Origin of the sequence: Mycobacterium bohemicum DSM 44277 (assembly GCF_001053185.1) — a bacterium.
In the GTDB taxonomy this organism is placed as follows: domain Bacteria; phylum Actinomycetota; class Actinomycetes; order Mycobacteriales; family Mycobacteriaceae; genus Mycobacterium; species Mycobacterium bohemicum.
In genome coordinates this window covers 7,577-238,262 of sequence record NZ_CSTD01000002.1, presented here as the reverse complement: position 1 = coordinate 238,262, position 230,686 = coordinate 7,577, and the positions used below count along the sequence as shown (strand labels likewise).

At 68.3% G+C, this 230,686-nt stretch carries 196 protein-coding genes, 4 tRNA genes and 15 pseudogenes (1 of these 215 only partly in view); 108 read left to right on the top strand and 107 right to left on the bottom strand.

What is annotated here, in order from left to right:
* Together BN971_RS11150 and BN971_RS11145 are read left to right on the top strand one after the other, a co-directional pair.
* Positions 1–889, top strand: partial view of a hypothetical protein gene (locus BN971_RS11150; protein WP_085183301.1) — the 3' portion only. Its footprint begins 827 nt before the window's first position; only the last 889 of its 1,716 coding nucleotides appear in the window; its start codon lies off the left edge, out of view; the stop codon is at positions 887–889.
* On the top strand, positions 886–2,232 hold the full coding sequence (locus BN971_RS11145) for a CHAT domain-containing protein (RefSeq protein WP_085183302.1): 1,347 nt from the start codon (positions 886–888) through the stop codon (positions 2,230–2,232). The genes BN971_RS11150 and BN971_RS11145 overlap by 4 nt, the downstream gene beginning before the upstream one ends.
* Before the next feature lie 3 nt (positions 2,233–2,235).
* On the opposite strand, the pseudogene BN971_RS11140 reads toward BN971_RS11145, so the two are convergent.
* A pseudogene (locus BN971_RS11140) lies at positions 2,236–2,442 on the bottom strand (hypothetical protein); the annotation flags it as partial.
* Positions 2,443–2,558: 116 nt separating this feature from the next.
* Here BN971_RS11140 and BN971_RS11135 point away from each other — a divergent pair.
* The 4 genes and pseudogenes from BN971_RS11135 to BN971_RS11120 all read left to right on the top strand — a co-directional run bounded on the left by BN971_RS11135 (position 2,559) and on the right by BN971_RS11120 (position 6,840).
* Positions 2,559–3,893 carry a hypothetical protein gene (locus BN971_RS11135; protein ID WP_085183303.1) on the top strand — a complete coding sequence of 445 codons (1,335 nt, stop codon included), beginning with the start codon at positions 2,559–2,561 and terminating at the stop codon, positions 3,891–3,893.
* Positions 3,890–5,036, top strand: a pseudogene (locus tag BN971_RS11130) (hypothetical protein). Before BN971_RS11135 ends, BN971_RS11130 begins: the two are co-directional and overlap by 4 nt.
* 95 nt (positions 5,037–5,131) lie before the next feature.
* A complete protein-coding gene (locus BN971_RS11125) occupies positions 5,132–6,199 on the top strand; it encodes an NAD(P)H-dependent amine dehydrogenase family protein (protein ID WP_085183305.1) in 1,068 nt (355 codons plus the stop codon).
* A gap of 2 nt (positions 6,200–6,201) precedes the next feature.
* Complete coding sequence (locus BN971_RS11120; protein WP_085183306.1) at positions 6,202–6,840, top strand: cutinase family protein; 639 nt, start codon at positions 6,202–6,204, stop codon at positions 6,838–6,840.
* Here BN971_RS11120 and lipL read toward each other — a convergent pair.
* Both lipL and BN971_RS25045 read right to left on the bottom strand, forming a co-directional pair.
* Entirely contained in the window at positions 6,837–8,132 is a 1,296-nt protein-coding gene (gene lipL / locus BN971_RS11115) for an esterase/beta-lactamase LipL (RefSeq protein WP_085183307.1), read from the bottom strand. The genes BN971_RS11120 and lipL overlap by 4 nt on opposite strands.
* Positions 8,133–8,212: 80 nt before the next feature.
* On the bottom strand, positions 8,213–8,371 hold the full coding sequence (locus tag BN971_RS25045; RefSeq protein WP_169718675.1) for a hypothetical protein: 159 nt from the start codon (positions 8,369–8,371) through the stop codon (positions 8,213–8,215).
* 118 nt (positions 8,372–8,489) lie between these two features.
* On the opposite strand from BN971_RS25045, the gene BN971_RS11110 reads away from it, so the two are divergent.
* The 5 genes and pseudogenes from BN971_RS11110 to BN971_RS11090 all read left to right on the top strand — a co-directional run bounded on the left by BN971_RS11110 (position 8,490) and on the right by BN971_RS11090 (position 13,198).
* Complete coding sequence (locus BN971_RS11110; RefSeq protein ID WP_085183308.1) at positions 8,490–8,663, top strand: CsbD family protein; 174 nt, start codon at positions 8,490–8,492, stop codon at positions 8,661–8,663.
* A 187-nt stretch (positions 8,664–8,850) separates the two neighbouring features.
* Positions 8,851–9,486, top strand: a pseudogene (locus BN971_RS11105) (cutinase family protein).
* Between the two features lie 31 nt (positions 9,487–9,517).
* Positions 9,518–10,501 (top strand): SDR family NAD(P)-dependent oxidoreductase, encoded by a 984-nt coding sequence (locus BN971_RS11100; protein WP_085183435.1) that lies wholly within the window; start codon positions 9,518–9,520, stop codon positions 10,499–10,501.
* 118 nt (positions 10,502–10,619) lie between these two features.
* A complete protein-coding gene (locus tag BN971_RS11095; RefSeq protein ID WP_085183309.1) occupies positions 10,620–12,038 on the top strand; it encodes a wax ester/triacylglycerol synthase family O-acyltransferase in 1,419 nt (472 codons plus the stop codon).
* Entirely contained in the window at positions 12,035–13,198 is a 1,164-nt protein-coding gene (locus BN971_RS11090) for a zinc-binding dehydrogenase (RefSeq protein WP_085183310.1), read from the top strand. Before BN971_RS11095 ends, BN971_RS11090 begins: the two co-directional genes overlap by 4 nt.
* Here BN971_RS11090 and BN971_RS11085 read toward each other — a convergent pair.
* On the bottom strand, positions 13,182–13,568 hold the full coding sequence (locus BN971_RS11085) for a PPOX class F420-dependent oxidoreductase (protein ID WP_085183311.1): 387 nt from the start codon (positions 13,566–13,568) through the stop codon (positions 13,182–13,184). The two genes, BN971_RS11090 and BN971_RS11085, sit on opposite strands and share 17 nt — an antisense overlap.
* Positions 13,569–13,681: 113 nt before the next feature.
* On the opposite strand from BN971_RS11085, the gene BN971_RS11080 reads away from it, so the two are divergent.
* Positions 13,682–14,245 carry a TetR/AcrR family transcriptional regulator gene (locus BN971_RS11080; RefSeq protein WP_085183312.1) on the top strand — a complete coding sequence of 188 codons (564 nt, stop codon included), beginning with the start codon at positions 13,682–13,684 and terminating at the stop codon, positions 14,243–14,245.
* Between the two features lie 5 nt (positions 14,246–14,250).
* On the opposite strand, the gene BN971_RS11075 is transcribed toward BN971_RS11080, so the two are convergent.
* Positions 14,251–15,471 (bottom strand): cytochrome P450, encoded by a 1,221-nt coding sequence (locus tag BN971_RS11075; protein WP_085183313.1) that lies wholly within the window; start codon positions 15,469–15,471, stop codon positions 14,251–14,253.
* Positions 15,472–15,694: 223 nt separating this feature from the next.
* Between BN971_RS11075 and BN971_RS11070 the strand changes: the two genes are divergently transcribed.
* Together BN971_RS11070 and BN971_RS11065 are read left to right on the top strand one after the other, a co-directional pair.
* Positions 15,695–17,047 (top strand): diaminopimelate decarboxylase family protein, encoded by a 1,353-nt coding sequence (locus tag BN971_RS11070; RefSeq protein WP_085183314.1) that lies wholly within the window; start codon positions 15,695–15,697, stop codon positions 17,045–17,047.
* Between the two features lie 6 nt (positions 17,048–17,053).
* Complete coding sequence (locus BN971_RS11065; RefSeq protein ID WP_211279847.1) at positions 17,054–17,893, top strand: rhomboid-like protein; 840 nt, start codon at positions 17,054–17,056, stop codon at positions 17,891–17,893.
* Positions 17,894–17,929: 36 nt separating this feature from the next.
* Here the strand turns inward: BN971_RS11065 and ligD are convergent, their stop codons facing one another.
* A complete protein-coding gene (gene ligD, locus BN971_RS11060; protein ID WP_085183316.1) occupies positions 17,930–18,958 on the bottom strand; it encodes a non-homologous end-joining DNA ligase in 1,029 nt (342 codons plus the stop codon).
* Between the two features lie 11 nt (positions 18,959–18,969).
* Between ligD and BN971_RS11055 the strand changes: the two genes are divergently transcribed.
* From BN971_RS11055 to BN971_RS11045, 3 genes are all read left to right on the top strand, one after another.
* Positions 18,970–20,055: an ATP-dependent DNA ligase gene (locus BN971_RS11055; protein WP_085183317.1), complete on the top strand. Its 1,086-nt coding sequence runs from the start codon at positions 18,970–18,972 to the stop codon at positions 20,053–20,055.
* 271 nt (positions 20,056–20,326) lie between these two features.
* Positions 20,327–21,214 (top strand): cyclopropane mycolic acid synthase family methyltransferase, encoded by an 888-nt coding sequence (locus BN971_RS11050; protein WP_085183436.1) that lies wholly within the window; start codon positions 20,327–20,329, stop codon positions 21,212–21,214.
* 55 nt (positions 21,215–21,269) lie between these two features.
* On the top strand, positions 21,270–21,638 hold the full coding sequence (locus tag BN971_RS11045) for a hypothetical protein (RefSeq protein ID WP_085183438.1): 369 nt from the start codon (positions 21,270–21,272) through the stop codon (positions 21,636–21,638).
* A gap of 3 nt (positions 21,639–21,641) precedes the next feature.
* Here the strand turns inward: BN971_RS11045 and BN971_RS11040 are convergent, their stop codons facing one another.
* The 8 genes and pseudogenes from BN971_RS11040 to BN971_RS11005 form a co-directional block, all read right to left on the bottom strand.
* On the bottom strand, positions 21,642–22,868 hold the full coding sequence (locus tag BN971_RS11040) for a cytochrome P450 (RefSeq protein ID WP_085183437.1): 1,227 nt from the start codon (positions 22,866–22,868) through the stop codon (positions 21,642–21,644).
* Positions 22,869–22,898: 30 nt separating this feature from the next.
* Positions 22,899–23,804 (bottom strand): haloalkane dehalogenase, encoded by a 906-nt coding sequence (locus tag BN971_RS11035; protein ID WP_085183318.1) that lies wholly within the window; start codon positions 23,802–23,804, stop codon positions 22,899–22,901.
* Between the two features lie 3 nt (positions 23,805–23,807).
* A complete protein-coding gene (locus BN971_RS11030; RefSeq protein WP_085183319.1) occupies positions 23,808–24,293 on the bottom strand; it encodes an NUDIX hydrolase in 486 nt (161 codons plus the stop codon).
* A gap of 4 nt (positions 24,294–24,297) precedes the next feature.
* Positions 24,298–25,653, bottom strand: a complete 1,356-nt coding sequence (locus tag BN971_RS11025; protein ID WP_085183320.1) for a WS/DGAT/MGAT family O-acyltransferase — start codon at positions 25,651–25,653, stop codon at positions 24,298–24,300.
* 42 nt (positions 25,654–25,695) lie between these two features.
* A complete protein-coding gene (locus BN971_RS11020) occupies positions 25,696–26,772 on the bottom strand; it encodes an SDR family oxidoreductase (RefSeq protein ID WP_085183321.1) in 1,077 nt (358 codons plus the stop codon).
* Between the two features lie 126 nt (positions 26,773–26,898).
* Complete coding sequence (locus tag BN971_RS11015) at positions 26,899–28,701, bottom strand: AMP-dependent synthetase/ligase (RefSeq protein ID WP_085183322.1); 1,803 nt, start codon at positions 28,699–28,701, stop codon at positions 26,899–26,901.
* A 78-nt stretch (positions 28,702–28,779) separates the two neighbouring features.
* Positions 28,780–29,208, bottom strand: coding sequence for a hypothetical protein (locus tag BN971_RS11010; RefSeq protein ID WP_085183323.1), 429 nt, complete (start codon positions 29,206–29,208; stop codon positions 28,780–28,782).
* A 66-nt stretch (positions 29,209–29,274) separates the two neighbouring features.
* A pseudogene (locus tag BN971_RS11005) lies at positions 29,275–30,137 on the bottom strand (SDR family NAD(P)-dependent oxidoreductase).
* A gap of 96 nt (positions 30,138–30,233) precedes the next feature.
* Between BN971_RS11005 and BN971_RS11000 the strand changes: the two are divergent.
* From BN971_RS11000 to BN971_RS10990, 3 genes are read left to right on the top strand one after another with little or no spacing between them, the layout of a single operon-like run.
* A complete protein-coding gene (locus BN971_RS11000) occupies positions 30,234–31,316 on the top strand; it encodes an NAD(P)H-dependent amine dehydrogenase family protein (RefSeq protein WP_085183324.1) in 1,083 nt (360 codons plus the stop codon).
* 32 nt (positions 31,317–31,348) lie between these two features.
* Complete coding sequence (locus BN971_RS10995) at positions 31,349–32,122, top strand: SDR family NAD(P)-dependent oxidoreductase (RefSeq protein WP_085183325.1); 774 nt, start codon at positions 31,349–31,351, stop codon at positions 32,120–32,122.
* Complete coding sequence (locus BN971_RS10990; protein WP_085183326.1) at positions 32,119–32,724, top strand: TetR/AcrR family transcriptional regulator; 606 nt, start codon at positions 32,119–32,121, stop codon at positions 32,722–32,724. The genes BN971_RS10995 and BN971_RS10990 overlap by 4 nt, the downstream gene beginning before the upstream one ends.
* Before the next feature lie 381 nt (positions 32,725–33,105).
* Here BN971_RS10990 and BN971_RS10985 read toward each other — a convergent pair whose 3' ends face one another.
* The 6 genes from BN971_RS10985 to BN971_RS10960 all read right to left on the bottom strand — a co-directional run bounded on the left by BN971_RS10985 (position 33,106) and on the right by BN971_RS10960 (position 38,331).
* Positions 33,106–34,077 carry an LLM class flavin-dependent oxidoreductase gene (locus BN971_RS10985; protein WP_085183328.1) on the bottom strand — a complete coding sequence of 324 codons (972 nt, stop codon included), beginning with the start codon at positions 34,075–34,077 and terminating at the stop codon, positions 33,106–33,108.
* Position 34,078: 1 nt separating this feature from the next.
* Positions 34,079–34,558, bottom strand: a complete 480-nt coding sequence (locus tag BN971_RS10980; protein ID WP_085183329.1) for a VOC family protein — start codon at positions 34,556–34,558, stop codon at positions 34,079–34,081.
* A 16-nt stretch (positions 34,559–34,574) separates the two neighbouring features.
* Positions 34,575–35,324, bottom strand: coding sequence for an SDR family NAD(P)-dependent oxidoreductase (locus BN971_RS10975; RefSeq protein WP_085183330.1), 750 nt, complete (start codon positions 35,322–35,324; stop codon positions 34,575–34,577).
* Complete coding sequence (locus BN971_RS10970) at positions 35,321–36,577, bottom strand: MBL fold metallo-hydrolase (RefSeq protein WP_245837090.1); 1,257 nt, start codon at positions 36,575–36,577, stop codon at positions 35,321–35,323. Before BN971_RS10970 ends, BN971_RS10975 begins: the two co-directional genes overlap by 4 nt.
* Positions 36,578–36,594: 17 nt before the next feature.
* Positions 36,595–37,860, bottom strand: a complete 1,266-nt coding sequence (locus BN971_RS10965; protein WP_085183331.1) for a sulfotransferase family protein — start codon at positions 37,858–37,860, stop codon at positions 36,595–36,597.
* An 84-nt stretch (positions 37,861–37,944) separates the two neighbouring features.
* Positions 37,945–38,331: a DUF2237 family protein gene (locus tag BN971_RS10960; RefSeq protein WP_085183332.1), complete on the bottom strand. Its 387-nt coding sequence runs from the start codon at positions 38,329–38,331 to the stop codon at positions 37,945–37,947.
* Between the two features lie 160 nt (positions 38,332–38,491).
* Between BN971_RS10960 and BN971_RS10955 the strand changes: the two genes are divergently transcribed.
* The 4 genes from BN971_RS10955 to BN971_RS10940 all read left to right on the top strand — a co-directional run bounded on the left by BN971_RS10955 (position 38,492) and on the right by BN971_RS10940 (position 41,092).
* The gene (locus tag BN971_RS10955) at positions 38,492–38,884 is read left to right on the top strand and encodes a hypothetical protein (RefSeq protein ID WP_372511912.1); all 393 of its coding nucleotides are present in this window, start codon (positions 38,492–38,494) and stop codon (positions 38,882–38,884) included.
* A gap of 212 nt (positions 38,885–39,096) precedes the next feature.
* Positions 39,097–40,248 (top strand): glycoside hydrolase 5 family protein, encoded by a 1,152-nt coding sequence (locus BN971_RS10950; RefSeq protein ID WP_085183334.1) that lies wholly within the window; start codon positions 39,097–39,099, stop codon positions 40,246–40,248.
* 2 nt (positions 40,249–40,250) lie between these two features.
* Positions 40,251–40,481 (top strand): DUF167 domain-containing protein, encoded by a 231-nt coding sequence (locus tag BN971_RS10945; RefSeq protein WP_085183335.1) that lies wholly within the window; start codon positions 40,251–40,253, stop codon positions 40,479–40,481.
* A gap of 362 nt (positions 40,482–40,843) precedes the next feature.
* The gene (locus tag BN971_RS10940; RefSeq protein ID WP_085183336.1) at positions 40,844–41,092 is read left to right on the top strand and encodes an excalibur calcium-binding domain-containing protein; all 249 of its coding nucleotides are present in this window, start codon (positions 40,844–40,846) and stop codon (positions 41,090–41,092) included.
* A gap of 439 nt (positions 41,093–41,531) precedes the next feature.
* On the opposite strand, the gene BN971_RS10935 is transcribed toward BN971_RS10940, so the two are convergent.
* The 3 genes from BN971_RS10935 to BN971_RS10925 form a co-directional block, all read right to left on the bottom strand.
* Positions 41,532–41,621 (bottom strand) — tRNA-Ser (locus tag BN971_RS10935).
* 29 nt (positions 41,622–41,650) lie between these two features.
* Positions 41,651–42,109, bottom strand: a complete 459-nt coding sequence (locus tag BN971_RS10930; protein ID WP_085183337.1) for a nucleoside deaminase — start codon at positions 42,107–42,109, stop codon at positions 41,651–41,653.
* Positions 42,106–42,627, bottom strand: a complete 522-nt coding sequence (locus BN971_RS10925) for a tRNA adenosine deaminase-associated protein (RefSeq protein ID WP_085183338.1) — start codon at positions 42,625–42,627, stop codon at positions 42,106–42,108. The genes BN971_RS10930 and BN971_RS10925 overlap by 4 nt, the downstream gene beginning before the upstream one ends.
* A 142-nt stretch (positions 42,628–42,769) precedes the next feature.
* Between BN971_RS10925 and BN971_RS10920 the strand changes: the two genes are divergently transcribed.
* On the top strand, positions 42,770–43,714 hold the full coding sequence (locus tag BN971_RS10920; RefSeq protein WP_245837096.1) for a prephenate dehydrogenase: 945 nt from the start codon (positions 42,770–42,772) through the stop codon (positions 43,712–43,714).
* Here the strand turns inward: BN971_RS10920 and BN971_RS10915 are convergent.
* Genes BN971_RS10915 through BN971_RS10895 form a run of 5 tightly spaced genes read right to left on the bottom strand, consistent with a single transcriptional unit; the run spans position 43,677 to position 47,742 of the window.
* Positions 43,677–44,231, bottom strand: a complete 555-nt coding sequence (locus tag BN971_RS10915) for a putative glycolipid-binding domain-containing protein (RefSeq protein WP_085183340.1) — start codon at positions 44,229–44,231, stop codon at positions 43,677–43,679. The two genes, BN971_RS10920 and BN971_RS10915, sit on opposite strands and share 38 nt — an antisense overlap.
* A gap of 49 nt (positions 44,232–44,280) precedes the next feature.
* The gene (locus BN971_RS10910) at positions 44,281–45,003 is read right to left on the bottom strand and encodes an ABC transporter permease (RefSeq protein ID WP_085183341.1); all 723 of its coding nucleotides are present in this window, start codon (positions 45,001–45,003) and stop codon (positions 44,281–44,283) included.
* On the bottom strand, positions 45,000–45,686 hold the full coding sequence (locus BN971_RS10905; protein WP_085183440.1) for an ABC transporter permease: 687 nt from the start codon (positions 45,684–45,686) through the stop codon (positions 45,000–45,002). Before BN971_RS10905 ends, BN971_RS10910 begins: the two co-directional genes overlap by 4 nt.
* A gap of 2 nt (positions 45,687–45,688) precedes the next feature.
* The gene (locus tag BN971_RS10900) at positions 45,689–46,798 is read right to left on the bottom strand and encodes an ABC transporter ATP-binding protein (RefSeq protein WP_085183441.1); all 1,110 of its coding nucleotides are present in this window, start codon (positions 46,796–46,798) and stop codon (positions 45,689–45,691) included.
* A complete protein-coding gene (locus BN971_RS10895; RefSeq protein ID WP_085183342.1) occupies positions 46,798–47,742 on the bottom strand; it encodes an ABC transporter substrate-binding protein in 945 nt (314 codons plus the stop codon). Before BN971_RS10895 ends, BN971_RS10900 begins: the two co-directional genes overlap by 1 nt.
* Positions 47,743–47,842: 100 nt before the next feature.
* Here BN971_RS10895 and BN971_RS10890 point away from each other — a divergent pair, with 100 nt between their 5' ends.
* Complete coding sequence (locus BN971_RS10890) at positions 47,843–48,181, top strand: LapA family protein (RefSeq protein ID WP_085183343.1); 339 nt, start codon at positions 47,843–47,845, stop codon at positions 48,179–48,181.
* A 4-nt stretch (positions 48,182–48,185) separates the two neighbouring features.
* On the opposite strand, the gene BN971_RS10885 is transcribed toward BN971_RS10890, so the two are convergent.
* Both BN971_RS10885 and BN971_RS10880 read right to left on the bottom strand, forming a co-directional pair.
* Positions 48,186–49,232 (bottom strand): phosphotransferase family protein, encoded by a 1,047-nt coding sequence (locus BN971_RS10885; protein ID WP_085183344.1) that lies wholly within the window; start codon positions 49,230–49,232, stop codon positions 48,186–48,188.
* Positions 49,233–49,372: 140 nt separating this feature from the next.
* Complete coding sequence (locus BN971_RS10880) at positions 49,373–49,981, bottom strand: histidine phosphatase family protein (protein WP_085183442.1); 609 nt, start codon at positions 49,979–49,981, stop codon at positions 49,373–49,375.
* 98 nt (positions 49,982–50,079) lie between these two features.
* On the opposite strand from BN971_RS10880, the gene BN971_RS10875 reads away from it, so the two are divergent.
* Genes BN971_RS10875 through BN971_RS10855 form a run of 5 tightly spaced genes read left to right on the top strand, consistent with a single transcriptional unit; the run spans position 50,080 to position 54,761 of the window.
* Positions 50,080–51,126, top strand: a complete 1,047-nt coding sequence (locus tag BN971_RS10875; protein WP_085183345.1) for a phosphotransferase family protein — start codon at positions 50,080–50,082, stop codon at positions 51,124–51,126.
* 1 nt (position 51,127) lies between these two features.
* Complete coding sequence (locus BN971_RS10870; RefSeq protein WP_085183346.1) at positions 51,128–51,889, top strand: SDR family NAD(P)-dependent oxidoreductase; 762 nt, start codon at positions 51,128–51,130, stop codon at positions 51,887–51,889.
* A gap of 16 nt (positions 51,890–51,905) precedes the next feature.
* Complete coding sequence (locus BN971_RS10865; protein WP_085183347.1) at positions 51,906–53,186, top strand: acyl-CoA dehydrogenase family protein; 1,281 nt, start codon at positions 51,906–51,908, stop codon at positions 53,184–53,186.
* Positions 53,137–53,790: a TetR/AcrR family transcriptional regulator gene (locus BN971_RS10860; RefSeq protein WP_085183443.1), complete on the top strand. Its 654-nt coding sequence runs from the start codon at positions 53,137–53,139 to the stop codon at positions 53,788–53,790. Before BN971_RS10865 ends, BN971_RS10860 begins: the two co-directional genes overlap by 50 nt.
* Positions 53,790–54,761, top strand: a complete 972-nt coding sequence (locus BN971_RS10855) for an NADPH:quinone oxidoreductase family protein (RefSeq protein ID WP_085183348.1) — start codon at positions 53,790–53,792, stop codon at positions 54,759–54,761. The genes BN971_RS10860 and BN971_RS10855 overlap by 1 nt, the downstream gene beginning before the upstream one ends.
* Before the next feature lie 61 nt (positions 54,762–54,822).
* On the opposite strand, the gene BN971_RS10850 is transcribed toward BN971_RS10855, so the two are convergent.
* Positions 54,823–56,703: an alkyl/aryl-sulfatase gene (locus BN971_RS10850; protein WP_169718678.1), complete on the bottom strand. Its 1,881-nt coding sequence runs from the start codon at positions 56,701–56,703 to the stop codon at positions 54,823–54,825.
* A gap of 167 nt (positions 56,704–56,870) precedes the next feature.
* Here BN971_RS10850 and BN971_RS10845 point away from each other — a divergent pair, with 167 nt between their 5' ends.
* The gene (locus BN971_RS10845; RefSeq protein ID WP_085183350.1) at positions 56,871–57,353 is read left to right on the top strand and encodes a lipoprotein LpqH; all 483 of its coding nucleotides are present in this window, start codon (positions 56,871–56,873) and stop codon (positions 57,351–57,353) included.
* Here BN971_RS10845 and BN971_RS10840 read toward each other — a convergent pair.
* The 7 genes from BN971_RS10840 to BN971_RS10815 all read right to left on the bottom strand — a co-directional run bounded on the left by BN971_RS10840 (position 57,346) and on the right by BN971_RS10815 (position 62,401).
* Complete coding sequence (locus BN971_RS10840) at positions 57,346–58,872, bottom strand: sensor histidine kinase (protein ID WP_085183351.1); 1,527 nt, start codon at positions 58,870–58,872, stop codon at positions 57,346–57,348. The genes BN971_RS10845 and BN971_RS10840 overlap by 8 nt on opposite strands.
* Complete coding sequence (tcrX, locus tag BN971_RS10835) at positions 58,850–59,554, bottom strand: two-component system response regulator TcrX (RefSeq protein ID WP_085183444.1); 705 nt, start codon at positions 59,552–59,554, stop codon at positions 58,850–58,852. The genes BN971_RS10840 and tcrX overlap by 23 nt, the downstream gene beginning before the upstream one ends.
* A 153-nt stretch (positions 59,555–59,707) precedes the next feature.
* Positions 59,708–59,863: a DUF6131 family protein gene (locus BN971_RS25040; RefSeq protein ID WP_090350090.1), complete on the bottom strand. Its 156-nt coding sequence runs from the start codon at positions 59,861–59,863 to the stop codon at positions 59,708–59,710.
* A gap of 24 nt (positions 59,864–59,887) precedes the next feature.
* Entirely contained in the window at positions 59,888–60,130 is a 243-nt protein-coding gene (locus tag BN971_RS10825) for a hypothetical protein (RefSeq protein ID WP_170322145.1), read from the bottom strand.
* 408 nt (positions 60,131–60,538) lie between these two features.
* The gene (locus BN971_RS26845) at positions 60,539–60,775 is read right to left on the bottom strand and encodes an Mtp family mycobacterial-type pilin (RefSeq protein ID WP_245837098.1); all 237 of its coding nucleotides are present in this window, start codon (positions 60,773–60,775) and stop codon (positions 60,539–60,541) included.
* A 312-nt stretch (positions 60,776–61,087) separates the two neighbouring features.
* Positions 61,088–61,321: an Mtp family mycobacterial-type pilin gene (locus tag BN971_RS24630; protein WP_139027096.1), complete on the bottom strand. Its 234-nt coding sequence runs from the start codon at positions 61,319–61,321 to the stop codon at positions 61,088–61,090.
* A gap of 135 nt (positions 61,322–61,456) precedes the next feature.
* Positions 61,457–62,401, bottom strand: a complete 945-nt coding sequence (locus BN971_RS10815; protein WP_085183353.1) for a class I SAM-dependent methyltransferase — start codon at positions 62,399–62,401, stop codon at positions 61,457–61,459.
* A 192-nt stretch (positions 62,402–62,593) separates the two neighbouring features.
* On the opposite strand from BN971_RS10815, the gene BN971_RS10810 reads away from it, so the two are divergent.
* The 4 genes from BN971_RS10810 (at position 62,594) to BN971_RS10795 (ending at position 65,639) form a co-directional block, all read left to right on the top strand.
* Positions 62,594–63,595, top strand: a complete 1,002-nt coding sequence (locus BN971_RS10810) for a phosphotransferase family protein (protein ID WP_245837106.1) — start codon at positions 62,594–62,596, stop codon at positions 63,593–63,595.
* 90 nt (positions 63,596–63,685) lie between these two features.
* Positions 63,686–64,189 (top strand): hypothetical protein, encoded by a 504-nt coding sequence (locus BN971_RS10805; RefSeq protein WP_085183355.1) that lies wholly within the window; start codon positions 63,686–63,688, stop codon positions 64,187–64,189.
* 27 nt (positions 64,190–64,216) lie between these two features.
* On the top strand, positions 64,217–64,843 hold the full coding sequence (locus BN971_RS10800) for a hypothetical protein (RefSeq protein WP_085183356.1): 627 nt from the start codon (positions 64,217–64,219) through the stop codon (positions 64,841–64,843).
* Positions 64,844–64,901: 58 nt separating this feature from the next.
* Complete coding sequence (locus tag BN971_RS10795) at positions 64,902–65,639, top strand: DUF732 domain-containing protein (RefSeq protein ID WP_090350088.1); 738 nt, start codon at positions 64,902–64,904, stop codon at positions 65,637–65,639.
* Between the two features lie 122 nt (positions 65,640–65,761).
* Here the strand turns inward: BN971_RS10795 and BN971_RS10790 are convergent, their stop codons facing one another.
* The 4 genes and pseudogenes from BN971_RS10790 to BN971_RS10780 form a co-directional block, all read right to left on the bottom strand.
* Positions 65,762–67,624, bottom strand: coding sequence for a hypothetical protein (locus BN971_RS10790; protein WP_090350191.1), 1,863 nt, complete (start codon positions 67,622–67,624; stop codon positions 65,762–65,764).
* A 198-nt stretch (positions 67,625–67,822) separates the two neighbouring features.
* Positions 67,823–67,979: pseudogene (locus tag BN971_RS24625) on the bottom strand (helix-turn-helix domain-containing protein); the annotation flags it as partial.
* Positions 67,980–68,391: 412 nt separating this feature from the next.
* Complete coding sequence (locus BN971_RS10785; protein WP_085183359.1) at positions 68,392–68,688, bottom strand: type II toxin-antitoxin system RelE/ParE family toxin; 297 nt, start codon at positions 68,686–68,688, stop codon at positions 68,392–68,394.
* A complete protein-coding gene (locus tag BN971_RS10780; RefSeq protein WP_085183360.1) occupies positions 68,685–68,936 on the bottom strand; it encodes a type II toxin-antitoxin system ParD family antitoxin in 252 nt (83 codons plus the stop codon). The genes BN971_RS10785 and BN971_RS10780 overlap by 4 nt, the downstream gene beginning before the upstream one ends.
* Positions 68,937–69,268: 332 nt before the next feature.
* Here BN971_RS10780 and BN971_RS10775 point away from each other — a divergent pair, with 332 nt between their 5' ends.
* Both BN971_RS10775 and BN971_RS10770 read left to right on the top strand, forming a co-directional pair.
* Positions 69,269–69,610, top strand: a complete 342-nt coding sequence (locus tag BN971_RS10775) for a hypothetical protein (RefSeq protein WP_085183361.1) — start codon at positions 69,269–69,271, stop codon at positions 69,608–69,610.
* 192 nt (positions 69,611–69,802) lie between these two features.
* Positions 69,803–73,627, top strand: a complete 3,825-nt coding sequence (locus BN971_RS10770; RefSeq protein WP_085183362.1) for a DEAD/DEAH box helicase — start codon at positions 69,803–69,805, stop codon at positions 73,625–73,627.
* A 37-nt stretch (positions 73,628–73,664) separates the two neighbouring features.
* On the opposite strand, the gene BN971_RS10765 is transcribed toward BN971_RS10770, so the two are convergent.
* Entirely contained in the window at positions 73,665–74,288 is a 624-nt protein-coding gene (locus tag BN971_RS10765) for a Fic family protein (RefSeq protein ID WP_085183363.1), read from the bottom strand.
* A 519-nt stretch (positions 74,289–74,807) separates the two neighbouring features.
* Positions 74,808–75,860, bottom strand: a complete 1,053-nt coding sequence (locus tag BN971_RS10760) for an IS110 family RNA-guided transposase (protein ID WP_085183364.1) — start codon at positions 75,858–75,860, stop codon at positions 74,808–74,810.
* A gap of 872 nt (positions 75,861–76,732) precedes the next feature.
* Between BN971_RS10760 and BN971_RS24620 the strand changes: the two genes are divergently transcribed.
* Together BN971_RS24620 and BN971_RS25740 are read left to right on the top strand one after the other, a co-directional pair.
* Positions 76,733–77,029, top strand: coding sequence for a hypothetical protein (locus BN971_RS24620; protein WP_139027095.1), 297 nt, complete (start codon positions 76,733–76,735; stop codon positions 77,027–77,029).
* An 89-nt stretch (positions 77,030–77,118) separates the two neighbouring features.
* Positions 77,119–79,338 carry a hypothetical protein gene (locus tag BN971_RS25740; protein WP_245837091.1) on the top strand — a complete coding sequence of 740 codons (2,220 nt, stop codon included), beginning with the start codon at positions 77,119–77,121 and terminating at the stop codon, positions 79,336–79,338.
* A gap of 604 nt (positions 79,339–79,942) precedes the next feature.
* Here BN971_RS25740 and mobF read toward each other — a convergent pair.
* Positions 79,943–83,542, bottom strand: coding sequence for a MobF family relaxase (mobF, locus tag BN971_RS10750; protein WP_085183365.1), 3,600 nt, complete (start codon positions 83,540–83,542; stop codon positions 79,943–79,945).
* A 1,462-nt stretch (positions 83,543–85,004) separates the two neighbouring features.
* Here mobF and BN971_RS10745 point away from each other — a divergent pair.
* From BN971_RS10745 to BN971_RS10725, 5 genes are all read left to right on the top strand, one after another.
* Positions 85,005–85,847 carry a helix-turn-helix domain-containing protein gene (locus tag BN971_RS10745; RefSeq protein WP_085183447.1) on the top strand — a complete coding sequence of 281 codons (843 nt, stop codon included), beginning with the start codon at positions 85,005–85,007 and terminating at the stop codon, positions 85,845–85,847.
* Positions 85,848–85,865: 18 nt separating this feature from the next.
* On the top strand, positions 85,866–86,036 hold the full coding sequence (locus tag BN971_RS26290) for a helix-turn-helix domain-containing protein (protein ID WP_264027468.1): 171 nt from the start codon (positions 85,866–85,868) through the stop codon (positions 86,034–86,036).
* 165 nt (positions 86,037–86,201) lie between these two features.
* Positions 86,202–86,450, top strand: a complete 249-nt coding sequence (locus BN971_RS26640; RefSeq protein WP_085183367.1) for a helix-turn-helix domain-containing protein — start codon at positions 86,202–86,204, stop codon at positions 86,448–86,450.
* A gap of 39 nt (positions 86,451–86,489) precedes the next feature.
* Positions 86,490–87,692 (top strand): site-specific integrase, encoded by a 1,203-nt coding sequence (locus BN971_RS10730; RefSeq protein ID WP_085183368.1) that lies wholly within the window; start codon positions 86,490–86,492, stop codon positions 87,690–87,692.
* A gap of 858 nt (positions 87,693–88,550) precedes the next feature.
* Positions 88,551–88,811 carry a hypothetical protein gene (locus tag BN971_RS10725; protein WP_139027094.1) on the top strand — a complete coding sequence of 87 codons (261 nt, stop codon included), beginning with the start codon at positions 88,551–88,553 and terminating at the stop codon, positions 88,809–88,811.
* 98 nt (positions 88,812–88,909) lie between these two features.
* On the opposite strand, the gene BN971_RS10720 is transcribed toward BN971_RS10725, so the two are convergent.
* Positions 88,910–89,491: a hypothetical protein gene (locus BN971_RS10720; protein WP_139027093.1), complete on the bottom strand. Its 582-nt coding sequence runs from the start codon at positions 89,489–89,491 to the stop codon at positions 88,910–88,912.
* Positions 89,492–89,543: 52 nt separating this feature from the next.
* On the opposite strand from BN971_RS10720, the gene BN971_RS10715 reads away from it, so the two are divergent.
* Entirely contained in the window at positions 89,544–90,497 is a 954-nt protein-coding gene (locus BN971_RS10715; protein ID WP_169718680.1) for a trypsin-like peptidase domain-containing protein, read from the top strand.
* A gap of 295 nt (positions 90,498–90,792) precedes the next feature.
* On the opposite strand, the gene BN971_RS10710 is transcribed toward BN971_RS10715, so the two are convergent.
* Positions 90,793–90,865 (bottom strand) — tRNA-Arg (locus tag BN971_RS10710).
* 34 nt (positions 90,866–90,899) lie between these two features.
* A tRNA-Ser gene (locus BN971_RS10705) sits at positions 90,900–90,988 on the bottom strand.
* An 87-nt stretch (positions 90,989–91,075) separates the two neighbouring features.
* Here BN971_RS10705 and BN971_RS10700 point away from each other — a divergent pair.
* Both BN971_RS10700 and BN971_RS10695 read left to right on the top strand, forming a co-directional pair.
* Positions 91,076–92,152, top strand: coding sequence for a pyridoxal phosphate-dependent aminotransferase (locus BN971_RS10700; protein WP_085183371.1), 1,077 nt, complete (start codon positions 91,076–91,078; stop codon positions 92,150–92,152).
* Positions 92,149–92,610, top strand: a complete 462-nt coding sequence (locus BN971_RS10695) for a DUF4334 domain-containing protein (protein WP_085183372.1) — start codon at positions 92,149–92,151, stop codon at positions 92,608–92,610. The genes BN971_RS10700 and BN971_RS10695 overlap by 4 nt, the downstream gene beginning before the upstream one ends.
* Before the next feature lie 90 nt (positions 92,611–92,700).
* Here BN971_RS10695 and BN971_RS10690 read toward each other — a convergent pair whose 3' ends face one another.
* Positions 92,701–93,285 (bottom strand): TIGR03086 family metal-binding protein, encoded by a 585-nt coding sequence (locus tag BN971_RS10690; RefSeq protein WP_170322144.1) that lies wholly within the window; start codon positions 93,283–93,285, stop codon positions 92,701–92,703.
* Between the two features lie 23 nt (positions 93,286–93,308).
* Here BN971_RS10690 and BN971_RS10685 point away from each other — a divergent pair, with 23 nt between their 5' ends.
* The 4 genes and pseudogenes from BN971_RS10685 (at position 93,309) to BN971_RS10670 (ending at position 96,760) form a co-directional block, all read left to right on the top strand.
* Positions 93,309–94,133, top strand: a complete 825-nt coding sequence (locus BN971_RS10685; protein WP_085183374.1) for a crotonase/enoyl-CoA hydratase family protein — start codon at positions 93,309–93,311, stop codon at positions 94,131–94,133.
* A gap of 90 nt (positions 94,134–94,223) precedes the next feature.
* Entirely contained in the window at positions 94,224–95,459 is a 1,236-nt protein-coding gene (gene lipE, locus BN971_RS10680; RefSeq protein WP_085183375.1) for a lipase LipE, read from the top strand.
* A gap of 29 nt (positions 95,460–95,488) precedes the next feature.
* Positions 95,489–95,680: a hypothetical protein gene (locus BN971_RS10675; RefSeq protein ID WP_085183376.1), complete on the top strand. Its 192-nt coding sequence runs from the start codon at positions 95,489–95,491 to the stop codon at positions 95,678–95,680.
* A gap of 47 nt (positions 95,681–95,727) precedes the next feature.
* Positions 95,728–96,760: pseudogene (locus tag BN971_RS10670) on the top strand (baeRF2 domain-containing protein).
* 6 nt (positions 96,761–96,766) lie between these two features.
* Here BN971_RS10670 and BN971_RS10665 read toward each other — a convergent pair.
* A tRNA-Ser gene (locus tag BN971_RS10665) sits at positions 96,767–96,853 on the bottom strand.
* A 37-nt stretch (positions 96,854–96,890) separates the two neighbouring features.
* Between BN971_RS10665 and BN971_RS10660 the strand changes: the two genes are divergently transcribed.
* Positions 96,891–97,871 (top strand): NAD(P)H-quinone oxidoreductase, encoded by a 981-nt coding sequence (locus BN971_RS10660; RefSeq protein ID WP_085183377.1) that lies wholly within the window; start codon positions 96,891–96,893, stop codon positions 97,869–97,871.
* On the opposite strand, the gene BN971_RS10655 is transcribed toward BN971_RS10660, so the two are convergent.
* Positions 97,868–99,064: a cysteine desulfurase-like protein gene (locus BN971_RS10655; RefSeq protein ID WP_085183378.1), complete on the bottom strand. Its 1,197-nt coding sequence runs from the start codon at positions 99,062–99,064 to the stop codon at positions 97,868–97,870. The two genes, BN971_RS10660 and BN971_RS10655, sit on opposite strands and share 4 nt — an antisense overlap.
* A gap of 118 nt (positions 99,065–99,182) precedes the next feature.
* Here BN971_RS10655 and BN971_RS10650 point away from each other — a divergent pair, with 118 nt between their 5' ends.
* The 12 genes and pseudogenes from BN971_RS10650 to BN971_RS10595 all read left to right on the top strand — a co-directional run bounded on the left by BN971_RS10650 (position 99,183) and on the right by BN971_RS10595 (position 113,219).
* The gene (locus BN971_RS10650) at positions 99,183–101,153 is read left to right on the top strand and encodes a DUF6541 family protein (protein WP_085183379.1); all 1,971 of its coding nucleotides are present in this window, start codon (positions 99,183–99,185) and stop codon (positions 101,151–101,153) included.
* A 50-nt stretch (positions 101,154–101,203) separates the two neighbouring features.
* Complete coding sequence (locus tag BN971_RS10645) at positions 101,204–101,728, top strand: bacterial proteasome activator family protein (protein WP_085183380.1); 525 nt, start codon at positions 101,204–101,206, stop codon at positions 101,726–101,728.
* A 20-nt stretch (positions 101,729–101,748) separates the two neighbouring features.
* A complete protein-coding gene (gene wzt / locus BN971_RS10640; RefSeq protein ID WP_085183448.1) occupies positions 101,749–102,588 on the top strand; it encodes a galactan export ABC transporter ATP-binding subunit Wzt/RfbE in 840 nt (279 codons plus the stop codon).
* On the top strand, positions 102,581–103,504 hold the full coding sequence (gene glfT1 / locus BN971_RS10635) for a galactofuranosyltransferase GlfT1 (protein WP_085183381.1): 924 nt from the start codon (positions 102,581–102,583) through the stop codon (positions 103,502–103,504). Before wzt ends, glfT1 begins: the two co-directional genes overlap by 8 nt.
* Positions 103,501–104,331 carry a galactan export ABC transporter permease subunit Wzm/RfbD gene (wzm, locus tag BN971_RS10630; protein ID WP_085183382.1) on the top strand — a complete coding sequence of 277 codons (831 nt, stop codon included), beginning with the start codon at positions 103,501–103,503 and terminating at the stop codon, positions 104,329–104,331. The genes glfT1 and wzm overlap by 4 nt, the downstream gene beginning before the upstream one ends.
* Before the next feature lie 82 nt (positions 104,332–104,413).
* Positions 104,414–104,647 (top strand): annotated as a pseudogene (locus tag BN971_RS10625) (ribonuclease Z); the annotation flags it as partial.
* A 168-nt stretch (positions 104,648–104,815) separates the two neighbouring features.
* Positions 104,816–105,292, top strand: coding sequence for a GreA/GreB family elongation factor (locus BN971_RS10620; protein WP_085183384.1), 477 nt, complete (start codon positions 104,816–104,818; stop codon positions 105,290–105,292).
* A 40-nt stretch (positions 105,293–105,332) separates the two neighbouring features.
* The gene (locus BN971_RS10615) at positions 105,333–105,770 is read left to right on the top strand and encodes a GtrA family protein (protein WP_085183385.1); all 438 of its coding nucleotides are present in this window, start codon (positions 105,333–105,335) and stop codon (positions 105,768–105,770) included.
* 32 nt (positions 105,771–105,802) lie between these two features.
* A complete protein-coding gene (gene dprE1, locus BN971_RS10610; RefSeq protein WP_085183386.1) occupies positions 105,803–107,194 on the top strand; it encodes a decaprenylphosphoryl-beta-D-ribose oxidase in 1,392 nt (463 codons plus the stop codon).
* An 11-nt stretch (positions 107,195–107,205) separates the two neighbouring features.
* On the top strand, positions 107,206–107,988 hold the full coding sequence (dprE2, locus tag BN971_RS10605) for a decaprenylphospho-beta-D-erythro-pentofuranosid-2-ulose 2-reductase (RefSeq protein WP_085183387.1): 783 nt from the start codon (positions 107,206–107,208) through the stop codon (positions 107,986–107,988).
* Between the two features lie 2 nt (positions 107,989–107,990).
* A pseudogene (locus tag BN971_RS10600) lies at positions 107,991–109,923 on the top strand (galactan 5-O-arabinofuranosyltransferase).
* Positions 109,924–109,967: 44 nt separating this feature from the next.
* Positions 109,968–113,219: an arabinosyltransferase domain-containing protein gene (locus BN971_RS10595; RefSeq protein WP_090350189.1), complete on the top strand. Its 3,252-nt coding sequence runs from the start codon at positions 109,968–109,970 to the stop codon at positions 113,217–113,219.
* Positions 113,220–113,248: 29 nt separating this feature from the next.
* Here BN971_RS10595 and BN971_RS10590 read toward each other — a convergent pair whose 3' ends face one another.
* On the bottom strand, positions 113,249–113,470 hold the full coding sequence (locus tag BN971_RS10590) for a hypothetical protein (protein ID WP_085183390.1): 222 nt from the start codon (positions 113,468–113,470) through the stop codon (positions 113,249–113,251).
* 170 nt (positions 113,471–113,640) lie between these two features.
* On the bottom strand, positions 113,641–114,780 hold the full coding sequence (locus BN971_RS10585) for a BTAD domain-containing putative transcriptional regulator (protein ID WP_085183391.1): 1,140 nt from the start codon (positions 114,778–114,780) through the stop codon (positions 113,641–113,643).
* Between the two features lie 361 nt (positions 114,781–115,141).
* On the opposite strand from BN971_RS10585, the gene BN971_RS10580 reads away from it, so the two are divergent.
* The 8 genes and pseudogenes from BN971_RS10580 (at position 115,142) to BN971_RS10545 (ending at position 126,528) form a co-directional block, all read left to right on the top strand.
* Positions 115,142–118,438 carry an arabinosyltransferase domain-containing protein gene (locus BN971_RS10580; RefSeq protein WP_085183392.1) on the top strand — a complete coding sequence of 1,099 codons (3,297 nt, stop codon included), beginning with the start codon at positions 115,142–115,144 and terminating at the stop codon, positions 118,436–118,438.
* A 5-nt stretch (positions 118,439–118,443) separates the two neighbouring features.
* Entirely contained in the window at positions 118,444–121,677 is a 3,234-nt protein-coding gene (locus BN971_RS10575; RefSeq protein ID WP_372511910.1) for an arabinosyltransferase domain-containing protein, read from the top strand.
* A 179-nt stretch (positions 121,678–121,856) separates the two neighbouring features.
* Positions 121,857–122,354 carry a hypothetical protein gene (locus BN971_RS10570; RefSeq protein ID WP_085183394.1) on the top strand — a complete coding sequence of 166 codons (498 nt, stop codon included), beginning with the start codon at positions 121,857–121,859 and terminating at the stop codon, positions 122,352–122,354.
* A gap of 137 nt (positions 122,355–122,491) precedes the next feature.
* The gene (locus BN971_RS10565) at positions 122,492–122,959 is read left to right on the top strand and encodes a hypothetical protein (RefSeq protein ID WP_085183395.1); all 468 of its coding nucleotides are present in this window, start codon (positions 122,492–122,494) and stop codon (positions 122,957–122,959) included.
* A gap of 13 nt (positions 122,960–122,972) precedes the next feature.
* Positions 122,973–123,422 (top strand): FHA domain-containing protein, encoded by a 450-nt coding sequence (locus BN971_RS10560; protein ID WP_085183396.1) that lies wholly within the window; start codon positions 122,973–122,975, stop codon positions 123,420–123,422.
* A 10-nt stretch (positions 123,423–123,432) separates the two neighbouring features.
* A pseudogene (locus tag BN971_RS10555) lies at positions 123,433–124,134 on the top strand (Crp/Fnr family transcriptional regulator); the annotation flags it as partial.
* A gap of 92 nt (positions 124,135–124,226) precedes the next feature.
* Entirely contained in the window at positions 124,227–126,008 is a 1,782-nt protein-coding gene (locus tag BN971_RS10550; RefSeq protein ID WP_085183397.1) for an acyl-CoA dehydrogenase family protein, read from the top strand.
* A 40-nt stretch (positions 126,009–126,048) separates the two neighbouring features.
* Positions 126,049–126,528: an SRPBCC family protein gene (locus tag BN971_RS10545; RefSeq protein ID WP_085183398.1), complete on the top strand. Its 480-nt coding sequence runs from the start codon at positions 126,049–126,051 to the stop codon at positions 126,526–126,528.
* A 71-nt stretch (positions 126,529–126,599) separates the two neighbouring features.
* On the opposite strand, the gene BN971_RS10540 is transcribed toward BN971_RS10545, so the two are convergent.
* The 11 genes from BN971_RS10540 to glf all read right to left on the bottom strand — a co-directional run bounded on the left by BN971_RS10540 (position 126,600) and on the right by glf (position 145,864).
* Positions 126,600–128,174, bottom strand: coding sequence for an acyl-CoA carboxylase subunit beta (locus BN971_RS10540; protein ID WP_085183399.1), 1,575 nt, complete (start codon positions 128,172–128,174; stop codon positions 126,600–126,602).
* Complete coding sequence (pks13, locus tag BN971_RS10535; protein WP_139027108.1) at positions 128,174–133,444, bottom strand: polyketide synthase Pks13; 5,271 nt, start codon at positions 133,442–133,444, stop codon at positions 128,174–128,176. Before pks13 ends, BN971_RS10540 begins: the two co-directional genes overlap by 1 nt.
* 104 nt (positions 133,445–133,548) lie before the next feature.
* On the bottom strand, positions 133,549–135,441 hold the full coding sequence (gene fadD32 / locus BN971_RS10530) for a long-chain-fatty-acid--AMP ligase FadD32 (RefSeq protein WP_085183401.1): 1,893 nt from the start codon (positions 135,439–135,441) through the stop codon (positions 133,549–133,551).
* A 250-nt stretch (positions 135,442–135,691) separates the two neighbouring features.
* The gene (gene culp6 / locus BN971_RS10525; RefSeq protein WP_085183402.1) at positions 135,692–136,699 is read right to left on the bottom strand and encodes a carboxylesterase Culp6; all 1,008 of its coding nucleotides are present in this window, start codon (positions 136,697–136,699) and stop codon (positions 135,692–135,694) included.
* Positions 136,700–136,837: 138 nt separating this feature from the next.
* Entirely contained in the window at positions 136,838–137,740 is a 903-nt protein-coding gene (locus tag BN971_RS10520) for an esterase family protein (RefSeq protein WP_085183403.1), read from the bottom strand.
* A gap of 176 nt (positions 137,741–137,916) precedes the next feature.
* Complete coding sequence (locus BN971_RS10515; RefSeq protein ID WP_085183405.1) at positions 137,917–138,963, bottom strand: esterase family protein; 1,047 nt, start codon at positions 138,961–138,963, stop codon at positions 137,917–137,919.
* A 380-nt stretch (positions 138,964–139,343) separates the two neighbouring features.
* Positions 139,344–141,344, bottom strand: a complete 2,001-nt coding sequence (aftB, locus tag BN971_RS10510; protein WP_085183406.1) for a terminal beta-(1->2)-arabinofuranosyltransferase — start codon at positions 141,342–141,344, stop codon at positions 139,344–139,346.
* Complete coding sequence (locus BN971_RS10505) at positions 141,331–142,239, bottom strand: decaprenyl-phosphate phosphoribosyltransferase (protein WP_085183407.1); 909 nt, start codon at positions 142,237–142,239, stop codon at positions 141,331–141,333. Before BN971_RS10505 ends, aftB begins: the two co-directional genes overlap by 14 nt.
* Positions 142,232–142,771 carry a phosphatase PAP2 family protein gene (locus tag BN971_RS10500; protein ID WP_085183408.1) on the bottom strand — a complete coding sequence of 180 codons (540 nt, stop codon included), beginning with the start codon at positions 142,769–142,771 and terminating at the stop codon, positions 142,232–142,234. Before BN971_RS10500 ends, BN971_RS10505 begins: the two co-directional genes overlap by 8 nt.
* Positions 142,764–144,674, bottom strand: a complete 1,911-nt coding sequence (locus BN971_RS10495) for a glycosyltransferase (protein ID WP_085183409.1) — start codon at positions 144,672–144,674, stop codon at positions 142,764–142,766. Before BN971_RS10495 ends, BN971_RS10500 begins: the two co-directional genes overlap by 8 nt.
* On the bottom strand, positions 144,674–145,864 hold the full coding sequence (gene glf, locus BN971_RS10490) for a UDP-galactopyranose mutase (protein ID WP_085183410.1): 1,191 nt from the start codon (positions 145,862–145,864) through the stop codon (positions 144,674–144,676). Before glf ends, BN971_RS10495 begins: the two co-directional genes overlap by 1 nt.
* A gap of 267 nt (positions 145,865–146,131) precedes the next feature.
* Here glf and BN971_RS10485 point away from each other — a divergent pair, with 267 nt between their 5' ends.
* The 4 genes from BN971_RS10485 to BN971_RS10465 all read left to right on the top strand — a co-directional run bounded on the left by BN971_RS10485 (position 146,132) and on the right by BN971_RS10465 (position 152,533).
* Positions 146,132–147,109, top strand: coding sequence for a PirG (locus BN971_RS10485; RefSeq protein WP_211704197.1), 978 nt, complete (start codon positions 146,132–146,134; stop codon positions 147,107–147,109).
* 212 nt (positions 147,110–147,321) lie between these two features.
* Positions 147,322–148,965, top strand: a complete 1,644-nt coding sequence (locus BN971_RS10480; RefSeq protein ID WP_211279848.1) for an LGFP repeat-containing protein — start codon at positions 147,322–147,324, stop codon at positions 148,963–148,965.
* A gap of 34 nt (positions 148,966–148,999) precedes the next feature.
* A complete protein-coding gene (locus BN971_RS25725; RefSeq protein ID WP_245837093.1) occupies positions 149,000–150,973 on the top strand; it encodes a spermine/spermidine synthase domain-containing protein in 1,974 nt (657 codons plus the stop codon).
* 39 nt (positions 150,974–151,012) lie between these two features.
* Complete coding sequence (locus BN971_RS10465; RefSeq protein WP_085183412.1) at positions 151,013–152,533, top strand: PE family protein; 1,521 nt, start codon at positions 151,013–151,015, stop codon at positions 152,531–152,533.
* A 9-nt stretch (positions 152,534–152,542) separates the two neighbouring features.
* Here BN971_RS10465 and BN971_RS10460 read toward each other — a convergent pair whose 3' ends face one another.
* The 7 genes from BN971_RS10460 to BN971_RS10430 all read right to left on the bottom strand — a co-directional run bounded on the left by BN971_RS10460 (position 152,543) and on the right by BN971_RS10430 (position 158,173).
* The gene (locus tag BN971_RS10460) at positions 152,543–153,013 is read right to left on the bottom strand and encodes a DUF350 domain-containing protein (RefSeq protein ID WP_085183413.1); all 471 of its coding nucleotides are present in this window, start codon (positions 153,011–153,013) and stop codon (positions 152,543–152,545) included.
* A gap of 33 nt (positions 153,014–153,046) precedes the next feature.
* The gene (locus tag BN971_RS10455) at positions 153,047–154,213 is read right to left on the bottom strand and encodes a glutathionylspermidine synthase family protein (protein WP_085183414.1); all 1,167 of its coding nucleotides are present in this window, start codon (positions 154,211–154,213) and stop codon (positions 153,047–153,049) included.
* Complete coding sequence (locus BN971_RS10450; protein WP_245837094.1) at positions 154,210–154,875, bottom strand: hypothetical protein; 666 nt, start codon at positions 154,873–154,875, stop codon at positions 154,210–154,212. Before BN971_RS10450 ends, BN971_RS10455 begins: the two co-directional genes overlap by 4 nt.
* 96 nt (positions 154,876–154,971) lie before the next feature.
* Positions 154,972–155,787, bottom strand: a complete 816-nt coding sequence (locus tag BN971_RS10445; RefSeq protein ID WP_085183417.1) for a Cof-type HAD-IIB family hydrolase — start codon at positions 155,785–155,787, stop codon at positions 154,972–154,974.
* A 55-nt stretch (positions 155,788–155,842) separates the two neighbouring features.
* Complete coding sequence (locus BN971_RS10440; RefSeq protein WP_085183418.1) at positions 155,843–156,628, bottom strand: lysophospholipid acyltransferase family protein; 786 nt, start codon at positions 156,626–156,628, stop codon at positions 155,843–155,845.
* A 13-nt stretch (positions 156,629–156,641) separates the two neighbouring features.
* Positions 156,642–157,397: a lysophospholipid acyltransferase family protein gene (locus BN971_RS10435; RefSeq protein WP_085183419.1), complete on the bottom strand. Its 756-nt coding sequence runs from the start codon at positions 157,395–157,397 to the stop codon at positions 156,642–156,644.
* 8 nt (positions 157,398–157,405) lie between these two features.
* Positions 157,406–158,173: a lysophospholipid acyltransferase family protein gene (locus BN971_RS10430; protein ID WP_085183420.1), complete on the bottom strand. Its 768-nt coding sequence runs from the start codon at positions 158,171–158,173 to the stop codon at positions 157,406–157,408.
* A 165-nt stretch (positions 158,174–158,338) separates the two neighbouring features.
* Between BN971_RS10430 and BN971_RS10425 the strand changes: the two genes are divergently transcribed.
* Both BN971_RS10425 and BN971_RS10420 read left to right on the top strand, forming a co-directional pair.
* Entirely contained in the window at positions 158,339–159,889 is a 1,551-nt protein-coding gene (locus BN971_RS10425; RefSeq protein WP_090350079.1) for an MBL fold metallo-hydrolase, read from the top strand.
* Positions 159,886–160,230: a hypothetical protein gene (locus tag BN971_RS10420; protein ID WP_085183422.1), complete on the top strand. Its 345-nt coding sequence runs from the start codon at positions 159,886–159,888 to the stop codon at positions 160,228–160,230. Before BN971_RS10425 ends, BN971_RS10420 begins: the two co-directional genes overlap by 4 nt.
* Here the strand turns inward: BN971_RS10420 and BN971_RS10415 are convergent.
* Positions 160,213–161,640, bottom strand: coding sequence for a condensation domain-containing protein (locus tag BN971_RS10415; RefSeq protein ID WP_085183423.1), 1,428 nt, complete (start codon positions 161,638–161,640; stop codon positions 160,213–160,215). The two genes, BN971_RS10420 and BN971_RS10415, sit on opposite strands and share 18 nt — an antisense overlap.
* A gap of 298 nt (positions 161,641–161,938) precedes the next feature.
* On the opposite strand from BN971_RS10415, the gene BN971_RS10410 reads away from it, so the two are divergent.
* Together BN971_RS10410 and BN971_RS10405 are read left to right on the top strand one after the other, a co-directional pair.
* A complete protein-coding gene (locus BN971_RS10410; RefSeq protein WP_090350077.1) occupies positions 161,939–162,643 on the top strand; it encodes a GAP family protein in 705 nt (234 codons plus the stop codon).
* A 127-nt stretch (positions 162,644–162,770) separates the two neighbouring features.
* Positions 162,771–163,844 carry a PE-PPE domain-containing protein gene (locus BN971_RS10405; protein ID WP_085183425.1) on the top strand — a complete coding sequence of 358 codons (1,074 nt, stop codon included), beginning with the start codon at positions 162,771–162,773 and terminating at the stop codon, positions 163,842–163,844.
* Between the two features lie 22 nt (positions 163,845–163,866).
* Here the strand turns inward: BN971_RS10405 and BN971_RS10400 are convergent, their stop codons facing one another.
* The 4 genes from BN971_RS10400 to BN971_RS10385 form a co-directional block, all read right to left on the bottom strand.
* Positions 163,867–167,082, bottom strand: a complete 3,216-nt coding sequence (locus tag BN971_RS10400) for an MMPL/RND family transporter (protein WP_085183426.1) — start codon at positions 167,080–167,082, stop codon at positions 163,867–163,869.
* A gap of 17 nt (positions 167,083–167,099) precedes the next feature.
* Positions 167,100–168,539, bottom strand: a complete 1,440-nt coding sequence (locus BN971_RS10395; RefSeq protein WP_085183427.1) for a condensation domain-containing protein — start codon at positions 168,537–168,539, stop codon at positions 167,100–167,102.
* A gap of 166 nt (positions 168,540–168,705) precedes the next feature.
* Positions 168,706–170,289 carry a phytoene desaturase family protein gene (locus BN971_RS10390; protein ID WP_085183428.1) on the bottom strand — a complete coding sequence of 528 codons (1,584 nt, stop codon included), beginning with the start codon at positions 170,287–170,289 and terminating at the stop codon, positions 168,706–168,708.
* A gap of 50 nt (positions 170,290–170,339) precedes the next feature.
* Positions 170,340–170,966, bottom strand: a complete 627-nt coding sequence (locus BN971_RS10385) for a TetR/AcrR family transcriptional regulator (RefSeq protein ID WP_085183429.1) — start codon at positions 170,964–170,966, stop codon at positions 170,340–170,342.
* 72 nt (positions 170,967–171,038) lie between these two features.
* Between BN971_RS10385 and BN971_RS10380 the strand changes: the two genes are divergently transcribed.
* Entirely contained in the window at positions 171,039–171,524 is a 486-nt protein-coding gene (locus tag BN971_RS10380) for a DUF2834 domain-containing protein (protein ID WP_085183430.1), read from the top strand.
* A 42-nt stretch (positions 171,525–171,566) separates the two neighbouring features.
* Here the strand turns inward: BN971_RS10380 and serS are convergent.
* Positions 171,567–172,493: pseudogene (gene serS, locus BN971_RS10375) on the bottom strand (serine--tRNA ligase); the annotation flags it as partial.
* A 4-nt stretch (positions 172,494–172,497) separates the two neighbouring features.
* On the opposite strand from serS, the pseudogene BN971_RS10370 reads away from it, so the two are divergent.
* The 3 genes and pseudogenes from BN971_RS10370 to BN971_RS10360 form a co-directional block, all read left to right on the top strand.
* A pseudogene (locus BN971_RS10370) lies at positions 172,498–173,556 on the top strand (septum formation family protein); the annotation flags it as partial.
* Between the two features lie 13 nt (positions 173,557–173,569).
* Positions 173,570–173,972, top strand: a pseudogene (locus BN971_RS10365) (metallopeptidase family protein).
* On the top strand, positions 173,969–174,163 hold the full coding sequence (locus BN971_RS10360; RefSeq protein ID WP_085178778.1) for a hypothetical protein: 195 nt from the start codon (positions 173,969–173,971) through the stop codon (positions 174,161–174,163). Before BN971_RS10365 ends, BN971_RS10360 begins: the two are co-directional and overlap by 4 nt.
* Before the next feature lie 7 nt (positions 174,164–174,170).
* Here BN971_RS10360 and BN971_RS10355 read toward each other — a convergent pair whose 3' ends face one another.
* Positions 174,171–174,866 carry a histidine phosphatase family protein gene (locus BN971_RS10355; protein ID WP_085178779.1) on the bottom strand — a complete coding sequence of 232 codons (696 nt, stop codon included), beginning with the start codon at positions 174,864–174,866 and terminating at the stop codon, positions 174,171–174,173.
* Positions 174,863–175,816: a prephenate dehydratase gene (gene pheA, locus BN971_RS10350; RefSeq protein ID WP_085178780.1), complete on the bottom strand. Its 954-nt coding sequence runs from the start codon at positions 175,814–175,816 to the stop codon at positions 174,863–174,865. The genes BN971_RS10355 and pheA overlap by 4 nt, the downstream gene beginning before the upstream one ends.
* Positions 175,817–175,907: 91 nt before the next feature.
* On the opposite strand from pheA, the gene BN971_RS10345 reads away from it, so the two are divergent.
* The 11 genes from BN971_RS10345 to rraA all read left to right on the top strand — a co-directional run bounded on the left by BN971_RS10345 (position 175,908) and on the right by rraA (position 183,356).
* Positions 175,908–176,603: a hypothetical protein gene (locus BN971_RS10345; protein ID WP_090350074.1), complete on the top strand. Its 696-nt coding sequence runs from the start codon at positions 175,908–175,910 to the stop codon at positions 176,601–176,603.
* Between the two features lie 336 nt (positions 176,604–176,939).
* Positions 176,940–177,095, top strand: a complete 156-nt coding sequence (locus BN971_RS25035; RefSeq protein ID WP_169718525.1) for a hypothetical protein — start codon at positions 176,940–176,942, stop codon at positions 177,093–177,095.
* Between the two features lie 171 nt (positions 177,096–177,266).
* A complete protein-coding gene (locus BN971_RS10340; protein ID WP_085178785.1) occupies positions 177,267–177,890 on the top strand; it encodes a superoxide dismutase in 624 nt (207 codons plus the stop codon).
* Between the two features lie 185 nt (positions 177,891–178,075).
* Positions 178,076–178,609: a peptidase gene (locus BN971_RS10335; RefSeq protein WP_085178786.1), complete on the top strand. Its 534-nt coding sequence runs from the start codon at positions 178,076–178,078 to the stop codon at positions 178,607–178,609.
* Between the two features lie 204 nt (positions 178,610–178,813).
* The gene (locus BN971_RS10330) at positions 178,814–179,509 is read left to right on the top strand and encodes a TMEM165/GDT1 family protein (protein WP_085178787.1); all 696 of its coding nucleotides are present in this window, start codon (positions 178,814–178,816) and stop codon (positions 179,507–179,509) included.
* A gap of 455 nt (positions 179,510–179,964) precedes the next feature.
* Complete coding sequence (locus BN971_RS10325) at positions 179,965–180,363, top strand: transcriptional regulator (protein ID WP_085178800.1); 399 nt, start codon at positions 179,965–179,967, stop codon at positions 180,361–180,363.
* Positions 180,364–180,490: 127 nt separating this feature from the next.
* Positions 180,491–181,147, top strand: coding sequence for a DUF6474 family protein (locus tag BN971_RS10320; RefSeq protein WP_085178788.1), 657 nt, complete (start codon positions 180,491–180,493; stop codon positions 181,145–181,147).
* Positions 181,148–181,168: 21 nt separating this feature from the next.
* The gene (locus BN971_RS10315; RefSeq protein WP_085178789.1) at positions 181,169–181,825 is read left to right on the top strand and encodes a YcnI family protein; all 657 of its coding nucleotides are present in this window, start codon (positions 181,169–181,171) and stop codon (positions 181,823–181,825) included.
* Positions 181,822–182,316 carry a copper resistance CopC family protein gene (locus BN971_RS10310; protein ID WP_085178790.1) on the top strand — a complete coding sequence of 165 codons (495 nt, stop codon included), beginning with the start codon at positions 181,822–181,824 and terminating at the stop codon, positions 182,314–182,316. Before BN971_RS10315 ends, BN971_RS10310 begins: the two co-directional genes overlap by 4 nt.
* A gap of 95 nt (positions 182,317–182,411) precedes the next feature.
* Positions 182,412–182,873 (top strand): Rv3852 family protein, encoded by a 462-nt coding sequence (locus BN971_RS26635; protein WP_085178791.1) that lies wholly within the window; start codon positions 182,412–182,414, stop codon positions 182,871–182,873.
* Positions 182,874–182,882: 9 nt separating this feature from the next.
* Entirely contained in the window at positions 182,883–183,356 is a 474-nt protein-coding gene (gene rraA / locus BN971_RS10300; RefSeq protein WP_085178792.1) for a ribonuclease E activity regulator RraA, read from the top strand.
* A 3-nt stretch (positions 183,357–183,359) separates the two neighbouring features.
* Here the strand turns inward: rraA and BN971_RS10295 are convergent, their stop codons facing one another.
* Complete coding sequence (locus BN971_RS10295) at positions 183,360–184,829, bottom strand: flavin-containing monooxygenase (protein ID WP_085178793.1); 1,470 nt, start codon at positions 184,827–184,829, stop codon at positions 183,360–183,362.
* A gap of 77 nt (positions 184,830–184,906) precedes the next feature.
* Between BN971_RS10295 and BN971_RS10290 the strand changes: the two genes are divergently transcribed.
* From BN971_RS10290 to BN971_RS26285, 3 genes are all read left to right on the top strand, one after another.
* A complete protein-coding gene (locus tag BN971_RS10290; RefSeq protein ID WP_085178801.1) occupies positions 184,907–185,557 on the top strand; it encodes a TetR/AcrR family transcriptional regulator in 651 nt (216 codons plus the stop codon).
* A 14-nt stretch (positions 185,558–185,571) separates the two neighbouring features.
* Complete coding sequence (gene dinB / locus BN971_RS10285; protein WP_085178794.1) at positions 185,572–186,771, top strand: DNA polymerase IV; 1,200 nt, start codon at positions 185,572–185,574, stop codon at positions 186,769–186,771.
* A gap of 146 nt (positions 186,772–186,917) precedes the next feature.
* Positions 186,918–187,940, top strand: coding sequence for a PE family protein (locus BN971_RS26285; RefSeq protein ID WP_211704195.1), 1,023 nt, complete (start codon positions 186,918–186,920; stop codon positions 187,938–187,940).
* Here BN971_RS26285 and BN971_RS10275 read toward each other — a convergent pair.
* On the bottom strand, positions 187,888–188,898 hold the full coding sequence (locus BN971_RS10275; RefSeq protein WP_085178795.1) for a PHP domain-containing protein: 1,011 nt from the start codon (positions 188,896–188,898) through the stop codon (positions 187,888–187,890). The two genes, BN971_RS26285 and BN971_RS10275, sit on opposite strands and share 53 nt — an antisense overlap.
* Positions 188,899–188,914: 16 nt before the next feature.
* Positions 188,915–189,355 (bottom strand): hypothetical protein, encoded by a 441-nt coding sequence (locus BN971_RS10270; protein ID WP_085178796.1) that lies wholly within the window; start codon positions 189,353–189,355, stop codon positions 188,915–188,917.
* A 51-nt stretch (positions 189,356–189,406) separates the two neighbouring features.
* On the opposite strand from BN971_RS10270, the gene BN971_RS10265 reads away from it, so the two are divergent.
* Positions 189,407–190,258 carry an LLM class F420-dependent oxidoreductase gene (locus BN971_RS10265; protein WP_085178797.1) on the top strand — a complete coding sequence of 284 codons (852 nt, stop codon included), beginning with the start codon at positions 189,407–189,409 and terminating at the stop codon, positions 190,256–190,258.
* A 377-nt stretch (positions 190,259–190,635) separates the two neighbouring features.
* Here the strand turns inward: BN971_RS10265 and BN971_RS10255 are convergent, their stop codons facing one another.
* Both BN971_RS10255 and gltB read right to left on the bottom strand, forming a co-directional pair.
* Positions 190,636–192,090, bottom strand: a complete 1,455-nt coding sequence (locus BN971_RS10255; protein ID WP_085178798.1) for a glutamate synthase subunit beta — start codon at positions 192,088–192,090, stop codon at positions 190,636–190,638.
* Complete coding sequence (gltB, locus tag BN971_RS10250) at positions 192,083–196,666, bottom strand: glutamate synthase large subunit (protein ID WP_085178799.1); 4,584 nt, start codon at positions 196,664–196,666, stop codon at positions 192,083–192,085. Before gltB ends, BN971_RS10255 begins: the two co-directional genes overlap by 8 nt.
* A gap of 23 nt (positions 196,667–196,689) precedes the next feature.
* On the opposite strand from gltB, the gene BN971_RS10245 reads away from it, so the two are divergent.
* Positions 196,690–197,742: a MinD/ParA family ATP-binding protein gene (locus tag BN971_RS10245; protein ID WP_090350071.1), complete on the top strand. Its 1,053-nt coding sequence runs from the start codon at positions 196,690–196,692 to the stop codon at positions 197,740–197,742.
* Here the strand turns inward: BN971_RS10245 and sigI are convergent.
* The gene (gene sigI / locus BN971_RS10240; RefSeq protein ID WP_090350069.1) at positions 197,739–198,617 is read right to left on the bottom strand and encodes an RNA polymerase sigma factor SigI; all 879 of its coding nucleotides are present in this window, start codon (positions 198,615–198,617) and stop codon (positions 197,739–197,741) included. The genes BN971_RS10245 and sigI overlap by 4 nt on opposite strands.
* A gap of 182 nt (positions 198,618–198,799) precedes the next feature.
* Between sigI and BN971_RS26630 the strand changes: the two are divergent.
* Positions 198,800–199,197: pseudogene (locus BN971_RS26630) on the top strand (Rossmann-fold NAD(P)-binding domain-containing protein); the annotation flags it as partial.
* Between the two features lie 10 nt (positions 199,198–199,207).
* Positions 199,208–199,696, top strand: coding sequence for a nitroreductase family deazaflavin-dependent oxidoreductase (locus BN971_RS10230; RefSeq protein ID WP_085183506.1), 489 nt, complete (start codon positions 199,208–199,210; stop codon positions 199,694–199,696).
* A gap of 123 nt (positions 199,697–199,819) precedes the next feature.
* Here BN971_RS10230 and BN971_RS10225 read toward each other — a convergent pair whose 3' ends face one another.
* A complete protein-coding gene (locus tag BN971_RS10225) occupies positions 199,820–200,101 on the bottom strand; it encodes a WhiB family transcriptional regulator (protein WP_085183511.1) in 282 nt (93 codons plus the stop codon).
* 375 nt (positions 200,102–200,476) lie between these two features.
* On the opposite strand from BN971_RS10225, the gene BN971_RS25710 reads away from it, so the two are divergent.
* Together BN971_RS25710 and BN971_RS25705 are read left to right on the top strand one after the other, a co-directional pair.
* Complete coding sequence (locus tag BN971_RS25710) at positions 200,477–201,187, top strand: FHA domain-containing protein (RefSeq protein ID WP_249262723.1); 711 nt, start codon at positions 200,477–200,479, stop codon at positions 201,185–201,187.
* On the top strand, positions 201,073–201,603 hold the full coding sequence (locus BN971_RS25705; protein WP_249262733.1) for a hypothetical protein: 531 nt from the start codon (positions 201,073–201,075) through the stop codon (positions 201,601–201,603). Before BN971_RS25710 ends, BN971_RS25705 begins: the two co-directional genes overlap by 115 nt.
* A gap of 22 nt (positions 201,604–201,625) precedes the next feature.
* Here the strand turns inward: BN971_RS25705 and BN971_RS10215 are convergent, their stop codons facing one another.
* The 17 genes and pseudogenes from BN971_RS10215 to BN971_RS26445 all read right to left on the bottom strand — a co-directional run bounded on the left by BN971_RS10215 (position 201,626) and on the right by BN971_RS26445 (position 223,445).
* Positions 201,626–202,858 carry a DUF7373 family lipoprotein gene (locus tag BN971_RS10215; protein ID WP_085183507.1) on the bottom strand — a complete coding sequence of 411 codons (1,233 nt, stop codon included), beginning with the start codon at positions 202,856–202,858 and terminating at the stop codon, positions 201,626–201,628.
* Between the two features lie 167 nt (positions 202,859–203,025).
* Positions 203,026–203,847, bottom strand: a pseudogene (locus tag BN971_RS10210) (serine/threonine-protein kinase); the annotation flags it as partial.
* A 13-nt stretch (positions 203,848–203,860) separates the two neighbouring features.
* A complete protein-coding gene (gene eccA / locus BN971_RS10205; protein ID WP_090350068.1) occupies positions 203,861–205,711 on the bottom strand; it encodes a type VII secretion AAA-ATPase EccA in 1,851 nt (616 codons plus the stop codon).
* Between the two features lie 39 nt (positions 205,712–205,750).
* Positions 205,751–207,373 carry a type VII secretion protein EccE gene (eccE, locus tag BN971_RS10200; protein ID WP_085183510.1) on the bottom strand — a complete coding sequence of 541 codons (1,623 nt, stop codon included), beginning with the start codon at positions 207,371–207,373 and terminating at the stop codon, positions 205,751–205,753.
* Positions 207,370–208,962 (bottom strand): type VII secretion-associated serine protease mycosin, encoded by a 1,593-nt coding sequence (gene mycP, locus BN971_RS10195; protein WP_249262722.1) that lies wholly within the window; start codon positions 208,960–208,962, stop codon positions 207,370–207,372. The genes eccE and mycP overlap by 4 nt, the downstream gene beginning before the upstream one ends.
* A gap of 65 nt (positions 208,963–209,027) precedes the next feature.
* Positions 209,028–210,557 (bottom strand): type VII secretion integral membrane protein EccD, encoded by a 1,530-nt coding sequence (eccD, locus tag BN971_RS10190; protein WP_085179829.1) that lies wholly within the window; start codon positions 210,555–210,557, stop codon positions 209,028–209,030.
* Positions 210,554–211,579, bottom strand: a complete 1,026-nt coding sequence (locus tag BN971_RS10185; protein ID WP_090350065.1) for a MinD/ParA family ATP-binding protein — start codon at positions 211,577–211,579, stop codon at positions 210,554–210,556. The genes eccD and BN971_RS10185 overlap by 4 nt, the downstream gene beginning before the upstream one ends.
* 118 nt (positions 211,580–211,697) lie before the next feature.
* Positions 211,698–212,528, bottom strand: coding sequence for an ESX secretion-associated protein EspG (locus tag BN971_RS10180; RefSeq protein ID WP_090350063.1), 831 nt, complete (start codon positions 212,526–212,528; stop codon positions 211,698–211,700).
* 89 nt (positions 212,529–212,617) lie between these two features.
* A complete protein-coding gene (locus BN971_RS10175) occupies positions 212,618–212,911 on the bottom strand; it encodes a WXG100 family type VII secretion target (protein ID WP_085179827.1) in 294 nt (97 codons plus the stop codon).
* A 40-nt stretch (positions 212,912–212,951) separates the two neighbouring features.
* Positions 212,952–213,263 carry a WXG100 family type VII secretion target gene (locus tag BN971_RS10170; RefSeq protein ID WP_372512116.1) on the bottom strand — a complete coding sequence of 104 codons (312 nt, stop codon included), beginning with the start codon at positions 213,261–213,263 and terminating at the stop codon, positions 212,952–212,954.
* Positions 213,264–213,387: 124 nt separating this feature from the next.
* A pseudogene (locus BN971_RS10165) lies at positions 213,388–214,556 on the bottom strand (PPE domain-containing protein).
* 12 nt (positions 214,557–214,568) lie between these two features.
* Positions 214,569–214,868 (bottom strand): PE domain-containing protein, encoded by a 300-nt coding sequence (locus BN971_RS10160; RefSeq protein ID WP_085179824.1) that lies wholly within the window; start codon positions 214,866–214,868, stop codon positions 214,569–214,571.
* 124 nt (positions 214,869–214,992) lie between these two features.
* On the bottom strand, positions 214,993–219,195 hold the full coding sequence (gene eccCa, locus BN971_RS10155) for a type VII secretion protein EccCa (RefSeq protein WP_085179823.1): 4,203 nt from the start codon (positions 219,193–219,195) through the stop codon (positions 214,993–214,995).
* 3 nt (positions 219,196–219,198) lie between these two features.
* Entirely contained in the window at positions 219,199–220,686 is a 1,488-nt protein-coding gene (gene eccB, locus BN971_RS10150) for a type VII secretion protein EccB (protein ID WP_085179822.1), read from the bottom strand.
* 1 nt (position 220,687) lies between these two features.
* Positions 220,688–221,554 carry a transglycosylase gene (locus BN971_RS10145; RefSeq protein ID WP_085179821.1) on the bottom strand — a complete coding sequence of 289 codons (867 nt, stop codon included), beginning with the start codon at positions 221,552–221,554 and terminating at the stop codon, positions 220,688–220,690.
* A gap of 223 nt (positions 221,555–221,777) precedes the next feature.
* Entirely contained in the window at positions 221,778–222,713 is a 936-nt protein-coding gene (locus tag BN971_RS10140) for a hypothetical protein (protein WP_372512117.1), read from the bottom strand.
* 102 nt (positions 222,714–222,815) lie between these two features.
* Entirely contained in the window at positions 222,816–223,445 is a 630-nt protein-coding gene (locus BN971_RS26445; RefSeq protein WP_085179819.1) for a DUF5631 domain-containing protein, read from the bottom strand.
* A 1,023-nt stretch (positions 223,446–224,468) separates the two neighbouring features.
* Between BN971_RS26445 and BN971_RS26440 the strand changes: the two genes are divergently transcribed.
* Positions 224,469–224,693 (top strand): hypothetical protein, encoded by a 225-nt coding sequence (locus tag BN971_RS26440; protein WP_139027091.1) that lies wholly within the window; start codon positions 224,469–224,471, stop codon positions 224,691–224,693.
* A 394-nt stretch (positions 224,694–225,087) separates the two neighbouring features.
* On the opposite strand, the gene BN971_RS10125 is transcribed toward BN971_RS26440, so the two are convergent.
* The gene (locus BN971_RS10125) at positions 225,088–225,648 is read right to left on the bottom strand and encodes a hypothetical protein (RefSeq protein ID WP_085179866.1); all 561 of its coding nucleotides are present in this window, start codon (positions 225,646–225,648) and stop codon (positions 225,088–225,090) included.
* A gap of 255 nt (positions 225,649–225,903) precedes the next feature.
* On the opposite strand from BN971_RS10125, the gene BN971_RS10120 reads away from it, so the two are divergent.
* On the top strand, positions 225,904–226,233 hold the full coding sequence (locus BN971_RS10120) for a DUF2563 family protein (protein WP_085179865.1): 330 nt from the start codon (positions 225,904–225,906) through the stop codon (positions 226,231–226,233).
* A 248-nt stretch (positions 226,234–226,481) separates the two neighbouring features.
* A complete protein-coding gene (locus BN971_RS10115) occupies positions 226,482–228,353 on the top strand; it encodes a putative alpha/beta hydrolase (RefSeq protein WP_085179818.1) in 1,872 nt (623 codons plus the stop codon).
* Between the two features lie 21 nt (positions 228,354–228,374).
* Here BN971_RS10115 and BN971_RS10110 read toward each other — a convergent pair whose 3' ends face one another.
* From BN971_RS10110 to BN971_RS26625, 3 genes are all read right to left on the bottom strand, one after another.
* On the bottom strand, positions 228,375–228,884 hold the full coding sequence (locus tag BN971_RS10110; RefSeq protein ID WP_085179817.1) for a pullulanase: 510 nt from the start codon (positions 228,882–228,884) through the stop codon (positions 228,375–228,377).
* A 25-nt stretch (positions 228,885–228,909) separates the two neighbouring features.
* Positions 228,910–230,364 (bottom strand): CCA tRNA nucleotidyltransferase, encoded by a 1,455-nt coding sequence (locus tag BN971_RS10105; RefSeq protein WP_085179816.1) that lies wholly within the window; start codon positions 230,362–230,364, stop codon positions 228,910–228,912.
* Between the two features lie 219 nt (positions 230,365–230,583).
* Positions 230,584–230,686: hypothetical protein (locus BN971_RS26625; RefSeq protein WP_428978059.1), on the bottom strand; the 103-nt coding region annotated here is incomplete at its 5' end.

Here is a 230,686-nt window from a genome sequence, read left to right as displayed (position 1 = left end):
TTGCTGGCTGTATCTGGGATTCACCCGGCTGGCATCCGGAGCGCTGGAGTCCGCCGACGAGTGCTGGGAGCACGCCGAGCGGCACTGGCGCGAGCTGGGCAAGCCGCTGCATCTGCACCGGATTCTGCTGCAGCGCAGCTGGATCCTCATCTTCTGGGGCCGCTTCGGGGCGGCCGTCGAACTCATCGCGCAGGCCCGGGAGGCGCTCGACTCCTCGCCGCGCAGCAGTTGGCTGCAGTACGCGCGGCTGGACAACCACCTGGGGACGGTGTGGCGTGCGGACGCGCTGACGGACCTGGGTTTCGACGCCGCCGGTGACCCCGACGAAACCCTGCAGGAGACCGAGGAGCGGCAGGCGGAGTCGCTCGGCATCCTCCGGGGCGAGGTGGGCACGCCGGAATACTTTCGCGGGATGGCCAAACTCGAACAGGCGGCGGAGCTGAAGGTGCCGGCCGCGCTGGCGGTGGATTCGGTGCGGTACTCGATCGCCGATCCCGACGCGCGATACCGTTGGGCCACCAGCGTTTCGGCACCGGTCCTGGCCGGCGCCTTCGCCGTCGCGTGGGAATGGGAGAACACCGAGCTGGTCAGCGAGCTCGTCGAATATCACAGCGCGCGAGGGACTTTCGACTCGGCCCCGGGCCGTCCAACCTCCGGCGAATGGGCGTCGACGGCCACGCCGGCGGTGCCCGTCGAGGCCGGCGATGCGCTGGCCGCGTCCGGGATGCCCGTCGGCGGGGGCGGCGCCCTGACCCGGCTCGGCCCGCTGCCCCCGTTGCGGATGGAGCCCGACGCCGAGCCGATCATGAGCCGTTATCGCGCATTGGCTTTCGAGCGCTACGGACGCCGGGTCACGGCCGCCGAGCCCGCGTGGTCGACCTACCCATGACCGAGCCGGACCGGCTGACTCTGGTCCTGCGATACGCCGACGTCGGGATCGCCACCTACGCCAGCCTGCGCGTCGTCGGGCAGCCGTCACGCACAGTCACCTGGGTGGTCGAGGAACCGATCCTGCTCGCCGCCCTCCAGGAGCTGGCCGGGGCCCTGCCGGAGCCGCTCGACTCCGAGAACCGGCGCGACGCCATCGAAAGGGCCTTGACGCGCGGACCTTTCGCACGGCCGGATACCGAGCTCACCGTCGCCTACATCCTCGGGGTGTTGCTGATCGGGACCGCGGGGTGGCAGCTGCTGACCGAGTGTGTGGCATCACCGCGGGCGGTGCTGTTCGTCGCTCCCACGGCCCGGCTCGCACGGGTGCCCTGGGGCCTGCTGGCGCTGCCCACGTCCGGACCGAGTAAGGAGGAGCTGGTCCGCGCCCGCCAGGAGGCCATGACCCCCGGCGGCCGCGTGGCGGCCCAAATCCCCTGGCAGATCACCGATATAGCGGACCACACCGACGGCCATCGGTTGGTCGAGCTCGTCGACGTGCTGATGGCGGCGCCGCAGAACATCGTGCACGCCCCGCGCCCGTCCACCGGATGGGACAGCCGGCGCGAGCACCCGCCGGCCCTGGTCCTCGATCCCCGGGTACCCGGGCAACTGCCGGACTCCGCGCTCGGGTCGGTGCTCGGCAGGCCCTCCGCGCACAGCCCGTTGGCTCGCCACTACGCCGAGCTGATGCGAGCCCACCCGGTGCTGCCGGAGACCGACGACGCCGTCGAGCTGTTCCGCCGCCGCGACGCCGACCGCGGCTGGCTGGCGGATCTGCTCGACCGGGCTCCCAGCCGCCTCATGTACGTCGGGCACGCGAGTTCGGCGGAGGGCCGGGCCGACCGTGCGGCGCTGCACCTCGCCTGTACGGCAGGGTTACCCGGCGACGCCCGCCCGATCGGTGACCACCGCCCGCTGACCGCCTCGGATTTGATGGCGTCGCAATGGCCGATGCCGCCCCGCGTCGCATTGCTGGCGTGCGGCTCTGGCGGCGACTACCAATTCGACGAGGCGGCCGGCCTGGTGGCGGCCATGATCTTGGGCGGCGCGCAATTGGTCACGGCCACCCTGTGGTCGCTGCCCACCACCGCCGCCTACCGCCAGTTCGCTGGTCACGAGGGGGCCGACCCGATGGCCGACCTGGTGATCGCGGTGGATCGTGCCCATGACGAGGCCGAGGCAGGATGCGCGGTGAATCGTTGGCAGCGTGAGCAGATGCGGCGCTGGCGCGACGGCGACCCGGCCGCCAGCCCGCTGTACTGGGCGGCTCTGGTCACTTTCGCGGTGGACGGCGCGCGGTAGCGCTCAGGGCACGCCCGCCCATGACGCCTGCACGGCGAGCACGTCGTCCGGCAGTGAAAGCTGTTCGCGCGCAGCCGGATCGAACGCCACCAGCATGACGAGCCCCGGACGCAGCAGCGCGAACTCCGGATCATCCTCGCAGCGCGCCAATTTGCCGACGAACCTCTCCCCCGAGAAGACGGCCACCACCTCGACGAAAATTCGTCGCCGACCCGAGGAGGTGGCGCACTGTCAGCCTCTTCATGCACCCAGGTTGGCGGCGCAAACCGGCTACCGAACCCAACTTTTCGGCTCCCGTTTTCGGCCGATGCCCCTATCCTGTCCAGATGAGCGTGGATCCGCAGGTGGCGACCGCCACCGTTGCGGGGGCGGTCGGGCACCCACGCCGGTCGGTCATCGACCGGGCCTGGCGCGCGATAGGTCCCGGCGTGGAGGTGCTCAGCGGCGACGACGGCGGGCCGCTGAGCCGCACCGTCAAACGGATCATCGACCCGCTGGTGTTGCGGCTGCGGTCCAACCCGCAGTACTCCGCCCCGGTCGTTGCGCCCGAAACCGCCGCCGCCATGCACGACCTGATCGTGGGCACCGGCCCCCAATTGCGTGCCGCCTCAGCCTGGTTCGAAATCCTCAAGCTGCAGCGCCGCAGGCTGCGGATCCGGACGGGCAACGCCCAGGAGCTGTACTTTCCGGTGTGCTTCGAGCTCGCGGTCACCAAAGGCGCACCGGCGCCCGATGATCACGAGACGGCGGCGGCGGTGCTCATCGACATCCATCAGGGCCGCGACCGCACCGCCATCGAGGTGTTGCACCAATACCTGGCCGACCCCGACGTGGTCGCCGGGCTCACCGCCCAGCTCGACCGCAGCTGGCGCGACGTGAGCGCCTCGGAGACGGGCGCGGCGACCGGCCGTTTCCTCGCCGAGCTCGCAACGGTGCTGGGGCCCGCACACGGCCATCGCTCCGCGAGCGCACGGCAGCGGGTCTGGTCGGCCATGATCGCCGACCCCACCCCGTACACCCTCGGCGCCCTTGCGCACTCCCGGACCGAGGGCCTGCCCTGGTCGGTCGTCGAGCTGGGCCTCAGTTCGGCGGCGCCGCAAGCCCAACCGAAGATCTCCGGCGGCGCAGACAGCGATCGCCCGCTGGATCGCAGCGTGGTGGACCGCGTCCGCGCGACGCTGCGGCGCGCCCTGGACCGCGACGCACTCCCCGATATCCCTCTGTTGTGCGAAGAGGAGGTGGACCGGGCCTGCGCGCCCTGGGGCCTGCTGGGCGAGGACAAGCAGGCCACGCTGGTGGCCGGCATCGAGGTCGCCGTCGACTTGGCGCCGTTGGACCAATCCGTCGGCAGCCGTTACGCGTTGGCCGCACAGATCCAGGCGCGGTTGCGCAAGGAGGCCTACGTGCTGCGCGCGCGCCGCTACCTCGCCGAAGGGGGGCCGATCCATCCGCGCCAGCGTCAGGTGATCGACGACCTCGCCGCGTACGCGCAGCCGTACCTGAGCCGGCTGTGGGCGCGGCTGCACGGGCGCGACGTCTGGCAGGAGCCCTGCGACGACGTCGACGACATGCGGTCGCTGCTCGAGGGGGTCGCGCGGTCGGTGAGCCTCGATCACCGGCAACGCATCAAGGCGATGCTGGAATTGCAGGTGGCCGGATGAGACTGGTCGCCGAGTCCGGCCTCTGGAGCACCGGTCCGATGCGCGCCGCGCCACCGCTGGTCGCCGTGCTGGAGGTCAGCGGCGCCGTGTTGTCGTGGGTCATCGATGCGCCGCCCGGCGATCCGGCGGCGCACATCACGTTCACCGATGTCGCACGCGCGGACTGGCTTTGGCGGGTGGTCGGCGAGTCCGGACACGTCGCCCTGCTGTCCGCGGTGCAGGGCGCCGACGCCGACGAACACCGCGTCGATCTTGCCGGCGTGCAGGTCGCGGCGGAACCGGGCGACGCGCTGCGCAGGCTGGCCGTCGGCCATTGGCTCCGGCGCTGGTGGCCCGCCAGCCGCAGGGACGGAATCCCGGCGCTGGACCGCGCGCTGCTCGACGCGGAGGTCGCAGTGCTCACCGCCGGCGCTCAGGCCTACTTCTGCGACGACACCTTCGATTCCGACGTGGCCGAGCTGCTTTCCCCGCACGGCAGCGCGCTGATCGCGCACGTGCGCGACGGCGACCCGCGGGCGCTCGAGTTGGTGCGGGCGGCGGCCGCCCTGGCCGAGGACGTCGGGGTCGACGGGACGGGATGGCCGGAACTGTTTGTCGCCCTTGGGGAATCGACGACGCCGCTGGAGCAGCCGACCGCGCGTCGTGACGACTACGCGCTGGCGGCCGGCGCGGACGGGGGGCGGCGCGGGCTCGGCAGAGATCGCGCGGGGCGTCGCATCCATCGCTTGGACCGCGGTGCCGCCCGCGATCTTCGACGCGGGCGAGGACACCGTCGAGTGGACCGTCGAGGTCGCCGGCGCGGCGGTGCTGGCCGGCATCCGGGTCGCGATCATCGGCCCGGCCCGGCCCGCCGGCATCGCGGTGCACCTGCGTTCCGGAACCTTCAGCGGCGATGCCACGCTGGACGCCGACGGCGGCGCGGTCGTCCCCCTGGTCGACGACCAGCGCCGGGCCCTGACGGAATCGGCGGCCTGGGCTCACGACTGGTCGGCGACCTCGGTGACCGTCGGCGCCCCCTTGTCGGGGGCGCCGGAATCACCCGAGGCCCGCGAGCGCGTTCGCCGTTGGGCGCGAGCCCGGTTGGACCGGCCCGCCGATGACGCGTTTCTCGCCGAGATCGTGGCCGCCGAGGCCACCTACTGACCGTCCCGACTGTGAGTCCGGGCGCTGCCGATCCGGCGCGTCGCGTCGCCAGATCTACTGTCGCCCGCGACCGCGCCATTCCCTATGCTGAGCGAGTGCCAAACACCTATCGGGTCGTGCAGTGGAACACCGGCAACGTCGGCAAGAGCTCGTTGAAGTCGATCGTCGACAATCCCACGCTGGAACTGGTCGGCTGTTATGCCTGGTCGCCGGAGAAGGCCGGCCGCGACGCCGGTGAGCTCGCCGGCATCGCGCGGGTGGGCGTGGCGGCCACCAATGACGTCGACGCGTTGCTGGCGCTCAAACCGGACTGCGTCGTCTACAACCCCATGTGGATCAACGTCGACGAGCTGGTGCGCATCCTGTCGGCGGGCGTCAACGTGGTGACGACGGCCTCCTTCATCACCGGGCAGAACCTGGGCGAGGGCCGCGACCGCATCGAGCAGGCCTGCCGGCAGGGCGGCTCGACGATGTTCGGTTCCGGCGTCAGCCCGGGCTTCGCGGAGTTGCTGGCCATCGTGTCGGCGATGGTGTGCAACAGGATCGACAAAATCAGCGTCATCGAGGCCGCGGATACCACGTTCTACGACTCACCCGAGACCGAGAAGCCGGTCGGGTTCGGACAGCCGATCGACCACCCGGATCTCCCGGCGATGGCCGCGAAAGGCACGGCCATCTTCGCCGAGGCGGTCCGGCTCGTGGGCGACGCGATCGGCGTCGAGCTCGACGAGGTGAAGTGCGTCGCCGAGTTCGCCCAAACCACCGCCGACCTCGAAATGGCCTCGTGGACCATCCCCGCCGGATGCGTCGCCGGCACCTACATCAGCTGGCAGGGCGTCGTCGGGGGCAAGACCCTGATCGATCTGAACGTGCGGTGGCGCAAGGGGCAGACGCTCGAGCCGGACTGGAAGATCGACCAGGACGGCTGGGTCATCCAGATCGACGGGCAGCCCACGGTGACAACGAAAGTGGGCTTCCTGCCGCCGCCGTACTTCGAGGCCACGACGATCGAGGAATTCATGACTCTCGGCCACATCATGACCGCGATGCCCACCATCAACGCGATCCCGGCCGTCGTCGCCGCCGCGCCGGGCATCGCCACCTACGCCGACCTGCCGCTGACGCTCCCCCGCGGGTACGCGCGCGTCGATCGGGAGGGGTGAGGATGCAACGCGCCACCCGGGCCGTCCTGGCCGGGCTCGTATCGGCCGCTGCCGCGGCGATCCTGCCCGCCAATACGCCTGCGGCCCTTGGCGATCCATGCCCGGCGGTCGAGGTGGCATTCGCTCGCGGCACCGGCCAGCCGCCCGGCGTCGGCAATGTCGGACAAGCGTTCATCGACTCGCTGGGTTCGCAGCTCGGCGGGCAATCGCTGGCCGTCTATCCCGTCAATTACCCGGCAACACAGGCCTTCTCGGCCAGCGCCCAGGACGGTGCGAACGATCTGGTCGCCCATGTCCGGGACATGATCGGCCGATGCCCCGACACCCGACTGGTCCTCGGCGGATTCTCCCAGGGCGCGGGCGTCGTCGATCTGGCCGCGCCGGCCCTGCCGCCGCAGGCGGTGAATCATGTTGCGGCGATAGCCGTTTTCGGCAATCCCACCAGCCCGCTGGCCCGTAACCTCTCGGGTGCGGTGTTCCCGCCGATCGGGCCGCCGTATGCCGCCAAGACCACCGACGTGTGCGCCGACGGCGATCCGGCGTGCTCCGACGGCGGCAACGTCATGGCGCACGGCTCCTATGTCCAAGCCGGGCTGGCGGCGCAGGCCGCGGCCTTTGTCGCCGCCCGGCTGCAGGGCTAGGCGCTGCCCGCCTTCGCCGTCGGCACCTGTCTCCGGACCGGTTTGGCGTAGGCCGCGCCGAGCTGCGGGACGGTGAGCGGCCCCCGGTGCCGGGCGGCGTCGATGGCGTTACGCAGCGGACCGGCAAGGCCGGCAAAGGAACCCATGTCGAACAGCAACGGTGTCAGGAGCCGGTTGTGGACGAACGCGAAGGCGCTGCCCGATTCGGGGTCGGCCCAGCCGAGGGTCCCACCGAGTCCGACGTGCCCGAAACCGTTGAGCAGGCCGGGGACGGGGCTTTCGTGGTAGCCGAGGTGAAAGGGCATGGGCACCATCATGTTTGCGTCCGGCCACTTGCGTCCAGGCTGTCCGGTCAGGCCGCGCACCAACTCCTTGGACAGGTACTTCTTGCCGTCGATGCGGCCGTCGTTGGCCAGCGCCGCGTACATCTTGGCCAGGCCGCGGCCGGTGACCACGCCGTTGGCGCCGGGCACCTCGCCGTCGAGAAACGGGGTGTCCCCCTTGATCAGCGAGACGACGCCGGGGAAATACATCGCGCCCAGCGCGCCGGAGAACGGCAAGCCGGCCACCTTGGGCGCGACGAAGTTGAACACCGGGGCGCGCAGTCGCCCCTGCGGGATGAGGACCTGCGCGGGCTTGGTCGGCGCGGCCTCGGGCGGACGGCCCAGATGCAGTCCGTCGGTATTGAGCGGACGCGCGACCTCCTGCCGGATCAGCTCGCGCATGCCCTTCCCGGTCACCGCCCTCGCCAACCCGGACAGCAGCCAGCCGTAGGTCAGCGCGTGGTAGGCCTGGACGCCCCGCAGATGGTCGACCGGCGCGGCGGCCAGGCGCTCCTCCATTGCCAGGTGGTCCATCAGCTGCGCCTTGGTCACCCCGCGCAGGTGCGACAGGCCGGAGCGATGCCGCATGACGTCGCGGACCGTGATGTCGCCTTTGCCGTTGGCGGCGAATGCGGGCCAGTACGCGGCGACGGGCTCGTCGTAGGACAGCAGGCCCCGGTCGGCCAGTCGGTGGATCACCGTCGAGGCGATACCCTTGGTGGCCGAGAACACCATGGCGCCCGTGTCCGCGGTCCAGGGCTGGGTGCCGGCCCGGTCGGACCAACCGGTCCACACGTCGACGACCTGCACACCGTCGATGAAGACGCTCAGCGCCCCGCCCCCGAACCGGCGGCCCGGAAACAATCGGGCGAACACCTTGACGGCGTTGGCGAAATGCGGATCGGCGGCCCCGGAGACGCCGCGCGGCAAGCCGTCATCGGTGACCAGCAGAGTCGACCCGGCTACCACTGCGGCGGCTCCTCCCCGTTGAGTTGCCCTGACGAGAGTTGAAGCTATCAGCCCATACGGGCCCCCGTAAGGGCCCTGACCTAGCGTTTCGGCAAGGCCGGGGGCTCGTCGGGGCCGGGCGCTTCCGGTGGCGGCGACTGGTTCAGGTACCGCTTCAGCCGAAGCAACTGGCTGGTCACCATGCCGATGCCCAGGAGCATCAGCACCACGACCACGGCCACCACCGCTGCGGTGCTCATGAGATCCATGGTGACAGCCGGCGCGACCGCCCGGTTGCCGTACGCCGAAGAGTTTCAACGTTGCCCGCCATTGGGTAGCCATCGGCAGACCGATAAGTAGTGCTGGAGAGGAAACGAGATGAGCGCCGAAGACAAGGTGAAGAACAAGATCGAGGACCTGGGCGGCCGCGCCAAGGAGGCCGTGGGCAAGGTCACCGGCGACCACGACACCAAGAACGAGGGCCGCGCGGACCAGGCGAAGTCCAGCCTGAAGGACGCCGGCGAGAAGGTGAAGGACGCCTTCAAGAAGTAGACGCTACCCGGGCCGCGTCACGGCAAGTTTGCTGTGACGCGGTTAGGGTCGCCGTCTGCGGGAACTCCACACCGGAATCACAAGCCGGGGTCACACGGACAATCAAGCGGGTGGAGAGAACTTCGTGAATAACACAAATGCGCGCCTCCTGGCAGCCTCGGCCGCCGCAGCGGCGGTCGCGGCGGCTTTGGTGGCCGGCGTGCCCGCCCCCTAGGCGTCGGCCGACCCGTGCCCCGACGTCGAGGTGGTGTTCGCGCGTGGTTCCGGGGAACCGCCCGGCGTCGGCGGCATCGGGACCTCGTTCGTCGACGCGCTGCGCTCGCAGATCGGGAATCGGTCGCTCGGCGTTTATCCCGTGAATTACCCGGCCAGCACCGACTTTTCGAACCCCGACTTCCCGACCGGCGTGATCGACGGCATCCGGGACGCCAGTTCGCACATCGCCTCGATGGCGGCGAACTGCCCCAAGACCAGGGAGGTGCTCGGCGGATACTCGCAGGGCGCGGCGGTGGCGGGATTCGTCACGTCCGCGTCCGTTCCGCCGGGCGTGCCCGCCGCTGCCGTTCCCAAGCCATTGCCGGCCGATGTCGCGAGCCACGTCGCGGCCGTCACGCTGTTCGGGACGCCGTCGGATCAGTTCCTCCAGAAATACGGCGCACCGACGATCGCGATCGGCCCGCAGTATCAGCCCAAGACGCTCGAGTTGTGTGCGCCCGGCGACGGAATTTGCGGCAACGGCGGCGCCGACCCCGCGGCGCACATCTCCTACGGCGTGAATGGCATGACCGGGCAGGCGGCCGGCTTCGCCGCCAGCCACCTGTAGGGCGCCGCGCCCGCCAGTGCAGAATCCCACCATGCGCGTTCTGATCACGGGGGGCACCGGGTTCGTGGGCGGCTGGACCGCCAAGGCCGTCGCCGATGCGGGACATTCGGTCCGGTTCCTGGTGCGAAACCCCAAGCGGCTGGAGACCTCGGTCGCCAAGCTCGGCGTGGACGTGTCCGACTTCGCCGTCGGGGACATCACCGACCGCATGTCGGTGCGCGACGCGCTGCGCGACTGTGACGCCGTCGTGCACAGCGCCGCCCTGGTGGCCACGGACCCGCGCCAGACGACCGAGATGCTCACCACCAACATGCAGGGCGCGCAAAACGTCCTCGGTCAGTCGGTCGAGCTCGGTCTGGACCCCATCGTCCACGTTTCGAGCTTCAGCGCGCTGTTCCGCCCGGGCCTGAAGACACTGGCCGCCGACCTGCCGGTGGTCGGCGGGGCGGACGGCTACGGAACATCGAAGGCCCAGGTGGAGATCTATGCCCGCGGCCTGCAGGACGCGGGCGCACCGGTGGACATCACCTACCCCGGCATGGTCATCGGCCCGCCCGTCGGTGATCAGTTCGGTGAGGCCGGCGAGGGGGTCCGGGCGGCCCTGCAGATGCACGTGATCCCGGGCCGGAGTGGGGCGTGGTTGATCGTCGACGTCCGCGATCTGGCCGCGCTGCACGCCGCGCTGCTGGAGCCCGGCCGCGGGCCGCGGCGCTACATGGCCGGCGGCCACCGGGTGCCCGCCGCCGAGCTCGCGCACATGCTCGGCGAAGTCTCCCGCACGCCAATGGTTTCCGTCCCGATCCCCGACACCGCGCTGCGGGTCGCGGGCGCGGTCATGGACCGGGCCGGCCGGTTTCTGCCCTTCGAGACGCCCATCACCTGGGCGGGGATGCAGTACTACACGCAGATGCCGGCCTCCGACGATTCGCCCAGCGAGCGCGAACTCGGCATCACCTACCGGGATCCGCGCGAAACCCTGGCCGACACGTTCGCGGCGCTGCACACCGCCGGCTGAGCGCGACCGCGAGGGACCAACGACCGCCGCACCGGGGCCCAAATGCCCTCACGCCCGTGGGCCGCCAAGAGGACCATCACCGTAACGGCCACACCCGCCCGGGCGTTAGGAGATTGCCATGGCGAAAACCATTCCCCCGCTTGATCTTTCATGGCTACTCATGGAGTCCCCGGCCGGCACCACCCATGTCGGCGCGATGCTGCTGTTCAAGAAGCCGGCCGGTCGCGCGCCGCTGGTCCGCGAGGTCGTGGAGGCATACCGGGCGTCGACGCCGACGCCCCCGTTCACCTATGTGCCGCAGCTTGTGGGTCGCGGCGCGCCGCATTTCCAGGAGGTCGACAATTGGGACCCCTACTACCACGTCGGGCACCTGGCGCTTCCCGCCGGATCGACCTATGACGACCTGCTGCGGCTGGTCGCCGACCTGCACGAGCCGCAGCTCGACCGCGCCCGCCCGCTCTTCCGGTGCTGGGTGATCGACGGCGTGCCGGACCGGATGTTCGCCATCTACACCAAGACGCACCACTCGATCATCGACGGCGAATCGGGCCTCAAGCGGATCTACGCCGGCCTGAGCACGACCGACGGTCGCGGTGTGCCCACACCCGCCTTCGCGCTGCGCACGCCGTCGCCCAAGCCGCATCCGCCGACGCCGCTCACGCAGCGACTCTCCGATTCGATCCGGGGCATCGTCACCGAGGTTGAGGCGGTCAACCAGGTCGCCGTCAGCGCCGTGCGCAAGGTGTTCTCCGGCCTGCTGGGATCGCATCTCGAGGGCAGCCTGCCCTTCGCGGCGCAGCACGCCCCGACCAACGAGCCGCTGCAAATCGGGCGCAGGTTCGCGACGCTCTCGCTGCCGCTCAAGGAGATGCGCGAGGTGGGCCGGCACTTCGGTGCGACGCTCAACGACGTTGCCGTCGCGGTGGTCGACGGCGGGCTGCACGCCTACCTGAACGAAACCGGCCGCCCCTTCGACCACCCATTCATCGCGATGTGCCCGGTGTCGCTGCGCGACCCAGGCGACACGACGATCGGCACGCGGGTCTCGGCGCTGTTCGTGCGACTCGGCGAGCCCGACGCGGGCATGGCGGACCGGATCCGGCAGGTGGTCGATTCGGTCGCCACGGCCAAGAAGGAGCTGGGCGGCCTGTCGAACGAGGCGGCGATGACCTACGCGGTCGGGCTCGTGGCGCTCGCCGGCCTCGGCGCCTCCACGCACCTTGACCGCATCGCGCACCCCGCCTGCAACCTGGTCGTCTCCAACGTGGCGGGCGCCAGGGAGACCCGCTACCTCAACGGCGCGCGGCTGGTCGGCGTCTATCCGGTTTCCGCCCTGGCCGCCTCGATCGGGCTCAACGCCACCCTGGCCTCCTATCACGAGAGCATGGACTTCGGGTTTGTCGGCAACGCCGCCGCTTTCGACGACCTCTCCCGGCTGGCCGCCTGCACGCTGAACGCCTACCGGGAGTTGAGGGAAGCGGTTGGGCCGCGCACGAAGCGGGCATCTTCTCCGAAGACGAGGGGACTAGCAGGATGAAGAGCGTCACGTGCACCAACGCGAAGCTGGAGGTCGTCGACCTGCCGGCCCCGGCGCCGGCCAAGGGCCAGTTGCTGATCGGAGTCCTGCGGTGCGGCATCTGCGGCTCGGACCTGCACGCCCGTCACCACTGCGATGAACTCGCCGACGTGATGGCCGAGTCCGGCTACGACGACTTCATGCGCTCGGATCAGCACGTGGTGTTCGGCCACGAGTTCTGCGGGGAAGTGCTCGATTACGGCCCGGGCACCCGCAAGGCGCCGCGGCGCGGTACGCCGGTCGACGCCCTGCCGCTGCTGCGGCGCGGAAAGGAGGTGCACGGCATCGGCTTGTCGACCTTGGCGCCGGGCGCCTACGCCGAACAACTGCTGGTCGAACGGTCGCTGACCCTCCCGGTCCCGAACGGGTTGCGCCCCGAGGTCGCCGCCCTGACCGAGCCCATGGCCGTCGGCTGGCACGCCGTGCGGCGCGGCGAGGTGAAAAAGGGTGATGTCGCCATCGTGATCGGCTGCGGCCCAATCGGTCTCGCGGTGATCTGCATGCTCAAGGCTCACGGGGTCCGGACGGTGATCGCCAGCGACTTCTCGGCGGGCCGGCGCGCGCTGGCGACCGCCTGCGGGGCGGATGTCGTCGTCGACCCCGCGCAGGAGTCGCCGTACACCACCGAGGCGGGGCGCGATCACCTGCAGGGCATCCTCGAGGCGTTCGACCTCGCGGTCGGCACCCTGGAGAAGCTGCAACGGCTGCGGCTGCCGTGGTGGCACGTGTGGCGCGCCGCCGAAGCGGCCGGCGCGGCAACACCGAAGCACCCGATCGTGTTCGAATGCGTCGGCGTGCCAGGGATTATCGATGGCATCATCGCCAGCGCACCGCTGTATTCGCGCATCGTCGTCGTCGGTGTCTGCATGGGTTCCGACCGGATTCGCCCGGCGATGGCGATCAACAAGGAGACCGACCTGCGGTTCGTGCTCGGTTACACGCCGCTGGAATTTCGCGACACCCTGCACATGCTCGCCGACGGGAAGGTCAATGTCTCGCCGCTGATCACCGGGACGGTCGGGTTGTCCGGGGTCGCGGCCGCATTCGATGCGCTCGGTGATCCCGAGACGCACGCGAAGATCCTGATCGACCCCCGCAGCGACGCTACCCAGCCGGTGTGATCTCCAGGCCGACGTGCACCTTGTCGATTCCGCCCCGGACGATCGAGTGGGCGTAGAACCACCAGGCGTGGTACCAGTAGCGCTTGAGCACGGCGTTGTAGACCCGGCGTGTCTCCGACTTCGGCAGCACCCGTGCGATGGCTTCCACCGGCTCGCTCTTGGGCTTACCCAGGGATCCGCTCCTGGCGATCGTGACCCGCGGCGTGTTGTTGATCCGCTTGACCTTCCAGGAGCCGTCGTCGGTGATCACCAGGAGCTTGCCGCCGTCGGGAACCCCCCAGATCGCGGTCGGTTTCGGGCGCCCGTCCTTGGTGAAGGTGGTCAGGAGCAGGTACTTGGACTCGACGACGTCGGAGAAACTCGGGGCCACTTGATTCCTTCACTTTCTGAACTGTTCGGGTGACCAAATTCCCGGGTCGGGGATCTTCTAATCATCGGCCCGTTTGTTGATTTTTGGCGACCACCCAATTTAGGGTGCCGTTGATGGCCAGGGATTCGACGACTCGCGACCTGCTGATCGACGCGACGGTTGAAATCATGGTCGACGAGGGGTACGCAGCGGCCACCTCACGTCGAGTGGCCGCCAAAGCGGGCGTCAAACCCGCCCTGGTGCATTACTACTTCCCCAGCATGGACGAGCTGTACCTGGACGTCTTCCGCCGCGGCGCCACCGGCTACCTCGATCGGCAGCAGGAAGCGCTGGCCTCCGACCGGCCCCTGCATGCGTTGTGGCAGACCCTCATCGAGCCCAAAGACGCGCGGCTGCTCATGGAGTTCATGGGTCTTGCCAACCACCGCAAGGCGATTCGTGCCGAGATAGCGCAGTGGTCGGAGCGCTGGCGCGAGGCGCAGATCTCGGCGCTGAAATCCATCCAGAGCGATACGGATCTGAGCAGCAACGACTTTCCGGCCGCCGGCATCGCGGTCATCATCGCCGCGATCGGGCGCACCCTGATCCTGGAGCAGGCGCTGGGTGCAACGCGCGGCCACCGGGAAGCCGTCGCCCTGGTGGGCCGGTTCATCGACCGGTTCGAGGCGCCGGCGTGATCCCGTCAGGGCAATAACACCCGCAGCCGCTCCCAGCCGCGCACGGTCGACGTCGACGCCAATTGCGCCGTCTCGCAATCGATGTCCCAGTCCGGCCAGCGATTCAGCAGCTCGTCGAGCGCCACCCGACCCTCGAGGCGGGCGAGGTTGGCGCCCAGGCAGTAATGCACGCCCTTGCCGAAGGTGATGTGCGAGATGTTGTCGCGGTAAATGTTGAACGTGTCGGGGTCGGTGTATCGGCGCGGGTCGCGATTGGCCGAGCCGAACAACAGCAGCATCGCGCTGCCGGCCGGTACCGTGGTGCCGTAGCACTCGAAATCCGTTGCCATCCAACGGGCTACATGCGGGCCTGTGGGCTCGAACCGGAGCGTCTCGTCGACGGCGCGGTTCAGCAGCGACCGGTCCCGGTGGATTTCCCGGCGCTGGTCGGGATGTTCGGCGAGCACCTTGGCCAGCCAGCCGATCAGCCGGCCGGTGGTCTCGTTGCCGGCACCGGCGACCACCTGGGTGTAGTGCAGCACCTCTGTGCGGGTCAGCGTGCGCCGCACCCCGTGCTCGTCGTCGAACTCGACGTTGAGCAGCGTGGTCATCAAATCGTCGGACGGGTTCTCCGACCGCCATTCGACGTAGTCGGCGTAGATCCTGCCGTCGGCGATGGAGTCGGCGTCGGCGACCTTCAGTGGCGCACCCGGCTTGGTGCGCAGGTTGGCGTCGTTGGCGTCGCGCACCGGAATCTGTTCGGACTCGGGGATTCCCAGCAGCATGCCGATCACCCGCATCGGCATCATGGACGCCAGCTCGGCGATGATGTCGAAGCCGTCCGAGCCGACGAGCGGATCGAGGCACCCGATGCAGTACTGGCGGATCTGGTCCTCGAGGGCGGCCATCCGGCGCGGAGTGAACACCCGCGACATCAGGCCGCGCAGCATCGTGTGCTCGGGCGGGTCCTGGAACATCATCACCCCGCCCGGCATGTCGAATTTCGACTTGACCAACTCGAGGATGTCGCTGCGCCGGCTGGAGAAGGTCTGCCAGTTCGCCAGGCCGTTCTCCACGTCGGAATGCCTTGACAGGGCCCAGAAGTCGTAGCGCTCGTTGTAATAGATCGGCGCCTCCTCCCGCAGCCGCGCGTAGACCGGATACGGGTCGGCGATGATGCCCACGTCGTAGGGGTCGTAGTAGACGGCCGTGTCGCTTGCCGCGTTGCCGTTCGTCCGGCCCGGCATACCCACCTCGATTCGATGTTGGGCGATCGCCCAATTTCTTGCCGCACGCCCTGTGTAGCAGCCGGGCGGCGAAGGCGTCAAGACCGCGCGCATGGCCCGGCCGGCGGCTCGGCAGAGTTACCCACATCACAGCCCGTACGCAATCCGTGAAGATTTGTGGCGCCGGTGTGAAGGGCTCGTTAATAACGAGGCCCGCGGCCTTGGGGACCGGCACCGTGGACCCATGACGCTGTTCGAGCTGCTTCCTTCGCTGCGGCACGGGTTGAACCCGCATGTCGACCGCGCGGTCTGGCCGCTGAGCGCGTACGTGGACGAGGCCGGCCGGTTGTGTGTCGGCGGGGTGCCCGCCACCGAGATTGCCGCCGAGTTCGGCTCACCCACCCACGTCGTGGACGAGGAAGACTTCCGGGCCCGCATCCGCTGCTATCGGGCCGCGCTCCCGGATGCGGAGCTCGTTTACGTGGGCAAGGCCCTGTTGAGCGTCGCGGTCGCCGGATGGGCCGCTTCCGAGGGCGCGGGCCTGGGTGTGTACTCCAGCAGGCAACTCGCCATCGCACTGGCCGCGGACGTCGCGCCGGCGGACATGATCCTGCACGGCAACGCCAAGACCGCCGCCGAGCTGGACGACGCGGTGGCGGCGGGGGTGGGTCGCGTCGTGATCGAGACGCCGAACGAGATCGGGCTGCTCTCCGGCCGGGTGCGTCGTCGTCAGCGTGTGCTGCTGCGGGTTGTTCCGGATCTCGACGGCGGGGCGGTCGGCACGGGGGCTCTCGACCAGAAGTTCGGCTTCGCCCTGGCGCAGGGTCTTGCCGCCGGGGCGATCAAGCGCGTCGTGAACCAGCCGTGGCTCGACCTGGTCGGTCTGCACTGCCGGCTGGGCTCCCAGCTCAGCGACACCGGGGTCTACGGCGAAGCGATCCGCCAGATCATCGCCGTGATGGCCGAGGTCCGCGACCGCCACCAGGTGGTGCTCACCGAGCTGAATCTCGGCGGCGGGCATGCCGTGCCCTACGCGTCGGGCGACCCGGAACTCAGTCCGCGCACACTCGCCGCTGTCATCGACGGCGCACTCCGGTCCGCCTGCGCCGAGCACTCATTTCCCCGCCCGAAGGTGGTGATCGAGGCCGGCCGGGCGATCGCCGCGCGCGCCGGGATCACCCTCTACCGGGTCATCACCGTCAAACGCCAGCCCGGCGGGCGCACCTTCGTGGCGGTGGACGGCGACATGAGCGACTCACGGATCGCGATCTCGGGCTCCCGGCACACCGTGGCGTTGGCCAACCGGCACGTGCCGACCGAAACCGCGCCCGTCACGGTGGTGGGCCGGCACTGCGGAGCCGGGGACGAGATCGCCGCCGAGGTCGAACTGCCCGCTGACATCCGTCCCGGCGACTTGCTGGCCGTCGCCGGCACCGGCGCCTACCTCCAGGCAACCGGGCCTTCGTTCAACCTCGTCGGCCAGCCACCGTTGGTTGGTGTCGCCGACGGCAGGTTCCACGAATTGGTGCGCCGGGAAACCGTCGCCGATCTCTTGGCGCGCGACTGTTCCTGGCACGGGTCGCGAAGGGCGGGATAGCCAATCATGCTCTCCACGGCACTTTCCGACCAGCGAGGAGATCGCTGGGCCACTCTGGCGGCCCGGACGCTGTCCGGCGCGGCGTCATTGCGGGTCACGGCGATCTACACCGCCATGCTGCTCGCGGTCTCCCTCACGCTCACCGCGATGGGCCCGCATGCACGCGCCGTCGCGGTGAGCCGGATGAGCACCAACCTGCACAACTTGGCGCACGGCCATGTGGGCACGCTGGTCGGCAGCGCGTTCGTCAATGAGAGCGACGACATCTTCGTCTGGCTGCCGGGACTGGCGGCTCTGTTGGCGTTGGGCGAAACCATCTGGCGCGGCAAGGGTTTGATCCTCACATTCGCGGTCGGCCACATCGGCGCGACGTTGATCGTCGCGGTTGGGCTGGTCGCCGCGGTCCGGACGGGGTCACTGCCGTTCTCGGTCGCGCGCGCCAGCGACGTGGGCATGAGCTACGGCGCGGTGTGCGTGCTGGGCGCCCTGACCGCGTCCATACCCGCGCGGTGGCGTCCCGTCTGGGTGGGTTGGTGGTTCGGCGTCGCCCTGCCGGCAACCTTGGGTTGGGATTTCACCGCCATCGGTCACATGCTGGCTCTGCTGCTGGGCATCGGACTGTCCTTCCGGCTGAGCGCAATGACGCGTTGGACGCCGCTGCACGTGTCGTTGCTCGTCGTCGGTGTCGCGTTCGGCTTCCTGGTGCTCTCGGGTCAGACGGCGGAAGCACCGGTCTGGGGGTTGGCGGGCGCGCTCGCCGCGCACTTGGTCGGGCGAATCGCTCGGCCCGGCAAGGCCACTGATGCCGAAGGCCATTCGGTCGAAGAGCCGGTGTGCGTGGCTTAGCCCTTTAGGGCGTTAGCCGCCATCGCGATACGGGCGTCACGTGGGCTTTTTCAGGTCCCTGTCCTTGCTCGGCTGTACCCGCTTCGGCTCACCCGGCATCTTCGGGTAGTTCGGGGGGTACGGCATGTCGCCCAGGCCACGTTCCTCGTCGGCCTCAACCATCTCCAGTAGCGGCGCAACGGATTGGACGGCAGAATCCATTGCCCCCCAGGGGTCTTCGCGGGCCCGCACCAGATCGGGAACGGTCGCCATGGTGTAGTCGTCGGGATCGGCGCCGGCCAGTTCGTCCCACGTCAGCGGCATCGACACGGTCGCGATGGGCGTGGGCCGCACCGAATACGCCGACGCCATGGTGCGGTCGCGGGCGTTCTGGTTGAAGTCGACGAAGATGCGCTTGCCGCGCTCTTCCTTCCACCACGAGGTGGTCACGGCCTCAGGCGCACGGCGCTCGACTTCCCGGGCCAGCGCGATGCCAGCGCGGCGCACCTGCACGAAATCCCAGTCGGTGGCGATCCGCAGGAACACGTGAATTCCGCGCCCCCCGGACGTCTTGGGGTACCCGACCAGGCCGAGTTCGTCGAGCAGGGGCCGCAGCACGTCGACCGCGACCGCCCGCGCCTCCTTGAACGCGACCCCGGGCTGCGGATCGAGGTCGATGCGCAGCTCGTCGGGGTGTTCGGTGTCCGGGCAGCGCACCTGCCACGGGTGCAGCGTGATGGTGCCCATCTGCGCCGCCCAGGCGATCGCCGCGCGATGGGTCACCTTCAGCGCGTCGGCCGTGCGCCCCGACGGAAAGGTCACCCGGCACGTTTCGAGGTAGTCGGGGTGATGCTGCGGCACCCGCTTCTGATAGATCTCCTCGCCGTCGATGCCGTCCGGGAAGCGCTGCAGGTGAGTCGGCCGGTTGAGCAGCGTCGCCAGCATCGGCCCGTCCGACACGGCCAGGTAGTAGTCGACGAGCCGCCGCTTCGTCCCGGCCGAACCCAGCTTGGGGAAGAACACCTTGTCGGGGTTGGTCAGGCGCACCGCGATGCCGTCGACGTCGACCTCTTCTGCCGCAGCCATATCCTCAGCCTATGGACCTCCCCGTGATGCCGCCCGTCTCCCCCATGCTGGCGAAGTCGGTCCCGTCGATTCCGGCGGACGCGTCCTACGAGCCCAAGTGGGACGGGTTCCGGTCCATCTGCTTCCGCGACGGCGACGAGGTCGAGCTCGGCAGCCGCAACGAACGCCCGATGACCCGGTACTTCCCCGAACTGGTCGCCGCGGTCCGCGCCGAACTGCCCCGGCGCTGCGTGATCGACGGCGAGATCGTCGTCGCCACCGACCACGGGTTGGACTTCGAGGCGCTGCAGCAACGCATCCACCCGGCGGAGTCGCGGGTGCGCATGCTCTCGACCGCGACACCTGCGTCCTTCATCGCCTTCGACCTGCTGGCCCTGGGCGACGACGACTACACCCGGCGGCCGTTCCGCGAACGCCGCGCCGCGCTGGTCGACGCCGTGGGTGCCGGGCGCTCGATCCACGTCACGCCGGCCACCACCGATCTGGAGACGGCGCAGCGGTGGTTCTCCGAGTTCGAGGGGGCGGGTCTGGACGGCGTGATCGCCAAGCCGTTGACCGTCACCTATCAACCCGACAAGCGGGTCATGTTCAAGATCAAGCACGAACGGACCGCGGACTGCGTGGTCGCGGGCTACCGGGTGCACAAGTCCGGCGGCGACGCGATCGGCTCGCTGCTGCTCGGCCTCTACCAAGACCAAGGATCTTCGGGGGGCCAGCTGGCGTCGGTCGGCGTGATCGGCGCGTTCCCGATGGCCGAACGACGGCGGCTTTTCGCCGAATTGCAGCCGCTCGTCACCGATTTCGAGGGCCATCCGTGGAATTGGGCCGCCCACGAAGCCGGCGAGCGGACCCCGCGAAAGAACGAGTTCTCCCGCTGGAACGCCGGCAAGGACCTCTCGTTCGTCCCCCTGCGGCCCGAGCGCGTGGTCGAGGTTCGCTACGACCACATGGAAGGCCGGCGGTTCCGTCACACCGCCCAGTTCAACCGGTGGCGGCCCGATCGCGACCCGCGGTCGTGCACCTACGAACAACTCGAACAGCCGGTGACATTCAGTCTCGGCGACATCGTCCCGGGCCTCGGAGCGCAGCGCCCCTAGCCGATCCGGCGGCAACCAGAACGCGATCACACCGGTGAGCGCGACATCCTTCATAGCCCGACCTCCTCTAAGCCCGCTGAGATCAACGATTTTCACAGCCACCGATCGGTGCGGGTGTGAACTGGCCAGGGGCCGGTCAAGTCCTCCGACAGCCTGAACCGAGGGCTGCACCTGCGCGTGTATAGGGAAATGCGCGCGCATGGAGGGGGAATCTCTCGGCGCCCCCCATGTCCGCCCCTAGCGGCCGTCGGGTCGGGAGGGAATGAAATCGATGGCTGACAAGTTGACGCCTCACTTCGCTGAGGTGCAGGCACACTACGACCTCTCCGACGACTTCTTCCGGTTATTTCTGGACCCCACCCAGACTTACAGTTGCGCGTACTTCAAGCGTCCGGACATGACATTGGAGGAGGCGCAGCTCGCCAAGATCGACCTGGCGTTGGGCAAGCTAGCCCTGCAGCCGGGCATGACTTTGCTCGACATCGGCTGCGGGTGGGGGGCCACCATGCGTCGGGCCATCGAGAAGTATGACGTGAACGTCGTGGGCCTGACGTTGTCGAAAAACCAGGCCGCCCACGTCCAGAAGTCGTTCGGGGAGATGGACAGTCCGCGGCGCCGGCGGGTGTTGCTCAATGGATGGGAACAGTTCGACGAGCCCGTCGACCGCATCGTGTCGATCGGGGCGTTCGAGCACTTCGGTCAAGATCGGTACGACGATTTCTTCGCTCTGGCCTACACGATCCTGCCCCCTGACGGCGTCATGCTGCTGCACACCATCACCAACTTGACGGAAAGGGAGATGACCCTGCTCGGCCTGCCGATTACGTTTGATCTCCTGCGGTTCCACAAGTTCATCGTGAGCGAGATCTTTCCGGGGGGTCAGACGCCGACGGTCGAGATGGTGAAGGAGCACTCGGCCAAGGCGGGTTTCACGATGACCCGCCGCCAGTCGCTGCAGCTGCATTACGCCAGGACCCTCGACATATGGGCCAGGGCGCTGCGGGCACGCAGAAGCGAGGCGATCGAGATTCAGTCCGAAGTGGTCTACGAGCGCTACATGAAGTATCTGACCGGCTGCGCCGACATGTTCCGCATGGGGTACAACGACATCAACCAGTTCACCCTGACCAAGAGCGGTGGCGGCGCGGGAAGCCGGTGAACCCGTGTCGCCGCCGAGGCGTTTGAGTACGCTTCCCGACGGGCACGCGACCGGCATGTCTGTTACGAAGTTTCAGGATTTGCCCCTGGCGGATCGGGACCGCAAGTGGGACGGCGGCGCCGCCGAGAAGCGGGTGCGCGCATGGGCCGGAGCCGAGGACACTCCGAACCAGAAGTACCGCGACGCACACGTCTGGTACGACGGCGACAAGAAGGACAACTTCACCGCCTACAAGCTGCTGATCGCCGATGTCGTCGACGGCGACCTGAAGGCCGTCCCGCGCGGAGTCATGGCGGCGGGCGCGGTCATGGACGGCGCCCGCGGCGGCATCGACCTGCCCAAAAGCGACGTCGACCGCGTCAAGAGCCACCTGGCCAAGTACTACGCGAAGATGGGCGAAAGCCCGCCCTGGGAGCGCGGCTGACGCCTAGACCGCCAGCGTCAGCTCCGACAACCCACGCAGCGTGACGTTGGCCTTGTACCGCGGCTCGCCGACCAGCCGCGCGTGCGGGAAGCGCGCGGCGATCGCCGCCAGCGCCACGCCGGCTTCCAGCCGGGCCAACGGTGCCCCCAGGCAATAATGGGCCCCACGGCCAAAACCCAGGTGCCGCAGCGCTTTGCGACCGGGATCGAAGCTATCGGGGGCGCCGAATTCGGCCGCGTCGCGGTGCGCGGCGGCCACCAGCAGCATCATGGCGTCCCCGGCCGGAACCTCGACGCCGCCAATTGTCATGTCTTGGGCCGCAATTCGGCCGATCAACTGCACGGGCGGGTCATAGCGCAACGTCTCCTCCACGATCGCCGGCGCATAACCCGGATCGGCGCCCAACGCTGCCCACTGAATCCGGTTGCGCAGCATGGCCAAAACGGCATTGCCGATCAGGTTCACCGTCGTTTCATGGCCGGCGATCAGCAGCAGGTTGCAGGTCGAGACGATCTCGTCCTCGGTCAGCTGGTCGCCCGACTCCTCCACCGCGATCAGGGCCGACAACAAGTCGTCGCCGGGCCGAGCCCGGCGACGTTCGATCATGGCGTGGAAGTACCCGCGCAGCCGCCCGACCGCCTGCGTCCGCTCCTGGACCACCTCCGCCGGCACGCCGGTGACGGCGGCGAACGGATCCAGCGCCTGCGCCAGCACCGCCGACGCCCGGCTGAACTCCGGCTCGTCTTCCAGCGGTACACCCAGCAGCCGGCAGATCACCGCCACCGGCAGCGGGTAGGCGAAGTCACCGACGACATCGCACCGGTCGACCATGGCATCGAGCAGATCGTCGACCAACGCCGCGATGCCGGGCTGCAACGCGTTGACGACGCGCGGCGCGAACGCCTTGCTGACCAACTTGCGCAGGCGGGTGTGATCGGGCGGATCCAGGAACAGGAACCCCGGCGGGAACGGCCGGCGCTGCAGCGTGCCGGCCTCGATCCGCTTCTTCATTGCCGTCGAATTCGTGAAGGCGCTGCTCGAGGATGGATGCCGCAGCACCTCGTCGCAGTCGCGGTAGCTGGAGAAGACGACCAGGTTGGCGTCGGGCAACGAGACCGGCCCGACCTCGCGGAACCGCGCGTAGATCGGATAGGGGTCGGCCCGGTTGGCCGGGTCGAGCAATTGCAGCACCAGCCCCCGCGGCTCCGCCTGCGCGGGCGTGATCGTCATGTTCACATTGTGCCCGCCCGCGCGACCGGCTCAGCGCCGCAGGAACTCCACGATGTGACCGGCCAGCTCTTCGCCGGCGTCCTCCTGCAGGAAGTGCCCGGCGCCGCGGATCACCGGGTGCTCGATGCCCTGCGCGCCGCGCATCTCGCGCTGGAAGATCGCGCCCATCGGCCCGGTGATCGGGTCGCCGTCGCTGAAGGCGACGAGCATCGGCGTCGGGCTCGCCGCGAGCTTGGACCACGCCGCCTTGTTGGCCTCGGCCGCCGGGTCGTCCGGTGACGTGGGTACCAGGCCGGGCATGGCGCGGGGCCCGGCGCAGTACTCGTCGGAGGGGAACGGCGCGTCGTAGCCGGCGCGGACCTCGTCGCTTATCTGCTGACGGCAGCCGCCCTGCACGAACCACCCGACGTTGATCTCCGGCGCGGTCGTGATGGCCTCGCGGAACCGCCACCAGATCTCGGCCATCGGCTGCTCGCCGTTGGGCAGACCGGTGTTCGCCACGACCAGCCTGGCGAACCGATCGGGATGCTCTGCGGCAAGCCGCAATCCGATCAGCCCGCCCCAGTCCTGGCCCACCAGGGTCACGTTCCGCAGATCAATCTCGTCGAAGAGCAGGGCCCGCATCCATTCGACGTGGCGCGCATACGTGTGGTCCCCGATGCGGGTCGGCTTGTCCGAACGGCCGAACCCGACCAGGTCCGGGCAGACGACGCGATGCCCGGCATCGGCGAGAATCGGAATCATCTTGCGGTACAGGTACGACCACGACGGCTCGCCGTGCAGCATGAGAACCGGATCGGCGTCCTGCGGCCCGTCGGTGACCCAGGCGACCCGCAGCGTCCCGCCCTCGGCGTCGGGGATCTCGGAATAGTTTGGGGCGTAAGGGAAGTCGGGGACATCGTCGAACCGGTCATCGGGTGTCCGCACACTCTGCATGGTTTAGATCCCTTCGTTCAATCCGGCCAGCGCGGGAGCCGTCATCAAGCGGTCGAGGAATTCGCGCTGCCCCGTGAGCAGCTTGGCGCGCGCCCGCGCTACCGCAAACCAGCCGACCCGGTCGACCTCCGGGAACTCCCGCATTGTGCCCGAGCCTTTGGGCCACTCCAACAGGAAGGTGTTGCTGCGCGCTTGGGCGATGTCGAGGTCGGCCCCGATGGCAAAGGCGGTGACCACCTTGCCGCCGGGCTGTTTCAGGGCCCCGAGGTCCACCCGCGGCCCGGGCGGCAGCGGGAGCCCGAGTTCCTCGGAGAACTCACGCGCGGCGGCCTCCCACGGATCGTCGGACTCGCCGTACTCCCCCTTCGGGATCGACCAGGCCCCGTCGTCCTTGCGCGCCCAGAACGGGCCGCCGGGATGGGCGATGAGGACTTCGACGACGGCGTCACGCGTTCGGTACAGCAGCACGCCCGCGCTGAGCTTGGCCAACCGGTCAAATCCCCACGGCGCGTTCCAGGTCCTTGAGCGAGGACTCCAAATGCGCGAGCAGCCGCTGCAGGTGCGGGACGCTGCGCCGGCAACCGACCAGACCGAAGTCCAGATTGCCGGCGTTGTTGGACAGGGTGATATTCAGGGCCTGCCCGTCCAGCACGATCGAGAACGGGTAGTTGCCGTCGAGTCGGGCCCCGCCGCAGTACAGCGGCTGGGTGGGCCCGGGGACATTCGATATGACGATGTTGAACGGCGGCGACGTCGACGACACCCAGCCGGGAACGGCCGCCAGGGCCAGCGGCGCCATGTTGAACGCGGACAACGCCAGGGCCTGGAACCGCGGCAATTGCGAGAAGACCTGTTTGTTGCTGCGCATAGATTCGCTGACGGTCTGCAACCGCGTCGCGGGGTCGTCGGCGTCGGTGCCGAGGTTGCACAGGATCGCCCCGACGAGGTTGCCGCCGGCGTCGGCCTCCTCCTCGGTGCGCAGGCTCACGGGGACCATCGCGATCAGCGGGGTGTCCGGGAGGGCGTTTCGCTCGAGTAGGTAGTAGCGCAGTGCACCCGAACACATCGCCAGCACGACGTCGTTGACGGTGACGCCCGCTGCCCGCTTGACGGCTTTGATGCGCTCCAGCGACCACGACTGCGCGGCGCATCGGCGGGCACCGCCGATCTTGACGTTCAGCATGGTGCGCGGGGCGCCGAACGGCAGCGTCAGCTGCTGCTCGAGCAGCGCCGCGCGCGCCATCGAGACAGTTGAAGGAGCAAGCGCCGCAAGGGATCCCGCCGAACGCAGCAACGAACTCAGCGGCGACGAGGGGGTGGATTTCCGCTTGCGCTTCGGCAAGGTCCAGGGCGCCCGGATCTCCGCGTCGTCGGGGTCGGTGGACAGGGCGCGCTGCATCAGCTTCTGCGCCGACACCCCGTCGAGCAGTGCGTGGTGCACCTTGGTGTAGATCGCGAACCGGCCGTCCTTGAGGCCTTCGATGATGTGGGTCTCCCACAGGGGACGGTGGCGATCGAGCAGGCTGCTGTGCCAGCGCGAACTCACCTCGAGCAACTCACGAACCCGCCCCGGTGACGGCAGCGCCGAGCGGCGGACGTGGTAGTCGATGTCGATGTTCTTGTCGTAGGACCAGCCCAGGTTCGCGATGCCGCCGACGAACGTCGCCGGGCGCTTGAGGAAGGTGGGCTGAATGTCCCGCTGGGCGATCAGCTGGTCGTAGAACTCGCGAACGAAGCCGCGACCGGCGCCCGGCGGCCGCTCGAACAACTGCAAGCCCCCGACGTGCATGGGGTGCTCGCGCGACTCCCCCAGCAGAAAGATCGCGTCGGTGGGCGTCATCAGTTCCATCCGCCCATTAGACCGCGATTCCCGGGCCAGGCGAAGGGCTGTTTAGAACATTGCCGCCGAACCGACTTCGCGATGGCTGCGGAGGTACTCGACGAGCCGGTCGACGTAACTGCGGAAGGAGGGTGCCTCGATTCCGCTGCCGGCCAGGTCCGCGCGGCAATGGTCGGTCAGATAGAAGGTGGGATGGGTGAAATAGTCGACCGCCTCGGGCGGGATTCGCATCACGCGGTAGAGCCCCGGTACCTGCCGCAGCGACGCCTTGGCCACCGTCCGCGGCAAGGGAACCTTGATCAGTCGGCGCCCGGTTGCCTCGGCGATCACGTCGGTCATCTCGGCGACGGTCAGGGGGCTGGGATCCGCAAGCTGATAGGTCCTTCCCTCCGACGCGGGCAGGCCGCTCAAATATGCGACGGCGTCGATCACGAAGTCGCGCGGCACCACGTTGACCCGCGTCGCCGTGGGATCCCCGGCCATGGGAAGGATCGCGTACCGGGGCTGTCGCAGCAGCCACTGCATGACGAAATACGGTCCGTCGAATTTCTGTGTCTCGCCGGTGCGGCTGTCACCGACGACGATGGAGGGGCGATAGATGGTGGCCGGCATGCCCGCGTCCATGTGCCAGCGGACGTCCGCCTCGGCCAGGTTCTTGGTCTCCTCGTAGTAGTTGTTGAACGGAGCACCGACGTCCAGATCGTCCTCGCCGAAGGGGCCGGCGTATCGCCCGCTGACATAGCAGGTGCTGAAGTAGTGCAGGCGAGTCAGTTTGGGACAGCGCTGCAGCGCGTCCAGGACGTTGCGGGTGCCGTCCACGTTGACTCGGACCGCCACGTCGCGGGGCACGGTCAGGTCGTACGCGGCGGCCAGATGCCACGCCTCGCCGACCTCGGCCAGGTCGTCCGCGCCGAGTCCGAGCCCGGGTTGGGTGATGTCGCCGTCGACCAGCCTGATGCGTCCCTCCAGGAACGGATCGGCCGCGCTCATCTCGTCGACCCGCTGCTGCGCCAGCAGGCGAAACTTGTTTTGCACCAGGCATATTGCCGATCCATCGGTCCGTTTGAGGATGCTCGGCAGCAACGCGCTGCCCAAGAAGCCGGGAAAACCGGTCATCAAGACTGTCATCAGTACCCTCCTGCCCCTTCCTGGCCGGCCGGACCCCAATAGACGCTATCGATCACCGGCGTCGGTGAAACGAGTCTTTGGACCCCTGCTGGGCGCCCTTAGTCCTCTGGTTGGGCGCGACGGGTCTCACCGCTTGCTGTAGAGCGCCTCGATCTCGTCGGCGAACCGCTCGGCCACCACGTTGCGCTTCACCTTCAGGGTGGGCGTCAACTCACCGGTGAGCACGGTGAAGTCGACCGGCAGGATGTGAAATTTGCGGATCGACTCGGCGTGGGACACCGTTCGATTGGCGGCTTTGACGGCCTGATCGATCTCGGTCACCAGGTCGGGATCGCCGGCCAGGTCCGCAACCGAGGCGGTGGCGTCCTTGCCGTGGTGCTGCTTCCACACGTCGAAGCCCTCCGGGTCGATCGCGACGAGCGCGGCCACGAACGGCCTGTTGTCCCCCACCACCATCGCCTGGCTGATCAGGGGATGCGCCCGCAGCTGGTCCTCCAGCACGGCGGGGGCGACGTTCTTCCCGCCGGCGGTGACGATGATTTCCTTCTTCCGTCCCACGATCGACAAAAACCCGTCCTTGTCCACCGACCCGAGGTCACCGGTGTGAAACCACCCGTTGACGATCGCCTCCTCGGTGGCATTCGGGTTGTGCCAATAGCCGCCGAACACCACGCCGCCGCGCACCAGCACTTCGCCGTCGTTGGCGATCGCCATGCTGTTGCCCGGCAACAGCTTTCCGACCGTCCCCACCCGCTCCTCACCGAGCCGGTTGATGGTGATGGCCGAACTGGTCTCGGTCAGGCCGTAACCCTCATAGACCGTCAGCCCGACGCCCCGGTAGAAGTGGCACAGCCGCTTGCCCAGCGGCGCCCCGCCGGACGCCGCGGCGCGGCAGTTGCCGCCCAGGGCGGCGCGCAGCTTGTGGTACACCAGCCGGTCGAACAGGGCGTGCCGGGCCCGCAACAGCGCGCCGGGACCACCGGTGTCCAGCGCGGTGCTCCACTCGATGGCGGTGCGGGCCGCGAGGTCGAAGATCCAGCCCCTGCCGCCATCCCGGGCGCTCAATTCGGCTGTGTTGTAAACCTTTTCGAACACCCGGGGCACCGACACCACCAACGTGGGTTTGAACACGGCCAGCGTCGGCACCAGGTTCTTGATGTCGCTGGTGTAGCCGAGAGTGACCTTGTTGGCGAACGCCGACATGGACAGCGAACGCGCCAGGACGTGCGCCAGCGGCAGAAACACCAGCAGCCGCTCGCCCTTCTGCAGCAGGGTGGGGAGGCACTCCTTGGCCCCGCGGGTCTCGTAGAGCAGGTTGGAGTGCGTCAGCTGGCAGCCCTTCGGCCGACCCGTCGTGCCCGAGGTGTAGATCAAGGTGGCCGCATCGGCCGAACGCAGCCCGGCCAGCCTCTCGTCGAGCCGGGCCACGTCCACCGACCTGCCGGCCTCGGCGAGCTGCTCCAGCGCCGGGGTGCCGCCGGACTCCAGATCCAGAATCATGCGCAGGTTCGGCAGCTCGTCGGTCAGCTCCTTGACCAGCCGGACATGCGCATCGGTCTCGGCGATCACCAGCACGGCGCCGGAATCCTCCAGCACCCAGCGAACCTGCTCGGCCGAGGACGTGTCATAGATCGGCACGGTGACCGCGCCGACCGAGAGGATGGCGTAGTCGAGGATCACCCACTCGTAGCGGGTGCCCGACAGGATCGCCACCCGGTCCCCGGCGTTCACGCCCTCGGCGATCAGCCCGAGCGCGGCCTCGCGCACCTGCTGCGCCACCTGGGCACACGTCACGTCCACCCACGCGCCGCCGACGAGGCGCTGAAAGATCACATGGTTCGGGTCCTCGCGCTCATGCGAGTAGACGCTGCTGACGATGTGGTCACGCTCTCCGACCGAGAAGCCGGCCTCGACGCTGAATTCACGCATGTTGTGAAGCTAACCCCAGCCATGCGCCGGCTTCCTAGTGGCCAAAGGTCCCGGCGGAAAGAGTCCATCGGCGACCTCTCACCCGACTGACGCGATTCCCCCGCTCGACAGCGTGAACCCGCGGCCGGAGCCCGCCGTGCACGTGATGCCGCCGGTCTCGGAACGGCAATTGAAGGGCCCGACCCCGGCGGCCTGGCCGTAGGCCAGGGTGGGAGTTCCCTCGCCGGAGTTGCCCAGGCACGTCTCCCCCGTGCATGTCTTGAACGACCCGTCCGTCGACAAGCGAACGGATTGGGGCGGCGAGTCGGTCTGGCAATACGTTTCGTCGGGAATGCCGCTGCCGCGCTGGTAGTCGATCTCGCAGCCGATGTTGCGCGACGGAGACAGGAACGAACACCACGTGGAGGTGCAGACGGGGTTGTCCGCGGCGGCCCGCGGTGTCCCCGGCCAGCCGACCACGGCGACGGCGGCGACGGCGGCGGCGGCCGCGACCACTGTCCGGTGCATTGCTCCTCCTGACCGAGGGTGGGCTTGTGGGAGATTGTCCAACCGATGCCCGCCGGGCGTGTGCGGTTACAGCAAATCGGTGATGGTCTTCAGGCCCGCCTCGTAGAGGACGCCCGGCAACATGCCGCCGTCGTGCTCGATGGTGGTGCCGTTGACGAAACCGCCTCCCCGCTCGCCAGGAAGACGCACACCCGGCCCACCTCCGCGGGCTCGCCCGCACGGCGCAACGGGATTGCCGCGAAATACTTTTCGCCGGTCAGATCGTCCTTGGGCAGCACGAACGAGCGGAAGTTCTCGGTCATCGTCGGGCCCAGGGCAATGCAATTCACCCGGACCTTGGGCCCCCACTCCTCGGCCAGCGACCGGGTCAGGTGGTTGAGCCCGCTCTTGGCGGCCCCGTAGGAGACGAGGGTGGGGGATCCCGCCGGATGCCCCGCGCCGCTGGAGATGTTGATGATGCAGCCGACGCCGTCCTGCGTGGCCATCTGCCGGTAGGCGCGGATGGCGAACCACAGCGGACTGATGAGGTTCATCTGCACCGCGAACGCGTGAAACAACGCGGTGCGCTCGAACTCGTCGTCGCTGCGCGGCGCCCCCTGAATCCGTTGCACGAGTTCGGGAATGCTCTCCGCGTGTGGTGCCGGGACGGTTCCGCCGGCATTGTTCACCAGGATGTCGACGCGGCCGTGGTCGGCGACGACGCCGGCGACGAACGAGTCGATCGCGCGATGGTCGGCCTGATCACAGACGCGTTGGGAGGCACGGGCGGCCCACTGCGGCTCGGCGTCCACGCCGGGGATGGTGTCGAGAGGGGAACGCGAGCAACCGATGACGGTGACCCCGGCGCGGAGCAATTCGTGGGCGATGCCCAAACCCACGCCTCGACTGGTACCCGTGACGATCGCGACCTTCCCATCGAGGACGCCCATGGTCGCACCTTCCGACGTTGACAGCCACTGCCAGCCGGTCATACTGTGCCATCGCGATCGTCGACGTGTAAAGGCGCGCAATTCTGGAGGTCACCGATGAGCAGCCCCGCGAAACTTCGTGTCATCCAGTGGGCGACGGGAGGCGTGGGCCGGGCCGCCATCGAGTGCGTGCGCAACCACCCCCGTCTGGAGCTGGCCGGGTGCTGGGTGCACTCGGAGTCCAAGAACGGCCGCGACGTCGGCGAGATCGTGGGCACCGGTGCGTTGGGGGTGACCGCGACCACCAGCATCGACGACGTGCTGGCGCTCGACGCCGACTGCGTGATGTACAGCCCGTTGATCCCCAACGACCAAGAGGTCATTGCGATTCTGCGCTCCGGCAAGAACGTGGTCACCCCGGTCGGCTGGGTGTACCCGGACCTGGACAACCCGGCCGTCAGAGCGATCGCCGACGCCGCGGTGGAGGGCGGGGTGACGCTGCACGGATCGGGGATCCACCCGGGCGGCATCACGGAACGCTTCCCGCTCATGGTGTCGTCGCTGTCGTCGGCGGTGACGCACGTGCGCGCGGAGGAGTTCTCCGACATCCGCACCTACAACGCCCCGGACGTCGTCCGGCACATCATGGGGTTCGGCGGCACGCCGGAGCAGGCGATGCAGGGACCCATGGCCGCCCTGCTGGAATCGGGCTTCAAGATGTCGGTGCGAATGATCGCCGATCACATGGGATTTCGCATCGATCCCAACATCCGGACCGTTCAGGAGATTGCGGTGGCGACCGCCGACATCGACTACGATCCGTTCCCGATCACCGCGGGCGCGGTGGCCGCACGCAGGTTCCGCTGGCAGGCCCTGGTGGACGGCGAGCCGGTCATCACGGCCGCGGTCAATTGGCTGATGGGCGAGGAGAACCTGGACCCCGACTGGAGCTTCGGGGAGCGCGGCGAGCGCTTCGAGGTGGAGATCACCGGCGACCCGAACGTGAGCCTCACCTTCAAGGGCCTGCAGCCGGAGACCATCGCCGAAGGGCTGCAGAAGAATCCGGGGATAGTCGTCACCGCCAACCACTGCGTCAACGCCATTCCCGACGTCTGCGCCGCCGAACCGGGCATCAAGACCTACCTGGATCTGCCGCTGTTCGCCGGGAGCGCGGCACCGCGCCTCGCCGTCCGGTCATGACGGCTCTCGACGGCGCGGATCGGGCCGGCTGAATGACGTACAGCCATCCCGAATCCATGCGCGGTCACGTCGCGATCGTGACCGGCGCCGCGCAGGGCGTCGGCGAGGGCATCGCCGCAGCCCTGCTCGAACGCGGCGCCGCGGTGCTGCTGGTCGACATCCAGGACGAGAAGCTCGGCGCGACAACCGAAGAGCTGAAGGGACTGGGCCGCGTCGAGAAGCTGGTCGCAGATCTGCGCGACCCGGGCAGCGCGCCGCGGATCGCGGCGGCCGCCGTGCACGCCTTCGGTGCGGTGCACGGCCTGGTCAACAACGCCATCGCCACCAACGAGCCCAAGGCGTTCGTCGACATCACCACCGAGGACCTGGCGCTCGGTTACGACGTCGGACCCCGGGCGACCTTCCTGCTCATGCAGGCGGTGCACCCGCTGCTGGTACGCGCGGGCGGGGGGTCGATCGTGAACCTCGGCTCGGGAACCGGCACCGGCGGAGAGCCCAAGTGGGGCGGCTACGCCGCCGCCAAGGAGGCCATCCGCGGGCTGTCCAAGGTCGCCGCCCTGGAATGGGGGCGCGACAACATCCGTGTCAACGTCATATGCCCCTTCGCCGAGTCCGACGGCGTCAAGCTGTGGAAGGGATTCGCGCCCGACGACTACGCCAAGGCGGTGCGGCGCGTTCCGATGAAGCGCATCGGTGACGTCCGCACCGACGTGGGGGCGCTGGTGGCCTTCCTGCTCGGCGACGACGCGACCTTCATCACCGGACAGACCATCCACATCGACGGCGGGATCGGCTGCTTCCGGTGACCGGGGAAGGATCGTTGCGAGAACGGCAGCGCGCACAGATCCGGACCGAGATCAGGCGGGCGGCGTTCCGCCTGTTCATCGAGCGCGGCTACGACGCCGTCACGACCGAGGAAATCGCCGCCGCCGCAGGCGTTTCCCCGCGCACCTTCTTCCGGCACGTGCCCGCCAAGGAAGACCTGCTCCTGGCGCCCGTACGCCACGGCGGCGCCGCAATCGTGCAACTGCTCGAACAGCGGCCCACCAGGGAGCAGCCCGATGTCGCGCTCATCAACGCCATCGTGGCGCGCATCCGCTCGTTCGACCAGGTTGACATCGCGGAATGGCGAGAAGCCCTGCGGGTGGCGCCCGGGCTGCTGGACAAGGCCACCATCCACCGGCCGGGCGACAAGGAACGGGCCGCCAAGCTGATCGCCGAACGAATGGACGCCGACCCCGATGACATCCGCCCCGGACTGCTGATCCAATTAGCCTTTGCCGCCGCTGACTTCGCATTCCAACGATGGGTGCGGCAGTTCGCTTCCCCTCGGCCCCTGGATCTCTCCGTCGCCGAGGCGCTGGAGGCGGTCAAGAGCCCGCACTGGAAGCGCAAGCCACGGCGCTAGATCGCGCGCCGGGGCGGCTGGTGCGGGCCGTGGCTCAGCCGCCGCCCGCCCCCGCCGGCACCTCCGCCAGCGCCGGCACCTCCGCCACCAGCCGATCCGTTGGCGCCGTATTGCGACGGAACCTGCGGGACGGTCGCCGGTGCCGGGGGTGGCGGCGGGGCCGGGCTGGACGACGTGGGCGGCGCAAGTGGCGCTTGAGGCGCGTTGCCCGCCAATGTGGTTGCGGCAGAATGACCGCCGAACGCGACCGCCAAGCCAACCGTGGCCGCGCCGCCGATCAAAGCGAGTGCCTGCTTCGCCTGAGACCTCATCGAATCCCCCATCTCGGTGTTGCTGCGAACACCGTGGTGCGTACCCGCTCGCGGGACCTCGACACACGCGTCAGGTTAACGCGGGTAGAACTTTCTCGGTCAGCAGGTGGACCGACTTCCACGCCTCGTCGACCGGCATGCCACCCACCAGCGGGTGCAACACGAGTGGTCCGTAGTCGTCGCTGTCCCGGATTTCCGCGATGAGCTGCTCGGGGGTCAGGAAACGATAGCGTCCCGAAGACCGGACCTCGTCGAGGGTTTGAACCCCCGGGATGTGCATGTAGGAATGCTGGTCGGTTGACCACTCGCCGTAGGTGACCGCCTCCCACAGGATGCGCTCCCCGAGTTCCGACCAGGCCTTGTCGGGATCCTCGTGCAGGTAGGTCATCCCGCGGTTGACCGGTCCCGGCATGAGGATGAACGGCGTGATCCCCGCTTCAGCGCACAGCTGGCGGTAGTAGCCGGCGATCTCGGGTAGGTGGTCGGCCAGACTGAGCGGCAACCCGAAGCGCGCGGCGCGCCGGGCGGTGGCGCGCGCGCCGCCCCCGACGTACAGCGGCGGGTGCGGTCGGCTCCAGGTGCCGCCGCGCATCCCGGAATCCGGGTCGGCGCCGGCCCAGACGGCGAGCATTCGCTCCAGCAGCTCGTCCATCAACGCGCCGCGGCGCCCGAATTCGACTCCCAGCGAACGGTATTCGACGGGACGGTAGCCCAGCCCGACGGTGGTGTGCAGCCGACCGCGACTCATGTTGTCGACGAGAGCGATGTCTTCGGCGAGCCGGACCGGGTTCCACAGCGGTCCCAGCGCGCAGTCCACGCTCGCGATCAGCGTCGAGGTGCGCGCCAGGAACATCGCCGCGGCCATGATCGGGTTGCAGCTCCACCCGTGGCCGGTCGCATGATGCTCGTCGACGCTGACCGAGGTGATGCCGTGCGACTCGCCCCACTGCGCCAATTCCAGTGCGGCGGAGAGCAATCCGCTCTGGGTGCGCGGGTTTCCGCCCGGGGAGGCGAAGTTGAAGCGCAGGACCGTCAGCAGCATGTCAGAGTTCCGCGGGGTCGGACATCGACTGCAGGAAGGCCGGGAAGTCAGGGAAGATCGCGCGGTCGACGATCTCGATGCGGGTGCCGAAGTCGTCGACGTAGTAGGCGAACATCGCCAGCTCCGATCCCGGCACGTCCGCGGTCATCTCGAACCTGAAGCCGTTGCGCTCGAGCGTCTTTGCGGTGGCCGTCAGGTCGTCGGCGAAGTAGCCGAGGTGGTGGACGGAGCGTCCCGGTGCGGCGGTCCACGGGCTGCCCGCCACTTCCTGGACCAGTTCGATGTGCGGACCCTGCACCGAATAGACGACGCTCGAGGTGAATTCCCTTACCCCGGCGGCGGTCCGGAACGGAAGGGTATAGGTCAGCGGCCTGATCCAGCGGTAGCCGGCCAGCGCGCTCATGCGCGCCATCGCCGCGCCGAGGTCGGGCACGACGATGCCGGTGTGGTACAGGTCCTCGGGTCGCAGTAACAGCGTCATCAATGTCCTCCCGATCTCAGATGCAGTCCGACGCGCCGTCGACGACGAATACCGCCCCGCTCGTGTAACCGCTTTGCTCGGTGCACAGGAACGCGATGGTGGGCGCGACTTCGGTGACGGATCCAAAGCGGCGCAACGGAATGTGGGCCAGCTCGGATTCGACGATTTCGGCCGCGCCGTGCATGGGTGCGGTCATGGGGGTGTCGATGGTGCCCGGGGCGACGGCGTTGACGCGGATCCCCTTGTTCGCCCACTTGGCGGCGAGATTCCTGGTCACACAGATGATTCCGGCCTTGGCGGCGCCGTAGCCGGGAACCAGCGGGACGGCGCGCAGCGCAGACATCGACGCGAGGTTGACCACGCTGGCGCCACCGGCGGCGGTGGACGCCTTCAGCGGCCGGTACAGGCCGACGGTCAGCCGGTACGGTCCGGTGAGGTTCAGCGCGACCGACGCCTCGAACCCGTCGGGCTTGGACTCGTCGAGGCCACCGGGGAAGTTGGCGCCGGCGTTGTTGACCAGGACGTCGAGGCGGCTGAAGCGCTGCGCCAGCGCGTCGACCGAATCGTGATCGGTGACCTGCAGCCGGTGATAGTCCATGCCGGACAGGTCTGCGTCGTAGTCGGACGCGGCGGCCCTGGTGCCGGTGACCGTCACCTCGGCGCCGGCGTCGCGGAATAGCAGCGCCGTCGCGTGGCCGATCCCGCTGGTGCCGCCGGTGACCAGGGCGGTGGTGCCGGTGAAGTCGAAGCTGACGCGCGCCGTCATGAGTTCCTCGCTATTTGATTCTTCAGCCAGGCAGTCTCCCAGAAGTTCTCGCTGGCGGCGAGCAGGGCTTCGTGGGCGGCGCGGAGCAGGTCGCGGGCGCCGGGGTGATCGGGCGGAACGAGTTCGGCCAGGTGTATTGCCTGCAGCGGGCGCCGCGCGTCGAGGTGCCCGCGGGCCCGGGCCAGCAGCGCGTCGGCGCCGGCTAGCTCGACGATGTCCGCGGCCACGGCGTCGAAGCCGATCGGATACAGCTCGGTGGTGGAGGCGTGGTGGAACCAGCCCGAGTAGTTCTCCCAGATGGCCCGCACGTCCCAGGCGACTTTCCCGTAGCCCTGCCCCACTTCGCGATCCGGAGGCAAGGTGATCTCGCGCATCAGCGTCCGGACGTCCTTGCCGGCATTCATCCCCTCGACGGTCTGGTCGTGGACGTACCGGATCGCCTCGCGCAGCCGGGTCAGCTCGGCGTCGATCCGCTCGGCTCCCGCGATCGGGTCGAAGTGGCCGGTCACCAGCAGCTCCGGCTGTAATTCGCGCACCCGTTCCACCGCCGCGATCGCTTCGCACGCGTCCCGGTAGCGGTCGCCGCGAACGGTGACGAGGTTGGGGATGTGCCCGAACAACGGACCGAAGGTGTTGCCGCACAGACAGATCCGCTCGTGGGGCAACCACACCACCAGCGAGTCGGTGGTCTCGCCTCCGGGCACGGAGATCAGCTCGAGCCGGCGGCCACCCACCTCCAGGGTCAGGCTGTCCTCGAACTCAAGGTCGACCGTCGCGACGCTCTGGCCGGCGAGCCGCCCGGTACCGAGTCGCCGCTGGATGGCCTGAATGCCGGTGGCCAAGGTGTCTTTGAAAGCGAACGCGCTCCGGCTGGCGCGGTACGGCAGGAGCCGCTCGTTGTCGTCGCGCCACATCCGCCAGTTGGCTTGCGCGACAACCGTTGTGTCCGGGTCGCGCACGCTGTCCAAGCCGCCGACGTGATCCACATGGCCCTGGGTGAAGATGATGTAGCGCACCGGCGAGGCGTCGACCGCGTCGAAGTTGGCTCGGTGCACGGGGCCCTCGAACCCCATCCCGGTGTTGACGACGACCCGGCCGTCGTCGGTGGTGAGCAGGTAGGCGTTCGACAGGCCGGGTGAGCACCACAACCCTGGCGCGATCTGCTCGGCCCGTTCGGCCGCCGCGGGACGCATCGCTTCGGCGCCCGGCCTGCCGCGGTAGACCGGTTCGAATTGTTGGGCTTCGGTAGTCATTTCAGGTGTTCCTTCGGTCATGCCTCGGGGCGGACGTCGAACCTGTCGAAGTAGAAGTCGAAACGCCGACGCAGTTCGTCGGCCGAAAAGCCGAAGTGTCGCTGCAGGTCGTAGCGGATGCGCCCGTGCTTGCCACGCGGGTTGGCGTCCAGGTAGCGCTGGAACCGGTCGCGCACCTTGGGTGTCAATTCGACTCCACCGCACTGATACAACCGTTCGAGTACCGGCATTTCGTTACCGTTCAAGTGGTGGAAGTTGACGTCGATGCTGCGGTCGGCCGGCACGAGGTCGCGGTCGCGCACGCAGGCGCTCAGGAGCCGGTGGACGCGGTCGCTCCAGTACTCCACCAGCCAGCCCGGATCGATACTCGTCCGGCGCAGCCGGTCGGAGTAGGCCATCATCGTGATCGCCGACTGGATCACCGCGACGGGGTCACGGTGGGTGAACGCGACCGTCGCGTCGGGGAAGGTCGCCATGAGCGGGCCGAGTTGCTCGCAGTGCTGCGGGCTTTTGAGGACCCAGGTCCGCGGGCCGCGCAGAAACGTCAATGCCTGCAGCACTTTGCGCATGTACGCGTAATGCCGGTTTTGGTCCAGCTCCAGGTAGTAGTCACGCCAAACCGGCACCCGCGCATGCCATTCCAGCACGTATGCCGCCAGGTCCAGGTCGAGAAGTTCGACTTCCTCCTCGATCGCCTCGGGGAACCGGTCGTGCATGGCGGCGACCACCGGCGCGCTCGCCATGAGCGCGTCGTGCTCGGACTTCGCGCGCGCGTAGCGCGGGTCGACGCCGAAGATGTCGGGACCCTGTCCGCGCGCGGGGATCGGGTCCTGGCTCTCCCAGTACGGCAGCGCGCGCCGGCGCGGGTCGGCGGCGATCAGATTCACCAGGTGGGTGGTGCCGGAACGCGGCATCCCGACGACGATGAGCGGCTTCTCGATCGGGATCGTTTCGATCTCGGGATACCGCTTGAGCAGGTCGGTCAACGACAGCCGGTTGCGGAGCAGCCGGACCACCCGTTGCCGCAGGGAGGACCGGGTGAGCTGGGTCAGGCCGTCGTCCCCTTCGATGGCCGCGATGTGGGCGGCCAGCCGGTCACCGAACCCGTCGGGGTCGTCCAGGTCGTCGCCGACGTTAGCCTGCTCGATGGCCTCCGCCACCATCTGGTCGGTGTCGAACTCGACGTGCCTGGCTTCGGTGTATTCCAGGATCTGGCGCTGGACGTCGGTCAGTTTGGGCGACGTCAGGTCGTCGAAGTCGATGTCGCCGAGCGCAGAGCCCACCGCAGCCCCTCTTCGAGGTGTCGATTGTGTGACACAGACGGTAGACGGGGCGCGGATCGGCCGGTCAACCGACTCGATCGGCGGCTACAGATTGGCGAGATCGTCGGGCACGTCGACTTGGTGTTCCAGGAGCGCCTCGAGGGGGACCACTTCGAGGGTGCGCTCGTGGGTGGACGCCAGCACCACCGGCGCGGCGCAACCGTCGCGGTGGGCGCGAAGCCAGTTCAGGGCGGTGACGCACCAGCGGTCGCCGGGCAGCAGGCCGGGGAACCGGTATTCCGGGACCGGTGTCAACAGGTCGTTGCCGATGGATCGCTGGTGTTCGAGGAATTCCCCAGTCATCACCGCGCAGATGGTGTGTCGGCCCAAGTCCTCGGGTCCCGTCGAACAGCAGCCGTCGCGGTAGTACCCGGTCAGCGGGTCACTGCCGCACGGTTCCAGCGGCCCGCCGAGCACATTGCGATCTGGCACCCACCCAGTATTCGCCCTTCGGGGCGATCTTTGAAAGCGGCATGTCCATCCGAGCCGAAGGGATGCCGGTCCGAAGCGGCGCGGTACGGCGTGACCTTGCGCCAGGTGAATGGCTGATTGACCCGCGCCCGGCGCGGGGGCGTTGTAGGTTCTGCGTGTGATACTTACCGGGGCCTTTCTGGCCGAAGCCGCAGCGACGGTAGATAACAAACTCAACGTGTCGGGCGGGGTCGTATCGCGTTTTGTGGTGGGGCCCGACCGCTGGGTGAGCCTCGTCCTGGTGGTGCTGACCCGGGCCGATTCCGGCGATGGCGAAAAGGATGCGGGCCACACGGTCGATGTCGAAATCAAGCCCCCGACGCTCGACAACTCGGCGCACCAGCGATTCGAGCTGCCCGACGCCTCGATCGGGGAGTTCCCCGGCTACGCCTTCTTCGACATCCAGGTGCAACTGCCCTATGACGGCCGGTGGTCCGTCGAGGTGACGGGCGGCGGGCAGACCATCTCACTGCCGCTGCTGGTGGAATCCTGGACGCCGCCGTCGGACATCTGATCGCACCGTATTAGGGACGAACGCGTCACCCGCGGTCGAAGCGGACGACGACCGCGATGGTGCGCCGCGCCGATCGTCCGCGGCGCTACGGCGTGTCGAAGCTCTCACCGACCTCGTGGGCTGAATACTGCCTGGTGACAACGGCATAACAATTCCCCACGAGCCGAGCCGCGAGACCGAAGGGATCGCCCGGTGAAATTTATGGTCACTTCGTGCAACGTCGTACGGCCCTGAAACTACCGCTGCTGCTGGCGGCCGGAGCCGCATTGACCCGCACGCCCCGCGCGGCCGCCGAGGACGCCGGTCGATGGCCCCAGGACCGGGCCAATCGTTGGTATCAGGGGCAGGGCTGGCTGGTGGGAGCCAACTACATTCCCTCGAACGCGATCAACCAGCTCGAGATGTTTGCGCCCGACACCTTCGATCCTCGGCGCATCGACGCCGAACTCGGCTGGGCGAGGTTTTACGGGTTCAACACGGCGCGTGTCTTCCTGCACGATCAGCTGTGGGCCCAGGACCAACGCGGCTTTCAGAACCGCCTCGCCGACTTCGTCGGAATCGCGGCCCGCCACCGCATCAAACCGCTGTTCGTCTTCTTCGACTCGTGCTGGGACCCGGCACCCCGGGCGGGACGGCAGCGCGCGCCCAGGCCGGGCGTGCACAACTCGGGATGGGTGCAGAGCCCCGGCGCCGAACGGCTCGGCGATCCCCGCTACACCAAGGTCCTGCAGGACTACGTCACCGCGGTGTTGACCCAGTTCCGCAGCGACGACCGGGTGTTGGGCTGGGACCTGTGGAACGAGCCCGACAACCCCGCGCGTCAATATCGCAATGTCGAGAGGAGCGACAAGGAGCAGCTCGTGACAAACCTGCTCCCCCAGGTGTTCCGCTGGGCACGCGCGGTGGATCCCAGCCAGCCGCTGACGAGCGGGGTGTGGCGCGGAGATTGGGGAGAACCGCAGGGCCGCACCGCGATCAGCGACATCCAGCTCGCCAACTCCGACGTGATCACCTTCCACTCCTATGCCGAACCCGCGGGCTTCGAGGACCGTGTCAGCGAGCTTGCCCCACTGGGAAGGCCGATCATCTGCACCGAGTACATGGCCAGGCCGCGGGGCAGCACCGTCGAGGGGATCCTGCCAATTGCCAAGCGCCGCAACGTCGGCGCCATCAACTGGGGCCTGGTCGCCGGCAAGACACAAACCTATTTCCCCTGGGACTCCTGGGATCACCCCTATAGCCAGGTCCCGAAGGTATGGTTCCACGATCTGCTGCGCCCCGACGGCCAACCGCATCAGGCGGCCGACACCCAGACCATCCAGGCGCTCACCAACGCGAGTTCGGCGTTGGTTGCCCAGCGCTGAGCATGGGCGACTGCATCGCCGTCAAGGTCAAACCCGGCAGCCGCAAGGGACCTCTCGTCGAGGTCGGCTCCGGCGGTGCGCTGACCGTTTACGTGCGTGAGCGGGCCGTGGACGGCAAGGCCAACGACGCGGTCGTGCGGCTGCTGGCCGCTCATCTCGGCGTGCCGCGAAGCCGCGTGGAGCTGGTGTCCGGAGCCACGTCCCGGCAGAAGCGCTTCCGCATCAAGAGCTGACCGTCGACGCCCAGGCCACCGTGTGGTCAGATTCGAACGCAGTTCAGATTCGATCGTTGTTCGAAGGCCGTCGAACGAGTGGCGCGGTTAGTCGGCATCCATGCTGGGGCGGCGGTCAGCTTTGGCTTCTGGGCATCGCGGCAACCGGGCTGACCCGGTCGCAACATGACGACGCCGCCGCCACCGGGCGCCGAGCTCGAAATCCGTAGTCTTCAAGAGTATTTCGTCGAGGACGGCTGCCCGCGCAGGTCAAAACCCTCGGTATTGCATGAATCTCTTATGAAACCTGGCGAACTGCTCGTGAAGCGCCATCGAGGTCGGTCAGGCTCGGGCATCACAGCCCATACGGAGAGGGGTGTTTGATGCAACGGTTTCTCAGTCTGTTTCGCCTGGCGCCGTTCGTTGTAGCGATCGCGATGGGTGTAGCGGGTTCCGCCTTAGGGCATGCAGATCCGTCAACGACGCCGACAACCTCCGCGCCGTCGGCGTACTACCCGAATTGTCGGGCCGCCTGTGCCGCGGGGGTGGCCCCGTTGCATCGGGGCGATCCGGGCTACCGCCCTGGCCTTGACCGCGACAACGACGGCATCGCTTGTGAATGGTGTCCCTAAACGTCGTACAACAGCGGCGGGGTATCCGCCTCCAGATCACTACCAGCAGCCCCCAAGAAGAGTTTGGTGTGGCCGTGGGTATTCGGGGGATGCGTCCTGATCGCCCTGCTCGGCGTGGGCGGTTGCTTCGCGTTCGTCGGTCTAGTCGCGACTGGCGTTCACATGGAATCAAAGCGGGAAGTCAATGTTACGTATCAAGTTGAGGGCATCGGCGACGCGGTCGCGGTCACCTACTCCGGGCGCAACTACAACACGGCGCAAGACACTGACGTAGACCTTGCGGACCTACGCGGATCTGTTTGACGGATTTGGACAAGGTGGGCAACACCCTGGTCACGGCCCGCAGGAAAAGTGTGTCCAAACGGGGTCCACGTGGTGTCCAGCAGCTTCGGGAAGTACGCGGATAAGCCGCGCACCAGTGCGGACCGGTTTCTAGCTATGGCGGTGGCGGAGGGATTTGAACCCTCGGACGGTGTTAGCCGTCACACGCTTTCGAGGCGTGCTCCTTAGGCCGCTCGGACACGCCACCGCCAGGCAGCTTACCGAACGCACCGGCGCTCACCCCAATCGCTGGCGGGCGAAGAAGTCCTCCAGGGGCGCGGCGCACTCCGCCGCCAGCACCCCGCCGCGCACTTGGGGGCGGTGGTTGAGCCGGCGATCGCGAACCACGTCCCACAGCGACCCGACGGCTCCGGTCTTCGGTTCCCAGGCCCCGAACACCAGCCGCTCGACCCGCGCCAGGACCAGAGCGCCGGCGCACATGGTGCACGGTTCGACCGTCACGGCCAGCGTGGCCCCCGCCAGTCGCCAGCCGTCGCCGAGGGCTTTGGCGGCGGCCCGCATCGCCAGGATCTCGGCGTGTGCGGTCGGATCTCCCAGCGCCTCGCGGGCGTTGACGGCCCTGGCCAGCTCGGTTCCGTCGGGCCCGACGACAACCGCACCGATGGGCACATCGCGCGGGCCGGCCGTCATGGCGACCGCCAGTGCCGAACGGATCAGATCTTCGTCACTGATCACCGACCGAGGCGGTCGATCACCGCCGACAACTCGTCGGCGAAGCCCATCTCGCGCGCAATGCGGCCCAATTGCTCGTCGGCGTAGAGATCGCTTTCGTCGACGATGACGCCCAGCACCGCCTCGGGGAGCCCGATGTCGGACAACAACCCCAGGTCGCCCTCCTCGAACGGCTCCGATTCCTCGAGGTCTTCGGGGTCGATGTCGGCGTCCAGCTTGTCCAGCACTTCGGCGGCGATGTCGTAGTCCAGGGCGGCGGTGGCATCCGACAGCAGCAACCGGGTGCCCGACGGCGCCGGCCGCAGGATGACGAAGAACTCGTCGTCGACGTCCAGCAGCCCGAAGACCGCGCCGGCGCTGCGCAGTTCGCGCAATTCCGTCTCGGCGGCCGCGAGGCTCGTCAGCGACTTGCGAGCCATGGGGGCACAGCGCCATTTACCCTCTTCGCGCACGACCGCAACGCCGAAGCCGTCCGGCGTGTCCGCGGACAAGCCCTGGGCTGAGGCCCGTTGTGGTCCCATGGGCGCTTACGGTAGTCGCTGACGAGGCCCCCTGACCAGACACAACCCGGACCGGCGCCGATTCGCGACGGCACGGGAAGCACCGCTATCCGCCGAACTGTGCCAACCTTGCTCTGTGGCAAGCCCCCAACCCCAGACACCGGTGTGCGTCCTCGGGCTCGGGCTCATCGGCGGCTCGATCATGCGGGCCACCAAGGCCGCGGGGCGCGAGGTGTTCGGCTACAACCGCTCGGTCGAGGGCGCCCACGGGGCGGCCGCCGAGGGCTTCGACGCCACCACGGATCTGAGCGGCACCCTGGCCCGGGCCGCCGAGACCGGCGCGCTGATTGTGCTGGCCGTCCCGATGCCGGCCCTGCAGGGCATGCTCGGCCACATCAGCGACCTGGCCCCGGACTGCCCGCTCACCGACGTGACCAGCGTCAAGTGCGCGGTGCTCGACGCAGTCACCGCGGCCGGTCTGCGGAAGCGCTTCGTCGGGGGTCACCCCATGACCGGCACGGCGCACTCGGGCTGGGCGGCCGGTCACGCGGGACTGTTCACCGGGACCCCGTGGGTCGTCAGCGTGGACGACCACGTGGACCCCGACGTGTGGTCGATGGTGATGACGCTCGCGCTGGACTGCGGCGCGATGGTGCTCCCGGCCAAGTCCGACGAGCACGACGCCGCCGCGGCGGCCATCTCGCATCTGCCCCACCTGCTGGCCGAGGCGCTGGCCATCACGGCTGGAGAGGTGCCGCTGGCATTCGCGCTGGCCGCGGGGTCTTTCCGCGACGGGACCCGGGTGGCGGCCAGCGCCCCCGACCTGGTGCGGGCGATGTGCGAGGCCAACTCCGACCAGCTGGTGTCGGCGGCCGACCGGGTGATCGAGTTGCTGAGCCACGCCCGCGAGTCGCTGGCGGCCCATAACTCCGTGGCCGACCTGGTGGAAGCGGGTCACGCCGCCCGCACCCGCTACGACAGCTTCCCCCGCAGCGAGATCTTCCACGTCGTCATCGGGGCCCCGGACTGGCGCCAGGAACTGGCCGCCGCCGGCCGGGCCGGCGGAGTGATCAGATCCGCTCTGCCAAGCCGGGGTAGTCCACGATGAACCCCTCTTCATCGACGCTCACGCTGGTGTCGGCGACGGGGGAGCGCAGTTTGATCCCGTCCAGGCGCCCCTCGCTGGTGTAGCTCACCGTGGCGGCGACCACCGACATCTCGGGCACGTTCACATAAACCATCGGCAACATGACCGACTCCGCGCGCTCGTGTACACCGAGGCGCCGCACCGGAAGCGCGTTGAAGAAGGGGCTGAACACCACGTCGACGTCGAGGGCCCCGTTGTATCCGGCACGCCGCTCCCCCTGGTGGTCGGTCACCAACCACATGTTCTCTTCGTCGCGGGCGATGGCGAGCTGACGCTCCCGCTCGGCCAGGGTGACGGTCAAGCCGAACCGCTTGGTGGCACCGGACTCGTCGGTCTGTAGGTCGTAGTAGGCGCCGAAGGCCGGGTTGGCGTCGGTGGCCGCGGCCACGATCCGGCCGTTGGCCCGCAGCCGCTTGCCGGAGACCTGCACGCGTACCGACTCCATCCGTGAGACGTCCTGCGCACGCCAGGTCAGCATCGCCTGCCATACGCGCCGGTTCGGATCAGTGGGGGCGGAGCTCACCCATCTACCGTAGAACGTCGTCGCCGGCCGCGGCGGGTTTGCCGGTAAGTGTGATCACCGGCTCCCTGAACCGCCCGCTGCCCGGGGCCGACGCCCATACGGCCAACGCCAGCAGGCCGTCCAAGATCAGCGCCAGGGCGGCGACCGTCAGCGCGCCGACGAGGGCGAGCTGGAATTGCCGTTCCTTGATCCCGTCGATCAGGTACCGGCCCAACCCCCCGAGGCTCGCGTAAGCGGCCACCGTTGCCGTCGCCACCACCTGCAGGGTCGCGCTGCGGAGCCCGCCCAGCATCAGCGGGAGCGCGTTCGGCACCTCGACACGCAGCAGCACCTGGGTCTCCGTCATGCCGATCGCGCGGGCCGCGTCGACCACGGCCGGCTCGACGCTGGCGATCCCCGCGTAGGTGCCGGCCAGCAGCGACGGGACGCCGAGCAGCATCAGCGCGACCAGGGGCGGCCCCAGCCCCAGGCCCACCAGCAGCACGCCCAGCAACAGCACGCCGAGCGTCGGCAGCGCGCGCAGCGCGTTGACCGCGCCGACGACCAGGAGCGTGCCGCGGCCGGTGTGCCCGATGATCAGACCGAGGGGCACGGCGATCAACGCCGAGGCGCCCACGGCGGCCGCGGTGTACTCGACGTGCTCGGCGATACGCGCCGCGAGCCCGACGGGGCCGGTCCAGTTGTCCGCCGTCAGCAGATACGACATCGCCAGCCGCACGAAGTTCATCGCGAGCCCCCCACCACCGGGGCCACCACCGAGCGCCGACGCGTCGTTCGGCTGGCGCGCTCCCACGGCGTGGCCGCCCGACCGGCGAGCACGATGAGGCCGTCGACGGCGACCGCCAGCACGAAGAGCGCGATGATGCCGGCGAAGATCTCGTCGCTTTTGTCGGTCTGATACCCCTGGGTGAACCAGGTGCCCAGGCCGCCGATGCCGATGACCGACCCGACCGAAACCATCGCGATATTGGTGACGACGACCACCCGCAGCCCGGCGACCAGGACCGGAACCGACAGCGGCAGCTCGACCTGCAGTATCCGCCGGACGGGCGGGTAGCCGACCGCCGTGGCCGCGTCGCGGAGCTGCGCCGGCACCGCGTCCAGCGCCTCGAGCACCGCGCGCACCATCAGCGCGGCGGTGTAGGCGGTCAGCGCCGCGACGACGTTGGCCTCGTCGAGGATCCGGGTTCCGATGATCACCGGCAGCACCACGAACAGCGCCAGCGACGGGATGGTGAACACGACGCTGGCCGTCGCGGTCGTCAGGCGCCGCGCCACGGGGACATGCTGCACCAGCACGCCCAGCGGCACGGCGATCGCCAGCCCGATCAGCACCGGCAGCAGCGACAGGCGCAGGTGGATGAGGGTCAGCGCCCGCGCCTCGCCGAGATGGGTCAGCAGGTAGTGCATGGTCAGCATCCCCGCTTGGCGTCCACGGCGGCCAGCACGTCGGCGGCCCGGATGCCGCCGATGGCCTTGCCCGCGTCGTCGACGGCGACACCGATCCCCGACGGCGACGACAGCGCCGAGTCCAGCGCGTGGCTGAGGTTCCCGTTGGGGCGGAACAGCGACCCGACACCGCAGGAGGTGTCGGACAGGGGTGCGCCCGCGTGGTGTCGTCGCAGGCCCTCGGCGTCAATCCAGGCCGTGGGCGCGCCCGCGGCGTCGACGATCAGCGCCCAGCCGTCCGCGAGGGCGGCGGCGGAAAGCTTTTCCGCCGAGATCATTTCGATGTCGTGCAGTGGCAACCCGTTCGCGTCGATGAGCTGCAGCCAGCGATACCCTCGGCCCAGGCCGATGAAGCGCGCGACGAAGTCGTTGGCCGGATGGGACAGCAGCCGCTCGGGCTCGTCGCATTGCTGCAGGGCCCCACCCTTGAACACCGCGACCCGGTCGGCGAGCTTGAGCGCCTCGTCGATGTCGTGCGTGACGAACACTATGGTTTTGCGCAGTTCGCTTTGCAGGCGCAGGATTTCATTCTGCAGCTCGTTGCGGACCACCGGGTCGACGGCGGAGAACGGCTCGTCCATCAGCAAGATGGGCGGGTCGGCGGCCAGCGCGCGGGCCACGCCGACGCGCTGTTGTTCACCGCCGGACAACTGCGCGGGATAGCGGCCGGCGAGCTTGGGATCCAGCCCGACGCGCTCGAGCACCTCATAGGCGGCCTTGCGGGCCACCCGGCGGGATTGCCCCCGCAGGACCGGAACCGTTGCGACGTTGTCGATCACCCGCAGGTGCGGCATCAGCCCCCCTTGCTGGATGACGTAGCCGATTCCCAGCCGCAGCCTGACCGGGTTGACGCCGGCGACGTCAGCGCCGTCGACGGTGATGGTTCCGGCGGTGGGCTCGACCATGCGGTTGATCATCCGCAATGCCGTGGTCTTGCCGCTGCCCGAGGAACCGACGAACACCGTCAACCTGGCGCTGGGGACCGCCAGGTTCAGCCGGTCGACGGCGGCGGTCCCGTCGGCGTAAATCTTGCTGACACCGTCGAAGATGATGGCCGGCTCGGAGTCGGGCATCATTGGCCGCCCGGGTGATTGAAGCCGTTGTCGCGCAACCACTTCCGCGCGGCCTGAGCCGGGTCCATTCCGGAGTTCCCCGCGACCAGTGCATTGAGGGCCGCGACCCCGGGCGAGGTCAGTTTTGCCGACACCGCGTCCAGCACGTCTTCGAGCCGCCCCGATCTCTTCTGCGAATTCACCAGCGGCACAATGTTGCCGGCCATGAAGTTGTGGTCGGGGTCGGCGAGGACGACCAGGTGGTTCTGCAGGATGGCCGGGGAGGTGCTGAAGATGTCGGCGGCCGTGACCCGCCCCTGCAGCAGTGCGCGCACCGTCACCGCCCCGCCGCCGTCCTCGATCGCGACGAAATTCCCCGGGCTGATGTCGAGCCCGTATTTCCGCTTCAGGCCCGGCAGACCGGCCGGGCGGGCCTGAAACGCCGACGACGCCCCGAATCTCACGTCGCCGGAGTGCGCGGCCAGGTCCGCGATCGTCGCCAGGTGCCACGCGGCGGCGAGCGCGCCGGTGACGGTCACGGTGTCGGTGTCCGAAGCCGGCGCCGGCCTCAGGATCGACAGGTCACCGGGCAGTTGCCGGCACAATTCGAGCTCGACGGTGTCGAGCATCGTCGCCGTCGAAGCGGGTGCGAAGTAGAGCAGCAGGTTCCCGATGTACTCCGGCACCAGGTCGATGGAATGGTCCTTGAGCGCGGGGATGTACGTCTCGCGACTGCCGACACCCATGCGCCGCCCGACGTCAAATCCGTTGGCCTCCAGCGCTTGTGCGTAGATCTCGGCGACGATCTCCGATTCGGGGAAGTCGCCGGATCCGACCACGATGGAGTTGGGACTGCGGGCCTGGGCCGCCAGCGGATCGGAATTGCTGCACGCCGCAACGACGGACAGGGCCGTCAACCACACCGCCGCCCCCGCGATCGCGTTACGCGCGCGCGGCAACCTCATACCGCCGACAGTAACGGCACGACCGCCGGGCCGCCGCCGGCGACGGGGCCGATACGGGGGTCTGGTTTCATTTCGTGCGCGATGGGGCGAAGATGATCCCATGAGCAGCCAACCCCCCGCCTCCCCCGACCGGCCCGGCGCTGCGCCGAAGGCCCCCGGGCCAGGCAAGGAACCCGCCATCGCCTTCACCCGTGCCGGCGCGCTGTGGACGTCGTTGATCGCCGGCTTCCTCATTCTGATCGTCTTGCTGATCTTCATCACCCAGAACACGACGACGACGGACTTTCGGTTCCTGGGTTGGCACTGGAGCCTCCCGCTCGGGGTGGCCATATTGCTGTCGGCGGTGGTGGGCGGGCTGATCACCGTGGCGGTCGGCACCGCGAGGATCCTTCAGCTACGCCGGGCGGCCAAGAAACACCACGCGGCGGCGGCGCACTGACGCGTCAGCCGGGTAGCTTGGCGAGTTCGGCCAGCCCCCGGGAGATCAGCGGCGCCACCACTTCGGGGGTGTGCTCCGAGTCGATGCCGCGGGCCTGGTCCGACATCCGCCGCCGGAAGTCGATGCCCGCGGCGATGATGGCCAGCTTGAAATATGCCAGCGCCATGTAGAACTCCCAGTGCGCCAGCGAGAACCCGGAAACCAGCGAGTACCGGTCGGCCAGGCCGTCGGCGGTCGGCAGCAGCGGTGATGTCCAGGCCGCCTGGGCGTTGACGATCAAGTCCAGCGCCGGATCGCGGTAGACGCACATCAGGGCCGCGTCGCTGAGCGGGTCCCCAAGCGTGGAAAGCTCCCAGTCCACGACCGCGCGGACCTTGGTCGGGTCGTCGGCGTCGAGGATCGTGTTGTCGATCCGGTAGTCGCCATGCACGATCGACGTGCGGCTCTGCTGCGGAATCGATTGGTGCAGGCCGCGATGCAGCCGTTCGACGTCGGCGTCGCGTCGGTCTTCGGGCAGCCGCACCAACTCCCATTGCGAGCCCCACCGTCGCACCTGGCGCTCGAGGTATCCACTGGGCTTTCCGAAGTCGGCGAGGCCGACGGCGTCGGGGTCCACGCTGTGCAAATCAACCAACACCCGGACCAGCGAGTCCACGCAGCCCTCGATCACGGTGTGGCTGAGCGCTTCGAGCTGGGCCCGCCGCCGCACCACCTGACCGGCCACGAACTCCACGACCTGGAACGGCGCACCCAGCACCGACTCGTCCTCACACAACGCGATGGCGCGGGCCACCGGAACGGGGGTGTCTCGCAGCGCGGCGACCACGCGATACTCGCGGGCCATGTCGTGCGCCGAGGGGGTCAGCCCGTGCAGCGGGGGCCGCCGCACCAGCCAGCTGGTGGAGTCGTCGTAGACGCGAAAGGTCAGGTTGGAGCGGCCACCGGAAATGAACTCCGCCCGCAACTCCCCGTCGCGTTCGATGCCGAGCGAACGCAGATAACGGTCCAGCGAGGCCAGGTCGAGGCCTTCGAGTTGGTCGGCTGACGTCACCGGACTTGTTTACCACCGCGGGTGCTCGGCGCGAACAGCCACTCGCCGCGAATCTGCGTCCGCGGCATCGACTCTGCGCCGGCGGCGCGGCCCGGGCCGACGAACGCGCCGTGGGGCGCAGGCTCGATGCCCCCAATCGCTCACCACCGCTGATTTCGGGGCAGCAGGTCCCACACATGCTCGGTCGTGTTGACGGCCGCCACGGTCGCCTGGCCGGAGCGGGAGAACAACAGCCGGGTCACCGAGGCGTAGTCGACGGGGAACGACAGCAGCCGGGCGGTGCCCAGGATTTCGTGCAGCAGCACGTTGATCACCCCGCCGTGGCTGAACACCGCGACCGTGTCCTCGGGATCGACGGTGGCGACCAGTTCGTCGACCGCCGCGCGGACGCGGGCGCGAAACGCGTCCTCGTCGACCGCGCTGGGCAGATGCCCCTGGGCCAGCCGCGCCCATTCCTCGGGCCGCTCCTGCCGGATCTGCTCGACCGGGATGTACAGCGGAAGGTCGCGATCGTATTCGGCGAATCGGTCGTCGATCTCGACGGCCAGGTCACGGGCCACCGCGACCGGTTCCGCGGTCTGGATGGCGCGTCGCTGGGGGCTGCTGACCACCCGCGTGATGGGGAATCTGGTCAGCGCCCCGGGTAGCCGCTCGACCTGGGCCAGGCCCTCGTCGGACAGGTCCGGGTCGGAGCCTTCACCGTGCTCGCTGCGCAGCGGCAGCGCATGCCGGATCAACAGCACTTGCATGGGCATCACCTTTTCATGGGGTCGCCGGGCGGCGAAGGCACCCTTGCCTCCCGTGCGGAGAATGCTATTCTCCAGGCGGAGAGTGAGGTGTTCGGGCGATGACGGCTGTGGGCGACACTCAATTGGACGCGGGCCTGCTGGGCCGCTGGCTGGACGCCAACGCGGCGCCCGGCGCCGGAGAGCAACCGCTGCTGCAGCAGTTGAAGGGCGGCTCCCAGAACACCCTGTTCCTCATCGAGCGCGGTGGCGAGCGCATGGTGCTGCGGATGCCGGGCCCGCGCGCCGACGCCGAACGCATCGACGGCCTGCTGCGGGAGATCCGCCTGGTGCGCGCGCTGTCGGGCACCGACGTTCCGCACGCGGCGCTGATCGCGGCCGACGACTCCGGCACCGTGCTGGGCAAGCCGTTCTACGTCATGCAGGCCATCGAGGGGTGGAGCCCGATGGACGGCGGGTGGCAGGCGCCGTTCGACACCGACCTGCAGGCACGCCGCGGCCTGGCGTTCGAGCTCGTGGCCGGCGCCGCGAAGCTCGGGCGGGTGGACTGGCGGGCCCAGGGGCTCGAAGGGTTCGGGCGCCCCGAGGGATTCCACGAGCGACAGGTCGACCGATGGCTTTCGTTCCTGAACGCGTACAAGGTTCGCGACCTGCCGGGCCTGGACGAGGCCGCAGACTGGCTGCGCCGCAACCGGCCGGCGCACTACACGGCGGGCATCATGCACGGCGACTATCAGTTCGCCAACGTCATGTTCGCCCACGGAGCGCCCGCGCGGCTGGCGGCGATCGTGGACTGGGAGATGACGACGGTCGGCGACCCGCTGCTGGACCTGGCGTGGTGCCTGCTGGGCTATGACGGCGAGGAGCCACGCGCCGACGGGTTCTATCTCGACATGAGCGGAATGCCCAGGCGCAGCGAGCTTTTGGAGCACTACGAGACCGTCAGCGGCCTGAGCACCGACAACATCGACTACTACCTGGTGCTGGCCAACTGGAAGCTGGGCATCGTGCTGGAAAAGACGTACGCCGCCGGGGTGCGCACGGGCAAGGTCGACCCCAAGATCGCCGACGCCTTCGGGGCGATGATCCCCCAGCTCATCGGCACCGCCGCCGCGCTGGCCCGATCACTGCCGACCAAGGCCCACTGAAATGGGCTACGCGGACGGGCTTTTCGATCTCACCGACCGGGTGGTCCTGATCACCGGCGGCAGCCGCGGGCTGGGGCGCGAGATGGCGTTCGCCGTCGCTCGCTGCGGCGCCGACGTGGTGATCGCCAGCCGCAACATGGACAATTGCGTGAGCACCGCCAGGGAGATCGAGGCCCAGACCGGCCGCTCGGCCATGCCGTATCAGGTGCACGTGGGACGCTGGGATCAGCTCGACGGCCTGGTGGAGGCGACGTACGGGCGGTTCGGCAAGGTCGACACGTTGATCAACAACGCCGGCATGTCCCCGCTCTACGACAAGCTCTCCGACGTCACCGAGAAGCTTTTCGACGCGGTGATCAACCTGAACCTCAAGGGGCCCTTCCGGTTGTCGGCGCTGATCGGCGAGCGGATGGTGGCGGCGGGTCGCGGGTCGATCATCAACGTGAGCTCCACCGGATCTTTGCGCCCCAACGGCGGCATCATCCCCTACGCCGCCGCCAAGGCCGGCCTCAACGCCATGACCGAGGGTCTGGCGCAGGCGTTCGGGCCGGCCGTGCGGGTCAACACGCTGATGGCCGGGCCCTTCCTCACCGACGTCAGCAAGGCCTGGAACCTCGGCGAGGGCGGCACCAACTTCGGCCACCTGTCGCTCAAGCGCGCCGGCGACCCGCCCGAAATCGTCGGAGCGGCGCTGTTTCTCGCTTCCGACGCGTCAAGTTTCACCACCGGTTCCATTCTGCGCGCCGATGGCGGGATCCCTTAACAAATAGGAGCGTCGAATGGCTTGGGATTTTTCCACCGAACCGGACTTCGAGAATAAACTGCAGTGGGTCCGCGAATTCGTCCGCGACGAGGTGGAGCCCCTCGAGGTGCTCTTCCCCGGCTGCGAGTTCCTGCCGCTCAACGACGAGCGGCGCCGGATCGTCGACCCGCTCAAACAGCGGGTCCGCGACAACGGCCTGTGGGCACCGCATCTGGGACCGGAGCTGGGCGGACAGGGCTTCGGCGCCGTCAAGCTGACGCTGATCAACGAAATCCTGGGCCGCAGCCCCTGGGCGCCGATCGTCTTCGGGACCCAGGCGCCCGACACCGGCAACGCCGAGATCATCGCCCGCTTCGGCACCCAGGAACAAAAGGACCGGTATTTGGCGGGGCTGCTGTCCGGCGAGATCTTCTCCTGCTTCTCCATGACCGAGCCGCAGGGCGGCGCGGACCCGCGGGTCTTCACCACGCGGGCCGTGCGCGACGGCGACGACTGGGTGATCAGCGGCCGAAAGTACTTCTCCTCCAACGCCTCGGTCGCCTCCTTCTTCATCGTCGTCGCGATCACCGATCCCGACGTCCCGGTCCACCGTGGCGCGTCGACCTTCCTGGTGCCGGCGGGCACCGACGGCCTCAACATCGAAGCCAACCACCACCTGGTCGGCGCCCATCCGCACGAGCCCGGTCATTCTCTGGTGCACTACGACGGGGTCCGCGTGCCTTCCGACGCGCTGCTGGGCGAACCCGGCCAAGGCTTCATGATCCTGCAGACCCGGCTGGCCGGGGGCCGGCTGCACCACGCGATGCGGTCGATCGGGATGGCCCAACGCGCGGTGGAAATGATGTCTCGGCGTGCGAAAAGCCGCTTCACGCAGGGCAGTTCGCTTGCCGACAAGCAGCTGGTGCAGGAGTTTGTCGCCGACTCCTACACCGAGTTGATCCCGTTCCGGCTCACTGTTCTGCACGCCGCCTGGCTGATCGACAACGGCGACGAGGCCGCCGCGCGTGCCGAGATCGCCGCGTGCAAGATCCTGGCGTCGCAGGTGCTGAAATCGATTGGCATGCGCGCGATTCAGGTGCACGGCGCGATTGGGCTGACCGACCAGCTGCCGCTGGTCAACGTGCTGCTCGGGGGCATCGCGCTCGGTCTGGCCGACGGGCCGACCGAGGCGCACAAGGTCAACCTGGCACGGATGCTGCTCAAGGGCTACCAGGCCGAGGACGCGGAGTGGCCCAGCGAATCGCTGGATGTCCGCCTGGCCGCCGCCCGGGCGAAATACGGTGAGCTCATTGGCTAATCGGGTGACCGCGGCCGTCGAGCGGGCCCTGGACGAACGCCAGCGGGAGGCCACCGAGGAGGTCGAGCGCATCCTGGCCGCCGCGGTGCGGGTGATGGAGCGGGTCGCGCCCGATCCTCCGCGCGTGAGCGACATCGTCGCGGAGGCGGGCTCGTCGAACAAGGCGTTCTACCGCTATTTCGCGGGCAAGGACGATCTCATCCTGGCGGTGATGGAGCGCGGGGTCGCCATCGTCGCGTCCTACCTACAGCACCAGATGGCCAAGGAGTCGCGGCCCCGGGACAAGGTCGCGCGCTGGATCGAGGGATCCCTGGCGCAGGTCGCCGACCCGCACCTGATCAGCATGAGCCGGGCCGCCGCCGGTCAGATGGCGGCGAGCAGTAATGGGCACGCCGCCGACCGGGCGATGATGCGTCCGCTGCGCGAGCTCTTGGCCGAACCGGTTGCGGGGCTTGGCAGTAACGATGTCGAGCGCGACGTCGAGGCGGTGTTCTCCTGCACCATCGCCACCATGCGGCGGTACGTGGGTGCCGCCGACCGGCCCTCACCCGGCGACATCGAGCATCTGGTGCAATTCTGCCTGCGCGGCCTGGGGGCCGGCTGATGCGCGCCGTGGTCTGCCGTTCCTACGGCGCGCCCGAGGACCTGGTCTGTGACGAGGTCGCCGATCCGGTCCCGGGCCCCGGCCAGGTGCTGGTGCGGGTCCGCGCCGCGGCGGTCAATTTCCCCGATGTTCTACTGATCGCCGGGAAGTACCAGATCAAGATTCCGGTGCCGTTCATTCCGGGTAGCGAACTGGCGGGGGAAGTGGTTGCCACCGGCGGCGGCGCACCGTTTCACCCGGGCCAGCACGTCTCGGCCACGACGGCGACCGGTGCGTTCGCCGAACAGGTCGCCCTGGACGCGGGCGCGGTGTCGCTCGTCCCCGAGGGCGTGGACTTCGCGTCGGCCGCGGCGTTCGGCGTCACCTACCGCACGGCGTATCACGCGCTGCGCTCGGTCGCCGAAGTCGGAGAAGGGGATTGGGTGGTGGTGCTGGGCGCCGCCGGCGGGGTGGGCCTGGCCGCCGTCGACTTGGCCGTCGCCATGAAGGCCCGGGTGCTCGCGGCGGCCTCGAGCCCCGAAAAGCTCGCACTGTGCTGGCGTCGGGGCGCGGAGGCGACCGTCGACTACGAACGCGAAGACCTCAAGACCCGCATCCGTGAGCTCACCGGCGACGCCGCGCGCGTGGTCATCGACCCCGTGGGCGGGGAGTATTCCGAGCCGGCGCTGCGCGCTCTGACCCGCGGCGGGACCTTCGTCACCCTCGGCTACGCCGCGGGCACCATCCCGTCCATCCCGCTCAACCTGGTGCTGCTGAAAGGAATCACGATCTGCGGCATGGAAATACGGACTTTCATGGGCGACCGGGCCGACGAGGCCGCGCGCGACATGCAAGAGCTTTCGCAGATGTTCGCCGCGGGAACGATCCGGCCCTACATCGGCGCGCGCTACCCGCTGTCCGACGCGCCGGCGGCGTTGCGCCTGGTGGCCGAACGCAAAGTCTTTGGCAAGGTCGTCATCGACATCGCGTGACGGGTTGCCCCCGGGCGTCGCCGTGGTTGCCGGCGAGGAGGCTTCGACTTTGCGCCGTCGATCACGGCGTGACGATGTTGAAATTGGGATCCGGGCCGTCGAGCACGCCGAGGAAGGTCTGCAGTGCCGCGGCGTCCCCGGATATCTCCAATCCGGGCGAGGTGATGTCGCCCACCGTCACGGCCAGCAGCCGAAGCTTGGTGTCCAGCTTGACGGTGACGGTCGCGGTCGCGACATCGGCCGCCACCTTGCGGTAGATCAGCACCCCGTTACGCAGCGCGAGGCGGTAATTGGCGGCCAGATCACCGAAGCTGACGTCGATCGTCATGTCGAGGTCCCAGGCGCGCGGACCGTTGACCCGGATGGCGAGGCTGTCGAAAATCTGCTCGGGGGTGAGCTGGTTGAACATCGACGGCGAGGCGGCGGTGACGGCGGTGCCGAAATTGCCCGCGCGCAGTTCGGTTGCCCCGCTCATGAAGAAGTTGCGCCACGTCGCGTTCTCCGCGCCGTAGGCCAGCTGCTCCAGCGTGTCGGCGTACAGCGCGCGCGCCTGGGAATGCTCGCTGTCGGTGAAGATCGCGTGATCCAATAGCGTTGCCGCCCAACGGAGATCACCGGAGGCGAACGCTGACCGGGCGATCTCTACGACGCGTTCCATTCCGCCCATCGCCTCGACGTAGCGGGGACCGAGGCTCTCCGGCGGGTGCGGCCACAGGCGAGCCGGGTTGCCGTCGAACCAACCCATGTAGCGCTGATACACCGCCTTCACGTTGTGGCTGACCGACCCGTAATACCCGTGCGTGTGCCAGGCCCGGTCCAGCGCTGGCGGCATCTCGAACATCTCGGCGATCTCGGCGCCGGTGTAGCCCTGGTTGAGCAGCCGCAGCGTCTGGTCGTGCAGGTAGGCGTACATATCGCGCTGCAGCGACAGGAATTCGACGATGTTCTCCCGCCCCCAGGTCGGCCAGTGGTGGGAGGCGAACACCACGTCGGCGCGGTCGGCGAAGGTGTCGATCGCCTCGGTGAGGTAGCCCGACCAGGCGTGCGGGTCGCGCACCAGGGCACCGCGCAGGGTGAGCAGGTTGTGCAGGTTGTGGGTGGCGTTCTCGGCCATGCACAGGGCGCGGAAACGCGGGAAATAGAAATGCATCTCGGCGGGCGCCTCGGTGCCCGGCGCCATCTGGAATTCGATCTCCACGCCGTCGATGGTGTGCTTCTCGCCGGTCTCCCGGATGTCGATGGTCGGAACGATGATGGCGACTTCGCCGGTGGACGGCGCCTGGCCCAGACCGCAGCCCACCTGGTCCATGGGCCCGCGCGGCAGCAGTGTCCCGTACATGTAGGTGGCCCGGCGGGCCATCGCCGGGCCGGCGTAGACGTTCTCCTGCACGGCGTGTTCGACGAAGCCTTCGGGCGCCAGGACGGCGACCGCACCGGAGGCCACCTCCGCCTCCGAGGTGACACCGAGTACTCCGCCGAAGTGGTCGACGTGGCTGTGGGTGTAGATCACCGCGACGACGGGGCGCTCACCGCCCCGGTGCGTGCGATACAGCGACAGCGCCGCGGCGGCCACCTCCGTGGAGACCAGCGGATCGATGACGATGATCCCGCTGTCGGTCTCGACGAATGTGACGTTGGAGAGGTCGAAGCCGCGGACCTGGTAGATGCCCGGCACCACTTCGAACAGGCCCTGCTTGGCGTTCAGGGTGGACTGCCGCCAGAGGCTGGGGTGCACCGACGCCGGCGCCGGGCCGCCGAGGAAGGAGTAGGCGTCGTTGTCCCACACGACGCGGCCGTCGGCCGCCTTGATGACGCACGGCGACAACGCGGCGACGAATCCCCGATCAGCGTTGTGGAAATCCGCGACGTCGTCGAGGGGCAGAACATGGCCGCGATGGGAAGACTCGATGAACGCGGTCGGGGGATTGTGTTTCACCGGCAATACATTGCCACTGACGGCCGACCGGCGAAACGATCCTGAATTGCCGGCGCCTTGCGGAATGCGAAATTAATGTCCCCGGACCCTAGCTCCGCGTCTCAGTTAACCCGCATACTGCCCATCGGTTCGTCAAAGCCGACGGATCGCGACGATTGGGCAAAGGAGAACAGGTGAAGCGTGGACTGACCGTTGCGGTAGCCGGGGCGGCAATTTTGGCCGCGAGTATTTCGGGCTGCTCGAGCAACAAGTCGACTTCGAGCGGTTCGGGGACCACATCGGCCGCGGGCACGTCGGCAAGTTCCGGTACGGGCTCCGGTCCGAAGGTGACCATCGACGGCAAGGACCAGAACGTCAGCGGCACGGTCGTGTGCACGACCGTGGGCGGCAGCGTCAACATCGCGATCGGTGGGGCGGCGACCGGCATCGCCGCGGTGCTCACCGACGCCAACCCGCCGCAGGTGAAGTCCGTCGGGCTGGGCAACGTCAACGGCGTGACGCTCGGGTACACCCAGGGCATCGGCCAGGGCAACGCCTCGGCGACCAAGGACGGCAACAGCTACAAGATCACCGGCACCGCCACGGGCGTGGACATGGCCAACCCGATGCAGCCGGTGAACAAGCCGTTCGAGATCGACGTCACCTGCTCTAGCTAGCCGAGGAGGCCTGTCCGGCCGGCGGTTGCCACCCGTCGAGTGGCAACCGCACCGTGAACTCGGTGTGTCCCGGTGAGCTGTTCACCGCGATCGTCCCGTGGTGCGCCTTGACGACGGCCGACACGATGGCCAGGCCCAGCCCCGTGCTGCCGCCTTTGCGGGAACGCGAGGAATCGCCGCGGGCGAACCGTTCGAAGACCTCGGACTGAAGGGCCGTGGGGATGCCGGGGCCGTTGTCGATGACCTGCAGCACGCTGTAGGACGGCTCGGTGCTTAACCGCGTCGTCACGACGGTGCCCGCACCGGTGTGGACACGCGCGTTCGCCAGCAGATTGGTCAGCACCTGGTGCAGCCGCGCGGCGTCCCCCGGGACGATCACCGGCTCGTCGGGCAGATCGAGCTCCCATTCGTGGTCCGGCCCCGCGACGTGCGCGTCGTTGACCGCGTCCAGCGCCACGCGCGAAAGGTCCACCGGTTCGCGTTCCAGCGGCCGGCCCGAGTCAAGGCGAGCCAGCAGCAGCAGGTCCTCGACCAGCCGGGTCATCCGTTCGGTCTCCGACGCCACCCGGCTCATCGCGTGCTCGACCGCGTCTCGGTCATCACCCATGCGCTGGGTCAGCTCGGTGTACCCGCGGATGGCGGCGAGCGGAGTCCGCAGTTCGTGGCTGGCATCGGCGACGAACTGCCGGACCCGGGTCTCGCTGGCCTGCCGCGCCGACAGGGCCGCCGAGATGTGGTCGAGCATCCGGTTGAGCGCCGACCCGAGTTGCCCTACCTCGGTCGAGGGGTTGGCGTCGGCTTCGGCCACCCGCACCGGCAGTTCGACCTCGCCGCGGTCCAGCGGCAGTTCGACCACCTCGGTCGCCGTCTGCACGACGCGGCGAAGCGGCGCCAGCGCGCGCCGGATGATGATGGCACCGGCCGTCGTCGCCGCGGCCAGGGCGACCAGGGTGACGATGCCCAGGATGACCAGCATCCGGATCATCGTCGCGTCGACGTTCGACATCGACAGGCCGGTGACGATCACGTCTCCCCCGTTGCGGCTCGCGGCGGCCACGACCCGGTACCGGCCGAGCCCGTCGAGGTCGAGCGTCGTCGGCCTGCGAGTGCCCGAGATCTGTTCCAGTTGCCGTTGGGCCTCGGGGCTCAGAGCGGCCCGCGCGCCGCTACTGGTCAGGTAGCCGGCGTCGATGACGCTCGCGTGATTGACCACCGCGGCAACCATGCCCGCCGGCTGGCCGGGGGCGTCCAGGAACCGGGGACCGGGTCCCGGCCTGGGTGAAAAACGTGACTCGTGCCGCCACCCGGGGCGTTTCGGTTCGGGATACAACAGCGCCGAACGGTACGAGGCCCCGGCGAGCTGGCCGTCGAGCTGCGCCACGAGGTGATGCCGCAAGGACAGCTCGGTGGCCGCGGTGATGCCGATGCAGACGACCGCGAGGACGACGACCTGCCCGACCAGCAGCCGTAAACGCAGCGACCAGGCCCGCCCGATGTCAGCGGGCCGGCTTGAGGACATAACCGGCGCCGCGCAGGGTGTGGATCATCGGCTCGCGACCGTTGTCGATCTTCTTGCGCAGGTAGGAGATGTACAGCTCGACGATGTTGGACCGGCCCCCGAAGTCGTAGCTCCACACGCGATCGAGGATCTGGGCCTTACTGAGCACCCGCTTGGAGTTGCGCATCATGAACCGCAGCAGCTCGAACTCCGTGGAGGTCAAGGAGATTGGCTCGCCGGCGCGCATCACTTCGTGGCTGTCCTCGTCGAGCACCAGGTCTCCGACCACCAGCTGCGCGCCGCTGTCCGTCGTCGTCACGCCGGTGCGGCGCAGCAGCGCACGCAACCGCAGCACCACCTCTTCGATGCTGAACGGCTTGGTGACATAGTCGTCGCCGCCCGCGGTCAGCCCGGCGATGCGGTCTTCCACCGAATCCTTGGCGGTGAGCAACAGCACCGGCAGTTGCGGGTTTTCCTCACGCAGCTTGTGCAGCACGTCGAGGCCGCTCATGTCCGGGAGCATCACGTCGAGAACGACGACGTCGGGCCGCTGCGCACGGGCCGCCGCGATCGCCGAGGACCCGTCCCCGGCGGTGGCGATGTTCCAGCCCTCGTAGCGCAACGCCATCGACACCATCTCGGCCAGCACCGCCTCGTCGTCGACGACGAGCACGGTTATCGGGTTGCCATCGGCGCGGCACATGACCACTCGCTCCGCCGACGCTCGGGACTGAGTCACAACTCTCAGTATCCGCCTTCGGCTGGGTCGAGGCTATGGCTTTCCTGTGCGCGGACTATGAGAAAACGCGCGACCGCCACGGGCGGTCACGCGCAATCTCTACCGGGCGCGGGTGAACTAATACCAGTACCGGCGACCCGCAACCGGGCGGCCCACCGAACCCATGATCCACAGCACGGCGCCGATGACGAGCAAGACGATTCCGAGCACCCACAGCAGATGAATGCCGAACACGAACCCGAGAATGAGCAGGACGATGCCTAATATGATCATGACGACTTCTTTCGTGTGAGGGATTTAAGCGACGAGGCCACTGGGCATTGAACTCGGCTGTGGTACATGGCAATCCTTGACTTTGGGGTTCACACCCGCATAGTTCAAGGGGCCGGCGACCACGGTCAACGCAATATTCCCTGCTGTGACACAACTCGTTGACCCACCTTTGAAGTAATCGCGTTGGTATGCCGCGAACACCCCGATGAGCAGCCACACCAGAACAATCGTGCCGATTATTCCGCCGCCACGCATGGTGACCTCCATTTTGTGTTCGAGAATGATTTCCCGTCCGGCTAGCGTTACCCATTGCACGCGTGTCTAAACATGCGTGACGCCGCACGGGGAATGCCCCAGTCTCGTCGGTCGCCGTCGCCTCTGCAGCCGGCAGACCAGCAGCGAAGGATGCGCGTCGAATGGCAGGTGCCAGGTCACGCCAATAAAATCCATGCGGTGTATGCGGCGTTGGCCGAGGCCGCCTGCAGGCAAGGCGAACTCCGGCGACCGGTCATCGCGTAGTTCTCCTTCGCGTGACTTTTGAGGGTCATTCGAAGTACCCGGGCGATGGCCACCCTCCATCTGGCCACGAGACACCGCCCGGCATAACGCCCCCACCCCGCGTCTCTGGACGTGGGGTGGGGGTTGCTGCCGATGGGCCGCGACTAAGGCAGTGACCTAATAACCGTGCCAGTGACCTTGGTCGTGGGGGTCGCCGTCGTACCAGTGATCGTCGTGGCAGCGGCCCCGGTCCCAGTTATTGCCCCACCCTGGGTCCCAGAACTGTCCGGGGCACCAGTGATAGTCGGGGAAGGGAGCAGGCACAGCGTGGGCCTGGGCGACAGAATCTGTGCCGAGCCCGGCGAGCCCGATACCGGCTCCTAACACCAATGTTGTTGCCGCGGTGCGGAACATGTTTCTCATGGTTCGAACTTTTCCCCGCTGCCCTGAAGATCAAACATCGGACATCACGATGAATTGCTATTGGAGCATCGTCTGACTGCCGGCGCCGAGCGTGCGGGGGTTGTCGGGTGACCCTTGCCGCTTTAGTCATTTGCAGGGCCGCTTCGTTGGGACTTCGCGAAGTCGCCGTATGAGAGCGGCATGTGTTTGCCGCTGCCGAGTGGGTTAATCCGTTCTGCGACAGCGTTTGAAGAGCGTGGCCGGCGCCATGGGCGCCGGCCACGCAGGCGGACAACGGTGCATCGACACCGGAGGGGTGCTACCTCAGTGCCAATGGCCTTGGTCGCGGGCGTCGCCGTCGCGGAAGTGGTCGTCGTGGCAGCGGCCCTGATCCCAGTTGTTTCCCCAGCCCGGATCCCAGGATTGCCCCGGGCACCAGTGGTAATCGGGCAACGGTGTCGGTTGGGCCTCGGCGAGAGCTGCCGCCCCCAAACCAACGATCCCCAGACCGGCGCTCATGATGATGGATGATGCTGCAATACGGATTGTGTTCTTCACACAGACCTTTGTACCCGCCCAATACTGGTCCCAGACGAATCTGAATCACCTTGTGACCTAACGGAATAGCAACGGCACGTTGTTAGACTTGTGTGCAATCGCCGCTCCCGGCCACCTCTACATGAGCGAAATGGATCAGCCGGCTCGCCGCTGCGCGGACACATAGAGGGTCGGTGGCATTGCGGTCCCGGCGCCCGGGGGAACGGTACGGCCGTACCGGGCCATCAGCTCCGCAAACGTCGCCGTCGAGACGTCCCAGCCATGCTCACGCAGCCAGGCGTCCACCGGTGTCCGCTCCTCCGGATACCAGAGGTCATTGAAGTCCGTGATTTCGGCGTTTACCACCTTGGCCGCCGCCGCCCGCATCCGCTGCATGTCCTCGCGCTGGCGACGAACCAGCTCGGGGTCGGTGAATCCCTCGCCGGGAACGTTCGACGCCAGCCAACTGCCGTCCGCGCTGAGCGAATGGACGCGCTCGAACAACAAGTCCTGCGCCTGCGCCGGCAGGTATCGGACCAGGCCCTCGGCCGACCATACGGCGGGACGTGAAGGGTCAAAACCCGCTTCCTGTAAGGCTTTCGGCCAGTCCTGGCGCAAATCTATCGGCACGTTGACCAGATGCGCGGCCGGCTGCGCGCCGTGGTTAGCCAGTGTCTCGGCCTTGAATTCGAGCACCTTGGGCTGATCCAGCTCGTACACGATGGTGTCGTTCGGCCAGGGCAGCCGCCACGTGCGCGAGTCCAACCCGGCGGCCAAAATCACCACCTGCCGTACCCCGGCATCGGCCGCGCCTAGGAAGAACTCGTCGAAGAAGGCCGTCCGGGTGGCCATGAAGTCGATCATCAGCTGGATCCGCGGCCGCACGTCGGGTTCAATTTCGATCGCCTTCGCCAGCAGTGCCGGATCGGCGTACATACTCCAGATCCCTTTTCCCGCGGCGTCGACGAAGACGCGCGCGAACGGGTCATTGATGAGCGGGTTCTCGCTTTCGGTCTCCGCGGCGCGCGCCGCGGCCACCCCCAGGGCGGTGGCTCCCACGCTCTGAGTAATGTCCCACGAGTCGTTCTCGGTACGCGGCATCGCGATATCCCTTTCGCCACCGGAATAAGTTACGCACACTATTCTTCCAGTCTTCCAGCCGCCGACCCGGCGGGCCGCTCGTCGGCGGTGGCCCTAGGCTTTTCTCCGGGGGCCACAGGCTGGTTTCCGCAGCTGGTTAAAAGGAGTGGCGAGCACGTGAATCCCGTCAACCTGGAGGCCGTGGCGGCCTGGATGTCCACGCAGGGACTCGGCGACGGGCCGCTCGAAGACGTCGCCAACGTCACCGGCGGAACGCAGAATGTCATGCTGCGCTTCACCAGGTCCCGTGTGCCCTACGTGCTGCGGCGTGGACCGCGCCACCTACGTCCACGCAGCAACAGCGTAATCCTGCGGGAAACCAAAGTCCTTGGGGCGCTGGCCGGTTCGGATGTGCCCCACCCAGGCCTCATCGCCACCTGCGAGGACCCGGGCGTGCTGGGTGACGCGGTCTTCTACCTGATGGAACCGGTCGACGGGTTCAACGCCGGCGAGGGGCTGCCGCCGTTGCACGCCGGCAACGCCGAGGTACGACACGGCATGGGGCTTTCGATGGCCGACGCGCTGGCGAAGCTGGGCGCCGTCGACCACGTCGCGGTGGGCCTCGCCGATTTCGGCAAGCCCGCCGGCTTCCTGGAACGCCAGGTGCCGCGCTGGCTCGCGGAGCTGGAGTCCTACAACCAGTACGAGAACTACCCCGGACCCCAGATCCCGGGCATCGAGCAAGTGGCCGCGTGGCTCGAAGAGCGCCGGCCCGCCGACTGGACGCCCGGGATCATGCATGGCGACTACCACGCGGCCAACGTGATGTTCTCCCGGACCGGCCCGGACGTCGTCGCCATCGTCGACTGGGAGATGTGCACGATCGGAGACCCGCTGCTGGACCTGGGCTGGCTGCTGGCGACCTGGAGACAGCCCGACGGGTCAAGCGTGTTCAGCCACGCCCTGGGCGGCCAGGACGGGTTGGCCAGCACCGACGAGCTGTTCGAGCGCTATGCCGCCAACACCACCCGCGACCTGTCGCATATCACCTGGTACACGGTGCTGGCCTGCTTCAAGCTCGGCATCGTGATCGAGGGGACGCTGGCCCGCGCGTGCGCCGGTCAGGCCGAGAAGGAGGTCGGCGACCAACTCCACGCCGCCACCGTCCACCTGTTCGAACGAGCGCTCACACTGATTGAGACCCGTGCCGAATAAGGGCTTTTCCCAATGCCTTTCGAGCGCCGAGCGCAGGAGCGCGCCGGCGCCCGGAACGGCGCCCGGACTCGCCGATTAACATCTTCTGTCGTGCCGCCCTATCCCGAAGAACCCGACTACTACTCCGAGCCCACCCAGGCCGCGCGTTATGGCGGTTACTACGACCAGGCGCCCGAGCCGCCTGAGCCCCGGCAGCCCTGGTACCGCCGGCCGGCGGCGCTCGTGGCGGCCGGAGCGGTCGGCGTGATCGTGCTCGCCGCGGTGGCCTTCGCGGTGGTCAAACTGGTGTCCGGTTCGCCGGGACACGCGCCCGCCGCGACCACCACGACGACGGCTCCGACCACCACGACGGTGGCCACCACGACGACCACCGAGGCCCCCCGTCACCACGGTGGAGGGGGCGGCGGGGAGCCGACGCAAACGGTCACCGAGACGGTCCCTCCCCCGAGCACCGACACCGGCACGACGACCGTCCCGCCGACCACTGACACCGGGACGACGACCGTCCCGCCGACCACCGACACCAGCACGGTGACCCAGACCGTGACGGTCCCGCCGCGACGGCCCTTCCAACCCTTCCAACCCCGCCCCTAGCCTCGCCCGGAGGGCTACCCTTCATCCGTGGAAGTGGCCAACTCCGTCATGCGCTCGCTGGACCAGTGGGAATTGAAGCAGTGGGACGAGGCGATGGTGCATGCCGGCAACGCTGTCGACGCCACCGCCAAGAAGCGGTATCCCCAACTGGGCGTGGCCACGCGGTTCAAGCGCACCATCCGCGATGCGCTCGACATTTTCGGGTTGATGGCGGCACCGGAAGTCGACCTCGTGCAGACCCGCTTTCCGATCGCGGTGCAATCGGACCTGCCCGACGGTCGCCCCGACATCGCCGACGTCCTGTTCGGAGTGCATCGTTATGCGCACGGCCACGAGGACGAACTGCCCAACGGCTTCGAATTGACCCCGCACGGACCCCGCCCGTTGAGCCTGCACGTCTGGCGCAACGGGAAAATCCAACTCCCCGCCGCGGCGGCGATCGGGCTGCTGGCGGTGGCGGTGTTCGCACCCGAGAACAAGGGCGAGGTCATCCCCGACGGCTATCAGCTGAGCTGGTACCAGCACGTCTTCCCCATCTGCCTGTGGTGGGGTTGGCAAGACCACTTCCGGGCCATCATCAGCACCGCACGAATCCAGCAATCGACCCTCGACTTCGCCGAGTCCTGGGATGACTGGACGCCGCTCGCCGGCTGACCGTGGCCCCCGAGAGCCCTCACTTGTGACAACCTCGCGACGCCTTCACACTGGGAAGATGCGCGATCGCGAGACGATCGACTCGGAATTGCGGCTCATCGCCCTGCACCGCCGGTCAATCCTCGAGCAAGGCGGTCAGCCGTCGTCCCAGCAGCTCGACGAACTGCTCGACGAGCGCCTGGGCCACCGGCCGGCGTCCGCAAAAACGGCGGTGCTCGAAGCGCGCGAGAACCGCGCCGTTGCTCCGCGACGCGCGACGTTCCGGCGCAAGGGGTTGCTGCTGCGCTTCGGCCCCCTCGCCGTCCTACCGCTGTCCCTGATAGCGGTCGCGGCCGTGTGCGTGGTGATGTTCGCGACGCGGAGCCCGCCGTCGAGCGCGCCACCCGTGCCACCCGCGCCCGCCGCGCCGAGGGCACAGGCGCCGCCCGCCGACATCGTCGACACCGTGTTCATCAATGTGCTGAAGCGCAACGGCGTCCCGGTGCCCAGCAACGAATACGCGACGACCCACGGGCACGCCGTGTGCGACTTCCTCGCGAACCGACCGAACCTCACCGAGGCCATCGGCTTCGTGCAGCGCACCACGGTCTGGGACGCCACGCAAAGCGCCAACTTCACCGCCGGTGCGGTGGTCTCGTATTGCCCTCAGTACGAAGGTGCGAGCGTGCAGCCGATGCAGCCGGCGGTTGAGGGTGCTCTCACCGACATGCAGAACATCGACCGCGATCTGCAGCGCATCCAAGGCGACCTGCAGGGCATCGAACATGGGCTGCCGGCCCTGCCGGGGCAGGGGTAACCCCGAAATGGGTGTCCAGCTTCGAAGCCATGAATGTGCTCGATGGGCAGCACCGTTGCAATCGGAAAAGCTGGTTTATTCATCGACACCTTCGGCGTGCGCAGCGGCGCGCATGCGCTTACCTATAGGCGATCGAGCTGTTGGAACTCGGCGGCTCCGAACCAATGGTTGACAAGGTCTGCTCTGGCATTGTTGACAACGTTCTCGGGGGATCCGTCTCGCGTCGCGATCTCCAGCAGCCCGTAATAGGCCCAGCCGTTTCCGGGATAAGTCCCCGTCGGGATTTGGCCGGGGTCGTCGCCCCTGCCTGCGTTGAGGCTCTTCAACAGCAGGTCCTTGGCCGTCCCCAGATCCTTTGCGCCCGGGGGTGTCGTCGGGCCTTCAGCGATGGCCTTCCGGATCAAAATCGAGGCCTGAGTCTGGCGCGCCGGGTAAGGCCATAAGGGCGGCTCGTCATAGGGCAGGGCATCTTGGACTTTGACAGCGCGGTCCGCATCGGCAACCGCAGCCTCCCAATTGGCTCTCGAAGCCTCCACCCGCGCGTGCCCCAGGTTACTAAGGATCGCGGCAAGACACAGTTCGGGTTTCGGGGGGTTGAGCCCAATATCGCAGCTTGCGTTCTGTTTGCCCTGGTCAGATGCGTACCTACGATACTTGGCAACGTCGGCGTCTAATTTGTCGATCGCCGGCTTGGAATTATTTCCATCCCAGATATCCGCCATCAGTTGGGCAAAATCGTAGGCAATGTTCGCCAGCGGTTGCTGAGCGATGGGGTTCGGTGGCGGGAATTTGCGGATACCGCTTGTGCTGGAAAAATTGATTTTTGCGAGGTAGTAGGCAGATCTGTATACATCCGCGCGGAATCCGTTCGCTTTGTCCGGCAACGATCGAAGCAGCTTCTCCGAATAACGGTCGATATCCTGGTCTTTGTCGCCACTCAAAGCTGCGGCTGCGAGTACAAAATTAATATTGTGGAGATAATATCCGTATCTGTAGCGGTCACCGTCAGGGCGATACAAATCCGGCTCTGTCGCAAAATATCTTTCGTCCGCTTCGGTCGCTTCTTTGTTGGCCCTAATTGCGTTTTGCATGTCTCCCATGCGGTAATAGATATGTGACGGCATGTGAACCAGATGGCCGGCGTTTGGCGCCAATGGCGCCAACAAGTCTGCGTATTCCTTAGCCGCATCCGGCGTGCGCGACTGCTCCATCAAGTGGATATACCAGTGGATGGGCCCTTCGTTTCGCGGGTATTGGACGATGCTCAAAGCCTTCTTGAGGTAATTCTGTGTCTCCACGATTCGCCCATCGACTGGATTTCCGTCTTTCCAATAAGCCCATGGTGTTATGTTCATGGCAGAGTCCGCAAAGAGCGTGATCAGGTTCGGGTCATCGCTGCCGAACTCTTTCAGCACTCTTGTCATCCCGTCATAATAGGCGAGGTTGCGAATATTCTGGCATCTTCTGGCACTGTCAGACTTATTACAATCTTGATAGCGTTCGAACAAAGCCTGAATGATTTCCCAGTCTTCGGGACTCGGATTTTCTTTGCTGGCGTGGCGGAGCGCGTCATTGGCCGCTTCTCGGTCGGGCTCCAATTCTTTCGGCATATTAAGGTCTACTCCGAGCACCAGCGCTTGGGCCCAATAACATGCTGAGCAAGGAATTCTGTTGTCCTCGGCCTCGTGGGCCGCTTTGCGGAATGCGCGATAGGATTCGCGGTTGTTGAAAGCGAAGTAGAAGCGCAAGCCCTGATCAAAATAGTCTTGCGCCCACGGCACGTGCCAATGCGCGCTTCCGATGTAAGGATACAGCGGCGGATCAGGATCGTTCTTGGTCAGTTTCACCAAGGGACAGGCCTCGGTCGACATCGCCATGGCGTCCATGCCCTGATCCGAATCCGTGTCGCCAGCGGAGGGGACCATACAGGTATCTGCCGGTTCGGAAGGCGAGCAGCATGCAGCAACGGTGAAAGCGAAGATAATCGCCGCTGCCGACAGTCTGCTCCGGAATAAGTTGAACATGATTTCCCTCGTATCACGCGGCAGACCGATTGGGACATTCGGCATTTTATTCCGCAGCGAGTCACACCGCCACGATATTGCGGAACTGCTCCGAGGAAACCCGCCCCTGCGGTTTGGAGTATGTAGCGTGCCGCTCTCACCGTAGGTGCCGAACGGTCCTAAGCCATCAAGGTCCGAAGCCTCATAGCGGGCCAACCATGAGTGCAGCGTCTCGCGCGACGCCCCGTACTTCTCGGCGACCTGCCAAATCGCCTCCATCCTTAATGACCGACATCACAGCCTGATACCGCTGCTCAGCCACGGTTAACTCCCTCATCCAGGGAGTGTCAAGGATCAGCCGAAGTAACTGTCAAGCATCACCCGAAACAACGTCAGGCATCACCCGAAGTAGAAATGTCAACCATCACCCGACGTCATACAATTTCCAAGCGCGCCCGAAGGGATTCGAACCCCTAACCTTCTGATCCGTAGTCAGAAACGGCGTGCTTTCAGGTTGTTTCAGGGTATCCCGCGGTGTCTGGACAAGTACTTCTCACCTGCGCAAACCGTCTCGCGATGTCCCGTCGTGACGCAGGTGTGTCACACAAGTTGTGACAATGCCGTGACAACTTAGGCATCGCTTCAAATTTGAAGTCTGTTGGGAGTCAGCCGTGAGGGTTTTGAAGCGCGGCGCGAGATCCTGCAGTTTAGGTTCTCGCCGTCTTGGTTGCGGCATCTCGCTGTATGAGTCAGTCGAAGTGCCGGTCGACATCCATCCGTTGGTGGAGTATGCGCACCACATTGATCGCGGCGCCGCTAACAATCCGGCAGTAAAGCGTGTGCGATCCAACAGCGTGCTTCCGGTAGCCGGGGCGGAGTTCGTCGCAGGCCGGTCCGATCGTCGGGTTGTCCACGACTCGTTCGATCGCGTGGTGGATTTCGCGCACGTATTCCTCGGCCTGATCGTCATCCCAGCGCTCACGGGAGTAATCCCAGATCTGTTCCAGGTCGGCGCGGGCGGCGGGCGAAAGTACATACCGGTTCACCGGCGGCGAGGTTGCTCAGCTCGCTTGCGCGCAACGAACTCATCGAAGTCGAATTGTGTCGGCTCACCGCTTCGTTCGCCGGCGTCGAGTGCCTGGCGCAATGCGCGCAGCCGGGTCTCACGATCCTCAAGCAACCGCAGAGCAGAACGCACGACGTCGCTGGCCGAGCGGTAACGGCCCGACGCCACCTCCTCCTCGATGAACGCGCTGTAATGCTCATCGAGGCTGAAGGACGTATTCTTACCCACACATCAGATGATACCAACTATTGGTATCTTCGCCGTAGGTGGCCGGGTGTCACGGTCCAAGATGCCACCGGCGCACGGAATCCGAAGGGAATTGCACCGCTCGCAAACTGCAACCTCGCCTCGCCGAGCGTATACGCGGCCTACCCGGTCACCGATACTTCGGGCCATGAGCGTCGCCGCACGGGCCTCCGCTATTCCGGGCATTGCCGCCGCGGCGACTCTGTGCCGGCCGTTGAACTCCTCCTCGCGGCCGGCACCGCCTCAATGGCTACCCTTGAGATGCGCGAAAGCACCTAACACAAGGGCGCCGTGATACCTGAAGGGCGGCAACCATGTCACTGTTGTGGGGACTGCTGCCGCCACGGACGGTAAACGGGGTCCGCCAAGACGGGTATTTCGCCTACGCCACCGCAGCGAACGGCAAGACATACGAGATTTGGCCAGTCGGAGATCCCGCGGACATCACCGAGGTATGGGCGCTGACACTGGGCGACGCTGGCCGCTCCGATGACAACGACGGTGACAGCTCCGAGGAGAACGAGGGTGATGACTCTGACGAGAACGACAGTGGCGACTCCGAGGACCTAGGCCGGTTCGACGATTTCGAGAAGGCACAGTTGGCAGCTGAGCTACACGACATCGCCCATCCGCCAGATACGACCACGACCTCGTAAATATCGGAGGCCCCCTGGGGCCTGAGTGCCGTAGCGGAACTCACTTTTATTTTGAGGCGGCAAAATTCGGCCGGGATGCGAGCAAACCGGCGGTCCGGCTCTGTGGCGATCAGAGCTTGGCCACCAGGTCGTCCATATACTCGACGCAGTTGTCCTTCCTACCGGCGATAGCCGTGAGTTAGCATCCCCGCCGTGGCGACATTCAGCGACCTGTTCGCCCGCCTCGATCCCGACGCGAGGGTCCGAGGCAAGCAGTTCGAGCATGTCTGTAAGTGGTTTCTCATCAACGACCCGACGTACAAGAACACCTTGCGGAGGGTGTGGTTGTGGAACGAGTGGACGGGTCGGTGGGGCGGCGACGCTGGCATCGACCTGGTCGCTGAAGACCACGACGGGCGGCTGTGGGCGATCCAGGCGAAGGCGTATGCCCCCGAGAACACCGTCACTAAGGCAGACGTGGACAAGTTCCTGGCAGAGTCCTCGCGGGCGGTGTTCTCTTACCGACTGCTGATCGCCACCACCGACAAGCTGCACCACGTTGCACGGCGGACGATCAACGACCAGGAAAAGCAGGTCGCCTTCGTCGGCTTGAGCGACCTTCTCACCTCCGAGGTGAACTGGCGCACCAAGCCCTTCGACATGCGCCCGTCGTCGCGACCGAAGCCAGCTAAGCCGAGAGAGCATCAGCGCGAGGCAATCCGCGATGTGGTGAAAGGGTTCACGAAGTCGGATCGCGGTCAGCTCATCATGGCGTGCGGGACAGGGAAGACCTTGACCTCTCTATTCATCAAGGAGAAGCTCGACGCCGAGCGGACGCTGGTCCTAGTCCCCTCGCTGTCCTTGCTGAAGCAGACGATCCAGGTTTGGCAGGTCAACGCTAGGGTGCCGTTCGAAGCCCTGCCGGTGTGCAGCGACCAAACCGTGGGCCGCAACGAGGACGAAGCCGTTGCACATACCAGCGAGCTGGGTGTGCCCGTCACCACGGACGCCGCCGAAATCGCCAGGTTCCTGCGGCGGCCGGGACCACGGGTCGTGTTCTCGACTTACCAGTCCTCTCCGCAGATCGCAGAGGCGTTCGCGCTCGGACGGGTTCCCCCGTTCGACCTGGCCGTCGCCGACGAGGCTCACAGGGTCGCCGGGTTTGAGTCCTCGGACTTCTCAACGGTTCTCGACAAGACGGCCATTGCGGCGCGACGGCGTTTGTTCATGACCGCGACACCGCGCTATTTCACAGGGCGGGTCCTGAAGGCGGCGCAGGACGCTGACCTGGAGGTCGCCTCGATGGACGACCAGGCGAAGTTCGGCACGGTGTTCTATCGCCTCACATTCGGCGAGGCGATAAAGCGCGATCTACTGACGGACTACCAGGTCGTGGTCGTCGGCGTGGACGACGCAATGTACAAGGAGTGGGCGGAGAAGGGAACCCTAGTCACTCGCGACGGGAAGAAGATCACCGACGCCCGCACCTTGGCGGGACAGATCGGGCTGGCGAAGGCGATGCGGAAGTATGACCTCCACCGCACCATCTCGTTCCACTCTCGTGTTGCCCGCGCCCGCGAGTTCGCCGCCGAGATGCACGAGGTCATCCAGTGGATGCCTGCGAGACAGCGACCAAAGGGGTTGCTGTGGTCCAGCTACGCTTCCGGTGAGATGACCGCTGGCGAGCGCCACAGCCGGCTCCAGCACCTGAGCCGACTCGACGACGGACAGCGGGGTCTGCTGACCAACGCCCGCTGCCTCTCCGAAGGCGTCGATGTGCCCACGCTGGACGGTGTGGCGTTCATCGACCCCCGACGCAGTGAGGTGGACATCGTCCAGGCGGTCGGGCGTGCCATCAGACGCGCCCCAGACAAGACCATTGGCACGGTGGTAATACCGGTGTTCATCGACACAGATGTGGATCCGGAGGTTGCCCTCAATGACTCGGCCTTCAAGCCGGTTTGGGACGTGATCAAGGCACTGCGGTCACACAACGACGAGCTTGCCGAGCAGCTCGATGAACTCAGACGAGAATTAGGCCGGCAGGGCCAGCGGCCACGGCTGCCCGGCAAGATCCACCTCGACCTGCCCGCAAGGGTCGGCAGTGATTTCGCCCTTGCTTTCGATGTGCGCCTTGTCGAGCAGACCACCGCCTCCTGGGAGTACTGGCTCGGGATGATGCAACGGTTTGTCGAACGCCACGGTCACGCCCGCGTCCCGCAGTCCTACACGGTCGATGGTTACAGACTCGGTGGATGGGTCGGGGAGCAACGCACCAACTACACCGAAGGCACCCTTAAGGCCGATCGCCAGCGTCGGCTTGAAGATCTGCCCGGTTGGACGTGGGATCGCCAAGCCGACAAGTGGGAGCAAGGTTTCCGCCGGCTCCTCGAGTATGTCGAACGCCACGGTCGCGCCCGCGTCCCCCAGTCCTACACCGTCGATGGCTACCGGCTCGGTTCGTGGTGCCAGCTCCAACGCTCCAATTACGCCGAAGGCATCCTTGAGGGCGACCGCAAACGCCGACTCAAGGACCTGCCCGGCTGGACATGGGACCCCAGAGCCGACGACTGGGAGGAGGGGTTCAGTCGACTCCTTGACTTCGTCGACCGCCACGGTCGCGCCCGAGTTCCGCTGTCGCACACGGTCGACGGCTACAAACTCGGCCAATGGGTCAGTGTGCAACGCACACGAAGGGACAAAGGCACCCTTGAGGCTGACCGCCAACATCGCCTCCAGGACCTGCCAGGGTGGACCTGGCAACCCCGAGCCGACCAATGGGAGGAAGGATTCGAGCGGCTTCTGGGCTATGTCGACCGCCACCGTCACGCGCGCGTCCCACGATCTTGCACGGTCGATGGCTACCGGCTCGGAGCGTGGGTCAATGGGCAACGCAACGACTACTCGCATGGCACCCTCGACGCCGACCGTAAGCGTCGCCTCGAGGAACTCCCAGGCTGGACGTGGGACGCCCGTGCCAAGCAATGGGAGGACGGATTCCGCCGACTCGTTGATTATGTTGAACGCAACGGTGATGCCCGCATCCCAGTGTCGTACCAAGTCGATGGCTACCCGCTCGGCGAGTGGGCCAACATGCAACGCGACAAGCACTTCAAGGGAACACTGGATAAAGACCATTGCGCCCGACTGGAAGCCGTTCCAGGCTGGGTCTGGAGCCCTTTGGACGCTCAATGGGAAGCGAGGTTCAGACGACTTCTGGTCTACATCGAGGCGCACGGAGATTCCCGTGTGCCGCAGTCATATAAGGCGGATGGGTACAACCTCGGCAACTGGGTGAGCATCCAACGCGGTAAGTACGCCAAGGGAACACTGGACCCGGACCGCCGCCAGCGTCTTGAAGAACTGCCCACTTGGACGTGGACCGCGACGGATTACGATCGCGCGTGGGAAGATGGGCTGCGCCTACTCCAGGAGTACATGGAACTCCACGGCGACTCGCTTGTGCCGCAATCGTATGTTGTCGATGGCTACAAACTCGGCTCCTGGGCCACCGTGCAGCGTCATAAGCACGCCAAAGGCATCCTTGACACCGAACGTGAACGCCGCCTCGAGGCCCTCCCTGGTTGGTTTTGGGACGCCCGCGCCGCTGAGTGGGAGGCGGCCTTTGGCCGGCTTGAGGGATACGTCGGACGCCACGGCGACGCCTTCGTGCCCCAGAACTACACCGTCGACGGGTACAAGCTAGGCAAATGGGTCAACACACAAAGGGTTTTCCGCTCTAGGGACCGCCTTGACCCCGAACGTCAACGACGTCTTGAAGCCCTACCAGGCTGGACATGGGATTCTCGACAGGCCGCATGGGACAAGGGGTTTCGATACCTTCAGGAATACGTGAAAAAGAACGGCCACGCTCGTGTACCACAGTCCTACGTTGTTGACGGTTTCCGGCTTGGCAACTGGATCAACATGCAACGCAGTAACTTCAGCAACGGCATCCTCGAAGACGACCGTCGACTCCGACTCGAAGGGCTGCCTGGGTGGTCGTGGCCCAGTCGCCGATCCTTGGCGGCTCTCTAGACACCGTCACAACTCTGATCCGCGAATTCGCAGGGCTTTATGGCTCGATCGGCTCTACATTAACGAAAGCCGCCAGGTCGGCCACGTCCCGCTGTGCGTCGTAGGCCCGAAGGAGCTCGATGTACCGCGTCTTGTCAAGCTCCCAGTCGTACTGCAACTCGGTGGGGTTCTGAACTGCCGCGAACACGAGGTCAGCGAGAAGCCTTGTGGTACGCCCATTTCCGTCCACGAACGGATGGATCCGCACGGTTTCGGCGTGCACGACGATACCCAGTTGCCGAGGCGTCCAGTCGTTGGTGTGTTCCCACCGGTAAGCGATGGTATCGAGTGCGTTTCGGAGGTCAACGGCAATCTGCTCCGGCGCGACGCCGATGTTGAGCTCTAATCGCCGCCACCGTCCGGCCCAGTTCCACACCGGACCGAACATTCGCGTATGGAGATTGCGGACGAAGTAGTCGCTGAGAAGCTCGTCGAGCGGCAACGAGCCGTCGAGCGCCGACGGCATCAGTTCATCGAACACCCGGTCCTGAAGGCCCTGTTCGAGGTCATAGACCGCAGCGCGTGTGATGGGCTTGTCCAGGACGTCGATAACCTCGGGGAGCAGGGCAGTGAGTTCGTCATGCGCAAGTGGGGTCTCACCGTAGTCCGGCGTCAGCGGCATCAGCGCTTAGGTGGCTGCTGCTTCGCGATGTAGGCTCTCACGGTGGCCGACCGGCTGTAACCAGCGGGAACCACACGGCCCTCCAACTTGGCTGAGGCCTTCGTGGCGCGCACCCCCGCCTTCTTGACGGCAGCCTTCGACACGACGACCTTCTTGGGTGTCCGGCGTTCCACGACTGCACCTCCTCGCGGCCTCGACAGCGAATTCATTCTACCGGCGAACCGCCACCTGCCACCACGCTGTTTACGACCCACCGCCCGTTTCTGAGGTCATCGACGCCGACCCGGGATTGAGCAACCTGCGTGTCTCACCAAACGGGCGGATCCGCCATCACTCGTGAGATTCCGCCACAGTTCGTGAGAATCTAATGACCTACTACCTATACTGAACCGCCTGGTGAGTCCGGAGACTCCCGCCATGCCGGGACGCTTCACTTGCCATGCCAGCTACGTCGCGCTGGCACGAGTTTAAACTGCGCGGCGTGGAATGGACTCGTTGTCAGGGTTGAGTTAGTCAGCCTTAATTTGACGCTGCGGTCGCGCGGGATTTCGTGTCGGTGATGAGGGCGCGGTACACCGTGCGACACAGGTGCCGTTTCAAACAGCGGAGGGCTTGTCGGTGGGTGTCGCCGTCAGCGATGCGGCGACGGTAGTAGTGTTCGCCGCGGCCGCCGTGTCGAATTTGAATCATGGCGATGGTGTGCAAGGCGCGGTTGAGCTGGCGGTTACCGGACCGTGTCGCGCGGATATGGACGGGTGTTCCACCTGACCAGTGGGGGATCGGCGCCACCCCGGCATAGCAAGCGTATTTCGCTTCGTTTGTGAAGCGGCTGACGTCGGCTGTCTCGCCGATGATCTTCGCGGCCATCAATGGTCCACAACCATCAATGCCGACAAGTGCCGAAGCCCCGCGCTGAACGGCGTCTTTAATGCGTTTCTCGAGACTGTTGATATGGTCGCTCGCTGTAGCGATTTGGGTGAGATCGGCGCGGATCAGCTCGGCCAGTAGGCCGGTGTGTGACTGGAGTAAAGCTTGTGCGACGCGTCGATGGTTGGCGTAGCACAGGACCAGTCGGGTCGACGAGTGCTCCGGCGCCAGTTCGTGCAGGCGGCCGAGTACGCGGTTAGTGATCGCCGTCCTGGTGGTGAGCAGGGTGTCGCGATAATCAACGAGTAGTTTCATGTCGCGCGAGTAAGCATCGTGGCGGGCGGTAGGTAGGTCGGGTTCACGAAGCACAGCGCGGGCCACCGCGAGAGCGTCGATGGGGTCTGATTTTCCGACAGTGCGTGCTGAGGCTCGTTGACGGGCGGTCAGTTTGGGCGGGACGCGGACCACGGATTCACCAGCATCGAGCAGCTCTGCTTCGAGTCGGCAAGACAATCCGCGCAGATCTTCAACACCCCATAGTCGGCTTCCAGGACAAGTCGTACGGGCCCAGCGCAGCGCCATTTGATGACCGGCGGTAGTCGCTTGCACTGATTTCGTTGCGAGCTTGCGGCCCGTGCAATCCACAGCGACAAAGGTGTGATTGTGTTTATGCACATCCACACCGATCACATAATTGACCGTCATTGCCACGCCTACTTATCGATAGCGCGACAGGCACCCGGTGTCGACAATATGGGCATGAGCCAGCCAATGTGGAGACAAAACCGTCAATGGTCAGATCACCGGACGCACCGTCATCAATTTGCTTTGCAAGACGACCATCCCGTCCTGCGGTTCTCATTACGATCGGCATGTGCACCAAAAGCCACTACGGACACCACATGACGTAGCCAAAACGTTGATGGGAACGTAATCACAGTACGACTGCCCCCGGGGGCACGCAACAGCAATGCCGTCTGTCTTGCGGTGGCGCAATGCTGGCATTGAGAGGACCGGCATCTCGGAGGTGCTGACCGCCAAAATACCGCTAAATTCGGGGATTATTGCGCTAATCTAGCCGTTCGGACTGTTCAGGATTCGGCCTTAGCTCATGAACCGCTAAGTTAGCGGCTAATTTAGCGGTTTTGGTTCACGACTATTGATTTGAATCGGGTGCAGCGCAAGGTCACAGGCTGTGCTTACCATTAGCAGATAGGCACAGACTGGATTGGACGCAGTGATTGATGAGCGAATCCCTGTGGTCGAAAGAGGCACCACCGTCAGCAATATTGCCGCCACCGCCGGCGGGCGGACCACACCCGCCGTCGTTGGGACCTCTAGGCCCAGCAGAGCGTCTGAGGGCGGGGAGGCCTAACCATGGAGGCTCGGCGTTACGAATCTTGGTTACGGTAGGGGTGGCGGCAGCGGTCGGGTCGGCGGTGACCTATTTGATAACCGGCGGTTATGCGTCTACTCCCGCGATGCCGCAGGCGGTAACCGTGTCGCCGTCACCGGCCCCGACAACGCCGCAATTCAGCTCGACCGCCGTAGCCGGGGCGAAGGAGAATTTGTGCCACGTGTTCGACGTGTCGGTGCGCGGTCAGGAAGGCCAAGGAGGGGTTCGAGTCGCCGGCGGTGGAGTTAATGCGCCAATGGTGCTGCGGGCGCTCAATAGTGCCTCAGCTGTACAGAACACGCTTGTTCCAGCAGTTCCGCCCGACGTCGCCTCTGCAGCTCGCAAATACATCGACACAACCCTGGACCAGACGACGGCCGCCATGGGCGACATGCCCACCAGTGAAGTGAACCGGTTGACAGATGTCCGCAACGACGCGATCGATGCGCTTGTCGATGTGTGTGGATTACCGAGGTAGCCGGAAGGGCGTCAGTGGCAGGCCCCGGGTCCAATGGCGAGGTTCCAGAGTGGTGGGCGGAGCGTAACAACAGGCAAGCCGAACGACTGTTGAAGCTGTTCAACGGGGCGAAGCCGGTTGAGAAGATGGGGACACCATCGCTGCCCCATGTTGGTGGTGGTGATCACCCCAAGCCGCAGGGCCTATTCGTCAATTTTTTGTTCCAACCTTTTGTGTGGCCGGTGGACTCTGAAACACGCATTGACAACGACGCTGACACGCTTCTCGATGAGTCAAAGTTGTTCGAGGACAACGGGATGGACGCCCTGCAAGCCTCGAACGTTGTCTTTGATGGCGGTTCCTGGGTGGGTAAGAGCGCGGACGCTGCTCGTGCGACCTACAGCGAGGCGGCGACGCTCAAGTTCCACCAGGCAGACATCAGCAAGGTTGCTTCCGATCTGTTCAAGAGGGCATCCGCCGACGTCGCGAGGACTAAGAAGCGAATGTTCGAGGAGAACGAAGCAGCGCATAAGGAGGCCGAGGCGTTTCTGCGTAGCGGCTCGGGCCAATCGCTCGCGCAGGTGGCGGTGATCCTCGGTACGCATCGGACGATGATCCGGGGTTACTCCTCTGATCTCCAAGGCTTCGCCACGCAATACGCGACTCAATTCACCAGTCGCTTCGCGGAAAGCCCCGGCGGCGGGCCGAAAGTCAAACAAGCAGGGCGAACAGCGGATCATTCCCCCGATGGGGCTGATGCAGCGCCCCCCGGGGACCCACGGTCTGGGACCGCCGGGGTGGCGGCAGATCACTCCCCAAGCGGAGACAAGATCCCCCTTGTACCAGGCGGCCGTACAGTTGCACATTCCCCGGAGGACAGCCCTACTTTGGAGCCGCATAACCCGTTGACCCAGTTGATGGGCGGTTTGCCAACTTTGCCGAGCATGCGTGGCGGCGGGTCGGGCGGGGGGTTTCCGATGGGCCCGCTGCAGGGGCTGATGGGGGGTTTCGGGGGTGTCCCTAAAGGTATGGCCCCGCCTACGGGTGTGCCTGGGCTGCAAGGATCTCCGATGCCATCGCTCGGGATGGATTTCGGGCGCGGCCTGGCGGCGGGTGCATCGGCGGCTGGTACTGTTCCGCCGGTTACACAGGTGCCGATTACGTCGTTAGCGGCGCCGATAGAGACTGCTCCGACGTCGGCGGTGCCGGCGGCTGCTCCGATAGCTGCCACGCCCCCGGTTGCTGCACCGGTACCGTCACCTGCGCCGGGTATGCCGGCGGGTGGTTTGACTCCGTACGGTTCGGCTCTTCCTCCGCAGGGCACGTCTGCGGCTCCGTCGGTGGGTTCGGCGCCTGCTGCGCCGTCGATTCCTGCTGAGGCCGGCGGCGGGTCATCAGGGTCGGGTCCGGGGACGGGGTTGATGCCGGTGGCGGGTCGGCGTGATTCCGCGGGCGCGGTGCGCCGGGATTTGGCTGAGTCGGATTTGGAGCTGGCGAAGATGGCGGTGGCCGAGCTCGCCGGCGCCGCGAGCGTGACCGATCCGGGTCTGGATTGGGCTGTGGCTGTTGGCCGTAACACCTCAGGGATGCCCACGCTGTGGGTGGCCACGAACGACGGTGCCACTTACATCCCGCCAGGTGTGTTCTTGCGTAAGACGATGCCTATAGCTGGCGGACATACCGCGGAGTTTGATACCCGCTGGTTCGGCTGGGTTAATCCCGCCGATAAGGCGGCGCGGGCGGCGCGTGCATGCGGAGATAACGTCAGCGCGGTGGCCACAACGTGGGCATGGCCGTCTGAATTTTTGGAAGAGCACCCGGTGGTCACCGAAGTTGCTACGGGTGTGAAACCCGTTGACTTGAAGGATAATCCAGCAGCAGAACTGTTGGCTTCACGGGCGCATCGCTTGCAGACCGTCGATGCGGCGCTGTACGCGGATTTGGTGGCAGCCGATGAATCGATGGTCCGCGGTTATTGCCGAGAACTCACCCGCCAGTTGGTGTTCGGCGTCCCGGGTGAAGAGTTGTCACCGGTCGCTGAGTCGGTGGCGCATGCATTGGTCGCGGAACGGTGGCCTAAGCCTCAGGAGTGGGCGTTGCTGGGCGAAGAACACGAGGACGCGCTGGTGATGATGGTGGCGCAGCGGCCGGGGTTGAACGGAGTGGAAAACCCTGACCAGGTCGTCAGCTATACGAGGGAGTTTGTGAAGTGCCGCCGGTTGGAGGCGCTGCTGTGCTGGGAACGGTACGGCGCGGACCTGCTCAACGTCGTGTACGCGGCCTGGGCCGCCGGAGTCCGCGCGCCGCTGAAGGACCTGGTGCTGCGGTGACAGATGATCTCCCCGCTAAGGTGGCCCAGCTGCTAGGCGAGCCGCACCCCCCAGACTTAAGACTAGGGCCAAGGAGGATTCGGCGCACTGATACACCGATCGGCCTCGCCTTGACTGTGTTCGGTGTGGCAAGAGACTTGGCAGCTGAAGCGAATCATGCTGAAGCAGTCAGTGATTGGGAGCAGCGACAAGCTCGACTGGTGGAGATGCAGGACGTCTTATGCTCAGGTGTAGTTAGCGACGCATGTCGAGAGGCGATACGGGCCGAAGTTGAAAGCTTACGCATGCAGGGGCGTGCTCGATGGGAACGCACGGAGACACTGTGCTACGCGCTTGCGGCCCTGACCAGGAAGGTAAAAGCGATCGTAGACAGTTGCAGGGAACGTCTGGCCGCGATCCGAGCGGCAACAATAACAACGCTTCCCGCAAATGACTGTGCTGTCCAGCGCCCCATCATGGTGACAGGGCCTGACGACCCTATCCTTGCCAATTCCAGAGCAGCGTGTGAGCAGATCGATGCCGAGACACGGCGCGTCTTAGAGCTGCGCGAGCGTACTGCCGCGATGTCAGTGGCTGACGTTTATACCCTCGTCTTACAACAGAATTAGAGCCCTAGCCCGTAGCCACGGTCGTTGTTGCGTGCCCGTGCCCGATCGCGGTGAGCGATGGTGTCGAGTCGCTCTTCGAAGCGTCGCATGTCTTGGAAGTGATCGAGCAGAGCGTCGCGCCGGTTCAGGAGTTCGCGCGCTGCTCGGTATTCCGGCCCGGTGATGTCGGGTGCGGCGGCCAGGTGGTGATCGGCGCACTCGATGGTGGTGGACGGGCGCTGGTGGTCGGGATCGGGGGTGCCCAGGTGGTGGGCCCAGGGCAGCATCTGGTCGAGCGCGGCGGTCAGGGTGTGAGCGGGCTGGCGGTGATCCGGGGTGGTGATCAGGAGCAGTTTTGTGTTGGTGGCCGCGGCGTTTTCGGCGAGCCACTGCAGCTGGTGGGGGGCCAGGTGGTCGGCGTCGTCGACGATCACCAAATTGCCCCGGGGGAACTGGCCGCCCTGGGAGATCCTTGCGCGCATGTTGGCGATGGCTTTGTCGGTCTCGGGAGGGGCTATGTCGGCGTAGCGGTAGGAGGTGACGTAGGCGTGGGCTTGTGGTGTGGCAGGCAGGGCGACTACAGCCCGGTGGTCGCGGTGAGCAGCGGCGGTAACCGCCGCTAGTGCTGCGACCTTATCGGCCCCTGGGTACAGGTGTAGCGATTGCACAGCCTGGAGGTTGCGGGCGATGGCAGTGACCGCGTGACGGTGGGCCTCGTCGAGGTGATCAAGGGTATTGACCGGGATGGGGTAGCCGGTGGCGGGCGCAGACCGGCGGCCGGCGACGTCGAGGAAATCGATTTCGTTGCGCAGCGCGGGCAGGTCAGCGGCCAGGTCACGTGCGGCTGCACATGAGCGATGGTCGGCACGTAATCGGGCACGAACACGATCGCGTTTGTTAAGCAGCGATCGCACCGCCGCTGGCTGCTGGCTGCGGTCGGTGGCAGCCGCGGCCTGCATCATGGTGTGGGAGCGCTCGTCGCGGCCGAGGATGGCGCGCAGCCTCGCGGCAGCGTCGCGGCTGGTGCCGCGCTGGGCGGCATGCACGCCGTGGTCCTCGGCGAGCTGGGCGTGTTCGTGGTCGGCTTCGCCGGCAGCTTTTTCATACAGGTAGACGTGGTTGTCGTCGCGGCCGCGGGTGAGCGCGACGTAGGCCAGGTTGCGGGTGGCACGGTCACCCAGGATGGCGTGGGCGGTGCCGGCGGTCAGCGCGTCACCGGCTGTGGCTCCTTGGGAGGCGTGCACGGTCACGGCGTAGCCGTAATGGACGTGCTCAGCAAGGTAGTCGCCGGCGAACATGGCGCGGGCCCCATCGCCGATGCGGCGGGCGGCGATGCGGTTGTTGTCGGTGTCGACTTTATAGACGCGCCAGCGGTGCCCGTTACGCACCGGCTCAGCCACTATGGTGCTATCGGTGGCGTCGTGGACCGGCACGGTAGCGTCGTTGTGGCGGGAGATGATGATGTCGCCGACTCCGATGCGGTGGCCACGGGCTCCGGTCACGCTGGGCGCCTCCGGTGCAACGTTCTGGTGGTGGATGCGCGTGTTGAGAGCATCGCAGACTTCCCACCTGTCGGTCATCAATAGCGCGTCTTTGCCGGCGTCGAGGTCGCGCTGGTAGTAGGTCAGGGCGTCGTGAGCCATGGTCAGTGCGTCGCCGGTGTGGAGGCGGTCGTGGGTGCAATACCACTTGACCGCGCGGCGCAGTGCTTGGGGGCCGCCGTTGCGTACCGCCAGTGATGCGGTGCGTTCTGCGGGGTCGCGCATGCGCCACACCTCGGAAAGCTTTTGCGCCCAGGGGAGATCGGCCACGAGTTGGGCGAACATGCCTCCGCGGGCCTTGACAGGGGCCAGCTGATGGGCGTCGCCGACCAGGACGGTTTTGGCTCCGACTGCGGTGGTGGCGGTGAGTAATTGGCGTAGGTCGGGGGTGCCGACCATGCCGGCTTCATCCACGATAACCAGAGTGTCGGCGTCGAGGCGCAGCGCTCCGGCGTGCAGATCTTTGACGGCTTTGGCCACCGTGTAGCCGGTGTCGCCGGCACCTTCGCGCACGGCCACATCGACAGCTTTTCCGGTCGGCGCCAGCACCAGCACCCGGGTTTTTCCGGCGCGATGCGCAGCAGCGCGTAGCGCTTTGAGCGAGGTGGTTTTCCCGGCGCCGGCCGGCGCGGACAGGGGTTGAATCAACCATGGTGAGGTCGCTATCGCGGTGATCGCGCGTGCTTGATCCACCGATAAACCGGCGGTGTTGAGGGCCGCCTGGTCGAGCACAGCGCGCTCATCGCGGGACCCCATAAGGTCGAGGATGGCGGCCTCTTCGGCGATCACCGCGGCGGTGGTGAACCGTTCATGGCCTTCGCGTTCATGGGCCTGACGCGGGGCGCTTATACGGATGCCGATTCGCTCGGCGATGCCCTCGATCAGATACCGCGGGGGAATCGCGCTGACGTCGACCTCCGACGGGGCGTCTTCGATCGATGGCGGGAGCCGGGCGCCGATCGCCTCCACCAAATCGGCGCGAGTGAACGCGGCTTTGTCGATGCCGGCCGCGGCCTGGCGCGCCAACGCGTGCCCGTCGAACCGAGTCGAAGTGCGCGCGCGCCGCGCCGCCAGTTGGGCGGTTTCCTCGACGACAAAACCGCGGCGATCGTTGGCCCACAAGTGTTTTAACTCAGCCCACGACAGGTGCTCAGGCTTGGCCGGGCGGGTCGCTTTTTGTCCGGTCGCCAACTGCGCCGCCGTCGCGCTGGCAAGCTCGTCGACGACCAAATTGTGCGCAGCCCATGCCCGTAGTTGGGTGGAGCGTTGCGACCACGCGCTGATGGTGTCGCGGGCCACGCCGGCGACTTCAGCCATGCCGGTATGGGGGTCGATCGGCCCCCACTCCAAGCCCACGGATTGCAGCAGGTGGTGGCGCAACGTGGCCTGATAAATGATGCCTGCGGCTTTGGCTTCATGGTGCAACGACTTGGAGTCGATCGACACCAACGTGCCATCGTCACGGGCCTGGGTGTTGGGCAGCAAGACGTGGCTGTGTAGGTGCGGATCGCCTGCTCGCGACGTCTCATGTTGGTAGGCCGCCATCACTAAACCAGGCAGCCGTACGAGATCTTTTTTGCCCGTGGTCGCGTTGTGCACGCGGGTGTAGCCGGCGTGGTCATACACGTACTGCAACGCTTCGCGCACCGCGCTGTTGTGCGCCTCGACAACCGCCTTGGACAACACGTCATCACCGCTCAACGCGCGCAGCAGCGACACAGTCTTCGGCGCGCAAAACGTCAAGTCGAACCCATGGGTTGAGCGCGCAGTAAACGCCCGCCCCCGGGCCCCGTTGGGGGCGATTCCCTCATCCAGCCAGCGCGCCACCACGTCCAAGTCAGCGGGCCCGCCGGCGCGGTCGGCGGCACTCAAACCGACTAGAGAAGCTACCTTTTCGGCATCACCGGCCTCCCACACACACACCCATACTGGGGCGCGGGTTTCCCCTTCGGAGTAGTACTCGGCCAGCCCCCCGCCGGCTCGTTGACGGTCGGTGGATGCCGAGATCGCTGCGCGCGCAGTGTCGTTGTAGTAGCGCACCGAATGCCGCTTCATCGGCGCCGAAATCGTGAGCAACTACCGACCACCTGTCCACGGCGACCGACCCCTCAAGCCGGGGACGGTGTGGCGGACCGAAGGTTCGCCACACCCCATGCTTGCACCCCTTGTGCCAATGTGCCACGGTCAAAGTCAGTCAATCGGCGTGAATTGCTATGTGGTGTAGGCGATGTCGCTGGGGTGGTTATCGATGAAGGACAAAGTGGCGAGAATGGTCGAGAAAACGGTTGTGGGGCAAGCGTAGTAAGAAAAGAGGCCGGGGCCCAGGATGGGTGTCAGTGTGGGTGCGCAAGGGGTGCGGCAAGAAGGACGCTCCTGGACGCCTAGCCGCGGCGCGGGCCATCGCACTGTTTAACCGCCCGCGCGGGCCGGGCACGGGCGCAACGAGCTCGACGACATCAGCCGGTGAAGGCGGGCAGCGTGGTCGCCCCGGCGGGACGCAATGATTTGTCGCCGGCGCGCGCAGACGCGGACTCTCTGCGTCGGTTGCCTTAAAAGGGCTGTGGGCCGCCCTGGGTCGGGAATGACACGTCACATCGTGGCTGCATGGCCTCCTGCAGCCAGGTTCGGGTGACGATCCAGGACAGCAACGCAAGTGGCACTGGATCACGCTCCACCAGTAGCCGCAGCATTGCCTGCTCCATCTTCGGAAGACTACCGATTCGGTGTCCGCCGATGAGCACACCATCGGCGGGGAACACCGCGCAGCACCATCGGATGGACGGGCTGTTGAAACCGGACCAGAAAACGTCGGTGGTGAGCAGGTGGCGCAGCGTGGCGACCCGGCCGGAACCACCACAAAAAGCGGGGAGTTAACCGGCTGGTACGGCCTTCAAGGGGAGCTGTCGGGTCGGTGGTGCCGTCGCGCCGGCGTGCGGTGGCGGCCGCCATCGGTTGCGGTGTGCTAGTTCGTTAGCGGCGCACGGTGCGGATGTTGTGGATCGTGGCGTCGAGGGCGGCAGTTTCGGCTGCGGCCGCGCTGCGGCGGCGCGCGCTTTGTTGGGCCAGGCGCAAAACTTCCCGCACTGCCCACGCGTGTCCGGAACCGTCCAGGGCGCCGCTTTGTGCTGTCGGCGCGGGCATGCTCGGTGCTGTCGGGGGCGTGAGTAGTGAGGCGTGCTCGCTGGGCGGCCTCGCGAGCGATGTCGGCAGAGTTCCTGTTCAGCAGCGGGTACGGCGACGTCGGGAGAGGTGCGGGCTTGGTCGTCATGGTTGGCCGGGATCTATTTGCCGCGATCGTTGACACAGTGGACAACCGCCGAGCACTGCCCTGTTTTCACCATTTTTCAATGCGGTTCCGTCAAACACGGTAATTCTGCTCGTAACCGCGCGAAATACGGTGAAAAGATCGGGACTGACTGTGGCGCAGCGCAATCACGCCTTCTAGCGTGCTTGGTATGGAACGGTGCATGAGGGCCAGGCGCGGGAAGGAGTCCTCCGGGACTACCCCGTACATACGATCATCGGCCCTAGGTTCAGGATGAGCTGGAGTGCGCTTGCCTGGGCGACCGACTCAGATGTCGGTTCCTCGGCGGCGAAGTTCATCCTCATCCTGTTAGCGAACAAAGCGGACGAGAACTACTCGTGCTACCCCTCAATTCGCACCCTGATGGCCGAATCCAACGCCGGTAGAAGTACTGTTCTGCGTGCACTCAAAGATTTGGAAAACCGTGGCTTCATCAGCCGTCGTCCGCAATTCCACGACTCCGGAGCGCGACGCTCGACCCGCTACTACCTGAATCACCCACTTGCACCGCATGTTTCGCCTAGTCCCGATCCGGGACCGCCCCGTCCCGATCTGGGACCCCCCGGTCCCGATCCGAGACTGGCCCCGTCCCGCAACGAAACGGGGACGGTCTCACAACGGCACCCCCCGGGGGTGTCACAGTGGGACCCCTTGAACCCATCAACTGAATCCCCCGCCGAACCGAGCGGTACCACCGCTGGGATCTTGGCGGCGGTAACCGAGGCATGGAAGCTCAGTACTCGGGAGGCCCGCAGTCTCCACCCCGGCGTCGAGTCAGCACTGACGCATGGATGGCCAGCGGCGGAACTCACCGAGCACCTAGTTCTAAACACCTCCGGGGCACGTGATCCGGTCCGAGTAGTCGCCCGGCGGTTGGCCGATCTTCCGCCGTTACCCGTCCCACGTCCGACAACCTTGCCGTGGTGTGGTCACTGCGAGGACACGCAGTCTCGCACGATCACAGTCACAAATCCCGACGGGACCGAAGTTGCCCAGTTCTGTCCACGGTGCAGCCCACAAGTCCACAGGGCCCGTCCATCCGGACGGGCATCCCTGCAACCAATGGAAAGATGGTGAATCACCTTGGAGAACAACGTGTTCAATGACTTGCCTCTGCTCCTTGCGGTACCCCGCGCGGCGCAGCTGCTAGGAATCAGCCGTGCCGCAGCGTACCGCCTTGTGGCCTCCGGCGAGCTGCCAGTGCGCCGGCTCGGCGGTCGCGTCTACGTCCTGACATCGGGCCTGCGTGAGCTCGTTGCATCGTGAAAGACGCCGCGCAGTAACGCGGCACGACCAAGCCTCACTGAAACGTGGGAGACGATCTCTATGGCCCACCGATATCGGGCACGAAATCTTCTCCGCGACCGATGCGTAACGGATCACCGCATCCGATGATGAAACTAAACAGCCGGCCTGAGACAAGGAGAAACGATGACGCGCGGAAGTGATACGAACATTGAGAGTTTGAATACCAGATCGGTAGCCGAAAGCGCGCCGGCCCGAGTTGGTCTGCTCTTGACGATTCCGGAAGCGGCGGCAGCGTTGCGCATCAGTCGGTCATCGATTTATCGGTTGTTCGACTCCAGAGAACTGTCTTGGGTGCAGGTTCGCGGCAAACGGCGAGTCAGTACGGCTGAGATCAACCGATTCATCGCAGCCCACACAGAGGTTGCGTCTTGACCATCTACGCGGTTCTGTCCTAAGTGTGCGGTGTGAGCGATGGTTGAGCGCCGCCAACTGCCTTCGCAGATCAAACGCATTGAACTTGCGCGCCGGGCCGGCGGACGGCCCGTCGTCCGCTACCAGCTCACCGTCGATGTCGGCATTGTCGACGGGAAGCGAAAGCAGTTGCGCAAACGCTATGCAACCGAACGGGACGCGCGTGACGCGCTCGATGAGATCCGCGGCGAAGTGGCGAAGGGTACCTACGTGCATCCATCCGCCCTCACTGTGGAGGAAGCGTGCGCGAACTGGCTGATGTCACGGCATGGCATCAAGCCCAAGACCAAGTCAGGATATGACGGGGTGCTCGCGCCTGTCCGCGCCGAACTCGGTCATCTGCCGGTGCAGAAGCTCACGCGCCGTGACGTCAATGAGCTTGTAACACGGCTGCGGGACGGACAGGTGGACCGCGCCGACAACACAAAGCGGCGGCCTTGGAGCGCTCGTTCCTGCAACTACCTGCTCGGCACGCTCTCACAGGTGCTCGATCAGCTCGTAAACGACGGGACACTGGTCCGCAACGTCGTGGCTCACGTCGACAGGGTGGCTGGCAAGCCGAAGAAGTTCGGCACCTACACGCCCATGCAAGTGGAGCGCGTGCTACGAGCGATCCGAGAGGACCGCAACCGCCACGCCTGGCATCTCGCATTATCCGGGCTGCGTCGCGGCGAGATCGGCGGCCTGCGTTGGACCAACATCGATTTCAAGGCCAAGACGTTAACCATTGGCCCGACCCGAATCAGTGTCGACGGCAAGGCCGTCGAGCAGGATGAAGCTAAATCGGAGGACTCCCACCGCGTACTTCCGATCCCAGACCCACTGCTGGCCGAGTTAAAAAGGGCGAAGAAACGGCAGGCCTCCGAAAAGCTGACACTCGGCACCGCCTATGCCGACCTTGGTTACGTGGTCTGCAACGAAGCCGGGCAGCCGTATCACCCCGACACGCTGTCCAAGATGTGGGCCAACGCCGTCGCGGCGGCCGGTGTGCCTCGCATCAGGCTGCACGACGCTCGGCATACCTGCGGCACGACGATGCATCTACAGGGCGTCCCGGCGGCAGTGATCGCGGCCTGGCTCGGCCACGCCGACGTGGCTTTCACGATGCGAACCTATGTGCACTCGCAGCCCAACGCGCTGGCCGACGGCGCGCAGAGTTTGGCACGAGTTGTGACAATCCGTGACAACTCAGCCGGCGCCTGATAACGCGGCAACCTATTTAGGCTGGTGGAATGCGCCCGAAGAGATTCGAACGCGCAACCTTCGGATCGGTGGGCAGCCCAGCAGTGTTCATGAACTTCGACACTGTCCATCGCGTGTCTGTGCAGGCCCGACCGCGTTGCTTGCAGCCAGCGGTTCTCGTTCAGATGGTCTGCTCATGTCTGTCGCTGCACCTGGCGGTGGGGTGTCTAGTTCTCAGTGAGTTGTGACGCTGGCGTGACACGCCGGGGTTTGCGATGCGATGCAAAAAAAGCCATGGTCGCTGATCCACCTCCTTCTATAGCTAAGTTAAACGTCAGCGTAGGAGGTCATTAGCTGGCCGGATAAGTTTGTCGCCTTCCGCAGAGCGCCACGACGCAGACAAGCTCGGCTTATCTTTATCCACAGGAGGAGGGCCAGCTATCCACAAGTTTGCCGCCTGTTACTAACAGTGATGTAATTCGACAGCTTTCAAGTTGCGCATCGGAGACCTAGACTTGCTCTGAGAGCACCGAAGCCCTGGACTTCCTCCAGGGTGTGGAGGCCGCACCAGGGCCGGCGTCTAGATGGCAACCTAGAGCACCGACTGTAGCGCATCTCCTGCGTAGTGCTCGCTCAATGGGCAACGCGCCCGTAGGAGGTGTGCCGTCATGGCACGGAGAGTGAACAGAAGCGCGATCACAGGGCGCTTCGTGAGTAAGAAGACAGCCAGTCGTAATCCGAAGACGACAACGACCGAAGCAGTGGGTCGGGGTACATCGAACCAGACCACGGTCAACCGGTCCGCGGCGACTGGCCGATTCGTTAAGGAATCGACGGCTAAACGCCATCCCGACACGACGATCTCGCAGCGCGTGTGACATGGCGACATTCGAATGGAACCCCGACTGGGAAGACGAACTGAAACGTCAACTTCAACCGAGAATGCAGAAGTTCGCTGACGATCACCAGTCAGCAATGGATGCGTTGTTTGAACGCCTCGCAGGGCGGTCGGTCTCTGAAATCACGCCCGAAGTGGAGCGTGAGATCGCTAGTTGGGGCGTGTCGATGTCCGATGGCGCAGTAACGAGAATCGCGAACGCTATCAGCGACCGTGAGCGAGTCATCCTTAGGGCGGGTTAGCAGCAACGGGTAAAGCGCCCTCGGCGGTCGGTGCGCCCGCCGGGGGCGCTCTCATCTCACGATTCATGGCAGACCCGAGGGTTCGCGCTAGACCCGCATCATAGCTTCGGCGGCTTGTTGCCCCGCCACTGCCGAGGCTCGTCTGAGAGATCCTCGCGGCGGTGCCAGGTGACCTCGACCTGGTCGCTTCCGCCCATGTGACTAGTGCCGAAAAAGTCGACCGAACTGCGGCCGTCGATGCGATCAACGGACTTGGGCCGTAGAACGCCCCCACCCTCGATGCGTACGCCGAACTTGGTGGTGTTGGTGATGTTCCAGACGTCAAACAAAGAGCCTTCGCGGAACCTGATCTCCCAGGGGACACCCTCAGCCTCCTCGGCCTGGTCCTCGACCAGCCGGTTCTGCGCCTCGAGGGCATCAGCTGACCGCTGGGCCGCCTCGGCCGCTTGGCGCTGCCAGGCTGCGGCCTCCTCGGCCGCCTTGGTTGCCCGGCCGGCATACTGTTCGGCCCTGGCCTCGTGCTGCTCGGCAGCGCCCTTGGACGCCGAGGCCCGCTTCGCCTGCAAAAACGCGACAGCCGCGGAGACTGTCGCCGCAACAAAGCTGCCCAGGCTGATCCAATTCGCCGCGTTCACACCGCAGAGCGTAGAGCGTTGACCGGCCGCGCTGTAGCGCGTCAACCGATCACTGTGTGTACGAATCGCGCACATGAACACCGTTAAACTCGCGCCGGTGACCGACAGTCCCGAGCAAAAGTTCCACCTTGCCGAGGTCGTAACCAACGGTGCTCAACCTTCGGGGACGACATTCACCGTCTCGCCCCTGAATGTCGGTTTTGCGCAGGCCGGGGCCGCGCCAGTGAACGTCAACAACTGGGAGATTTTCGACGGCTCGCTGCTCGCCGTCTGCTTCAAGTACGGCGACACGTTCGTAGTCGAGGGAACGGCAGTCATGATCGGCATGGGGCTTGCGTTGTCGGCCAAGCATGTCTTCACCGATCACTTGCAGGCCCTGATCGGTGGCGAGGCGGTGCTGTACTGCTTCGGTGTGCGCCCAGGCGGCTTAGCCGACATTTGGGAGTGCTACGCGGCGAGCTCGGATAGCAGCGGCGCCGGGGACCTGCAGCTCTTGTGTCTCAAGCTGGTGTCGAAATTCGACAATGGCCGCAATTTTAAAGTGATGCCTCTCGTCACTCGAGTTCCGCCACCCGGCGAAATGGTCAGCGTGGTGGGCTTTCGATTCGACGAGTTCGTCCCGGCGGAAACGCTCGAGGACCCCGTGAAGTTGGGCGGCATGACGTACGTATCGAAGGGGGATGCAGGAGAACTCAGCTACCCAATTCACGATTCTGTCCTCGCGCCGTTTCCGACGCTCGAGGTCTTCAGCGGCTCACTCGGCGGGATGAGTGGCGGCGCAGTGCTCGACATCAATAACAACCTGCTCGGCATCACGTCACTGGGATTGGACTCCGACGACAACCAAGGGCCAACCTTGGCGGCCTGGTGGATGACCGCGGTCTTTTGGCGAACCCAGCTCGCCTGGCCGCCCGGCGTCTACCCCGACCCGACCGCGATTCTCTGGGATCTGCCGACGGTAACCATCCTCGGTCGGGAATACGTGCAGCTGCTCGACGAGCCGAACTTCAACCTGAGGGCCTGGGAAGCAACTTCGGGAACTCAAACCTGATGTGCCGCCGAGGGCTACGGCGCAGGTAATCACCTAGCACTCTTCTTGGACACCCGGGGCCACCACGCCCATCGGTGCGGACGATAGCGCGACAATCGCAGCGCGCTACGACTCTTGGATCGGGTCCATGTTGGCGTGGGAGGTTGGACCCCGCAGCGCGGCCAGCGCGAACCTATGTGCACTCGAAGCCCAACGCGCTCGCCGGCGGCGCGCAGAGTTTGGCACGAGTTGTGACAATCCGTGACAACTCAGCCGGCGCCTGATGACACGGCAACGTATTTCCGCTGGTAATAAGCGCGCCCGAAGGGATTCGAACCCCTAACCTTCTGATCCGTAGTCAGATGCTCTATCCGTTGAGCTACGGGCGCCTGTGTTCAGTTGTGCTCCCCGAGGGGAACGCAGCGGAGGCGAGAGGATTTGAACCTCCGGTCCCCTTTGAGGGGGACAACTCATTAGCAGTGAGCCCCATTCGGCCGCTCTGGCACGCCTCCATCGGCCTTTGAGGGTACCCGACCCCTTCCCGGTCTCCCGAAACCGCCGGAGGCATAGCGTACACAGCGCCGACATATGCTGTCGAAGTGACCGCCCGCCTGCGCCCCGAACTTGAGGGGCTGCCGGTGTACGTCCCCGGCAAGACGGTGCCGGGCTCGGTCAAACTGGCCAGCAACGAGACGGTGTCCGGACCGCTGCCCAGCGTCCGGGCGGCCATCGAGAAGGCCACCGACGAGATCAACCGCTACCCCGACAACGGCTGCGTGCACCTCAAGGCGGCGCTGGCCGCGCACCTGGGCCCGGACTTCGCGCCCGAACACGTCGCGGTGGGCTGCGGCTCGGTCAGCCTGTGCCAGCAGCTCGTCCAGATCACCGCCTCGGTCGGCGACGAGGTGATCTTCGGCTGGCACAGCTTCGAGCTGTACCCGCCGCAGGTGCAGACCGCCGGGGCGGCCGCCGTCAAGGTGCCGCTGACCGACCACACCTACGACCTGGACGCGATGTTCGCCGCGATCACCGAACGCACGCGGCTGATCTTCGTCTGCAACCCCAACAATCCGACGTCCACCGTCGTGGACCCGGACGCGCTGGCACGCTTCGTCGACGCCGTGCCGCCGCACATCCTGGTCGCCATCGACGAGGCCTACATCGAGTACGTGCGCGACGGCATGGCGCCCCGCAGCCTGGAAATGGCCCTCGACCGCGGCAACGTCGTTGTGCTGCGGACCTTTTCGAAGGCGTATGGGCTGGCCGGCCTGCGCGTCGGCTACGCGGTCGGCCAACCGGAGCTGATCACCGCGCTGGACAAGGTCTACGTGCCGTTCTCGGTGACCAGCGTCTCGCAGGCCGCCGCGATCGCCTCGCTGGACGCCTCCGACGAGCTGCTGGCCCGCACCGACGCCGTGGTGGCCGAGCGCGCCCGCGTCGTCGCCGGGCTGCGCGACGCCGGCTACCCGCTGCCGCCCAGCCAGGCGAATTTCGTCTGGTTGCCGCTGGGAACCCGCACCATGGAGTTCGTCCGGGACGCCGCGGCCGCGCGGATCGTGGTGCGCCCGTTCGCCCCCGACGGCGTACGGGTCACCGTCGGCGCCGCGGAGGAGAACGACGCCCTGCTTCGATTCGCCCGTGACTGGATTGCCCGCACCCAAAGGAGTGATCAATGAGCTTGGCCCGCAAGAAGTTCGACGAATTCAAGGAACGCGACGGGGAGATCCCCGACGCGGAGCTGGACGACTTCTGGGCGTCATTGGAGCCGGCGACCATCGAGGGCATGCTCGGGGAGTGGAAGGGCGGGGAGTTTCGCACCGGCCACAAGATGAACGGCCAACTGGAGAAGGCCGGATGGTTCGGCAAGACCTTCTCCTCGGCCGCCGACGTGCAGCCGCTGGTCTGCGTGGACGCCGACGGGAACAAGTTCTCCAACGTGGCGATGGGCAAGGGCGAGGCCAGCCTGTGGCTGGAAGGCTTCCGCGGCGAGGTGACCGCCACGATGGTCTATGACGGCCAGCCGGTGCACGACCACTTCAAGAAGATCGACGACGACGCGGTGATGGGCATCATGAACGGCAAGGGCGTCTTGGATGGCGGCAAGTACTACTACTTCTACCTGGAACGGGTCTAACCCGCCCGGCTCGCGCGTGAAGCCAGCTTCACGTTCGGCGTCCAGCGTGAAACCAGCTTCACGATCGGCGCGGACAGTGGGGCCGCGCCCCTACCTGAGCGGGTTGCGGCCGGTGAACGCGACCAACTGCTCGAGGGCCCCCGCGTCCGCGGGCACGTCGACCGGGTCGTCGAAACCCGCGCCGCCGCGCACCTCGGGCCGGATGACTCGACGAGCCAGTTCCAGCACGTATTCCGACAGCGGCTCCGGGGCGTTGATCTCGTGGCCGACCGCGACGGCGTAATCCCATGCGTGGACCAGGAATTCGAGCGACAGGATGGCGCACGCGTCCTTGGCGGGCATCTCGCCCCTGCCGAACGGCACCGACCCGTCCAGCCCGTGACGGTGCCACGCATCGAGCGCCGGGCGCGCCGCGACGACGACCTGGCGCTCCGCCGAATCGCCTGCGTCGCGCTCGGGTATCTCGGCGCCGACCATGCCGCCCAGCGCCGCGATCGACTTCAGCAGGTGACCGGTCAGCGCCGACACGTCGAACTCCGCACACGGCGTCTGGCGGGACATGTCGTCCGCGGCGATCGGGTGCAGGACGCGCTGCAACACGCCCAGCGTGTCTTCGGCGCTATGCAACTCGTCGGTCGGCCGGGAATGAGGTCCGGGTCGCAAATCGGGAGACATAGGCGCCACGCTACGTTCTCGATATGGGCGACACATACGAATCCGTCACCGTCGACGTCAAGGACCAGATCGCGCAGGTCACGCTGATCGGACCGGGCAAGGGCAACGCGATGGGACCCGCGTTCTGGGCCGAGATGCCGGACGTCTTCGCCGAGTTGGACGCCGACCGCGACGTGCGCGCCATCGTCATCACGGGGTCGGGCAAGAACTTCAGCTACGGCCTTGACCTGCCGGCCATGGGCGGGACGCTGGCGCCGACGATGGCCGACGGCGCGCTGGCCGGCCCGCGCCTGAAATTCCACGCCGAACTCAAACGCATGCAGAACGCGATCAGCGCGGTCGCCGACTGCCGCACGCCCACCATCGCCGCGGTGCACGGCTGGTGCATCGGCGGCGGCGTCGACCTGATCTCCGCCGTCGACATCCGCTACGCCAGCGCCGACGCGAAGTTCTCCGTCCGCGAGGTCAGGCTGGCCATCGTGGCCGACGTCGGCAGCCTCGCCCGGCTGCCGCTGATCCTCAACGACGGGCACCTGCGCGAACTCGCGCTGACGGGCAGGGACATCGACGCCGCCCGCGCCGAGAAGATCGGTCTGGTCAACGACGTCTACGCCGACGCCGAGGCCACGCTGGCCGCCGCCCACGCCACCGCGGCCGAGATCGCCGCCAACTCGCCCCTGGCGGTGCACGGCGTCAAGGACGTCCTCGACCAGCAGCGCATCGCGGCGGTCTCCGAGAGCCTGCGCTACGTCGCGGCCTGGAACTCGGCGTTCCTGCCGTCCAAGGACCTCACCGAGGGGATCACCGCGACCTTCGCCAAGCGGCCGCCGCAGTTCACCGGCGAGTAGGCCGGTGGCGGCACGTACCCTCGCTGGGGTGGTGAATATGACACGCGCCGCGACGATGCAGAGCGAAGCGATGAGGAGGAGCGGCGCTCAATGACTCCAGACGGGAGAATCCGCGTCCCCGCCGACCTGGCCGCCGTGACCGCGATCGGCGACGAGGACCACTCGGAGGTCGGCAGCGCCGCCGTCGACCGCATCTGGCGGGCCGCCGAGCACTGGTACCAGGCGGGCTTCCATCCGGCGATCCAGCTCTGCCTGCGGCGCAACGGCCGCGTCGTGCTCAACCGGGCGATCGGCCACGGCTGGGGCAACGCCCCGACCGACCCACCGGACGCCGAGCAGGTCCTGGTCACCACGGACACGCCCTACTGCGTGTACTCGGCGTCCAAGGGAACCACCGCGACGGTCGTGCACATGCTCGTCGAGCGCGGCGTCTTCGCGCTGGACGACCGCGTCTGCGAATACATCCCGACGTTCACCAGTCACGGCAAGGACCGGATCACGATCCGGCACGTGCTGACCCACAGCGCCGGGCTGCCCTTCCCCACCGGGCCCAAACCGGACCTCAACCGCGCCGACGACCACGAGTACGCCCAGCAAAAGCTCGGCGAGCTGCGGCCGCTGTATCGCCCGGGTCTGATGCACATCTACCACGCGCTGACCTGGGGACCGCTGATGCGCGAGATCGTCTACGCGGCCACCGGCAAGGAGATTCGCGAGATCCTCGCCGCGGAGATCCTCGACCCGCTGGGCTTCCGGTGGACGAACTTCGGCGTGGCCAAAGAAGACGTCCCGCTCGTCGCCCCGAGCCATCCCACCGGCTTGCCGTTGCCGCCGCTGATCGCGCAGATCTTCCGCAAGGCGATCGGCGGAACCGTGCACGAGATCATCCCGTACACCAACACGGCCAAGTTCCTCACCACGATCGTCCCGTCATCGAACACCGTGTCGACCGCCAACGAACTGTCGCGGTTCGCCGAAATCTGGCGCCGCGGCGGCGAACTCGACGGCGTGCGGGTGTTGAGGCCCGAGACGATGCGCGCCGCGGTGGCCCAATCCCGGCAATTGCGGCCGGATTTCGCGGTCGGACTGATGCCGGCCCGCTGGGGCACCGGGTACATGCTGGGCACAAACCGGTGGGGACCGTTCGGGCGCAACGCCCCCGACGCGTTCGGCAACCTCGGCCTGGCCAACATCGCCATCTGGGCCGACCCGCCGCGCGGGCTGGCCGCCGGGCTGATCAGCAGCGGCAAGCCCGGTCGCGATCCGGAGTTGAAGCGCTACACCGCCCTGATGGACACGATCGCCGCCGAGATTCCGACCGGTTGAGGCCGCCCGGGGCCGGGAACACTGCGGGCATGGCTACATACCGAGTGCTCAACCCGCAGGGCGACGTGGTCGCCACCAAGGACATCGCAAGCGCCGACAAGGCACACGCCTGGTTCGCCGACGAGGCGGTCGAGGGCAACGAGCTCGGCTGGCGCATGGAGGTCGAGGAAGACGGCGAGTGGCACTTCTTCGACGACAGCGAAGGCGACCGCAGCTACTAGGGAACCAAGAGGGTTTGTGCCCGGGTTCGTCGGGCAACCATCAAGACATGGATTCTGAACGCTTCCGCAAGATGCTGGGCGCACCGGGCCCGTTCGCTTCGGTCTACTTCGACGACTCCCACGACACCCACGACGCCGAGACGCAGCTGGAACTCAAGCTGCGCTCGATCACCGAGGGCCTGGAAAACCAGGGCGCCGAACAAGCGGTGATCGACGCGGTCGCGGACGCGGTGACCGGCCTGCGCCCGCCGATCGGGCGAAGCGGGCGCGCGGTGATCGCCGGCGCGGGTGGTGTGCTGATCAACGAACATCTGGCGCGCCCGTCGGCCACCATGGTCGTCCGCGTGTCCGAATTGCCTTACCTGGTACCGATTCTCGAGCTGAGCTTTGACCACCCCGATTACGTCCTGGTCGTCGTCGACCACAGCGGCGGCGACATCACCACCCACATCGGCGGCACGCTGCGCGCGGAAACGGTCGACGGCGGCTATCGCACCGTCGCCGACCGGGTCAGCCAGCTCGTCGACGACAAGTCCATCGAGGTGATCTTCGTGGTGGGCGAGGTGCGCTCGCGCTCGGACATGCTCGCCGCGCTGCCCGAGAGGTTGCGCGACCGCGCGGTGGCGCTCGAGGTGGGCGCGCGGCACAGCGGACACGACCTCGGCGAGATCGAGCGCGGCATCGAGGAGGAGTTCGTCAAGCGCCAGTTGCGCACCATAGACGACGCCGCGCAGCGCTTCGCCGCCGAGATCGGCCGGCGGTCCGGCCTGGCGGCCGAGGGACTGGGCGCGGTCTGCTCGGCGTTGCGCCAGGGCGCGGTGGAGACGCTGATCATCGGCGATATCGGCGACGCGACGGTGGTGACCGACGAGGGCATGACGACGGTGGCGCCCGACGCGAACGTGTTGTCCGAGCAGGGCGCCGCTCCGGACAAGACGCTGCGGGCCGACGAGGCGCTGCCGATGTTCGCCATTTCCGTCGGCGCGGCCCTGGTGCGCACCGACGAGCGGATCGCCCCCGCCGACGGAATCGGGGGCGGTGCTGCGCTACGCGCCCACGCTGCACGACACGGCGGGCTGAACTCGGCGGTGGCGGAGGGATTTGAACCCCCGGACGGTGTTAGCCGTCTCTCGCTTTCAAGGCGAGTGCATTAGGCCGCTCTGCCACGCCACCGCTGCTAAGGGTAGCGGCGGTCGGTAGCGTTGCCGCCATGCGCGCCATCGTCGCCGAATCGTCTGACCAACTGTCCTGGCGGGAAGCGCCCGACGCCTCGGCCGGGGCGGGCGAGGTCCTCATCAAGGTCGCCGCGGCCGGCGTCAACCGCGCCGACATCCTGCAGGCCGCCGGCAAGTACCCGCCCCCGCCCGGAGCGAGCGACATCATCGGCATGGAGGTATCCGGCGAGGTCGTCGACTCCGGGGCCGGTGTCACGGATTGGGCTGCGGGACAGCGGGTTTGCGCCCTGCTCGCCGGCGGCGGATACGCCGAGTACGTCGCCGCCCCCGCCGGTCAGGTGATGCCGATCCCCGACGGTGTCGACCTGATCGACGCCGCGGGGCTGCCGGAAGTCGCGTGCACGGTGTGGTCGAACCTGGTGATGACCGCCCACCTCGGCAAGGGCCAGGTGCTGCTGGTGCACGGCGGGGCCAGCGGCATCGGGAGCCACGCCATCCAGGTCGCGCGGGCACTGGGCGCCAGGGTCGCCGTCACCGCCGGATCCGCGGAGAAGCTGCAGTTCTGTCGCGAACTGGGCGCCGAGATCACCGTCAACTACCGCGACGAGGACTTCGTGGCCCGGCTGCGCGACGAGGGCGGCGCGGACGTGATCCTCGACATCATGGGTGCGGCGTATCTGGACCGCAACATCGACGCCCTGGCCACCGACGGGCAGCTCGTGGTCATCGGCATGCAGGGCGGGGTGACGGCCGAGCTGAACCTCGGCAAGCTGCTCGCCAAGCGGGCGCGGGTCATCGGCACCACGCTGCGGGCCCGGCCGGTGAGCGGGCCGAACAGCAAGACCGAGATCGTGCAGGCGGTGACGGCCGCGGTGTGGCCGATGATCGCCGAGGGGCGGGTGCGGCCGATCATCGGCGCGCGGGTGCCCATCGAGCGGGCCGGCGAGGCGCACCGGCAGCTGGTGGCGGGCGAGGTGACCGGAAAGATCGTGCTGACCGTTGAGCGGTCCGGCTAGCCCAGCGACGCCAGCGCGCGCACAAGTTGGTCGACTTCGGCCGTCGTCGAGTAGTGCGACAACCCGACCGTGACCGCGCCGCCAATGTCGTTGACTCCCAACACCTCCAGCGCACGGGAGCTCTCGTTCGACACCGCCAGGATTCCGTTGTCGGCCAGGCGTTGCACGACCCGCTCGGCGGGCACGTCGTGCAGAGCGAAACTCACCACCGGGATGCGCACCTCCGGGCGCCCGATCACCATCACCAACGGCAACGACCGCAGCGACACCATCAAGTAGTCGAAGACCCGGGTCAGGTAGGCCGCCGCCGACTGCATCGACACCGACAGGCGTTCGCGCCGGCTGCCGCGGGCCGACTCATCAAGGGCCGCAAGGTATTCGATGCTGGCGACCACGCCGGCCAGCAGGCCGAACTGGTGCGCGCCCAACTCGAGCCGCGCCGGTCCGGTCGCGTGCGGATCCGTCGAGATCGAGCCGAACGAGTTCAGTAGCGCAGGGTCGCGGAAGACGACGGCGCCCACCGGCGGCCCACCCCACGCCTGAGCATTCACCGCGACGATGTCGGCGTCGGTCTCCTTGACGTCGAGCAAACGGTAGGGCGCGGCCGCCGAATGGTCGACGACGACCAGCCCACCCACGTCGTGCACGAGTTTGGTCATCGCCCGCAGGTCGGTCACCGTGCCCAGCGTGGCCGACGCGGACGCCACCGCGACCAGCCTGGTCGACTTGCTGATCAGGCTCTCCCACTGCCAGGTCGGCAGCTCACCGGTCTCGATGTCGACCTCGGCCCATTTCACCTTGGCCCCGTAGCGGTGCGCGGCACGCAGCCACGGCGCGATGTTGGCCTCGTCGTCGAGGCGGCTGACCACCACCTCATAGCCCAGACCCGCCCGCGAGGACGACGCCTCGGCCAGCGAGGCCAGCAGGACCGCCCGGTCGGCCCCCAGGACCACGCCCGCCGGCTCGGCGTTGAACAGGTCGGCCACCGCCGCGCGGGCCGCCTCCAGCACCGCGGCGCTGCGCTGCGCCGACGGGTGTGCACCCACCGCCCGGGGAGCCGATCGGCGGAAGGCGGTGGACACCGTCGTCGCCACCGAATCGGGAATCAGCATGCCCGCCGGCGCGTCGAAGTGCACCCACCCGTCACCCAGCGACGGATGGAGTCCGCGCACCCGGGCGACGTCGTAAGCCATGCCAGCCACCTTAGAGCTTCCGCAATTTGCGCGAAATTTGTGACGGTAGCGGGTGCCGTTGAGGCTCGACCTGATGCGGCCTGCCGGGACAGGTCACCCGGCCAGCCATACTAGTCGAGTGGGTCTCTGGTTCGGAACGCTGATCGCCCTGTTCCTACTGATCACACCCGGGACGATCGTCGCACGAATCAGCCAGCTAACGTGGCCGGTGGCCGTGGCAGTTGGCCCGGCGCTCACCTACGGCGTCGTGGCGCTGGCGATCATCCCCTACGGCGCCACCGGAATCCCTTGGAACGGTTGGACTGCGCTGGCCGCGCTGGTCGCGGTGTGCTTGCTCATGACGGGTTTGCAGCTGGTGCTCGCCCGCTACCGCGACCCCGAGGGCGAGGCCCGCGGAATTCGTGTCGGTCCGGCGCTCACGGTGGCGGTCGGGGTGCTGCTGGGGGCGCTGCTGATCATGTGGGCCGCCTATCGCGGCCTCGTCCACTGGGAGTCCATCCCGAGCACCTGGGACGCGGTGTGGCACGCCAACGAGGTGCGCTTCATCCTGGACACCGGTCAGGCGTCGTCCACACACATGGGCGAGCTGCGCAACGTCGAAACACACCAGGCGCTGTATTACCCGTCGGTCTTCCACGCCCTGACGGCGGTGTTTTGTCAGCTCACCGGTGCTGCACCCACCACCGGCTACACGCTGTCGTCGGTGGCGGCGTCGGTGTGGCTGTTTCCGTCCAGCGCGGCGATGCTCACCTGGCATCTGGTGCGTCCGCTCGCCTGCCAGTGGCGCGCCGCGGCCGTCACCGCCACCGCCGCGGCGCTGTCGGCGTCCTTCACGTCGGTGCCGTATGTGGAGTTCGGGGTCGCCGCGATGCCGAACCTGGCGGCCTACGGGGTCGCGGTGCCGACGTTCCTGCTGATCGTCTCGACGCTGCGGCACCGCGACCGGATCCCGCTGGCCGTGCTGGCCCTGGTCGGCGTGCTGTCGGTGCACCTGACCGGCGGATTCATCGTCATCCTGTTCCTGCTGGCGTGGTGGCTGCTGGACGCGCTGTGGCATCCGGTGCGCGGCCGGGGCGCCGATGTGCTGACCCTGGCGGCCGTGATCGTGCCGACGATGCTGGTGCTGGCGCCGCAATTCCTGGGGGTGCTCAGGCAGGCCGACATCATCGCCGGGCACGCGTTCCCCAGCTTCAAGAGCGTCAAGCAGGGCGTCATCGATGCGTTGCTCCTGCACACCCGCCACCTCAACGACTTCCCCATCCAATACGGCCTGGTGGTGCTGTCCTACGCCGGCATGGCGATCCTGCTGTACAAGCGGGTGTGGTGGCCGCCCGCGGTCTGGCTCGTCCTGACCGTGGCGACCATTTACTCCGGCGCGCCGTTCCGCAACCCGGCCGGCCGCGCGATCGAGGAGTTCAGCCAGTTCTTCTACAACGACCCGCGGCGGCTGACGGCCGTGGTGACGATGCTGTTGACGCCGATGGCGGGGATCGCGCTGTTCGCCCTGATCGCGCTCGTGGTGGCCGGCGCCAAGCGGGTCACCGACCGCGTCAAGCCCTCCCCCGCCCCGGTGTGGACCGCGGCCACGGCGCTGCTGCTGCTGATAACCACCGTGCTCACCGCCCGGCACTACCTCTACCGGCACCTGGTCCTGTTCGGCGACAAGTACGACTCGGTCATTATCGACCAGCGTGACCTCATGGCCATGGCCTACCTGGCCAAGCTCCCCGGCGCCCGCGACACGGTGATCGGCGATTCGAACATCGACGGCACCGCCTGGATGTACGCGGTGGCCGACCTGCATCCGCTGTGGACCCACTACGACTACCCGCAGCAGACCGGCCCGGGCTATTACCGCTACATCTTCTGGACCTCCGCCCGCAAGGGCGAGTCCGACCCGAAGGTGGTCGAGGCGATCAAGGCACTCAACATCCGGTACATCTTGACCAGTACGCCCAACGTCCGCGGGTTCGCCACACCCGAAGGACTAGTGTCACTGGATAAGTCTTCGTCGTGGTCGCTGATCTATGACAACGGCGGGGCCCGAATCTACGAGTGGCGCGGAAACGCCGCGGCGCCACACCCTTAGAACGGATGGATGGTCGCTGAAAAGATGGTCGCCAGGAAGATGGTGAAGCGTTGAGCACCGGCAACGACGGCTTGGATGACGACGGCATCGAGGTCCTCGGCGGCGTCGATCCGCGGGTGCGCGGGGCGCACGACGACGACGATTCGGACGAAGGCTCCATCACCGACCTGGTGGAGCAGCCGGCAAAGGTCATGCGGATCGGCACCATGATCAAGCAACTCCTCGAGGAAGTCCGGGCCGCACCGCTGGACGAGGCGAGCCGCAACCGGCTGCGCGACATCCACGCCACCAGCATCCGCGAGCTCGAGGACGGCCTGGCGCCCGAACTGCGCGAGGAACTCGACCGGCTCACCCTGCCGTTCAACGAGGACGTGGCCCCGTCGGACGCCGAGCTGCGCGTCGCCCAGGCGCAGCTGGTCGGCTGGCTCGAAGGGCTGTTCCACGGGATCCAGACCGCCCTGTTCGCCCAGCAGATGGCCGCGCGCGCACAGCTGGAGCAGATGCGCCAGGGCGCGCTTCCGCCGGGCATGGGCAAGGCGGGCCAGGGCGCCCACGGGCATGGGCAGTACCTGTAGGCAGACGTAAGTAGCCAGTGGTGTCGGGTCCGCACATCGAGACACGTGACGCGTGGGTGGAATTCCCCATCTTCGACGCCAAGTCACGCTCGTTGAAGAAGGCGTTCCTGGGCAAGGCGGGCGGCACGATCGGCCGCAACAATTCCAACGTGGTCGTCGTCGAGGCCTTGCGCGACATCACGATGTCGCTCGAGCTCGGCGACCGCGTCGGCCTGGTCGGGCATAACGGCGCCGGCAAATCGACTCTGCTGCGGCTACTTTCGGGCATCTACGAACCCACGCGGGGATGGGCGCAGGTGACGGGCCGGGTCGCGCCGGTCTTCGACCTCGGGGTAGGCATGGACCCCGAGATCTCCGGCTACGAGAACATCATCATCCGCGGCCTGTTCCTCGGGCAGACCCGCAAGCAGATGCTGGCCAAGGTCGACGAGATCGCCGAGTTCACCGAGCTCGGCGACTACCTGTCGATGCCGCTGCGCACCTACTCCACCGGGATGCGGGTGCGGCTGGCGATGGGGGTGGTCACCAGCATCGACCCGGAGATCCTGCTGCTCGACGAGGGCATCGGCGCGGTGGACGCCGACTTCCTCAAGAAGGCGCAGTCCCGGCTGCAGAGCCTGGTGGAACGCTCCGGAATCCTGGTATTCGCAAGCCATTCCAACGAATTCCTGGCCCGGTTGTGCAGGACCGCGATGTGGATCGACCACGGGGTCATCCGCATGTCCGGCGGCATCGAGGACGTGGTGCGCGCCTACGAGGGCGAGGACGCGGCCCGGCACGTGCGCGAGGTGCTGGCCGAAACCCGGGGCGGGACGCGCACAGAGCGGCCGCTGGCGCAAAGAGCGCTCACGGATGACTGACACCGTCGTCGCCGTCGTCGTCACCCACCGCCGGCCCGACGAGCTGACCAAGTCGCTGGACGCGCTGAGCGCCCAGACCCGGTCCCCCGACCACCTGATCGTCGTCGACAACGACGGCTCCGCCCACGACCACCGCGTCCGCGACCTGGTCGCCGGCCAGCCGATCCCCACCACCTACCTGCCGTCGCTCCGAAACCTCGGCGGCGCAGGCGGATTCGCGCTCGGCATGCTGCACGCGCTGGCGCTGGGAGCCGACTGGGTCTGGCTGGCCGACGACGACGGACGCCCGGCGGACTCCGACGTGCTGGCCACGCTGCTGGCCTGCGCGCAACGGTACGGCCTGGCCGAGGTGTCGCCGATGGTGTGCAATATGGATGACCCGCAGCGACTGGCGTTCCCGTTGCGGCGCGGACTGGTATGGCGAAGGCGGGCAAGCGAATTGCGCACCGAGCCGGAACAGCAGCTGTTGCGCGGCATAGCCTCGCTGTTCAACGGCGCGTTGTTCCGCGCGGCGACGCTGGAATCCATCGGCGTGCCGGACCTGCGGTTGTTCATCCGCGGCGACGAGGTCGAGATGCACCGGCGGCTGGTGCGCTCCGGCCTGCCGTTCGGAACCTGCCTGCAGACCGCCTACCTGCATCCCTGCGGGTCCGACGAGTTCCGGCCGATCCTGGGCGGCCGGATGCACACCCAGTATCCCGACGACCCGGCCAAGCGCTTCTACACCTACCGCAACCGCGGCTACCTCCTGTCGCAGCCGGGACTGCGCAAACTGCTTGCCCAGGAATGGATTAGGTTCGGCTGGTTCTTCCTGGTGACCCGCCGCGACCCGCGGGGTCTGCGGGAATGGTTCCGGTTGCGCCGCCTGGGCCGGCGCGAACGCTTCGGCCGGCCGGACGCGGGAGGAGGCTCATGACGTTCATCGACGCGGCGGCCCAATCGAGGACGCTGTCGCGCGCCCGGGGAGACCTGGTCGCCGGCTTCCGGCGTCACGAGCTGTGGCTGCACCTGGGCTGGCAGGACATCAAGCAGCGCTACCGCCGCTCGGTGCTGGGACCGTTCTGGATCACCATCGCGACCGGAACCACCGCGGTCGCCATGGGCGGCTTGTATTCCAAGCTGTTTCACCTGGAACTGTCGTCACACCTGCCGTACGTGACGCTCGGGCTGATCATCTGGAACCTGATCAACGCCTCCATCCTGGAGGGCGCCGACGTGTTCGTCGCCAACGAGGGACTGATCAAGCAGCTGCCGACGCCGCTGAGCGTGCACGTGTACCGGCTGGTGTGGCGGCAGATGATTCTGTTCGCGCACAACATCGTCATCTACGCCGTCGTCGCCGTGATCTACCCCAAGCCGTGGTCGTGGGCCGACCTGTCGGTGGTGCCGGCGCTCGGGCTCATCGTGCTCAATTGCATATGGGTATCACTGTGTTTCGGCATCCTGGCGACCCGTTACCGCGACATCGGTCCCTTGTTGTTCTCGGTGGTGCAGTTGCTGTTCTTCATGACGCCGATCATCTGGAACGACGACACGCTGCGCCAGCAGGGCGCGGGCCGCTGGTCGAACATCGTGGAACTCAACCCGCTGCTGCACTACCTCGACATCGTCCGCGCCCCGCTGCTGGGCGCCCACCAGGAGATGCGGCACTGGGTGGTGGTCGTGGTGCTGACCGCCGTCGGCTGGGTGCTGGCGGCCTTCGCGATGCGGCAGTACCGCGCGCGGGTCCCCTACTGGGTCTAACCCCTTTTGGGGGCGGTCGAGCGTCGAGTTGTTGCGGCGAAACGCCGCGATTTCGCCCAACAACTCGACGGTCGGCTGGCCGCAGGCGACCTTCCTGCGCGAGGACGCCGACCTGGCGACGCGCTACGGGCATCTGACCGCCCGGCAGGCGGCGCGGGTGGCGGCCGAGTGCGGGGTGCGGCGACTGGTGCCGACCCACTTTTCCCCGCGCTAACCGGACGGTCGGCGGTTTTTCGACGAGGCGGCCGAGGCCTTCGACGGAGACATCGTCGTCGCCGAGGACTTGGCCCGGATACCGGTCCCGCCGCGGGGGTGATCGCGGGGCACCGCGCGCCGGCCGAGCTCACCGGATCTGCCCGGGACCTGATGGTGGCGGCCGCGTCGCCGTGGTGCGACACTGAATCGCCACTCCTCGGATACGCGGGATTAATCCGGCGCCAAGAGGGCATCAGGCACGAAACAACCTGGGCGAAAGGTCGACTACGTGAGCAAGAAAGCCCAATCGGCGGCGGACGCGGCGCGGGAGAATCTCGCCGCGGAGCTCGAGCGGCTCAGGCAGCGACGTGATCGCCTCGAGGTCGAGGTCAAGAACGACCGCGGGATGGTCGGTGATCACGGGGACGCGGCCGAGGCCATCCAGCGCGCCGACGAACTGGCCGTCCTGGCCGACCGGATCAACGAGCTCGACCACCGGTTGCGCGAGGGGCCGTCCGCCGACGAGTCGTCGGGGCTGCCCGGCGGGACCGAGGTGACCCTGCGGTTTCCCGACGGGGAGGTCGTCACCATGCAGGTGATCTCGATCGTCGAGGAGACCCCCATCGGGCGCGAAGGCGAGACCCTGACCGCCCGCAGCCCCCTGGGCCAGGCTCTGGCCGGCCGCAAGCCCGGTGACACGGTGACCTACTCGACGCCGCAGGGCGAGAACCAGGTCGAGTTGCTGGCGGTCAAGCGGCCCCGCTAGCTGGGCCGCGGCGTCCACCGGTCCGGTTAGACTCCCGCTGATGGTCGCCCCGCCGCCCGAGTCCGCGCCGCCGAGCCAGGTTTCGGGCCCCCTGAGCCTGAAGACGCAGGTCACCCGTTTCGTCGTCACCGGCGGTCTGGCCGCCGTCGTGGATTTCGGCCTCTACGTGGTGCTCTACAAGGCGGCCCATGTGCAGGTCGACCTGTCGAAGGCCATCAGCTTCGTCGTCGGCACCGTGACCGCCTACCTGATCAACCGGCGCTGGACGTTCCAGGCGGCCCCCAGCACCGCCCGGTTCGTCGCGGTCATGGTCCTGTACGCCATCACGTTCGCCGTGCAGGTCGGGCTCAACCACGCCTGCCTGGCGCTATTGCACTACCGCGGGTGGGCGATACCCGTAGCGTTCGTGATCGCCCAGGGCACCGCGACGGTGATCAACTTCGTTGTGCAGCGAGCCGTGATCTTCCGCATGCGCTGAGGCCGGGGGCGGAGGCGGTAGCCTCTTTGACGATGTTGAGCACCGACCTGCCGACCACCACCACCCGGCTGACGGGCTTCGGCCGCACCGCGCCGTCGGTGGCCGAGGTGCTCTCGACCCGCGATCCCGAGGCGATCGCGAAGGCCGTCGCCCGGGTGGCCGAGTCCGGCGGTCCACACGGCCGGGGCGTCATCGCGCGCGGGCTGGGCCGGTCCTACGGCGACAACGCCCAAAACGGCGGCGGCCTGGTGATCGACATGACGGGGCTCAACCGCATCCATTCGATCAGCGCCGACACCCGGCTGGTCGACGTCGACGCCGGCGTCAGCCTGGACCAGCTGATGAAGGCGGCGCTGCCGTTCGGGCTGTGGGTTCCGGTGCTGCCGGGCACCCGCCAGGTCACCGTCGGCGGCGCGATCGCCTGCGACATCCACGGCAAGAACCATCACAGCGCGGGCAGCTTCGGCAACCACGTGCGGTCGATGGACCTGCTCATGGCCGACGGCACCGCGCGCACGCTCACCCCCGAGGGTGAGTACGCCGAGCTGTTCTGGGCGACCGTCGGGGGCAACGGCCTGACGGGCATCGTCGTGCGCGCCACCATCGAGATGACGCCGACGGAGACCGCGTACTTCATCGCCGACGGCGACGTGACCGCCGGCCTCGACGAAACGATCGCCTTTCACAGCGACGGCAGCGAAGCCAACTACACCTACTCCAGCGCATGGTTCGACGCCATCAGCCCACCACCCAGGCTGGGACGCGCGGCGATATCGCGCGGCTCACTGGCGCGGCTCGACCAACTGCCCAAAAAGCTGCAACGAAACCCGTTGAAGTTCGATGCGCCGCAACTGCTTACGTTCCCCGACATTTTCCCGAACGGCCTGGCCAACAAGTACACGTTCATGCCGATCGGCGAGTTGTGGTACCGCAAGTCCGGCACCTACCGCGGCAAGATCCAGAACTTGACGCAGTTCTACCACCCGCTGGACATGTTCGGGGAATGGAACCGGGCCTACGGCCAGGCGGGATTCGGCCAATACCAGTTCGTCGTGCCCACCACCGCCGTCGAGGAGTTCAAGGGCATCATCCGCGATATCCAACGGTCCGGGCATTACTCATTTCTCAACGTATTCAAGCTTTTCGGGCCCGGCAATCGCGCCCCGCTAAGCTTCCCGATCCCCGGCTGGAACGTATGCGTGGACTTCCCCATCAAGCCGGGGCTCAACGAGTTCCTCAACGAACTCGACCGCCGCGTGCTCGAATTCGGCGGCCGGGTCTACACGGCCAAGGACTCGCGGGTGAGTGCCGACACCTTCCATGCCATGTACCCCCGCATCGACGAATGGATCGCGGTGCGCCGCAAGGCGGATCCCTCCGGGGTGTTCGCCTCGGACATGGCCCGACGTTTGGAGCTGCTGTAGATGGTGCGCCAATGGTTTTAGATGCCGTGGGAAACCCGCAAACCATCCTGCTGCTGGGCGGCACGTCGGAGATCGGCCTGGCCATCTGCGAGCGGTATCTGCAGAACGCGCACGCGCGAATTGTGCTGGCGGACCTGCCCGACCATCCCCGCAAGGCCGACGCCATCGCCGCGATGACGGCGGCGGGCGCCAAATCGGTCGACTGGGTCGATTTCGACGGCACCAAGAGCGACACCCATCCCGCGGTCATCGACCAAGCGTTCGCCGGTGGCGACGTCGACGTGGCGATCGTGGCGTTCGGCCTGCTGGGCGACGCCGAGGAGCTCTGGCAGAACCAGCGCAAGGCCGTGCAGATCGCCGAAGTCAACTACACCGCGGCGGTTTCGGTGGGAGTGCTGCTGGGGGAGAAGATGCGCGCCCAGGGCTTCGGGCAGATCATCGCGATGAGTTCGGCGGCCGGCGAGCGGGTGCGGCGCTCGAACTTCGTGTACGGATCGACCAAGGCGGGCCTGGACGGCTTCTACCTCGGCCTTTCAGAAGCGCTGCGCGAGTTCGGTGTTCGCGTCCTGGTGATCCGGCCCGGCCAGGTCCGCACGTCGACGACGATCGCGTACTGGAAAGCGACCGGCGCCAAGGAGGCGCCGCTGACCGTCGACAAGGAGTACGTCGCCGACCTCGCGGTGACCGCGGCGGCAAAGGGTAAGGAATTGGTGTGGGCGCCAGCAGCATTCCGGTACGTGATGATGGTGTTGCGACACGTCCCCCGGCCCGTCTTCCGCAGGCTGCCGATCTGACGATGCGCAACGCACTGGCCGTCCTCGGCCAGCTGGTGGTGGCGGTCACCGTGGCGGTGGTCGTGTCGGTGGTGTCGCTGACCGCCATCGCGGGCGTGCAGTGGCCCGCGTTCCCGTCGTCGAATCAACTGCACGCGCTGACCACCGTGGGGCAGGTCGGCTGCCTGGCCGGGCTGGTCGCCGTCGGCTGGGTGTGGCGGCGCGGGCGGTTCCCGCGGCTGGCGCAGCTGGGCGGGGCGGCGTTCGTCGCGGCGTTCACGGTCGTCACGCTGGGCATGCCGCTGGGGGCGACCAGGCTTTACCTGTTCGGCGTCTCCGTCGACCAGCAGTTCCGCACCGAATACCTCACCCGGCTGGCGGACAGCCCCGCGCTGCACGACATGACCTACCTCGGGCTGCCGACCTTCTACCCGCCCGGCTGGTTCTGGATCGGCGGGCGCGTCGCCGCGCTGACCGGAACGCCGGCCTGGGAGGTCTACAAGCCATGGGCCATCACCTCGATCGCCCTCGCGGCGGCGGTCGCGCTGGTCCTGTGGTCGCGGATGATCCGCTTCGAACACGCGCTGATCGTGACCACCGTCACCACGGCGGCGACGCTGGCCTACGGTTCCCCGGAGCCCTATTCGGCGATGATCACGGTGCTGCTGCCCCCGATGCTGGTCCTGACCTGGTCGGGCCTGCGGGCCGGCGACCGCCCGGCTGGCCGGGCGTCCGAGCTCGAAAGTGCGGCAAGCCGGGCACTCGGCGAAGGAGAGGACGAGCGGCCGGGACGCGGGTGGGCCGCCGTCGTCGGCGCCGGGCTGTTCCTCGGCTGGGCGGCCACCTGGTACACGCTGCTGGTGGCCTTCAGCGCGTTCACCGTGCTGCTGATGACGCTGCTGCTGGCCGGGTCGCGGTGGCGGCGCGACGGGCTCGCTCGACCCGGTGCGCCGGCTGGCCGTCATCGCCGCCATCGCGGCGGCCATCGCGTGCACCACCTGGCTGCCGTTCGCGCTGCGCGCGGCCCGCAGCCCGATCAGCAACAGCGGCAGCCCCTTTCACTACCTGCCGGCCGACGGCGCCGAACTGACCTTCCCGATGCTGCAGTTCTCGCTGCTGGGGGCGGTCTGCCTGCTGGGCGCGCTGTGGCTGGTGGTGCGCGCGCACACTTCGGTACGGGCGGGCGCCCTGGCCATCGGCGTGCTGGCGGTGTACCTGTGGTCGCTGCTGTCGATGCTGACCACGCTGGCGCGCACGACGCTGCTGTCGTTCCGGCTGCAGCCCACGCTGACCGTGCTGCTGGTCGCCGCGGGGGCGTTCGGCTTCGTGGAGGTCACCCGGGCGCTCGGTCAGCGCAGCCGCGCCGTCGCCCCGGTGGCCGCCGCGATCGGCCTTGCCGCCGCGATCGCGTTCAGCCAGGACATCCCCGACGTGCTGCGGCCCGACCTGACCATCGCCTACACCGACACCGACGGCCACGGCCAGCGCGGCGACCGGCGGCCACCGGGTTCGGAGAAGTTCTACCCGGTGATCGACGACGCGATCGTGCACACCACGGGCAGGCCGCGGGACCAGACCGTGGTGATGACCGCCGACTACAGCTTCCTGTCCTACTACCCGTATTGGGGTTTTCAGGGCCTGACCTCGCACTACGCCAACCCGCTCGCGCAGTTCGACCTCCGCGCGGCCCAGATCGAGAAGTGGTCCCGGCTCAAGACCGCCGACGAGTTGATCCACGCGCTGGACACCTGCCCCTGGCCGCCCCCCACGGTGTTCCTGATGCGCCGGGGAGCCAACAACACCTACACCCTGCGGCTGGCCGAGGACGTCTATCCCAACCAGCCCAACGTGCGGCGGTACACGGTCGATCTGCGGGCCGCCCTGTTCGCCGACCCCCGCTTCGTCGTGCACGGCGTCGGCCCGTTTGTGCTGGCCATCCGCAAGCCCGGGGCCTGACCCGGGTGAGGGCCGAGACGTCGCCTCGAACGGGGCCCGCCGCGATCGAAGAACTAGCATCTAGCTCCGTGGGCGACGCGGAGGGCAATTACCGGATCGCTCGGCTGGTTGCCGCCATCGCCGGTCTCCTCGGGGTGGCGCTGGCGATCGCGACCCCGCTGCTGCCGGTCAACCAGACCACCGCCCGGCTCGACTGGCCGCAGAACGGGAAGTTCGGCAGCGTCGAAGCCCCGCTGATCGGCTACGTGGCGACGGACCTGAACGTCTCCGTGCCCTGCCAGGCGGCCGCCGGGCTGACCGGGCCGCAGAACTCCGGCAAGACGGTGCTGCTGTCGACGGTGCCCAAGCAGGCGCCCAAGGCGGTCGACCGCGGCCTGTTGATCCAGCGCGCCAACGACGACCTGGTGCTCGTGGTCCGTAACGTGCCGGTGGTCACCGCGCCGCTGACGCAGGTGCTCGGCCCGGCCTGCCAGCGCCTGACGTTCACCGCGCACGCCGACCGGGTGACCGCCGAGTTCGTCGGGCTGACCCAGGGCCCCAACGCCGAACACCCCGGCTCCCCGCTGCGCGGCGAGAAGAGCGGCTACGACTTCCGGCCGCAGATCGTGGGCGTGTTCACCGACCTCAGCGGGCCGGCGCCCCCGGGCCTGAGCTTCTCGGCGACCGTCGACACCCGGTACAGCAGCAGCCCGACCGCGCTGAAGATGGCCGCGATGATCCTCGGGGTGGTGCTGACCGCGGTCGCGCTGGTCGCGCTGCACGTCCTCGACCGGGCCGACGGGATCCGGCACCGCCGCTTCCTGCCCCAGCGGTGGTGGTCCCTCGGCCCCCTGGACGCCCTGGTGATCGCCGTGCTGGTGTGGTGGCACTTCGTCGGCGCCAACACCTCCGACGACGGCTACATCCTGACCATGGCGCGGGTTTCGGAGCACGCCGGCTACATGGCCAACTACTACCGCTGGTTCGGCACGCCGGAGGCGCCCTTCGGCTGGTACTACGACCTGCTCGCGGTGTGGGCGCACGTCACCACCGCGAGCATCTGGATGCGCCTGCCCACCCTCGTCATGGCGCTGACGTGCTGGTGGCTGATCAGCCGCGAGGTGATCCCCCGCCTGGGCCACGCCGTCAAGAGCAGCCGGGCGGCGGCGTGGACCGCGGCGGGCATGTTCCTGGCGGTCTGGCTGCCGCTGGACAACGGCCTGCGGCCCGAGCCGATCATCGCCCTCGGCATCCTGCTGACCTGGTGTTCGGTCGAACGCGCGGTGGCCACCAGCAGGCTGCTCCCGGTGGCGATCGCCTGCATCGTCGGCGCGCTGACGCTGTTCTCCGGGCCGACGGGCATCGCCTCGATCGGCGCGCTGCTGGTCGCGATCGGGCCGCTGCGGACCATCCTGCACCGCAGGATCAAGCAGTTCGGCGCGCTGCCGCTGCTGGCGCCCATCGCCGCCGCGGCCACCGTCACGGTGATCCTCATCTTCCGCGACCAGACGCTGGCCGGCGAGTTGCAGGCGACCGCCCTCAAGCGGGCCGTCGGGCCCAGCCTGAGCTGGTTCGACGAGCACCTCCGCTACGAGCGGCTGTTCATGGCCAGCCCCGACGGCTCGGTCGCCCGCCGCTTCGCGGTCCTGGGGCTGCTGATCGCGCTCGGCATATCGGTGGCGATGTCGTTGCGCAAGGGGCGGATTCCCGGCACGGCGATCGGGCCGAGCCGCCGCATCGTCGGCATCACGATCATCTCGTTCCTGGCCATGATGTTCACCCCCACCAAGTGGACCCACCACTTCGGGGTGTTCGCCGGGCTGGCCGGGTCGCTGGGCGCGCTGGCCGCCGTCGCGGTCACGGCCCGGGCCATGCGCTCGCGCCGCAACCGCACGGTGTTCGCCGCCGTCGTGCTGTTCCTGATGGCGTTGTCGTTCGCCAGCGTGAACGGCTGGTGGTACGTCTCCAGCTTCGGCGTGCCGTGGTCGAACGCGTTCCCGCAGTGGCACTACGGATTTGCCACGATGCTGCTCGGGTTGACGGTCCTGACGCTGCTGCTGGCGGCGTGGTTCCACTTCGTCGCCACCGATAATGGGCCCCCCACCACCAGGTACGGCGCCCGGCTGGCACGAATCGTCCAGTCGCCGTTGGCGATTGCGGCGTGGCTGCTGGTGGTTTTCGAGGTGCTGTCGCTGACGCTGGCGATGATCGACCAGTACCCCGCATGGTCGGTGGGCCGGTCCAACCTGCAGGCGCTGACGGGAAAGACCTGCGGGCTGGCCGAGGACGTGCTGGTCGAGCAGGACCCCAACGCCGGCATGCTGGCCCCCGTCGCCGGGCCGGCGGGCCCTTCGGTCGCAGAAGCGCTGGGCGCCGGCCTCTCGGAAGCGTTCACGCCCAACGGGATTCCCGCCGACGTCCGCGCCGACCCGGTGATGGAACGCCCGGGCGACCGCAGCTTCGTCAACGACGACGGGCTGGTCAAGAACAGCGAGGCGGGCACCGAGGGCGGCACGAATCCCGCACCGGGGATCAACGGCTCGAGGGCCCAGCTGCCCTACAACCTGGATCCGGCCCGCACGCCGGTGCTGGGCAGCTGGCAGTCCGGCATTCAGGTGCCGGCCCGGCTGCGCTCGGGCTGGTATCGACTGCCGGCCCGCGACCAGGCCGGCCCGCTGCTGGTCGTGAGCGCCGCCGGTCGCTTCGACCCCCGCGAGGTCCAGCTGCAGTGGGCCACCGACGCCCAGGCGGCGAGCGGACACCCCGGCGGCTCGTTCCAGTTCGCCGACGTAGGGGCCTCCCCGGCCTGGCGCAACCTGCGCCTGCCGCTGAGCGCCATACCCGTCGACGCCACCCAGGTCCGGCTCGTCGCCGACGACGAAGACCTGGCGCCGCAGCACTGGATCGCCCTGACGCCGCCGCGGATCCCGCGATTGCGCACCCTGCAGGACGTGGTGGGCTCGTCGGACCCGGTGTTCCTGGACTGGCTGGTCGGGCTGGCGTTCCCCTGCCAGCGGCCGTTCGGCCACCAGAACGGCGTCTTCGAAACGCCGAAGTGGCGCATCCTGCCGGACCGGTTCGGCGCCGAGGCCAACTCACCGGTGATGGACAACAACGGCGGCGGCCCGCTGGGCGTCACCGAGCTGCTGGTGCGCGCGACCACCGTCGCCACCTATCTGAAGGACGACTGGTCCCGCGACTGGGGTGGCCTGCAGCGGTTGACGCCCTACTACCCCAACGCCCAACCCGCGCAACTGCAACTGGGCACCGCGACGCGGAGCGGCCTGTGGAGCCCGGCGCCGCTGCGCAAGACCTAGGGCGAGCACGGCGGATTGCCGTGCTGGGCCTAGGGAACCAGGGCGCGCAGCGGATGCGTCAGCGCCCACCCCGGGTGGAGAATGTCAGCGGCGTAATGACGCACCGGGTGCAAAGGCCCGGTGCGCGGAACCCACGGGTCGGCGGATGCGACGGCCGGCATCAGCGATCCGGCAAGCGACAGACCGACGGTGCCCAGCATGACACCGGCCGCGATCCTCAGCTTGGACGCCTTCTTCGGTTCTTCGTTCATCGTTCGTGTTCCCTTCTGGGTCTGGGTGTTACCGACAGCCGAATTCTGACGCCGACCGCTTGCCGGGCCCTTGTGAAATCCTTGCGAAATCCTTGCGCCACTGGTCAGCCCGTTGCTCGCGCTCATTGAACCGCATGGGACCTCGCACGCCGTCTAACGGCCAAGCAGCATCAGCCGGAACGGATTTCGAAGGTGAACTCCTGGTTGCCGATCCGGACGCGGTCGCCGTCGGCGAGGGTGGCGCTGCCGTGGATGCGCCGCCCCCGCACCTCCACGCCGTTGGTCGACCGCAAGTCGGTGATGACGAAACCCGTTCCGGTGTCGGCGATGACGGCATGGTGGCGGCTGACTTCGGTGTCGTCGAGAACGATGTCGTTGTCGGTGAAGCGGCCGATCCGGACCGTGGCGCCGCTCAGCCGGTGCTGCCGTCCGGTCTTGTCGCGCAGCCGCGCCACAGCCCGCTCCACGGGCAGGCCTTCTGAGGCCGTGTCCTTCTGCCGGTAGGCGCCGCGCTTGCGGGTGGTGGGGACGTCGAGCTTGGTGCCCAACGGCTCTTGGCGCAGGATGCGTTCGTGCAGCGCTTTAACGGTGGGGCCGGGGTCGATCCCCAGCCCCTCGGCCAGGGCCGTTTTGAGTCGCCGGTAGGCGCGCAGCGCGTCGGACTGGCGCTCGGTGACGTAGTAGGCGGTGATCAGCTGCGCCCATACCGGTTCGCGGTAGTGATGTTCACCGGCCAGCGCCTCGAGCTCGCCGATGACGGAAGCAGCTCGCCCGCAAGCGATCTCGGCTTCAGCGCGGGCGAGTTGGGCCGCCACCTTCTCCTCCATCATGGTCGTGGCGTAGGCGGCGACGAAGGAGAAGTCGCGCAGGTCGTCCAGCACGGGGCCCCTCCACTGCTCCAGCGCCGCCGAGAAATGGCCGCAGGCCTCCTCGAACCGCCCCGCGGCGGCCGCCTTGGTCCCCGCGGCCTTCGCCGCGAAGAACCGCCCCACGTCGCATTCGGCGTCGGCGACGCAGATCTGATATCCCGGCCGTTCGCTCGGCAGTACGCGCACCGGGTCGACGCCGGCGGAGCGCAACAGTCGACGCAGATTCGACACGTAGGCCTGGATGCTCGTGCGCGCGGCCGGCACCGGATCCTCACCCCACACCCCACTGATCAACGACTCGACGGACACCGGGCGGTTGCGGTTGATCAGCAGCATGGCCAGCACCGCGCGCTGCTTGGGCGCGCCCACCGACAGGCGGGCGCCATGAGCCGTCATCGTCAACGGGCCCAAGACGTCGAACCCCAGACCTGCATCCGTCATCGCGCCGCCAGCCTCCAGTAATGTCGTGGCCGTCCCTGCGGCCCAACAGTCCAATTCTGAACGCAAGTGCCGCGGCGGACGACTAACTCGGGTCCAAGGGCGCGGCGGTTCACAGATTCGCGTGGTCAGCGACAGCGGCGCGGCGCCCTCAACGCACTCAGCCGCTTCGCTTATTGAGCGTCACGAGCTCGAGCAGCCCGCCGGTGCCGAGTACCTCGACTGGACGCCCGGCCACCCTGGCGCACCGACTGACCACCTAAGCGCGCAACGTCGGCCCGGGACACGGGTTTTTGTGCTGCTCACGGCCACTGCGGCCCGGCGTCCTCAACGCACCCAGCCGCTTCGCTTACGATCGAGCCTCGTGCCCCACGACCGAAGTGAGCGATCGCAGCGGACCGCGAGGCTCGTCGCGATCGCCGCGGGGCTCCTGGGTCTGCTGCTGTGCCTGATCGTCCCGCTGCTGCCGGTGCGGCAGACCACGGCGACCGTGCTCTGGCCGCAGGGCGCCGCGGACGGTCACGTCACCCAGATCACCGCACCGCTCGTCAGCGGGGCGCCGCGCGCGCTCGACATCTCCATCCCGTGCCCGGCGATCGCCACCCTCCCGCCCGAGGGCGGACTGGTCGTCTCGACCCTGCCGGCCGGCGGGGTGGACACCGGGAAGAACGGTCTGTTCGTGCGGGCCGACAAGGACGTCGTCGTCGTCGCCTTCCGCGACACCGTCGCCGCGGTGGCGCAGCGCTCGGCCGTGGCGGCCGGCGCCTGCAGCGTCCTGCACACCTGGGCGGACGCCGGCGGGGCCGGCGCGGACTTCGTGGGCATACCGGGTGCCGCCGGGATGCTCTCGGCGGAGAAGAAACCCCAGGTCGGCGGCATCTACACGGACCTGAAGGTGCCGGCCCAGCCCGGCTTGTCGGCCCGAATCGACATCGACACCCGGTTCATCACCGCGCCCACGGCCATCAAGAAGCTCGCGCTGGTCGGGGGCGCGCTGGCCGTCGCCGTGGCGATCCTCGCGCTGGCGGTCCTCGACCGGCTCAGCCGCGGCGCGAGGCTCCTCGATTGGCGGCCGCGCTGGACCTGGCTCAGGCGCGTCGGCGTCGCGACGTGGGTGACCGACGTCGGGGTGATCGCCACCCTGCTGTTCTGGCACGTCATCGGCGCCACCTCGTCGGACGACGGCTACAACCTCACCATCGCCCGGGTCTCGCCGCAGGCCGGCTACGTCGTCGACTACTACCGCTACTTCGGGACCACCGACGCGCCGTTCGACTGGTATCTGGCCGTGCTGGCCAAGCTGGCGGCGGTCAGCACCGCCGGCGTCTGGATGCGGCTGCCGGCCACCCTGGCCGGAATCGGGTGCTGGCTGATCATCGGCCGCTGGGCGCTGCGCCGGCTGGGCCCGGGACGGGGCGGCCTCGGCGAGAACCGCGTCGCGGTGCTGACCGCGGGGGCGGTCTTCCTGGCCGCGTGGCTGCCGTTCAACAACGGCCTGCGGCCCGAGCCGCTGATCGCGCTCGGCGTGCTGCTCACCTGGATGCTGGTCGAACGCTCGATCGCGCTGGGGCGGCTGGCACCCGCCGCGGTCGCGATCGTGGTGGCGATGCTGACCGCGACGCTGGCGCCGCAGGGGCTGATCGCCGTCGCCGCCCTGCTGACCGGCGCCCGGGCGATCGCCCAGACCATCCGCCGGCGCCGCGCCAGCGACGGGCTACTGGCCCCGCTCGCGGTGCTGGCGGCGTCGCTGTCGGTGATCACCGTGGTGGCCTTCCGCAGCCAGACGCTGGCCACGGTCGCCGAGTCGGCGCGCATCAAGTACAAGGTCGGCCCGACGATCGCCTGGTACCAGGACTGGCTGCGCTACTACTTCCTGACCGTGGAGAGCAACGCCGAGGGGTCGATGTCGCGGCGGTTCGCCGTGCTGGTGATGCTGCTGTCCATGTTCGGGGTGCTGTTCGTGCTGCTGCGCCGCGGGCGGGTCGCGGGCCTGGCCAGCGGCCCGGCCTGGCGGCTGATCGGCACCACCGCGCTGGGCCTGCTGCTGCTGACGTTCACGCCGACCAAGTGGGCCGTGCAGTTCGGCGCGTTCGCCGGGCTGGCCGGCGCGCTGGGCGCGGTCACCGCGTTCACCTTCGCCCGCATCGGCCTGCACAGCCGGCGCAACCTGACGCTGTACGTCACCGCGCTGCTGTTCGTCCTGGCGGTGGCGACCTCAGGCGTCAACGGCTGGTTCGACGTCAACAACTACGGCGTCCCCTGGTACGACATCCCGCCGGTCGTCGGGCACCGACCGGTGAGCACGATGTTCCTGGCGCTGTCGATCCTCGCCGGCCTGCTGGCCGGCTGGTACCACTTCCGCCTGGACTACGCCGGCCACACCGAGGTCAAGGACAGCCGGCGCAACCGGGTGCTGGCCTCCACACCGCTGCTGGTGGTCGCGACGATCATGGTCCTGGGCGAGGTCGCGTCGCTGACCAAGGGCGCCGTCTTCCGCTACCCGCTCTACACCACCGGCAAGGCCAACCTGGCGGCACTCGAATCCGGCCTGTCGCCCACCAGCTGCGCGATGGGCGACGACGTGCTGGTCGAGCCGGACCCGAATGCGGGCATGCTGCAACCCATTACGGGCCAGCAGTTCGGGCCCGCCGGCCCGCTGGGCGGCGTCAACCCCGTCGGCTTCACGCCCGACGGGGTGGGCGACGACCTCAAGTCCTACCCGGTGGTGACCAAGCCCGGGGTGGTGAACTCCGACGCGTCGCCCAACAAGCCGAACGCGACGATGAGCGACTCCGCGGGCACCGCCGGCGGGAGGGGCCCCGTGGGCGTGAACGGGTCGCACGCCGCGCTGCCGTTCGGGCTCGACCCGGCCAGGACACCGGTGATGGGCAGCTACGGCGAGAACTCGCTGGCCGCCACCGCGACGTCGGCCTGGTACCAGTTGCCGCCCCGCGGGCCCGACCGGCCGCTGGTGGTGGTCGCCGCCGCCGGGGCCATCTGGTCCTATAAGGAGGACGGCACCTTCACCTATGGGCAGTCGCTGAAACTGCAGTGGGGCCACCGCGACTTGGCGAGTCCCGACGGCACCACCCAGCCGCTCGGTGAGGTGCAGCCGATCGACATCGGGCCGCCGCCGGCGTGGCGCAACCTGCGGTTCCCGCTGGCCTGGGCGCCGCCGGAGGCCAACGTGGCGCGCATCGTCGCCTACGACCCGAACCTCAGCTCCGAGCAGTGGTTCGCGTTCACCCCGCCGCGCGTCCCGGTGCTGCAGACCCTGCAGCAACTGATCGGGTCGCAGACGCCCGTGCTGATGGACATCGCGACCGCCGCGAACTTCCCGTGCCAGCGGCCGTTCTCCGAACACCTTGGCGTGGCCGAACTTCCGCAATACCGCATCCTGCCCGAGCACAAGCAGACGGCGGCGTCGTCGAACGGATGGCAGGCCAGCGAGGCCGGCGGTCCGTTCCTGTTCACCCAGGCGATGCTGTACACCTCGACGATGTCGACGTACCTGCGTGGCGACTGGTACCGCGACTGGGGTTCCATCGAGCAGTACCACCGTTTCGTGCCGGCGGATCAGGCACCGAACGCCATCGTCGACCAGGGAGTGATGACCGTGCGCGGCTGGAGCCGGCAAGGACCGATTCGGGCCCTCCCGTGAGCGTCATCAACCCCGAACGCGAATCGGTCGGCGCCCGGCGCGACACCGGAAGCAACGTGCGCCTGACGCGCTGGGTCGCGACGGTCGCCGGGCTGGTCGGCTTCGTGCTGTCGGTCGCGACGCCGCTGCTGCCGGTCGTGCAGACCACCGCCATGCTGAACTGGCCCCAGAACGGCCAGCTGAATAGCGTTACGGCGCCGCTTATTTCGCTGACGCCGGTGGACGCGACGGCGACGGTGCCGTGTTCGGTGGCGCGCGACCTGCCGCCCGATGGCGGGGTGATTCTGAGCACGGCGCCCAAGAAGGGCAAGGACGCCGCCCTCAATGCGCTGTTCGTCGTCGCTAGCAGCCAGCGCGTCGACGTGACCGACCGCAACGTGGTGATCGCCAGCGTGCCGCGCGACCAGGTCGCGTCGTCGAAGTGCCAGCGGATAGAGATCACCTCCACGGCCGCCGGCACCTTCGCCACCTTCGTCGGACTCAACGACCCCGCGGGCAGGCCGGTGCGCGGCGGCTTCCCCGACCCCAACCTGCGGCCGCAGATCGTCGGGGTTTTCACCGACCTGACCGGTCCCGCCCCCCCTGGTCTGCGGTTCTCGGCGACGATCGACACCCGGTTCTCCACCACCCCCACGACGCTGAAGCTGACGGCGATGGTGCTGGCGATCGTGTCCACGGTCGTCGCGCTGGTCGCGCTGTGGCGCCTGGACCAGTTGGACGGCCGCCGCATGCACCGGCTGATCCCGACGCGCTGGCGCACGTTCACGCTGATCGACGCCACCGTGATTTTCGCCTTCCTACTCTGGCATCTGATCGGCGCGAACTCCTCCGACGACGGCTACATCCTGGGCATGGCCCGGGTCGCCGACCACGCCGGATACATGTCCAACTACTTCCGCTGGTTCGGCAGCCCGGAGGACCCGTTCGGCTGGTACTACAACCTGCTGGCGCTGATGACCCACGTCAGCGACGGCAGCCTGTGGATGCGGCTGCCCGACCTGGTCGCCGGGCTGGTCTGCTGGCTGCTGCTCTCCCGTGAGGTGTTGCCCCGGTTGGGGCCGGCGGTCACGCGCAGCACGGCCGCCAACTGGGCCGCCGGCCTGGTGCTGCTGACGGCGTGGATGCCGTTCAACAACGGCCTGCGCCCCGAGCCGATCATCGCGCTCGGCTCGCTGATCACCTACGTGCTGATCGAGCGTTCCATGTGCGCCTCCCGGCTCACGCCCGCGGCGCTGGCGGTCGTCACCGCGGCGTTCACGCTCGGCGTGCAACCCACCGGGCTGATCGCGGTGGCCGCCCTGGTGGCCGGTGGCCGACCGATCCTGCGGATCTTCGTGCACCGGCACCGCGTCGTCGGCACCTGGCCGCTGGTGGCGCCGATGCTGGCGGCCGGCACGGTCATCCTGACCGTCGTCTTCGCCGACCAGACGTTGGCAACGGTGTTGGAAGCCACCAGGATTCGCACCGCCATCGGCCCCAGCCAGGCTTGGTACACCGAGAACCTGCGCTACTACTACCTCATCCTGCCGACCGTCGACGGGTCGCTGTCGCGCAGATTCGGCTTCCTCATGACCGCCCTGTGCCTGTTCACCTCGGTGTTCATCATGTTGCGGCGCAAGCGGATTCCCGGGGTGGCCCGCGGGCCGGCGTGGCGGCTGATGGGCGTGATCTTCGGGACCATGTTCTTCCTGATGTTCACGCCGACGAAGTGGGTGCACCACTTCGGGTTGTTCGCCGCGGTGGGCGGGGCGATGGCGGCGCTGACCACGGTGCTGGTGTCGCATGAGGTGCTGCGCTGGTCGCGCAACCGGATGGCCTTCGTGGCGGCCGTGCTGTTCCTGCTGGCCCTGTGCTTCGCCACCACCAACGGCTGGTGGTACGTCTCCAGTTACGGCGTGCCGTTCAACAACGTCATGCCGCGGATCGGCGGAATCAGCGTCAGCACAATGTTTTTCGTGCTGTTCGCGATCGCCGCGCTATGGGCGATCTGGCTGCATTTCGCGCCCCGCGACCGCGGCGAGGGCCGGCTGGCGCGGGCGGTGACGGCCGCGCCCATCCCGCTGGCCGCCGGATTCATGGCCCTGGTCTTCATCGCGTCGATGGTCGCCGGGATCGTGCGCCAGTACCCGACCTACTCCAACGGCTGGGCCAACCTTCGCGAATTCTCCGGGGGCTGCGCGCTGGCCGACGACGTGCTGGTCGAGCCGGACAGCAACGCCGGCTTCATGACGCCGCTGCCCGGCGACTCGGGCCCCTGGGGCCCCCTGGGCCCCCTCGGCGGCGTCAACCCGACCGGTTTCAGCCCCAACGGCGTGCCGGAACGGACCGTGGCCGAGGCCGTGCAGGAGACGCTGGTGCCTCAGCCCGGCACGGACTACGACTGGTACGCGCCGAGAAAGCTGACGACGCCGGGGATCAACGGTTCGCTGGTGCGGCTGCCCTACGGCCTGGACCCCGCCCGGGTCCCGCTGGCCGGCACCTACACCAGCGGTCCGCAGCAGCAGAGCCGGCTGACGTCGGCGTGGTACCAGCTGCCCAAGCCGGACGACGGGCATCCCCTGGTGGTGGTGACCGCCGCGGGCACGATCGCGGGCAACAGCGTGCTGCACGGACACACCTCGGGGCAGACCGTGGTGCTGGAATACGGCAGGCCCGGTCCGGGTGGTGAGGTGCTGCCGGCCGGGCGGCTGGTGCCGTACGACCTCAACGGCGAACAGCCCAAGGCCTGGCGCAACCTGCGCTTCGCCCGGGCGCAGATGCCCGCCGACGCGGTCGCGGTGCGAGTGGTGGCCGAGGACCTATCCCTGACGCCGGACGACTGGGTGGCGGTGACCCCGCCGCGGGTGCCGGAACTGCGCTCCGTGCAGGAGTACATCGGCTCGTCGCAGCCGGTGCTGATGGACTGGGCCGTCGGGCTCGCGTTCCCGTGCCAGCACCCGATGCTGCACGTCAACGGGGTCACCGAGGTCCCCAAGTTCCGCATCACGCCGGATTACAACGCGAAGAAGCAGGACACCGACACCTGGGAGGACGGCGTCAACGGCGGCCTGCTGGGCATCACCGACCTGCTGCTGCGGGCCCACGTCATGTCCACCTACCTGTCCCGTGACTGGGGCCGTGACTGGGGTTCGCTGCGCAAATTCGACACCGTCGCCGACGCGCGGCCCGCGGATCTCGACCTCGGCACGGCGACGCGCAGCGGATTGTGGTCGCCGGGAGAAATTCGGATCAAGCCTTAGCCGCCGGCACCCGCCGTTTACCCGGCGTCGCTTTCGCCGCGGACAATTGATCATCCGTCTAATTGGCGGGCGAAATTGACGACCGAGTAATTGTCCGAACAAAGGTTTATGGGGGTGCGCGCGGGTCAATACCTAGTGCCGCTGTGATCTGCGTAACAACGAGGTCGAGGAGTGGCCCAATGCACACGACGGCGCGCGCGGCGACCTGCTCCGGGGCAATCGCCGCGGTCATGCTTCCGGTGACGACGTTCGCGGCGGCCGCCGAGGGCGGCACGACCGTGGTGCTGGACAACAAGTTGCGCCGCTGCGACTTCAGCCTGGTGCAGACGGCGGCCTGGGTCCCTGCTCCGGCCCTGGCCGACGGCACGGCCCTCATCCATCGGGCCGGGTCCCGGGTGGTCGCGGACGTCCACCTCTACGACGAACCCGAATCCGGGACGCACTTCGACGTCGGCCTCATCGAGGAACCGCGGGCCGCCACGTCGAGCTGCGGTCCCGGGGATGCGGGGACCGCGTTCACCGGCCTCGACACGGACGGGGCCGGCAACGGGGCGGCGAGGGTGCAGGACACCGTTCGCCCCGGGACGACGGGTGTATGGGTGGTCGTGGAGCGCTCGAACACCCACTCCCAGAACCCGGGTGAGTTCTACACCTCGGAATTCCTGGCGCCGGTGTAGCCGGCGCGCCATTGTGCAAACACCCGCCGGGGCCGAACGCCCCGGCGGGACGGGACTTCCGTCCCTATCTCGGCGCCCCCATCGAGTGGTCGGATAAATGTGGTCGACTCCGACCGGCGTCAGATGGAGGTACGGCAATGGACGCGTCAGGGCAATCGCAGACCGTAACGCGCATGTTCTCCAGGGTGCTGGGTCCATTTCTCGTCATTGTCGACATCGTGGTCATAGCGCGGGCCTCGGAAATGCAGTCACTGCTTTCGCAGTTCGAGGCGAATTCCCTGTGGACGTTGGTGGCGGGCGCGTTCATTCTGATATTCGGCCTCGTCGTCGTCGCGGGCCACCAATACTGGCACGGCGCCGCGGCAATCATGGTCTCGGTGCTCGGCTGGCTGATCACGCTGCGCGGGCTGCTGCTGCTCACGTTTCCGCAGATGTTCGTCTCGGTGGCCAACAGCATGATCGGTGCGCAAGGGTGGTGGATTTCGCTCTGCGCCGTCCTCGCGCTGGTCGGGGTGTACCTGACCTACGTCGGCTGGGGCCCGACCGCGAACCGGCCGGCACCGCACACGGCCGGCGCGACGCCGGACCTGCCCCGGGCCGCGTGATCGGAGCCCTGGCGTGACGGATCAGACCTACGCTCCCGACGACAGCACCGCCGACATCGGCGCGCCCGTGCGGACCGACACCCGTGACGAGTTCGCCGCCTCGGCCGCCGTCGCGGAGGCCGCCGTCGAGGACATGGCCACGTTGTCGCGCGGGACCGGCGTCCTGGTCGTCAAGCGCGGCCCGAACGCCGGCTCGCAGTTCTGGCTGGACCGGCCGGTGATGTCCGCGGGGCGGCATGCCGCCTGCGAGATCTTCCTCGACGACATCACCGTCAGCCGTCGGCACGCCGAAATCCGCAGGGAAGGAAGCGATTTCCGCGTGGTCGACCTCGGCAGCCTGAACCAGACCTACGTCAACCGCGAAGCCGTCGACTCGGTGGTGCTGAACAACGGCGACGAGATCCAGATCGGCAATTTCCGCCTCGTATTCCTCGCCGGGCCGCTGACGCGCCCACACCAGTGAGGAGCCCGCCATGAACGCCACCGCCGACATCGAGCAGCTCGGCGTCCACCAGATCCTGGACCGGGCCGGCCTTTTGGAGTCCGTCGAACCAGAGGCCGCGGCGGCACTGATCGACCAGATGCATCGCGCCGCATTCCCCGCGGGGCACATCATCTTTCACGAGGGCGACCCGGGTGACCGGGTTTATATCATCGTCGCGGGCAAGGTCAAGATCAGCCTGCGCGGCCCCGGCGGCCGCGAGAACCTGCGGGCGCTGATGGGCCCGACCGACGTCTTCGGCGAGTTGGCGGTCTTCGATCCCGGCCCCCGGACCTGTACCGCCGCGGCCATCACCGACGTTGCAACCGTCTGGCTGGACCGCGCGACGCTGCGGGCATGGATGGCCGCGTGGCCGGCGATCGCCGAGCAGTTGCTGCAGGCCCTTTCCCGACGGCTGCGCACCACCGACGACGAACTGATCGAGCTGGTGTCGAGCGACGTGACCGCACGCGTTGCCCGCCAGCTCCTGGCGCTGGCCGAGCGATTCGGCACGCCCGAAGGCGGCGCGGTCCGCGTCGCGCACGACCTCACCCAGGACGAGATGGCCCAACTCGTCGGCGCCGACCGGACTTCGGTCAACCGGGCGCTGCGCGGTTTCGCCGCCCGCGGCTGGATCGTCCCCGAGGCCAAGGCGGTGCTGATCGTCGCACCGGACGCGCTGGCCCGCCGCGCGGCCGCCGGAAACACCCGCAACGCTCAAACCGGCCGGCGCCGGCGCCCGTTGCGCGCCACCGCGTAACGACCGCGACGGTATACCGTCGACTCATGAGCGACTATGCCCCGGAGGCCGTCGACCGGCTGCCGTTCTCCACGCCGGAGAAGTCTGAGCGCTACCGTACCGAAAACTATTGCGGCGCGGTCGGTCTCAATTGGTACCGCACAGATCCCACCCTGCAGTTCACCATGGCCTACCACCTGGGGCCCGACGAACTGGAATTCGCCGAACGCCACCTCACGCGGATCGGCGACCTGATGGGCGGCCCGGTGGCGCGGTGGGCCGACGAGACCGACCGCAACCCGCCCCGGCTGGAACGCTACGACCGGTGGGGACACGACATCAGCCGGGTCGTCATGCCCGAATCGTTCACGCAATCCAAGCGCGCCGTCCTCGACGCCCAGCAGGCGCTGCGCGCCGACGCCCGGGCGGCCAAGGTGAGTTCGGGCCTGACCCTGTTCGCGTCCAACTACCTGCTCGACCAGGCCGACATCGGAATGGGCTGCGCCCTGGGCACCGGCGGCGGCATGGTGCAGTCGCTCGCGGCCGCCTACGCGCCGGCCGACGTGCGCGAACACGTGTTGGCTAAGTTCGCCTCGGGCGAGTGGGCGGGCGAGACCGCGCAGCTGCTGACCGAGCGCACCGGCGGCTCCGACCTGGGGGCGCTCGAGACGACCGCCACCCCCAACGGGGACAGCTGGCTGCTCAACGGTTTCAAGTGGTTCGCCTCCAACTGCGCCGGCGAGGCGTTCGTGGTGTTGGCGAAACCCGAAGGGGCGCCGGACTCCTCGCGCGGCGTCGCCAACTTCCTCGTGCTGCGCACCCGCCGCGACGGGTCCCGCAACGGCGTGCGGGTGCGCCGCCTGAAGGACAAGCTCGGCACCCGGTCGGTCGCTTCCGGGGAGATCGAATTCGTCGACGCCGAGGCGTTTCTGCTGTCCGGTGAGCCCAGCGCGGACGCCGGGCCGTCCGACGGCAAGGGGCTGGGCCGCATGATGGAGCTGACCAATGCCGCCCGGCTGGGCATCGCCCTGTTCGCACTGGGCAACGCGCGGCGGGCGCTGGTCGAGTCACTCTGCTACGCCCGGCAGCGCCGCGCGTTCGGCGGCGCCCTGGCCGACAAGCCGCTGATGCGGCGCAAGCTCGCCGAGATGATCGTCGACGTCGAGGCGGCGCTGGCCATGGTCTTCGACGGCACCGGCGCCACCAACCACCGCCAGCCCGCCGCCAGGCGCCAGCGCATCGCCGTGCCCGTCACCAAGCTCAGGGTGTGCCGCCTCGGGATCACCGCGGCCTCCGACGCCATCGAGATCCACGGCGGCAACGGCTACATCGAAAACTGGCCGGTGGCAAGGCTTTTGCGTGATGCGCAGGTAAACACGATCTGGGAGGGCCCCGACAACATCCTGTGCCTCGACGTGCGGCGCGGCATCGAGAAGGCCCGGGCGCACGAATCGCTGCTGGCGCGCATGCGCGACGCGGTGTCGGTGTCCGACGATGACGAGACGACCCGGCTGGTCGCCGACCGCATCGACGACCTGGACGCCGCGATCACGGCGTGGGGCAAGCTCGACCCCGAGGTGGCCGAGGCGCGGCTGTTCCCGTTGACGCAGTTCATGGGTGACGTCTACGCCGCCGCGCTGCTCACCGAACAGGCCGCCTGGGAGCGCGAGGCCCGCGGCGGCGACCGCAAGGCGCTCGTGGCCCGGCTGTACGCGCGGCGCCACCTCGCCGACCCCGGGCCGCTGCGCGGCATCGACGCCGAATCCGAGGAGGCGCTGGAGCGGTTCGACGAGCTGGCCGACGGCGCTTTCACCCCCGAGACGTCGTAGGCTCAGTGGCGTTCAGCCGGACGCCGGAGGCGAGGGAGCCATGACCGACCGCATCGAAATCCAACGGACCATCGCGGCCCCGGCGGCCGACATCTTCGCGGTGTTGTGCGACCCACAGGGCCACGTCGCCATCGACGCGTCGGGGATGCTCCAAGACGCCGACGGCGAGCCGGTGACCGGCGTCGGGGACAGCTTCGTCGTGCACATGGATCGGGAGGCGCTCAACGACTTTCCGGAGTTCGGCAAGTACGACGTGACGGTGAGCATCAAGAGTTTCGAGCCCGACCGGCTCATCTCGTGGACCGTGCTGGGCAAGATCCGGCCGCAGATCGGTCACGTCTACGGCTACCGACTCCAGCCGGCCGACGACGGCGCCTCCACCGTCGTCACGTCGTTCTACGACTGGTCGGAGATCGACGAAAAGTGGCGCGAGGCAGGCATTTTCCCGGTCATTTCCGAAAGCGCGTTGCGGGCGACGCTGGGCATCCTCGACCGCACGGTCCGACGGGGCTACCGATAAGCCGCGAGCAGACGCAGAATCGCCGCTTTTGGTATCGAAAAGTGCGATTCTGCGTCTGCTCGCGGTGAAAACTAGACGGGGATCAGGCCGTGCTTGCGGGCGGTGCGGAACCACAGCTGCTTGTCGCGCAGCAACCGCATCGACTTGCGGATCAACAACCGGGTCTCGTGCGGGTCGATCACCGCGTCGATGAAGCCGCGCTCGGCCGCCGTCCACGGGATCGCCATGTTGAGGTTGTAGCCCTCGATGAAGTCCCGCTTGATGGCCTGCGCCTCGGGCGTCGTCGGGTCGGGGAACCGCTTCATCAGCAACTGGGCGGCGCCCTCGGCGCCGATCACCGCGATGCGCGCGGTGGGCCAGGCGAAGTTGAAGTCCGCGGTCAGCTGCCGCGAGCCCATCACGGCGTAGGCGCCGCCATAGGACTTGCGGACGGTGATCGTCACCTTGGGCACGTCGGCCTCGACCACCGAGTACAGGAATCGGCCGCCCCGCTTGATGATTCCGTTCTTCTCCTGCTCGGCGCCCGGCAGGAAGCCCGGGGTGTCCACGACGAACACCAGCGGGATGTCGAACGCGTCGCAGAACCGGATGAACCGCGCGGCCTTGTCCGAGCCCTCGTTGTCGATCGAGCCGGCCATGTGCATGGGCTGGTTGGCGACCACGCCGACCGGATGGCCGTCGACGCGGGCGTAGCCGGTGATGATCGCCGGCCCGTGCTGCGCGGCGACCTCGAGGAAGTCGCCGTCGTCGAAGATCCGCAGCAGGATCTCGTGCATGTCGTAGGCGGCGTTGTCGGAGTCGGGAACGATCGAGTCGAGCTCCAGGTCGGTCGGGGTGATCTCCGGCTCCAGCCCGGGGTTGACCACCGGCGGCTTGCCGAAGGCGCTCGACGGCAGGAACGACAGGAAGTCGCGCACGTATCCGAACGCCTCGGCCTCCGAATCCACCACCTGGTGGATGTTGCCGTAGCGGGCCTGCACGTCGGAGCCGCCGAGCTCGTCGAGGGTGACCTCCTCGCCGGTGACCTCGCGGATCACGTCGGGACCGGTCACGAAGAAGTAGCCCTGGTCGCGCACCGAGACCAGCAGGTCGTCCTGGATCGGCGAATACACCGCTCCCCCGGCGCATTTGCCGAAGATCAGCGAGATCTGCGGCACCAGGCCGGACAGCGACTCGTGGCGGCGGCCCAGCTCGGCGTACCACGCCAGCGAGGTGACCGCGTCCTGGATCCGCGCGCCGCCCGAGTCCTGGATGCCGATGATCGGGCACCCGACCATCGCGCACCACTCCATCAGCCGGGCGACCTTGCGGCCGAACATCTCCCCGACCGTGCCCTGGAACACCGTCTGGTCGTGGGAGAACACCCCCACCGGCCGGCCGTCGATCAGCGCGTGCCCGGTGACCACCCCGTCGCCGTACAGCGCGTTCGGGTCGTTCGGCGTCTTCGCCAGCGCGCCGATCTCCAGGAAGGTGCCCGGGTCGACCAGCGCATGCACCCGGGCCCGGGCGCTCGGGATGCCCTTCTTGTCCCGCTTGGCGACGGCCTTCTCGCCGCCGGGCTCCTTGGCCAGCTCCAGGCGGGCGTGCAGCTCGGCCAGCTTCTCGGCCGTGGAGTGCTGAACGGGTGCCGGCACCGTTTCTGTCACTACTTGCCCACCTCGCTCGTTGTGCTGTGCTCTGCCTGGATCGCGCTGAGCGCCTGGGTCATGTGCGCCCCGACCTTGGCGATGTAGGGCTCGTCGATGGCCTGGATGTGCTCCCCACCGATCGGCACTACCTCGAGGTCGGACACGTACTCACCCCACCCGCCGTCCGGCTTGCGAACGGCGTACCGCGGCTCGAACATGATCGCGTCGTCATGGTAGCGATCGGCCATGTACAGCGTGACGTGCCCGTCGTACGGCTGGATCTCGGCGGTGTCGATGGCCCGGTTGTCCAGGTACGACGTGCGCTGGTGCTCGATGATCCCGGCCGGGATCTGCACGCCGCTCTGGCTGACCGCGTCGAGCACGAACCGGATCTGGCCCTCATCGTCGAGCTGCTCGAGGTGCTCGTACGGGATCTCGGGAATGGTGACGTTGAAGGTCCGCTCGGCGAACCGCGCGTAGCGGTCCCAGCGCTTGCGGATCTCCTCCTTGGTCTGCGGAACCTCCTCGCCGGCGCGGACGGCGTCGATGAGCCCCACCCATGCGACGTCCTTGCCGAGACGCTTGAGCCCGATCGCGCAGGCATAGGCCAGCACCCCGCCCAGCGACCAGCCGGCCAGGATGTAGGGCCCGTCGCCCTGCATCTCGATCAGCTTCGGCACGTACTGCGCCGCGCGCTCCTCGATCGAGCCCTCGACCCGCTCCAAGCCGTACATCGGGGTGTCGGCCGGCAGCCGGGCCAGCAGCGGCTCGTAGACCACCGTCGAACCGCCGGCGGGGTGGAAGACGAACACGGGCGGCTTGGAGCTGCCCTCGGGTCGCGCACGCAGCGTCCGGACGAACCCGTCGACCACGCCGGCCTCGAGGTAGCCCCGCACCTTGTCGGCGAGCGCCTCGATGTTCTCCGACGTGACGACGTCCTCGACGGTGATCGGGCCTTCGGCGCGCTCGGCCAGCCGCTGCGCCATCTTGGCCGCGGTGTCGTCGTCCAGCTTGGGCAGCGGGTTGAAGATGCCGCCCGGGGACTTGCCGGTGACGATCGCCCAGGTGGCGAAGGTGACCCGTTCGGCCGCGTCGCGCGGCGGCACGTCGGAGCTCAGCGCCTTGGCGACCGCCTCGGAGTTGAGCGCGTCGGCGGCACCCTTGAGGTCCGGGCGCGCGGCGCCGTTGGGTCCGCCATTGACCGCGGGGCCGTCCGCGCCCGGGGCCGGTTGGGTCTCGGGCTCGGCTCCCCCGCGAGCGGGAGGTGCCCCCAGCGGGTCGGGCGCCGGGGCCGTGACGGTGGAAGGCGTTGCGCCGCTGACCATTTCGGCCTGCAGCCGGGCGATCTCCTCGGCGGTCTGCGTCTGCTGGTACTCGTGCAGCTGCTCGACCTCGTCGCGGTGCTCGACCGCGTACTCGATCAGCTTCTCGACGTTGTACAGGTTGGCGTCGCGCACGGCCTGCAACTGGATCGGCGGCAGGTCGAAGTCGTACTCGACGCGGTTCTTGATCCGCACCGCCATCAGCGAGTCCAGGCCGAGCTCGATCAGCGGCACCTCCCAGGGCAGGTCCTCGGGCTCGTACCCCATGGCCGAGCCGACGATCAGGCCCAGCCGCTCGGCGATGGTCTCACCCGAGTCCGGCGACCACTTGCCCATGCTGGCCGAGAAGTAGCGGTTGGTCAGGCTGTCCGACAGCGTGTCGGCCTCGGGCTCCTCGGCGGCCGGCGCTTCCGGGGTGAGCGGCGCCGCCGCGATCGCCGCCCCCGCCCCGACGGCCGCCGGCAGCACCGACTCCGAGCCGGACCTGGTGACCAGCGCGTCGTAGACCAGCGTGAAGGATTCGTCGATGCGGGCGTGCACCTGGACCGAGGCCCCGCCGGGGTGGCGGGTCAGCGTGGTCACCAGCCGGGCGCCCTCGCCGGGCACGGCGCGCTGTTCGGCCGCCGTCAGCTGGGCGTCGGGAAGCACCTCGGCCGCAGCGGTTTTCACCAACGCCGCCAGGTCCGCCAGGCCGCGGGGGTTGTACTCCCAGACGTGGCGGCCGTCGGGCAGCGCGACGTGGTTGCCCGGCATGATCACCGAGCTGCTGCCGTGCGAGAAGTGCACGTCCAGCCAGTGGTCCTTGCGCTTGAACCGGGTGGGCGGGATGTTCGCGTAGTCGCTGGGGCCGGTGGCGCGGCTGAACAGCGTCCAGATGTCGAGGTCGTGGCCATAGACGTAGAGCTGCGCCATGGTCGAGACCATCGACTCGACCTCGTCCTGCTTGCGGGCCAGCGTCGGGATCAGCTGCGCGTCGTGCAGGCCGGCCGCCGCCGTGGTCAGCCCCACCTGCATCAGGGCGACCGGGTTGGGCGCCAGCTCAAGGAACGTGGTGTGGCCGCTGTCGACGGCGTTGCGGATGCCGTGGGTGAAGTAGACGCTGTGGCGCAGCCCCTTCTTCCAGTAGTCGACGTCGTGGATCGGCTCGCTGCCGGGCTTGATGTAGGTGCCCTCGTGCACCGTCGAGTAAATCCCGACGGTGGGGCTCATCGCCTTGATGCCCTGCAGTTCGGCGGCCAGCTCGCCGAGCAGCGGATCCATCTGCGTGGTGTGGCTGGCGCCCTTGGTCTGGAACTTGCGGGCGAACTTGCCCTCGGCTTCCGCGCGCGCGATGATCGCGTCCACCTGCTCGGGCGGGCCCCCGATGACCGTCTGGGTGGGGGCGGCGTAGACGCACACCTCGAGGTCGGGGAAGTCGGCGAACACCGTCTTGATCTCCTCGGCCGAGTACTCCACCAGCGCCATCAGCCGGATGTACTCGCCGAAGAGCATCGCCTCGCCCTCGCCCATCAGGTGCGAGCGCGAGCAGATGGTCCGGGTGGCGTCGCGCAGCGACAGCCCGCCGGAGAAGTAGGCGCAGGCGGCCTCGCCCAGCGACTGGCCGACCACCGCGGCGGGCTTGGCGCCGTGGTGCTTGAGCAACTCCCCCAGCGCGATCTGGATCGCGAAGATGGTGACCTGGGTGGTCTCGATGCCGTAGTCCTGCGAGTCGTCCAGGATCAGCTCGAGCACCGAGTACCCCAGCTCGTCCTGGACCAGGGCGTCGACCTTTTCGATCCACTCGGCGAACACCGGGTTGCGCAGGTACAGGCTCTTGCCCATCCTGCGGTGCTGGGCGCCGAAGCCGGCCAGCACCCAGACGGGCCCGCTGGTCACCGGGCCGTCGACGCTGAACACGCCGGGACGCTGCTTGCCCTCGGCGATCGCCCGCAGGCCCGCGACGGCCTCCTTGTGGTCGCGGGCCAGCACCACCGCGCGCGAGCGGCCGTGGTTGCGCCGCGACAACGACCGCCCGATCGACTCCAGCGAGGACGCCTGGCCTTCGGGGCTTTCCATCCAGTCGGCCAGCTCGGCGGCGGCGGCCTTCTTGCGCGACGTCAGGAACGCCGAGACCACGAGCGGGATCAGCGGCTCGCCGGCTTCGTCTGAATCCTCTTGCGCCGCAAGCTCTTCGAGCGCGAGTTCCTTGAGCCGCAGGGCCTCTTCCGTCAGGCCCGGCAGTTCGGGTTCGTCGTCCTCGCCCAAGCCGGGGGCGGTGTCGGTGATGACGTTGCCGAAGTCGTCGAACTGCACCGAATGCGCGTCGGGCGTTGCGATTTCGGCCGGTTCGGCGTGCTTCGCCTCGGGCTCGGGCTCGCGTTCGATGACGTCGCGGGGCAGCACCTCGCGGACCACCAGGTGTGCGTTGGCGCCGCCGAAGCCGAAGCTCGACACCCCGGCCAGCGCGTAGCCGCCGTAACGCGGCCAGTCGGTGGGCTGGTCGATCACCTTCAGGCGCATCGCGTCGAAGTCGATGTAGGGGCTGGGCCCGGCGAAGTTGATCGACGGCGGCAGCTTGTCGTGCTGCAGCGCCAGCACCACCTTGGCCATGCTGGCCGCGCCGGCGGCCGACTCCAGGTGTCCGACATTGGTTTTCACCGCGCCCAGCAGCGCCGGCCGGTCGGCCGGGCGGCCCTTGCCCACGACGCGGCCCAGCGCCTCGGCCTCGATCGGGTCGCCCAGCACGGTCCCGGTGCCGTGCGCCTCGATGTAGTCGACGTTGCGCGGGTCGATCCCGGCGTCCTTGTAGGCCCGGCGCAGCACGTCGGCCTGCGCGTCCTGGTTGGGCGCGATCAGGCCGTTGGACCGGCCGTCGTGGTTGACCGCGCTGCCGGCGATGACGGCCAAAATCTGGTCCCCGTCGCGCCGGGCGTCGTCGACCCGCTTGAGGACCAGCATGCCGCCGCCCTCGGAGCGGGTGTAGCCGTCGGCGTCCGAGGAGAACGACTTGATCCGGCCGTCGGGGGACAGCACCTGGCCGATCTCGTCGAAGCCGAGCGTCACCACGGGGGTGATCAGGGCGTTGACGCCGCCGGCCACCGCCGCGTCGCACTCGCCGTTGCGCAGCGCCTGGACCGCCTGGTGCATGGCCACCAGCGAACTCGAGCACGCGGTGTCCACCGCGACCGACGGGCCGCGGAAGTCGTAGAAGTAGGACACCCGGTTGGCGATGATCGACGTGGCCGTCCCGGTGATCGCATACGGGTGCGCGACGGTCGGATCGGAGACGGCCAGAAAGCTGTAGTCGTTGTTGGAGACGCCGACGTACACGCCGACGGACTTGCCGCGCAGGCTCGACGCCGGGATGCGCGCCTGCTCGAGCGCCTCCCAGGTCAGCTCCAGCGCGATCCGCTGTTGCGGGTCGATGTTGTCGGCCTCGGTCTTGGCCACGGCGAAGAACTCGGAGTCGAAGCCCTTGATGTCCTTCAGGTAGCCGCCGCGGGTGCGGGCCTTGGCCAGCCGTTCGGCCAGCCGCGGCTCCTCGAGGAACTCCTCCCAGCGCCCCTCCGGCAGGTCGGTGATGGCGTCGCGGCCCTCCATGAGCGCCCGCCAGGTCTCGTCGGGGGTGTTCATGTCGCCGGGCAGGCGGGTGGCCAGCCCGACGATCGCGATGTCGACCCGTTCGGCGGGGCCCTTGCGGGTCCAGTCGACGATGTCGGCGCCGTACGCGTCGGGGGCCGGCTCGGGCTCGCCCTCGATGATGCGGGTGGCCAGCGATTCGATGGTCGGATGCTGGAAGGCCACCGCGACCGACAGGGTGACACCGGTCAGGTCCTCGATGTCGGCGGCCATCGCCACGGCGTCGCGCGAGGCCAGGCCGAGCTCGACCATCGGCACCGACTCGTCGATCTCGTCGGGCGACTTCCCGACGGCGTTGCCCACCCAGTTGCGCAGCCACTGCCGCATCTCGGGGACCGTCATCGTCATGTCGGTCTTTTTGGCGGGGACGTCCGCGCCGGGGGACTCGCCGTCGGCGGGCGCGGGGTTTTCGGGGTTGGTGTCAGGTTCTGTGTCGGACATGGTTCCCGGCTTCAGTCGGAGTCGGTGGCGAAGACCGTCGGAGAGGCGATGCCGCTTCGCAGGCTGCCGTCGATGTAGGCGGCGCGGCATGCGCGGCGGCCGATCTTGCCGCTGGAGGTGCGCGGAATCGTCCCGGCCTGCACCAGCAGCACGTCGCGCACGGTCACGCCGTGGCCGACGGCGATGGCGGCCCGGATGTCGTCGGCGATGGGCTGATAGTCGAGCTTGTGCGTCCCGGGGGCCCGCTCACCGACGATCACCAGCTGCTCGGAGGCGTCCTCGGGGTCGAACTTCAGGCCCGCGTGCGGGTTGTCGAACACCACCTGCGGCAGCTGGTTGGCCGGGACAGAGAAGGCGGCCACGTAGCCGACCCGCAACGCCTTGGTCGACTCCTGCGCGGTGTACTCGAGGTCCTGCGGGTAGTGGTTGCGGCCGTCGATGATGACCAGGTCCTTGATCCGGCCCGCAATATAGAGGTGCCCGTCGTGGTAGGTGCCGTAGTCGCCGGTGCGCACCCACAGGCCGTCATCGGCGGCGCCCTCGGCGTGCGACTCGCTGATTCGCGACTTGAGGATGTTCCGGAAGACCTCGGTGGTCTCCTCTTCCTTGCCCCAGTAGCCGACGCCCAGGTTCTTGCCGTGCAGCCAGATCTCGCCGATCTGTCCGTCGGGCAGCTCGCTGGCCGAGTCGGCGTCGACGATCACCGCCCACTCGTCCACCCCGACCTTGCCGGCGGAAACCTGCGCGACGGCCTTCGGCGCGTCGGCGGGCACCTGGACGAAGCGCCCGTTGTTCAGCTCGTCGCGGTCGACGTGGATGACCCGCGGCTTCTCGTCCATCGGGGTGGTCGACACGAACAGCGTCGCCTCGGCCAGGCCGTAGGACGGCTTGATCGCCTCCTCCTTGAGGCCGTAGGGCGCGAACGCCTCGTAGAACTTGCGCATCGACGCCGGGCTGACCGGCTCGCTGCCGTTGAGGATGCCCTTGACGTTGCTCAGGTCCAGGGGTGGCTCGTCGTCGCGGGGCAGGCCGCGCACGGCGGCGTGCTCGAACGCGAAGTTCGGCGCGGCCGAGAACACCCCGCCGGTCTCGCCGGGCTTGCGCGCGAGCTCGCGGATCCAGCGGCCGGGCCGGCGCACGAACGCGGCGGGCGTCATGAAGGTGAAGTTGTGGCCCAGCACCGAAGACAGCAGCGCCGTGATGAGGCCCATGTCGTGGAAGAACGGCAGCCACATGCAGCCGCGGTCGCCCTCGGTGCCCTCCAGCGCGTTGAGCACCTGCAGCACGTTGGTCGGCAGGCTGAGGTGGGTGATCTGCACGCCGGTGGGGGTGCGGGTGGAGCCGGAGGTGTACTGCAGGTAGGCGATGGTGCTCTCGTCGGCCTCGGGCTCCTGCCAGGTGGAAGCGACCTCGTCGGGCACCGCGTCGACGGCGATCACGCGGGGCCGCTCCCTGGCCGCACGGGCGCGGATGAACTTGCGCACCCCCTCGGCCGATTCGGTGGTGGTCAGGATCGTCGACGGGGTGCAGTCGTCGAGCACCGCGTGCAACCGGCCGACGTGGCCCGGTTCGGCCGGGTCGAACAGCGGGACCGCGATCCGGCCCGAGTACAGGGCGCCGAAGAACGAGTTCAGGTAGTCCAGGTTCTGCGGGCACAGGATGGCGATGCGGTCGCCGGGCTTGGTCACCTGCTGCAGGCGCGCCCCGACGGCCCGGTTGCGCACGCTGAATTGGGACCACACGATGTCGCGGGCCACACCGTCGCGCTCGGTGGAGAAGTCCAGGAATCGGTAGGCCAGCTTGTCGCCACGAACCCTCGCCCACTTCTCAACGTGACGAACCAGGTTGGTGTTATCCGGGAACCTGATTTTTCCATTCACGATGAACGGGTTGTGGTACGCCATGCCGCTCTCCTGTCACAACAGATTTGGTGTCGGCTCCAGTTGGAGGGGCCGACGGTTACCTCCACGCGCGGCCGGCCCTCGCACGGTACACGTTGGTGAGCACCGGCCCCGGCCAGCTTCGACCCCGTTCGGGCCAACGACGACTTCTGACTGCTCTTAATTTTCTCTTAATGTTACGGGGCGCCGCGTGGCAGACCAAATCACAAGGTACCGCCGATCGCGCGCGGCAAGCCGGTAGCCACCGGCCATGTCACCCATGTTTCGGATGCGGCGCATTTTCGATGAGCCCACGGGCCCAATTCAGGGTCCAGTCCGTCGCCGGTTGCCCGTCCAGGCTCCAGCACTGGGTGGTCGCGTACAGCGCGTGCACCGGCTGCCCGGCGCCCCCGGCCAGCGTGTTCAGGGTGGCGGGCAGGTTGGCGATGCTGAAGGCCTCCTCCGGCGCCGCGCAGATGAGATCCCCGGTCGCGCAGATCTCGTTGGTCTTGCCGTTGAGCGCGCCGAAACCGCCCGGGCGGGCGCCCGTCATGGTCAGGCCGAGGCCCGACAACACCGGCACCTCCTGCAGCGTGACCTCCGCGCCCTGCCCCGGCGGGTTGGGGCCGATGTCGTTGCCCACGCCCTGCTGGCGGCGGCCGTCCGCGATCAGCGTCACACCCAGCACCAGGTCGTCGTCGACGGGTCCGCGGCCGTTGCCGATGTCGCTGGCGATGTCGCCGGCGATCACCGCGCCCTGGGAGAAGCCCGCGATCACGTAGCTGGTCAGGGGGCACTTGGTGTTCATGTCGGTGAGCTCTTGGACGGCCGCCCGGGTACCCTCCGCGCGACTGTCGTTGTAGGACATCTGGGTGTCGCCGCTGAGCGGGTTATGGAACTGCGCGGTGTAGGGGACGGTGTACGTCTGCACCCGCGACGGCCCGAACTGCTGGGAGATCGGCCCGGTCACCCTGTGCAGCAACGCGTTCGGGAACTGCGTCGGGTTGAGCGGGTCGTCCTGCGGCGAGGACTCCCAGGTGCCGGGAATGGCGAGCAGCTGCACGTCGGGGCACGACGCGTCCTGGGAAGCGGGCCGCGGCTTGTGCGGGTGGGTGGTCGTCGACGACGGCGGCAGGACCCCGGGCGGCACCGCGCTGGGCGGCGACTGCGGGGTGCGCAGCAACACCACCGCGGCCACGATGACCAGCAACAGGACGCCGGCCACCGAGAGCGCGGCGACCCAGGCGAGGGTGCGGTGCCGCTTACGGGCGCTGCTGGCCATGGTCCCCCGCCGGCAGAGCCACTGCGTCGGTCGACTGCCTGCGCACCGCGCGATCACACGGCCGTTCGGGCCTCTGCTGCATGCCTACACGGTACCGGCTCGCCGCGGCGCGCCTTTCCCGCCGCTGGGCGCCCCGGGCTAGCGGATGGCCCCGACGATGTCGCCCGACATGGCGGCCAGCTGCCCCGACCACGAGCCCCAGCCGTTGTCGCCGCCGCCGGGGAAGTCGAAGTGGCCGTTGTGGCCGCCGACGCTGCGGTACTGCTGGTAGAACTCGCGCGAGCTGCCCATCGCCGCGCCGGCCTGGCCGATCATCGCGGCGGGATCGCTGGCCCCGTCGTTGGTGGGACTGAACACCCAGACGCGGGTGTTGTTCTGGGCCAGCAGCGAGGCGTGCACCCACGGGTCGTGCCACTTCCACCGGCCCAGCTGCGGGGCGCCCCACATCCCGTTGCCGTCCACGCCGCCGAACTGCTGCAGGCCGGCCAGGATCGCACCGTTGTAGTTGGTGCTCGACGGGTAGAGGAAGCCCGACAGGGAGCCGGCGAAGCCGAAGCGGTCGGGGTGGAAGGCGGCCAGCGCCATCGCGGCGTAACCGCCCTGGGAGGCGCCGACGGCCCCATGCCCGCCGGGCGCCAGGCCCTTGTTGGCGGCCAGCCAGTTCGGCAGCTCGCTGGACAAGAAGGTGTCCCACTGCTTGCTGCCGTCCTGCTCCCAGTTGGTGTACATGCTGTAGGCGCCGCCGGCGGGCGCGACCACCGAGATCCCCTTGCCGGCCAGGGTGTTCATCGCGTTGCCGACGGTGACCCAGTTGCTGACGTCCGGCGCGGCGTCGAACGGGTCGAGCAGGTACACCGCGTGCGGGCCGCCGGCGAGGAAGGCCACCGGGATGTCGCGGCCCATGGCGGCGGAGGGAACCATGAGGCTTTCGTAGCCCGCCGCCCGGGCCGGGCCGGCGGCCCCGGTGGCGGCCAGGCCGCCCAGAACGACCGCCAGGGCGGTGACGAAGAACACCCGTAGCAGCGCCGACATACCCCGCACGACTCTCATGTCCACCCTCCATCGTCTAGTCGCTGTCAGCACACTAGCCAGCGCCGCACGGCCCCCGGCCCGCGGGTAGTGAAATGGGCCACACTCGGATTGCCGCGCCCGGGCGCCGACAAACCAACGGCGGCGACCCCCGTGGGGATCGCCGCCGTCGATTGCGTTGTCGGGGTTTAGGTGCCCGTACCGGTGCCCTGGTTCCCGGCCGCCGAAGCGGTGGCCGGACCGGCGCCCGGCGTCGCGCCCAGCGTCGACTGCAGGTCACCCTTCATCGCGTTGAGCTGCGCGCCCCAGTACGGCCAGTCGTGCGTGCCGTTGGCGTCGAAGTTGAACACCGCGTTGTGTCCACCGGCCGCGTTGTAGGCGTCCTGAAACTTCAGGTTGCTGGTGCGCACGAAGCCCTCGAGGAACTTGGCGGGCAGGTTATCCCCACCGAGGTCCGACGGCTTGCCGTTACCGCAGTAGATCCAGATGCGGGTGTTGTTGGCGACCAGCTTGCCGACCTGCAGCGACGGGTCGTTGCGGGCCCAGGCGGGGTCGCTCGACGGGCCCCACATGTCGTCCTTCTTGTAGCCGCCGGCGTCACCCATGGCCAGGCCGATCAGCGACGGGCCCATCCCCTGCGACGGGTCCAGCAGCGCCGACAGCGAGCCGGCGTAGATGAACTGGTTCGGGTGGTAGGCGGCCAGGATCAGCGCCGACGAGCCGGCCATGGACAGACCGACGGCGGCGCTGCCGGTCGGCTTGACCTGCTTGTTGGCCGCCAGGTAGGCCGGCAGCTCGCTGGTCAGGAAGGTCTCCCACTTGTAGGTGGTGCAGCCCGCCTTACCGCAGGCCGGCTTGTACCAGTCGGAGTAGAAGCTGGACTGCCCGCCGACCGGCATGACCACCGCGATGCCCGACTGGTTGTACCACTCGAACGCCGGGGTGTTGATGTCCCAGCCGTTGTAGTCGTCCTGCGCGCGCATGCCGTCGAGCAGGTAGAGCGCGGGCGCGTTCGCGCCGCCGCTCTGGAACTGGACCTTGATGTCGCGGCCCATCCCGGCCGAGGGAACCTGCAGATACTCCACCGGCAAGCCCGGGCGCGAGAATGCCCCGGCGGTCGCGGAGCCCCCCACGACGCCAATCAGACCCGACAGCAGGGCCGCACCGGCGGCACCCACGACGAGCCGTCGCGGCATACCTGCCACGGCGTCACGCAACCTGTCAACAAGCGTCATCCTTGCTTCCTCATCCTTTCGGCGCATCCCTGGTCCGGGCGCACGTCGATTTGGCTTACTGCACGCGCTTATCGGATTGCCCGGCTCCTGCTCGGGCCATCCCCGGCCCGCATCGGCGCCGCGCCACGCGCAGCAGTGCTCGTGTAGTCAACCACACCCACCCCGGTTCCCTCTCATCGAGCCGGGTGACAAACCCCCCGCCGAACCGCCTTTACCCGATGTATTCCAAATCAAACATGTGTCTGATTACAACACTTTTCGCATGTGCCCACCGATGGATGATCCCTGGTGAGAGCCTAATTGCGATGTTGCTGTGAAGGATTGGGCGACGGCGTCGCGCGCAAAGTTTCGGATTTGCTGAAAATTCTTCTGCCCGGCCCTCATTCGCGCGGGGGCGGCGGAATTGTCTCGGGCACCGGGAGCCCGCACCTGGCCAGCTCGTAGAGCGGTACGCGGTCGATCCGGTAGGTGGTGAACTCGTACGCATGCAGGAAGTTGGAGACGAACCGGTGCGCGGTCATCGGCGCCCGCACCGAGGCGAGCACCGCCTGGGTCTCCGGACACTTCAACGCCGCCACCGCCTGGGCGACCCAATTCGCGTCCAGGTAGCCCGGAATGCCCGGCGGCAACTTCACCCACGGGCCGTCGGCGATCACCCAGTCGGGGAACAGGTTCTTGTCGTGCCCGATGCGGCCGTGTTTCAGCCGCTCGGTGTGCTGGGCCAGCGGATTTGCCAACCCGATTTGATCGATCACCCTGACATCGAGGCCGACGTTCATGCCGACCATGCCGAGATTGGTGAAAAAGACTGTGTGTTGCGGCTTTTCGGGCGGCTGGCCGTTGGGCGCGCCGCCCGGGGGCGGCGGCAACATCGGCACCAGGTCCCACTGGGTGTAGTTGCCGGACGGCAGCAGCAACGCGCCGTCGGGGGTGTTGTCGAGGGCGGTGAGGATGGCCGCCATCCGCGGGTACCCCAGGTAGTCGGCGGCCGTCAGGGGGTGCGCCTGGCCGGTGGCCTGCGCGTAGAAGCGGCGCTCGTCGACGATGCCGGAATAGGTGACGCGGGTGGCGTCGTCGCCCATCCCGGGCGAGTTCGCCGCCCACAGCGACCATCCGGCGATCCCCAGCCAGAGCGCACCCGCCGCCCCGGCCGCCCAATAACCGGTCTCCCGTGAGTAATCCTTGCCGTCGGGGATCAACAGGGGGACCACGGCGACCGGTGCCAGCAAACAGAACAGCGGCGCGAGCAGCACCCGCCCGTGCATGAAGTCGCCGCCCTGGCGGATCCAGTAGAGGGCCTGCAGCAGACCGCTGAACAGAACGAACGCCACCACGGCCGCCGGGCTCTGCACGGCCCGGGCGGCGCGCCCGTAGTCGCGCGACAGCATCGGCCGCAGGAACGACGGGCGCCGGCGCGCGGCCAGCGCCAGCACCCCCAGCGGCACGCAGAGCAGGACCGGCACCCACAGCGCGTAGGGCGCGTCGAAGTTCGACAGGTAGACCATGCCCTGCGACCACTTGTCGCCCGCCGCGTCCTTGGCCAGGGCCGTGCCCGGCACCAGCAGCCCGTAGTAGCCCATGCGGAAGATCTGGTAGGCCACCGGCAGGAAGCCGCCGGCCACCACGATCAGCGCCCGGCGGCGCCAGCCGCGCGCCGCGATCAGCATCATGACCAGCGCCAGCCCGCCCATCAGCGCCAGCTCGGGCCGGACCAGCACGCTGAACCCGGCGACGAAGGCCAGGGCACCGGTGAACACCCGGCCGTCGGGTCGGCCCCGCACCGGCTGCGACCAGCGGACCATCATCCACCACAGCAGCCCCAGGTAGGCCAGCGTCAGCCCGCTCTCGAGTCCGGACGTGGCGAAGTCGCGCGCCGGGGGCAGGGCGATGTAGACCAGCGCCCCGGCCGGCAGCATGATCGCCCGCCGGCCCCGCAGGCTGGGCGCGAACAACCGGCCGGTGCCCAGCATGAGCAACACCACCCCCAGCACCGAAAGGGTCAGGGCCAGCGCCAACGCGACATATTCCATCCGCATCGGCCCCCCGACCCAGCTGCCCGCGTACAGCAGGTAGGTCCACGCGGTCGAGGTGTTCGCCTCCACCCGCTCGCCCTCGTTGAACACCGGCCCGTTGCCGGCCAGCAGGTTGCGGACCGTGCGAAGCACGATCAGCCCGTCGTCGGCGATCCAGCGCCGCTGCCAGGCACCCCACGCGAACAGCGCGGCGACCACGGCCACGCTGATCCCGAGGCTGATCCGCACGACGGCGTCGTAGGGAAACCCGGATCGCCCGAAGGGCCAACCGGCCCGCCTGACCACCGGACCGCGCCGCAGGCGATTGAGCGCGCTGCGCCCGGTCAGTTCGGGGCTAGCCGAAGGCAACGGCGGCTCCCACTGTTGCGATCCAGGCCAGCGCCAGCAGCTGCAGGACCCGGTCGCGCAGTGCGATGTCCTCGGGCTCCCCGGCCAGCCCGCCGTCGACGTCCACCGCGTAGCGCAGGATCGCGATGGTGAACGGGACCATCGAGACCGCGAACCACGATCCCGAGTGGCGGTCGCGCTCGAAGGCCCACAGGCCGTAACACACCACGACCGCGGTGGCCGACATCGTCCACACGAACCGCAGGTAGGTGCTGGTGTAACTCTCCAGCGCCTTGCGGATGGCCGCGCCGGTGCGCTCGGCGACTTGCAGCTCGGCATAGCGCTTGCCGGCCACCATGAACAGCGACCCGAAGGCCACGAACAGCAAAAACCACTGCGACAGCGGGATTTTGGTGGCCGCGCCGCCGGCGATGGCCCGGAGCAAGAACCCCGACGAGACGATGCAGATGTCCAGCACCGCCTGGTGTTTGAGCCCGAAGCAGTAGCCCAGCTGCATGCCGATGTAGACGGCCATCACCAGCGCCAGGTTCGGGGTCAGCCACCAGGAGATGGCCAGGGAGGCCGCGCCGAACGCCACGGCCAGGGTGTAGGCCAGCCACTCGGGCACCACGCCGGCCGCGATCGGCCGGAAGCGCTTGGTGGGGTGCTCGCGGTCGGCCTCGACGTCGCGGGCGTCGTTGACCAGGTATATCGACGACGCCGCCAGGCAGAACACCGCGAACGCCACCGACACCTCGGTCAGCACGTCGGCATAGTCGTAGCGGACCGGGCCGCCCAGCGCGGCCAGCGGCGCGGCCAGCACGATCACGTTCTTCACCCATTGCCGCGGGCGCATCGCCTTGATCACCCCGGTCAGCAGGTTTCCCGAGGATCCGGTCACCACGTCTTCACTCATGTGCTGCTCCACCTTCGATCCGGTCGTCCAACCGGACGGCGACCCCCGCGACGACGGCGCCCAACGCGATGCCGAACGCCACGTCGCTGGGATAGTGCACCCCCAGCACCAAGCGCGACAGCGCCATCGGCGGAACCAGCACCGCGGGCAGGGGAAGCCCGGTGACCCGGCCCATCAGGATGGCCGCCGCCGTGGTCGAGGTGGCATGCGCGGACGGAAAGCTCAACCGGCTCGGGGTGCCGACGTTCACCGCCACCGCGGGATGGTGCGGGCGCTGCCGGCGCACGATCCGCTTGACCACCACGGCGGCGGCGTGCGCGACGAACGCGCCGGCGCCGGCCACCAGCCACCCGCGGCGACGCGCCGGCATCAGCACCGCGGCGAGCGCGGCCACGGCCAGCCAGCCGATGCCGTGCTCCCCGAAGTACGACAGGCCGCGCGCCGCCGACAACACGCCGGGGCGGCCGGCCAGCGCGGACTGCACGGCGACCAGCGCGGCCACTTCGCCGCTCGGCGGCGCCGATTCAGGCATGCGCGCGCCCGGACGCGATCGGCGGGTCCGCGGTCGGCTGCAGCACCGTCTCCCACTTCTGCTTGCTGGAAAGCACCGGTAGCGCCTCCCGGTAGACCCGGCGCATCTCGTCGAACCGCGCCGCGAGCTGACGCTGGCGGCGCAGCGAGGCCGCCAGCAGGGAGAACATCTTGGCGCGGTCGCGCTTGCGGTACACCACGCCGCATCCGTCGGCGGTCGTGACGGTGGCGCCGTCGAGCGTGCACAGCCGGAACCAGCGCGCGTCCTGGGTCGCGACGTTGTACTCGGGGCGCTCGTGGTGGGCGGGGTCGGCGGCGGTCATGTTGTGCAGGATGCCGCGGGCCAGCCGGTAGCCGATCGACACGGGGTTCACCGGCGGCTTCATCGCCTTGCTCTTCTGTGCCGGCGGGGGCAGCTCGCTGGCCGCCGGCAGCACGACCGCGTCGGGATACCCCTTGCGGATGCGGTGCACCTCGGGCAGCGCCGACTCCAGGATCGAGAAGATGTGCTCGGGGCCGGCCAGGAAGTCGTCGATGGCCTTGTTCTGGATCGCCACGGTCGAATATTCAAGGCAGGCAAGGTGTTTCAGCGTCGCCTTGAGGTGACTGCGGACCAGGCCGGACGCATCGCCGTCCCAGTGCATCGCCGCCACCACCAACCGGTTGCGCAGGTGGAAGTAGGCCTGCCAGTCGATCGCGTCGTCCTTGTCGCTCCAGGCCATGTGCCAGATGGCCGCGCCGGGCAGCGTGACGGTCGGGTAGCCGTGCTCGGCGGCCCGCAGGCCGTAGTCGGCGTCGTCCCACTTGATGAACAGCGGCAGCGGCTGTCCCAGCTCCTCGGCGACCTGGCGGGGGATCATGCACGTCCACCAGCCGTTGTAGTCGACGTCGATGCGACGGTGCAGCAGCTTGCTGCGATCTTCCTTGTCGTTCAACGGGTATTCGGCGAAGTCGTGGTCGTATTCGGCGTGCGGTGCGGCGGTCCACATGAAGTTCGACCGGTCGACGACCTCGCCCATGATGTGCAGGTGCGACGGCTCCTGCAGGTTGAGCATCTGGCCGCCCACCAGCATCGGGCTCTTGGCGAAGCGGTGCATCGCGAGCACCCGCAGGATCGAGTCCGGCTCGATGCGGATGTCGTCGTCCATGAACAGGATCTGTTGGCAGTCGGTGTTTTTCAGCGCCTCGTACATCACCCGGCTGTAGCCGCCCGAGCCACCGAGGTTGGGCTGGTCGTGAATCGACAGCCGATTGCCCAGCCGCGCGGCCGCGGCCGGGAAGTCGGGATGGTCGCGCACCTTGCGGGTGCCCTGGTCGGGCACGATCACCGCCCCGATGACCTCGTCGACCAGCGGGTCGGCGGTCAGTTCGGCCAGCGCGTTCGCGCAGTCCGCCGGGCGGTTGAAGGTCGGGATGCCGACGGCGATGTTGGCCTTGACCGGCGCGGGTTCGGTCGCATACCAGCCGCCGCTGAGCAGGGTGACCTTGGTGTCGGTGGTGATGTCGAACCAGATCCAGCCGCCGTCCTCGAAAGGCTTGAGCGGGACCTCGATTTCGACCACCTGCGACTCGTCCTCGGCGCTCCCGAACTGGCGGCCCTCGACGAAGATGCGGGCGCCGGTCGCCTTGGTGCGGTAGACGTCGACGCGGCCGGCGCCCTCGACCTCGACGCGCAGCACCACGGACGTGCAGATGCTCCAGCGGCGCCAGTAGCTGGCCGGGAACGCGTTGAAGTACGTGGCGAACGACACCTCGGACTCCGCGCCGATCTGCAGCGACGTGCGGCTGGTCGCGTGTGCGCGCCGCGCGTTGGTGGCCGACTCCTCGAGGTAGAGCTTGCGCACGTCCAGCGGCTCGCCCGGGCGGGGCAGGATGATCCGGGACAGCAGGCTGACGGCGGTCATCAGGCGTCTTCCCCGGTCAAGGCTGTGCCGTCGCGAAGGTGCGGCGCCAGGACGTTGTCGTACATGTTCAGAGCGCTCGCGATGGCCATATGCATATCCAGATACTGGTAGGTGCCCAGCCGACCGCCGAACAGGACCTTCGACGCGGCGGTCTCGGACTTCGCCCTCCCCCGGTAGGCGGCCAACAGGGCGCGGTCGGCCTCGGTGTTGATCGGATAGTAGGGCTCGTCGTCGTCGGCGGCGAACCGGGAGTACTCCCGCACGATCACGGTCTTGTCGTCCGGGTAGTCACGCTCGGGATGGAAGTGCCGGAACTCGTGGATGCGGGTGTAGGGCACGTCGAGGTCGTTGTAGTTCATCACCGGAGTGCCCTGAAAGTCCCCGATCGGCAGCACCTCGACCTCGAAATCGAGCGTGCGCCAGCCCAGCCGGCCCTCGGCGTAGTCGAAGTAGCGGTCGAGCGGGCCCGTGTAGACCACCGGCGCGTCGGGACTGTCCGCCCGCAGGCGGTCACGCACGTCGAACCAGTCCGTGTTCAGCCTGACCTCGATGCGGTCGTCGTCGGCCATTTTTTCCAGCCACGCGGTGTAGCCGTTGACCGGCAGGCCCTCGTAGGTGTCGTTGAAGTAGCGGTTGTCGAAGGTGTAGCGCACCGGCAGCCTATTGATGACGGCAGCCGGAAGCTCGCTGGGGTCGGTCTGCCACTGCTTGGCGGTGTAGCCCTTGACGAACGCCTCGTAGAGCGGCCGCCCGATCAGGGAGATGGCCTTCTCCTCCAGGTTCTGCGCCTCGGCGGTGTCGATCTCGGCGGCCTGCTCGGCGATCAGCTGCCGGGCCTGCGACGGGCTGAAGTACTTGCCGAAGAACTGCGAGACCAGGCCCAGGCCCATGGGGAACTGGTAGGCCTGCCCGTTGTGCATCGCGAACACCCGGTGCTGGTAGTTGGTGAACTCGGTGAACTGACGCACGTAGTCCCAGACCCGCTTGTTAGAGGTGTGGAACAGGTGGGCGCCGTACCGGTGCACCTCGATGCCGGTCTGCGGGTCGGCTTCGGAGTACGCGTTGCCACCCAGGTGCGGGCGCCTTTCGACGACGAGCACGCGCTTCCCGAGTTGGGTGGCCACGCGCTCGGCGATGGTCAGGCCGAAGAATCCGGAGCCGACGACGAGGAGGTCGAAACGATCGGTCATCGGTTGCTTAGGGTATCCGACCGCGCGTGCCTAACCCATTTGGCGAGGCTGGGGAAACGGTTTCGGTCCCGGGTGGGGGGCGCCGGGAGCCGCGTGAATTCGGCATCACGGGTGGGGGCGCAATTGCCTCACGATTCGATCTCGTCACTCTAGTAACAGCTTTCTCACTCGTACCATCAACTCTGTGTGGTTCATGCCGGACAGGACAGGCAAGGACACGCCGACACAACACGAGTCCGATTTGTAGTCCAGATTGAGGAGACTTCCGTGCCGAACCGACGCCGACGCAAGCTTTCGACAGCCATGAGCGCGGCCGCCGCCCTGGCAGTGGCGAGTCCATGCGCATACTTCCTTGTTTACGAGTCGACGGCTGGCCCCAAGCCGCCCGAGCACCACGAGTTCAAGCAGGCGGCCCAGATCACCGACCTTCCCGGTGAGCTGATGGGCGCGCTGTCGCAGGGGCTCTCGCAGTTCGGCATCAACCTGCCGCCCGTGCCGGCCCTGAGTGGGGGCGCGGCCGCGACGCCGGGCCTCACCAGCCCGGGCCTGACGAGCCCCGGCCTGACCAGTCCCGGCTTGACGAGCCCGGCGTTGACCAGTCCCGGTTTGGCGCCGACGACCCCCGGCCTCACCGCGCCCGGTGCGCTTCCCACCACCCCGGGAGTGAGCGCGACGACCCCGGGTGTGGGCGTCACCACCCCGGCCGCGGGGCTGAACCCGGCGCTGTCCAACCCCGGGCTGACCAGCCCGGCCGGCGTCACCCCGGGTGCGGGCGCCGCCACGCTGGCCCCCAGTGAGGTGCCGATCGAATCGCAGACCGGATTGGACCCGGGTGCCGGTGGCACCTATCCGATCATCGGTGACCCCTCGACGCTCGGCGGTGCGTCGCCGGTCGGGAGCGGTACCGGCCTGGGCGGTGGCGGCGGCGGAGGCGGTGGCGGACTCATAAACGACGTCATGCAGGCCGCCAACCAGCTGGGCGCGGGTCAGGCCATCGACCTGCTGAAGGGCCTGGTCATGCCGGCGATCATGCAAAGCGTCCAGCACGGTGCCGCCGCGGCACCGGGTGCCGCCGCCGCATTGCCGGGTGCCGCCGCGGGTGCGCTGCCGGCCGCGGCGGGTGCCGCGGGCGCCCTGCCGGGTGCGGCGGCCGCGCTGCCGGGCGCTGCCGCGGGCGCGTTGCCTGCGGCCGCCGGTGCCCTGCCGGCCGCCGCGGGGGCCGTGCCCACGCTGCCCCCCGTCTAGGCCCCCCGTCTAGGCCCCCCGTCTAACGGCGAGCCATCGCCGGTAGCCGGAAGTAATACCTGTCGCCAGACGGCACCGCAGGGAAGCGCACGGACGTGAATGTCCGGCCACCCCGTCTCTGCGGTGCCGTCGAAACAGTTGTGGACCAGTTGCGCGGCCGATGTGCCGTGTCGCCTCATCAATAACACCAGAAACATAAGTAACATCAGCTGATGTCTCGCACCCGCTCGCCGACGACGATGCTCACCGCCATCGCGGCGACCGTCGTCATCGTGACGTGGGTCGGGCACGCGACGCGCGACCGCCCCGCCGCGGAACCGCCGCGGACCCAGGACACGCAATTCAGCGAGCAGCCCCTGGTCGGCCTGGGTGGCGGCGTCACCGTGCGCGAGCTGAGCCAGCAGACACCGTTCTCCCTGGTCGCGCTCACCGGTGACCTGGCCGGCACCTCGACGCGGGTGCGGGCCAAGCACCCCGACGGCTCGTGGGGGCCGTGGTATCGGACCGAGTACGAGACGGCGGCCCCCGATCCGGTGGCCGGCGGCAGGTCCGGCGAGGACCCGAGCGAAGGGCCGCGCAGCACCGACCCGGTGTTCGTCGGCACCACCACGACGGTGCAGATCGCGGTCACCCGTCCGCTCGACGCCCCGGTGACCCGGCCCCAGGAGGCGGCGAGCCCCCCGGACGACCTCGGCTACCGGCCGGCGTCGCGGGAGCAGCCCTTCGGGCAGAACATCTCCGCGATCCTCATCTCGCCGCCACAGGCGCCCGCCCACACCCAGTGGACGCCGCCGGCCGGAGTCCTGATGCCCGGCCAGGCCCCCGCCATCATCAGTCGGGCGGAATGGGGCGCCGACGAGTCGCTTCGGTGCGGTACCCCGCAGTACGACAACGGCATTCGCGCCGCGGTGGTGCACCACACCGCCGGCAGTAACGACTACTCACCGCTCGAGTCGGCCGGCATCGTCAAGGCGATTTACACCTACCACAGCAAGACGCTGGGCTGGTGCGACATCGCCTACAACGCGCTGGTGGACAAGTACGGCCAGGTGTTCGAGGGCAGCGCCGGCGGCCTCACCAAGGCGGTCGAGGGCTTCCACACCGGCGGGTTCAACCGCAACACCTGGGGCGTGGCGATGATCGGAAACTTCGACGACGTGCCGCCGACGCCGTTGCAGCTCCGCTCCTTGGGCCGACTGCTGGGCTGGCGGCTGGGCATGGACGGCGTCGACCCCCGGGGCACGGTGCAACTGGAGTCCGCCGGCAGCCACTACACCACCTTCGCGGCCGGCACGGTCGCGACGCTGCCCACCATCTTCACCCACCGCGACGTGGGCAACACCGACTGCCCCGGCAACGCGGCGTACGCGCTGATGGACGAAGTACGAGAAATCGCAGCGCATTTCAACGATCCGCCGGAGGAGTTGATCAAGGCGCTGCAGGGCGGCGCGATCTATGACCACTGGCAGGAACTCGGCGGGATGAACAGCGTGCTCGGCGCGCCGACCTCGCCGGAAGACAGCGCGGAAGGCGATGCGCGCTACGTCACTTTCACCAAGGGCGCGATGTACTGGTCTCCGGTCACCGGGCCGCAGCCCGTCACCGGAGCCATCTACGACGCCTGGGCCTCGCTGAGCTACGAGCGCGGCCCGCTGGGGCTGCCGACCAGTGCGGAAATCCAAGAGCCGCTGCAGATCACGCAGAACTTCCAGCACGGCACCCTCAACTACGAGCGGCTCACCGGAAACGTCACCGAGGTCGTCGACGGGATCACCACGCCGCTGTCGACGCAGGCGCCGAGCGGCCCGACCGTGCCGCCCGAACATTTTTCGTTGCCGGCGCACCCCGGCACTTAGCGGGCTCTCGGGCGGGGCACTACTCTGACCTGCTGTGCCCGAGACGCCCCTGTTGACCATGGATCTCGATCGGGTGCGGGTGAACGTCCGGGCGTTGCGGGCCCTGCTGCCCGGCGCGCGGATCCGGTACGCGGTCAAGGCGAACCCGGCCCAGGCGGTGCTGCGCCTGCTCGCCGACGAGGGCGCCGCGTTCGACGTGGCGTCGGTCGGCGAGATCGATGCCTGCGCGTCCGCCGGGGTCGGCGCCCGGCTCTTGAGCTACGGCAATCCCATTCACCACTCGGCGGCCGTGGCCGCGGCGCGCACCCGCGGCGTGCGGCGATTCGCCTTCGACACCGAGCTGGGGTTGACGGCGATCGCCGAGGGCGCCGCCGAAGCGGGCGCGGAATGCCACGTCGAATGCCGGATCGCGCCGGCGTTTCCGTCGTCGGTGACGCCGTTCGCGCACAAGTTCGGCTGCGCCCCCGAGGCGGCGCCGGCGCTGCTCAGGCGGGCGCGGCACCTTGGGCTACGGCCCGACGGCGTCTGCTTCCACGTGGGCTCACAGCAACTCCAGCCCGGCGCGTGGGAGCTGGGAATCCGTTCGGCCGCAGCTATTTTCGATGAACTCGAGGACCTGACGACCCTCAACGTGGGGGGCGGGTTCCCGCTCCCGTACGCGACCGGCGCCCCGCCCCTGGAGGCATTCGCCGACGCGATCCTGTCCGCGCTGGCGCGCCACTTCGGCAGCCGGCAGCCACGCCTGGTCATCGAGCCGGGGCGGGTGCTCGTCGGTTCGGCCGGCACCATCAGCTGCGAGGTGGTATCGGTGCGCGCCGGTACCGACGGCCGGCGCTGGGTGTACCTGGACATCGGCCGCTACGGCGGCCTGGCCGAGACGGAGAACGAGTACATCCGGTACCGGCTGGGCACCGAGCGTGACGCCGACCCGCTTTCGGATGCCGTCGTCGCCGGACCCACCTGCGACGGCGACGACGTGCTCTACCGCAGCTACCCGCTGCCGGTGACGCTGCGGCCCGGCGACCGCGTCCGGATCGAGGACACCGGCGCATACACCGCCAGCTACTCATCGACGGCGTTCAACGGCTTTGCGCCACTGACGACGACGTTTGTCGGCGGTCCCGCCTGCGCGGCGCCGCCGCGGGAGATCACCGAAACGCTCGCGCCCGGGCTCACCCGCAGCTGGCGCGTCTCCGAGGTGATCTGCGAGACCCGCACGCCGTACCAACACGTGGTGATCGGCCGGACCTGCCAGGGCGTGTCCCTGTTCAGCGACGGTGAACGCCAAAGCACCGAACTCAGCCAGCTCGTCTACCACGAGGCCCTCCTGGTGCCGGCGCTGTTGCTGGCCGGGAGGGTCGAACGGGTGCTGGTCATCGGGTCCGGCGAGGGCGTGGTGAGCCAGCTGGCCGTGGCGGCCGGTGCGACGCACGTCGACCACGTCGACATCGACGCCGAGGCGGTCCGGATGTGCGCCCGGCACCTGCCCTACGGCTACGGCGTCGACGAATTGCGTTCGGCCGAAAGGGGACTGGGCCCCGTCACCGTGCACTACTGCGACGGCTGGACCTTCGTCAGCCGCGTCCGGGTGCCCTACGACGTCGTGGTCGTGGACCTGCCCGACGAGCGGGCCGAACCCGCGCAACACAACCGGCTCTACGACGCGGACTTCCTCGAACGGTGCCGCGACATCGCCGGGGTCGCCGGGGTCGTCGTCACCCAGGCCGGCTGTCCGACGCTGTGGCGCAACGGGTCGCTGCGCGGGGCGTGGCGGCGCTTCCGGGACGTCTTCGACGACGTCGTCTATTTCGGCAGCGACGAGCACGAGTGGGCCTTCCTGTCCGGGCTGTCCGCGCGGCGTCCCGACGACCCGGTCGCGGCCATGGCCGCGCGTCTGCCCGCCCTGCGCTACCGGCCCCGCACCATCGACGCCGAGTCGCTGGTGTCGTCCGCCGTCCCGCCCAAGACCCTGCGCCGTTTGCCTGATATGTGGCCCCGGTCACAGTAGGCTGGGGTTTGGGCGGGGGCTTGTCGAGGGGAGGCGGCGGTGTCATTCGTCGTTGCGGCACCGGAATCCATCACCACCGCGGCGGCGGATCTGGGCGGTATCGGCTCGGCCCTCGAGCGGGCCGCGGCAGCGGCCGCGGGCAACACGACCGGCCTCCCCGCCGCGGCCGCCGACGAGGTGTCGATCGCCGTCTCCCGGCTGTTCTCCACGTTCGGCCAAGACTTCACCGCCCTCACCGGCCAGGCGGCGGCGGTCCACGCCGAGTTCGTCAACCTGTTCAACGGCAGTGCGGCGGCATACCTGGGCACCGAGATCGCCAACGCCGAGCAGACCTTGCCGCCCGGGCTGTCGTCGGCCGCGGCCGCCGCCGTTCCGGGCGGTGCCTACGCGCAGCTGCTCGCCAACACGACCGCCAATCTGCAAAGCATCTACAACAATTGGGCCGCCAACCCGTTCCCGTTCCTGCGCCAGATCCTCGCCAACCAGATGGGCTACTGGCAGCAGACCTCGGCGGCGGTCAGCTATGCGATTGAGAACTTCCCCACCCTGGTGGCGGACCTGCCGGCGACCGTGCGGGCCGGCATCCAGGGCCTGCTGGCGCTGGACCCCGCGCTTTTCCTGCAGCAGTTCATCGCCACCCAGGCCGGCTTCGCGCAGACGTTCGCCGTCTCGCTGGCCGACATGGTCGACGGAATCGTCACCGGCCTGCCGGCATTCAATGCCGGAATACAGGTCGCCTTCCAGGCGGTCCTGGCGGGCGATTTCAACGGCGCCGTGGTCGACGTGGCGCAGGCCTTCGCCAATCTCTTGGTCACGGGGGTCGATCCCGGCACCGTGGCTATCACGACCACAGGCAACATCTTTCCGAACGCCAATCTCACCCTTGACATCTCGGCGAATCCCACGCTGGTCGGCCCGCTGGGCGACCTGTTCACCATGATGGGCATCCCCGGGCAGGAGGCGCAGTACTTCACCAATCTGCTGCCCGCGGGCTCGATTCCCCGGCAGATGTCGCAGAACCTCACCAACGTGCTCACCGCGCTGAGCATTCCGAGCATCTCGGCGGACGTCTCGGTCCCGCTGTTCAATCCCCCGGCCGTTCAATACGACGCGTTCTTCGGTCTGCCGCTGGTGATCACCTACGCGATGGCGGGCGCCCCGATCTCCGCCCTCAACGGCCTGGCGGCCAGCGCGACGGCGGTGCAGCAGGCCCTGCTGGCCGGCAACGCAGTGGGGGCGCTCGGGGCACTCGGCGACGCGCCCGCCCTGATGATGAACGGCTTCCTCAACAGCGACACGCTGATCGACGTGCCGTTCGCGCTGCCGACCGGTCTCCCGTCGCCCCTGCCCACCACGGTGTCGATCGTGCTGCACCTGCCGTTCGACGGGATATTGGTTGCGCCGCATCCCCTTACGGCGACGGTGAATGTGCCGGGCTTCGAGTTTCTGGGCTTCCCCACCAACGTCACCATCGGCGGCACGCCGTTCATGGGGCTGGTGCCGATGTTGGTCGACTACCTGCCCGAACAGCTCGCGCTCGCGATCACGCCCGCCGCGTAGCCGGCGCGGCTACAAGATCGCGACGGCCACCACCAGGCCCAGGGCGAACTGCGCCGAGGCCACCAGCAGCGCCTCGTGGTTGAACCCGTCGGCCGCGAACAGCGCGTCCATGTCGATCCCGATCACCAGGGTGGCGATCCGCATCATCACCACCTGGGCGACGATCCCCACCAGCCCGAAGATCGCCGAGCCCACCAGGCCTTCCAGCAGCTTGCCCGACGACGCGTAGATCGCCAGCACCACGATCAGCGCCATGCTGACCATGCCGGCGGCCGACACGATGATCGCGTTCGGCTTCCCGGCGTCGACCATCTTGCGCAGCGGTCCGGGCGTGGTGAGGTCGATGGCGTAGAACCCGATCAGCATGAGCACCAGGCCCACAACCGCGTACAACAGGATCGCGCCGGCGCCGCGGCCGAGCACGTTGAGGTAGCCGGCGTCCCAGTAACCTGAATTCAGTGCCACGATGCTAGCGGTCATCGGTGATCAACTCCGTTCGGTTTGGCTGAAGGTTCATTTCTGCGGAATCCGGTGCGGCACAAAGGCTGCGCCGTCGTCGGTGATCAGGCCGGCCGTCTCGCGGATACCCAGCCCGGCCGACGAGTCGCCGACGACCCACGCACCCAGCGCGGGGCGCATGTCGTCGAATTCGGGCAGCGGGTCCAGCAATTGGTAGACGAAGCCCTCCTCGCCGTACACCCCGCCGGTGGCGGTCTGGATGCCGGCCCCGACGACGGTGATGTTGGCCCCCTCGCGGCCGAGCTTGGGCTTGCGGACGTACTCGGTGAGCTCGTGCGGGTCGTCGACGTAGGCCGGCAGCAGGTTCGGGTGACCGGGGTACATCTCCCACAGCACGGCCAGGATCGCCTTGTTGGACAGCAGCGTCTTCCACAGCGGTTCGAACCACGCCGTCTGCGGCAGGGTCGCCACCGCGTACTTGCCGAACTCGTCGTCGAGCACCCACTCCCACGGGTGCAGTTTGAAGATCGCGTTGATCCGGCTCTCTTCCAGGTCGACGAACCGCTGCAGCGCGGCGTCCCAGCCGATGTCCTCGATCGCCAGGCCGACGGTGTCGAATCCCGCCTCGGCCGCCGTCTCCTGCATGTAGGTGGTCGTGATCTGGTCCTCGCCACTCGCCTCCGCGCCGGACCAGGTGAAGTGAAGTTCGTTGCCGGGCAACAGGTCCCGGATTTCCTTCCAGCGATCCACCAACTGCTCGTGCAGCGAGTTCCACTGGTCGTCGTCGGGGTAGGTGTCCTTGAGCCAGTACCACTGCAGGATCGACGCCTCGAGTAGCGTGGTTGGGGTGTCGGCGTTGTACTCCAGCAGCACCGCGGGGCGCCGCCCGTCGTAGCGAAGGTCGAAACGCCCGTACACGTGCGGATCGGAGCGCCGCCACGATTCGGCGATGGCGGGCCAACTCCATTCCGGCAGGCCGAAATCCGCGTACCTCTCCATCAGCACGACCTGCTCGACGGCGTTCAGACACATCGAGTGCAGCAGCTCGACGTCGGCCTCCAGCGCCAGGATCTCGTCCATCTCGAACTCGTAATAGACCGACTCGTCCCAGTACGGTCGGTCGGCTCCCCTCGCGTCGCGCGCCGGCGTCCCGTACACCAGGCCCTGGGCTTCGACGGTGGATCGCCAGTTGGGCCGCGGCTTGCGCCGGGCCCGCTTCACGAACCGCCGCCCTTCCCGATGCCGCCACCCTTGCTGCCACCGCCGAACTTGCTGCCGAAGCCGCCGCGCTGAATTGTGCTGCCGGACTTGGTCTTGATCGTCGCGCCCTGGGGAGCTTGGGTCGTGCCCCCGATCGGCGGCGAACCGATGGTTCCCGAACTGCCGTAGTAGTAACGGTATTGGTGGCCGCCGAAGAAGAAGAAGCCGTTCATTCCCGCGGTGTTGCCGGTGCAGTAGCTGTCCGGCACGATCACCGGCTGGCCGTTGGGGTCGTCGCGGACGCATTGCGCGGTGACGGTGCTCGGCGACAAAGCCCAGTACCCCAGCCCGGCGACGACGCCCACCACCCCGACCGCGGCGGCGCCGCCGATCAACCGGCGGTTCCGCTTCGTGCGCTTGGCCTCGGCGGCGAGCCGCGCCTCCTCGATCTCGCGTTGCTTGTCTTCGTACTTCTTGCGGGCCCGCAACTCGGCGGGCTTGGGCGGCCGCGGCCGAGAGGTCTCCGCGTCCTGATAGCGGACGCTGCCCCGGGACGGGAACTCGCCCGCGTCCTGCTGTTCGGATTCCTCGGTCGGCGCGGTCCCGGCGTCCTCGACGTCATCGGCGTCGTCGGGGGCCTGCCCGGGCTCGTCGCGTCCGGCCGGCCGATCTTCGTCAGACACCACTGGCGTCCCGACGGTGAACGCGGTGTGCGGGTCCGAGCGCAGGCACGCGGGCAGTCTGTCATATCGCGCGCGGCGGCGTCAGCCGCGACGAGGCTAGAGCCACCAGCGTTCCAGCACCCGCGCGACCCCGTCGTCGCTGTTGGGCGAGGTGACCTCGTCGGCGGCGGCCATCACCTCGGGGTGTGCGTTGCCCATCGCCACGCCATGGCCGGCCCACAGCAGCATCGGGATGTCGTTGGGCATGTCGCCGAACGCCATCACCTCGTCGCTGACGATCCCGAGCGGCCTGGCGATCTCCTCCACACCGGTGGCCTTGCTGGTGCCCAGCGGCGTGATCTCGACCAGCCCGTTGTCGGTGGAATACGTAATGTCGCCCTCGATCCCGATGTGCTTGGCCAGCTCGGCGGCCATGTCCGCGCTGCGGGCACCGGCCTGGCGGATCAGCAGCTTGATTGCGGGCGCGCTGAGCAGGTCATCGATCGACACCTCGGTGTTGTCGGGGTTCAGCCACGCGTGCTCGTAGCCGGGCGAGCTGATGAACTGCGGGGTCGCAGTGTCGTGGGCGCGTTCGCCGATCCGTTCCACGGCCAGCCCCGCGCCCGGGATCACGCGCGCCGCCAGTTCGGCCAACTCGGCCAGCGTGTCGACGGCCAGCGTGCGCGTGGACACCACCCGGTCGGTCGCGGAGTCGTAGACGACGGCGCCGTTGGCGCACACGGCCATCGGTGCGAAGCCGAGCGCATCCACGACCGGGCGTATCCACCGCGGAGGGCGCCCGGTCGCCAGGACGAACCGGGCACCGCCGGCGACGGCGGCCCGGACCGCGTCGCGCGTGCGCGGGGTGATGGTCTCGTCGTCGTCGAACAACGTCCCGTCGACGTCGCAGGCGATCAGGGCGGGCTTAATCATGTGGGGTCATATTGGACCACGGGATCGTCGAGACGGCTCGCCGTGGCCGCCGTCGTCAATGCAAACCGCTTCGGCGCTGCCCGGGCCGCGTCACCCCGTCGGTGCCATACCTCTTGGCCCGCTCCTGCAGCTCGGCCAACCGGAGCGCCCGGGAGTCGTCCTGGGTCGGCGCGGAACCCCCCAGCCGCTGCGGCACCCAGTACTCCCCCGGCGGGTGCGGATACTCCTCCTGCACCCGGTAGAGCATCGCCTTCATGGCCTCCCGCAGTTGCGCGTTGAGCTGCTCGGGGGTTCCCGTCGGCGGCAGCGGCCGGCCGACGGCCACCGTGATCGGGACCTTGTTGCGAAACACCTTCTTGGGATGGTCTTTCGGCCAGATCCGGTGCGCGCCCCAGACGATCAGGGGAATCAGCGGCACCCGGGCCTCGAGCGCCATCCGCGCGGCCCCGGTCCTGAACTCCCGGAGTTCGAAGCTGCGGCTGATCGTGGCCTCGGGATGCATGCCGATCAGCTCGCCCTCCCGCAAACGCTGCACCGCCACGTCGAACGCGTCGTGTCCGGCGCGACGGTCCACCGGGATCAGCCGGGCGTGGTTGATCACGTAGTTGACCGCCTTCACGTCGGCCATCTCGGCCTTGATCATGAAGTAGGCGCGCCGGCCCCGCTCCCGGACGGCGAACAGCGGCGGCAGCCAGTCCAGGTAGCTGGTGTGGTTCTGGGCCAGGATCGCACCGCCGCTTGCGGGGATGTTCTCGAGTCCCTCGAACGTGAACTTGGTGCCCTGCATCGCCACCATGGGCGGGACGATCCATTCGCACAACCGGTAGAACCCCTCGGGCATGCCTCCTCCTTCACTACCGCGACGGGTGCGCGCTGCGATTCGCGGCCCGCACGGCGGCCTCCTCGGCCTCCAGCCGGGCTGCGTCGGACGGCGTCGGCGCCCCGCCACCCAACCGCTGCGGCACCCACCACGCTCCGGGCTCGTGCGGGTAGTCCTGCTGCGCCCGATGCAGCAGCATGGTCATCGACTCACGCAGCGCGGCGTCGGTGTCCGCCACGTCGTTGACCGGGTGCAACGGCGCACCCACCTGCACGATAATCAATATCTTAGTGCGCCCTAATTTCCGCGGGTGATCCTTGGTCCAGATCCGCTGCGCACCCCAGACGATCACCGGAACGATCGGCACCCCCGCTTCGATGGCCATCCGCGCCGCGCCCGTCTTGAACTCCTTCAACTCGAAGCTGCGGCTGATGGTGGCCTCGGGGTAGACGCCGACGAGCTCTCCCTCCCGCAGCCTCTGGACGGCCACCGAGTAGGCGCCCGCACCGGCGCCCCGGTCCACGGGAATGGCGCGGGTCTGCTTGATCAGGAAGTCGACCGCCCACACCCGCTGCATCTCGGCCTTGATCATGAACCGCAGCCGGCGGCGCCGGCGATGCACCGCGAGCGCGGCCGGCAGAAAGTCGACGTAGCCGGTGTGGTTGATGGCGATCACGGCGCCGCCCCGGCCGGGGATGTTCTCCACCCCGCGGAAGGTGATCCGCGTTCCGGTGGCCCGGACACTGAGCTTCGTCAGGATCTCCAGGGCGCGGAAGGTCGGCTCCACCATGGGCCCGCCTAGTCCGGCGACCCCGCGGACTGGGCGCGGCGCGCGGCCCGTACGGCCGCCTCCTCCGCGTCCATGCGGGCCGCCTCGGCCAACGACGGGGCGCCGCCGCCCAGCCGGCGCGGCACCCAGAACTCGCCGGCGGGATGGGGCCCGTATAGCTCCTGCGCCCGTGCCAGCAGCTGCTGCATCCGCGAATGCAGCAGCGCGTTGAGTTCGGCGGTGCCGAGCGTCGGGGCGATCGGTTCGCCGACGACCACCACGACCGGCACCTTCGGGCGGAACAGCCTCTTGGGGTGGCCCTTGGTCCAGATCCGCTGCGCGCCCCAGACGATCACCGGGACGATCGGGACGCCCGCCTCCACCGCCATCCGCGCCGCCCCGCTCTTGAACTCCTTGATCTCGAAGCTGCGGCTGATCGTGGCCTCGGGGTAGACGCCGACGAGCTCGCCGTCCTTCAGGTTCCGGACGGCCTCCTCGTAGGACGCGGCGCCGTCCTGCCGGTTCACCGAGATGTGCCGCAGGCTGCGCATGATCGGCCCGGTGATCTTGTGGTCGAACACCTCCTGCTTGGCCATGAAGCGCACCTTCCGGCCCAGGCCCTGCTCGTAGACGGGCAGCCCGGCGAAGGTGAAGTCGAGGTAGCCGGTGTGGTTGATGGCGATGACCGCGCCGCCGGTTTTCGGCACGTTTTCCACGCCGGTCACGGTCAGCTTCAGGCCCTGGATGCGCCAGACGAGACGCGTGAGCTGGATGACAGTCCCGTACACCGGTTCCACGGGGATCAAGCGTAGTGCGCCCGGCTGTGAGCCACCCCGGTTGTCGGCGGCGCCGGCGGGCCCGGCCCGCGGCGCTGCCGCCGGCGATGCGCCGTCGCGCGCTAAGCTCGGGGGCTAAAAGGCCCGCATCCTCGGGCGTCTCCGTCAGCTCTCCGAAAGGCATGTGTGCAGGTCACCAGCGTCGGCCACGCCGGATTTCTGATCGAGACCCACGCGGGCAGCATCCTTTGCGACCCGTGGGTCAATCCCGCGTACTTCGCTTCCTGGTTCCCGTTCCCGGACAACAGCACGCTGGACTGGGACGCCCTGGGCGCCTGCGACTACCTGTACGTCTCACACCTGCACAAGGACCATTTCGACCCCAAGAACCTGGCCGAGCACGTCAACAAGGACGCGGTCGTCCTGCTGCCGGACTTTCCCGTGCCCGATCTTCGGGGGGAACTGGAAAAGCTCGGGTTCCACCGGTTCTTCGAGACGGCCAATTCGGTCAAGCACCGGGTCAGCGGCCCGAAGGGCGAACTGGACGTCATGATCATCGCCATGCGGGCGCCCGCCGACGGCCCGATCGGCGACTCGGCGCTGGCGATTTCCGACGGCGCGACGACCGTCTTCAACATGAACGATGCCCGCCCGGTCGACCTCGACGTGCTGGCGAGCGAGTTCGGCCGCGTCGACGTGCACATGCTGCAGTACTCCGGGGCCATCTGGTACCCGATGGTCTACGACATGCCGGCCCGCGCGAAGGAATCCTTCGGCGTGCAAAAGCGGCAGCGGCAGATGGACCGGGCCCGCCAGTACATCGCTCAGGTCGGTGCGCCGTGGGTGATCCCCTCCGCGGGGCCGCCGTGCTTCCTGGATCCCGAACTGCGCCACCTCAACGACGACCACGGCGACCCGGCCAACATCTTCCCCGACCAGGTGGTGTTCCTGGAACAGATGCGGTCCCACGGCCACGACGGCGGCCTGCTGATGATGCCCGGATCGACCGCGGACTTCTCCGGCGCGACCCTGAACTCGCTCCGCCATCCGCTGCCCGAGGAACTTCTCGAGTCGATCTTCACCACCGGCAAGTCTGCCTACATCGCCGAGTACGCCGAACGGATGGCGCCCGCCGTCGCCGCGGAGCGCGCCGGCTGGGCGCCGGCCACCGGCGAACCGCTGCTGGAACCGCTGCGGGCGCTGTTCGAGCCGATCATGCTGCAAAGCGACGAGATCTGCGACGGTATCGGCTATCCCGTCGAACTGGTCATCGGGCCCGAGACCGTGATCCTCGACTTCCCGAAAAGGGCTGTGCGCGAACGCGTTCCCGATGAGAAGATCCGCTACGGCTTCGCGATCGCGCCGGAACTGGTCCGCACCGTGCTGCGCGACCGCGAGCCGGACTGGGTCAATACCATCTTCCTGTCCACCCGGTTCACGGCGTGGCGGGGGGGGGGCTACAACGAGTATCTGTACACCTTCTTCAAGTGCCTGACCGACGAACGCATCGCCTACGCCGACGGCTGGTTCGCCGAGACCCACGACGACTCCACCTCGATCACGTTGGACGGCTGGCACATTCAGCGGCGCTGCCCGCATCTGAAGGCCGACCTGTCGAAATTCGGTGTGGTGGAAGACGGCACGTTGACCTGCAACCTGCACGGGTGGCAGTGGCGCCTGAGCGACGGGCACTGCCTGACCGCGAAGGGTCACCCGCTGCGAAGCTCGCGGCCGTGAGCGACCGCTCTCACCGTTCCTACGATGACGGCCTGATCCAGCTGGACCGCGCGGCGATCACGCTGCGGCGCTACCACTTTCCGTCGGGCACGTCGAAGGTGATCCCGCTGGACAGCGTCCGGGGCTACCAGGCCGAGGGGCTCGGCCTGTTCACCCAGCGCTTCCGTATCTGGGGCAGCTCGGACCTGCGCCGGTGGCTTCCGCTGGACCTGCGGCGCCCCCTGAAGTCGACGCTGATCACGTTGGACGTGCCGGGCACCTGGCCGAGCCCGGCGCTCACCCCGGAGCGCCCCGACGAGTTCACCGCGCTGCTCGACGACCTGCTAGGTCAGCGCGGTTAGCGACGCCTGCGACGGCGCGACGGCGTGGTTGTGCCCGCCGGCGGCGGCGCGGGCGTACACCGACCTCATCGCCTCGATGTAGCGGGCAACGGACTCGCCGGCGACCGGGTTGTCCGGGAACAGCACCGAAACCGTGGTTTCGGTCTGCAGCCTGGTCACCCACAGCGACACCTGATGGGAAACCCTGCCCTCGTCGTAGACCCGGAAGTTCAGATCGGAGTTGGCCACCGCGGACAGCGGTGCGATGCTCGCGTCCAGGAAGGACATCACGAAGTTGCCGGGACGCGGTCTGCCGAGGCCCGCCTCGGGCGGCGCCAACTCCAGCACGCGATCGAACGGCACGGCCGCCAGCTCGATGCCCGAGTCGAAGGCGTCTTGCGCGCAGCGCGCGGCGTCGGCGAACGCGTCGGTGTCGGCCACGGTGATCGGCACCAGGCCGGTGAACCAGCCCGTCGTCACCAGATCGGTTGGGGTTCTTCGGGTGTCGGTCGTGGTCACCACGGAAAAGCTTGGCTCACCGGTCAATTGGCGTTCGATGAGGGCCGCGCAGCCAAAGACGCCGCCGCTGAACCGGGCGCCCGCCGCAACACAGGCGACTTCGAATCGGTCGGTCTGCCGCTCGTCCATCAGCGTCGCGATGACGAGTTTGCCGGCGTAGGGGACCGACAGGTCACCGAGCGGCAGCGGGAAGTACGGCAGGGTCCCGCCGTTGCGGGCGGCGAACTCGGTCCAGCCGCGCACCGCCGGGGAGTCGGCCGTCAAAGCGGCCAACTCTTCGCGCTGGCGGATGCAGTAATCGGCGTAGCTGCCCGCCGGCGGCAGCGCGACCGGCGGGGCGCCGCCCACCAGGGCGGTGTACATCAAATGGATCTCCCGGAACAGCACGCCGACGATCATGGGGTCGACACACAGATGGGCGATGCTGGCGTAGAAGGCGAACCGGCCCTTGCTCTGCACCACCCCGAAGTAGAAGCAATCCCACTGCAGCGGGTGCGGCGTCGAGATGTGATCCCGCAACTCCTCCGGTGTCATCTCCCCGTGCTGGACGGGAACGACCTCGATGTCGGCGGGATCGGTGATGGTGTGGCGGACGATCTTGTCGCCGTCCGGGCACTCGAACCAGCTGTGGTAGGTGTCGTGCCGGCGAAGGTGGGCGTTGATCGCGTAATTCATGGCGCGAACGTCGCACCGCCCGGGCAGATCCCAGGTGAAGATCATCAACCGCGACATGTCCAGGCCCCGCGCCACGTGGTCGCTGAAGCGCCGAAGGTGTTGGGCCTGCTGATAGCTGGGGGGCACCGGGCTGACGGGCGCCCGCCGCGCTTTTGCCTCCGAAGCGGGTGACGCGTGCCAACAGATCACGCGGCCCGGATCCGGCCTCCAGTCCTCGAGCGTCCTTATGCCAAACACTGGTGCTTCTTCCTCCCGCCGGTTGGCGACGATATCATCTCGCCGTCTTTGGCACCGTCGGCGTTGTCGCAGCGGAGCCGGAACCAAGCGGTGAGCATGGCGGTACCTACAGCCGGACGCTTGCTGCCTTCGGGGACTTCGCAGCCGCAAGTGGTGCTGCGAATGCCTCAGTTTACCCGGTGCCCTTGGCGGCCGCATGACGCAGCCGTGTGTTGAGGCACCCTCATAAGTTCCACACAGGAACCCGTCCCGGCAGTTCCCGGGCGCAGGGGCCTGCATTCCGGTACGGTCACCCAGCATGTGGAGCACCGTGCTGATACTGGCGGGCTCGGTGATCTTCGAACCGATCCGGCTGGGATTGGTCATTCTGCTGCTGAACAGGCGTCGGCCGCTGTTGCAGCTGTTTGTGTTCTTGTGCGGCGGTCTCACGATGGGTCTGGGTGTGGGTCTGGTCGTGCTTTTCGCGCTCCGGGCCACGCCCGTGATCGGGCACCTGACCGTCGCGGAGGTCCAAGTCGGCTGTGGGCTGATCGCTTTGCTCATCGCGGTGGTGTTGCCGGCGAACATCGTGGCGCGCAAGGCCGTTCCCGGGGTCCCGGCCGCCGGGGCCGGCGCCGTTGCCGTGCTGGAACGGCCCTCCGGCGGCGTGCAGCGGCTCGCCGAACGCGCGCGGAGCCGTTTGCAGGGCGACGCGCTGCACGTCGCCGCGATCAGCGGGCTGGCGGCGGCCCTGCCATCCGCTAACTACCTGGGTTCGATGGCCGCCATCCTGGCATCCCACGCCGCACCGCTCACGCAGGTCCAGGCCCTGCTGGCCTTCAACCTGGTGGCGTTCACGGTGGCCGAGCTTCCGCTGGTCGGCTACCTGGCCGCGCCGCAGCGGACCCGCGCGCTCACGGCCGCGCTGCAGGCCTGGCTTCGCTCACCCCCCCGCCGCGACGCCGCAGCCCTGGTTGCCACCGGCGGGTGCTTCATGCTCGCGCTCGGACTGAGCCACCTATGAGGCGGCGAAAGTTTGCGATGTCGGCAAACCGGGGCCGCGGCGACGGTAGCATCCTTGCTGTACGCCGGTCGTTTCCCGGGGAGGGCAGCTTGTGAGTAGATGGTTTGCCCACACGGTCGCGGCTGGAATGCTCACGAGCGCAGCGGTTTTCGGTGGCGGCGCCGCGACGGCCGACACCGCGCTGATCGTTCCGGGCACCGCGCCGTCGCCCTACGGGCCGCTGAGGTCGCTGTATCACTTCAAGCCCTCGATGCAGCCCGAAATCGACGCCAACTACTACAGTCCCGACGCGGTCCGGCGGGTGGTCCCCTATCCGGGGAGCTTCTGGCCGGTCACTGGCCTGAATTCGCCGACCGTGAACAGCTCCGTGAACACCGGGACCAGCAACCTCGACGCGGCGATCCGCAGCACCAGCGGGCCGATCTCCGTGGCCGGACTGTCGCAAGGGACGTTGGCGCTGGACCGCGAGCAGGCGCGGCTGGCGATGGACCCGAGCGCTCCGCCGTCGGACCGGCTGACGTTCATCAAGGCCGGTGACCCCAACAACCTCCTCTCCAAGGCGTTCGGGCCGGGCACCCACGTGCCGATCATCGATTACACGGTCCCGCCCCCGGTCGAGAGCCAATACCGGACGATCAACATCGTGGGCCAGTACGACCCCTTCTCCGACCCGCCCAATCACCCGGGGAACCTGCTCGCCGACCTGAACGCGATTCTCGCGGCGGGGTATTACGGCCACAGCGCCACCGCGTTCTCCGACCCGGCCCGCGTCGCCCCCTGGGACATCACGACGACCACCAACAGCCTGGGCGGCACCACGACGACATATTTCATCCGCAACGCCGAGCTGCCGCTGGCCCGCGCGCTCGTGGACCTGGCGAGCTTGCCGCCCGAGGAGGCCGGGCGCGTCGACGCGACGTTGCGGCCGTTGATCGATCGGGCCTATGACCCGGGGCCCGCGCACAACCCGGTTCAGCTCATCAACGGCGTGGCCCACATCCCGTCCATCTCGCCGGCGATCGGCGTGCCGATCCAGGCCACCATGGCCGGCGTCAACGCGACCACCAGCGCTGTCACCGTCGCCAACGTCGCCCGAGATGCGCTGCCCGCCAGCGCGGCCGGCCCTAAGATCGGCCCGAAACTTATCCCGGGCCATGGCCTGCTGCCGACCGTCGTTCGGCTGCTACTCAAGGGCAAGTGAGCCGTGCGCCCGTGCGGGCACGCTAGAGCTGCAGCCCGTCGCGCAGTGAATAACTGATCACGTCGTCGTCGACCCAGGCCGGCAACTTCTCGGATTCGGGCAGCAGGGGCTTGCGTTGCGCGGGCCGGGCCTGGCCGCGGCGTGGTGGCCACCACGTCATCGACTTCAGCGCCGGCGCCCACCAGTTCGCCCGCCCGACCAGCACCGCGATGGCGGGCACCGTGACGGTGCGCAGCAGGAAGGTGTCCAGCAATAGCCCGGCGCCCAGCACGAATCCGCTCTGCACGACGTTGCTGAGGCTGGCGAACACCAGGCCGAACATCGAGGCCGCCATGATCAGGCCCGCCGCAGTGATCACCCCGCCGGTCGAGCCCACGGTCCGGATGACCCCGGTGCGCACACCCGCCTTCGATTCGTCACGCAACCGGGAGATGAGCAGCATGTTGTAGTCGGCGCCCACCGCCACCAATATGACGAACGTCAATCCCGGTACGCTCCAATGCATTTCCCCGCCCAGCAGGAATTGGAAGACGATGACGCCGATGCCGAGCGCCGACATGTAGGAGATGATCACCGTACCGATCAGGTAGAGCGGGGCGACGATGGCCCGCAGCAACGCGATCAGGATCAGCAGCACGATGCAGATGGTCATCACGATGATGAGGCGCAGATCGTGACTGTAGTAGTCGCGCGTCTCCTTGACGAAGACCGGTAGCCCCACGACCGACACCTTGGCGTCGGCGAGGGTGGTGTTCGGTTGAGCGCCGGCGGCGGCGGCGGTGATGCCGTCGACCTGGTCCATGGCGGCGGTGCTGAACGGGTTGATCTTGGTTTGGATGAGGTACCGCACGGCATGCCCGTCGGGTGAAACAAAGGCTGCCGCAAACTTTTTCAGCTCCTCGGCGTCCAGGCCGCCCAACATGTCGCGCACCGCGCCCGGCATAGCCGCCGAATCGTCGCCCTTGCCGGTGGCATACGACAGCGCCTGCGCGGGGATGTAGAAGCCGGACATCGACGGTGTCGTGGCGTCGTTCTTCATGGCCATCAGGATCGCCGACGCCTCGCCGAGCCCGAATCCCATCTTTTTGACCTGGTCGACCAATTGCTGGACGCCGTCGGCGAGTTGGCGGCTGCCGTCGGCCAGCGTGTTGGCCCCCTGCTGGAGGAAGTTGATCTTCGCTCGCATGCCGCCCGGGCTCCCCATTCCCAGCGAACCCATGGCGCCGGTGACGGCGGTCAGCGCGCGCCGCAACCCGGATACGGTTGCCGCCAGGGTCTGCACGGCCTGGGTGGCCCGCAGCTGCCGTGCCAGCTCGGATATCTTGCCCAGCGTTCCGTCGTCGCGCGCGGTGACCAGTCGCTGCAGTTCACCGCGCGCGTTGACGCACGCCGGCTCGGCGCTGCACATCTGGCTGTTGTCGAGCGCCGCCAGCACCGGACTGGCCCATTCGGAATTGTTGGCGACGAAGTCGGCGTTCGCGCCGATGGCATCGCCCAGCCCCCGGATCCCGCTGACCAGCCTCTCGGCGCCCTCGAGTTCGCCGAGTGCCCGATTGCCACCGAACGCGTTCTGCAGATAACCCAGCGCGTCCACCAGTCCGCTGACCGCCGACACGGCCTGGTTGACCTGGGTCCGCACGTCGCCGAGCTTGCCCGCCATCTCGTTGGCCCCGCCGGCGAGCCTGTCGAGATCGCCGGTGCTTCCGTTGATCTGTTTGGACCCCTCGTCCAGCTTGGCTCCCACTTCGCCCGCCTGCCAGGAGATCTTGGCCTGTTCCAGCGACTCCCCGGTCGGGCGCGTGATGCCCCGGACGCTGGCGACGCCCGGCACTTGGCTCACCCGCTGCGCCATCTGCTCCAGGTCGCCCAGCGCCCGCGCGGTGCGCAGGTCGTGCGGCGATTGCACGAAGAGGTACTCCGGGATGATCAGGTTGGGCGGGAAGTGCTTGTCCAGAGTTGAGTATCCCAGCGAACTTTCGACCGAGGCCGGCAACGTTCCGCGTTCGTCGTAGTTGTAGTGGGCCAGGCCCGCGCAGCTTGCCAGGATGACAAGCACGAGCGCGCTGGCCAAAAGGTGGGCCTTCGGCTTGCGCACGATCTGGACGCCCGAGCGCCGCCACAGCCGCCTGGTGAGGTCGCGGCGCGGGGCGATCCAGCCGCGCCGTCCGGCCAGCACCAGCAGGGCCGGTAGCAGGGTCACCGCGGCGGAGAAGACCACGGCCACCGAGATGCCCAGCACCGGGCCGGCGCTGCGCAGGATGCCCAACTGGAGGAAGACCATCCCGAGGAAGGTGACCGCGACGGTGGCCGCCGAGGCGGCGATCACCTTGCCGATCGAGGTCAGGGCGCGCGCGACCGCCTCGTCGGAGCCCACTCCCCTGCGCAGGTAGTCGTGATACCGGCTGATGAGGAAGACCGCGTAATCGGTTCCGGCGCCGACCATCATCCCGGTCATGAAGATGGTGGTCTGGTTGGCGATGCCGAGGCCGGCCAGCCCCACGATCGCGACCACCCGCTGGGCGACCACCACCGACAGGCCGATCATCACCAGCGGGAGCGCCATCGTGACCGGGTTGCGGTAGACGACCAGCAAGATGATGAACAACAAGACGACGATCGCGAGTTCGATCCGGCTCCTGTCCCGCTGGCCGGTGAGGTTCATGTCGGCCACGGTGGAGGCGGGCCCGGTCAGATTGGCGGTCAGCGTGGACCCGGCGACGTCACCCTTGACGAGGCCGGACACGCGCTCGAACGCCTGCTTCGACTGGGGCGAACCGAGGTCGCCGGGCAGGCCGAGCGGCAGGATCCAGGCCTGATGATCCTTGCTGGTCAACAACTCCCGCAATGGCGGGGCGCTGATGAAGTCCTGCAGCGACACCACGTCCCGGCTGTCGCGCCGCAGGGTCTCGACCAGCTTCCGGTAGGTGGCGTCGTCGGCCGGGCTCAGCCCGTTGGGGTCCGTGAGCACCACCACCGCGATGCTCTCCGAGTCGGGTTCATGGAAGGCCGCCGACATTTTGTCGGTTGCCGCCAGCACCGGGGCTCCCGGCGGCAGCAGGTCGACCGGGTGCCGCTGGGAGACCTCCTCCAGCGACGGCATGGTGAGCGCCAGCACTCCCGCGAGCACCAGCCAGGCGCCGATCACCAGCCATGGCCGGCGCGCGATCAGGCGCCCCAGCCGGGGAAACACCCCCACGGGGTTCTCATGGCCCGGCGGGCCGGCCGGCTGCGCCGACATTCACCACCACCCGGAAATCAGGAGACCGCCTGCCTCGGCAACGGGGCGACCGTGCGGTCCCGTTCCGCGGCGCCGCCCTCTGCGACGCGCACGCACGCGGATTTCAGCGCCCCCAGGTAGCGCGCGACGGAGTCGCGGGCGACAGGATTGTCGGGAAACAACACCCCGGCGGCGGTCTGATGGAACCGGCCCACCATCGTGCTCAGCGGATAGGTCAGCCGCCCGTCGCTGTGGCCACCGACGGTCCGGCCATCGAACAGCTTGGCCAGCATCGAAAGCGGGCCCACTTGTGCGTCGAAGAAATTCACCAGAGCGAACAGCGGCGGCGGGTTGCGCAGCCGCGGCGCCAATTCCACCACCCGTTCGAACGGCACGCTCGCCAGGCCCGCGCCCGAGTCGAACGCGGACTGCCCGGCCCTCGCCATCTCGTTGAAGCACGATCCGGCGACCGGGACGGTTATCGGGACGTGGCCGGTGAACCAGCCCTGGGTCATGAGGTCGTCCGGCGTGCGGGTGTCCGTCGGCGTGATCGCGAAATACGTTCCGCTGCCCGTCAATTGGTGCAGCGCGAGGGCGATGCACGCGAACATGCCGCCGATGAACCGGGCCCCCGCCGCCACGCAGGCGTCCTCGAACCGCTCGGTTTGCCGTTCGTCCATCAGCGTCGCGGTCATCAGGTCACCGCCACAGCGCATGTCCGGATCGCCAAGCGGCAGCGGAAATTTCGGATACGTCCCGTCGTTGGCCTCGGCGAACTCGACCCAGGCACGCACCTCCGGCGAATCGGCGGTCAACGCGCGGACTTGTTCGTGCTGCCGGACGCAGAAGGCTTCGTAGCTGCCGGCCCCGGGTAGCCCGATCGGCGGCTTGCCCGTCACCACCTCGGCGTACATGGTCTGGAATTCCAACAGCCCCACCCCGATGAACTGGCCGTCGGCGTGCAGATGATCGAGGCTGGCGTAGAACGTGAAACCGTCGGGGCGCTGGATTACCCCGAAACTGAAGCAGTCCCAGTGCAGCGAGTCCGGGGTGGCCACGACCTGGTCGCGCAGTTCCGCGGTGGACAGCTCGCCCTGCTCGACCGGGAGGAACTCGATGTCGTCGGGCTCGGCGATGGTGTGCCGGACGATGTCGCCGGAGTCTGAGAACTCGAACCAGCTGCGGTACGTGTCATGCCGGCGCAGGTGTTTGTTGATCACGTAGGTCATGGCGCGCAGGTCGCAGCGGCCGGGCACCTCGGCGGACGCGATGAGCAGGCGCGAGTGCTCGAGCCCGCGGGCGGCCTGCTCGCGAAAACTCCGAAGGTGGCGAGCCTGCACGTAACTCGGTGGCACGGCACTGGCGGGCGCCTCGCGCGCCGCGGCCAGCGAGGCGGCGGACGCGCGCCAGGAGACGAGGGTGCCGGCGGCCGGCTCCCACTCGTTGACCGTCGACACGTCCAACGGCCCGATCAGCATCGCTACCTCCTGTGCCACGACACCCGGGGTTCGACGCCGGACGCGGGGCGGCCACGCCTCCACGCCGGCACGGGAACGGCCGGGTCACGGGTAGCCTAGCTAAGGTGTCTGTGAGCCGCGGGGTTTCACCGGATCGCCCACCGGGTGGGCGATCCGCGCGGCGTCGCTAGCCGCTGCGGTCGGCGAGCGCCTGCCGCGCCGCGTTGTAGCCGGGGATGAACGTGATTCCCGGCCCGCCGTGGCAACCGGCGCTGCCCAGGTAGAGCCCCTCGATGGGGATGGGCTGGCCGAGAAAACCTCGGGGCCCGGGCCGGTTCGGGCCGATCTGGTCGGGGTTGAGCAGTCCGTGGCAGTAGTCGCCGCCGGGGGCACCGAACATCACGCCCATGTGCCTGGGCGTGAAGGTGGTGTGCCGGCTGATGCTGCGTTCGAAGTTCGGCGCCAGCCGGGTGATCTTGTCGATCACCCGCTGACCCATTTCGACCTTCGCCCGGCCGTAGTCCGCGCCGTCTACGCCGCCCTCGATCGGGAACCACAGGGCGAACGCCGAGGCGGCGTGCTTGCCCTCGGGCGCCAGGTCCGGGTCGTTCTGCGACGGGATCTGCAACACCACCGTCGGGTCGGCCGGCACGATCCCGCGGCGGCAGTCCTCCCACTGCTGCTGCACCTCTTCGGGCGTGCAGAACAGGCCGATCGACGCCTGCATGGCGGGGTCGTTGAGCGCCTCATAGGGGGCGGCGAACGCCGGGGCCTCCGCCAGCGCGAAGTGCATCTGCAGGTAGCTGCCGCGGTGGTCGGTCCGGGCGAACCGCTGCCGGATGTCAGGGGGAACCGCGGCCGGATCCACCAACTCGTTGACCGTCAGGTCCGGGGCGATCCCCGAGATCACGATCGGCGCGGTGAGGGTCTCTCCGGCCTCGGTGCGCACGCCGCCGACCCGCCCGTCGTTCACCAGGATCTCGGTCACCTTGGTGCGCAGGCGCACTTCGCCGCCGTGGCTTTCCAGCAGGTCGGACAGGTGTGACGTCAGGGCGCCGATGCCGCCGCGCAACTTCTTCATCTGCATGGTGTCCCCGTCGGGCACCCCGAGCCCGAACGCTAGCGCGGCCGCGCTGCCGGGCGTGGCCGGTCCCCGGTAGAGGGTGTTGACCGCCAGCACGGTCATCGAGCCCCTCAGTGCGGCGTGCTTCTCGCGGTCGGGAAGGTAGCGGTCCAGCACGTCGGTGACGGAGCCGAACAGCATGTCGTCGATCGCGGAACGTTCGAATTCGTTGGTGGCGCAGGCATACATCTCGTCGAGGGTCTTCGGCGGCGTACCCGCCTCGAACCGGCCCAGCGCCCGGGTGGGCGCCTGGCTCCAGGCCATCAGGCCCGCCATCCCGTTGACGGCGTCCGACCCGTGGACCTCGTTGAGGTGGGTGAACAACTTGATCGGGTCGCTGTACTGGACCAGCGGATCGTCGCCGACGCCGCGCACCGCCACCGACATCACGTCGAGGTCGATCGTCGGCATGGTGTCCAGGCCCAGTTCCTCGACCACCACCGACGCCGTCGGGAACTGCACCGAGCCGGCGATCTCGAATCGGTATCCGTCGAACAACTCCACCGTCGAGGCCATCCCGCCCGCGTAGAGCTTGGCGTCCAGGCATACGGTCCGCAGCCCCGCTTTTTGCAGCAGCACCGCGGCGGCGAGCCCGTTGTGTCCGGCACCGATGACGATCGCGTCGTAGTCGGTTTCAGCGTCAGTCATGTCCCTGCCCTCCGAGAAGCGAGGCTGGCACGGACGACAAGTTTTGTCAATTATGACGAAACTTGGTCGGTCACCCAGGTCTGGGTGACCCCGGTCCGCACCGATTCCAGCGCCGTGTGGCACATGCGCGCCAGCTCACCCAGCGACCGGTCGGCGCCGAGCATCCAGACCTCCATCGCGCCGAAGACCGCGGCCGCGATGCACCGGGCCGTCACCGCGATGCGGAGCCGGTCGTCGGCCGTCGGCCCGGCTGCGCAGCTACGCCGTTGCAGCTGCGCGGCGATGGCCTCGGCGAAGTCGGCCTGCACCTCCCGGATGTGGCGCACGATGCGGCCGGGGTCCAGTTCGTCGCCGCGCAACGCGGCGATTTTGGCAACGGCCTCCACGTCGTAGGGGAAGGCGAAGACCGCGGCCTGCACGGAGTCGATGATCGGTTCGTCGTGCGGCCGGGCGTCCAGCGCGCTCCGGAACCAATGCAGGCCGGTGTAGTCGGCAAACAAGAGGTCGTGCTTGGAGCCGAAGTGCCGATAGAAGGTCCGCAGCGATACCCCGGCGTCCGCCGCGATCTGCTCGGCCGAGGTGTCCTCGACCCCCTGGGCCAGGAAACGGACCAGGGCCGCCTGGCGCAGCGCCTCGCGGGTGCGTTCGCTGCGCGCCGTCTGCGCCGGCCGGACCATGCGGCTAAAAGTACTCCACCCCGGGTTATGTCAATATTGACAAAACTTTCAGTCCGGCGTCACACTGCGGCCATGGTGTCACTTCTCGTCCACGCGGTGCTCGGCCTGTCCGTCATCGGCTGGATCATCGCGTCGAATCAGCAGGTGTTCGCCCGCCCCGCCGGCGGGCCGATCTTCTCCCCGCTCGAAGTCGTCTACTACGTCGTCGGCATCGCGTCGGTCGCGTTGGGGTGGTATTTCAACATCACCTACGTGCAGCAGTACTCGCACGGGTCCACCAATCCGCTCTGGGGCGAACACGGGAGCTGGGCCGAATACATCCGGCTGATGTTCACCAATCCGGCCGCCAGCTCGGCCAGCCAGGACTACACCATTGCCAATGTCGTTCTGCTGCCACTGTTTACGATCGTGGACGGCTATCGACGGGGGTTGCGGCGCCCCTGGCTGTTCTTTGTCTCGAGCTTGTTCACCAGTTTCGCGTTCGCGTTCGCGTTCTACTTCGCCACCATCGAGCGCCAGCGCCGGCACGGCCGCGTCCGCGAGACCGTCGACGCCTGAGGCTCACGGCGCCCGCTGCGCAGCTCGGCGGCGTAAGGCTCGCTAAGGCTCCAGGACCTCGGTGCCGACGTACGGCACGAGGGCGGCGGGCACCCGCACGCTGCCGTCGGGCCGTTGGTGGTTCTCCAGGATCGCGACCAGCCAGCGGGTGGTGCCCAGCGTGCCGTTGAGCGTGGCCGCGGTCTGCGGCTTGCCCGCCTCGTCGCGGTAGCGGGTGGACAGCCGGCGCGCCTGAAAGGTGGTGCAGTTCGAGGTGGACGTGAGCTCGCGATAGGCGCCCTGGGTGGGAATCCAGGCCTCGCAGTCGAACTTGCGCGCGGCCGACGAGCCCAGGTCTCCGGCCGCGACGTCGATGACGCGATACGGCACCTCGATCTGGGCCAGCATTTCGCGCTGCCAGCCGAGCAGCCGTCCGTGCTCGGCCTCCGCCTCGGCCGGAGTGCAGTAGACGAACCCCTCCACCTTGTCGAACTGGTGCACCCGGATGATGCCGCGGGTGTCCTTGCCATAACTTCCCGCCTCGCGCCGGAAGCAGGTCGACCAGCCCGCGTACCTCAGCGGGCCGCCGGACAGGTCCAGGATCTCGTCGGCGTGGTAGCCGGCCAGCGGCACCTCCGAGGTGCCCACGAGGTAGAGATCGTCGGCCTGGACCCGGTAGACCTCGTCGGCGTGCGCGCCGAGGAAGCCGGTGCCGGCCATCACCTCGGGGCGCACCAGCACGGGCGGGATCATCGGCGTGAAGCCGTTGTCGACGGCCACCCGCAGGGCCAGTTGCAGCAGGCCCAGCTGCAGCAGGGCGCCGCGGCCGGTCAGGAAGTAGAACCGCGAGCCGGACACCTTGGCGCCGCGCTGCATGTCGATCAGGCCCAGCGCCTCGCCGAGTTCGAGGTGGTCTTTGGGATCTCCGATAGCGGCCGGTTCGCCGACCACCTCCAGCACCCGGTAGTCGTCCTCGCCGCCGGCGGGCACCACCTTGCCGGCCCGGGCGACGAGGCGGGCGCTGCTGCTCGCCGCGCTCGGCGGGTTGTTGATCGCCGGTCTGGTCACGGCGATCCCGGGCGGCGCCGGGCCCGGGCGGCTGGCCGGCTATCTCGAGAGCAACCCGGTGCCCAGCACCGCCAGCAGCAGCGGTGCCGCCTTCAACCGCGCGGGCAGCGGCGACTGCCTGATGTGGCCGGACGCCACACCCGAGTCGGCGAGCCTGGTCAAGTGCGCGGACGACCACAAATTCGAGGTCGCCGAGTCCATCGACCTGCGGGCCTTCCCCGGCTCTGAGTACGGGCCCAATGCCGCTCCCCCGTCACCCGCCCGCATTCAGCAGATCACCTCCGAACAGTGCGAAACCGCGGTCCGCAACTACCTCGGCCCGAAGTTCGACCCGAACAGCAAGTTCACCGTCAGCCTGCTGTGGCCGGGCGACCGGGCCTGGCGCCAGTCGGGCGACCGCCGCGTGCTGTGCGGACTGCAGCTACCCGGCCCCAACAACCAGCAGGAGGCCTTCACGGGCAAGGTCGCCGACGTCGACCAATCCAAGGTCTGGCCGTCGGGTACCTGCCTGGGCATCGACCCGTCGACCAACCAGCCCACCGATGTCCCGGTGGACTGCGCGGCCCCGCACGCCGTGGAGGTCACCGGCACCGTCAACCTGGCCGCGAGGTTTCCCGGCGCCCTGCCCGCCGAGCCCGACCAGGACGGGTTCATCAAGGATGCGTGCACCAAGATGACCGACGCGTACCTGGCGCCGGTCAAGCTGCGCAACACCACCCTGACCCTGATCTATCCGACCGTGCCGCTGTCGAGCTGGACGGCGGGTAGCCGGCAGGTCGCCTGCAGCATCGGCGCGACACTGGGCAACGGCGGCTGGGCGACGCTGCTCAACAGCGCCAAAGGTCAGTTGCTGATCAACGGCCTGCCGCCGGTCCCCCCGCCCGACATCCCCGAGGAGCGGCTCACGATGCCGCCGATACCGGTGCAGGTCCCGGCCCAGCCACCGGCGGCGAACCCGGCACCGGAGGCCCCGCAGCCCGCGCCGGCAGGCTAGCCGCGTGGCAGTGCGGATGGATCCGCAGAGGTTCGACGAACTGGTCTCCGACGCTCTGGACCTGATCCCTCCGGAGCTGGCGGCCGCGATGGACAACGTCGTCGTGCTGGTCGATGACCGGCACCCGCAGGACCCCGAACTGCTCGGGCTCTACGAGGGCGTGGCGCTGACCGAGCGGGACTCCGAATACTCCGGACACCTGCCGGACGCCATCACCATCTACCGCGACGCGCTGCTGGACATCTGCGACTCCGACGCCGACGTCGTCGAGGAGGTCGCCATCACGGTGATCCACGAAATCGCCCACCATTTCGGCATCGACGACGACCGGCTGGAAGAACTGGGCTGGGCCTGACGGGCGCGGCATCCCCGATTTGTCGGCTCCCGGTGTTATGAACGGCCTATGAGCCACGATTGCCGGGAGTGCCTGGCGGGCCTAGATCACTGTCACGGCACCATCATTCGCCACTCGCTGCTGCGCTGGGAATGCACCGAACCGGACTGCGCCAGTCCCGAGCTGGTGGCGCACACCTTCGTCATCGACTGCGACGCCGTCGGCTGCGCCGGCTGCGCCGAGTCGGTGCGCATCGCCGTCTGATCGCCCCTCAGCCCATCGGGTCGGTGCCCGAGCGCACCGCGTCCTCCACCGGACTCGCGACGGCCTCAGCGGCCGGGGTGTCGAACGGCGGCGTCATCGAGCCCCACCGGACGCAGGTCCACCGCCCGCCGGAGACCGGGCTCAGCACCACCGACTGGGCGTTCTCCAGGTGGTTGTCCAGCGCGAAGTCGCCGTCCAGCCCCGCCAGCACCGCCGACGCCAGCCGGATCGCCGCGCCGTGGCTGACCACGACGATGTCGCCCTTCCAACCGTCGTCCTCCAGGTAGCGCGCGCGCAGGTCGGTGAGCACCGGCACGTAGCGGTCCAACACGTCGTTGCCGGTCTCCCCGCCGGGCAGCGGCACATCGCGCTCGCCGCGGTGCCACCGCTCGTAGATCGCGTTGAATTCCGCGACGGCCTCATCGTCGCTGCGGTTTTCCAGCTGCCCGACCTGCACCTCGTGGATGCCCTCGAACTGGACCGCGGCCACCTCGAGTTCGGCGCCGATCACCGCGGCCGTCTGCGACGCGCGGGTGGCCACCGAGTGCGCCAGCATCGCCGGCCGCCCCGTGGCACGGGCGAACGCCCGGGCCTGGTCGCGGCCCAGCGGCGTGAGTTCCGCTCCGGGCGGTCGCGTGTCCAGCCTGCGCTCGACGTTGCCGTAGGACTGGCCGTGACGCACCAGCACCAACCGCCCGCTCACGGCGCCGGCCCCTGTTCGGGGACGGGCTTACCCTCCCGCAGCCGCGCCAGCCACTGCGACGCGTCGTCGGCCGGCGGCGGCGCCACCCCGGCGGCCGAACCCGTCGGCCACGAACCCAGATACCGCACATCGGCACAACGACGGTGCAGCGCCTTGAGTGCCTCGGCGACGGCGCCGTCGTCGATGTGACCGACGCAGTCGGCGAAGAACAGGTAGGTGCCGAGCCCGGTCCTGGTGGGCCTGGACTCGATCCGGGTGAGGTCGATGCCGCGGATGCCGAACTCGGCGAGCGCGGCCACCAGCGCGCCGGGGGTGTTGTCCAGCCGCAGCACGACCGACGTCCGGTCGGCCCCGCTGCGCCCCGGCGGCGGCCCAGGCGGCCCGATCAGGACGAAGCGGGTACGCGCGTTGGGTTCGTCGACGACGCCGTCGGCCAGGGTGGCCAACTCCCAGTGCGCGGCCGCCAGCGGCGAGGTCACCGCCGCGTCGGCGAGGCCGTCGGCCACCTGGCGGGCGGCGTCGGCGTTGGAATACGCCGGCCGCAGTTCCGCGTCCGGCAGGTGTGCCGCCAGCCACTGCCGCACCTGCGCCGCCGCGACCGGGAAGGCCGCCACCGTGCGCACGTTCGCGCCCTCCGGTTTGAGGCCGGCCCTGACCACGATGCTGAACGCGACGTCCAGCGTGGTCTCGGCGAACACCTGCAGGGGCGAACCCATCCCCAGGCTGTCCAGCGTGGGCGTCACGGACCCGTCGATCGAATTCTCGATCGGCACGCAGGCGTAATCGGCGGCGCCGTCGCGGACCGCGTCCAGCGCGGCGGGCGTGCTTTCCATCGGCAGCCGCTGCACGGTTCCCGCGTCCTGCCCGGGGATCAGGCCGGAGGCCGTGATCTGCGCGAGCGCCGCCTCGGTGAAAGTCCCCGACGGTCCGAGGTACGCGATGCGGGTCACGCTCCAACCCTAACGGCGGGCCGGGCCAAACACTCCTTGCGCGGGCGCCGCGTCTAAGTTAACTTAGCCTTGCCTAACTTAAGGAGACATCGTGTTGCCGCTGACCGACGCCACGCCGACGACCGCCGAACGGATTCGCAGCGCCTGCGCGCGGGCTGCCGGGGGGCTCGTGGCGGTCGAGCGCGAGGACGCGGTCGCCACGCCGGTGCATCACCTGCTCGACGACGGGTCCTTCGCCATCGCCCTGGAGGCGCCCCGCGGAGGCGGCCGCCCGCTCGGCGGATCGCAGGCGCTGCTCGAGCTCACCGACCACGCGCCGCTGCCGCTGCGCGAACCGGTCCGCTCGCTGGTCTGGGTGCGTGGGCGGCTGGCCGAGGTGGCGCCCGAGGCGGTCACACCGCTGCTGGACCGGATCGCCAGCGACTGCCCGAATCCGGCCCTTCTGCAGGTCGAGACCCCCCGGTCGGTCTGCCGCGACGACGAGCCCCGCTACACGCTGCTGCGGATCGAGGTCGCCTCCGTCGTGGTCACCGACGCCACCGGCGCCGAAGCGGTCGACGTCGCGGCGCCGTTCGCGCACGTTCCATCGGGTGCCGCACTGGGAGCACACCTGAATCACCGGACCAGACTAGCGCCGCACCCGCCCGCCCCGGCGACGACGCCGTCAGCGCCGATGAGGGCAGCCTTAGCAACGCCGGACCGTTCGACAGCTATCCACAGTTTCCACAGGTTTATCCACACCGCCTGGCCGGGTATGAGCCGCATCACTACAGCCTTTGCGGGTTAACGGGTGTTGGACTTGTGGATAACAACCCGGTGGTACACCCGTCCCATAAACAGGTCCGTCCGGGATGCGAGCGAAATGAGTCGCCAAGTTGAGCGGGTCGCGCGAGCGCCCGTCGGTTTGCTCATCCTGGCTGGTCATGCCGCCCTCGCCGGACGGCGGAACGCCCACATTCGCGCAGCTGGCGGCCCTGCCACGCGCCACATTTTCCAAGCCGATCTCGACGCGTTATGATCGCGGTCCGAAACGTTGTTGTGACTCACCTCACTAGGTCCTCTATAGGCGCCCCGAGCGGGGCTCATGCTCGGGTGGGGTGCATGGGCGTATGAAAGGCGATTGATGGCCACGCATTCATTCGGTACCGGTTCGCCGGCGCAGTCGAAGTCGTGTTCGGGCTCGCCTGCGTGGAACCACAGCTACAGCGTCGCCGCGCTGCGCGCCGGCTTGATCGCCCTGGTGCTGCTCGTGGTTCTCGCCCTCATCGTGCTGTCCTGAACCCGCGCCGAGCGGGGATCGCGGCTGCGCCCTGCCTCACGCCACGCGACGGCCCACCCCACTAGGCATTGTTGCGGCGTGCGCCGTCTTGGAGCAGGGTTGATGAGGTCAGGCCGCCGCGTGGCAGCCCCACGAATGCGCGTTAAGACCACAACCGAAGAAAGGAATGCCGTGGCTGTATACACCCTGCCCGACTTGGACTGGGATTTCGGAGCGCTCGAACCCCACATCTCCGGTCAGATCAACGAGCTTCACCACGATAAGCATCACGCCACCTACGTCAAGGGCGCCAACGACGCCCTGGAGAAGCTGGAGGAGGCACGGTCCAAGGGAGACCACGCCGCGATCCTGCTGAACGAGAAGAACCTGGCGTTCAATCTCGGCGGGCACGTCAACCACACCATCTGGTGGAAGAACCTCTCGCCGGACGGCGGCGACAAGCCGACCGGTGAGCTCGCCGCCGCCATCGACGACGCCTTCGGCTCGTTCGACAACTTCCGTGCGCAGTTCCACGCCGCCGCCACGACCGTGCAGGGGTCGGGCTGGGCCGCGCTCGGCTGGGACACCCTCGGCAACAAGCTGCTCATCTTCCAGGTGTACGACCACCAGTCGAACTTCCCGCTGGGCATCGTGCCGTTGCTGCTGCTCGACATGTGGGAGCACGCCTTCTACCTGCAGTACAAAAACGTCAAGGTCGATTTCGCCAAGGCGTTCTGGAATGTCGTGAATTGGGCGGACGTGCAGGCGCGTTACGCCGCCGCGACGTCGAAGACGGCGGGGCTGCTGACCCCCTGAGGCAGTTGCGAAAGAAGAGGGCGCCACGCGAAATCGCGTGGCGCCCTCTTCTTTCCCGAAGTTTCGTCGCCGTTACGACCTCGGCTCGCATGGCCGTGTCGGGTTGCAAGGGGTTTGACCCGCAGGCATGCTTAATCCCTCGCCAAATGGTTATTCCGAAACGGAGGCGTTGCGGGGAGGTCGAAATGGAGACTGGCTCAGACCGGCCGATAGGGGTGTCCCCCTTCCATTCTCGTGGTGCCCTGAAAGGGTTCGTGATTTCGGGGCGCTGGCCCGATTCCACCAAAGAATGGGCGCAACTGTTGATGGTCGCGGTGCGGGTCGCGTCTTTGCCCGGCTTGCTTTCCACCACAACGGTGTTCGGTGCCCGCGAGGAGTTGCCCGACGAACCGGAGCCGGGAACCGTCGGCCTGGTGCTCGCCGAGGGCACGGTGTTCGGTGAATCCGCCATCCAGCCGGGCTATTTCGGGGATCACCAGCCGCCCGCCCTGCTCATGCTGCACCCGCCCTCGGAAACCACGCCGTCGCTGCCGGAATGCACGGGAGCGGCGTCGGGATGCGTGCTGCTGCCGGGATTGCCATACCTGGGCCTGGAGCACCGGGCCGCCTGGGTGGAAGCCGAAGCCGACGGCACCATCACGTCCATGGTGAGCCGCGTCGGCGTCGACCCCATCAGCCATCCCGACACCGCCATTCTGGCGATGCTGCTCGCAGCCTGAAAAACGCCGCCGACGCCGTGGCGCACGGCCGGTCCGCCCGTTAATCTGTAACGGCTAGCGAAGGGGAGTAGCCCCCAATCGTCGTGTCGACATACTGGCGTCAGCCCGGCCGGCGAACCGGTCCACCGTGACCGGTGGGCGAGACCTTCGACCGGGTAGCCGACGATCGCGAGGTCGTCGGCGACGCGTCGAAAGGTCGCCCGCATGCTCGCCGCCACACTGCTGAGCCTCGGCGTGGTGTTCCTCGCCGAACTCGGCGACAAGTCGCAACTCATCACCATGACGTACGCATTGCGGTACCGGTGGTGGCTGGTGCTGAGCGGCGTCGCGATCGCAGCGTTCGTGGCGCACGGGGTGTCGGTGACGATCGGCCATTTCCTGGGCGCCGCGCTGCCTGCGCGTCCGATGGCGTTCGCGTCGGCCGCCGCCTTCCTGATATTCGCGGCCTGGGTGTGGCGCGGGCCGGCGTCCGCGGGCGAGGCCGTCTCGACCGGACGGAGTTCGCGTCTGACGTTGCTGAGCGTGGTGGCATCGTTCGCGCTCGCCGAGCTCAGCGACAAGACGACACTGGCCACGGTGACGCTGGCCAGCCATCACGACTGGGCCGGCGTCTGGATCGGCACCACCGTGGGCATGGTGCTGGCCGACGCCCTGGCGATCGGGGTGGGCACGCTGCTGCACCGACGCCTCCCCGAGCATCTGCTCCAGACCCTGGCCGGCCTGCTGTTCCTGATCTTCGGCCTCTGGCTGCTCTTCGACAGCGCGCTGCAGTGGCGCTACGCGGCCATCGCGGTCACCGCCACCGTGGCCGTCTGCGCGGCGGTCGCGGCCGCCGCGCAAACTCTGCTCCGCCGCAGGGCGGGCGCCGCAAACGCCGGAGCGCCGCCCGACCTGACCTGACGGTACGACGCCGGGGGCGCCCCTCCCACGCGAATCCGCCGCCCCGGGCCCCGGAGGTATCCGCGCGGTCGATTCCCTGCACCCCGGGCCCGTTATCGGCCTTATTTCAAAACTTGGCAGCAAAATGGTTGCCATCGAGGCCGTCGGCCGCCGCCCGGTTGCCGTGCGACCGCTCAGCAGGCGTAATCGCGCCGCCGTGGCGGATCGGACGAGGCCCTCCCGATGCGCCCGGCGCAGCGCCGAATTCTGCGGGTAAGCTGTGAGTTTGCGCCGCCTTGTGGACACCTCCGGGAATCGGATGGACCCTCGTCACGTGTGGAATTGGCGCACCTTCGGTACGGGCGTACCAGAACTGGCCGGGTTTGCAACTGGTTGCGCCCGCCAACCGTCGCTACCATGGCCAGCTAATACACTTAGGTAAACGCTCGCTCTACAGCCCAGTGGAGGTCATATCGATGAGCACGACATTCGCCGCCCGCCTGAACCGCCTCTTCGACACCGTGTATCCGCCCGGGCGCGGTCCCCACACCTCGGCCGAGGTGATCGCGGCGCTGAAGGCGGAGGGCGTGACGATGTCGGCTCCGTACCTGTCCCAGCTACGTTCCGGCAACCGCACCAATCCGTCCGCGACCACGATGGCGGCCCTGGCCAACTTCTTCCGGATCAAGTCGGCCTACTTCACCGACGATGAGTACTACGAGAAGCTCGACAAGGAACTGTCGTGGCTTGCCACCATGCGCGACGACGGGGTGCGCCGCATCGCCCTGGCGGCGGCCGAGTTGTCCCCGGAGGGCCGGCAGGAAATCGCGAAACGGGTCGAGGAGTTGCGCCACGCGGAGCACTCGGACTCCTAGCGGGCGCCCGCGCACCCTCCCGGGGAGTCCGCCCTGAAGGGCTGCCGCCCCGCCATGCCGATTAGGGTTGCTTGGATCGCGCGTGCGCGAGAGCGATAGTCCACCAGACACGGGGAGGCGGCCGGGAATGGGCCTGTTCCGCAAGCGAAAGAGTCGCGCGACGCGTCGTGCAGAAGCCCGTGCGATCAAGGCCCGCGCCAAGCTGGAGGCCCGCCTGGCCGCGAAGAACGAGACCCGTCGCCTCAAGGCGGAAAAACGGGCCGCGGAGAAGGCGCTGCGCGCGCAGATACAGGCCGCGCGGGACAGCGACCGCACCGCGCTGAAGGTGGCCGAGACCGAACTCAAGACGGCCCGGGAGGGCAAGGTGTTCTCGCCGACGCGAATCCGGCGGATGCTGACGGTGTCCCGGCTGCTCGCCCCGATTCTCACCCCGGTGATCTACCGGGCGGCCATGGCCGCGCGCGCGATGATCGACCAGCGCCGCGCGGACCAGCTCGGGATTCCGCTGGCCCAGATCGGACAGTTCTCCGGGCATGGCGCCCAGCTGTCGGCCCGCATCGCCGGCGCGGAGAAGTCGCTGCAGATGGTGCAGGACCGCAAGCCCAAGGACGCCGAGACCAAGCGGTTCGCCTCCGCCATCACCGAGCGGCTCGCCGACCTCTCGGCCGCCGTCACCGCCGCGGAGAACATGCCGGCCGGCCGGCGCCGCGCGGCCCACGCCGCGATCTCGTCCCAGCTCGACGGCATCGAGGCGGACCTGATGGCCCGGCTCGGGCTCGGCTGACACCGAAAACGGAGGTCCGACTTGCCACGCGCCCGTAGGTGTCTGACCGCGCTCGCCGCCTCCGGCGCGCTCTACCTCGCGTCCGCCGCGCCGGCGGCGTGGGCGCACGTCCATGCCAGCAGCGACAACGCGGTACGGGGCGCCACCGCGCTGGTCACGTTCCAGGTTCCCAACGAATCGAACACGGGCGCTCGGACGACCGCGGTGACCGTCGCCCTGCCCGACGCCCCGTCGGTGAGCACCGAATACCTGCCCGGCTGGACGGCGACGCTGGACCGCGACGCTGCCGCCGGAACCGTCCACTCGGTGACCTGGACGGCCGCCGCGGGCGCCGGGATCGGGGTCGACCAGTTCGCCCTGTTCCGGATCTCGGTCCAGCTTCCCGACGCCGACACGGTCAGCTTTCCGGCCACCCAGACCTATTCCGACGGCACGGTCGTGAAGTGGGATCAGCCGCCGCTGGCCGGCGGCGCCGAGCCCGAGCATCCGGCCCCGATGCTGACGCTCCAGACCGGTTCGGCGGCACCGCATGATCATCATCCGCCCGCCGCCGCCCCCGCCAACAACGCGGCGCCGCCGGCGAAGTCGGCGGACAACACCGCGCGCCTGCTCGCCGGCGCGGCGCTGGTCTTGGCCGCCATCGGCGTCTTCCTGGTGCTGATCCGACGACGGGCATGAGGCGCCTCGCGGTGGCCGTCGGGGCGCTGATGGTGCTCGCCGCGCTCACCGCCCCCGTCGCGTTCGCGCACGCCGCCCGCGTCTCCACCGACCCCCCGGACGCCGCGGCGCTCACCGCGGGCCCCGACCGGGTGAGCGCCACCTTCAACGAGCGGCTGCAGACCACGTTCGCGGCGATGACGGTCGTCGGCCCCGACGGCAACGTGTGGTCCACCGGGGAAGCCACCGTGCAGGGCGCCGTCATCGGCATCGCGCTCAGGCCGCTCGGCCCCACGGGCACCTACACGGTCAACTACCGCGTGACGTCCGCGGACGGCCACGTGGTGTCCGGGTCCTGGTCATTTCGCCTGACGGTGCCGGGCACCGGCACGCCCGGCCCCAAGGTCGCCGGCCCCGACGGCGGCGGAGAGTTACCGGTCTGGCCGTTTGTCGCGGCCGCCGCGGCGCTCGTCGCAGCCGGCGCCCTCTGGGCGGTGCGCCGCCGATCGTGACCCGCCCGCTCGGCGGGGAGCCCCCGCCCGCCCTGGCATGATGGGACCCGAGGAACTTTTGGTGCGCGACGGAGAAGGCGCAAAGGAGCGGCCGCATGGCAGAACCGCAGGACCAACCCGACGGCGACCCCGGCGGCGCGCCGATTCCGCCGGAGAACGCGCCGATCCCCCCGGAGAAGAAGCCCCCCGCCAAGGCGGCCAAGAAGATCGCCAAGGCGCCCGCCAAGAAGGCACCTGCGAAGAAGGCTCCCGCCAAAAAGGCTCCGGCGAAAAAGGCGCCCGCCAAAAAGGCCCCGGCCAAGAGCCCGGCGCCGCCCCCGCCCCGGCCCCCCGCGCAGCCGGTCGCGGCCGCGCAGCGCATCGAGACCAACGGCGACCTGTCCGCGGCGGCCAAAGACGCTGCCGCGCAAGCGAAATCAACGGTCGAGTCAGCCAACGACCCGGTCTCCGCGGGCGCTGGGGCGTCGGCGCTGCGCCAGTTGCCGGTGCCGCTGATCGTCGCCCTGAGCGTCAGCCTGCTGGCCATCCTGCTGATCCGTCAGCTGCGGCGCCGCTGACCTGCCGACGTGACCGTGTTCTTTCGCCCAACCGCCGATCTGGTCGACGACATCGGCTCGGACGTGCGCAGCTGTGACCTGCAATTCCGCCAGTTCGGCGGCCGCAACGAATTCGCCGGCCCGATCAGCACCGTGCGCTGTTTCCAGGACAATGCGCTGCTCAAATCGGTGCTGTCCGAGCCGAGTGAGGGCGGGGTGCTGGTGATCGACGGCGCCGGCTCGCTGCACGCCGCGCTGGTTGGCGACGTCATCGCCGAGCTGGCCCGCTCCCACGGCTGGGCCGGGCTGATCATCAACGGGGCCGTGCGCGACGCCGCCGCACTACGCGGCATCGACATCGGCATCAAGGCGCTGGGCACCAACCCGCGCAAGAGCACCAAGACCGGGGCCGGGGAGCGCGACGCCGAACTCACCCTCGGCGGGGTGACGTTCGTGCCGGGCGAGATCGCCTACAGCGACGACGACGGCATCGTCGTCGTCTAGGCGCTAGGCGGCAACGGTCGCGCGCTTCTTGGCGAACTTCAGGCCCTCGTCGGCGACCTTGCCCCGGCGGATCGTGCGCATGTCGAAGAAGTAGTTCTGCTTGAGCCGCCACGGCGCGCGCGAACCCGACTTGGGCAGCAGGTGCATCGAGCGCTGGAAGTATCCGGGGTTGAAGTCCATGAACGGCAGCTCGTCGACGTCGGCGCCCGGGCGCTCCGGCTCCACGATGTCAAAACCCTTGGCGTCCATGTAGTTCAGCAGCCGGCAGACGAACTCGGATACCAGGTCGGCCTTCAGCGTCCACGACGCGTTGGTGTAGCCGAAGGTGATCGCGAAGTTGGGGACCCCGGAGAACATGCAGCCCTTGTAGGTCATCAGCGAGGTCAGGTCCATCGGCTGGCCGTTCCGGCTGGGCTGCACGCCGCCCAGCAGCTGCATGTTCAAACCCGTTGCGGTGACGATGATGTCGGCCTGCAGCTCCTCGCCGGAGGTCAGCCGGATGCCGGTCTTGGTGAACCGGTCGATGGTGTCGGTGACGACGTCGGCCTTGCCGTGCCGGATGGTCCGGAAGAAGTCGCCGTCGGGGGCCAGGCACAGCCGTTGGTCCCACACGTTGTACCGCGGGCCGAAGTGCTTCTCGACGTCGTAGCCCTTGGGCAGGCGGCGCTCCGCCATCGTCATCAGCGTCTTGCGCATGTAGGCCGGCCGCTTGCGCGCCAGCTGGTACTGAAATGTGCTGAAGGCGATCGCTTTCCAGCGATTCGCGATGTGCGCCAGCCGATCCGGCAGCCAGCGGTTGAACCGCACGGCGAACGGGTCGACGCCGGGCAGCGAGCCGATGTAGGTCGGTGAGCGCTGCAGCATCGTCACGTGCCCGGAGCCCGAATTCACCAGGGCCGGGATCAAGGTGATGGCCGTGGCGCCCGATCCGATGACGATGATCTTCTTGCCCGCGTAATCCAGGTCCTCCGGCCAGTGCTGGGGATGCACGATCGTGCCCCCGAAGTCCTCGGCGCCGGCGAACGTCGGCGAGAAGCCCTCGTCGTAGTTGTAGTAGCCGGTGCAGGCGAACAGGAACGAGCAGGTGATGTCGCTCTGCTTGCCGTCGCTGTCCACCGTCAGGGTCCAGCGGTTCTCGGCGTCGGACCAGTCGGCGGCGACGACCCGCTGGCGATAGCGGATGTGGCGGTCGATCCGGTTCTCGACCGCGGCCTCCTTGACGTAGGCCTTGATCGAGGGGCCGTCGGCGATCGACTTCGCCGAGCGCCACGGCTTGAACCGGAACCCGAGGGTGAACATGTCCGAGTCCGACCGGATCCCCGGGTACTTGAACAGGTCCCACGTGCCGCCCAGGTCGTCGCGGCGTTCCAGGATCGCGTAGCTCTTGCTCGGGCAGCGATCCTGCAGATGCCACGCCGCGCTGATCCCCGAAATGCCGGCGCCGACGATCACGACGTCAAGGTGCTCAGTCATGCGGCCCACGTTATCAACGGGGCGTCGACCTGGTCAACACGGTGTCGAGATCGTCGACGCCGTGTAAAGTGGCCGGCGTGACTACCGTCGGCCCGAACCGCGCGCTGCGCGGGCGCCGCGCCGTGCGCCCGTCGGGCGACGACCGCGAGCAGGCGATCCTCGCGACCGCCGAGCGGCTGCTGGAGGAGCGCTCGCTCGCCGACATCTCGGTCGACGACCTGGCCAAGGGCGCCGGGCTGTCGCGGCCCACGTTCTACTTCTACTTCAAGTCCAAGGAGGCGGTGCTGCTCTCGCTGCTGGAGCCGCTGATCGCGCGCGCCGACTCCGAGATCGACGACGCGATCCGGCTGCTCCCGACGGACCCACGCCGGGTGTGGCGCAACGGCATCAAGGCGTTCTTCACCGCGTTCGCCTCCCACCGCGCGGTGGCGCGCGCCGCGACCGAGGCGCTGGCCACCAGCTCCGAGCTGCGAGCGCTGTGGTCGGGCTTCATGCAGAAGTGGATCGACCAGACGGCGACCATGATCGCCGCCGAGCGCGACCGGGGGGCCGCGCCGCACACCATCCCGGCGACCGACCTGGCCACCGCGCTGAACCAGATGAACGAGCGCACCATGATGGCCGCGCTGTCCGCCGAGACACCGGCGGTCGAGGAGGGCCGGGTCGTCGACACGCTCACCCACATCTGGGTCAACAGCATCTACGGGGAATCCGGCCTGCCGTCATAGCCGCATGCGAACATATGTTCGTGCGGTGCGACGCTTCCATCCTTCACGCGGACCTGGACTCGTTCTACGCCTCCGTCGAACAACGCGACGACCCGACGCTGCGGGGTCGCCCGGTGATCGTCGGCGGCGGGGTCGTGCTCGCCGCCAGCTACGAGGCCAAGGCCTACGGGGTGCGCACCGCGATGGGCGGGGCGCAGGCGCGGCGGCTGTGCCCGAACGCCGTCGTCGTCCCCCCTCGGATGGCCGCCTACACGCGCGCCAGCGACGCCGTCTTCGAGGTGTTTCGCGACTGCACCCCGATCGTCGAGCCCCTGTCGGTGGACGAGGCGTTCCTCGACGTCGGCGGGCTGCGCAGGGTCTCCGGAACGCCGGTGGACATCGCCGAGCGGCTGCGCGCCGACGTGCGCGAACGCGCCGGCCTGCCCATCACCGTCGGGGTGGCGCGCACCAAGTTCCTCGCCAAGGTCGCCAGCCAGGAGGCCAAGCCCGACGGCTTGCTGCTGGTGCCACCCGACCGCGAGCTGGCGTTCCTGCACCCGCTGCCGGTGCGCCGGCTGTGGGGCGTGGGGGCCAAGACCGCCGACAAGCTGCGCGCCCACGGCATCGAGACCGTCGCCGACGTCGCGGAGTTGAGCGAGTCGACGCTGGGGTCGCTGGTCGGCGCCGCGATGGGGCGCCAACTGTTCGCCCTTTCCCGAAACATCGACCGCCGACGGGTGAGCACCGGTGTGCGCCGCCGGTCGATCGGCGCGCAGCGGGCGCTGGGTCGCGCCGGCAACACCATGTCGGCCGCCGAGATCGACGCCGTGGTGGTCAACCTCGTCGACCGCATCACGTCGCGGATGCGAGCGGCCGGGCGCACCGGCCGCACGGTGGTACTGCGGCTGCGGTTCGACGACTTCAGCCGGGTGAGCCGGTCCCTTACCCTGCCGTGGGCCACCTCGTCGACCCGGCCCATCCTCGAGGCCGCCCGCCGGCTGGTCTCGTCGGCGGCCCCGCTGATCGCGCAGCGCGGGTTGACCCTGGTCGGGTTCGCCGTGACGGGGATCGACCGCAGCGGCGCCCAGCAGCTGCTGCTGCCGTTCGGCGACGAGACCGCCTCGGTCGACGCGGCGATCGACCAGATCCGCCGGCGCTACGGGCGATCGGCCCTGACGCCGGCGGTGTTGGTCGGCCGCGACGCGGGGTGGGAGATGCCGCACCTCCCCGACTGAGCCACCGCCCGATCCGCCGGCGCCCGGCCTCCCGGCCCAATCGTCACATTGGCCCCAGACACCACTTCCGAAATTTACGGAACACGCGTAAATTCTCGGCTACCCCTGCACGCTCGGGGCCATTGCCTGTGGTAAAGGAGCCGCAGTTGTCGTCATCCGTACAGGTGTCCCCTGAGACAGTCACCAAAGCTTCGTCTGACCTGACTGGTATCAGCGCGAACATCAGGTCGGCCAATGCGGTCGCGGCGCCCTCCACCACCTCGGTGGCGGCCGCCGCCGAGGACGGCGTGTCGACGGCGGTCTCCCAGGTGCTCAGCGGCTACGGCCAGGAGTATCAAGCGCTCACCGCGCAGATGACGCAGTTCCACGAGGAATTCGCGCAGACGTTGGCGTCGGGAGCAGGGCTGTATGCGGCGGCGGAGGCGGCCGGTGCCAATACTTTGACGGCCGGGGGCGGGGCCACCGGCGCCGCGCACGCCGGCGATGGCGCCTCGGTGATCGGCGACGGCGGCGATAGTGGATCGGGCGGACAAGGGCAGTCGGGCGGCGCCGGAGGGTCCGCCGGCTTATGGGGCCAGTTCGCGGAGGGCCAAGCCGGCGGTGCGGCTGGGGCCGGCACTCCTGCCTCGAACGGCGCGGGCCGGTCCGGCGCGTCCGGGGGGACCGGCAGGGCCGGCGCGCTCGGGCCGGGAGGACAAGGCACCGACGCCGAAGCCGGACGCGTCAACCCGCCACTTGTCTCGCTGAACGGCCTCGCCCGCGTCGGCGCCTCGGGCAGCCTCGGGTGCTCCGGGGCGGTCGGCACCAACAGCACGGGGGCTGCCGGCACCGGCGCCGGCCGGGTGTGCGGTCATCGCGGCAATGGCGGCTCCGGCCACGGGGGTATCAGGGGCGGCGCCGCCGCGAAAGCCGGCGCGGTCGGGGGCATTGCAGGCGAGGGGCGTGGCGGCGGTACGGGCGGCCAGGTCGGCAGCGGCGGCGGCGCAACGCGGGGCACGGGGGGAACCGGCGGGACCGGAGGCGCGGGTGGTCGCGTCGGTCAGTTCGGGGGGAACGGGGGCAGCAGCGGTGTCGTCGGCTCCGGCGGCGGGGCGCTGACCGACAGCGCGGCCTCACCTAACCGCCCGACGCCGTCCACTCCAGCAGCTTCTCAACCGGCCAGGTGTTGACGATCCGGTCGGCGGGAACACCGGCGTCCACGGCACGCTGGGCGCCGTAGCCGAGAAAATCGAGCTGGCCCGGGGCGTGCGCGTCGGTGTCGATGCTGAACACGCAGCCGATCTCCAGCGCCAGGTTCAGCAGGCGCGTCGGCGGGTCGCGGCGCTCGGGACGCGAGTTGATCTCCACGGCGGTGCCGTGCTCGCGGCAGGCGGTGAACACGGCCTCGGCGTCGAACTTCGACTCCGGCCGGATGCCGCGGTTGCCGGACACCAGCCGCCCGGTGCAGTGGCCGAGCACGTCGGCGTGCGGGTTGGAGACCGCGCGCACCATGCGCCGCGTCATCGCCGCCGCATCCATGGACAGCTTCGAATGCACGCTGGCGACCACCACGTCGAGGCGCTCCAAGAGGTCGGGTTCCTGGTCCAGGCTGCCGTCCTCGAGGATGTCGACCTCTATCCCGGTGAGGATGCGCATCGGCGCGAACCGCTCGCGCAGCCCGTCGATGACATCGAGCTGGCTGCGCAGCCGCTCGGGAGACAGGCCATGGGCGATCGTCAGCCGCGGCGAGTGGTCGGTCAGCGCACAGTACTCGTGGCCGAGCGTGGCCGCGGTGGCCATCATCTCGTCGATCGGTGCCGACCCGTCCGACCAGTTCGAATGCAGGTGCAGGTCCCCGCGCAGCGCGGACCGGATGTCGCCACCGCCGAGATCCTCCGCGGCCGAACGCAATTCGGCCAGCAGGTCCGGCTCGCGACCCGACCACGCCTGGTCGATCACCTTGGCGGTCTTGGGCCCGATGCCCGGCAGTGACTGCCAGCTGTTGGCCTGGCCGTGCCGGTCCCGGGTGGCGTCGTCGAGGCCCTCGATGATGTCGGCGGCGTTGCGGTAGGCCATCACGCGCCGGGGGTCGTGGCGGCTGCGGTCCTTGTAGTAGGCGATCTGCCGAAGCGCCGCTACCGGATCCATGGCTCCAGTCTGCCGATCACAGCAGCTGCCCGGCGACGAAGCCGGCGAGGATCACCCCGAACCCGCCGATCTCGCCGGCGATGAGCAGGGCCATCCCCACCGCGGTGCCGCGATCCGGGTGGTCGAACTGGTTGACGGTGTCGCGGCGGGCCCCGTGGACCACGTAACTCAGGATCGCGGCCAGGAAGAAGAAGACGACGACGGCCGCCGCGGTCAGGTTGATCCAGACCGGCCAGGCGCTGAGCCCGACGAAGACGGCGATCAGCAGGGTCGCGAACGCGTAGAGCAACGCCGCCCGATGTGCGATGTCGACGTAGGGGTGCGCGCGGTGGTCGTCGGCGGCCAGGATCTGCCGGTACTTCCACACACCGAGGGCAAGCGCGAGCAGGAAGATGAGCCCGGCCGCCAGCAGGGTCAGCTTGGTGTCGAGCCCGAGCGCGCCGCAGGAGGAAGTCATCGCCCGTCCGAGTTTAGTTGCGCTTAATAATGTTCGGCTAACGTCGGTTCCATGCGATTCGCCTTCAAGACTTCCCCCCAGAACACGACCTGGCCGGACATGCTCGCCGTCTGGCAAGCCGCCGACGACATCGACGTGTACGAGTCCGGCTGGACGTTCGACCATTTCTATCCGATCTTTTCCGACAGCAGCGGGCCCTGCCTGGAGGGTTGGACGACGCTCACCGCCCTGGCCCAGGCCACCAATCGGTTGCGGCTGGGCACGCTGGTCACCGGGATCCACTACCGCCACCCGGCCGTGCTGGCCAACATGGCCGCGGCGCTCGACATCATTTCCGGCGGCCGGCTCGAGCTCGGGATCGGCGCGGGCTGGAACGAGGAGGAGTCGGGCGCCTACGGCATCGAGCTCGGCAGCATCCGGGAACGATTCGACCGGTTCGAGGAGGCGTGCCAGGTGCTGATCAGCCTGCTCAGCCGGGAGACCACGGACTTCGACGGCCAGTACTACCAGCTCAAGGGGGCCCGCAACGAGCCCAAGGGTCCGCAGCGGCCGCACCCGCCGATCTGCATCGGCGGCAGCGGGGAGAAACGGACGCTGCCGATCACCGCGCGGTACGCCCAGCACTGGAACTTCGCCGGCGGCACCCCCGAGGAGTTCGCCCGCAAGCGCGACGTGCTCGCCGCACGGTGCGCGGACATCGGGCGCGACCCGAAGGAGATCACCCTGTCGGCCCACCTCGGCCTCGGCCCGGACCGCAACTACGACCAGGTCATCGAGACCGCCACCGGGTTGGCCGCCGAGGGCTTGGACCTGGGCATCGTCTACATCGCCCCGCCCCACGACCCCGCCGTCCTGGAACCGTTGGCGAACGCGATCGTGGATTCCGGCCTGTACCACGGCTAACCCGCCGGAACTTCCAGCGGTTAATTCGCTCGGATCCGCGCCGGCAAACTCAAGCGGACCGTTTGATGAACCCCCAACCGGCCGAACCGGGCGCCTACACCCCGAACAGCAGCAACTCCTCGGCGGTGATCAGGCGTTCGTGCTTGGCGGGAAACTCGCGGCTCTTTACCGGATGGCGGAACCATGACCAGGCCTTTCGCCCCACCCGCGATCGAGGTAATGGATTCATATGCAAAGTGACCACTCCTGCGACGTTCTACTCAGCCGGGGCCTCTGTGGCGTGAAGCCCACAGCGGTCCATTAGACACCCGCGGTTCGGCAAACTATCGCAGACTCGCCGCGCGCGCACCGGCGTGTTTCTGGTGTGACTGGTGTGACTATTGGAGGGGTGCGGCGGTGGGCTTGACCGGCGCCGGCAGGGCGGTGGCGCCCATCAGGTACCGGTCCACGGCCGCCGCCGCGGCCCGGCCCTCAGCTATCGCCCAGACGATCAGCGACTGGCCCCGGCCTATGTCGCCGGCGACGAAGACGCCGGGCACCGACGCGTCGAAGTCGGCGCCGCGGGCGACGTTGCCCCGGTCGGTCAGCTTGACCCCGAGGTCGGTCAGCAGGCCTTCGGGCTCCGGGCCGACGAAGCCCATCGCCAAAAGCACCAGGTCGGCCTCCAGCTCGAACTCCGAACCCTCGACCTTGACGAACTTGCCGTCCTGCATCTCGACCTCGTGCGCCCTGAGCGCCGTCACGTGGCCGTCCTTGCCGACGAACTCCTCGGTGTTCACCGAGAAGACCCGCTCGCCGCCCTCTTCGTGCGCCGACGAGACGCGATACATCAGCGGGTAGGTCGGCCACGGGGTCGACGGCGCGCGCGTCTCCGGCGGGCGCGGCATGATCTCGAACTGGTGCACGGACACCGCGCCCTGGCGGTGCACGGTGCCCAGGCAGTCGGCCCCGGTGTCGCCGCCGCCGATGATGACCACCTTCTTGCCCTCGGCGTTCAGCGGCGGCGGCCCGTCCAGCTCGCCCAGCGCCTGCCGGTTGCCCCACGGCAGGAACTCCATCGCCTGGTGGATGCCGTCCAGGTCGCGACCCGGGATCGGCAGGTCGCGCCACGCGGTGGCGCCGCCGGCCAGCACGACCGCGTCGAAGTCTTCGCGCAGCCGGTCGGCGGTGATGTCGACCCCGACGTTCACGCCGGTGCGGAATTCGGTGCCCTCGGCCCGCATCTGCTCCAGGCGCCGGTCGAGCACCCGCTTTTCCATCTTGAATTCCGGGATGCCGTAGCGCAGCAGCCCGCCGATGCGGTCGGCCCGCTCGAACACGGTCACGCTGTGACCGGCGCGGGTCAGCTGCTGCGCGGCGGCCAGGCCGGCCGGCCCGGAACCCACCACCGCGACGGTCTTTCCGGTCAGCTTGTCCGGGGGTAGCGGCACCACCAGGCCCTGGTCGAAGGCGTGGTCGATGATCTCCAGCTCGACCTGCTTGATCGTCACCGGGTCCTGGTTGATCCCGAGCACACAGGCCGGCTCGCACGGCGCCGGACACAACCGGCCGGTGAAGTCCGGGAAGTTGTTGGTGGCGTGCAGGCGCTCGATCGCATCGCGCCAGCGCCCCCTGCGCACCAGGTCATTCCATTCCGGGATCAGGTTGCCCAGTGGACAACCGTTGTGGCAGAACGGGATCCCGCAGTCCATGCAGCGGGTGGCCTGCTGGCGCAGGGTCTCCTCGTCGAAGTCTTCGTAGACCTCGTTCCAGTCGCGCAACCGCAGCGGGACGGGCCGCCGCTTCGGCAGCTCCCGGTGGGTGTATTTGAGGAAGCCGGTCTGATCAGCCATGCGCGGCCGCCATGATCGCCTTGTCCACGTCCACGCCGTCGCGTTCCGCCTCGGCGATCGCCTGCAGGACCCGCTTGTAATCCCGCGGCATCACCTTGGCGAAGTGCCGCAGCTGCCCGCGCCAGTCGGCCAGAATGCGTTGGCCCACCGGCGAATCCGTGGCATCGACGTGGGACTGGATCATGCCGAACAACCACTCGGCGTCGTCGTCATCGAGGGTCTCGAGTTCTACCATTTCGGTGTTGAGGTTCTGCGGCAGTTCGCCGCTGGGGTCGTAGACGTACGCGACGCCGCCGGACATGCCGGCGGCGAAGTTACGGCCCGTGCGGCCGAGGATGACCACCTTGCCGCCGGTCATGTACTCGCAGCCATGGTCGCCGACGCCCTCGACCACCGCGTGGGCGCCGGAGTTGCGGACGGCGAAGCGTTCGCCGACCACACCGCGCAGGAACGTCTCCCCGCTGGTGGCGCCGAACAGGATCACGTTGCCGCCGATGATGTTGTCCTCGGCGACGTAGTCCGGCGGGACGTTGTCCGACGGCCGAACAACGATCCGGCCCCCGGACAGGCCCTTGCCGACGTAGTCGTTGGCGTCGCCGTAGACCCGCAGGGTGATCCCGCGCGGGACGAAGGCGCCGAAGCTGTTGCCCGCCGACCCTTCGAAGGTGATGTCGATCGTTCCGTCCGGCAGACCCTGCCCGCCATAGGCTTTCGTCAGCTCGTGGCCCAGCATGGTGCCCACCGTGCGGTTGACGTTGCTGATGGTGGTGGAGAACCGCACCGGCTTGCCGGAATCCAGCGCCTCGCGGCTCATCACGATCAGCTGCTGGTCCAGCGCCTTATCCAGCCCGTGATCCTGCCGCGAGCTGCAGTACAGGTCCTGGTTCATGAACGCCGACTCCGGCTCGTGCAGCACCGGAGCCAGGTCCAGCTTGTGCGCCTTCCAGTGCGCCCGCGCCAGCGTGGTGTCCAGCGACGCCACCTGGCCGACGGCCTCGTTGAGGGTGCGGAAACCCAACTGCGCCATGTATTCGCGGACCTCTTCGGCAATGAACATGAAGAAGTTCTCGATGAACTCGGGCTTGCCCGTGAACCGCTCGCGCAGCAGCGGGTTCTGCGTGGCCACCCCGACCGGGCAGGTGTCCAGGTGGCAGACCCGCATCATGATGCAGCCGGCCACCACCAGCGGGGCGGTCGCGAAGCCGAACTCCTCGGCGCCCAGCAGCGCGGCGATCATCACGTCGCGGCCGGTCTTCAGCTGGCCGTCCACCTGCACCACGATCCGGTCCCGTAACCCGTTGAGCAACAACGTCTGCTGCGTCTCGGCCAGGCCCAGCTCCCACGGCGCCCCGGCGTGCTTCATGGAGGTCAGCGGGGTGGCGCCCGTTCCGCCGTCGTGGCCGGAGATCAACACCACGTCGGCGTGCGCCTTGGACACCCCCGCGGCCACGGTGCCGACGCCGTTCTCGGAGACGAGCTTGACGTGCACCCGCGCGGCGGGGTTGGCGTTCTTCAGGTCGTGGATCAGTTGCGCCAGGTCCTCGATGGAGTAGATGTCGTGGTGCGGCGGGGGCGAGATCAGGCCCACACCTGGCGTGGAGTGCCGGACCGATGCGACCCACGGGTAGACCTTGTGTCCCGGAAGTTGTCCTCCCTCACCGGGTTTCGCGCCCTGCGCCATCTTGATCTGGATGTCGGTGCAGTTGGTCAGGTAGTGCGAGGTCACCCCGAACCTGGCGGAGGCCACCTGCTTGATCGCACTGCGGCGCCAATCCCCGTTCGGGTCGCGCTCGAAACGCTTGACGTCCTCGCCGCCCTCACCGCTGTTGGAGCGGGCTCCCAGCCGGTTCATCGCGATGGCGAGCGTCTCGTGCGCTTCAGCGGAGATCGAACCGTAGCTCATCGCCCCGGTGGAGAAGCGCTTCACGATCTCGCTCGCGGGCTCCACCTCGTCCAGCGGTACCGGGGGGCGGACGCCGCCGCGGAACTTGAGCAGCCCGCGCAGCGACGCCATCCGTTCGCTCTGGTCGTCGACCAGGCGCGTGTAGTCCTTGAAGATGGTGTACTGGCCGGTGCGGGTCGAGTGCTGGAGCTTGAAGACGGTCTCCGGGTTGAACAGGTGGTACTCGCCTTCGCGGCGCCACTGGTATTCCCCGCCCACCTCGAGCTCGCGGTGCGCGCGCTCGTCCCGGCGGTCCAGGTAGGCCACCCCGTGGCGGGTGGCGACGTCGGCGGCGATGTCCTCCAGCGTGATCCCGCCGATGGGGCAGCTCAGCCCGGTGAAGTACTCGTCGAGCACCTCCTCGGAGATGCCGACGGCCTGGAACAGCTGCGCACCGGTGTAGGAGGCCACCGTCGAGATGCCCATCTTGGACATGACTTTGAGCACGCCCTTGCCGGCGGCCTTGACGTAGTTGTTGAGCGCCGTGTTGCGGTCCAGGCCGTCGAAGAAGCCGCGGTCGAGCATGTCCTCGATCGATTCGAAGACCAGGTAGGGGTTGATCGCCGCCGCCCCGAAGCCGACCAGCGCCGCCATGTGGTGCACCTCGCGGGCGTCGCCGGTTTCGACCACCAGCCCGACCTGGGTGCGCGTGCGGTCCCGCACCAGGTGGTGGTGCACCCCCGCGACGGCCAGCAGCGACGGGATGGGGGCCATCGTCTCGTCGGAGTTGCGGTCGGACAGGATGATGACCCGGGCGCCGTCGGCGATCGCGGCCGAGGCCGCGGCGCGGACGTCCTCCAGCGCGGCGGCCAGCCCGGCGCCGCCCTCGGCCACCGGGTACAGGCAGCGAATCACCTTGGAGCGCATGCCGTGTGGGCGCCCGTCGACCTCGTCGTCGGGGTTGAGGTTGACCAGCTTGGCAAGCTCGTGGTTCCGCAGGATCGGCTGCGGCAGCATGATCTGGTGACACGAGTTCTCGCCCGGGGTGAGCAAATCGGACTCGCCGCCGGTGGTGCCCTGCAGGCTGGTCACCACCTCCTCGCGGATGGCGTCCAGCGGCGGGTTGGTCACCTGCGCGAAGAGCTGCTGGAAGTAGTCGTAGAGCATCCGCGGCCGCTCCGAGAGCACGGCGACGGGGGTGTCGGTGCCCATCGACCCGATCGGCTCGGCACCGGTGCGCACCATCGGGGCCACCAGCAGGTTGAGCTCCTCGTAGGTGTAGCCAAAGGTCAACTGCCGCTTGACCAGTCGCTCGTGCGGCATCCGCGAGTAGTCGCCCTGCGGGAGCTTGTCGAGCGGAACCAGACCCTTGTCGAGCCACTCCTGATACGGATGTTCGGCGGCCAGCTCGGCCTTGATCTCCTCGTCGGCCACGATGCGGCCCTGCGTGGTGTCGACCAGGAACATCCGGCCGGGCTGCAGCCGCATCCGACGGACCACCGTGGCCGGGTCGAGGTCCAACACGCCGGCCTCCGAGGCCATCACCACCAGGCCGTCGTCGGTGACCCAGATTCGCGAGGGGCGCAAGCCGTTTCGGTCGAGGACGGCGCCCACGATGGTGCCGTCGGTGAAGGTGATGGACGCCGGGCCGTCCCACGGTTCCATCAACGAGGCGTGGTACTGGTAGAAAGCCCGCCGGGCCGGGTCCATCGCGTCGTTGCGCTCCCAGGCCTCGGGGATCATCATCAGCACGGCGTGCGCCAGGCTGCGGCCGCCCAGGTGCAGCAGTTCGAGCACCTCGTCGAAGCGCGCGGTGTCCGACGCACCGGGCGTGCAGATCGGGAACAGCTTCTCGACGTCGGCTTCCGAGCCGAACACGTCGGTCTTGATCAACGCCTCGCGCGCCCGCATCCAATTCTCGTTGCCCGTAACGGTGTTGATCTCACCGTTGTGCGCCACCCGTCGGAACGGATGCGCCAGCGGCCACGACGGGAAGGTGTTGGTGGAGAACCGCGAATGCACGATGCCCAGCGCGCTGGTCATCCGGTCGTCTTGCAGGTCCAGGTAGAACGCCTTGAGCTGCGGCGTGGTCAGCATGCCCTTGTAGACCAGGGTCTGACCGGACAGGCTTGGGAAGTACACGGTTTCGCGGCCGGGCCCGTCCTGGCCCGGGCCCTTGGTCCCCAGCTCGTGCTCCGCACGCTTGCGTACGATGTAGCAGCGCCGCTCCAGCGCCATGCCGGAGGCCCCGGCCAGGAACACCTGTCGGAAGGTCGGCATGGCGTCGCGGGACAGCGCGCCCAGCGAGGAGTCATCGGTGGGCACGTTGCGCCAGCCCAGCACCTGCAGACCCTCGGCCTCGGCGATCTTCTCCACCGCCGCGCACGCGGCGGCCGCATCCTTCGACGACTGCGGCAGGAATGCGATGCCGGTGGCGTAGCTGCCCTGCTCGGGCAGGTCGAACTCGACGACTTCGCGCAGGAACGCGTCCGGGACCTGGATCAGGATGCCCGCGCCGTCACCGCTGCGCGGCTCGGCGCCCTGGGCGCCGCGGTGTTCGAGGTTGAGCAGCGCGGTAATCGCCTTGTCCACGATGTCGCGGCTGCGTCGGCCGTGCATGTCGACGACCATGGCAACGCCGCACGAGTCGTGCTCGAACGCGGGGTTGTATAACCCGACGCGCTTGGGCGTCATATGCACCTGACCCTTCACACAGGATGTTCTCCGCCAGCCGTTACGAGCGGCCCCGACGGGGCCGCGCCCAAGCAGCGGGCTCGACCCCGCCGCGCTCCGCCGCGCCACCGGTCCCCCGGACCGACGGCCCGCCCGCGCCGGCGCCCGCCTTCGCGGCCGAACCTCCCCCGGAGCGCGGCTGGCGACGCTGGGTGTGGCTGGCCACCTTCGGCCTGGTCAAACTCGGCCCGTCGGCGACCCAGCGGCAGGAGGCGGAGGACGTGGCGGTCATCCGGACCGCCCTGCACGGCAACTACAAGGTCGGTGTGCTGGGCAAGGGCGGCGTCGGCAAGACGTCGGTGGCCGCGACCGTCGGCTCGCTGTTCGCGGAGTTGCGCAGGCAGGACCACGTCGTGGCGATCGACGCCGACACGGCCTTCGGGCGGTTGAGCAGCCGGATCGACCCGGCGTCGACCGCCTCGTTCTGGGAGCTCACCGCCGACAAGAACCTGCGGTCGTTCGGGGACGTGGTCGGGCGGCTGGGTCGCAATTCCGCCGGCCTGTACGTGCTGGGCGGCGAACCGGCGTCCGGCCCGCGCCGCGTGCTCGATTCCGCGATCTACCGGGAGGCGGCCCTGCGGCTCGACCGGCATTTCACCATCTCGGTCATCGACTGCGGCTCGACGATGGACGCGCCGGTCACCCAGGAGGTGCTGCGTGACCTCGACGCGCTGATCGTGGTTTCCTCGCCGTGGGCCGACGGCGCGTCGGCCGCCGCGCGCACGATGGAGTGGCTGGCCGACCAGGGCCTGACGACACTGTTGCAGAACACCATCGTGGTGCTCAACGACTCCGACGGGCACGCCGACAAACGCACCAGGAGCCTGCTGGCCCGGGAGTTCATCGACCACGGCCAGCCCGTCGTCGAGGTGCCGTTCGATCCCCATCTGCGGCCCGGCGGTGTCATCGACGTCCGCCGGGAGATGGCCCCGGCGACGCGGCGAAAGTTCCTGCAGGCGACCGCAATCGTCGCCCGGTACTTCGCGGCGCGCCCGGACCGCACCCGCGAGCGCCGGCCGAGAGGCGAAGGGCGCTAGTCGGGTTCGACCGCCGGGGTCAGGCCGGCGCGGGCCACGGGGTCGGCGACCGCCTCGATCTTGGCCACCAGGCCGCCGCGGATCGTCAGCGTGATCGCGGCGAACAGCCGCCGGTCGGCGAACGCCAGAACCCGTCCGGCGGGACCGCTCACCAGGGTCACGTCCGGGCCCAGGTAGCGCAGCAGGTTGGTCGCCACCGCGTGCGGTCCGTGGTTGACCTGCGGCGGGGGCGGGGGGTCGGCGAGGACCGTACCCACGCCCCACACCGTCGGGTCGAGCACCGCGGTCAGTCCGGCGATGTCGCCGTTGGCGCAGGCGGTGGTGAATTTCTCGGTGACCAGCTGGTGCTCGGCCGACGTCACGTCGGTCAACTTGGGTTGCGCGGCAGTGCATTTCGTCCGCGCACGCCGGGCCAGCTGCCGGCAGGTGCCGGCCGGGCGGCCCACAATGCGGGCGATCCCGTCGAAGGGGACCCCGAACACGTCGTGCAGCACGAAAGCCACGCGTTCACCGGGGCTCAGCCTGCGCAACACCTCGAGCAGCGCGGTGCGGATCTCGCCGTCCAGCGTGACCCGGTCGGCCGGGTCGAGCCGCTGCGGGGCGGCCCGCTCGCCGATGTCGCCCGGCCTCTCGTAGCGGGCGCGGGCCGAGCCCAGGTGATCCAGGCACAGCCGGCTGGCCACCACGGTCAACCATCCCCGGACGTCGTCGATGTCGCCGACATCGGCTCGGGACAGCCGCAGAAAGGCTTCCTGCGCAACGTCTTCGGCGTGCCCGACATCGCCCAGCATCTGATAGGCGAGGTTGACCAGGTACGCGTGGTGGCGGCGCCAGGCCTCGCCGACGCGGTCGGGCGGTGACTGCGAGTGATCCATGAACCTTCGACGATCCGGTGCCGCGAAAAGTTACGCATTTACGGCTGTAACTTTCCCACCTTCGGTGCCGTCCTTGATAGCGGTCGCAGAACTCGCCGAAGGAGACACCATGACGATCCTCGTAACCGGCGCCACCGGCGACGTCGGGCGCCCCCTGTTCGCCGAACGCGCCGCCGCGGGAGCCCACGTCCGGGCGGTCGAACTTCGCCGGCATGTGGCCGCCCAGATCCGGGCCGGAGACGTGGTGGCCGGTCGCGCTGCTCACCGAAGACCTTGTGGCGCAGCGGATTCCCCTGACCGGCCGCCGTCGTTGAGCAACGCCGGGCTCGTCGAGGTCATCGCGGCCGTGCTGGATCGACCGCTGCGGTATCGCGAGATACCGGACGACATGGCGCGCCAGGGGTTCGTCGGCCTGGGTTTCACCACCGAATTCGCCGACGCCTGTCTCGCGATGCTGCGCCAGGCGCTCGAAGGGCGCGCCCGCGGCACCCACGACGTGGAGAAGATCCTCGGCCGTCCCGCCGTCCCGTTCGGCCAGTGGGTCGCCGAGCACCGCGACCTGTTCACCGCGAGCACCTAGGAGAGCCGCCGTGTCCGAACCCCGCCCGCCGCGCTGCCTCAAGCCGATGAACAAATTGATGATGGCCGTGCAACGGCTCGGGATCCCGACCGGACCCGCGATGGTGCTGACCGTGCCGGGGCGCAAGTCCGGCCGGCCGCGCAGCACGCCCATGACGCCCTTCGAATTCCAGGGCGGCCTCTACGTCGTCGCCGGTTACCCGGGCGCCGACTGGGCGGCGAACGCCCGGGCGGCCGGCACCGGCACGCTGAGCCGGGGACGGCGGTCGCGGCCGGTCCGGATCGTCGAACTGACCGCCGAGGAGGCACGCCCGGTGCTGCGGGCCTTTCCCCGGGAGGTGCCGGTCGGTGTGGCGTTCGCGAAGCGCTCCGGCATGGTGTGCGAGGGCACGCCCGACGAATTCGAGGCGCTGGCGGGCCGGCTCGCCGTCTTCCGGTTCGAGCCCGGTCCCGCCGCTGAACGGGGGGGCGGAGACGAAACAGCGCGAGAGATCGAATGATCTCCCGCGCTGCCAAGTTGGCCGAAGCCGCCGTCCGCTCGACTGCAGAGCGAAGCGGCGCAGCGGGTCCGGCTCATGCCCGCCCGGGCCGCAGACCCCTCGAAGCGGCGGCCCGGTGGCGGGTCAGGCCGACTTGGCCGTCTGACGCACCGGGTAACCGTTGCGTTCGGCCAGAGATTTCAGTTGGCCGAGGGCAAAGGTGCGTCCGCGCCCGGCTTCGGGGATGACGACGCCTGCCCACAACCCCTCCGCACCCGCCGACTCGACGGCGTCACGCGCGCACTGCCACCGTCGCGGGCAGGCCCGGCACATCGCCTTGGCCTCCTCGTCGGGGGACGTCGTCCATCGATCGGGATCCTGCGTGCAGACGCCCAGCGGGATGTTGTACAGGGCCGTTGCGGTCATGTCGCGTTCCTCCACAAAGCGTCGCAGTTCTTCGTGCTACTGGTGGGTAGCGTATAGCACCAACCGTGCCAATGCAACGGTTTACGCTTGGAGGCCCGCGCCGGAACGGTTTCAACGCTTCGGTAAGCGCTCTATCATCACGAGGATTTCCCGGCGCAGCTCCCCGCGGGAGATGGCGAGCGAGGCACATAGAGCCAGATCAGATGGAATCATGGGTCGTCGGATACTCCGGAGCGCGCCGCACCACCAAACCGTTGCGAAGGCTCGGTTGCGCTCGCGGCCGCGGCGCGCCGATGCGCGGCCAATAACGTCATCACCAACCGTAGCGAAGCGATAGGATGGGCGGGTGCAACGGTTAGAATCCCTTTCAAGGGTGTGCCACGTCTTTCCGTGCGCACCACGACCGAGGGGGGAAACACCGAGATGACAAGGGCCGAGTCGACCGCCCAGCCGCCGCTGCTCGTGCACACCGGCGAGACGTCACATTCGATCGACGCCGAACGCGGCGCGGTCACGATCGGGCGGGAGCCGCAAGCCGGCGTGCAGATCGACGCGCCGCACATATCCGAGGCGCACCTGCGCGCGGAACCCACCGGCGGCCAATGGCGGATCGTCGACAACAGCCCCGACGGGATGTTCGTCGACGGACTGCGCAAGTCCTCGGTGACCGTGACCGACAGGACCGTCGTGCGGTTCGGCGACCCCACCGCCGGCAAGGCGTTGACCTTCGAAGTCGCCAAGCCGTCAGCGGACGGCCCTGACGACCACGAAACCGAACCGCACAACGGAGAGCCCGATCCCGGCATGGTTCGCGCCGGGCGCGCCGCCGCGGCGCGGCGGCGGGAACTGGACATCAGCCAGCGCAGCCTCGCCGCCGAGGGAATCATCAATGCGGGCGCGCTCATCGCGTTCGAGAAAGGCCGCAGCTGGCCGCGGCAACGCACCCGCGCGAAGCTGGAGGAGGTGCTCCAGTGGCCCGCCGGAACCATCGCGCGGATCCGGCGGCCGCCGCCGCGGCGTCCGCTCCCCCATCCGCGGGCACGCGGGCACCCGATGCCGCGATCTCCGAGGGCCCCGCGACGCTGATCGCCCAGGCCGTCGTCGCCGCCGTGGACGGCTGCAGCCTGGCCATCGCCGCCTTGCCGGCGGTCGACGACCCCGAGTTCATCAGGCGGGCGGCGCCCATCCTGGCCGACCTGCGCCAGCTGGAGGCGATCGCCGTGCGGGCGACCCGCATCAGCCGGATAACCCCGGAGCTGATCAAGGCGCTGGGCGCGGTCCGACGCCATCATGACGAACTGATGATGCTCGGGGCGTCCGCACCCGGTGCCCCGCTTGGGCAGCGCTTGTACGCGGCCCGCCATCGCGCGAACCTTTCGACGTCCGAGACCGCGCAGGCGGCCGGCCTGCCGGAGGACGTGATCGTTCGCGCCGAGGTGGGAGAAGCGTTGCCGGACGACGTCACCACGGCCATCGAAGCCCTGATCCGTCAGATCAGCTGACGGCTGGGGCCGGCCGGGCCCGTCAGGTCAGCATGCGGTATTGGGCGGCCATCTGCTGCTGTGCGCTGTCGAGTTGGCGCGCAACGGTTTTGATGGCGTAGCGGTCCGCGGCGGCCAGGCACCAGTAACGCGGCACCAGGCCGTTGGCGCCGGCGACGCGTGTGCAGTGGCTGCCGGCGAGGCCCGGAACCGGGGCGGCGGCCTGCGCGCCGGCGGTCTTGGCGGCCATGTCGCTGTAGGCCTGGGCCAGGCTCTGGGCGGCGCCGGGGTCCTTGGCCTGGTAGACGGTGGTCCGGTTGGCGGCGACGTCGTCGACGCCGGCCGCGGTGAGCGCCGGCCCGACCGCAACGGGGTCGTCTTCCAGGTGCAGGGCGCCCGCCGGCGGGTAGGCCGCGCCGTCCGTGGAGGTGGCCTGGTCCGGGGGAAGCGGCAGGGTGCGCGCGACCAAGCCGGTGGGATCGGCTGGCAGAGCGGCGAATTGGTCGGCGGGGGTGGGCGCGAAGGTGTCGATGAGCGGAATCTGGAGGTCGAGCGTGCGGGCGACCAGCGGGGCTTGGCAGTCGGTGCCGGTGGCGCAGCGCACGACCTGCACCAGGACGTAGGGCCCGTGCGCGGTGAGCGCGGTGAGTTCGCGCTCGGTCTGCGCGCCCTCCTGGAAGGTCAGCAGGGACGCGGCGGCGTCGGGATGCCCGGGGATCGGGACCGCGCGCTCCGGCTCGGTGACGATGGGCGTGGCGGTGGGCTCCCGCGGCATCGCCATCGCGCGGGCGTGCATGCCCTGGGCGGCGGTGGTGGCGGTGGTGGCGTCGGCGAAGCGCAGCACGGCATTGCGCAGCGACATCCTGGGCTCGGGGCCTCGCGCCTGGCGTTCGGACATGAACCCGACCACGAACGGCAGGGCGTAGGCGCCGCCGGCGATCGGCGTCCACACCACCCGGGCGAACTGATCGAAGTTTTCGATCACCGTGGCCGGGCTGTTGGATTCGGGGTCCACCAGGCCGGCGTCGGCCTGCCAGGGACCGGTGACGTAGGCGGCCATGCGGCGGCCCTCGACCCGGCGTCCCGCCTCCGTGGATCCCGCCGCGCCGAGGGGCGGCGACGGGGTGGTCGGGTATTGGCCCGGGTCGAGCAGCGCGGTGTTCACCGACGTCGACGGAGGTTGGGGAACGGGGTGCGCCTCGCCGGCCGTCGTGTGCCCGCAGCCCGCCATGACAACGGCCAGCGCGGCGAACGTCCACGATTTGGAACGCAGCACTTGGTCTTTCCTCCAGCGGCCTACAGTTGGCAGACTTTCCAGCCGTCTTCGAGTTTGAGCGGCATGGTCACCGCGCGAGTTCCCACGGCCTCGTTCTGTGAGGTCATGGCGACGGTGGCGGTGTCGCCGGTGACCGTGACGGAGGTGATGGTGATGCGGGTCAGCCCCGCCGCGTCGGCGAGCGCGCCCGCCGAGGGAAAGCGGGCGGCCGGGTCCTTGGCCATGGCGATGGCGATCACCCGGTCGAGCCCGCCGGGCAACGACGGCACCGCGTCGGTGACCCGCGGCGGCGGGCTGAACAGGTGGCCCATCATCACCGCCGCCGCCCCGTTGGTGGCGGGGAACGGGGTCTTCCCGGTCAGCAGGCGATACAGGGTGCAGCCCAGGGAGTAGATGTCGGCGCGGCCGTCGATGGGCGCGTTGGACAGCACCTCGGGGGCGGCGTAGGCGACGGTGGCCATCACCGACCCGGTGGCGGTCAGGCCGGCGTCGTCGAGTGCGCGGGCAATCCCGAAGTCTCCCAACAGGACTCGCTCGGCCGGCCCGACGGGCCCGGAGAGCAGGAAGTTGGCGGGTTTGACGTCGCGGTGCACGACGGCGTGGGCGTGGGCGAAGTCGATGGCCTTGGCGACCTCGGCGATGATGTGCACCGCGCGCGCCGGGCTCATGGTGCCCTCGCGCAGGGCCGCGTCCGCGTCGGTGCCGTCGACGAACTGCATGGCGATCCACAGCTGGCCGTCCTCGGTCTGGCCCCGGTTGTAGACGGACACGATGTGGGGATGCTCCAGCGCGGCCGCGGTGTCGGCCTCGCGGACGAAGCGCGCCCGGAAGTCGGGGTCGCGGGACAGTTCGGCGGACAACACCTTGAGGGCGATCTGGCGCGGCAAGGCGGGGTCTGCGGCCAGATACACCGCGCCCATGCCCCCCGTGCCGAGCACGCGCTCGATTCGGTAACCGCCGACCACCGAGCCGGTCGTCAGCATCCCCATAACCTACGACGCCCTACCAGACGATGGCGGACATATCGCGGTTATCCGAGCACACGCTGCGCACCGCGGCCTGGATATCGGGCGCGGTGATGATCTGCAGATCATCGACGGTGACGGGTTGGCCCGCGCGTTTCTGGGCGACCACCCGGGTGTCGCGAAACCCTTCTGCCCGTTCGATGACGTTGCGGGCGAACCGGCCGTTCTGCATGGCGTCGATGCCGTGCTGCCCGCCGGGCGTGGTGTAGTTGCGAATGGTGGTGGCCGCGTCGAGAAACGTCTCCCGCGCGGCGTCGTCGAGGAGGCTGGCACGCGGCGCGGCATAGCGTCGCCCGATCTCGACGATCTCGTCCGGCGAATACGACTCGAAGCGCAGCTTGCGGTTGAACCGCCCGGCCAAACCCGGGTTCACCGTGAGGAATTCGTCGACCTGATCCTCGTACCCGGCGCCGATGAAGCAGAAGTCGAAGCGGTGCACCTCCAACGCGACCAGTAGCTGGTTGACCGCCTCCATCCCGATCATGTCCGGCGTCCCGTCCTGGTGGCGCTCGACCAGCGAGTAGAACTCATCCATGAAAATGATTCTGCCCAGCGACTTTTCGATCAGCTGGTTGGTCTTGGGGCCGGATTCGCCAATGTAGTGGCCGCAGAAGTCCGACCGCCGCACCTCGCGGATCTCGGGATTCCGCACGATCCCCATACCGGCATAGATTTTGCCCAGCGCTTCCGCCGTTGTGGTCTTGCCGGTACCCGGTGGTCCCACCAGCAGCATGTGATTGGTCTGTCCCTCGACCGGCAGACCGTGTTCCAGGCGCATCATCCGCACCTCGAGTTGGTCCTCGAGTGCCGACACCGCCTGCTTGACCGCCGCCAGGCCCACCTGTTTGGCGAGCAGCGCGCGGCCCTCGGCCAGCAGTTCCGCGCGGCGTTCAGCGGCGTCGTCGTCCTCGAGTTCCTCGCGCGTCTTGGCGGTCGAGGCGTCCCAGCGATCGGTCCGGCTTTCGATGGTGTGCTCGTCGGTCACCACCAGTTGCAGGTGCGGGTCGGCGAGGGCTTCCTTGGCCGGCTGGGTCAGGACGCCGTTAATGGTGGCGCGGGACAACCAGATCTGGGCCTTGTCCTCCTCGCCGAGCTGCCGGTGCACCATGCCGCGCACGTACGCCAGATCAGCAACCAGCAGCGGGATGTCGGCGGGGCCGATCGCTGCGGTCAACACGTCGGCGCCGAACCGGCTCGACGACGTGCTGTGCCCGATCACGTCCACCCGATCCAGCCAGTCCAGGGCAACCCGGCCCTGCCCGAGATGGGCGGCGGCGTAGGCGGCGAGTGCGCAGATCGACGCCGTGACCGCCGACATGATGATCGCCTGCGGTGGTAACTCCTCGGCGGCCGTCAGCAACACGTCGGGCCAGCGTTGTGTGGTGAACATCAGGAAGGCCCGGGCCAGCTGGTGCCATTGGTGGCTGGCCCACGAATCGAGCAGATCCGGGTCCGCGAGCAACCGATCGGCTTCGGAGTACTCCCCGGCAATGGTCAGCGCCGACGCCAGCGCCAGACCGACCTGCGACGCGTCGGTCACCGTGATGCCGATGTAGGGGCCGAGCTGGATCTGGGCGGCGAGCGTGGTGCCGATCCGTGTCGTCTCCCGGTGCAGCCATTCGCTGGTGGCGTGCAGCCGCTTGAGTGAGCTGAGGGAGTTGTCGCCGCAGGCGATGCGCCCGAGCCAGGCGTCGGCCATCGTCGGGTCGGCGTCGGTGGCGGCGGTGAACTCCGGCAACGCCGCCGCCCGGCCGTCACGGCCCATGACCGTCATGCCTCGGTCGAAATGCCTTCGAGCGCTGTGCAAGTCAGCCATGGCCCGTGTCATTGCTCGGTGTGCTGATCAAATCTCGGCCTCGCAAACGTCCTAGTTGGCGATCGACATGCTGACCGGATCCAGGCTGACGTAGCGGTTCTCGGCCCGGAACAGATCCATCACGACTACCCAATCTTGGCCCCCGGCATGAAGGTTCACCGTCGCGGGCCCGATCTGCTCGATCGTCACCTCGAAGTTGTGCCGCTGCGGCGCGGAAAGGATAGTCCCGGCCGGGGCGACGGTGACCACGGTGGCGGGTCGCGGCGTGGGCGAGATCGCGATGTCTCCGGCGTCGACGCCGCCGAAGTCCGCCGCGCTCTCGGCATGCCGCCGGTGCCGCGCGACGAACTCGACGACGCTGACAGTGGTGCGCGGCGCCGGACGTGGGGTGCTGACGACGCTGATCTCCGGCATGCGCACGCTGGCCCAGCGTGCCGGATCACGGGTGTGGACGCAGACCCGCTCGCCGGCACCGGCCATGCGTATCACGATCCGTTTGGCGATCGGGTCGTCGGCCGCGACGAAGACGCGCGAGAGTTCGCCGGCATCGGTGACGGGAACCATCAGGCGATCCCCGTTGCTCAGCTTGCCGATCAAGACACCCGACGGGCCGATCTCGGTGAGCAGCTGCTCCGGCAGGGGGGAGCGCCGCAGACCCCGCAGGTGTGGCCGTGGACCGCACATGTTCGCCGCGGCCGCGGCGGCCTGTTCGCCGTTGAGCCGGTGCAGGATGACCGCCGGCGGGGTGGGCGCCGGGGTGGGGGTGCGTACGGTCACTGTCGCGGTGCAGGTGGCATCGGAGTACACAGTGACGTTCTGGATGACCTCGTCGGCGCGCAACGTCCACGCCTGGGCCAGCACTCGGGAGTTGATCGCGGCAGCGGGGTAGGCATACGTCGTCATCCAGCCGGATTCCCCGCGAACGGCCTTCCAGCGCTGCGCGTCTCCGCCCACCGCATCCGATCCGAGCCGGCGGTCGAGTTCGAGCAGGTCGGTGGCGGTGGCCACCTTCGCCCGCAGCCCTTGGCAACGCAGCAGGCCCGCGATCCGCTGCGCCACCGAAACCGCAGCGGCGCCAACGGTTGTCCGCCAGCGCAAGGCTTGATTGTTGTCGAGCATGGGTAGCCGCATGATCAGCCACGTTTCGCGCCGGCCGGCATACGGCGGGGTGCCGATCTCCGAGTCGTACACGCGCGGATAGTCCCCCACAGTGCCGTGCCGCGATCCGACGGTGACCACGCTGATCGACTCCAGCCGCAGGCCCAGGGCTTGTCGTAGCATCGGCACCAGTTCGGCGACGTCGATGACGTTGTCGGTCTCGACGGTCACCGAGCCGGTCACCCTGGTGGGTTGGTGCGCGCGTCCGAGCAGTTGCACTGCGACCACCGCGGTGCCGTCTTGCACCCGCACGCCCCCGCCGGATCGGTTGTTGGCCACCGTGATCGGTGCATCCCAGCTGATCGGGCGTCGCCCCCTACGCCACAGCACGGCCCACGACCACGCCGGCTGTCCCCACCATCGGACGAACACCACGAAAGCGCCCAGTGCCGCGGCGATCGCCGCGCCGACATAACCCGCCAGGGCCCAACCGGCCAGGCCGAGCAGGAAGACGACGCACACCCCGAACACCCGCCGATTGCTCTCCGGACCGAAGCCGGTCAACAGGGGCCTCATCGCGCCCTCCGCAGCCGCGCCGCCACGGTGAGCACCAGTACGCCCGCGGCGACCGCGCCGACGAAGCCGACGGCGATGTTGCGCGCCCGGTGATCCTGCGGCGGCGGCGGCGGTGCGGGCGTGATGACGCGGCTGTGCGCGCCGGGTGGCAATCGGTCCCCGGGCGGAATGTTGAAGGTCAGGGCGGCGACCGGATCCACCAGTCCGTACCCAACCTTGTTGTCCACCCCCGTCGGCGGATTGTGCGCCGACTGCATGATCCTATTGATGATCTGGTGGGCGCTCAGGTCGGGAAACTTGGCCCGTACCAAGGCTGCAACGCCACTGACGTAGGCCGCTGAGAAGCTGGTACCCCAGAACGGCATGTTTTTTTCGCCAGGCCGCGACGGCGGGTAGGCGTTCACCGGGCCGCCCCCCTGCGGCGAGAGTCCCATGATGTGGGTGCCGGGCGCCGCGACGCCAACCCAGGGACCGGACATGCTCTTGTCGAGCGCGGCGCCGGTGGCGTCGACGGCACCGACCGACAACACATAGTCCGAAAACCACGACGGCGCGGAGATCGTCTTGACTTGGTGCCAGTCCCGCGGATCGGATGGGTCCAGCGGGTCGAACATCGGGTTGTTGTCGCAGCCGGCTTCCCCGTCGTTGCCGGCCGCCGCCACGATGACCGCGTCCTTGACCGTGGCCGCGTACCACAGCGCGGCGCCCAGTGCCCGCTGGTCATTGGGTGCGACCGCGGGCAGGCAGGCGGTCACCGAGATGTTGATGACTTTGGCGCCCATGTTCGCGGCGTGCACCACCGCGCGCGCCACGGTGTTGATCGTTCCCGCTTTGACCTTTTCGTCGGAGTTGGGGTCGGCCGGGGACGGGTTGACCGGCTCGAAGGCGCGCGACGACTGCCGAATCGAGATGATGGTCGCGTGCGGAGCGACCCCTACCACCCCGTCCGGCGCGCCCGGCGGGGGCGGTGGGACGGCGGGTTCGTCCTCGGTCTGCGGATCAGGCGGGCCGTTGGATGCCGCAGTCGCGCCCCCGCCCTCCGGCGGAGGGGGTGGTGGCGGTGGGGGCGGCGGTGGAACGAGCGTGATCGTCACCGGCGGTGGGGGCGGGGGCGGCGCCGCCGGTGGCGGAACCTCAACCGGCGGCGGCGGTGCGGCTATCGCCGGCGGCGGTGCGGCCGGGGGTGGGAACGCCGGCGTCGGCGGCATCGGGCGCGGCATCGGCACAATCCCTTGCGGCGCAGCGGCAATGATCGAGCTCACCACCGTACCGTGGGCGTCGCAGTCCGACAATCCGTCCTCACCCATGATGTAGTCCCCGCCGGGCACCACAGGCAGCCGCGGGTTAGGCGAGACGCCGGTATCGATGACTGCCACCGCCACGCCGTTGCCGGTGCTGTATTGCCATGCATTGCCGATGTTGAGCAGGTTGTAGCCCGGCGCCATCTGCGCGACGTCGGGATTCTTCACGGTGATCGGGGTGGAGCAACTGTTGGCGCGGCGCATCGGCTGGTCGGGTCGCGGCGGCCCGTCGGGCGGCACCAGAGCGGGATCCACCACCGGTGGCGTAATCGCCTGCGCAGCAGTCATATTGGCTGACAAAGCGACCAGGGCAATCGCGGCGCTCAGCGCCGCCGCGCGGCGCGGAGCCCACCTCAGTGCCGGAGCCACGTGAAGAGTCCCCCCAGCGCCGCCGCCGCCGGCAGCAAGACGATCAGCGCCAGCACTTCGGCCCATTCGACCGCCAGCCGGATGAACGGCCTGAACCGCATCGCGGGCACCAAAAGTGCTGCAGCCAAACCCAGTGCGGCGAAACCGGCTACCGCCACCGCGGGCCACAGCAACGCGGCGACGGTGTCCTTGGGCTCGGCCAGCGCGTACCTCAGCACGCCCGCGCACACGGCCGCGGACGCCCCGCAGACCAGCGCAACCGCCTGGTATTTGGCGGCGAACCCCCTGCCCTGCGTGATGAATATGCCCACCACCAGTCCGGCGACCAACTGTGCCAACCACTCCCAGGGCCGTCCCGGCGCCAGCACCCCCCACACCGCCGCGGGCAGCACAAGCGAGACCCCAACGCAGACACCGACCTGCACTGCGTTAACCAGGCGCGCCGAGGCGGCGATCGCAGCGCCACGCGCGGTGATGTCGGTCAGTTCGTTGTCTTCGTCTTCGGTTTCGTCCTCGCTCACGGGCGACACCGTGTCCACCGGCATCCCCTCGCGTCGCGCGAACAAGTCACGTCCGGTGATGGATCCGAAGTGCGGGGGCCGCACCCGGGCCACCCACAGCGCGATCAGCGGCGTCATTCTGACCAGCACGAGCAGTAGCACCAAAACGCAGATCGACAGCACCTGCGGCGACGCGGGCCGAAACATCCGGACGGCGGCGACGGCCGCCAGGATCCCGCATACCGTGATCACGGCGGTGGCGGCCGTTGTCTGCCAACGTTTCCGGGTCAGCACGCCGATGGCCAGGGCACCCAGGATCACCAGCACCAGCCCAATCAACGCGTGGGGGGCGCCCAGTCGCCCAGGGGGGGCGCAGGCGCCGGCGACGGCCAGCGCGAGCACGGCCAACCACGCGAACCCGGTGAACATGTCGCGTCGCTCTCGCCAGCCCCACCGGACCACCGATGTCGCGATGACCAGCAGCGCGGCGATCCCGCCGGCCACGGCCGCGGGAACGATGCCATCGGTGAAGGTTCGGGCCCGTAGCGTCAGGGCCAGCGCCGAGGCCGCCGCCATGGCGACGATCGCGATCGCGGTGTGCGCCGCGGTCAGCGGCGTGACCGGTGCGAACATCGGGTCGCCGCCGTCGCGGCCGAGCCACTTGCCCATGGCGGCCAGGCCCGTCGACAGGGACTCGTACTGGGGCTCGAAAGATTCACCGGCCACCCTGGGCACCAGCACCAGGGTGTCGCCGTCCTGCACGCCTAACTCGTCGAGGCTCTTGTTGATATCGAGTCGCACACCATTGATCTTGTGCAACTCATAGCTGCCCGCCGGAAGCGCCACTCCTTCAAAGCCTTTGCGCTTGAGGTCAGCGTCGAAGAGCTCGACCATTCCCTCGAAAAATCCCTCGACCGGAATTTCCGCGGGGAACACTTGGGAGCACAGGTGCTTCTCGTAGGAAATGTTCACCGCACAACGCGCCGGGAAGGCGACCTTATGCGGCGTTGTCACGGCACCGCCCGCTCGGCATCGGGCACGTATTTGTCGGCCAGGCCCGCGGTGATTTCGAATAGCCGCAGCCGCGACTTCTTGTTCAGCTCGTGCACGGTATCGATGATTCCGCCCTTAGCAAGGTGCGGATCAAACGGCATGACCTCCACGATTGCCCCGACCTTGGTGAACCGTTCGGTCAGGTAGGCCAGGGCGTCTTTGTCGGTGAGGTGGTCGGTGTGGTTGATGATCACGGTGCTGCGCGAAACCAATTCGTGGTAGCCCTGTGAGCGCAAATAGTCCACGGCCCGCAGGACCGGCTTGGAACGATCCGCCGTGATTCCCGAGACGAACACCAGGGTGTCGGTGTTCTCCAGAACCGGTTTCATCACTTCGTGTTCAAGGTCGGGGGAGGTGTCCACGATCATGACTGTGTGGGTTCGCCGCAGCCGCGACAATACCCCGGAAAACATTGCCGGAACCAGCGGCCGGGGCTGGTCTGACGTGCGGTTTCCGGCCAGCACGTCGAGGCCGACCGCGTTCTGCCCCAGGTGCTCGCGGATGTCGGCGTACCCCTGCACGTCCGTATCGTTGATGATCGCGCTGTAGTCACCGGGCGGCGACTCGTCGATGCGGTCCGCCAGGGTCCCGAACCCGGGCACGGCATCGATCGCAATGACGTTCTGCGGCCGGCATTCCCGGAAGACTCCCCCGATGCAGGCGGTCATTGCAGTGACCCCGACCCCGCCCTTTCCGGAAACGACGGTGATCACATACTGGCGGCGAATGTGGCGCCTGATGCGGTTCTGCAAATCGCGGTAGTGCCGTTCGCGTGGCGATTCACCCAGATTAATTTTCCGGAATGTCGCGCTATAGATGAATTTCCGCCAGCCCGACCCCGGCGGTATCTTCCGCGGTGCCGCGAGATCGGTAATCCGCATGGTTTCGGATACCGAATCTCGGAAGTTGCGCCCCACCGACGGATCCCCCCGTCCGAGCGCCCCTTCGTCCGACATATTCGGGTCATTCCAAGGGCTCGTCACAAATGCGATGCTAACACGATCCGGGATCCGCCGTTTACCCGATTACTTCGCCCTTAGACGCGGAAGGCATTGTTAATTCACGTGATTGGGTTAGCCAGTTAGTTGAGGAGCGCCGTGATCAGCCCCCCCGCCGATACGAGTACCACTCATTGCCGGCGGGGAGTCGCCGGATGAGTCGCTGCACCGCCCCAGCGATGTCGCTGCGGGAACCGGGAGAGATGACCTGGTAACGGCGCTGGCCCGACAGGACCTCCGCGACGCAGAGCCGGCCGGCGGGGGTGTCGACGATTGCCACTGTCGAATCGCCGACGGCAAAGCGTGCGGTCCGTTCGGGGCCGACGCCGGCCTGCAGCGCCACGATGGCCGCGTGCGCGGACCGCGCGGGATCAGCGGCCATGGTGATCATCTGGAGCTGGTCGGCGTCGAGGCGCTGACTCAGCAGGAAAGACCGCAGACTCGCCGCATCGCGCACCGACTCCAGCAACTGCGCCCTGTCGAGGGTGACCGGTCGCAGCGGCGCCGCCTCCGCCACCCCGCACAGCCGCTCGATCTGGCCCACAACCAGTTCACCGGCCGCCGTCTCGTCACCGGCCGTGCCGATCGGATACAGGCGTACCAGGTCGTCGTGGCGCTCCAGGACCACCCACCAGCTCGCGAATCGGCAGATGGACGCCCGGGTCGGCTCGCGGCCCGGCACTCCCATGTTGACCAGGAGGCCCAGGTCTCGCCGGACCAGAACGGTGAGCCACTCGCGGATCATTGGATCGGCGTTGCCCGCCTCGTCGAGCGCGCCGGCTGCGTACAGCTCGGCCGCAACCGGGTGTTGCAGTGCCCGTTCCGGGGTGTCCAGCCGCGGCAGCAGTGGCCGCAGGCCGAGCTCGGGGCACGTCTGCTCGACCCCGGTCACCGCCTGCAACACCCACAGCCCGTCGATCGTCGTTGTCAGCACGGCGATTTCACCTCAGTTGCCGTTCGAGGGCCGGGCCCCGCGCGCACCGGCCTCGAGGGCACGTGAGTACCCCCGGGCCGCAACGCTTTTCAGGTCCAGAACAGGCCCTGCGAGGCCTTATCCGTGGCTATCGCGTTGCCGAGCACGTGGCTGGTGGTTGTCCCGTGCTGGCGCACCGTGTCGACCAGGCCCTGCAGACCCGACAACATTTGGTGCTGGGCGTCAAAAAATCCCATGGCGCCCTGGCCGGCAAAGAATTCCTGCAGCGCGTTGGTCAAGTTCGCGGTGTCGCCGTGCAGTGCCTCCAGCTGGCCCGCGCGCGAACCGACATCGGTGGCGAAATCGCTTACCACCGCGGGGTCGTACGAAATGAAATCCGCCATTTGAGAAGTCCTTTCAGAGTGATGCGAATGTGCGGGAGCGTCAGGCGCTTTGCGTGCCGCCGAACAGGGCCTGGAACGAGGACACCGAATCGGCTTCGTGGTGCTCCATCAGGGCCGCCGCCTGCTTGAGTCCCTCGGCGAGGCGGGTACCGCCGGTCAGTACCTTGTTCAAATCGTTGGTGACCTCCATGGCGGTCGCGTGCGAGGCGACGACGCCGGCACCCGACCACGACGCGGGGCTCATCGCGTTTTCCTGGTTCGCGAGGTATCCCTTGGCGATCGCCATCGCCTGCTCCATGTTGGCCTGAATTTTGTCACTGGTGGAACGCAATAGGTTCGCGTCCACCTTGATCGAGTTGTTGGCCACTTGTTTTTCTCCTTTTCCGGCTGTTCGCTCCCCCCCTTCACCGGGGTATGCGAGGCAGTGTATGGGCCCTATTCAGATGTGTCGATTCACCCTGTGAGCAGGCGATTTACTACGCGCGGTCATCAACCACCCGCACTGTCGCGGGTCGCTCTGACTTGCCGTGGGATCCGCGCTGACCCCCCGCCGCATGCCCAACGGGCATGCCGCCGATCGTGTTGCCGCCGGCGCTCGTCGTCGCCGGGCGCACCGTCTCGGCGCCCAGCGCCCCGCTCGGGCGCAGCCCCACCGGGCGTCCGCCGGTGGCGGGTTCGAAAGCGCTGACGGGACGGGTGAAAGTGGTCGCGGGCACACCCGAGCCCCCCATCGATACGCCCCCGCCGCCAACCGAGGCGCCGGCCTGCGCGGCCGAGAGCCCGCCGGCCGAGGCAGCCGAGACACCCGGGGCGGCCCCGCCCATTCCCAGCGCGCCGGGGTTGGCGAACATCCCCATCATCGATTGCAGCGGCTGCATCATCTGAGTGGGCGCCTGCATCAGCTGGGTCGGCGCCTGCAGCGCCTGCGGGACCGCCCCCATCAACGACTGCATCGGCTGCATGAACGTACCGAGCTGATCGCCCATGCCCTGGCCACCCGACGCCGCCTGGCCGGCGCCCGACGTCCCCGCTTGCGCACCCTGGTAGGCCGTGCGCATACCGTCGCCGGCCGCGGCTTCAGCGGCGCCGGGGCGGCCGGCGATGCGCCCATGCCGGCGACCGGCGGGGGAATTGCCAGGCTTTCGGCCAGCGCCGCGAGAATCGCGCCGTAGGCCGCGCCGACCGCGGAATTGGTCGGCCACATATTGCCGAAGTACTCGAATTCCAGCGAGGCGATGCGCGGGGTCAGGGTCCACAGCACGCTCGGGTTGATGCCGTAGTCGGTCGCGGTCTCGACGCGGTTCGCGATGCATTCCGGGGCCGGACGCATGCCGGCATTGGCCGCCTCGTAGGCAGCGATCGCCGCCGCCACCACGGCCGGCTTCACATCCACCCAGCCCGCCAGACCGTGTAGCGCAGCGTTGAGCATCGTGACGTTCAGCGCCGAGGCCGCAGACCCGGCGCCCACCCAGCTAGCCGACGTCGCGGCCGTATTTATCGCCGACGCGACACCTGAGGCGTGATGGCTGGCCCCCAAAGTCGTCCAGGCCGTCTGGTTGGCCACATGGGTGGCCACGCCGGTCCCGGCTTTGAGCAGGAGGTCGTTGTCCTCGGGTGTACGCGCAGCCCACCCCGGATCAGGCATGCGCAGGTCCCTTTAGAGCCCTATCGCCGCCGCACGCGCCACCTCGGTGGCGTCGTAGACCGCCGACGCGATCCCCTGTGTACCGGCGAACAGCTCACGCTGCGCCGTGTGCTCGGTGACCACCCCCAGGTAGCCGGCACCACACGCGTTGAGCGCCGCCGCAAACATCGCCGAGTCCGGATCGCCCCCCATTGGCGTCACTCCGACCAATGCAGGCGCCGCGGCCGAGGCCGCGGCCTGGGTTTCCGCACTGATTGCCGACTCCGCCCCCGCCGAGGCCAGAACGGCCTCGGGTTGCACAAACCAAGACATGCATTCCCTCCGATTGGTTAAGCAATAAAACTTGCTTGCCCGTCAGTCTAGTGCGGTTCGTCGGTTGTGCTATTCAGTTCTTTGCGGCGGCCAATTTGGAATCTGTCCAAACACGGCCCTTCCGCTACTGTCCGCCGGTTGCCGTAGACGGTTGTCCGACCAGGATTCCTTCGACGTCGCCGTCGACTCCCACCAACAGGCCGCGTCCCGGCGGCAACGCCTGGGCGCGGATGAAACGACTGATCCTGTTCTCCGGGTCGTTGTCCATGTAGAGCTGGCTCACCTTGGCCGAGGTTTGGAACCGCATCCAGGGGTCCATCTGCAGCGTCGCCCAGTTGGAGCTGTTGCGCGTCGTGAACACGTGCAACCCGATCTGCCGGGCACGTTCCATCAATTTCCACAGCGCGGCACCCACCGGGGGCTTGGGCGGATAACCCTGATCGGGCCGCAGGTCCTGGACGTCGTCGATGAGCACGAAGTGGCGGCACCCCTCCCACGGCTTGAGCGCTCGCAACTCCTCCTGACTCAACCCCTTCGGTGGCAGCCGGGGCAGCATGACCTCCTGGGCCAGTTGCGTGATTACCTCGTCGATCTCGTCCTGGTCGTAGGCGTAGGCGCGCACGTAGCCCGGCGCGTGCAGGTCGCGCAGACCGTGCGGGGCCGTCTTGGGGTCGATCAGCGTCAGCTGAGCCTCCTCCGGAGCGAACCGGCTCATCACCGCCTCGCCGATGGCGACCAAGGCGGTGGTCTTGCCGCAGCCCTGCCGGCCCAGAATCGCCAGGCCCGGGCTCTCCCGAAGCCTCAGCGGGACCGGACCGAGGCCGTGCCGCTCGCCGATCGCGAAGGCGATCGACAGCGCGTCTACACTCGGGTTCGCGGCCTCGTATTCGAGAATCGACTTCAGTTCCACCCGCTGCGGTAGCCGCTGCAGGCTCGCGTGCTTGGTGACGCCCGCGACCTCGGCGATGCGGGCCCCGACGTCGGTGATGTTCACCAGCATGCCGGTCGTGGGATCGGTCAATGCGGGAACGCCGACCAGCAACTCGTGCAGGCTGTCGGTCAAACCGAAGCCCGGTCGGTTGAGCGTCCGCCGCGCTGCCTCCCGTGACTCGATCGAGGAATGCCCCATCTGACTCTCGCTGGGGTCCGCCAGCCGCAATTGGATTCGCGCCGTTGCGTTTTGCAGCAGGCTTTGGCGCTGGCCGTGGATCCAGCCCCCCGCGCTGCAGATGAGGTGCACGCCATACTCGGGGCCGCGGCTGCTCAGCGAGATGATCCGGTCGCCCAGGACATTGTCCTTGGAGTACATGTCGTCGTAGTCGTCCACCACGACGAAGACGTCGCCGAACGGGTCATTGGGATCTGTGCCGCCCAGCCCGTCACTGCCCACCCCGAAACGCCGCTCGCGGAAGCCGTCGAGATCGATCCGCAACCGGCGGAAGGAATCTTCGCGGGCGTCGATCAGGGCCTCCATCGTGCTCAAGATCCGCTCGACACCTTCACGGTCCTTCGGGGACACGATGTCGGTGACGTGCGGCAGCGACCCAACCTGCGCCAGGGTCGCCCCGCCGACGCAGAAGAAGGTCACCCGAGCCGGACTGTACATCGTTGCGGCCGAACACATCAGCGTCATCAAAGTGGTCGTCTTGCCGCGCTGCTTGGCGCCCACCACGATGATGTTGCTGCGCAGCGCGTCGACAGCATGCACGATCTGGCGGGACTCTTCGGGAATGTCCATGACGCCGATGGGGAACATCAAGCCGGGGTTGCGGCCATAGTCGACGTGCCAGGGCCGTCCCCGGTATCCGGCCACGAGGGCATCGACGGGCTCCGGTGTCTCCAGCGGCTCCAGCCACGGCCGGCGCGGGGATCGGTGCGGCACCTCGTGCAGCGATTCGCGTAGCACGTCCACGATCTTCTTCTTCTTGAAACCGTCCTCGTGGTAGAGGAATTCGTCGGGTTCGGCGTCGACAGCTGCGGCAGCCTCCAGCGCGGCGGCGTCGGCGGCGTCCAATGGCTGATACTGCCAGTTGTACAGTCGCGGCTTGGTCAGCGTCATGTCGACGGTGGTGGCCACTTCCTTAGCCTTCGGCACCACGAAGGGCGCCGACAGGTAGAAGCACCGGAACGGCTCGAGGTCGCGCGGTCCGACCTTCAGCAGCGCGAAACCGTTCTCCTTCGACGGCAGGTGATAGGCCGCGTCCGAACCGATCACCTCGCGGCTGTCGTCGCCGGACTCGGCGCGCAGCGCGATCCGGAAGGCGATGTTGGATTTGACCTTTTGCAGAGACGACAAGTCGAGGCGCTGACCGCCCAGCATGAAGAATACGTTGGCGCCGCGGCCTTCCTGACCGATGTGGATGATCAGGTTGATCCACTTCTCGTGATTGGCGAACAGTTCCAGGTATTCGTCGACGATGACGAGCAACACCGGCACCGGGGGCAGATCACGCCCGGCAAGGCGGATCTCCTCGTAGTCGTTGGCGTCGCGGGCGCCCACCGAGGTGAAAAGCTCATAGCGCTGCTTGATCTCGCCGTCGATCACCCGGCGCATCCGTTCGGCGAGGTGGCGCTCGTCCTTGCCGAGGTTGGACAGCGCCGCAACCACGTGCGGGATACCCAGGATGTCTTGGGCCGCGGACTCGAATTTCATGTCGACGAAGATGACGTTGAACGCCTCGGGCGAGTGGGTCAGCGCGATGCCGTACACAAGCGACAGGAAGAACTCCGACTTGCCCGAGCCGCTGGTCCCGATCACCACCGAGTGAAACCCGAACCCGCCGAAGTCTTTTGCGCGGATGATCACGTTCTGCAGCTCACCATTGGGCTTGGCGCCGACCGGGATCTCGCACCACCGTTCGTCGCCGCGGCCGCGGCGCTCGGCCCAGAGCCGGTCGACATCCAGTTCGCGGGGGTCGGCGATGCCCAGTGCGCGCAGCAGTTCCGCTGCGCCGCCGGTCGAATCGGCCATCTCGCTGCGGCTGGTCGGTGACCACCGCGCCATCGCCCGCGCGTAACGGTAGGCCCGGTGGATCGACAGCTGGTCGGAGTGGGCGAAGAACTTGCCGCGCACCCGCAGCAGCGGCGCCGGGCGATCGTCCTCGCCGTCGACGTCGACGCCGTTCCTGCGCGCCTCGAGAGCGTTGTTGGTGGGCGGCGCGTGGCGTTCGGTCATCTCGAAAACCTGGTCCTGGGCGAAGCCCACGCCGGTACCCACCCGGGATGCGATGCGCAACAGCGTGATTCCTGCCTTGCCGACCTGGCCGACCACACTCTCCCACGCGTCGGGGCTGCCGGTGTTGTCATCGACAATCACCAGGTGTGGGCCGAGATTCACGGTGTCGGTACCGGTCTCCAGGGCCGAGCCCATCGCGGTCGGCGTGGCCGCCGCCATCGGCGTCCACGCGCCGCGTTTGCCCTTCATGTGGAGTTCGGCGCCCAACGCCTCCTCCAGCTCCTCTGGCGTCGCGAAGACCAAGCGGCGCCACCCGCACGCGTCGAAGAGCTCGTCGTGCAGGTTGTGCGGCAGCCACACCATCCACGACCACACCTCCGGGTTGCGGGTGACCACGAGCAACTTCACGTCCCGGGGATTGTGGAACACCGCAAGCGAGCACAGCACCGAGCGCATCAGGGACCGCAGCCGGTCCAAGTCGTCGCCGACGAAACTGAATCCCGGCGCCGACCGCAGGTTGACCACCTTGGCGATGTCGCGAATCTTGCGCTGTTCCAAGATAAAATCGCGCAGCGCCTGACCCGTGACGGGCTCCAGTTCCTCGTCGGAGGCGATGTCGGGCCACGTCACCGAGAGCACAGAGTCGGGCGCGTGCTGAACGCCCGTGCCGACCCGGACCTCGAGGAAGTCCGCTTCGCCCCGCGTGCGCTCCCACATGCGCGGACCGCCGATGATCGCACCCAACCCCCGGGGATCGGAGTGCACCGAGTGCTGCCATTCGCGCTGCGCGCACACCGCGCTCTGGATCTCGTCGCGGTTGACGTCGAGGTCGCGCAGGTAGCGCCGCCGACCGCGCTCCAACTCGCCCCAGGTGATCTTGCGCGCGCGCCCAAGCCGCCCGGAGAGCGCCAGCATGCTGAAGGCGCCGATGCCCATCAGCGGGAAGAAGCCGGTGGACAGGCTGCGCACACCCGAGACGTAGAGCATGACGATCGTACCGATCAGCGCGACGATCAGCGCGGGCACGCCGATCATCACCCAGATGTTGCGCGGTTCGCGTTCGGGCAGGGCTATCGGCGCATTCGGCGCCACCCGAACAGGTTTCGGTGGCTCGATCCGGATGCGATTGATCGGGAATGCTCGCTTGGACATCTTTTAGCCTCCAGCTTTCGCAGATGTCGTCACCACGGCTACCTGACCGAGGGTGGGCACCGTATCGCGCACCACGAGGGCGGCCTGCTGTGACAGGGCCGGTCCCGCAGCGAAAGTCCGCAACAACGGCCACGGCGCCTGCACCGCTGAGGCCGCGTCGAGCCCGAGAGCGCGCAGCGTCGAATCGTCGGAGGCGACCCCAAAGCGCACCCCGTTGTCGGAAACCCAGAACATCGATTCGCGGGAGTCCGCGGTGACCACGCCGCTGGTCGACGTTACGAAGTTCGCCGCCCCCGGCAGCACGAGCACCTGATTGGCCACAACGGACGCCGGGTCGCGGTCATCGCGGACCAGCTGCACGATGCGGTCGTCCGTCGACGGCGGCACCGGCAGCCCTCGTCCGTTGTAGACGGCGACGCGGGCCTGCGGATCGGTCGACCACTTCTCCCAGCCGACGCACGTCGTGGGATTCGCGGCCGTGTCAACGAAATTCAGCCGTCCGGTGGGGTAGTAATCCAGCGCCAACGGACTCACCTCAGGGATGTTGACCAACACGTCGGGACTTACCGCGCGCGGCGCCGTCGACCCGTAGGAGTTCGCGCTGCGCAACAGGTCTGCGACGAAGCTCGTGATCTTCTGCACGCCGTCGGGCAGGAGTACATAGAACTGGCTGCCCCCGCCTGCGGTCTGCGCCTGCAGGACCGCGCCCACCTGCGACCCCGAAACCCACTTCGACGGGGTTCCGGCCTGGGGTACCTGCGGAACGCGCAACGGCTCCGTGGCGGGCAGCCCGTCGAACAACGCGCGCGAAATCTCAACGGGGGAAGTCACTCCGGGATCCAGGCCCAGGCTCAGCGTCACCGCCCTGTTCGACGGATCGATCTGGGATCGCTTGCCTCCCCAGATGACATACGTCCTGCCGTCGAAAGTGACGAGCACACCCGCGTCGTCGCGCAGCGGCGCCGCGCGACCGCCACCGTTGAGTTGCCCGGCGACCGCGGTGACCACCGGCTTGTCGCCGGTGCGCGGCCGCCCGGCCGTGTCGCACACCGCCCACGCCGAGGGGCCGCCTCGGTTCACGGGCATCGCCGCCGGGGCGCCCGGGATGCCAACCAGCGGTCCGGTCGGATACTTGGCGATCTCCGCGGGCTTGACCCACGTGGGTTGTCCCGGGGTACCCGTCGCCAGCCGCGCGGACGTCAGATTGAGCGCGGGGTACAGCCGGCCGTCGATGCGCGCGTAGATCGCCCCCGACTCCCGGTCGCCGATGATCGCCGAATCACCTACCACGCCGGTGGGTTTCAGCACATTCAGCAGCATCATCCAGCCCCCGGCGATGGCCACCAGAACCATCGACAGGATCAGGGCGGCCGTCTGCTTGCGGTCGTCGTGCTTCATCCGCACCGAGAAGCGCGTCGTCGCCGCCCGCAGGCGCCGGTTGTAAAACAGGTGGCCCGAATTCTGGTCGCGATTGGAGAGACTCAGCGGCATCTCAGTACCCCTTGGGGGATCGACGTGGATCGGCCTGCTGGATCCGGTCGGCGAGGTTCGACGCATCCGCGGCGACCCCGTAGTGCCCCCGCGCGTAGTTGATGAACGCGCACGCCTGGGCCACCAGGTCGTTGATCTGGGACGAGGTTCCGCGCTGGTGGTAGGCCGCGAACGTCGGCGCAATAAATTGCCAGGCGCCCCTGCTGGGCGTGCCGCGCGCGGCGTTGCAGTCCCAACCATTGACGGCGCCGGCGTCGTAGTTCGACTCGCGGAGCGCCACCAGTGCCATGCCGCGCTCCCAGCGGGCACGAACGGCCGGATCATGAAACCCCTTGATGTCCAGGGCCTTATGAATCGCCGCCAGCACCGCCGCGCGTCCAGTGGCCGGCCTGCGTGCGTAGTGCGGCCGAAGCAGGCGCGAGGCCAGCAGCCGCGCCCGCCTGCGGGAGGCCTCGACGTGGCGGTGCTGAGTCCGCAGCCGCGCCGCCATCCGGGCCGTGGCTTCGCGCCGGCCGATCGGCGTGTCTGCTCCCGGCGCCCTGTCGGCCCTTGCCGCTTCCAGAACCGCGCCCGTCGCCGATTTCCTGCGGGCATGGTCCGCCCGAGCCGCCGCGATGGTGCGGGCAACCGCTCCGTCGGAGTCGGCCAACCGGCGCAGCCCGGCTACCGGTTGCGTTGTCGAGGGTGGCAATCCCCGTGAGCGGGTGATCAACCCGTCGGCGCGCGCCCGCACCTGTGCGGGCGTATCGCGAATCCCGCCGTCGGCGGCAGCGCCGACGAACAACATGTGTCCGCGCGACAACGCCGCAAGAGCCTGCGTTATCAGCGGATCAGCCAACGATTCCCCCGCCGCATTGAGGCGCCGCATCCCCATCGGACACTTCAGCCACTACTTCCACATTCGTTTCTCGCGGGCCCCCGCGGCCGCGTTTACATTCCGACATTACTGCGGCGTGGGGCCGCCGGGCCACTCACCATTAGTACGGTGACGCGGAATTGACGGGCATTTGCTGTTGCGGTTGGGGTGCCGCGTTTTCGGTCAATGCGACTGGGGCGGAAAGCAATGCGGTCGGCTTTGCCTGACGGCCGCGCTATTCCTTTGGCTCGTCGTCGTTGGGCAGGATGACGATTCGCCGCGCGGGCCTGTTGGTGACGACCGTCGGTTTGGCTTCGCCGGGCTTGGCGGCAAGCGGAGCCCCGGGCGGTATCGTCAAGCGGCCCTTGACCGGCTGGCCATTGGGCACGCCTGGCGCCGCGATCCGCTTCTCGGGCGCGTCGTGCTTGCCGCCGGCTTCGCCATGTGCGCCCATGGCGCCCGGCGGCATCATCGGCATGCCGGTCATCCCCGACTGGCCCGACATCGGCAGCGTGCCGCCGGTCGGGGTCATCATCACCGGCTTCGCGGGCGCCCCGGCCGGGGTCGTCGGCGGCGACGACGATGGCACCGGCGGCGGACCCAAGTACCCGGTCGGCGTGGTGCCGCCACCGCCGACGCCGCCACTGCCGGAACCGAACGCGCCGCCGCCACCGGCTCCGCCGCCTGTTTCGCCCTCGACGCTGTCGACCAGGCTCGAGCCTTCAGCTGCCTCCGCGGCGCCGTGGGCTCCCTGGAGCGCACTCATCAGCGGCTGCATGGCGCCCTGACCGACCTGCATCGCCTGCTGCGGGAGCTGGGTCAGCGGGCCCATGATGCCGCCAACCGCACCACCGAGCGCGCCCGTGATGCCCGACACCAACTGCTGGATCATCTGCGTGGAACCCTGGGCGCCCACACCCTGGAACTGCTGGGCGGCGTCGGCCTCATTGGCGGGGAACTTCGCGGCGGCATCAGCCGCACGACCCCGGCGGTCCAGGTCGCCCTGGGCGCTGCCTTCGACGTCGCCCGGCACACCGATTCCTGCCGCCGAATAGAGGGCGGCGAGCGGGCCGCCCGTCGGTGAGGTGTCAGGCGTCGGCATACCTGTCGGCTCGATGAACGGGGGCGGGGGCCCCTGCGCTACACCACCGTAGGACCCCAAATCCGCCATGATGCTCACGATTCACCTCCCCCTCAGGCTGCGGTGGCCTGCCGGCACTGCGCGAAACGCGGAACACCATTTTGTCACAACAGACCGGACGCGGTATTCACCTCAAATTTCACCCGGCAGTGGCGTTATGGCGCCGTGTCGGCTCAGCATCTCGAACCACGAGAGGTGGTAATGGGCCAGGTACTCGTGTCCGTCGATCAGCGCTTGGATCGCCGCAAGCAGCATCCAGTCCCCGACCGCCGACGGGTCGTGCTGGGGATAGCCGTTGAGTACCGAGTGCTGAATCTCTGCGATGCGTTCCCCCAACAGTTCGGCTTCGTTCTCGAGCACGCCGGTTTTTCGTACTGCCGGCGCGGCGAGCGCTTGCGCGATTCTCGGGAGACCGTCGCGGCGGCGAACGGCATCGACCAGGGTCGGCCCGAGCTCGTCGACTTTGGGACAGGCCGAGCGGGCCGCGCGGTCACCGGTCAACGCGGGTGCGTCGCGGTCGGGTTCGGCGATGAACGCGTTGGGCTGGTGGGCTGCCGCGACCGTGACGGCGCCAAGCAGATCGACCGCTCCGGCGTCACGGCGTCGCGCGGCGGGTTCGAGCAGCGTTACATGGGCGGGCAGTCGTACGTGCGGGGGGATCCACCCGCCGGCGAGGTCGGTGACCAGCAATGTGGTGATGCCGTCGTCCCTTAGCCCGGCGGCCCAGGACAGCCTGGGCTCCTGCCTGGCCACCGCGTCCACCAGGCGCTGCAGTCGTTGCTGCTCAGATGCCCTGGCTGATGCCGCACCCGCGGTGGCGCCCGATGTCGCCGACAGCGCCGATGCCCCAGCCATGGCCGACGAGCCCACGCCGGCCTGACCTGTTGCTGTCCCCGATCCCGCCCGCTCCACTGGCGAAACCAGCGGTCCACCTCCTGATGGCGACGATGCCGCGGACGGCGCGACCGGTGCGCCGGATATCGGGGCCGAGGGCATCGACGGAACGGCCGGGGTTGCGACGGGTGGGCGCAGATCCGAACCGTAGGCGGGTAGCGGTCCGGCGGGTACGGCCGGCCCGGCGACCGTCGGAGTCGCGGGGGCCCACGAACCGCCGGTCATCACCGGGGCGACGGGGACGCTTGCGCCTCCGGTCGGGGCGGAGGGCGCCGGGGGCGGCGCCTCAACGGGCGGGTGCGCTGCGAACGCGTCGCCGGCAATCGGCGCGGCCGGGATGACCGGAGGAGCCGTCATCGGCGGAGCGACCTGTGGGGTTGCGGGCGGTCCCTGCCCCATCGCATTGACCGCACTCTGGCTTAACACTTGCGCGGGTCCGGCTACTGGCTGCCCCGCCGCCATGCCGGTTATGACCGATTGGCCCAGCGGTCCCGGTGAGATGCCCTGCCCGAGCGCCGCAGGGGACATCGGTCCGGTTGGCATTGCCGGCATTCCTGGTGCGACTGGTGCAGGAGTGGCGGGAAGAGGTACGCCGGGAACCGGCGATGGCGAGGGGGAGGGTAACCCGCCCGGGACGGGGGTGCGCCCGTCGGCATGAACGACCCCCGCGGGGGGCACATGTGCGTTCGGACCCGAGCTGGCGCCAACAACCTCATCACTTGGCCGTCCTGAGGGTTGAACTACCGGAGGGTTTGCGCCGCTTGAGTTCTGATCACTGATCGCTCCAGGAGCTGGGCTCCCTCCGTCGCGTCCCCCCGCTCGGACTGTTTCCGAGTCAAGGTCTTCCTTCGTGATAGGACGCGGGGCTGGCGCGTCATCAAGCTGTATGCCATGATCACGCGCCCACGTCCGCGCATCGGCGCCGAGGCCTTCCGCATCAAGGATCTTCTGTGTGGCGGCCAAGATCTTGTCGACTGCTATGAAGCTTGCGTTCGTCGCGTCAGCGTTGCAGCGCAGTTGCACAGCGTGTACCTCCGCAACTTTTTCGATCGTTGGTTTATTCGAGGCAGAAATTCGGTCTATATCGCTGTTCCCAGTATTTGCGATTTCAGTTAGCCGGCTTCGGAGATAGTCAACCGCGTCAGCGCTTGAATCGAACGCTTGCGCCTTCACCGAGTATTTTTCAGCCAGATCTAGATGAAAGCTTTCCCCCTGCTGATAGCGTCCAACCAAATCGTCGGCCGTGTGTCCCCGATTGTTAGTCGCGATGGTAGACCGTTGATTACGCAGGTCCTGAGCGAATTGCTGCTGACTTACAAAGGCGTGTTGCCACTGCGCGGCACTAGCGCGTAGCGACGTCGACGGCGCGGGCCACCATGGCCCAACGAGGCCCATCGAGAATTTCCCCGGTGGCAAGTCCGCTAACATCGCACCCAAGCCTTATCTACGGAGTGCCGGGCGAGAACGCGGCCCGGTCCAAAATCGCCATCCCCCACTTTCACCGGGGTCGTCAGCCCCCGCCGCAGACAATCTTCATTACGGAGTCCTTGGCAGTGATCTCGTCGAGCCCGGCTTGGTATTGCGTATCCGTTGCGACTTCATGACTACCCATCGCAGTAAGCCTTCCGTAAGCCGCAGCTAAAGCCCGCGCTGCATCACGGTGCTTGCTATCAAGTGCTGGATTTGCTGCTGCGTTGTCGAGCATAATGGCGCCGTTAGTTGTCGCTATTCGCGCCAATGCGCGGTCGCCGCCGCCTGTATCTACCTGGACAGAGCGTGCGGCCAACTTATATGTATCGCATAGTTGCTTTTGAGCCGCGGTGACGTCAGCAGCGCTGTAAGTCTGCGTCGAGGTAGCGGGTGACGACGTCGTGCTCGTCGGACGGGTCAGTGCCACTACGAGCGCGGTGGCGGCCGTCAGCACTGCGATGACGGCTAGGCCCATGGCCGTCACGGCCATGCCCTTATGAGTGCGCGGCGCCGGCGGCGCAGGGTAGGGCGGCACCCAGGGCCCCATGCCTGGACGCATACTCGACCCCTCGCCGAGGTTCGGAGGCAACTCCCCCGTCATGCTCCCTCCCATGTCCCGCGGTTTCGTATTCGACCCGTTTGGGCACTTCCAACGATCATGCAGGACGCCCCCTCCACGGTGCCGCTAATTGCTCGGGCCATCAAGTTCAGCCGCAGTCCCCGCCTGAGCTCAGTATCAGTGATAGACGACGGCCGGGATCACCGCACCTCAGCCCGGCGGTAGGCCACTTTTTGGGTGAATTGACCACCGAGGCTCCAGTAGTAGCGTTGCCACCGACTCAGAAAGGTGTTCTCGATGTTCGTCGACCCGCAGTTGCTGCGTCGGGGAGGAAACGACTCTCACCGCGCAAGTGGGCATGCCCAGGAAGGGGCTGACCACCTCGCACGCGGGCCGCTGTCTTCAGGGATGTTCGGTGCGTTCGACGCCGCCGAAACGTTTCACGAGGCCGTCGTCTCCGCCCACACCCAGCACGTGACGAACCTTCAGGCACACCGCCAAGCGCTCAACGCCGTCGGCACCAAGGCTCACCACGCCGCCACCAACTTCACCGAGGTGGACGACCGCAACGCCGCCGAGATGCGCGCGGTGCGAACCGGCGCCCCCGCAACCGCTCCTGAACTCTGAGCGCTCTCGAAAGCACAAAAGCGCTCAAGGACCCGGCAATCCAGGCCGCCCGATGAGCTATCCACAACACTCGTGAATCGCTAACCGGCCAAGCGCCCAGCGAATTGACCGCAACTCTGACGTCGCTAGTACCGTTGCCGCCAATTCGGGAGGGTAGCGATGTCGACCAACGCCAACTCACTGCGGTCAATCAGCAGCGGAATTCACGCTCGCAGTGACGTCAGGGACGCAGAATCGGTTGCGGTCCAGTGCAACTCAGACACATAAGCGTTGCGCTTCTGATCACCGAGGCGGGCGGTGATCCGTGGGCTCTACACGCCGACCTGCAGGCGGGTCAACCCGCGCAGATCGATGCTCTGGCCCAGGCGTTTTACCGCGCCGGCCGCTGCACACAAGAGGCCGGCGCGGCGTTCGACGACGCGCGGCGTCATTTCGAGGCATCGTGGAGCAGCGGCCAGGGTGAGCACGCCATTAACAACACGGCGGAAGTCGAGCGCGTGACCACGCAGCTTGGGCTGCAATCCCTCCAAATACCAAGAATCGCAATCGACCTGGAGAGCGTCGCCGTCACGCTCGCCGAGGTGCAACGGGCGGGCGCACAGTCGATCGCGGCGCTGGAAGGACAGCTGCAAAAGATCGACGACGAACTCGGCGCCGCACTCGCGGTCGAAAACGACGCGGGCATGACGGACCCTGACCGCTCGGCCCTCAGTGCACTCATCTCCGCCCTCGAACGCGAGGCGATCGCGGACGCCGCGAGCACTTTTCTTCGGCTGCAAGCCATTCGGAGCGAGTATTCGAAGCATCTCGCCGTCGCGCTCACCACGCTCCGCACCGACGGGTACGACGGCGCGGCCATCAAACCCTTTGACGCATCGACCGAAACCCGAGAAGCCCTGCAAATTCCGCCTCCCGAAACCAGCGCCGAAGGCGCGAACAGGTGGTGGCAATCGCTCACCCCGGAACAGCAAGACCAGATGGTCGCCGACCATGCTCCAGCGCTGGGCAACCTCAACGGCATCCCTGTCGAGGCCCGTAGTCGCGTCAACGCGGCCGTCCTGAACGACGACCTGCACCGCGTCGAGGACGAAGCTACCAACTACGGCGTCACCGCCAGCGACGTCACCAATGACCCAGGTCGATACGGCCTTACGGCACAAGCGATCACCCGCTACACCAACGCCCGCCGCACCCGGGAAGGCATGACCACCTCCGCGACCGCCGTCGACGCGCGGGGTAACCATCCCGACGTCTTTCTGCTGAAGTACGATCCCGAAGCCTTCCGCGGCGAGGGCGCGGCTGCCGTCGCGATCGGCAACCCAGACAATGCGGCCAACACCGCGGTCCTGGTGCCCGGGTTGGGATCCAACGTGCGCGACGGAACACTCGCCGACCTCGATCCAGTGCGCCTCTACCGGGAATCCGCCCGGGCCGAGGCGAAAGCTCGAACCGCGGTGATCATGTGGATGGGTTACGACGCCCCCAACGCATGGTGCGACCCGGGCCTCTGGGCCCCCAACATGGCGCGCACCGGCGGCCAGACGTTGGCCGCCGATGTGAACGCCCTGGCCGTCACGCACGCGGGGCCGCCGGCACACGTGACCGTGATCGGTAACTCGTACGGGTCCACAACTGTTTCGGACGCCGCCGCAGCCCACGGGATGCGCGCCGACGACGTAGTGCTGGTCGGATCGCCGGGCACCGATTTGGCGCACTCGTCGCGCGACTTTCACCTGCCTGAGGGTGGGCACCTCTATGTGGGCGCCGCCTCGGCGGACCCGGTGACCTGGGCGCCGGCCCGGATAACGGGTCCGGGCCTGGTCGGCTTCACCCTCGGCGGCCTGGGAGCCGACCCGTCAGTCGACGGCTATAGCTCCACGCGGTTCCGGGCCGAGGTTGCAGGCGCTTCGATCAATCCGACCTACGACCACCTGCACTACTTCGACGACGGATCCGAATCGCTCTTCAGCATCGCGGACGTGGTCTCCGGTCATGGTGAAGCCCTGCAGCGCGACGGCATGACCGCACGACACCGCGGCGAATACTTCCTGGATGACTGGATCGACCCCGAGGCCATGCGGTCACCGACCACCGGGCACCGCCACGCTGACCCTAGCTGAAACCGCCTCAGGCAGAACGGATCACAATGGGCTGGCGCCGTCGGCCAGCCCGTCACCGTCGGTGTCGGTCAGCCGCACGTTCCACTTTCCATCCCCGTCGGTATCGACGTAACCCGTCACGCCGTTCTCGTCGGTGCACAGCACCCGATCGGCAAGGCCGTCGCCGTCGCTGTCGATCAGCCGGTCATCGGGATGGCCCTGGCCATCGAAATCGACCAGGGGCCCGCCCGAGTGCTCAACGCCGTCGAGGCCGAACCACCGGAGCTGTCCGGTGCGGTCGACGGCCACCGCCCATGTCCCCGATCCGTCATCGGTGAAGGAGGCCTCAGGGGTGCCGTCGTTGTCGAGATCGAGGACAGCGTGATCGACGTGACCGTCCCCATCGAGATCCGCCATCGCGTCGTCGCGCAGACCGTCGCCATCAAAGTCGAGACCGATCGCATCAAATCGACCGTCACCGTCGAGATCCAGGTCGGGCTGACCGTGCCAGATAGCGGCCGCCCCGTCGTCGCCTGCCCTGCAGTAGTCCATGACTGCTTCGACGCGCATGTGGCCCCTAGGGGTTCCCCCGCGACCGCCACCAGGAGAGCAACTCCTCGGTCGCCTCCTCGGTGCTCAGCGGGCCGCGCTCCAGGCGCAGCTCCTTGAGGAACCGCCACGCCTCACCGACCTGCGGGCCGGCGGGGATCCCGAGCAGCTCCATGATCGCGTTGCCGTCGAGGTCGGGGCGCACCCGCTCCAAATCCTCCCGGGCGGCCAGCTCGGCGATGCGCGCCTCGAGCCGGTCGTAGCTGGCCTGCAGCCGCGCGGCGCGGCGCTTGTTGCGGGTCGTGCAGTCCGCGCGTACCAGCTTGTGCAGCCGCGGCAGCAGCGGCCCGGCGTCGGTGACGTAGCGGCGCACCGCCGAATCGGTCCACTTGCCGTCGCCGTAGCCGTGGAACCGCAGGTGCAGGAACACCAGCTGCGAGATGTCGTCGATCATCTGCTTGGAATATTTCAACGCCCGCAACCGCTTTCGCACCATCTTGGCGCCGACCACCTCGTGGTGGTGAAAGCTGACCCCGCCGTTGGGCTCGTGCCGGCGGGTGGCGGGCTTGCCGATGTCGTGCAGCAGCGCGGCCCAGCGCAGCACCAGGTCCGGGCCTCCTTCTGGGAGGGGGTCCTCCAGCGCGATCGCCTGGCGCAGCACGGTCAGCGAATGCTGGTAGACGTCCTTGTGCTGGTGGTGTTCGTCGATGGCCATCTGCATGCCGCCCACCTCGGGCAGCACCACCTCACCCATCCCGGTCTGCACCAGCAGGTCGATGCCGGCCACCGGGTCGGCGCCCAGCAGCATCTTGTCCAGCTCGGCGGCCACCCGCTCGGCGCTGATCCGGCCGAGCTGCGGCGCCATCTCCTCGATCGCCTCCCGCACCCGCGGCGCCACGGTGAACCCGAGTTGCGACACGAACCGCGCCGCGCGCAGCATCCGCAGCGGGTCGTCGCCGAAGGACACCCGTGGTTCGGCGGGGGTGTCCAACAGCCGGTCCCCCAGGGCCGCCAGCCCGCCCAGCGGATCCAGGAACTCGCCGGGCCCGGCCGGGGTCAGGCGCACCGCCATCGCGTTGACGGTGAAGTCGCGGCGCACCAGGTCGCCCTCGAGGGTGTCGCCGAACCGCACCTCGGGGTGGCGCGACACCTGGTCGTAGGCGTCGGCGCGGAAGGTGGTGATCTCCAGGCGGTGTCCGCCCCGGCCGACTCCGACGGTGCCGAAGTCGATGCCGGTGTCCCACACCGCCTCGGCCCACGGCCGCACGATGTGCTGGATCTGGTCGGGGCGGGCGTCGGTGGTGAAGTCCAAATCCGGGCTCAGCCGGCCCAACAGCGCGTCGCGCACCGAACCGCCCACGAGGTAGATCTGGTGCCCGGCGGCGTCGAACGCCGCCCCGACTTCCCGCAGCGTGTCGGCGTGCCGATTCAGCGCGACCGCGGCGGCGGTCAGCAGCTGGGCTTGCTGGGCGGGGTCAGGCACGTTCGGTCAGCCTAGTGGGTCACGCGCGGTGACGACGTGGGCCCGGAAGCGACAGAGCCCTTGACGGCGGGCTCGGGCGGGAACTTGTGGGGGATCCGCAGATCAATCGCGGGCTCGGCGCTCGTCGCAGCGCCTTGTCGGTTGATCCCCGCGGAACGGTTGGCCGGCCGATGGGGCCCGTCGACGCCCGCCCCGTGTCAGCGCCGGCGCCATTCGCCGTCAGTTGTTCGTCGGTGGTGGTTGGGGTTGGAAGGGGTCGTACCACCACCAGTCGGCGCGTTCGCCGAGGGGCCCCGGGCAGGGCGGCACGGCGGGCGGCGCC

What these genes read in the sequence shown, in the direction of transcription:
- tcrX (WP_085183444.1), bottom strand. Translation starts at nt 59,554, where the DNA reads ATGTGCCGCGCCGATGGCAACCCGATAACCGTGCTCGTCGTCGACGAC.
- BN971_RS10900 (WP_085183441.1), bottom strand. Translation starts at nt 46,798, where the DNA reads ATGCCCGACTCCGAGCCGGCCATCATCTTCGACGGTGTCAGCAAGATT.
- BN971_RS10265 (WP_085178797.1), top strand. Translation starts at nt 189,407, where the DNA reads ATGCGATTCGCCTTCAAGACTTCCCCCCAGAACACGACCTGGCCGGAC.
- BN971_RS10815 (WP_085183353.1), bottom strand. Translation starts at nt 62,401, where the DNA reads ATGCCGCGTACCGAGAACGACTCGTGGGACATTACTCAGAGCGTGGGA.
- BN971_RS10615 (WP_085183385.1), top strand. Translation starts at nt 105,333, where the DNA reads ATGGTCGCCCCGCCGCCCGAGTCCGCGCCGCCGAGCCAGGTTTCGGGC.
- BN971_RS10925 (WP_085183338.1), bottom strand. Translation starts at nt 42,627, where the DNA reads ATGGGACCACAACGGGCCTCAGCCCAGGGCTTGTCCGCGGACACGCCG.
- culp6 (WP_085183402.1), bottom strand. Translation starts at nt 136,699, where the DNA reads ATGGCCAGCAGCGCCCGTAAGCGGCACCGCACCCTCGCCTGGGTCGCC.
- eccB (WP_085179822.1), bottom strand. Translation starts at nt 220,686, where the DNA reads ATGCCGCTGAGTCTCTCCAATCGCGACCAGAATTCGGGCCACCTGTTT.
- BN971_RS10310 (WP_085178790.1), top strand. Translation starts at nt 181,822, where the DNA reads ATGAGGCGCCTCGCGGTGGCCGTCGGGGCGCTGATGGTGCTCGCCGCG.
- BN971_RS10225 (WP_085183511.1), bottom strand. Translation starts at nt 200,101, where the DNA reads ATGACCGCAACGGCCCTGTACAACATCCCGCTGGGCGTCTGCACGCAG.
- dprE1 (WP_085183386.1), top strand. Translation starts at nt 105,803, where the DNA reads ATGTTGAGCACCGACCTGCCGACCACCACCACCCGGCTGACGGGCTTC.
- BN971_RS10730 (WP_085183368.1), top strand. Translation starts at nt 86,490, where the DNA reads ATGGTTGAGCGCCGCCAACTGCCTTCGCAGATCAAACGCATTGAACTT.
- BN971_RS26640 (WP_085183367.1), top strand. Translation starts at nt 86,202, where the DNA reads ATGACGCGCGGAAGTGATACGAACATTGAGAGTTTGAATACCAGATCG.
- BN971_RS10940 (WP_085183336.1), top strand. Translation starts at nt 40,844, where the DNA reads ATGCAACGGTTTCTCAGTCTGTTTCGCCTGGCGCCGTTCGTTGTAGCG.
- BN971_RS10855 (WP_085183348.1), top strand. Translation starts at nt 53,790, where the DNA reads ATGCGCGCCGTGGTCTGCCGTTCCTACGGCGCGCCCGAGGACCTGGTC.
- BN971_RS10460 (WP_085183413.1), bottom strand. Translation starts at nt 153,013, where the DNA reads ATGACCGCTAGCATCGTGGCACTGAATTCAGGTTACTGGGACGCCGGC.
- BN971_RS10810 (WP_245837106.1), top strand. Translation starts at nt 62,594, where the DNA reads ATGTCCACGCAGGGACTCGGCGACGGGCCGCTCGAAGACGTCGCCAAC.
- BN971_RS11090 (WP_085183310.1), top strand. Translation starts at nt 12,035, where the DNA reads ATGAAGAGCGTCACGTGCACCAACGCGAAGCTGGAGGTCGTCGACCTG.
- BN971_RS10320 (WP_085178788.1), top strand. Translation starts at nt 180,491, where the DNA reads ATGGGCCTGTTCCGCAAGCGAAAGAGTCGCGCGACGCGTCGTGCAGAA.
- BN971_RS11015 (WP_085183322.1), bottom strand. Translation starts at nt 28,701, where the DNA reads ATGCGTGAATTCAGCGTCGAGGCCGGCTTCTCGGTCGGAGAGCGTGAC.
- BN971_RS10865 (WP_085183347.1), top strand. Translation starts at nt 51,906, where the DNA reads ATGGCTTGGGATTTTTCCACCGAACCGGACTTCGAGAATAAACTGCAG.
- BN971_RS10765 (WP_085183363.1), bottom strand. Translation starts at nt 74,288, where the DNA reads ATGCCGCTGACGCCGGACTACGGTGAGACCCCACTTGCGCATGACGAA.
- glfT1 (WP_085183381.1), top strand. Translation starts at nt 102,581, where the DNA reads ATGACTGACACCGTCGTCGCCGTCGTCGTCACCCACCGCCGGCCCGAC.
- BN971_RS11135 (WP_085183303.1), top strand. Translation starts at nt 2,559, where the DNA reads ATGAGCGTGGATCCGCAGGTGGCGACCGCCACCGTTGCGGGGGCGGTC.
- BN971_RS10445 (WP_085183417.1), bottom strand. Translation starts at nt 155,787, where the DNA reads ATGATTAAGCCCGCCCTGATCGCCTGCGACGTCGACGGGACGTTGTTC.
- BN971_RS10585 (WP_085183391.1), bottom strand. Translation starts at nt 114,780, where the DNA reads ATGACGGATGCAGGTCTGGGGTTCGACGTCTTGGGCCCGTTGACGATG.
- ligD (WP_085183316.1), bottom strand. Translation starts at nt 18,958, where the DNA reads ATGGCTGCGGCAGAAGAGGTCGACGTCGACGGCATCGCGGTGCGCCTG.
- BN971_RS10875 (WP_085183345.1), top strand. Translation starts at nt 50,080, where the DNA reads ATGACGGCTGTGGGCGACACTCAATTGGACGCGGGCCTGCTGGGCCGC.
- BN971_RS10995 (WP_085183325.1), top strand. Translation starts at nt 31,349, where the DNA reads ATGACGTACAGCCATCCCGAATCCATGCGCGGTCACGTCGCGATCGTG.
- BN971_RS10860 (WP_085183443.1), top strand. Translation starts at nt 53,137, where the DNA reads ATGTCCGCCTGGCCGCCGCCCGGGCGAAATACGGTGAGCTCATTGGCT.
- BN971_RS10295 (WP_085178793.1), bottom strand. Translation starts at nt 184,829, where the DNA reads ATGACTGAGCACCTTGACGTCGTGATCGTCGGCGCCGGCATTTCGGGG.
- BN971_RS10775 (WP_085183361.1), top strand. Translation starts at nt 69,269, where the DNA reads ATGTCACTGTTGTGGGGACTGCTGCCGCCACGGACGGTAAACGGGGTC.
- BN971_RS10325 (WP_085178800.1), top strand. Translation starts at nt 179,965, where the DNA reads ATGAGCACGACATTCGCCGCCCGCCTGAACCGCCTCTTCGACACCGTG.
- BN971_RS10245 (WP_090350071.1), top strand. Translation starts at nt 196,690, where the DNA reads ATGTTCTCCGCCAGCCGTTACGAGCGGCCCCGACGGGGCCGCGCCCAA.
- BN971_RS10480 (WP_211279848.1), top strand. Translation starts at nt 147,322, where the DNA reads ATGTCTCGCACCCGCTCGCCGACGACGATGCTCACCGCCATCGCGGCG.
- BN971_RS10110 (WP_085179817.1), bottom strand. Translation starts at nt 228,884, where the DNA reads ATGGACTACTGCAGGGCAGGCGACGACGGGGCGGCCGCTATCTGGCAC.
- gltB (WP_085178799.1), bottom strand. Translation starts at nt 196,666, where the DNA reads ATGACGCCCAAGCGCGTCGGGTTATACAACCCCGCGTTCGAGCACGAC.
- BN971_RS10725 (WP_139027094.1), top strand. Translation starts at nt 88,551, where the DNA reads ATGGCGACATTCGAATGGAACCCCGACTGGGAAGACGAACTGAAACGT.
- BN971_RS10440 (WP_085183418.1), bottom strand. Translation starts at nt 156,628, where the DNA reads ATGCCCGAGGGGTTCTACCGGTTGTGCGAATGGATCGTCCCGCCCATG.
- BN971_RS25035 (WP_169718525.1), top strand. Translation starts at nt 176,940, where the DNA reads ATGGCCACGCATTCATTCGGTACCGGTTCGCCGGCGCAGTCGAAGTCG.
- BN971_RS10895 (WP_085183342.1), bottom strand. Translation starts at nt 47,742, where the DNA reads ATGAGGTTGCCGCGCGCGCGTAACGCGATCGCGGGGGCGGCGGTGTGG.
- BN971_RS10140 (WP_372512117.1), bottom strand. Translation starts at nt 222,713, where the DNA reads ATGGCGGATTTGGGGTCCTACGGTGGTGTAGCGCAGGGGCCCCCGCCC.
- BN971_RS10395 (WP_085183427.1), bottom strand. Translation starts at nt 168,539, where the DNA reads ATGCTGATCGGGCCGTTGGACGTGTCGACGGTCAACGAGTGGGAGCCG.
- BN971_RS10360 (WP_085178778.1), top strand. Translation starts at nt 173,969, where the DNA reads ATGAGCCACGATTGCCGGGAGTGCCTGGCGGGCCTAGATCACTGTCAC.
- BN971_RS10515 (WP_085183405.1), bottom strand. Translation starts at nt 138,963, where the DNA reads ATGACGCTTGTTGACAGGTTGCGTGACGCCGTGGCAGGTATGCCGCGA.
- dprE2 (WP_085183387.1), top strand. Translation starts at nt 107,206, where the DNA reads ATGGTTTTAGATGCCGTGGGAAACCCGCAAACCATCCTGCTGCTGGGC.
- BN971_RS10275 (WP_085178795.1), bottom strand. Translation starts at nt 188,898, where the DNA reads ATGGATCCGGTAGCGGCGCTTCGGCAGATCGCCTACTACAAGGACCGC.
- glf (WP_085183410.1), bottom strand. Translation starts at nt 145,864, where the DNA reads ATGACCGATCGTTTCGACCTCCTCGTCGTCGGCTCCGGATTCTTCGGC.
- BN971_RS10160 (WP_085179824.1), bottom strand. Translation starts at nt 214,868, where the DNA reads ATGTCTTGGTTTGTGCAACCCGAGGCCGTTCTGGCCTCGGCGGGGGCG.
- BN971_RS10825 (WP_170322145.1), bottom strand. Translation starts at nt 60,130, where the DNA reads ATGGAGGTCACCATGCGTGGCGGCGGAATAATCGGCACGATTGTTCTG.
- BN971_RS10590 (WP_085183390.1), bottom strand. Translation starts at nt 113,470, where the DNA reads ATGAACGAAGAACCGAAGAAGGCGTCCAAGCTGAGGATCGCGGCCGGT.
- BN971_RS11040 (WP_085183437.1), bottom strand. Translation starts at nt 22,868, where the DNA reads ATGACGATCACGCCCGCGCAGGCGGAGCCGCGGGGGCTGGTGCTGCAA.
- BN971_RS10495 (WP_085183409.1), bottom strand. Translation starts at nt 144,674, where the DNA reads ATGACCGCCGTCAGCCTGCTGTCCCGGATCATCCTGCCCCGCCCGGGC.
- eccE (WP_085183510.1), bottom strand. Translation starts at nt 207,373, where the DNA reads ATGAGGCCCCTGTTGACCGGCTTCGGTCCGGAGAGCAATCGGCGGGTG.
- BN971_RS11055 (WP_085183317.1), top strand. Translation starts at nt 18,970, where the DNA reads ATGGACCTCCCCGTGATGCCGCCCGTCTCCCCCATGCTGGCGAAGTCG.
- BN971_RS10500 (WP_085183408.1), bottom strand. Translation starts at nt 142,771, where the DNA reads ATGCCTGAATCGGCGCCGCCGAGCGGCGAAGTGGCCGCGCTGGTCGCC.
- BN971_RS10570 (WP_085183394.1), top strand. Translation starts at nt 121,857, where the DNA reads ATGCACACGACGGCGCGCGCGGCGACCTGCTCCGGGGCAATCGCCGCG.
- BN971_RS10745 (WP_085183447.1), top strand. Translation starts at nt 85,005, where the DNA reads ATGAGCTGGAGTGCGCTTGCCTGGGCGACCGACTCAGATGTCGGTTCC.
- BN971_RS10910 (WP_085183341.1), bottom strand. Translation starts at nt 45,003, where the DNA reads ATGAACTTCGTGCGGCTGGCGATGTCGTATCTGCTGACGGCGGACAAC.
- BN971_RS11035 (WP_085183318.1), bottom strand. Translation starts at nt 23,804, where the DNA reads ATGCAGAGTGTGCGGACACCCGATGACCGGTTCGACGATGTCCCCGAC.
- BN971_RS10795 (WP_090350088.1), top strand. Translation starts at nt 64,902, where the DNA reads ATGCGCGATCGCGAGACGATCGACTCGGAATTGCGGCTCATCGCCCTG.
- BN971_RS10985 (WP_085183328.1), bottom strand. Translation starts at nt 34,077, where the DNA reads ATGCTGCTGACGGTCCTGCGCTTCAACTTCGCCTCCCCGGGCGGAAAC.
- BN971_RS11010 (WP_085183323.1), bottom strand. Translation starts at nt 29,208, where the DNA reads ATGCACCGGACAGTGGTCGCGGCCGCCGCCGCCGTCGCCGCCGTCGCC.
- BN971_RS11050 (WP_085183436.1), top strand. Translation starts at nt 20,327, where the DNA reads ATGGCTGACAAGTTGACGCCTCACTTCGCTGAGGTGCAGGCACACTAC.
- BN971_RS10565 (WP_085183395.1), top strand. Translation starts at nt 122,492, where the DNA reads ATGGACGCGTCAGGGCAATCGCAGACCGTAACGCGCATGTTCTCCAGG.
- BN971_RS10870 (WP_085183346.1), top strand. Translation starts at nt 51,128, where the DNA reads ATGGGCTACGCGGACGGGCTTTTCGATCTCACCGACCGGGTGGTCCTG.
- BN971_RS10435 (WP_085183419.1), bottom strand. Translation starts at nt 157,397, where the DNA reads ATGGTGGAGCCGACCTTCCGCGCCCTGGAGATCCTGACGAAGCTCAGT.
- BN971_RS10330 (WP_085178787.1), top strand. Translation starts at nt 178,814, where the DNA reads ATGCTCGCCGCCACACTGCTGAGCCTCGGCGTGGTGTTCCTCGCCGAA.
- BN971_RS11025 (WP_085183320.1), bottom strand. Translation starts at nt 25,653, where the DNA reads ATGGAACTGATGACGCCCACCGACGCGATCTTTCTGCTGGGGGAGTCG.
- eccCa (WP_085179823.1), bottom strand. Translation starts at nt 219,195, where the DNA reads ATGTCCAAGCGAGCATTCCCGATCAATCGCATCCGGATCGAGCCACCG.
- BN971_RS11095 (WP_085183309.1), top strand. Translation starts at nt 10,620, where the DNA reads ATGGCGAAAACCATTCCCCCGCTTGATCTTTCATGGCTACTCATGGAG.
- BN971_RS11080 (WP_085183312.1), top strand. Translation starts at nt 13,682, where the DNA reads ATGGCCAGGGATTCGACGACTCGCGACCTGCTGATCGACGCGACGGTT.
- BN971_RS11120 (WP_085183306.1), top strand. Translation starts at nt 6,202, where the DNA reads ATGCAACGCGCCACCCGGGCCGTCCTGGCCGGGCTCGTATCGGCCGCT.
- BN971_RS10385 (WP_085183429.1), bottom strand. Translation starts at nt 170,966, where the DNA reads ATGGTCCGGCCGGCGCAGACGGCGCGCAGCGAACGCACCCGCGAGGCG.
- BN971_RS10410 (WP_090350077.1), top strand. Translation starts at nt 161,939, where the DNA reads ATGTGGAGCACCGTGCTGATACTGGCGGGCTCGGTGATCTTCGAACCG.
- BN971_RS11100 (WP_085183435.1), top strand. Translation starts at nt 9,518, where the DNA reads ATGCGCGTTCTGATCACGGGGGGCACCGGGTTCGTGGGCGGCTGGACC.
- BN971_RS10270 (WP_085178796.1), bottom strand. Translation starts at nt 189,355, where the DNA reads ATGACTTCCTCCTGCGGCGCGCTCGGGCTCGACACCAAGCTGACCCTG.
- BN971_RS10400 (WP_085183426.1), bottom strand. Translation starts at nt 167,082, where the DNA reads ATGTCGGCGCAGCCGGCCGGCCCGCCGGGCCATGAGAACCCCGTGGGG.
- BN971_RS11065 (WP_211279847.1), top strand. Translation starts at nt 17,054, where the DNA reads ATGCTCTCCACGGCACTTTCCGACCAGCGAGGAGATCGCTGGGCCACT.
- fadD32 (WP_085183401.1), bottom strand. Translation starts at nt 135,441, where the DNA reads ATGGCGTACCACAACCCGTTCATCGTGAATGGAAAAATCAGGTTCCCG.
- BN971_RS11110 (WP_085183308.1), top strand. Translation starts at nt 8,490, where the DNA reads ATGAGCGCCGAAGACAAGGTGAAGAACAAGATCGAGGACCTGGGCGGC.
- dinB (WP_085178794.1), top strand. Translation starts at nt 185,572, where the DNA reads ATGTTCGTGCGGTGCGACGCTTCCATCCTTCACGCGGACCTGGACTCG.
- BN971_RS26440 (WP_139027091.1), top strand. Translation starts at nt 224,469, where the DNA reads ATGATCACGCGCCCACGTCCGCGCATCGGCGCCGAGGCCTTCCGCATC.
- BN971_RS10545 (WP_085183398.1), top strand. Translation starts at nt 126,049, where the DNA reads ATGACCGACCGCATCGAAATCCAACGGACCATCGCGGCCCCGGCGGCC.
- BN971_RS10175 (WP_085179827.1), bottom strand. Translation starts at nt 212,911, where the DNA reads ATGGCGGATTTCATTTCGTACGACCCCGCGGTGGTAAGCGATTTCGCC.
- BN971_RS10915 (WP_085183340.1), bottom strand. Translation starts at nt 44,231, where the DNA reads ATGCTGACCTGGCGTGCGCAGGACGTCTCACGGATGGAGTCGGTACGC.
- BN971_RS11000 (WP_085183324.1), top strand. Translation starts at nt 30,234, where the DNA reads ATGAGCAGCCCCGCGAAACTTCGTGTCATCCAGTGGGCGACGGGAGGC.
- pks13 (WP_139027108.1), bottom strand. Translation starts at nt 133,444, where the DNA reads ATGACGATGACGGTCCCCGAGATGCGGCAGTGGCTGCGCAACTGGGTG.
- BN971_RS11145 (WP_085183302.1), top strand. Translation starts at nt 886, where the DNA reads ATGACCGAGCCGGACCGGCTGACTCTGGTCCTGCGATACGCCGACGTC.
- BN971_RS11075 (WP_085183313.1), bottom strand. Translation starts at nt 15,471, where the DNA reads ATGCCGGGCCGGACGAACGGCAACGCGGCAAGCGACACGGCCGTCTAC.
- BN971_RS10380 (WP_085183430.1), top strand. Translation starts at nt 171,039, where the DNA reads ATGGTGTCACTTCTCGTCCACGCGGTGCTCGGCCTGTCCGTCATCGGC.
- BN971_RS10120 (WP_085179865.1), top strand. Translation starts at nt 225,904, where the DNA reads ATGTTCGTCGACCCGCAGTTGCTGCGTCGGGGAGGAAACGACTCTCAC.
- BN971_RS10335 (WP_085178786.1), top strand. Translation starts at nt 178,076, where the DNA reads ATGGAGACTGGCTCAGACCGGCCGATAGGGGTGTCCCCCTTCCATTCT.
- BN971_RS10255 (WP_085178798.1), bottom strand. Translation starts at nt 192,090, where the DNA reads ATGGCTGATCAGACCGGCTTCCTCAAATACACCCACCGGGAGCTGCCG.
- BN971_RS10660 (WP_085183377.1), top strand. Translation starts at nt 96,891, where the DNA reads ATGCGCGCCATCGTCGCCGAATCGTCTGACCAACTGTCCTGGCGGGAA.
- mycP (WP_249262722.1), bottom strand. Translation starts at nt 208,962, where the DNA reads ATGACTGCTGCGCAGGCGATTACGCCACCGGTGGTGGATCCCGCTCTG.
- BN971_RS10685 (WP_085183374.1), top strand. Translation starts at nt 93,309, where the DNA reads ATGGGCGACACATACGAATCCGTCACCGTCGACGTCAAGGACCAGATC.
- BN971_RS10980 (WP_085183329.1), bottom strand. Translation starts at nt 34,558, where the DNA reads ATGACGCTGTTACTGCGACCCGAGGACCTGTACCACACCGGCATCGTC.
- BN971_RS26845 (WP_245837098.1), bottom strand. Translation starts at nt 60,775, where the DNA reads ATGTTCCGCACCGCGGCAACAACATTGGTGTTAGGAGCCGGTATCGGG.
- BN971_RS10970 (WP_245837090.1), bottom strand. Translation starts at nt 36,577, where the DNA reads ATGACTACCGAAGCCCAACAATTCGAACCGGTCTACCGCGGCAGGCCG.
- BN971_RS10505 (WP_085183407.1), bottom strand. Translation starts at nt 142,239, where the DNA reads ATGAGTGAAGACGTGGTGACCGGATCCTCGGGAAACCTGCTGACCGGG.
- wzm (WP_085183382.1), top strand. Translation starts at nt 103,501, where the DNA reads ATGACGTTCATCGACGCGGCGGCCCAATCGAGGACGCTGTCGCGCGCC.
- BN971_RS10675 (WP_085183376.1), top strand. Translation starts at nt 95,489, where the DNA reads ATGGCTACATACCGAGTGCTCAACCCGCAGGGCGACGTGGTCGCCACC.
- eccA (WP_090350068.1), bottom strand. Translation starts at nt 205,711, where the DNA reads ATGACACGGGCCATGGCTGACTTGCACAGCGCTCGAAGGCATTTCGAC.
- BN971_RS10550 (WP_085183397.1), top strand. Translation starts at nt 124,227, where the DNA reads ATGAGCGACTATGCCCCGGAGGCCGTCGACCGGCTGCCGTTCTCCACG.
- BN971_RS10405 (WP_085183425.1), top strand. Translation starts at nt 162,771, where the DNA reads ATGCTCACGAGCGCAGCGGTTTTCGGTGGCGGCGCCGCGACGGCCGAC.
- BN971_RS10690 (WP_170322144.1), bottom strand. Translation starts at nt 93,285, where the DNA reads ATGTCTCCCGATTTGCGACCCGGACCTCATTCCCGGCCGACCGACGAG.
- BN971_RS10840 (WP_085183351.1), bottom strand. Translation starts at nt 58,872, where the DNA reads ATGTCCTCAAGCCGGCCCGCTGACATCGGGCGGGCCTGGTCGCTGCGT.
- BN971_RS10145 (WP_085179821.1), bottom strand. Translation starts at nt 221,554, where the DNA reads ATGCGGCGCCTCAATGCGGCGGGGGAATCGTTGGCTGATCCGCTGATA.
- BN971_RS10945 (WP_085183335.1), top strand. Translation starts at nt 40,251, where the DNA reads ATGGGCGACTGCATCGCCGTCAAGGTCAAACCCGGCAGCCGCAAGGGA.
- BN971_RS10760 (WP_085183364.1), bottom strand. Translation starts at nt 75,860, where the DNA reads ATGACGGTCAATTATGTGATCGGTGTGGATGTGCATAAACACAATCAC.
- BN971_RS11070 (WP_085183314.1), top strand. Translation starts at nt 15,695, where the DNA reads ATGACGCTGTTCGAGCTGCTTCCTTCGCTGCGGCACGGGTTGAACCCG.
- BN971_RS10695 (WP_085183372.1), top strand. Translation starts at nt 92,149, where the DNA reads ATGAGCTTGGCCCGCAAGAAGTTCGACGAATTCAAGGAACGCGACGGG.
- BN971_RS10905 (WP_085183440.1), bottom strand. Translation starts at nt 45,686, where the DNA reads ATGCACTACCTGCTGACCCATCTCGGCGAGGCGCGGGCGCTGACCCTC.
- sigI (WP_090350069.1), bottom strand. Translation starts at nt 198,617, where the DNA reads ATGGATCACTCGCAGTCACCGCCCGACCGCGTCGGCGAGGCCTGGCGC.
- BN971_RS10655 (WP_085183378.1), bottom strand. Translation starts at nt 99,064, where the DNA reads ATGGCTTACGACGTCGCCCGGGTGCGCGGACTCCATCCGTCGCTGGGT.
- BN971_RS25040 (WP_090350090.1), bottom strand. Translation starts at nt 59,863, where the DNA reads ATGATCATATTAGGCATCGTCCTGCTCATTCTCGGGTTCGTGTTCGGC.
- BN971_RS11020 (WP_085183321.1), bottom strand. Translation starts at nt 26,772, where the DNA reads ATGACAGTCTTGATGACCGGTTTTCCCGGCTTCTTGGGCAGCGCGTTG.
- BN971_RS25045 (WP_169718675.1), bottom strand. Translation starts at nt 8,371, where the DNA reads ATGAGCACCGCAGCGGTGGTGGCCGTGGTCGTGGTGCTGATGCTCCTG.
- BN971_RS10890 (WP_085183343.1), top strand. Translation starts at nt 47,843, where the DNA reads ATGAGCAGCCAACCCCCCGCCTCCCCCGACCGGCCCGGCGCTGCGCCG.
- BN971_RS26635 (WP_085178791.1), top strand. Translation starts at nt 182,412, where the DNA reads ATGGCAGAACCGCAGGACCAACCCGACGGCGACCCCGGCGGCGCGCCG.
- BN971_RS10975 (WP_085183330.1), bottom strand. Translation starts at nt 35,324, where the DNA reads ATGACGGCGCGCGTCAGCTTCGACTTCACCGGCACCACCGCCCTGGTC.
- BN971_RS10125 (WP_085179866.1), bottom strand. Translation starts at nt 225,648, where the DNA reads ATGACGGGGGAGTTGCCTCCGAACCTCGGCGAGGGGTCGAGTATGCGT.
- BN971_RS11045 (WP_085183438.1), top strand. Translation starts at nt 21,270, where the DNA reads ATGTCTGTTACGAAGTTTCAGGATTTGCCCCTGGCGGATCGGGACCGC.
- BN971_RS10880 (WP_085183442.1), bottom strand. Translation starts at nt 49,981, where the DNA reads ATGCAAGTGCTGTTGATCCGGCATGCGCTGCCGCTGCGCAGCGAGCAC.
- BN971_RS10390 (WP_085183428.1), bottom strand. Translation starts at nt 170,289, where the DNA reads ATGACTGACGCTGAAACCGACTACGACGCGATCGTCATCGGTGCCGGA.
- lipE (WP_085183375.1), top strand. Translation starts at nt 94,224, where the DNA reads ATGACTCCAGACGGGAGAATCCGCGTCCCCGCCGACCTGGCCGCCGTG.